This window comes from Leptospira perolatii (genome assembly GCF_002811875.1).
GTDB classification, from domain to species: domain Bacteria; phylum Spirochaetota; class Leptospiria; order Leptospirales; family Leptospiraceae; genus Leptospira_B; species Leptospira_B perolatii.
Genome location: NZ_NPDZ01000008.1, coordinates 1 through 174,179, shown reverse-complemented (window position 1 = coordinate 174,179; position 174,179 = coordinate 1). Strand labels below are relative to the sequence as shown.

153 protein-coding genes, 1 tRNA gene, 2 rRNA genes, 1 other RNA gene and 3 pseudogenes are annotated in these 174,179 nt (G+C 41.5%); 76 read left to right on the top strand and 84 right to left on the bottom strand.

The window, feature by feature from the left end; translation table 11 throughout:
* Window positions 1–164: 164 nt before the first annotated feature.
* On the bottom strand, window positions 165–2,207 hold the full coding sequence (locus CH373_RS13550) for a neutral/alkaline non-lysosomal ceramidase N-terminal domain-containing protein (RefSeq protein ID WP_100713534.1): 2,043 nt from the start codon (window positions 2,205–2,207) through the stop codon (window positions 165–167).
* Between the two features lie 817 nt (window positions 2,208–3,024).
* On the opposite strand from CH373_RS13550, the gene CH373_RS13545 reads away from it, so the two are divergent.
* On the top strand, window positions 3,025–3,435 hold the full coding sequence (locus tag CH373_RS13545) for a hypothetical protein (RefSeq protein WP_100713535.1): 411 nt from the start codon (window positions 3,025–3,027) through the stop codon (window positions 3,433–3,435).
* 228 nt (window positions 3,436–3,663) lie between these two features.
* On the opposite strand, the gene CH373_RS13540 is transcribed toward CH373_RS13545, so the two are convergent.
* Window positions 3,664–4,146: a hypothetical protein gene (locus CH373_RS13540; protein WP_100713536.1), complete on the bottom strand. Its 483-nt coding sequence runs from the start codon at window positions 4,144–4,146 to the stop codon at window positions 3,664–3,666.
* Window positions 4,147–4,174: 28 nt separating this feature from the next.
* The gene (locus tag CH373_RS13535) at window positions 4,175–4,618 is read right to left on the bottom strand and encodes a DUF1353 domain-containing protein (protein WP_100713537.1); all 444 of its coding nucleotides are present in this window, start codon (window positions 4,616–4,618) and stop codon (window positions 4,175–4,177) included.
* 326 nt (window positions 4,619–4,944) lie between these two features.
* On the opposite strand from CH373_RS13535, the gene gcvT reads away from it, so the two are divergent.
* The 5 genes from gcvT (at window position 4,945) to CH373_RS13505 (ending at window position 12,188) form a co-directional block, all read left to right on the top strand.
* Window positions 4,945–6,069 carry a glycine cleavage system aminomethyltransferase GcvT gene (gene gcvT / locus CH373_RS13525; RefSeq protein ID WP_100713539.1) on the top strand — a complete coding sequence of 375 codons (1,125 nt, stop codon included), beginning with the start codon at window positions 4,945–4,947 and terminating at the stop codon, window positions 6,067–6,069.
* Between the two features lie 15 nt (window positions 6,070–6,084).
* Window positions 6,085–6,477 carry a glycine cleavage system protein GcvH gene (gcvH, locus tag CH373_RS13520; protein WP_100713540.1) on the top strand — a complete coding sequence of 131 codons (393 nt, stop codon included), beginning with the start codon at window positions 6,085–6,087 and terminating at the stop codon, window positions 6,475–6,477.
* A 9-nt stretch (window positions 6,478–6,486) separates the two neighbouring features.
* Window positions 6,487–9,372: an aminomethyl-transferring glycine dehydrogenase gene (gcvP, locus tag CH373_RS13515; RefSeq protein WP_100713541.1), complete on the top strand. Its 2,886-nt coding sequence runs from the start codon at window positions 6,487–6,489 to the stop codon at window positions 9,370–9,372.
* A gap of 129 nt (window positions 9,373–9,501) precedes the next feature.
* Window positions 9,502–10,227 carry a CPBP family intramembrane glutamic endopeptidase gene (locus tag CH373_RS13510; protein ID WP_125169957.1) on the top strand — a complete coding sequence of 242 codons (726 nt, stop codon included), beginning with the start codon at window positions 9,502–9,504 and terminating at the stop codon, window positions 10,225–10,227.
* A gap of 50 nt (window positions 10,228–10,277) precedes the next feature.
* A complete protein-coding gene (locus CH373_RS13505) occupies window positions 10,278–12,188 on the top strand; it encodes a DUF2079 domain-containing protein (protein ID WP_100713543.1) in 1,911 nt (636 codons plus the stop codon).
* A 59-nt stretch (window positions 12,189–12,247) separates the two neighbouring features.
* Here CH373_RS13505 and CH373_RS13500 read toward each other — a convergent pair whose 3' ends face one another.
* The 3 genes from CH373_RS13500 to CH373_RS13490 form a co-directional block, all read right to left on the bottom strand.
* The gene (locus tag CH373_RS13500; protein ID WP_165778837.1) at window positions 12,248–12,991 is read right to left on the bottom strand and encodes an endo alpha-1,4 polygalactosaminidase; all 744 of its coding nucleotides are present in this window, start codon (window positions 12,989–12,991) and stop codon (window positions 12,248–12,250) included.
* A 109-nt stretch (window positions 12,992–13,100) separates the two neighbouring features.
* Window positions 13,101–14,153: a hypothetical protein gene (locus tag CH373_RS13495; protein ID WP_100713545.1), complete on the bottom strand. Its 1,053-nt coding sequence runs from the start codon at window positions 14,151–14,153 to the stop codon at window positions 13,101–13,103.
* 122 nt (window positions 14,154–14,275) lie between these two features.
* Window positions 14,276–15,388 (bottom strand): lipase family alpha/beta hydrolase, encoded by a 1,113-nt coding sequence (locus tag CH373_RS13490; protein ID WP_100713546.1) that lies wholly within the window; start codon window positions 15,386–15,388, stop codon window positions 14,276–14,278.
* A gap of 255 nt (window positions 15,389–15,643) precedes the next feature.
* Here CH373_RS13490 and CH373_RS13485 point away from each other — a divergent pair, with 255 nt between their 5' ends.
* Both CH373_RS13485 and CH373_RS13480 read left to right on the top strand, forming a co-directional pair.
* Window positions 15,644–16,993 carry a YncE family protein gene (locus CH373_RS13485; protein ID WP_100713547.1) on the top strand — a complete coding sequence of 450 codons (1,350 nt, stop codon included), beginning with the start codon at window positions 15,644–15,646 and terminating at the stop codon, window positions 16,991–16,993.
* Window positions 16,994–17,128: 135 nt separating this feature from the next.
* Window positions 17,129–18,193, top strand: a complete 1,065-nt coding sequence (locus CH373_RS13480; RefSeq protein WP_100713548.1) for an LIC_10091 family lipoprotein — start codon at window positions 17,129–17,131, stop codon at window positions 18,191–18,193.
* A gap of 175 nt (window positions 18,194–18,368) precedes the next feature.
* On the opposite strand, the gene rrf (CH373_RS13475) is transcribed toward CH373_RS13480, so the two are convergent.
* The 4 genes from rrf (CH373_RS13475) to CH373_RS13460 form a co-directional block, all read right to left on the bottom strand.
* Window positions 18,369–18,485: ribosomal RNA gene (gene rrf / locus CH373_RS13475) — 5S ribosomal RNA — on the bottom strand.
* Between the two features lie 72 nt (window positions 18,486–18,557).
* Complete coding sequence (locus tag CH373_RS13470; RefSeq protein WP_100713549.1) at window positions 18,558–19,232, bottom strand: biosynthetic peptidoglycan transglycosylase; 675 nt, start codon at window positions 19,230–19,232, stop codon at window positions 18,558–18,560.
* Window positions 19,216–19,869 (bottom strand): RibD family protein, encoded by a 654-nt coding sequence (locus CH373_RS13465; RefSeq protein WP_100713550.1) that lies wholly within the window; start codon window positions 19,867–19,869, stop codon window positions 19,216–19,218. Before CH373_RS13465 ends, CH373_RS13470 begins: the two co-directional genes overlap by 17 nt.
* Window positions 19,866–20,093, bottom strand: coding sequence for a (2Fe-2S)-binding protein (locus CH373_RS13460; protein WP_100713551.1), 228 nt, complete (start codon window positions 20,091–20,093; stop codon window positions 19,866–19,868). The genes CH373_RS13465 and CH373_RS13460 overlap by 4 nt, the downstream gene beginning before the upstream one ends.
* Window positions 20,094–20,252: 159 nt before the next feature.
* On the opposite strand from CH373_RS13460, the gene CH373_RS13455 reads away from it, so the two are divergent.
* Together CH373_RS13455 and CH373_RS13450 are read left to right on the top strand one after the other, a co-directional pair.
* Window positions 20,253–21,611, top strand: a complete 1,359-nt coding sequence (locus tag CH373_RS13455) for an MFS transporter (RefSeq protein ID WP_100713552.1) — start codon at window positions 20,253–20,255, stop codon at window positions 21,609–21,611.
* Window positions 21,612–21,658: 47 nt separating this feature from the next.
* A complete protein-coding gene (locus CH373_RS13450; RefSeq protein WP_100713553.1) occupies window positions 21,659–21,889 on the top strand; it encodes a hypothetical protein in 231 nt (76 codons plus the stop codon).
* 1 nt (window position 21,890) lies between these two features.
* Here the strand turns inward: CH373_RS13450 and CH373_RS13445 are convergent, their stop codons facing one another.
* The 3 genes from CH373_RS13445 to CH373_RS13435 all read right to left on the bottom strand — a co-directional run bounded on the left by CH373_RS13445 (window position 21,891) and on the right by CH373_RS13435 (window position 23,952).
* A complete protein-coding gene (locus tag CH373_RS13445) occupies window positions 21,891–22,475 on the bottom strand; it encodes a hypothetical protein (protein WP_100713554.1) in 585 nt (194 codons plus the stop codon).
* 8 nt (window positions 22,476–22,483) lie between these two features.
* Window positions 22,484–23,062 (bottom strand): hypothetical protein, encoded by a 579-nt coding sequence (locus CH373_RS13440; protein ID WP_100713555.1) that lies wholly within the window; start codon window positions 23,060–23,062, stop codon window positions 22,484–22,486.
* A gap of 98 nt (window positions 23,063–23,160) precedes the next feature.
* A complete protein-coding gene (locus tag CH373_RS13435; protein WP_100713556.1) occupies window positions 23,161–23,952 on the bottom strand; it encodes an LIC13212 family protein in 792 nt (263 codons plus the stop codon).
* An 86-nt stretch (window positions 23,953–24,038) separates the two neighbouring features.
* Between CH373_RS13435 and CH373_RS13430 the strand changes: the two genes are divergently transcribed.
* From CH373_RS13430 to CH373_RS13410, 5 genes are all read left to right on the top strand, one after another.
* Window positions 24,039–25,232, top strand: a complete 1,194-nt coding sequence (locus CH373_RS13430; protein WP_100713557.1) for a hypothetical protein — start codon at window positions 24,039–24,041, stop codon at window positions 25,230–25,232.
* An 89-nt stretch (window positions 25,233–25,321) separates the two neighbouring features.
* Entirely contained in the window at window positions 25,322–25,903 is a 582-nt protein-coding gene (locus CH373_RS13425) for a cytochrome C oxidase subunit IV family protein (protein ID WP_100713558.1), read from the top strand.
* A gap of 87 nt (window positions 25,904–25,990) precedes the next feature.
* On the top strand, window positions 25,991–26,389 hold the full coding sequence (locus tag CH373_RS13420; protein ID WP_100713559.1) for a DUF3052 family protein: 399 nt from the start codon (window positions 25,991–25,993) through the stop codon (window positions 26,387–26,389).
* Between the two features lie 82 nt (window positions 26,390–26,471).
* A complete protein-coding gene (locus tag CH373_RS13415; protein WP_100713560.1) occupies window positions 26,472–27,122 on the top strand; it encodes an LIC_13215 family putative lipoprotein in 651 nt (216 codons plus the stop codon).
* 22 nt (window positions 27,123–27,144) lie between these two features.
* Window positions 27,145–27,789: a DcrB/PsbP domain-containing protein gene (locus tag CH373_RS13410; RefSeq protein ID WP_100713561.1), complete on the top strand. Its 645-nt coding sequence runs from the start codon at window positions 27,145–27,147 to the stop codon at window positions 27,787–27,789.
* Window positions 27,790–27,823: 34 nt separating this feature from the next.
* On the opposite strand, the gene CH373_RS13405 is transcribed toward CH373_RS13410, so the two are convergent.
* The 4 genes from CH373_RS13405 to CH373_RS13390 form a co-directional block, all read right to left on the bottom strand.
* Window positions 27,824–28,381, bottom strand: a complete 558-nt coding sequence (locus CH373_RS13405) for a gamma carbonic anhydrase family protein (RefSeq protein ID WP_100713562.1) — start codon at window positions 28,379–28,381, stop codon at window positions 27,824–27,826.
* Window positions 28,382–28,418: 37 nt separating this feature from the next.
* Window positions 28,419–30,848 (bottom strand): phenylalanine--tRNA ligase subunit beta, encoded by a 2,430-nt coding sequence (gene pheT, locus CH373_RS13400; RefSeq protein ID WP_100713563.1) that lies wholly within the window; start codon window positions 30,846–30,848, stop codon window positions 28,419–28,421.
* 91 nt (window positions 30,849–30,939) lie between these two features.
* On the bottom strand, window positions 30,940–33,771 hold the full coding sequence (locus CH373_RS13395; RefSeq protein ID WP_100713564.1) for a DEAD/DEAH box helicase: 2,832 nt from the start codon (window positions 33,769–33,771) through the stop codon (window positions 30,940–30,942).
* A complete protein-coding gene (locus CH373_RS13390) occupies window positions 33,768–34,472 on the bottom strand; it encodes a 7-carboxy-7-deazaguanine synthase QueE (RefSeq protein ID WP_100713565.1) in 705 nt (234 codons plus the stop codon). The genes CH373_RS13395 and CH373_RS13390 overlap by 4 nt, the downstream gene beginning before the upstream one ends.
* Window positions 34,473–34,700: 228 nt before the next feature.
* Here CH373_RS13390 and CH373_RS13385 point away from each other — a divergent pair, with 228 nt between their 5' ends.
* Together CH373_RS13385 and CH373_RS13380 are read left to right on the top strand one after the other, a co-directional pair.
* Window positions 34,701–37,295, top strand: coding sequence for a response regulator (locus CH373_RS13385; protein ID WP_100713566.1), 2,595 nt, complete (start codon window positions 34,701–34,703; stop codon window positions 37,293–37,295).
* A 98-nt stretch (window positions 37,296–37,393) separates the two neighbouring features.
* Window positions 37,394–38,716, top strand: a complete 1,323-nt coding sequence (locus CH373_RS13380) for a formylglycine-generating enzyme family protein (protein ID WP_423789770.1) — start codon at window positions 37,394–37,396, stop codon at window positions 38,714–38,716.
* Between the two features lie 57 nt (window positions 38,717–38,773).
* On the opposite strand, the gene CH373_RS13375 is transcribed toward CH373_RS13380, so the two are convergent.
* On the bottom strand, window positions 38,774–39,574 hold the full coding sequence (locus CH373_RS13375; RefSeq protein WP_207761464.1) for an SDR family oxidoreductase: 801 nt from the start codon (window positions 39,572–39,574) through the stop codon (window positions 38,774–38,776).
* A 158-nt stretch (window positions 39,575–39,732) separates the two neighbouring features.
* Here CH373_RS13375 and CH373_RS13370 point away from each other — a divergent pair.
* From CH373_RS13370 to CH373_RS13355, 4 genes are all read left to right on the top strand, one after another.
* Window positions 39,733–39,804: transfer RNA gene (locus CH373_RS13370), tRNA-Thr, on the top strand.
* An 88-nt stretch (window positions 39,805–39,892) separates the two neighbouring features.
* Entirely contained in the window at window positions 39,893–41,092 is a 1,200-nt protein-coding gene (locus CH373_RS13365) for a M23 family metallopeptidase (RefSeq protein ID WP_100713568.1), read from the top strand.
* Between the two features lie 30 nt (window positions 41,093–41,122).
* Window positions 41,123–42,136 carry an AEC family transporter gene (locus CH373_RS13360; protein WP_100713569.1) on the top strand — a complete coding sequence of 338 codons (1,014 nt, stop codon included), beginning with the start codon at window positions 41,123–41,125 and terminating at the stop codon, window positions 42,134–42,136.
* The gene (locus CH373_RS13355) at window positions 42,114–43,214 is read left to right on the top strand and encodes an ankyrin repeat domain-containing protein (protein WP_100713570.1); all 1,101 of its coding nucleotides are present in this window, start codon (window positions 42,114–42,116) and stop codon (window positions 43,212–43,214) included. Before CH373_RS13360 ends, CH373_RS13355 begins: the two co-directional genes overlap by 23 nt.
* Window positions 43,215–43,230: 16 nt before the next feature.
* Here CH373_RS13355 and CH373_RS13350 read toward each other — a convergent pair whose 3' ends face one another.
* The gene (locus tag CH373_RS13350) at window positions 43,231–43,785 is read right to left on the bottom strand and encodes an LOG family protein (RefSeq protein WP_100713571.1); all 555 of its coding nucleotides are present in this window, start codon (window positions 43,783–43,785) and stop codon (window positions 43,231–43,233) included.
* Between the two features lie 160 nt (window positions 43,786–43,945).
* Here CH373_RS13350 and CH373_RS13345 point away from each other — a divergent pair, with 160 nt between their 5' ends.
* The gene (locus CH373_RS13345) at window positions 43,946–45,220 is read left to right on the top strand and encodes an LA_2444/LA_4059 family outer membrane protein (protein WP_243393390.1); all 1,275 of its coding nucleotides are present in this window, start codon (window positions 43,946–43,948) and stop codon (window positions 45,218–45,220) included.
* Window positions 45,221–45,293: 73 nt separating this feature from the next.
* Here the strand turns inward: CH373_RS13345 and CH373_RS13340 are convergent, their stop codons facing one another.
* Window positions 45,294–45,812, bottom strand: a complete 519-nt coding sequence (locus CH373_RS13340; protein WP_100713572.1) for a DUF6580 family putative transport protein — start codon at window positions 45,810–45,812, stop codon at window positions 45,294–45,296.
* A gap of 176 nt (window positions 45,813–45,988) precedes the next feature.
* Between CH373_RS13340 and mazG the strand changes: the two genes are divergently transcribed.
* Window positions 45,989–47,215 (top strand): nucleoside triphosphate pyrophosphohydrolase, encoded by a 1,227-nt coding sequence (gene mazG, locus CH373_RS13335; RefSeq protein ID WP_100713573.1) that lies wholly within the window; start codon window positions 45,989–45,991, stop codon window positions 47,213–47,215.
* Between the two features lie 94 nt (window positions 47,216–47,309).
* On the top strand, window positions 47,310–48,200 hold the full coding sequence (locus CH373_RS13330; protein WP_100713574.1) for a response regulator: 891 nt from the start codon (window positions 47,310–47,312) through the stop codon (window positions 48,198–48,200).
* A 3-nt stretch (window positions 48,201–48,203) separates the two neighbouring features.
* Here CH373_RS13330 and CH373_RS13325 read toward each other — a convergent pair whose 3' ends face one another.
* The 5 genes from CH373_RS13325 to CH373_RS13305 form a co-directional block, all read right to left on the bottom strand.
* Complete coding sequence (locus CH373_RS13325; protein ID WP_207761461.1) at window positions 48,204–48,857, bottom strand: hypothetical protein; 654 nt, start codon at window positions 48,855–48,857, stop codon at window positions 48,204–48,206.
* A gap of 15 nt (window positions 48,858–48,872) precedes the next feature.
* Window positions 48,873–50,066: an NADP-dependent isocitrate dehydrogenase gene (locus CH373_RS13320; RefSeq protein ID WP_100713575.1), complete on the bottom strand. Its 1,194-nt coding sequence runs from the start codon at window positions 50,064–50,066 to the stop codon at window positions 48,873–48,875.
* Between the two features lie 67 nt (window positions 50,067–50,133).
* Window positions 50,134–50,709, bottom strand: a complete 576-nt coding sequence (locus tag CH373_RS13315; RefSeq protein ID WP_100713576.1) for a hypothetical protein — start codon at window positions 50,707–50,709, stop codon at window positions 50,134–50,136.
* Window positions 50,710–51,003: 294 nt separating this feature from the next.
* Window positions 51,004–51,294, bottom strand: a complete 291-nt coding sequence (locus CH373_RS13310) for a hypothetical protein (RefSeq protein ID WP_100713577.1) — start codon at window positions 51,292–51,294, stop codon at window positions 51,004–51,006.
* A 13-nt stretch (window positions 51,295–51,307) separates the two neighbouring features.
* The gene (locus tag CH373_RS13305) at window positions 51,308–51,844 is read right to left on the bottom strand and encodes an RNA polymerase sigma factor (protein WP_100713578.1); all 537 of its coding nucleotides are present in this window, start codon (window positions 51,842–51,844) and stop codon (window positions 51,308–51,310) included.
* A gap of 138 nt (window positions 51,845–51,982) precedes the next feature.
* Between CH373_RS13305 and CH373_RS13300 the strand changes: the two genes are divergently transcribed.
* The 4 genes from CH373_RS13300 (at window position 51,983) to CH373_RS13285 (ending at window position 56,611) form a co-directional block, all read left to right on the top strand.
* Entirely contained in the window at window positions 51,983–52,417 is a 435-nt protein-coding gene (locus CH373_RS13300) for an LIC_13246 family protein (RefSeq protein ID WP_100713579.1), read from the top strand.
* Between the two features lie 96 nt (window positions 52,418–52,513).
* Window positions 52,514–53,647, top strand: coding sequence for a hypothetical protein (locus CH373_RS13295; protein WP_100713580.1), 1,134 nt, complete (start codon window positions 52,514–52,516; stop codon window positions 53,645–53,647).
* A gap of 35 nt (window positions 53,648–53,682) precedes the next feature.
* Complete coding sequence (locus tag CH373_RS13290; RefSeq protein WP_100713581.1) at window positions 53,683–55,587, top strand: sterol desaturase family protein; 1,905 nt, start codon at window positions 53,683–53,685, stop codon at window positions 55,585–55,587.
* Window position 55,588: 1 nt separating this feature from the next.
* The gene (locus tag CH373_RS13285; protein WP_100713582.1) at window positions 55,589–56,611 is read left to right on the top strand and encodes a LolA family protein; all 1,023 of its coding nucleotides are present in this window, start codon (window positions 55,589–55,591) and stop codon (window positions 56,609–56,611) included.
* A gap of 242 nt (window positions 56,612–56,853) precedes the next feature.
* Here the strand turns inward: CH373_RS13285 and lnt are convergent, their stop codons facing one another.
* Window positions 56,854–58,632 (bottom strand): apolipoprotein N-acyltransferase, encoded by a 1,779-nt coding sequence (lnt, locus tag CH373_RS13280; protein WP_100713583.1) that lies wholly within the window; start codon window positions 58,630–58,632, stop codon window positions 56,854–56,856.
* Between the two features lie 192 nt (window positions 58,633–58,824).
* On the opposite strand from lnt, the gene murA reads away from it, so the two are divergent.
* The 4 genes from murA to CH373_RS13260 all read left to right on the top strand — a co-directional run bounded on the left by murA (window position 58,825) and on the right by CH373_RS13260 (window position 62,881).
* On the top strand, window positions 58,825–60,123 hold the full coding sequence (gene murA / locus CH373_RS13275; RefSeq protein ID WP_100713584.1) for a UDP-N-acetylglucosamine 1-carboxyvinyltransferase: 1,299 nt from the start codon (window positions 58,825–58,827) through the stop codon (window positions 60,121–60,123).
* Window positions 60,120–60,830 carry a 4Fe-4S dicluster domain-containing protein gene (locus CH373_RS13270; RefSeq protein WP_100713585.1) on the top strand — a complete coding sequence of 237 codons (711 nt, stop codon included), beginning with the start codon at window positions 60,120–60,122 and terminating at the stop codon, window positions 60,828–60,830. Before murA ends, CH373_RS13270 begins: the two co-directional genes overlap by 4 nt.
* Window positions 60,831–60,919: 89 nt before the next feature.
* Window positions 60,920–62,098 (top strand): SpoIID/LytB domain-containing protein, encoded by a 1,179-nt coding sequence (locus CH373_RS13265; RefSeq protein ID WP_165778836.1) that lies wholly within the window; start codon window positions 60,920–60,922, stop codon window positions 62,096–62,098.
* Between the two features lie 3 nt (window positions 62,099–62,101).
* The gene (locus CH373_RS13260; RefSeq protein ID WP_100713587.1) at window positions 62,102–62,881 is read left to right on the top strand and encodes a hypothetical protein; all 780 of its coding nucleotides are present in this window, start codon (window positions 62,102–62,104) and stop codon (window positions 62,879–62,881) included.
* 11 nt (window positions 62,882–62,892) lie between these two features.
* On the opposite strand, the gene CH373_RS13255 is transcribed toward CH373_RS13260, so the two are convergent.
* From CH373_RS13255 to CH373_RS13210, 10 genes are all read right to left on the bottom strand, one after another.
* Window positions 62,893–64,722, bottom strand: a complete 1,830-nt coding sequence (locus CH373_RS13255) for a hypothetical protein (RefSeq protein ID WP_100713588.1) — start codon at window positions 64,720–64,722, stop codon at window positions 62,893–62,895.
* Window positions 64,723–64,745: 23 nt separating this feature from the next.
* Entirely contained in the window at window positions 64,746–65,621 is an 876-nt protein-coding gene (locus CH373_RS13250; protein ID WP_125169959.1) for a penicillin-binding transpeptidase domain-containing protein, read from the bottom strand.
* A gap of 215 nt (window positions 65,622–65,836) precedes the next feature.
* Window positions 65,837–66,517 carry a YfaP family protein gene (locus tag CH373_RS13245; RefSeq protein ID WP_423789767.1) on the bottom strand — a complete coding sequence of 227 codons (681 nt, stop codon included), beginning with the start codon at window positions 66,515–66,517 and terminating at the stop codon, window positions 65,837–65,839.
* Window positions 66,495–71,108, bottom strand: a complete 4,614-nt coding sequence (locus CH373_RS13240; protein ID WP_100713590.1) for an alpha-2-macroglobulin family protein — start codon at window positions 71,106–71,108, stop codon at window positions 66,495–66,497. Before CH373_RS13240 ends, CH373_RS13245 begins: the two co-directional genes overlap by 23 nt.
* Before the next feature lie 9 nt (window positions 71,109–71,117).
* A complete protein-coding gene (locus tag CH373_RS13235) occupies window positions 71,118–72,092 on the bottom strand; it encodes a DUF1175 family protein (protein ID WP_100713591.1) in 975 nt (324 codons plus the stop codon).
* Between the two features lie 39 nt (window positions 72,093–72,131).
* Window positions 72,132–72,617 carry a hypothetical protein gene (locus CH373_RS13230; protein ID WP_100713592.1) on the bottom strand — a complete coding sequence of 162 codons (486 nt, stop codon included), beginning with the start codon at window positions 72,615–72,617 and terminating at the stop codon, window positions 72,132–72,134.
* A 2-nt stretch (window positions 72,618–72,619) separates the two neighbouring features.
* Window positions 72,620–72,907, bottom strand: coding sequence for an LIC13255 family lipoprotein (locus CH373_RS13225; protein ID WP_243393389.1), 288 nt, complete (start codon window positions 72,905–72,907; stop codon window positions 72,620–72,622).
* A gap of 9 nt (window positions 72,908–72,916) precedes the next feature.
* Window positions 72,917–73,504 (bottom strand): LEA/WHy family protein, encoded by a 588-nt coding sequence (locus tag CH373_RS13220; RefSeq protein WP_100713594.1) that lies wholly within the window; start codon window positions 73,502–73,504, stop codon window positions 72,917–72,919.
* Complete coding sequence (locus CH373_RS13215; protein WP_100713595.1) at window positions 73,504–74,532, bottom strand: zinc-binding dehydrogenase; 1,029 nt, start codon at window positions 74,530–74,532, stop codon at window positions 73,504–73,506. Before CH373_RS13215 ends, CH373_RS13220 begins: the two co-directional genes overlap by 1 nt.
* Before the next feature lie 15 nt (window positions 74,533–74,547).
* Entirely contained in the window at window positions 74,548–74,865 is a 318-nt protein-coding gene (locus CH373_RS13210; protein ID WP_100713596.1) for a (2Fe-2S) ferredoxin domain-containing protein, read from the bottom strand.
* A 141-nt stretch (window positions 74,866–75,006) separates the two neighbouring features.
* On the opposite strand from CH373_RS13210, the gene CH373_RS13205 reads away from it, so the two are divergent.
* Window positions 75,007–75,522 (top strand): LIC13259/LIC11441 family protein, encoded by a 516-nt coding sequence (locus tag CH373_RS13205; RefSeq protein WP_243393388.1) that lies wholly within the window; start codon window positions 75,007–75,009, stop codon window positions 75,520–75,522.
* 77 nt (window positions 75,523–75,599) lie between these two features.
* Window positions 75,600–76,556: a hypothetical protein gene (locus CH373_RS13200; RefSeq protein WP_100713597.1), complete on the top strand. Its 957-nt coding sequence runs from the start codon at window positions 75,600–75,602 to the stop codon at window positions 76,554–76,556.
* Here CH373_RS13200 and purF read toward each other — a convergent pair.
* Window positions 76,553–78,019 carry an amidophosphoribosyltransferase gene (gene purF, locus CH373_RS13195; protein WP_100713598.1) on the bottom strand — a complete coding sequence of 489 codons (1,467 nt, stop codon included), beginning with the start codon at window positions 78,017–78,019 and terminating at the stop codon, window positions 76,553–76,555. The genes CH373_RS13200 and purF overlap by 4 nt on opposite strands.
* Before the next feature lie 40 nt (window positions 78,020–78,059).
* Here purF and CH373_RS13190 point away from each other — a divergent pair, with 40 nt between their 5' ends.
* The 12 genes from CH373_RS13190 to CH373_RS13140 all read left to right on the top strand — a co-directional run bounded on the left by CH373_RS13190 (window position 78,060) and on the right by CH373_RS13140 (window position 89,258).
* Entirely contained in the window at window positions 78,060–79,229 is a 1,170-nt protein-coding gene (locus CH373_RS13190; RefSeq protein WP_100713599.1) for a ribonuclease D, read from the top strand.
* Window positions 79,225–79,863 carry an NUDIX hydrolase gene (locus tag CH373_RS13185; RefSeq protein WP_423789771.1) on the top strand — a complete coding sequence of 213 codons (639 nt, stop codon included), beginning with the start codon at window positions 79,225–79,227 and terminating at the stop codon, window positions 79,861–79,863. Before CH373_RS13190 ends, CH373_RS13185 begins: the two co-directional genes overlap by 5 nt.
* A gap of 210 nt (window positions 79,864–80,073) precedes the next feature.
* Window positions 80,074–80,250, top strand: coding sequence for an LIMLP_16695 family PerRB-regulated protein (locus tag CH373_RS18660; protein ID WP_165778834.1), 177 nt, complete (start codon window positions 80,074–80,076; stop codon window positions 80,248–80,250).
* Window positions 80,247–80,639, top strand: coding sequence for a hypothetical protein (locus CH373_RS13180; protein WP_100713601.1), 393 nt, complete (start codon window positions 80,247–80,249; stop codon window positions 80,637–80,639). Before CH373_RS18660 ends, CH373_RS13180 begins: the two co-directional genes overlap by 4 nt.
* Window positions 80,640–80,699: 60 nt before the next feature.
* On the top strand, window positions 80,700–81,290 hold the full coding sequence (locus tag CH373_RS13175; protein WP_100713602.1) for an RNA polymerase sigma factor: 591 nt from the start codon (window positions 80,700–80,702) through the stop codon (window positions 81,288–81,290).
* Complete coding sequence (locus CH373_RS13170; protein ID WP_100713603.1) at window positions 81,271–81,639, top strand: hypothetical protein; 369 nt, start codon at window positions 81,271–81,273, stop codon at window positions 81,637–81,639. Before CH373_RS13175 ends, CH373_RS13170 begins: the two co-directional genes overlap by 20 nt.
* A complete protein-coding gene (locus CH373_RS13165) occupies window positions 81,636–82,049 on the top strand; it encodes a hypothetical protein (RefSeq protein ID WP_100713604.1) in 414 nt (137 codons plus the stop codon). Before CH373_RS13170 ends, CH373_RS13165 begins: the two co-directional genes overlap by 4 nt.
* Before the next feature lie 192 nt (window positions 82,050–82,241).
* The gene (locus tag CH373_RS13160) at window positions 82,242–82,946 is read left to right on the top strand and encodes a response regulator (protein ID WP_100713605.1); all 705 of its coding nucleotides are present in this window, start codon (window positions 82,242–82,244) and stop codon (window positions 82,944–82,946) included.
* Window positions 82,936–84,324, top strand: a complete 1,389-nt coding sequence (locus tag CH373_RS13155) for a HAMP domain-containing sensor histidine kinase (protein WP_100713606.1) — start codon at window positions 82,936–82,938, stop codon at window positions 84,322–84,324. Before CH373_RS13160 ends, CH373_RS13155 begins: the two co-directional genes overlap by 11 nt.
* 149 nt (window positions 84,325–84,473) lie before the next feature.
* Window positions 84,474–85,625 carry a bifunctional glutamate N-acetyltransferase/amino-acid acetyltransferase ArgJ gene (argJ, locus tag CH373_RS13150; RefSeq protein WP_100713607.1) on the top strand — a complete coding sequence of 384 codons (1,152 nt, stop codon included), beginning with the start codon at window positions 84,474–84,476 and terminating at the stop codon, window positions 85,623–85,625.
* A gap of 22 nt (window positions 85,626–85,647) precedes the next feature.
* Window positions 85,648–86,898 carry a hypothetical protein gene (locus tag CH373_RS13145; RefSeq protein WP_100713608.1) on the top strand — a complete coding sequence of 417 codons (1,251 nt, stop codon included), beginning with the start codon at window positions 85,648–85,650 and terminating at the stop codon, window positions 86,896–86,898.
* Complete coding sequence (locus tag CH373_RS13140) at window positions 86,895–89,258, top strand: PP2C family protein-serine/threonine phosphatase (RefSeq protein WP_100713609.1); 2,364 nt, start codon at window positions 86,895–86,897, stop codon at window positions 89,256–89,258. The genes CH373_RS13145 and CH373_RS13140 overlap by 4 nt, the downstream gene beginning before the upstream one ends.
* A 487-nt stretch (window positions 89,259–89,745) precedes the next feature.
* Here CH373_RS13140 and CH373_RS13135 read toward each other — a convergent pair whose 3' ends face one another.
* The 14 genes from CH373_RS13135 to CH373_RS13065 form a co-directional block, all read right to left on the bottom strand.
* Window positions 89,746–90,432, bottom strand: coding sequence for a hypothetical protein (locus CH373_RS13135; RefSeq protein WP_423789772.1), 687 nt, complete (start codon window positions 90,430–90,432; stop codon window positions 89,746–89,748).
* A gap of 30 nt (window positions 90,433–90,462) precedes the next feature.
* Window positions 90,463–91,584: a suppressor of fused domain protein gene (locus CH373_RS13130; protein WP_100713610.1), complete on the bottom strand. Its 1,122-nt coding sequence runs from the start codon at window positions 91,582–91,584 to the stop codon at window positions 90,463–90,465.
* A complete protein-coding gene (locus CH373_RS13125; RefSeq protein ID WP_100713611.1) occupies window positions 91,581–91,835 on the bottom strand; it encodes a hypothetical protein in 255 nt (84 codons plus the stop codon). Before CH373_RS13125 ends, CH373_RS13130 begins: the two co-directional genes overlap by 4 nt.
* A 333-nt stretch (window positions 91,836–92,168) precedes the next feature.
* Complete coding sequence (locus tag CH373_RS13120) at window positions 92,169–92,450, bottom strand: hypothetical protein (RefSeq protein WP_243393387.1); 282 nt, start codon at window positions 92,448–92,450, stop codon at window positions 92,169–92,171.
* Window positions 92,451–93,088: 638 nt separating this feature from the next.
* The gene (locus CH373_RS13110; RefSeq protein WP_100713612.1) at window positions 93,089–94,630 is read right to left on the bottom strand and encodes a thiolase C-terminal domain-containing protein; all 1,542 of its coding nucleotides are present in this window, start codon (window positions 94,628–94,630) and stop codon (window positions 93,089–93,091) included.
* Between the two features lie 14 nt (window positions 94,631–94,644).
* Window positions 94,645–95,073, bottom strand: coding sequence for a MaoC family dehydratase (locus CH373_RS13105; RefSeq protein ID WP_100713682.1), 429 nt, complete (start codon window positions 95,071–95,073; stop codon window positions 94,645–94,647).
* Window positions 95,074–95,126: 53 nt separating this feature from the next.
* Window positions 95,127–96,743, bottom strand: coding sequence for an acyl-CoA dehydrogenase family protein (locus CH373_RS13100; protein ID WP_100713613.1), 1,617 nt, complete (start codon window positions 96,741–96,743; stop codon window positions 95,127–95,129).
* Between the two features lie 256 nt (window positions 96,744–96,999).
* Window positions 97,000–97,179, bottom strand: coding sequence for a cysteine-rich CWC family protein (locus CH373_RS18975; protein WP_100713614.1), 180 nt, complete (start codon window positions 97,177–97,179; stop codon window positions 97,000–97,002).
* 115 nt (window positions 97,180–97,294) lie between these two features.
* Window positions 97,295–99,430 carry an NAD-dependent DNA ligase LigA gene (gene ligA / locus CH373_RS13090; RefSeq protein ID WP_100713615.1) on the bottom strand — a complete coding sequence of 712 codons (2,136 nt, stop codon included), beginning with the start codon at window positions 99,428–99,430 and terminating at the stop codon, window positions 97,295–97,297.
* Between the two features lie 11 nt (window positions 99,431–99,441).
* The gene (locus CH373_RS13085; protein WP_100713616.1) at window positions 99,442–100,419 is read right to left on the bottom strand and encodes a M23 family metallopeptidase; all 978 of its coding nucleotides are present in this window, start codon (window positions 100,417–100,419) and stop codon (window positions 99,442–99,444) included.
* Between the two features lie 46 nt (window positions 100,420–100,465).
* Window positions 100,466–101,836, bottom strand: a complete 1,371-nt coding sequence (locus tag CH373_RS13080) for a cytochrome P450 (protein ID WP_100713617.1) — start codon at window positions 101,834–101,836, stop codon at window positions 100,466–100,468.
* 153 nt (window positions 101,837–101,989) lie between these two features.
* Window positions 101,990–102,370, bottom strand: coding sequence for a hypothetical protein (locus CH373_RS13075; protein ID WP_100713618.1), 381 nt, complete (start codon window positions 102,368–102,370; stop codon window positions 101,990–101,992).
* 16 nt (window positions 102,371–102,386) lie between these two features.
* Complete coding sequence (locus CH373_RS13070) at window positions 102,387–102,899, bottom strand: RNA polymerase sigma factor (protein WP_100713619.1); 513 nt, start codon at window positions 102,897–102,899, stop codon at window positions 102,387–102,389.
* Window positions 102,900–102,911: 12 nt separating this feature from the next.
* A complete protein-coding gene (locus tag CH373_RS13065; RefSeq protein ID WP_100713620.1) occupies window positions 102,912–103,487 on the bottom strand; it encodes a hypothetical protein in 576 nt (191 codons plus the stop codon).
* A gap of 228 nt (window positions 103,488–103,715) precedes the next feature.
* Here CH373_RS13065 and CH373_RS13060 point away from each other — a divergent pair, with 228 nt between their 5' ends.
* The gene (locus CH373_RS13060; protein ID WP_423789773.1) at window positions 103,716–104,393 is read left to right on the top strand and encodes a SanA/YdcF family protein; all 678 of its coding nucleotides are present in this window, start codon (window positions 103,716–103,718) and stop codon (window positions 104,391–104,393) included.
* 24 nt (window positions 104,394–104,417) lie between these two features.
* On the opposite strand, the gene CH373_RS13055 is transcribed toward CH373_RS13060, so the two are convergent.
* Window positions 104,418–105,374, bottom strand: coding sequence for a GDP-mannose 4,6-dehydratase (locus CH373_RS13055; protein ID WP_100713622.1), 957 nt, complete (start codon window positions 105,372–105,374; stop codon window positions 104,418–104,420).
* A gap of 85 nt (window positions 105,375–105,459) precedes the next feature.
* On the opposite strand from CH373_RS13055, the gene CH373_RS13050 reads away from it, so the two are divergent.
* The 4 genes from CH373_RS13050 to CH373_RS13035 are packed head-to-tail and all read left to right on the top strand — an operon-like array spanning window position 105,460 to window position 109,924.
* Window positions 105,460–106,464: an LIC_10202 family protein gene (locus CH373_RS13050; protein WP_100713623.1), complete on the top strand. Its 1,005-nt coding sequence runs from the start codon at window positions 105,460–105,462 to the stop codon at window positions 106,462–106,464.
* Entirely contained in the window at window positions 106,461–107,567 is a 1,107-nt protein-coding gene (locus tag CH373_RS13045) for a glycosyltransferase (RefSeq protein ID WP_100713624.1), read from the top strand. Before CH373_RS13050 ends, CH373_RS13045 begins: the two co-directional genes overlap by 4 nt.
* A 1-nt stretch (window position 107,568) precedes the next feature.
* A complete protein-coding gene (locus CH373_RS13040) occupies window positions 107,569–108,636 on the top strand; it encodes a glycosyltransferase family 4 protein (RefSeq protein ID WP_100713625.1) in 1,068 nt (355 codons plus the stop codon).
* A complete protein-coding gene (locus CH373_RS13035) occupies window positions 108,620–109,924 on the top strand; it encodes a glycosyltransferase family 4 protein (RefSeq protein ID WP_100713626.1) in 1,305 nt (434 codons plus the stop codon). Before CH373_RS13040 ends, CH373_RS13035 begins: the two co-directional genes overlap by 17 nt.
* A gap of 10 nt (window positions 109,925–109,934) precedes the next feature.
* Here the strand turns inward: CH373_RS13035 and CH373_RS13030 are convergent, their stop codons facing one another.
* The 3 genes from CH373_RS13030 to CH373_RS13020 form a co-directional block, all read right to left on the bottom strand.
* Entirely contained in the window at window positions 109,935–110,753 is an 819-nt protein-coding gene (locus tag CH373_RS13030; protein WP_100713627.1) for an inositol monophosphatase family protein, read from the bottom strand.
* A 78-nt stretch (window positions 110,754–110,831) separates the two neighbouring features.
* Window positions 110,832–111,161 carry a YkvA family protein gene (locus CH373_RS13025; protein WP_100713628.1) on the bottom strand — a complete coding sequence of 110 codons (330 nt, stop codon included), beginning with the start codon at window positions 111,159–111,161 and terminating at the stop codon, window positions 110,832–110,834.
* A 110-nt stretch (window positions 111,162–111,271) separates the two neighbouring features.
* Window positions 111,272–112,210, bottom strand: coding sequence for an RluA family pseudouridine synthase (locus CH373_RS13020; RefSeq protein ID WP_100713629.1), 939 nt, complete (start codon window positions 112,208–112,210; stop codon window positions 111,272–111,274).
* A 140-nt stretch (window positions 112,211–112,350) separates the two neighbouring features.
* Here CH373_RS13020 and loa22 point away from each other — a divergent pair, with 140 nt between their 5' ends.
* On the top strand, window positions 112,351–113,049 hold the full coding sequence (loa22, locus tag CH373_RS13015; RefSeq protein ID WP_100713630.1) for an OmpA family outer membrane lipoprotein Loa22: 699 nt from the start codon (window positions 112,351–112,353) through the stop codon (window positions 113,047–113,049).
* 102 nt (window positions 113,050–113,151) lie between these two features.
* Here the strand turns inward: loa22 and fumC are convergent, their stop codons facing one another.
* The 14 genes from fumC to CH373_RS12945 all read right to left on the bottom strand — a co-directional run bounded on the left by fumC (window position 113,152) and on the right by CH373_RS12945 (window position 129,150).
* Window positions 113,152–114,546, bottom strand: a complete 1,395-nt coding sequence (gene fumC / locus CH373_RS13010; protein ID WP_100734100.1) for a class II fumarate hydratase — start codon at window positions 114,544–114,546, stop codon at window positions 113,152–113,154.
* Between the two features lie 58 nt (window positions 114,547–114,604).
* On the bottom strand, window positions 114,605–116,704 hold the full coding sequence (locus CH373_RS13005) for a hypothetical protein (RefSeq protein ID WP_100713632.1): 2,100 nt from the start codon (window positions 116,702–116,704) through the stop codon (window positions 114,605–114,607).
* A 136-nt stretch (window positions 116,705–116,840) separates the two neighbouring features.
* Complete coding sequence (locus tag CH373_RS13000) at window positions 116,841–118,103, bottom strand: malic enzyme-like NAD(P)-binding protein (RefSeq protein WP_100713633.1); 1,263 nt, start codon at window positions 118,101–118,103, stop codon at window positions 116,841–116,843.
* A gap of 48 nt (window positions 118,104–118,151) precedes the next feature.
* Window positions 118,152–119,528, bottom strand: coding sequence for a tRNA uridine-5-carboxymethylaminomethyl(34) synthesis GTPase MnmE (gene mnmE / locus CH373_RS12995; protein WP_100713634.1), 1,377 nt, complete (start codon window positions 119,526–119,528; stop codon window positions 118,152–118,154).
* Window positions 119,529–119,535: 7 nt separating this feature from the next.
* Window positions 119,536–120,246 (bottom strand): RNA-binding cell elongation regulator Jag/EloR, encoded by a 711-nt coding sequence (jag, locus tag CH373_RS12990; RefSeq protein ID WP_100713635.1) that lies wholly within the window; start codon window positions 120,244–120,246, stop codon window positions 119,536–119,538.
* Between the two features lie 23 nt (window positions 120,247–120,269).
* Window positions 120,270–122,117, bottom strand: coding sequence for a membrane protein insertase YidC (gene yidC, locus CH373_RS12985; RefSeq protein ID WP_100713636.1), 1,848 nt, complete (start codon window positions 122,115–122,117; stop codon window positions 120,270–120,272).
* 2 nt (window positions 122,118–122,119) lie between these two features.
* Window positions 122,120–122,347: a membrane protein insertion efficiency factor YidD gene (gene yidD / locus CH373_RS12980; RefSeq protein WP_100713637.1), complete on the bottom strand. Its 228-nt coding sequence runs from the start codon at window positions 122,345–122,347 to the stop codon at window positions 122,120–122,122.
* Window positions 122,344–122,664, bottom strand: a complete 321-nt coding sequence (gene rnpA / locus CH373_RS12975; RefSeq protein ID WP_100713638.1) for a ribonuclease P protein component — start codon at window positions 122,662–122,664, stop codon at window positions 122,344–122,346. Before rnpA ends, yidD begins: the two co-directional genes overlap by 4 nt.
* Before the next feature lie 7 nt (window positions 122,665–122,671).
* Window positions 122,672–122,833, bottom strand: a complete 162-nt coding sequence (gene rpmH / locus CH373_RS12970; RefSeq protein WP_100713639.1) for a 50S ribosomal protein L34 — start codon at window positions 122,831–122,833, stop codon at window positions 122,672–122,674.
* A gap of 146 nt (window positions 122,834–122,979) precedes the next feature.
* Window positions 122,980–123,096 (bottom strand): 5S ribosomal RNA (gene rrf, locus CH373_RS12965).
* A 72-nt stretch (window positions 123,097–123,168) separates the two neighbouring features.
* Window positions 123,169–124,455: a hypothetical protein gene (locus tag CH373_RS12960; RefSeq protein ID WP_100713640.1), complete on the bottom strand. Its 1,287-nt coding sequence runs from the start codon at window positions 124,453–124,455 to the stop codon at window positions 123,169–123,171.
* Window positions 124,456–124,462: 7 nt separating this feature from the next.
* The gene (locus tag CH373_RS12955; RefSeq protein ID WP_100713641.1) at window positions 124,463–125,296 is read right to left on the bottom strand and encodes an Fpg/Nei family DNA glycosylase; all 834 of its coding nucleotides are present in this window, start codon (window positions 125,294–125,296) and stop codon (window positions 124,463–124,465) included.
* Window positions 125,297–125,445: 149 nt separating this feature from the next.
* On the bottom strand, window positions 125,446–127,788 hold the full coding sequence (locus tag CH373_RS12950; RefSeq protein ID WP_100713642.1) for a hypothetical protein: 2,343 nt from the start codon (window positions 127,786–127,788) through the stop codon (window positions 125,446–125,448).
* 99 nt (window positions 127,789–127,887) lie between these two features.
* Window positions 127,888–129,150: an aminotransferase class I/II-fold pyridoxal phosphate-dependent enzyme gene (locus CH373_RS12945; protein ID WP_100713643.1), complete on the bottom strand. Its 1,263-nt coding sequence runs from the start codon at window positions 129,148–129,150 to the stop codon at window positions 127,888–127,890.
* 102 nt (window positions 129,151–129,252) lie between these two features.
* Between CH373_RS12945 and CH373_RS12940 the strand changes: the two genes are divergently transcribed.
* From CH373_RS12940 to CH373_RS12930, 3 genes are all read left to right on the top strand, one after another.
* Window positions 129,253–131,208: an adenylate/guanylate cyclase domain-containing protein gene (locus tag CH373_RS12940; protein ID WP_100713644.1), complete on the top strand. Its 1,956-nt coding sequence runs from the start codon at window positions 129,253–129,255 to the stop codon at window positions 131,206–131,208.
* A gap of 111 nt (window positions 131,209–131,319) precedes the next feature.
* The gene (locus tag CH373_RS12935; protein ID WP_100713645.1) at window positions 131,320–131,607 is read left to right on the top strand and encodes a DUF6506 family protein; all 288 of its coding nucleotides are present in this window, start codon (window positions 131,320–131,322) and stop codon (window positions 131,605–131,607) included.
* Window positions 131,608–131,683: 76 nt separating this feature from the next.
* Window positions 131,684–132,127 carry an LIC_13387 family protein gene (locus tag CH373_RS12930; RefSeq protein WP_125169961.1) on the top strand — a complete coding sequence of 148 codons (444 nt, stop codon included), beginning with the start codon at window positions 131,684–131,686 and terminating at the stop codon, window positions 132,125–132,127.
* 237 nt (window positions 132,128–132,364) lie between these two features.
* Here the strand turns inward: CH373_RS12930 and ssrA are convergent.
* Window positions 132,365–132,711, bottom strand: a transfer-messenger RNA (tmRNA) gene (gene ssrA / locus CH373_RS12925).
* Window positions 132,712–132,996: 285 nt separating this feature from the next.
* Here ssrA and CH373_RS12920 point away from each other — a divergent pair.
* The 6 genes from CH373_RS12920 to CH373_RS12895 all read left to right on the top strand — a co-directional run bounded on the left by CH373_RS12920 (window position 132,997) and on the right by CH373_RS12895 (window position 139,384).
* The gene (locus CH373_RS12920) at window positions 132,997–134,010 is read left to right on the top strand and encodes a patatin-like phospholipase family protein (RefSeq protein ID WP_100713683.1); all 1,014 of its coding nucleotides are present in this window, start codon (window positions 132,997–132,999) and stop codon (window positions 134,008–134,010) included.
* 79 nt (window positions 134,011–134,089) lie between these two features.
* Complete coding sequence (locus CH373_RS12915; RefSeq protein WP_100713684.1) at window positions 134,090–135,007, top strand: ABC transporter ATP-binding protein; 918 nt, start codon at window positions 134,090–134,092, stop codon at window positions 135,005–135,007.
* Window positions 135,004–136,068, top strand: coding sequence for an ABC transporter permease (locus CH373_RS12910; RefSeq protein WP_100713647.1), 1,065 nt, complete (start codon window positions 135,004–135,006; stop codon window positions 136,066–136,068). The genes CH373_RS12915 and CH373_RS12910 overlap by 4 nt, the downstream gene beginning before the upstream one ends.
* Window positions 136,069–136,080: 12 nt before the next feature.
* Window positions 136,081–137,178 carry a quinone-dependent dihydroorotate dehydrogenase gene (locus CH373_RS12905; protein WP_100713648.1) on the top strand — a complete coding sequence of 366 codons (1,098 nt, stop codon included), beginning with the start codon at window positions 136,081–136,083 and terminating at the stop codon, window positions 137,176–137,178.
* A gap of 100 nt (window positions 137,179–137,278) precedes the next feature.
* Complete coding sequence (locus tag CH373_RS12900) at window positions 137,279–138,766, top strand: pappalysin-1 domain protein (RefSeq protein ID WP_100713649.1); 1,488 nt, start codon at window positions 137,279–137,281, stop codon at window positions 138,764–138,766.
* Between the two features lie 15 nt (window positions 138,767–138,781).
* Window positions 138,782–139,384 (top strand): hypothetical protein, encoded by a 603-nt coding sequence (locus CH373_RS12895; protein ID WP_100713650.1) that lies wholly within the window; start codon window positions 138,782–138,784, stop codon window positions 139,382–139,384.
* A gap of 6 nt (window positions 139,385–139,390) precedes the next feature.
* Here CH373_RS12895 and CH373_RS12890 read toward each other — a convergent pair whose 3' ends face one another.
* Window positions 139,391–140,065 (bottom strand): hypothetical protein, encoded by a 675-nt coding sequence (locus CH373_RS12890; RefSeq protein ID WP_100713651.1) that lies wholly within the window; start codon window positions 140,063–140,065, stop codon window positions 139,391–139,393.
* 80 nt (window positions 140,066–140,145) lie between these two features.
* Here CH373_RS12890 and CH373_RS12885 point away from each other — a divergent pair, with 80 nt between their 5' ends.
* Together CH373_RS12885 and hpt are read left to right on the top strand one after the other, a co-directional pair.
* Complete coding sequence (locus tag CH373_RS12885) at window positions 140,146–140,646, top strand: SixA phosphatase family protein (RefSeq protein WP_100713652.1); 501 nt, start codon at window positions 140,146–140,148, stop codon at window positions 140,644–140,646.
* Between the two features lie 30 nt (window positions 140,647–140,676).
* Entirely contained in the window at window positions 140,677–141,189 is a 513-nt protein-coding gene (hpt, locus tag CH373_RS12880) for a hypoxanthine phosphoribosyltransferase (protein WP_423789774.1), read from the top strand.
* Here hpt and CH373_RS12875 read toward each other — a convergent pair.
* Window positions 141,186–141,839: a DUF3332 family protein gene (locus tag CH373_RS12875; protein WP_165778833.1), complete on the bottom strand. Its 654-nt coding sequence runs from the start codon at window positions 141,837–141,839 to the stop codon at window positions 141,186–141,188. The genes hpt and CH373_RS12875 overlap by 4 nt on opposite strands.
* Window positions 141,840–141,883: 44 nt before the next feature.
* Between CH373_RS12875 and CH373_RS12870 the strand changes: the two genes are divergently transcribed.
* Window positions 141,884–143,650 carry a cation:proton antiporter gene (locus CH373_RS12870; protein WP_100713655.1) on the top strand — a complete coding sequence of 589 codons (1,767 nt, stop codon included), beginning with the start codon at window positions 141,884–141,886 and terminating at the stop codon, window positions 143,648–143,650.
* Between the two features lie 31 nt (window positions 143,651–143,681).
* Window positions 143,682–143,876, top strand: coding sequence for a DUF1289 domain-containing protein (locus CH373_RS12865; RefSeq protein ID WP_165778838.1), 195 nt, complete (start codon window positions 143,682–143,684; stop codon window positions 143,874–143,876).
* 151 nt (window positions 143,877–144,027) lie between these two features.
* On the opposite strand, the pseudogene CH373_RS12860 reads toward CH373_RS12865, so the two are convergent.
* A pseudogene (locus CH373_RS12860) lies at window positions 144,028–145,137 on the bottom strand (glycosyltransferase family 4 protein); the annotation flags it as partial.
* 190 nt (window positions 145,138–145,327) lie between these two features.
* On the opposite strand from CH373_RS12860, the pseudogene folE reads away from it, so the two are divergent.
* The 5 genes and pseudogenes from folE to mtnP all read left to right on the top strand — a co-directional run.
* A pseudogene (gene folE / locus CH373_RS12855) lies at window positions 145,328–145,891 on the top strand (GTP cyclohydrolase I FolE); the annotation flags it as partial.
* Between the two features lie 110 nt (window positions 145,892–146,001).
* Window positions 146,002–147,969: an acetate--CoA ligase gene (acs, locus tag CH373_RS12850; RefSeq protein WP_100713658.1), complete on the top strand. Its 1,968-nt coding sequence runs from the start codon at window positions 146,002–146,004 to the stop codon at window positions 147,967–147,969.
* Between the two features lie 5 nt (window positions 147,970–147,974).
* On the top strand, window positions 147,975–148,772 hold the full coding sequence (locus CH373_RS12845) for a cobalamin-binding protein (RefSeq protein ID WP_100713686.1): 798 nt from the start codon (window positions 147,975–147,977) through the stop codon (window positions 148,770–148,772).
* Window positions 148,773–148,953: 181 nt separating this feature from the next.
* The gene (locus CH373_RS12840) at window positions 148,954–150,558 is read left to right on the top strand and encodes a methyl-accepting chemotaxis protein (protein WP_100713659.1); all 1,605 of its coding nucleotides are present in this window, start codon (window positions 148,954–148,956) and stop codon (window positions 150,556–150,558) included.
* 85 nt (window positions 150,559–150,643) lie between these two features.
* The gene (gene mtnP, locus CH373_RS12835; RefSeq protein WP_100713660.1) at window positions 150,644–151,507 is read left to right on the top strand and encodes an S-methyl-5'-thioadenosine phosphorylase; all 864 of its coding nucleotides are present in this window, start codon (window positions 150,644–150,646) and stop codon (window positions 151,505–151,507) included.
* On the opposite strand, the gene CH373_RS12830 is transcribed toward mtnP, so the two are convergent.
* Together CH373_RS12830 and CH373_RS12825 are read right to left on the bottom strand one after the other, a co-directional pair.
* Complete coding sequence (locus CH373_RS12830) at window positions 151,498–152,337, bottom strand: alpha/beta hydrolase (RefSeq protein ID WP_341476347.1); 840 nt, start codon at window positions 152,335–152,337, stop codon at window positions 151,498–151,500. The genes mtnP and CH373_RS12830 overlap by 10 nt on opposite strands.
* Window positions 152,334–153,701 carry an alkaline phosphatase D family protein gene (locus tag CH373_RS12825; protein WP_243393386.1) on the bottom strand — a complete coding sequence of 456 codons (1,368 nt, stop codon included), beginning with the start codon at window positions 153,699–153,701 and terminating at the stop codon, window positions 152,334–152,336. The genes CH373_RS12830 and CH373_RS12825 overlap by 4 nt, the downstream gene beginning before the upstream one ends.
* Window positions 153,702–153,763: 62 nt before the next feature.
* On the opposite strand from CH373_RS12825, the gene CH373_RS12820 reads away from it, so the two are divergent.
* Window positions 153,764–155,566 (top strand): methyl-accepting chemotaxis protein, encoded by a 1,803-nt coding sequence (locus tag CH373_RS12820; protein ID WP_100713661.1) that lies wholly within the window; start codon window positions 153,764–153,766, stop codon window positions 155,564–155,566.
* Between the two features lie 39 nt (window positions 155,567–155,605).
* Here CH373_RS12820 and CH373_RS12815 read toward each other — a convergent pair.
* Window positions 155,606–159,136: pseudogene (locus CH373_RS12815) on the bottom strand (PAS domain-containing sensor histidine kinase); the annotation flags it as partial.
* Window positions 159,137–159,518: 382 nt separating this feature from the next.
* On the opposite strand from CH373_RS12815, the gene CH373_RS12810 reads away from it, so the two are divergent.
* The 3 genes from CH373_RS12810 to CH373_RS12800 all read left to right on the top strand — a co-directional run bounded on the left by CH373_RS12810 (window position 159,519) and on the right by CH373_RS12800 (window position 164,154).
* A complete protein-coding gene (locus tag CH373_RS12810) occupies window positions 159,519–162,479 on the top strand; it encodes a DUF2339 domain-containing protein (RefSeq protein WP_100734099.1) in 2,961 nt (986 codons plus the stop codon).
* Complete coding sequence (locus CH373_RS12805) at window positions 162,469–163,362, top strand: M48 family metallopeptidase (protein ID WP_100713664.1); 894 nt, start codon at window positions 162,469–162,471, stop codon at window positions 163,360–163,362. The genes CH373_RS12810 and CH373_RS12805 overlap by 11 nt, the downstream gene beginning before the upstream one ends.
* 63 nt (window positions 163,363–163,425) lie before the next feature.
* Window positions 163,426–164,154, top strand: coding sequence for an SIMPL domain-containing protein (locus CH373_RS12800; protein WP_125169964.1), 729 nt, complete (start codon window positions 163,426–163,428; stop codon window positions 164,152–164,154).
* A gap of 240 nt (window positions 164,155–164,394) precedes the next feature.
* Here the strand turns inward: CH373_RS12800 and CH373_RS12795 are convergent, their stop codons facing one another.
* The 6 genes from CH373_RS12795 to CH373_RS12770 all read right to left on the bottom strand — a co-directional run bounded on the left by CH373_RS12795 (window position 164,395) and on the right by CH373_RS12770 (window position 169,827).
* Window positions 164,395–165,285 carry an SHOCT domain-containing protein gene (locus CH373_RS12795; protein ID WP_125169966.1) on the bottom strand — a complete coding sequence of 297 codons (891 nt, stop codon included), beginning with the start codon at window positions 165,283–165,285 and terminating at the stop codon, window positions 164,395–164,397.
* Complete coding sequence (gene csrA, locus CH373_RS12790) at window positions 165,236–165,496, bottom strand: carbon storage regulator CsrA (RefSeq protein WP_100713666.1); 261 nt, start codon at window positions 165,494–165,496, stop codon at window positions 165,236–165,238. The genes CH373_RS12795 and csrA overlap by 50 nt, the downstream gene beginning before the upstream one ends.
* Complete coding sequence (gene fliW, locus CH373_RS12785) at window positions 165,497–165,946, bottom strand: flagellar assembly protein FliW (protein ID WP_100713667.1); 450 nt, start codon at window positions 165,944–165,946, stop codon at window positions 165,497–165,499.
* A gap of 105 nt (window positions 165,947–166,051) precedes the next feature.
* Window positions 166,052–167,317 (bottom strand): flagellar hook-associated protein 3, encoded by a 1,266-nt coding sequence (locus tag CH373_RS12780; RefSeq protein ID WP_100713668.1) that lies wholly within the window; start codon window positions 167,315–167,317, stop codon window positions 166,052–166,054.
* 35 nt (window positions 167,318–167,352) lie between these two features.
* The gene (gene flgK / locus CH373_RS12775; protein WP_100713669.1) at window positions 167,353–169,263 is read right to left on the bottom strand and encodes a flagellar hook-associated protein FlgK; all 1,911 of its coding nucleotides are present in this window, start codon (window positions 169,261–169,263) and stop codon (window positions 167,353–167,355) included.
* A gap of 30 nt (window positions 169,264–169,293) precedes the next feature.
* Window positions 169,294–169,827, bottom strand: a complete 534-nt coding sequence (locus CH373_RS12770) for a flagellar protein FlgN (RefSeq protein WP_100713670.1) — start codon at window positions 169,825–169,827, stop codon at window positions 169,294–169,296.
* Between the two features lie 273 nt (window positions 169,828–170,100).
* On the opposite strand from CH373_RS12770, the gene CH373_RS12765 reads away from it, so the two are divergent.
* Entirely contained in the window at window positions 170,101–171,216 is a 1,116-nt protein-coding gene (locus CH373_RS12765) for a M23 family metallopeptidase (RefSeq protein ID WP_100713671.1), read from the top strand.
* Window positions 171,217–171,239: 23 nt separating this feature from the next.
* Here CH373_RS12765 and CH373_RS12760 read toward each other — a convergent pair whose 3' ends face one another.
* On the bottom strand, window positions 171,240–172,265 hold the full coding sequence (locus CH373_RS12760; RefSeq protein WP_100713672.1) for a DUF3089 domain-containing protein: 1,026 nt from the start codon (window positions 172,263–172,265) through the stop codon (window positions 171,240–171,242).
* Window positions 172,265–173,350, bottom strand: coding sequence for a hypothetical protein (locus tag CH373_RS12755; protein WP_207761463.1), 1,086 nt, complete (start codon window positions 173,348–173,350; stop codon window positions 172,265–172,267). Before CH373_RS12755 ends, CH373_RS12760 begins: the two co-directional genes overlap by 1 nt.
* On the opposite strand from CH373_RS12755, the gene CH373_RS12750 reads away from it, so the two are divergent.
* Entirely contained in the window at window positions 173,349–173,969 is a 621-nt protein-coding gene (locus CH373_RS12750) for a hypothetical protein (protein WP_100713690.1), read from the top strand. The genes CH373_RS12755 and CH373_RS12750 overlap by 2 nt on opposite strands.
* Window positions 173,970–174,179 lie beyond the last annotated feature (210 nt).

Here is a 174,179-nt window from a genome sequence, read left to right as displayed (position 1 = left end):
TCTACCACGGCAGCAATAAACTTAACCTTCTCGTCCATCGGTCGCACCTCTTTCCACGGCAAAGGCTTGTCCTCCTTTGCGTTTGTTTAGTGTTACCTATGTTCCCGGTCTATTCTGTTACCCATGTCTCCGGTTCATACCAAGGGTGGGGCCCTACAAAAAAATCAGAATTCTGGGGAAAAGAATTTTGCCAAGCCAGCTCTGGGTTGAATTACGAATCTATATTTTCTTTTTCCATAATGCTCAGGATTAAACCAACGGATAATGTACGCGGCCATCCCATCCCCCTTGTTTCCATCAAAATGAATTTCTAAATCCACGCCATTGTCGTCGACAGGTTCGCCTTCTTTGAGAAGTGTTTTCCAGTCTCCGCCTTCATCTTTGGCTTCAAGGGAAACAAGTGGCTCGTGTAAATCTATTTTGGAAGGTCCAACATCCTTGTAGCGAAACACCCAATGCTTTTCCAAGTTTTCTTCCGCCATCATGAGTTCAGGTTGATCCAGTACTTCTCTCTGACCAACAATCGTATCCGATTTCGTTGGAAAATAAGAAGATCCGTCTAGTTCAAATTCCCAAGAATTGGGGAACTCCTCCTTTCCGCCGACCGAAGGAAGATTTTTAGTTAAGTCAGCGAGGTGGGCTTGCAAAAACGGCTGAGTGGAAGGGCCATAGAGTGTATGACCTCCTTCATAGTGCTGTCTCGTGTACTCCTCAGGAGTAGTCACGTAACCGAAGTATCCGTTCGCGCAACTGATTACTGATGCATTTTTGATCGTTTGTTCAGCGGATTGAATAGCTGCTTCCACAAAGCGTCTACCGGATTCGCGAGTTACCTCAAATGGAACAGGAAGCAATATTGTGTCTCCAATTCTAACGGATTGAAGAAGTAGTTTATGAGGAAATTTTGCTTTTCTTAATACGATCGGTTGAAGGTACTTAAAGCCTACGATCCTTTTGTGCCCTTGGCATCCTCCAGTCAAGAACCAGCGAGGCCAACCTTCTCCCCATAGTGGAAGCCAATTCAAAACTGGAGTCTGACCATCTTCTGCACCTCCTGTTAGAGCAGTTCCTACGTAAGGTCTATCGCATAACTCCGCTTCGCCGAACTTTGGATTCTCATATACATCGACTTCCCTAGTATTAAATGAAATTACAGTATCAAAACTTAAGGAGGTCTGCAAAGAATCGAAAAGTGCAACTGCCTTTTTTCCGATCTCTTCACCTAACCGTCTAGATTCGATAAACCCTTGCATGCTTTCGCGATAGTCAGGTGAGTTATCTCCATGAGTCGCATTACTCACTGCGTGAATAGGATTCCAGCTAGATTTAAATTCACTCCTGATCCTTTTTTCCAAAATTCTTTCAGGATACGCGAACACGTCAGCGTTAACCGACTCAGTCGAATCTGGTATAGTTGTGCCATGAATCGAAAAAGTAGTGAAGGCACCTAAAGGTTTGAACCTACCGTCCTTATCAAGTGCATCGATCCTTACCATTACCATCTCTGGATTTATCGCCTGGTACTGTAACTCCGGCTTTATTTCATCGACTCCCGAATTCTTATTTGCTCGGTAAGCATCCATAGAACGATTCCGAGTAACTCCCCAAAGCTGAGTTTTTCCAGTGGCAATCTTTGCAAGTTTTGCCGATTTGTAAGCTTCTTCAACTCCAGCTGTTAGGCGATTTACGATAAACTCAGTCCAGGCTTTATCAAAGCCCGGCTTGTTGGATGCGAATTCATTATAAAAATTATTCTCATAAAAGTTTGCCGGAGCTGAGTGAGTATGATTTCCCGAGAAAACAATTCCACCGAAACTAACATCTGTGGTAGATGCCAACTTCTCCGCCAAAAGATGGTGAATTAATAAAGAACCAGATAGAAGATCACCTTGGATCAAAACAACCGGAGGTTTGTCATCTTTTCGAACATAAAAGATACGTGCATAAATTCTAGTTCTAAATCCTTTTTCCGTTTCAGCTAACATAGAATAACCGGCCAACGGAAGACCAGGAGGAGGAGTCAAATCCACCTTTGCACTTCCCGCCATTAAGCCTTTTGTTTTCGAAGGAATTACTGGTTTTTTATAAGAAATCTTATATTGAATACCTGCTGAGCAGGAAAGAATTAAGAAAACACCGACGGCCGTGATGCTTAAAGATTTTACGAATTTCGAGATTCCCTTCACATTTCTATTAACAATGTTCATTATTTCTCCTAACGGTTGATTCAATTCGGGAGTAAAGTAATCCTTGTTACCAAAAGATCTTTGAAATACAAGGAAATTAGATGCTATTGATAGTATTCGTTCTTCTTACAAATCAATTATATCATTCTAAAAAAGTGCAGGATTTTTAAACGATCCCTTCAACCAAGAAGCGAAAAGAAAATCCGAGCTGTAATCTCATATAGAAGACCGAAGTGCTAACTCAGGTTAAAAGCTCTCCTTCCTTAGAGATTCAATGCAAAATTTTCCGACCAACTCTTGAATAAACGATAACAGATGTAGAAGAGTCCAATGGTCGAAGTAGGTGCCAAAAACTTTAATCTCACATTAAACAGGAACTAACGCGAGAAATAGATCTGTAGGGGCATCTTAAAGCGAGAGATCGATCGCTTGTTTTGTGCTAGATAAAAGTTTCCGACTTGGGAACAACAATCTAGAAAACAAAAAGTAATGAGTATATTATGAAAAATAAAAATTTTTGAAGATAAGGATTATTGTCACCAGTTCGGTAAACGCGATTGTAGGAGCTCCTACAAAAAATCTCACCTTGAAATTCCCTTGAAAATTCAATGGATTTTTGGTATGAGGCGTGCTCCACCGCTTCGCTCCGGCCCCCGCCCAGGAAGGGTGGGGCTAAACTCAAAGTACACCTCAGCTCCGAAAGAACACCTCAGTTCGCGCAATGAAATTCTAGCTTTTAATTAGGAATTTATGTGGTTTGGCACGGGAAAATGATTTTTTTTCCCGTAAATTTCTTCATTCTAAAAGCTTTAGAGAATAGTAAGGCGGGAAAGAAAGTATGAAGATCGGAAAATTCAATCTGATTGTCGGAGCAACAGGTCTGCTGATCGCGGCCTGTGGTGGACTTGTATTGGGCGCAACCTTTGATCAGTACAGTGTCAGGAATGGCGATCACTTGCTATCCTTAGTAAGATTCTATCTAAGGGAAGGCCATTCTCATGGAATGCCCATCTCATTGTATAATCTGATTATCGGGCTTTATGTAGATAAATTAGAATTACCTAATAAAGGAAAGTGGACACTTGCGATTGCGGCTGCCTGCGGATTACTACTCCCAGTCGGACTTGCTATCAAGGGGGCGGCAGGCGCACCCGCCGAATTTCCGCCGGTGGGCATGCCCGGCGTCTTAGGAATGCTTGTCTCCATTATCTTATTGTTAGTCGGTGCAATTCGGATGAAAAAAAGCTGATCGGGAATACAGTCTCCCGAAAGTTTTTGCACTATTTGAAATTGGGATTGATAAGACGGGTATTTGGGGAGAAGAGTCGCGCCATGGATGCGACTCTTCTTTATACTGAAGATTCGTATAAGAAAATAGTAATTCTTTATTTGCCAGTATCGCGAAGAACAATGAATTGGTCGTGAAAAAGCTCACTCAGAAGCCTGAATGACTATAGTCTCAAATAAAGCTTCGATCTTATATTCCTAATTGCTTTAAATAAAGAAATCTGCAGAATCTGCCTTTGTCTGCTCCGAGACCGCATCTGGCTTTTAACCATTCAGAATCATAGACGACCCTTTCTCCATTGTGATCTGCATACTGAGGTTTAGAAAGTGCATTTCCCCAAGAATCTAGAACAGTATAATACTTTTTGCCTTCGACCCACTTTATATCAACCAGGCACAGAAAATGTCCGGAGGGAGTAATCGACGTTCCAAGCATAACCGCCGATCCTTTTTGGAGTGCCTCATCTAAGTCAGACCACTGACCTTTTGTTAGGTGCTCCACTACTTCGACATTTTTATCTTTTACTAAGCTACGCAGGGCCTCCGCATAGCATTCTAAGAATCTTCCCAATCTCATGTTCGTATCTTTTTTCCAAAGATCTGAAATCCATGAAAAAGCTTTCTTCTTTAGTATTTTCTCTCCGATTCCAGCTTCACCAAATCTCGGTTCCAATTCTATTTCGAAGACATCAAATGAAGAGTTATGGCGCAGTCAGCTCTTCATAATCATGATTCGAACCTGGTGCTGCGGCCGACCCCCCAAAAGTACGAACCGCCCAATGAACCCACTTAGCCCTCAACTTGGACATACCGTCTTCGATACAAAGGTCATGCAGCAAATCGTCAGCATACTTCCTCGTAGATTGATCCAACCGACTATTACGCATTAGCTGATAGAGGGCGTCATGCACTAAGGACCCTCGCATAAAATTTGGAGTATCGATCGTAGGTCCACTCGGTCCGTCCCATGCATAGCCTTCAAAAATAGTAAGCTGTCCATTTTGCTTTAGGCGAATGAATCTAAGTTCCCCTTGGTGAGGTTCTATAATCTCTGAAGCTGGACGAAGATCGATCTGTATCGTATAATCATAAAGTAACTGGTATTTATAATTTCTAAGGGTCCTGTATTTGATATGATCAGCCATCAGATCCTCCAAAAGCAACTTCTCAATCGAGCAGTCAGTCTAGACGAAGAGCACTTACGCAAGAGCAAATTTAGAAAAAACCGATTTAATTTTGAGACATGCGCAAAGTAGAATCCGAAAAGCCAATGGGGGCTCTGAAAAACTATCTAGCCGAATGACGAAAACAGCTGAATATATCTGCCCAATCCAGAACATCTCGGGCTTGAATCGAAAGTTTTGTAGGAAGTCCTTCAGAAATCTAAGAATTCTCTGAACATCTCGAAAATCTCCGTCCAAAATTGATTTTTCGATCTCACCAAGTCATGAAATCATGGCCGCAAACGCTTATGTCCCAATGGAAAACTACCCCGTTGCACGGGGACCACATTAAACTGGGGGCGAAAATGATCCCATTCGGCGGATGGGATATGCCAGTTCAGTATTCAGGAATTATCGCAGAACACACTGCCACTAGAGAAGCCGCAGGTTTGTTCGATGTCTCCCACATGGGGGAGATCTTTTTGGAAGGACCTCCTTCCGACTTACTTCACTATTTAGAGTCGGTCACTTGTAATTCCGTATCCTCTCTATCAGAAGGCCAGGTGCAATACAGTGCGATCATCAATGAAAATGGTGGCATTGTTGACGATATTACTCTTTATAAGTTTAATGATCGCAAGTATATGATTTGTGCAAACGCATCTAACGTTGATTCAGTTGCAAATCACCTCTCTAAAAACTTGCCTTCCAATTCGGGGATCAAACTGGAAAATCAAAGCAATGATTGGCATCAAATTGCGATCCAGGGTCCGAAGGCAGATCAAATTTTATCTAATTACCTGAATCGAGATCTTTCAAAAATCGGTTACTATAAATTCGAAGCAAACATGAACGGGAACGAATCCGAAAAAATGATCCTTTCCAGAACAGGATACACTGGCGAAGACGGTTTCGAAATTTATACTTCCAACCAATCCGGATTAAAACTCTGGAGAGAATTATTAGAGGCCGGAAAGCCCCACGGACTACTTCCGGCGGGCTTGGGTGCGAGAGATACACTTAGGATTGAAGCAAAATATCCGCTTTATGGCCATGAACTAAACGAGACCAGAACCCCAGTTCAATCTGGAATCGGCTGGACAGTCAAAGAAAAGGAAGTGAAATTTCCGAAGTATGAATTAATCATCGGAGAAAAATTACACGGCGCAGTCAGAAGAGTGACTGCATTTGAATTATCCGAGCCTGGAGTTCCAAGAGAAAACATGCCGGTACTAGATTCGGCCGGCAAGCAGATCGGCATCACTACTTCCGGAACCTTTTCTCCTTCTTTAAAGAAAGGCTTGGGCCTTGCGTGGATCGATTCGAAGAGTATCAATCATGAAGAACCGATCCTGATCGAAATCAGAGGCCAGTCAAAAAACGCAATTGTATTCACGAAACCATTCGTTTCGGGAAGTATTCGAAAAAACTAATTTAAGGATTTACTAATGGCAGCAACGAACGCACCCGCTGGATATAAATTTTCCGAAAAACATGAATGGGTAAAAGTAGAAGGTGATACAGCTCTAATCGGAATCACCGACTATGCGCAAGCAGCTCTTGGAGACATTGTATATGTCGATCTACCTAAGGTAGGAAGAAAACTGAAGCAGTTCGATTCTTTCGGAACAATCGAGTCGGTCAAAGCAGCAGAAGATCTCTATTCTCCAGTGGGAGGAGAGGTTTCAGAGGTAAATTATAGCCTTGGATCAAGCCCCGCACTCGTAAATGAAAAACCTTTCGATTCCTGGATGATTCGAGTCAAGGGAATTCAAGCCGGCGAATTAGATAAGCTAATGTCTCCGGATGAATATCGTGAATTTGTAAGTAAACTGGATTAGAAAAGAATTATGAATACAATTACCTGGAACCCGGCAAAAATGAAAGAAGTGGATCAAAACCTTTCTCCCCTGGACACGTTTCTTCGTCGTCACGTCGGACCCAATCTAGAACAAACCGAAGAAATGCTTTCTCAGCTGGGTCTTTCCAGTCTGGAAGAATTAGTCTCTAAAGCAGTTCCTGCAGGTATTCGTCTTGAAAGGCCGCTGGAACTTCCGACTCCGTCGACTGAACATCGGATTCTTAAAGACCTGAAAGAGATCGCTTCGAAAAACCAAGTATTCCGTTCCTTTATCGGAGCTGGCTACCAGGCGAGTATTATGCCTCCGGTGATTCAGAGAAATATTCTAGAAAACCCAGGTTGGTACACAGCTTATACTCCTTACCAGGCAGAGATTTCCCAAGGTAGATTAGAAGCGCTCTTAAACTATCAAACGATGATAGCGGACCTAACAGGATTAGAAATCTCTAATGCATCTCTTTTGGACGAAGCCACAGCAGCTGCAGAAGCGGTCTTTCTTGCCTTTGGAGTTCGAAAAAACGAAACTTCCAAACTTATTTTCGTTTCGAACCAATGCCATCCGCAAACAATAGATGTGGTTCGTACTAGAGCTCTTCCACTGGGAATCGAAATCCAACTTGGAGACCATAGAAGCGCTGAATTAAACGAAGATTACTTTGCGGTTCTGGTTCAGTATCCTACAACTGATGGAAGCATATTTGATTACCAAAGGTTTTTTCAAACCGCGCACAATGTAGGTGCAGTCACCATCTGTGCTGCAGATCTGCTTTCTCTCACTTTGCTAAAACCGCCGGGCGAATTCGGAGCGGATATCGCGATAGGAAGTTCTCAAAGATTCGGATTACCATACGGATTCGGCGGACCTCACGCAGGTTATTTTGCTACCAAAGACGAGCTGAAACGTCATATGCCGGGCAGACTAGTAGGAGTTTCCAAAGACAGCCAAGGAAATCCTGGTCTCCGATTGGCTCTTCAAACGAGGGAGCAACATATTCGAAGAGATAAGGCTACATCGAATATATGTACGGCTCAAGTCCTTCTAGCGGTACTTTCTTCCATGTACGCGGTATATCATGGTCCGACCGGACTTAAAAATATTGCAGTTAGAATTCATCACCTAACTGAAATCTTAGCTAAGAATTTGGAAGGCAAGGGCTTTGAGATACTCTCCAAACCATTTTTCGACACGATTACGATCGATCTCGCAGAAAACGCATCTCGCATTTTAGAAATCGCTCGCGAAAAAGGAATCAATCTCAGGGACTTCGGAAACGGAAAAGTCGGAATCGCTTTAGACGAAACAGTCGAGATCGACGACCTACAAAAGATCTTCGAAGTATTTGGTGGTACTAAAATCGATCTTTCCGTTCAGGAAGAATCCGTCCCATCCGAATTCTGGAGAACTTCCTCCTATTTAACACATCCGGTTTTTAAAGCAAATCATACCGAGACAAAAATGCTTCGGTATATTAGAAAATTAGAATCAAGAGATCTTTCTTTAACTACTTCCATGATTCCTCTCGGATCTTGCACTATGAAATTGAATGCAACCGTGGAAATGCTTCCTGTCAGCTGGCCGGAATTTTCCGCTTTGCATCCTTTCGCGCCGAAGGAACAAACCGCCGGCTACAGAACCATATTCAACCAGCTGGAAAATTGGCTCTCCAAGATCACTGGATTTCCAGCAATTTCCTTGCAACCAAATGCCGGTTCGCAAGGAGAATATGCGGGCTTGCTTGCGATTCGTAACTATCATATCAGTCGAGGAGATTCCGCTCGAAACATTTGCTTGATTCCGATCTCCGCACACGGAACAAATCCCGCTTCGGCAGCCATGGCCGGTTTCAAAGTGGTAGTCGTTGCTTGCGACCAAGATGGAAACGTGGATTTAGAAGATCTGAAACTCAAAGCAAAAGAACACGAAAAAGATTTGGCCGCTTTAATGATTACCTATCCGTCTACTCACGGCGTATATGAAGAATCTGTAAAGGAAATCTGTAAAATTGCACATGATCATGGTGGGCAAGTTTATATGGACGGTGCAAATATGAACGCCCAGGTAGGAATTACTCGTCCTGCTGATATCGGTGCGGACGTCTGCCATTTGAATTTGCATAAGACATTCTGTATTCCTCACGGTGGTGGAGGTCCTGGCGTAGGTCCGATCGGAGTAGCAAAACACTTAGCTCCATTCCTTCCTGGTCACCCGCTTGTCGATAACGGAACTGGTAATGAGCACAGCGCGGTGTCTGCGGCGCCTTGGGGAAGTGCTAGTATTCTATTGATTTCTTGGGTGTATATTGCATTACTCGGCTCCGAAGGATTGAGGCAGGCGACAATGTATGCGATTCTAAATGCGAACTACATAGCCAATAGATTAGCGTCTTACTTTCCTGTTCTGTATAAGGGGAAGAATGGATTTGTAGCTCACGAATGCATTTTGGATTTTAGACCTTTCAAAAAATCCGCCGGTGTGGAAGTAGAGGATGTTGCAAAAAGGTTAATGGACTACGGATTTCATGCGCCGACTATGTCCTTCCCGGTTCCCGGAACTTTAATGATCGAACCGACCGAGTCAGAATCTCTCGAAGAACTGGATCGTTTCTGCGACGCGATGATCAATATTTATGGAGAAATCAAAGAAATCGAAGAGGGCAAACTGGATCCAAAGGATAATCCTTTAAAGAATGCACCTCATACTGCTTCTATGGTGATTTCGGACACTTGGAACCATTCCTATCCAAGAGAAAGAGCTGCTTATCCTTCTGCTTGGACCAAAGAACATAAATTTTGGCCTTACGTTGGTAGAATCGACAACGTATACGGAGATAGAAATCTAATTTGTTCCTGCCTTCCGATGGAAAGCTATCAATAAACAAAGACGAGGTCCTTTCTGGAAACATACGAGGAAGAAAAACCGGAGACTCCTGAATTTCCCAGGTACTCTCACGGATTCCTCCTCGTTTTCCTTTGCTTAGTGATTCAGGTTTGCATTGGCCTACTAATGAATGTCGCGGCTTCCTCTTATGGAATTCACCTGGCGCAAGGTTATGTTTTTGCGTTAGCTAATATTCTCAGTATATTCCCAGTTTTTTTCTTAGGTATCATCCTTTCTAATAAACCGTGGACTTACTTCATCCGGAAGCCGAAGGAACCAAATCTCTCGGAGATCATACTCATTCTTCTTATCGCTTTCGGTTTATATGATTTGATCAGTTTTATAGTCATTCACTCCACTTTATATTTTCCGTGGATGTTAAAATGGAGCCAGTCTCTTTCTAATGGAGTCGCAGATACTGATTTGATCTTCGCTGGATTGATTGTAGCACCGATCACCGAAGAATTATTCTTTCGATTCTTCTTGTTCCGGGGGTTTTTGAAAATCTATAGTCTACCGATAGCAATCCTTGGGTCTGCCTCTTTATTCGGATTAGTGCATTTGCTTCCGACCCAAGTGGTAACTGGATTCATACTCGGAATTTATTTGGCTTATTTATATGCTGTTTCAGAAAACCCGATTCTTCCGATTTTAGGGCATTTTGTATATAACGGATATGTAATTTTCCTACCCCAATTTATCACCTGGTCCAAACTCCAGGAAAAGTTACCTGGATTCAGGACAGAAGTTTGGTTTTATGGTCCGCTTGATTTGATCGCAATTTTAGGATTGGTGTTCGGAATCTTCGCGACCAAGAAAATGTACGAAAAAAAGATCGCAAATTTTCCATGAATGCAGAACAGATTCATTGGGTCGAAATTACTTATACAAACTAATATAATATGAGAATTGGCGAAATCCTGCAGAGTTTTAAGAGTACCATTCAGGAAAAAACTTACTTCTCCAAATCCGGAAAATTTTGGACTTACTATTTTCTACCAACTCTTCTTTTGCTATGGTATGGACTATTTTTCTTCAGCTATAATGAAAAAGCAAAAGATGCATATATTCCAATGGCTTGGGATCAAAGTCTTTATGAACAGGCGATCTCAAATATAGCTTATGAATTGGATCCGCATGTATCTATCTTAGGTGGCGAAGTCTTTTTCAAAAATCATTTTACTCCGATCTTATATTTTTTGGCCGGGCTCTATCGATTCTTTCATGTATTTTGGGAGCCTCCTTTAACATTCATTATATTTACTGGTATTGTTTACGCGTTTCTGATCATTGGGGTGTATTATTGTGCAATCTCAGACCAAAAGAAAATAGCCAACATTCTCTTAGTTTTCTCGATTTTGGCGTTTTCGCCTGTTTTCAACTCTGCAATCGGTAATGGGTTTAGAGAGAGCGTCCTTACTTTATTACCCATTTCCTTTCTTTTGTACTATTGGAATCAAAACAAAGTTCGGCCCTTTACGATTTGGGCTCTAGTTTTATTGATGATAAAGGAAGATTGCGGATTGATAGTTTTCGGCTTCGCCCTTCTGCCTGGAAAAGATAAAAACCAAGGCTTTCGCATAGTTTCTCTGCTATGTCTAGCGGAATTCGTAGGAATTAATTTGCTGTATACGAACATCTTCGGAGGGCTTACTGGGCAGGAGAGATTTTCTCATTTGGGAAAAAATATTATGGAGATTATGCTCTCTCCTATAATACGTCCCGCTGAGTTTCTCAAATCATTTTTAAATATTTATAATATAATATTCCTTCGTGATCTTCTACTTTCATTTTGCTTTTTACCTTTACTGCGACCTACTCTGCTAGTTCCGAGCTTGCCCTATTTAGCTGTTCTCTTATTAAATTCGGATCATACGATCGGCACGGCAAACTCCCAATTGTGGTATATGGCGCCGCTGCTTCCGTTTCTACTGCTTGCTTCGGTTCAGGGATTTGAAAGATTGATGGATCGCTTTGCTAACCATGCAAAAGTGAAGATAGCGATAACTTGCTGCGCGGTCGTCTTCCCAATATATATCACTTCATCTGGATCCTATCTTTGGCACCGTGCAAAGGATAATAACGTCGGAGATTCCGTTCTTAGGATACGCAACTACCTGAATCGAGAAATTCCTTTATATACAGTCAATAATTACATGCCTTATTTTTCGGACCGAAAACTTCTATATGGATTTCAACCTCTAATCCAAGATGGGCTAGTTCTCTTACCAATCGGTTTAAGCAATCCGGCTAACTGGCAAGGTTGCTGCACTGCCGAATCCTATCTAAAATTAGTTCAAAATTTTTCCGAAACGCACAAAGTAAATCTAATCTATCAAGATGAGAATATCGCACTTTGGAACACTCGTATTTCCGGAAGTCCTGGTAATCTGCAAAGCCCAACCCAAAACATAGAGGCAGAATTCACTCCAAGCGAATTTATCGGAACTCAAGTGAATCGATTTCATCTAGGAAAAGGTGAACGAATCATGGGATACTCTTATTCGAAAACAGGAGGAATCGCAATGATCGGATCTTTGCATACAATTCCTCTAAGCTCTAGTAAGATCGTTCTTACTTTGCGAATTTCGGAAGAAGATTCATCTCAATGTAATGAAAAGAAACGCCCTGAAATTTACCTAAAGTTCGAAAATGGAAACCTCTTAAGCCAGAGAATACGATTCGAAACCTCAGAAGAAAGAAAGTTTTTCTTTGATATATCCAAAAACTCCGGAAACTTTTTCCCACTTTTGAAATACAATCGTTGCGGTAAGTTTGCTGTTGACTGGTACAAAATTGAATACTTGAAATAAATTTGAATCTTATTCGATCTTGCATAGGGAAAGTACCCCCGATTCAGAACAGAAGCTATTTATAAACAAGAGTCTCGAAAAGCGTTCAAGGATTGATTTTTCAAAACTCCTGAGAATCCATGAGAAATGGACTGAGGGCAAAAGTCGCTCTTAGTTGTCCCGTTCTCAACATATTCTATTTGGAAGACAGCCGACCCTTTGTTTGGAAATGCAACTTCCAAATTACACCAGCCTCCCACCTGACAACTTTCAGTTATTGCCCAATCAAAGTTTCCAATCAAATCAGAGATCTGATCTTGATCATTTTTCAAACCGACGGCCATTCCTTTACTATGAGCAAGATCACTGATCCATCGATTGAAACGAAGTTGATCGTCTGCGCTCAACGGAAATCCAGTATCATTCATATAACCGTCCACATTATCCGGATCGACTCCGTCGCAACCGTGTGTCTTGGCTTTATCAAAACGATCCGATAAAATCGGACTTAGAAGGTCTATCCGTCGGATATCCAGCCATTTTTCATCTGGATAGCCACTGTAAATTTTTCCTAAAACTGCCGAAGGAAATCGAGTCGCATCGGATCTAAAATTCTCGTAAGAGCCTACATCGATATAACATATAACCCTCTTTCCGGCAGAATGAAGTCTTTCAATCACGGTTGGATCCGAATCAGTTAAATCCAAATCTATATCAAAAACATCTGCGCTGACAGATTCCTGCAAAAGCTCCGAAAACTGAATCTGAAATGTAGTTCCGGGAGCTGGAATCCAAACTCTCGTCAGCAGAAAAGTCGAAATCAAGTCTCTCTGATCATCAGAATGATGTTTGCAGGAACTCAACCAAACAAAGAAGAAAAGAATTATAAAAGCAATACGATTCAAAACAATATATCAATTTTTTGAATATAGTTTATTCTATCCCAAGTACTCTATCTTCTTTGAATCGATAGTACCCAGAAGCTTCTTCATTTTGAATTGTCTCTGCTTCTTGTCCAAAGTATTTCTCTCTGAGACTCTCTAATTTTTTTTCGAGTTCCTGGCCCTTGTACTTAGATTGAAGACTTTCCGTTTCTTTCGTGTAATTTCGGCCTGCTTCCCAACGCTTATCTCTTTCAGAGTCCAACTCCTCCCATCTCCGAAGGGCATTCGCGTCCATACCTAAGTTCTTTCGAACCTCATGCAGCGCGGACTTTCTTTCGGAAGCGGTCATAGATTGTAAGTCCGATTGACTAGCTCGAATAAATCCTTCCATGAAAACTTGTTTTTTGTTTTCTAAAGTGCGCGGTAGATCTTGCCCATACGTACTTTTTAATGCGGTCTTAAAATGGTCTAGCTTTACATAAATCGAGGAACTCTTATCCGTTTCTATCTTTTTCAATGCATCTGAAATAGAACTAAGTTTTATTTCGGCGGCCCAAATCTCTTTTGCTTTTTCGCCGAACAGCCTCTCTCGAGTCTTCCAAAGTTCTTCCTGTCTTTTTTCTTGAGACAGAGAATTTAACCGATTAAAGTTATCTTTGTAATATTTCTGGTACTTGTACAGCGCTTCGGATAAGTTAAAGAGTTCGTTCTCCTTTCCAGGAAATGCAGCGCCCAGAATTTCTTGTAGGAGCTCCACCCATCTATCCGGAAATCTTTTTTGCAGATCCTGAATTAAGGATTCGAGCATTGAAATTTGTACGCTCGGACGATCAATCTGGTCTCCATATCTCTTCCGGAGCAAAAAAGCCATCTCGTCTATGCTCAAATTTGAATCGTTTTGACCGCTTTCGGCCCGGCTCTTAAAAGTTAGCTCGAGCTCTTGTTCGTTGAGATGATGCTCCGGAATCGGATGCTCTGAGAGATCCTTGAATTTTCTTTCGATCGGATCTACAGAGGCCAGATAATAATAGATGATTCCGATACAAAGGATTCCGACGGCGCAGACTATCAGAAAGATTTTATTTTTTAGTAATGATTGCATGTACGTAGATCCAATCCGTCCGAATCAAAGTTCCAGCCCGGTAAAGTTAGATTTAAGATATTGATTTGTTTAAAAAAGGTGGGCCGGGAGAAGAACTTCTCCCGGCCAAGCACAGTCAGGAATCAACCGCCATAATACGCTATATAATCTAGAAGGGCCGCGTAGAACTCTTTCTCATCGAAAGTATCCGGGCCAATTCCGACAACATCGATATGATCTTGATTAATCACATTCGCTGTAGATGTCATCTGAGTTGAGTTAGGATAGTTAATGTCTCCTACATATCCTATCGTAGAATTTGTATTGAGATAGTCTTGGCAAAGCAAGCAACTAACATATTCAAGTCGGTATCCCATTTGCTGGGAATTAATACCGACAAGCCCATCGTCATCGTCACCGCCTTTATTTCCATCTCCTTTTCCTGCAGCTCCATCGCTATCGCAATCGTCGACGCAATAACCGTTTCCGTCGATGTTAAAGAAGCCCTCTTTTAGCAAGTAGAGTGCCGGGTTTACATCCAATCCGGATTGAGCTGTAATTAAGGAACCGTATCTATAAGCATAGGTAGAACTTACTGGATAATTTTGGTTAAAGACTTTCATTCCTGTAGTCACGCCATCAGCCGAACTGTAGTCGTTATAAACCAATTGCTTTGCAGCCGCATAACCGTCATTACCAGAACCGTAAATTGAATCGCCAAATAACTTTGCCAACGCATCAACCACGCTAGTTACCCCGGGACCCAAATCCAAAATATATTTGGCCGTAGGAGATCCCCTGTGAGGCGATGATACGGAAATCAATACATGCACGACTTGACGACCTTTTCTTTGATAAAGGACCTTCGCAGCTTTACGAGCGTCGATACCACCTTGAGAGTGTCCGATCAGATTTACTTTATATGCACCAGTAGTCGCCATATAGTTTTCTACCTGATTTGCAAGCTGAGTTCCTCTCGCTTCAGAACTTTGAAACGGAGTAACAGAGGCAGCTAAAGCTTGCTGCTTTGAATCGATATTTCCATTGCAACTCACTTCTAAGAACTCGTCACAAGGGTCACCGACGAATACTCCGTAATCATCCCCGAAGTAAAAGAACCCGAGTAGATTGTCGAATCCACTTAACCCGTGTGCAAAAACTACGGGATACTTAGTCTTTGGAACGGAGCCGTACAATACGCCTGTTCCAAAGAAGAGCACTAGCAAAAGCGCTCCACATACTTTTTTCATATTCATCCTCTTCACTAGCCCAACCGTTTGTGTGTTTGTTACGGAGGCGGAACGAATTCTAATTGCCGTTCCCCATATCGTCAAGCTCTCAAACCCAAATTTATAGAAAACGCGGCAAAAAAGATTTTTTATATAGTATCTGTTATATAAAATAATCACTGTCAATTATTAACAAGACTTATGCGATTCCAATTGTTTCGGCTTTTTATGTTCGATTTTGAGATTTACTCACAAGGTCGCTAAAAGTATGAGGAATATTGAATGGTCCAAACTCAGACTTCGCTTAGAATCTATCCAATTCATTTACTATCTTTAGCGTTCCTACTTACTGCGGCTTCTTGTTCCACATCTCAGACCGCTACAGTTCGAAATAGGTCATCTAACTCAGAACCAACTACGGTGCGGTTTAGTATTCAACCGTACAAGGGCTCCACACTTAAGATCGGAAAAGATGTAATTCCATATAAGATTTTGGAAACCGATAAAACGATCGCAAAAATCGAGACCTCCCTTCCGTTATACAGCGCTGAAGATCCGCTCGAGATCAAAATCGATTCTCCAGGATTCGCAGAATCCATTATTCTTGCAGCTTCTGCGGATCAACTGAACGAAAGATTTTTCGCCCTAAATAAAGAGGGAGCATATCATGAATTTGTAAATAGGTTCAAAACGGGAATTCAACCCAAAAGTGTTCGCTTTATCGACGCGACCAGGATCGCAATTCCGCTTCTGGAAGATGAGGGAATGGACGTATTGGATGTAACAACTGGCAAAACGGTTCGAATTGCACCGCCAGAACTTTACAAAAAGAAACTAGGCTTTGTAGAGACTATCGCAATTCCGGAATACAATGAACTCTGGGTAAGCCAAATGCAGGCAAATGCTGTCCATGTGTTCGATCTAAAATCACTCGAATACAAAGCGACTGTAAACCTTTCTGGAAAGTGGTCCAAGATACTACTCTATGATAAGCAAAGAGATCTGGTGTACTGTTCCAATTGGATTAGCGAAGATATTTCCATTATAGATAGAAAATCCAAAACTGAGATCAGTAAAACCGACAAGATCGGATTACCAAGGGGATTATTGCTTTCTGCTGACGGAAAAGAGCTCTATATCGCGCAGTTCTCCGCAAGCAACCAGGAGAACGGCGGAGGCAGAATCGGGATTTATTCCTTGGAAAAGGGCAAACTCATGGATACGATAGGACCTCCGGGTAACAAAAGACATATTGTAGGAGCTCCTGACGGAAGTAAAATCTACGTTTCCGATATGTGTTGTGGAAAAGTAGAAGTCTATGACACCAAGGAAAAAAAGCTAACGAAGTCAATTCCGGTCTTTGACAAACCGAACACGATCGCTCTCTCTCCGGACGGAAAGTATCTTTATGTTTCTTGCCGAGGACCAAACAATCCAACAGAAGGCTATCTTAAGAAAGGACACGTACTCGGTCAGATTTTCGTAATCGATACAAAGACAGACCAAGTCGTTGAATTCTGGGAGGCCGGAAACCAACCGACCGGTTTGGATGTTTCTCCAGATAATCGCTATTTAGTAACTTCCGATTTCCTAGATCATCAGATTAGAGTTTATAGAAGAAAGGGACTTTGAGCTCACTATCGACTTGAGAACGTGAAAAAAGTGAAAACTTCTTTATCTCACTTCTCCCTTCGATTCCATGGATGAGAAAGCTAGAATCAGTCTAGCGATTTCGAAAATACACAGAGAGAGAAAACAAATCTTCCGATGACTGTTGATTCAAAGGCCACCAAATATCTTGCCTCTATAGTTGTATACCTCGCTTGTTTGAGCTGTTCTCCTAAAGCGATCCAATCCGAAAAAGAAAATTCCAGTCTCCGATTGACCGAAGCTCAGATTGGAATCCTTCGGCAGACTCCACAGGAAGATCTAGTTCCTACGATCTGGGATACTGGAGACACAACAGTGTCCAACGAAGATCGATTGGACCTACTGATCCCGCATGTTCAAAATATTGGTAAGGCTTATATCGGTGTAGGTTCTGAGCAAAACCTAACAATCGCAGCTTGGGCGAAATCCGAATTTATCTATCTGATGGATTTCACCAATATCGTAGTTCTTGCGAACGAGATTACGATCCAATTTTTGAAGAAAGCGGAAAAGAAAGAAGAATTCATCCGCCTTTGGGGAAAGGAAGGAGAAAAAGACGCCCTTAGTCTGATCGAGAATTCGTTTAACGATCCCGCAAAATACAAAAAGGTTTATAAGCAGGCCTCCCCTTTTATCCGAAAGAGACACGCTACAAACTTGATGCTTTCTAAAAAATACAACTACAAGATGTTTCAGTCGGACGACGAGCAATACGCTTACATTCGCAGCCTCGCTTTAGAAAACAAAATCTATCCTGTCCGAGGAAATCTTTTAGGTAAGACTACACTTTTCGGAATCGGAACTAGTTTAAAAAAAGCAAATCTATCAGCGGGTATTATTTACTTTAGCAATGCAGAAGAATACTTTGCGTACCCGCAAGAATTCAAGGATTCGATCGCGAATCTTCCTGTTGAAGAAAAATCACTGGTAGTAAGAACGATTTCGGTTCGGAAAGATGTCTTCCCTTGGTCTCCCGGCTCCGAAATTTCCACAGACCGCGGATTTCATTACGCAGTTCAAAAAATCTCCAACTTTCAAAATTGGCTAAAGAACGGAAAACCAGGATTGAGATCTCTCCATATCATGCTCGAAGGTGGAACCGTTGATAAGCAAAATGGAATCACAGTCGTCGATAAAGGACCGGCTTCGATTTTGCCTGAAAAAGGATCTGGAAAAAAATAAAGGCACACTTTCTTAGGTGTATGCCTTCCATCAAAAAGGAAGGCAATTCAAGATCGCAAAAATCTGAACATCGATCCTGAACTGAGATGATGCGGGACCTTACTGAACATCTCTACTATCTTTGAAAATAAAAAAGCCCGGAATTTAGTCCGGGCTTTTTTGTATGATTGCGAAAACCCGGCGACGTCCTACTCTCCCACACAGCGAACCATGCAGTACCATCAGCGATGAGAGGCTTAACTTCCGTGTTCGGGATGGGAACGGGTGTGACCCTCTCTCTATAACCACCGAGAATCTATCGTCAGTTTCCTGGACCTTTTGCTGCTGTCCAATTTTTTTTAAAAGTTAGAATGGAAAAAATCGACTACATCGATTCTGCCAGGGAACGTACTTCCTCTCTACTGTACGCATCCGGTTTTTTTAGAATCTGCACTAGCGCTTTATACTGCCTCAAACTTAAATTGGAAGGATGCTTGTTGAAGTAGTACTGAGACGATCTGTGAATTCCGTTCAAGCCTCTCCCCCAGTATACCAAATTTAGATAATATTCCAAGACTCCGTTTTTGCCGAGTTCCAAATCCAGACTTTGAGCGATTCGAATTTCTCTCAACTTTCGTGCGAGAGTTTTGTCTCTGGTTAAGAAGAGTGTCCGAGCAAGCTGTTGATCTATTGTACTTGCACCGCGCAACTTTCGAAACAATAGCGCAGTCTGTAAAAGCGCAGATTGAATGTCAGCCAATGAATATCCCGAATGTCGAAAAAACCTTTCGTCCTCTACTTCTACCAAGTAATTTACCGCGCCTGGAGGAAGTTCATCCAATCTAACCCAATCCGGTTCCAAGCGAACCGATTCCAAGTTTTCGGGAATATAAATCAGTTGGTCTTCGTGAAATAGGATCGTTTTTACTGGAAAAATTTGTAAGTAGATCAAAGAAGATGTGATCCCAAGAATGATTAGGCGAAACAATAAACTATTCACGCGATTCGAATAAGTTACTATCTCCGATAGCTTATGGCTCGATTTATTGCCTGCGTTCATACTGCAGAAATATTTCGTCCTCTATTACTTCTGTTCGAATCAGTTTCCAAGATTGTAGATCAAAGTTTTCGTACGCTATGGAACTTCCGGTAATCGAAGGCAAATCTTCTTGACCGATCACAAATGGCACAATCGTTAGATTGATTTTGTCCACTAGATTCTTGCGAAAAAAAGAATCATTCAACCGAGGACCTCCTTCCAAAAGCACATTCGAGTATCCCCTAGTTCCGAGATCTCGGAGAACATCTGTACTCTCAATATCTTCTGGACCCAGTACGCAAATCTCTGTAAGTTCCGACAAAGTAGATCGCACTTCTTTTGCGTTCTTCTCGGTACAGTAGACCAATGGTTTGGTTTTCGAATGTCGAAATACTTTTCGATCTACAGGCAAGGTTCCGGTTCGAATCAGGATGACTGGTCTAGGATCCGATTTTCCTTCCACATAACGTAGATGAGTGACCGGATCATCTTGTAACAAACTATTCTTTCCTAAAAGCAAAGCGTCCGCTTCTGCACGGAGCTGATCCATTCTTCGTTTGTCGTTTCTGGAAGAAAGGCCGTACCATTTTCCATCAGGACGACATACCTTTCCATCCAAAGTCATGGCCATATTTACGGAAAGACAAGTCCTGCTCATTTAGGGCGTGCTGCTAATTCTTGAGCGAGAATCTTTTTTACTCGCCCACTGCAAGTACCGCAGCCAGTACAACAATAAGTATCCTCCATCAACTTCTCCAAAGTATCGTTTCCCTTGCGAATAGATTTTAGAAGATCTTCCTCAGAAACTTGATTGCAAACGCAGACCTTTGGCGGACGCATCAAAGAGTTGAGATCGAATTGGCTGAAGTCGGAAGGATTCATGAGCCTCTATGAAATTGGACTCCGGGTCGAAAACGGTTCCATCAAGCTATCTATAAAGTAAACGAAGGGCAAGATAATTTTTTGCATTTATTTCTCGTTGACACCTAGGTGAAAAGACCTAACCTCCTTCGAAAATTTCAGTAAGGAAACCGCTATTTTATGCAAGTCACAAAACGAGCTCCCTTAAGAGAGATTATGGGTTGGTGCATGTTCGATTTTGCGAACTCAAGCTATACTACCGTTATTATTACTGTCGTTTATGCACGCGTATTCGCTGAGTTGATAGTTCCTCCTACTGGCAATCCAGCCAATCCTCATGAAGAGGGAAACTTCTTGTTTGCGATCGCCCTAGCATTTTCTTATCTTTTGGTAGTGATTACTGCGCCTGTCTTCGGCGCCATTACGGATTACTCTGCAAAAAAGAAATCCTTCCTTTTTTGGAGTTATATCAGCTGCGTAATCAGCACTTCTGCTCTCTGGCTTGTGGTCGCCCCCGGTAGATGGGAACTCGCTTTTCTATTGATCATACTTTCTAACTTCTTCTTTGCTTCGGGTGAAAATTTTGCGTCTAGCTTTCTTCCTTTCCTTGGGCCCAAGGACGAGCTCGGTAAGATTTCTGGTTACGCGTGGGGGATCGGATACTTCGGAGGCTTGGCCTCAGTCTTTTTAGTAAAGACATTGTTAGGTGATGTAAGTATAGCGAACTTCGATGCAATGAGATACGTTGGTCCGATTACGGGAGTGTTCTTCTTAATCGGGGGAATTCCTACTTTCGTCCTTCTAAAAGAATACCATCCAGGGACCAAACGGCCAGAAGGTTTGAGCTATCTGAAAATAGGTTTCGACCGGGTTAGTAATACGATCCGAGATATCAACCAGTTCAAGGATATGGGAATCTACTTGCTATCTCTCTTTTTCGCGATGGCTGCTCTTGGAATCGTAATTAGTTTTGCATTTATTTACGGTGCGCAAGAGATAAAAATTAACGGTGAACAGGAAGCGATCTTATTCATTCTATTACAATTGTTCGCCGCGGTAGGTGCGGTCATTTTCGGCTACGTCCAAGACCGCACAGGAGCATTAAAAACATTTAATATAACCTTATTACTCTGGGTAGTCTGCCTCTTGTTGATTTATTGGGTCAGGGAAATTACCGTTATTTTGAACACTCTAGGGCTCAATATTACGGTTCAATGGACCTTCGTGGCGGTCGGAACAATTGCCGGAACCGGTGTCGGTGCCACCCAATCTGCAAGTCGCGCGATCATCGGGATCTTTGCACCGGAATCAAAATCGGGAGAATTTTTCGGACTTTGGGGACTGTCAGGAAAGGTTGCGGCAGCTTTCGGACTTGTGGCGGTCGGGATACTACAAACCATCTTCGATTTAAGGAATTCCTTCCTCGTAGTGAGCGTATTCTTTTTTATCTCTCTTATCATCAACTTGAAGGTAAGCGAAAAAAGAGGAATTGAGCACGCGAGAGAATACGAAAATAAACACGGTCATAGAACAACTTAGCAAAGTTGTACCTTGCCAACTGCCGGCTTTTGTAGTAATATAATGCAATGGCCGGTTCTGAGTTTCATACAGAGGACGAGTTCGAATCCCATCAAAGTCAGAGGAGACTTGCGTTGACTACGATGGATGAATTGACTCAGACCAAACTTCTTTTGCTAGACTCGGGAAGAGAAGTGCCGAAATTCTTGAATTACGCCATCTCATATTTGAACCGAAAGTATCTCACGGAAGAGAAAGTAATCAGCGACCTGATCGTCCGGAGAGAAAGCGGCGGATAAATCAGTCGTCTTTTTCCTTATCAGTTTCTAGCCTTATCTCCGAAATGACGGCTTGTGCCTCGTCAAAAATCGGGACGAGCACGGAATCATCCTTGTCCACTTTCGTTACAGAATCTTCTTGATAATAGATTCCTTGGGTTGTCAAAAAGTAAAAACGGAGTTTGCTTCCGTCCGGTTTCGGAATTCCGGAAATCTTTTTTCCTTCTTTCCAAAGATATGCATATTTTCTAATAAATCTGACGGAACTTGCGTGAATGGAATCTCTTCCACCTCCTCCGATAAACGAAGGACCAGAACTTAAATAAAGACTAGCATCTCCGGACAAAAAAGTGACGAGTGTGGCGATTTCTCCGCTCGTGGGCCAATCCATAATGATGCCGTATACACTTGTGATATCTTCCTTGATACTCACTCCAACGTCTTCGGGTTTAGTTCTGAATGCAATTTCTCTCAACTCTTTATAGGGAGTTTTGTCCGTAGAAGGACCGCATCCTAAAATAGAGCTCAGCAAAATACCTAAGGAAAACAGGAATCCAATTCGTTGGACCAAGGTAAGATTCTTTTTTGGAAACTTTATCTGGTGCATACTTCCGATTATTTTTTCTTTGTCTTCTTCTTTGGGGAAGCTTTCTTTTTTGCGGAGACTTTTTTCTTAGGAGTGGATTTTTTCTTCGCAGAAGTTTTTGCTTTCTTTTGGGCAGCTAATTCCCTCTTTTCGGCAGCTCTTTCCTTGCCTTCGATGCTAATCGCAAATTTTGGATTTCTTTCAAACGATTTGATCAATGCACTCTCTCTAAAACGAACTGCAGACCAATCTTCGTCGATCGCGATCATGCGCACGCCTTCAAATCCTACTTTGCCAAGAGGTTCCCAGCCTGCATCCCGATGAATCGCTACATTAAACTTCTTGGAAGTTTTCTTTGGATAGGCGAACCAAAGCAATCCGTCCTCAATTAAGGCAGTTCTTACCACAGAAGCAAGATTTCGAATTTCTACCTCTGTCTGAACGAATGCTAAGATCAATCGGTATCTCTTTCCTGATCGGAGTGCCCGATCCACTGGACCACCTATGCTGGAGAGTGCTGGTTCGAATTCATACGGTGCAGCGAGGACGCAAACATCCCCTTGACCAAGCTTGAACTGTAGTTTTCCAAAAACGGAATGCAAAGCCATGTGAAACAAATAGCTTTCTTTTCAGAAAAGGCAAGCGGGAAAAGATCGCAAACATATTTGCTTTTGCATATTCAAAAGAATCAAATCCCGAAAAAAGCCTATTGGAATTCCAACATTTTTGAAATCAGTCGTTTTTGATTCAGTTCCAAATCGTGCAATTTTCGACGAACCATCTTGTCCACTTTGCGCATGTACTTTTTGTAAGTAAGAATGATTTGCTTCTGTTTATTATAAGGCAGAGGATTTGTTGCTTCGTTCAGTTTCGTTTCCACGCTAGGCGGAATGGACTGAGCCGGAACATCTGGCCATATCAATTCTGTATCATAGCTAGAGTAGTATTCTAACCGGAGATCACTGTTATTGTTCGGTGTCCTTTTTCCGTCCTGGTTGATTTGTGGTCCCTTGGGATCTAGGTTGATCACCCTGCGCATTTCTCTAATAAACACCTCTCCGTTGGAATTGGTTCTCTTGAACTGCATGATGATCTTGTCCAGCTTCTGAGGCGTACTTCCTGGATATACGAAAATGCGAGCATTGTATAAATAGGTTTTCGGGAAATCCCAAAAAGATTCTCCCTGACCTAGTTCTATTTCCAAGTAAGGCTTGTTTTCTTTATCATTGAATAGAAATTTCGGAAGTTCCTGAGGCTCGTCTCCTATGTATCTGAGCGCTTTTTTGGTAGTATCCATCTGCAGGATTTGATTGATCTTATAGATGTTTTCTGCAATGGAAGAATGTAGGTTGTCTATTTCTATATCCGAAAAACCGGCTTTTCGTATTGCTTCTATTTGACGTTCGAGTTCTTTTTCCTCGAGAGTCAGGATCTTAGGTGCGGACTGCACTTGCATCGTTAGTAAGAATACTAAAGTAGTCAGAATTCGGATTTTCATATAGAATGCCTTAATTCTATTTATCGAAAACAGTACACCCTATTCTTGATCGGAGAAATGCTTTTTTCCGGATTCATCCTTGAATTATGACCCGTATTTTCCGACCAAATGCATATTACGAAGAAGAGATTCGAACAGGAAAACTATTTCCGAAACCCTTGCTAGGTAGGAACTCCATCATCGAATGCGCAATCCTGGTTCTGTTCGCCTTAAACCGATCGAGGACAAAGGTAATCACGACCCAAACGCAAAGTCGCGATTGGATCAATTATTGGAAGAATAGAAAAGTAAGCGTTTCCGATTCCATTCTTCCTGTTGATTCTATTACAGGGAATATTCTAGAAAAGAAACATTCGTTATACTCGTCTGCGGACTTGGAAGAATGGGGAAGAATTTGCAGAATCAATTCGGATTTACAGTTAGAAATTGATCCCCAATTGGAGAGTTCCTCGCAACTCTTGTGCTCCAAATTTCGTCAATGGAGTTGGAAAAATCAGAACTCGTTGGAAGATCTATCGTCCTACATGATTCCCTCCAAGGAAGAAGCCAAAAACGTACTCCAAAAAATTGCACAGGAGAATTCGGAAAATTCTTTCTGGGTTTCAAAACCTGAGTTTGGTTTTTCCGGAAATCACAAGGTCTTTCCCACGGCGTTAATTCCGGCCTTACAAGCGGATCTTGAGCACTGCATTTTAGAGCCTTGGGTAGATCGAGTATCCGACCACAGCCTTTTATTTCATTCAATAAATGGAACTTTCAAAATGGATGCCTCAACTCTATTACTCTCCGATGCGAAAGGAAGATACGTTGGAAATTGGTTATCCTCGGAAGATGAGTCTCAGGATTATATTTCCGAGATGAAAGAATGCCTGGTTAAACTCTCGGATTTTGCTCCGGAGTACTCCGGATTCGGTTCCATTGACTCTTTTTATTTTAAAACATCGCAAGGGATTCAATGCAGGAGGGTGAGTGAGATCAACTTTCGTTGGACTATGGGAAGGGTGCTTTTAGAACTTTCTCAATCAGCAAAAGACCATTCCAAAAGGGACTTATTACTTTTTGTTAAAAACATACGTGCAAATCCTGATAGTTACAATTTGCTCAACCTATGGGAAAAGGAAACCGGTTGGAAAATCTCTGCGCTTTCTCCCTTTTCAGACCCATCGGAAAAACCGTATCGGCAAGTGCTCCTTTGGTTTAGAATTCCGAAGCAGGAGGCGGAAAATCCTCTAGGCATGACGAAGGAGATACAGGAACAGGCGAGACTTCGTTTTTGCTAATGAAATGTACTTGTGATTCTTTCCCTCCCTTCGAAACTGGTCCTGTCCCTTGTTGGGATCCTCAATTTCCCTAAAACAATAGGTGCGAGATGGAACTCTTTCTCAATTACTCTCTTTATATCATTGTTAGCATAGGCTTTTTGATTCCTTTTACCGGATTTGTGATCGGGGCAGGAGCAATCGTGAACACTACTGTGGCGGGATTCGCAGTGAACTTCCTGGCTCAGATTGTAGAAGAGGATAAGCTCAAATCCTTTCTAGAAAAAAACAAAGATACGAAAATAGGAAAGGCTCTGCAGAACGCAGTAGATGCAGGAAAAGCAAGCATTAACGCCAAACCTCACGTTCCTGAAAAAGAAGAACACCATGGAGCTCACCACCTAATTCCTATTCCTACTTATCTAATGGTATTCGTAGCACTGATTGTCGGAACCATCATCACTGTTTGGGTCGCCGGAATTGACTTTGGAGCGATGAATACTGTAATCGCAATGGCTGTTGCGACTGCAAAAGCTACCTTGGTCTTAGCTTATTTTATGCACTTGAAATATGATAACTTTATGAATAGAGTTATCTTCGGTTCCGGATTTTTGTTCCTGGCACTTCTGTTCGGATTCTGCGTAAGCGATATCTATACCAGAGCTAAGATCGTATTAGGATTCCCTTTCTAAAACCGATACGTAGATAACTCGATAGAGATTGTAAAAACCGGCGGAAAAAGATCTGCCGGTTTTTTTATACCTACAAGGAGAGTTGCAATGGCTGGATATTCTGGAACACCGCTCGTAAAGAAACTGGGACTGAAGGAAGAACAAGTAGCAATCTTTATCAATTCACCTGACAACTTTCTCGCGCTCTTGGAAGACCTTCCTCCTAAATTAGAAATCAAGAAAAAACTAGTCGGTTCACTCGACTACATTCATTTCTTCACGAAATCCGCAAAAGAACTAGAAGCAAACTTTCCTAAAATGGAGAAAGCGCTCGCTACCAAAGGAATGATCTGGATTTCCTGGCCTAAAGCCTCTTCAGGAGTTCCTACAGATTTGAAAGAGGATAAAATCCGAGAAATCGGATTACAACAAGGATTAGTGGACGTAAAAGTATGCGCCATTGACGAAACTTGGTCCGGTTTGCTATTCAGACGAAGAGTAAAATAAACGCTTACCATATTCTAAATAGAAATTACTTGCCAATCTTCAGATTTGTTGCTTCACTCTATCGCCTGGACTAAGTGCGGATATGAAGTCGGAGCGATATCATAGAATTTTACTCCTCTTACTTTCCGTTCAAGTAAGTTCCAACTGTTACGAAAACACACCGACAGTTAACAAGACTTTAGAAATTCCTGAGTTAGGCTTTGTCATGAATTATGACGGATGGACTTATTCAACTGGTTTACAAATTCAGTTTGCGGAAGAAAAAGTTTCCAAGAAAACGAAAAGACCTCAGAAGGTGAAAGTGGAACCGAAAATCTTATTCTATCTTTTTGATGAAGAGCAGGAGAAAAGCGGGGCCCCAGGATTTAGAACAAACATTAGCCTAATCTCAGAGCAATTGCCGGAAAAATATTCGAAAGCTACATTAGACGATTACGTTGCTTCCATGGGAGCACTCTATTCAAATCTCTATAAGAAATTTAGCATCTCTGCGGAGCCTCAAAAATTAGAAATCGCGGGCCAGAAAGGCGCTTTAGTCGAAAGTAATTTTTTGACAGAGCTTCCCGAAGGTCTAACAGAAATTCATAATTATCAGCTGATCTTCTTAAAGGAAGGACAGGCTTATGTTTTTACAGGTTCGACTACCGAGATAGAATCGGACGAGAAAGGTTCAAAAATATTGGCTTCTTTTAAAGGAATTACAGGAATGCGGAGCCCAACGGATTCCAAATGAAAATTAGGGCAGGAGTTTAACCATGCTTCAACGTTCAAAACTTGCACTTCTGGTTGTTTTAACGTTTATTTTTTCTGTTTCGCTCTTTGCGGAAGCTGCAACGACCGGAGCGGAAGAGAACAAAATCAACATCCCAGAGTTAGGAGTAAAAATCGATTATACCGGATGGACTTTTACCAATGATCCAAAATTGATAAAAGCGGGAGAAGACTACGCCAAAGAAAAATTAAGTTCCAACATTCGATTGGATACCTTGGCAAAAACTGGAATCCACTTTTATCTTTTAGAATATCCACAAAACGTAATTCCGCCTGAAGGATTTAATTCGAATATCAATATGACCACGGAAATTCTTCCAAAGAGGAAAAAAGCTTTTACCCTAGATGAATACTTGGAAGCAGTCTTTCAACTGTATCCAAAATTGCTCGCTGGGTACAAGCAAGTCGGTGTTACACAAAAGCTGACGATCGGAGGACTTCCTGCTGCTTTGATCGAAGGAACTTTCACAACTGCGTCCAACGATGGAGACCTGCAGATTCATAATTATCAGCTGGTTTTCATAAAGGGAAACAAGGCGTTCGTGCTAACAGGCACCACCACCGAAAACCTTTCGAATCAAAAAGGACCGAAGATTCTGACGGTTCTCAAAGGAATTCAAAGCATATAGAAGATCGTTAATTTATAATATTCGATCTGAAAGTTCAGATTCCAAGACGGGAGAGAATTTTTTTCGCCTCTTGAACAAAATTCTCTTCCTGCTCTTTCGTAAATGGTTCGAACTTGTTTTGTCTGAATCGTTTAGAAAGTTCTATATATTCTAAACAACCTGCGACAGTCATTTCCGGTCTTGCCTTGTTTTCCTGAATTACGATACTTCCGTTTTTCGGAAAGACCATCGAACGAGGCGGGATTTTCTTCCCTCCACGAATCATACAACCGGCCAGGATCATTGCCCCGTCTCCGATTTCTGCATCATCGAGTACGATAGAGCCGATCCCAATGAGACAAGCTCGACCGATTTTGCATCCATGCAACATTGCATTGTGACCGATCAAGGAATAATCGCCGATTGAAATTCCAGTCTTCCAATCCGTATGAAGCGTACTATTATCCTGTATATTAACGGCCTCTCCTAAAGTGATGGAACTCATGTCCGCTCGTAAAACAGCCCCTGGCCAGATGGAAGAAAAAGGTCCAAGTTCGACCATTCCTATAACTGTCGCCGCAGGATGAATAAAAGCTGTCTCGTGAATCTTCATAATTTTTTCGTAATGTTTCTATAAGTAGTCCTGGGAACTACCTCAAGGAGTAACCAGATGATTTCGCAAGTTCGACCAATCTATCCGTAATTTCCTTGATACGATCTGCAGTAAGATTCTTTTCGGATTCTAATAGTTGGAATCGGTAGGTGACCGATTTTTGCTGTTCGGATAGATTCCCTCCAGTGAAAACTACGGTAACCTTTAAGTCGCTTAATTCCTGGATTTTTTCTTTCATGACAAGCTTCGCAAAGTTTCCGGAAGATTCACTTCTATCCATCACGATCGATAGATCGATTTCCGTCTGAGGGAAATTGGAGGGAACTTTGAAGTAATTTATTTTTCGGTCAGCCATCCAAACGGAACTTAGAGCTGCGAAATCGAATTTGCCCAAGATAACTCTTTTTTTCAAATCCATCTGATCCACCAAGGCAGGATGAGCATAACCTAGTTCTCCGATTACGCAGCCCGAAGATTTAAGGAAGAGATTTGCACTAGGATGAAAGTACGGAAGATTCGTGTTCTCCCAGGAAAAGTTACGAATATTCAAGTTTCTAAGAACGCTTTCAATCTCACTGCGAACTTGCAAAAAATCGTTCTCTACAATAGAAAGATCTTTCTCGTTCCACTTCCTTCCTTGGCAAACCGCCCAAGCCAGCCATTTGGATTCTTTCGCTGGAGCTTCTGCTGGATCTTTTCCGGGGTTCTTTGACTTTTCGTAGGATCTACCGAACTCAAAGATATGAATCGAATCGAATCTATCGGAATTCAATCTGACATTTTTGAGTAAGGAAGGATACAACGAAGCTCTTAAAAAGCTCTGTTCTTCCGGCATTGAATTCTTGATTTCTATCGCTTCGAATTTCGGGCCTTCGATAGAATTGTCCGGCTTGGATGAAAAAGAGTAATTATAGACTTCGTTAAAACCGAGCATGTTTGCGAACTGATTCTTCAAAAGCCTTTCCAACTCTCTTTCTCTATTGATCGCAGGAGTCTTTACTTCAGCAAATAAGGGCTGCAACGGAATAGAATCGTAACCTAGGCTGCGACCTACCTCCTCTACCAAATCTTCCGGAATCGTGATATCGTAATTGTGTCTGAATTTTGGTACTGTTACTTCTGCGATTTCCGCTTTCCAAGTCGTGGAAAAATAAAGATTTTTTAATATTCCATCCACAGTATTTTTATCGATTTTGGTTCCGAGTTTTTTGTTTAGAAAATCTAAATCCAATCGAATCACTACTTTCTTTTCCTCGGTATGGATATACCCTGCAGGCATACTTGCCTCTGCATCCAAACAACCGTTTTCTCTGAGAAGCTGTACAGTTCTCTTGATCACAGGAAGAGTAGTGGTAGCCTCTAGCCCTTTTTCGTACCGAATCGAAGACTCGGAACGGATTCCAGTTTTGCGAATGGATTTACGGACTAACTCCCTAGGGAAGACGGCAGATTCTAAAATTAGACTTTTGGTAGAATCACCGACTGCAGATTCGGCGCCACCCATCACTCCTGCAATCGCAACGGGCTTGCCTGCATTACGAATCACTAAAAGATCCGAATCCAGTTTCGGAGAGGTATCATCTAAAAGAAGAAATGATTCTCCGTTTTTAGCTGAGTCTACTTCCAACTGAATTCCACCAAGGCTCTCTAACTTTGCCGTGTCAAAAAAATGTGTGGGTTGTCCTACTTCGAGCAACAAGTAATTCGAAACGTCGACGACATTATTAATTACGCGAACTCCGCACTTTTTCAAGCGAGACCTTATTTTTGTATTCGAAGGAACTATTTTGACCCCTTCGATCCTGGAAGAGAAATATGAGTGAGCGAATTCAGTATCCCTTACAACGGGAGAAGGGATCTTATCACTAAACTTGCAATCTTGTTCTAAGGGATGAAAAAGAATCGGAAGCTTCAACTGGGCAGCAAGCTCTCTCGCAAAACCAAAGTGGCTCCACAAATCAGGACGATGAGTGATCGATTTATTATCGATATCGAATATTGTATCTACGAATCCGAGATATTCCCTTAGGTTTAAGCCTGGCTTTGCGTCGCTTTCGCTAAAAACCATTACACCGTCGTCTTCCTCAGACAATCCGAGTTCTTTTTCGGAGCACAGCATTCCAGAACTAGAAACTCCTCTAAGTTCGGACTCTTTAATTTCGCGACCTGCAATCACTGCACCCGGAATCGCTAAGGGAACAATTTGTCCGACTTTAAGATTGGGTGCACCGGATACGATCTGGTGCTTCTTTTTACCGTCGCTGACACTCGCAACGAGCAGCTTATCTGCCTGGGAATGCTTCTCTACGGACTGAATCTGCACCAAGACTACTTTTTCTAGGTGGGGAAAAAACTCTTCCGCAGCATCCAACTCGCAAATGGAAGCAGCTATTTTCCGAATGATGTCGTTTAGTGGGACATCCTTCAGGGGAACAAAGTCATTCATCCAATCTAGGGAAAGTTTCACGGTCAAAATCTCCTAATGCCGAAGATTTCGGCGGAGTACTAGAACAAATGCTCGTGGGGCTGGAGGATGTCCAGCAGTAAACCTGGATTTTCTAAAAGGGAAGATAGACTTGGAACAGCTCGAATCTATGGTGAATGTCTTTGCCGACCCGGACCTTTCTGAGTTCGACTTCGAACTCTTCTTTTACCTTTTGGATCTCGTTTCTGGTTCGGTTCATTGCGGATTTCTTTTCCGGTTTCCCTTCCCATTTATAAGCAGCTTCCTGACGCATCAACTTCTCTTCCAGTTGCCTCAGAGTGCTCTGGTTGCTTGTACGTATCTTGTATTCTTCTTTTAAGAATAAGTCCTTGGTCTGCTCGTTCAATTGTCTCTTTCTAGTCTCTAAAGACTCTTGTAGGATTTCGCAAGCTGTGAGGAAATACGTCTCTAATTGATCTAAGGAAGTAGCCTCCGGACCATCAGCGATATTTTCTCTGACTTCATCCGGCAAGGTTTCGATTACTTTAGCAAGGGAACTCCTTCGATTTACCTGAACTGTAAAAAGCTCTTTTCTTTCTAAAGAGAATCGAAATTCGACCATGAAAATAAAATACAGATAATTGCTATCGGATCTGTAATATCCGGTTCTCCATCCCTTTCTATCCCTCCAAAAGGAGAGCACAGCCTGGTCGATCAAAGGATGTCCAAATGCGAGAAACTCAAGGCTATCATCAGTGAGTGCCTTTTCAGAATCGAATGTAGCTCTTTTCCCTTTATAATCCGGAGATTCTAATTGATACATATCCTTTCCGAGCGGTCTTAATTTGCAAGGGGCCAACTCAGGATATGATTTTGCATATTGAACAAAGAATTCTTCCAAATGAGAATTCGTATAAGAGCGCTCTTGCAACGTGGTCTTATAATAATCTTCTAAATTAAAATCTATTAATTTAGGAGTGACTAACGATCCTAATTTTTCGAATCCTTTCTTTGCGACCTTGATTCTCTGATCTATTTCCTCTTCCACTTCTGTCTTGGATTTATTCCCTGTAACGAACCTCATAAAACTAGAATGGAAATCCAGTTCGTCTTCAATCGCGCCGAGCAATTCGTCGGAAACACCGATCGATTCTTCGAATAACCTGATTTTGTTGGAGAGAACTTCCAGGATTCTCTCCGCAACTGTATCCTTGCTTGCAAAGTTGAAAATGAATACGTTGTCCTTTTGACCAAAACGATGGATTCTTCCGATCCTTTGTTCTATTTTCAAAGGGCTCCAAGGTAAATCGTAGTTGAACAACACATTCGAGAACTGAAGGTTTCTACCTTCTCCGCCCGCCTCAGTACAAATCAAAATCTCTGTAGAATTGCGAAATTCCTGGATAGCTGCTTCCTTCGCATCTGCCGAAAGTGAACCGTGAAAAACTGTCACTTTATAGTCAGACAAAGTGGATGCGAGAAAATCCTGGGTACTACGAAACTGAGTAAATATAATAAATTTATGATGCCCTTCTTTTTTTAGCTTAGCGATCGTTTCCTTTAACTTTTGGGACTTTCGATCTTCTTTAATTTTCTTTCCGAGCAAAATCAATCGATTCAAGGAGAGTAACTCTCTCTTCAAACTTGCCAGATCTCCTGGCGAGGATTCATCCAAATCCGAAACAAAATCCTCTACGCCTTCGGTTTCGTCCAAATCCCACTCGTCGAGTTTGTTTTCCAAAGCTTGGAGACGATGAAATCGATTTTCTAAAAGGAATTTTCTTTTTGAAAGCGCAGACAAAAGCGCAAATACCGAAGAGTCCAGTAATTTCTGAAAAACAATCATTACGAATCCAACTGCACGATTTTGGTTTCGCATCGCAAGATTATACTCTCTGCGAACATATTCCGTCGTTTCGTCGTAGAATTGTCTTTCGACCGGCGATAATTCTATCTTGACCGTCTTCGCGAATCTTTTTGTAAATCCGCCTACTTCCACTTTTCTTCTTCTAAGCAGAACCTTGGAAATCTTTTCTTTTAGATCGGATTTATTGCCAATCACGTAATCATTTACAAAAGTGTGATAATGTCCGAGAATATTCGGATCGATTAAGTGAAGTAGATAATAGAGCTCTTCTAGTTTTCCTCGAAACGGAGTCGCTGTCAACAGCAGTAGACATTCACATTTTTTTGATATTTTTTCGGCAAACAAATAGGCGCGAGTGATCTTGTGATAATCTCTTCTGAGTCTATGAGCCTCATCGAATATGACGATATCCCATTTTGTTTTGAGGATTTCCTCGGCATATTTCGGATTTTTAATAAAGTCTACTGAAGTGATTACGTGCTTAAAGTTTTTCCAATTTTTAGTTCCGGAGGTGACAAAGTTCTTACGTTTTACGATTTCGAATTCTTCGTTAAATTTATTTCGAAGCTCCTGTTGCCATTGCACCAGAAGAGGCGAAGGAGCAACAATCAGAACCTTTTTATAGCCTCTTCGAAAAATTAGCTCCTTCATAACTAGAGCTGCTTCGATTGTCTTTCCGAGACCAACCTCGTCCGCAAGAATAAATCTGGGCTTTAGAGAGTTCACTACAACATAAGTCGATTCGATCTGATGTGGTAACAGTCTAGTTCTAGAATTGGACAAAGCCGAGAGCTTATCGTACGCATGAGTCAACTTCAGTTCATAAGCGCTCAAGCTCAATCTTTGAAACTCTGATTCCACCGCAGGTTGGGAAAGAGGTTGTGGATAGGAACCTAGGATTTGTAAATTCGGGGAATTTTCGGAGACTGTTTTAGTAATAGAATCCTTTGGAAAGAAAATGCTTAGCTTTCCTGCTTCCGAGGATTGAATGCGGCCGATTCCTAGAGAAATTTCATTTCTTAAATAACAAGAATCACCTCTATATCCGGATTTAGATTCGGATTCAAAATCTAAGCTGAGCTGCAGTGTCAAATTCAAACTCCCCTTCTTTCTCCCCAAATGAATTTGTGAACTTGCAGCGATAGTCTTAAGTTTTTCTTACTCGATTCTTTGATCCAATCTATGAGAGTTTCAGCATCCAATTCTCCGTACACTGGAGATGCTAAAAGGTTTCCGGACAATTCATACTGATTGATCACTTCGAGCGTCCTTTCAAAATCAGAACGATCTCGGATCACGAACTTGATCTCGTCCAAAGGATCGTTTCTCTCTTTCAAATAACGAAGATTATCGAGAAGCATCCTATCTTCCATCCCGGAGCCGGGCAGCTTGTAATCCATAGTAAAAACCATGTTTTCGAGTCCTCTTAAAGCTTCCGCTCCGTTCGTTTCTACTCTAACCCTTCGGTAAAGGTCTAGAGCTTTTCTGCTTTCCGAAAGAGAAGTCGCGAGAGCTTGAGAAAATCCTCTGTTTGATCCTTCGAGCGGTTCTCCTCCGGTAAGTAACACCTGAGTCGGAGCTTCCGAAAAGCCTTCGATTTCGTTCAGTACCTCTGCTAGGTCTTTTTCCTTACCCGAATTCGGAGATAGTGCGTACGGGGTATCACACCAAAGTTTTCTGTCTCCTACCATTCCACAACGAAGAGAACATCCTGCAAATCTCACGAAAACCGTAGGAATTCCTGCAGATATTCCTTCTCCCGAAATGGAAAGGTAAATCTCATATACGGAAGATTTCATCGTAAACGATCCGGTCCCTTGGTACAACAGTTTTCTTTAATTCTCGATTTAGAATTCAAAAATTCAAACCCTTAAGATTACCAGATTTAGACTCCTTTATTTTGAGTCAAGGCCCGACCCCTTTTCGTCGGAAAAAAGGTTGTTTGACAACTAAATACGCTATACTAGAATTTCTGATTCTATCTAAGAAATCTTTTCCTGTTTTATTTTTTGTGGGAATGATAACGTATGCAAAAGAGATTATCTCGTTTCCTAAACAAACACCTGGGATTGCAGGATAAGATTCTAGTAGGATTCGGATCATTATCTTTTTTTGTACTGCTCGCGAGTTTATTAAGTATCTGGACTGTATTCGAATTGAAATCTGCGGGAGACTGGGTAGCCCACACATTCCAAGTTATTTACCAAACAAATAAAACAAAAGCACTGGTTCAGAACATCCAAGTAACCTCTCCTTTCGTGCGACGCGATTCGAACGAATCCGTAAAAACTACACTGAATGAAATCGAGCAAGAAACCTCTGAACTAAAGAATTTAGTTTCTGATAATCAGGAACAGGTTCTAAAGGCAGAGACACTCTTAGAAGAAGTAAAGACTTCCAAAAACAAACTCTCGGCGATTCTAAAAGGAGATATCCGAGATGTGGAAAAAATGAACTTGATGATCGACAGAATCGCTGCCGTCGAAAGGGTTTTACTCAAGGAAAGAATTGCAAAAAGAGTCTCTCTGCTCAACGCCACATTCAGCATTCTTGGACTACTTCTCTTTGGAACCTTATTCATTGTATTCTATGGATCCTTTTTGATTATAAAGGAAATTCGAGAGAAAAAAGAAATTACCGGCAGATTGATCGAGAGCGAATCTAGACTGCTTTCCATTTTGGACAACTTGCCATCAGCCTTCGCGATGTACGACCCGAAGGGTCAAATTCTATTTAGAAATCGAGTCTTCGATTCAAAGTTAATCAATCCGATGAATAGAGAACCGATCGAAGCAATTTCACTTTTAGGTCCGGAAAAGAGCCAGTTCATACAGAGGATGATCGATATCTCTTTGGAGAAACAAGGTCCCGTAGATTACGAACTGGAATTGTCCACTACAGAGGGCGAAAAGACATTTTATTGTGTGAATGTTCCACTCTTAGATTTGGAGAGTCGAGTCTATGCGATTTGTGGATTATTCACGGATATCACTGTTCGTAAAAATTACGAGGACGATCTCAAGAAGGCGAAAGAAGAAGCAGAAAAAGCAAATCACGCAAAATCAGAGTTCCTCGCGATGATGAGTCACGAAATAAGGACCCCAATGAATGGAGTAATCGGAATGACAGAGTTACTTCTGGATTCGAGTATCAGTCCAGAGCAAAGGGATTTTGCGGAAATTATACAAAAAAGCGGCGAAAGCTTACTTTCCATTATCAATGATATATTAGATTACTCTAAAATAGAATCCGGAACACTTGCTCTAGAAAATAAACAGTTTTCCTTGTTAGAATGCGTGGAAGAAATTTTGGATTTATTCAGATCTCGGGCCGCGGAAAAGAAAATAGATTTGGTCCACTATATAGATCCTTCGGTTCCGAACTTAATCGTGGGAGATAAACTAAGATTAAGACAAGTCTTTATCAATTTGATTGGAAACTCACTTAAGTTCACCGAAACAGGAGAAATATTCTTATCCTCTGAATTGAAGAAGAAAGACGGAAATCTATTCACGATTCTATTTTCGATTCATGACACTGGAATAGGAATTCCACCTGAAAAGCAAAGGAACTTATTCCAACCCTTTTATCAAGTCGATACCAGCTCTACTAGAAAATACGGGGGATCCGGATTAGGATTATCTATTTCTTCCAGATTGGTGCAAATGATGGGAGGAAAAATCTGGGTAGATAGCGAACCAAATCAAGGTACGACTTTTTCCTTTGAAATCCAAGTCGAAGGGGAAATCGAGCCTCCGAGAAAAGAATCGGATGCGGCCTACCCCGAATTAGTAAATCGTAAAGTGTTGATCGTAGACGATAATCAGACAAATTTAAGGATTCTTTCCCACCAACTTCAAATCCTTGGCCTGGTTACGCTTTCTGCGAAAAACTCAAAGGAGGCCTGGGCTCTTTTAGATCTAGGTATGAATCCGGAACTCGGAATTATCGACTACGATTTAGAAACCGATACTGGAGTGAACTTTGCGGAAGAACTCAGAAATAAGAATTTCCAATTTCCTTTAGTGCTGCTTTCTTCATTTTCTTCTGATCAGGAAGAGAAGGAGAAAATCCGAATCTTATTCGAAAAGGAGCTCAACAAACCGGCCAAAAAAAAGGATGTTGAGCAAACGGTTGCAGAAATTCTAATAAAAGGTGGACAGAAATCGAAAGCAAATACTGCATCTTCTTACTTGGAAAATCAAAAAGAATTCTTTCAGAGCAATTATCCTTTCAGAATCTTGGTAGCCGAAGATAACGAAATCAATCAAGCATTGGCCAAGAGGATCTTGCAGAAATTAGGCTACGATCCCACGATTGCAGAAAACGGAAAGGTAGTTTTAAACAAGGTACGGGAAAGCAAATTCGAAATCATACTGATGGACCTCCATATGCCTGATATGGACGGAATCCAAGCCACTCAAATTATTCGAAATACTTGGCCTCAGCAAGAACAGCCTTATATTATCGCGATGACTGCCGCAGCGATGCAAGGGGACAGGGAGCTTTGCTTGAGGGCCGGAATGAATGATTACGTAAGCAAGCCTATCGTTTTTGACGAATTGATTCATTCACTTCGAAAAGCCGGAAATGTGATTTATCCAAAACGAAATCGAAGATAAATTACAGTTGGGAGGTCCCGGTTCTGCCGATGATTCAAATAAGATCCGGCCTGAATATGAAAAGGTTACTTCAAATCTCCTCTAAGAAATCTACAAACATATTGGCAGATTTTTGCCTACGCACTGTTCCACTTCTGTTTCTATTTTCATTTACGATTTCCACCTTGGGGCAGTCTCAGCCCTCACCAAAATTAGAAAGCACGGATACTCGGAAATCTGTACTTTGGACCGGTGAGCTGCATGGAGTTTACAGAAACAAAGGAAAAGTCAAAATTAGGATCGAGGAGAGCTCCTACTTTTCCGGCAAGACGGAAGATGAAATCAAAGGAATACTAGAGAACCGTTCCGAGTTGAAGCTGATGAACAAACCTCGATTTGAGGAAATCGGAACTTTTCAGACAGAGCATATTGAAATAGAATTCGGAAAAAAAAGAAACAGAACTTTTCCGAGAGCGATAGAGTTAAGAGGAAGTTTTGCCTTATTGCCCGGAGTTCCAAATCGGATGATTGTGACCGGACTTTTGGTTGGAGAGTACGACCTGGAGAAATTCTACCAAGATCCCGGAGTATTCGATGAAGCCGATAGAACAAGAAACAGGCCGGCAAAAATGCTGCTACACCCAAAAGACGGAAAAGAAATGGTCTTAGTACCTTCCGGCTACGAAATCCAGGGCCAGACTTATTATGAGCATATGGGATATTTTCTCTACGGACAAGGGGTCGATTCCTCTGATGATAGCTTTAATCCTTTTTTCAACAGACCTGACAGATCAAATCTGGAAGAAATACAATCCTTTTACATAGACAAATACGAAGTCACAAACAAAGAATATTATAAATTCATAATGGAAACAGGAACAGCACCGCCGCCCCATTGGGAAAACGGTGTCTATCCGAAAGGAAAGGATTACATCCCAGTAACCAACCTGACCTTCAGGGAAGCGGAATTGTACGCCAGGTGGACCGGAAAAAGATTACCTACAGAGTTGGAATGGGAAAAAGCCGCTCGAGGCACTGGACTTACCTGGAGATTGAAGAAGGATGAAAGCTACGAATTTACGGTTCAATCTCGAGACTATCCTTTCGGAAACGAATTTGATCCGGAACTATGCAATACAAAAGAAAGCGGCCGCAGAAGATTGGTTTCGGTTTTCGAACTAGCCACCAAGGGGGGAAGTCCTTACGGAGTTATCGGAATGTGCGGAAATGCTGCCGAATGGACTAGCTCAGCGTACCTTCCTTACAAAGGTCATCGAATGTCAGGAGTAAAATTCGGAAAACATCTCAGAGTGATTCGCGGAGGATCGTACGATTCAAGTAAGGATTTTGCGACAGCATACTCGAGAGATTTCGGAGGATACCCGAATCTTTCAACCGATCGAAAAGCCGGAATTCGTTTAGTAATGGATGTGAAACGATAGAAAGATTTCGGAGAGTCTAAACCGAAGTTCTCTCGTTCTATCCCTCACTTCTATTTTTCAGGTAACCCGAGTTTTCAGAAGCACCTTATCCAAAGTTTTTGGTGCGAATTTGCTCAGAAGTAGCGCGAACTTTTCTTTTAAGCCGGCCGGATATAGATCTCTTTTTCTCTTTTCGATTGCCTTCAAGATTTTCTTAGCTACTTTATTCGTTTCTAATCCTTTCTTCTGACCCTCGTCCATGATTCCGTGTGGAGAACCGTCGGCAGACAATGCTTTAATAGAGATCTCAGTCTTTACAAAACCAGGACAAACAGTTAGCACATGCATTCCGGTTTTCGCGTTTTCCAATCTCACGCTGTCCATAAATCCTTGGATTGCATGTTTACTCGCGGCATACCCCGAACGAAACTGAGTGGCAAATTTTCCCTGGATAGAAGAGACAGCGACAAGATGTCCGTCCGACTGTTTCAGATCTGATTCCAGCAATTTGTAAAAATGTACCAAAGGAAAATAGTTTATATCCATCAAGTTCCTAAAAACTTTCATATCGGCTTCCGAAGCAAGTGCTCTCATAGAGACTCCCGCGTTATGAATAAGGCCGTCGACTCTCTTTGCTTTTTTCTTAAATTCCTCGACTACCTTTTTCACTTCCGATTCAGCAGAAACATCCGCGGGCAAAATTATGATAAGGTTAGGATCTTTTACTAGAGATTTTAATTCCTTTAGATTCTCTTTGCGTCGCGCAATAACTCCTACGGTCGCACCGGAATTCGCGAGCTCAATTGCGATTGCCTTGCCAATTCCAGAGCTTGCACCTGTGACTAAGAAAGCTTTATTTTCAAAAAATGGATTCATAATAGATACCGATCACCATAGCACGGTTGAACTGGGACCGACTCTAAGGCAGATTCTCAAAATTGCAAACGAATATGCGGGCAAAAGTAAAAGGAAAGCACCGATCTACCCGCCAATGAAACTCTTGACAGTTTAGACAACAAGATGGTAAAGGAAAGCATGCCCGCTTAGCTCAGGGGTAGAGCATTTCCCTCGTAATGAAAAGGTCGCCGGTTCAATTCCGGCAGCGGGCTTCCTTCTTTAGAATCGATCCTCCTTTCCAAGCCTTTTTTTCTTCTGGATTCAAACAAACATTCGAGTCTAAATTAATTCGGCCGAAAAATGGACTCTCGAAAAATCAGAGTATCGTACCTAATCTTTGGTTTCCTAGCCCTTGCACACCCAATCCGAGCAATCACCCAGGAAACCTGCGACATACGAAAGGTTTGCTTCAAAGTAGAATACGATTCTACAGGCGGATCTGTGTTTCTCGAAGCCAAAGAACTACCGTTAGGTGGCGCGATGACGGTCGATCTAGAAATCTCCGGCACGAATGTAAGCTCGCTTCCAAACTCTTCTTTGTCTTTGGTGATCGATTCTAGGGAGCCGAAGAAAGTCGCGGAAATCGGTCCGATCGATTCCGGACAACCCTGGAAGTTTTCGATTCGCTCGATTGCCAGTTTTGGAAAACTAGACTCAGTTCATGAGGACTCGTATATCTATACACTTCCTTATCATGGTAAATCTTGGATCGGACAAGGGTACGACGGAAAGCAAGCACATACTGGTGACTCAAAGTATTCTTTGGATTTTGTTCTGCAGGAAGGAACTCCTATTTTTGCGGCTAGGGATGGTCTTGTGGTTTCTTTGCAGGACCAATATTCCCAAGGCGGATTTGATCCGAAGTTGATAGAAAAGGCGAATTACGTTCTGATTTCTCACTCGGATGGGACTATCGCAATGTACGGTCATTTGCAAAAATCCGGAGTCTTGGTGTCCGTAGGTGACCAAGTAAGTGCCGGTCAAAAAATCGGAATCTCCGGAAATACTGGTTATAGCACCGGCCCTCATCTGCATTTTGAAGTTTATAGTCCAAGGAAAGGTAGAAGAAAAAAATCTTTTCCTACTTTCTTTCTTACAGAATTAGGAGAATCAGAAATTCTTTCGGAAGGCAATGCATACTGGCAGCCCGATCATCTAAGACCGAAGGGATTTCCAACTACAGATCTGAGTTTGTTTTGTCTTTCCCATCAGAAACCTCAAATGTTTGAAAGCACTGGGTGTAAGGTAGAAGATCTTTTTAGAAATAAGAATATATATCTTTCCTTTCCTCTATTCAAAAACGGACCTTTCCAATTTAATTTGGAAATCGCAAAAGAAGGAGAATCGAAAGAACTTCTAAAATTCACTTCCAAAATTCCTGAGGGTTCCACTTTCACAGCATGGACCTTGCCAGCAATTTTGAACCAAGGAACTTACGTTTTAAAAATACAACTCGACGGTATAGAGATAGGAGATAAGAAATTCCAAATCCTTCCTTGAATCGCTCGCTGAATTCAAGGCAGAGCAACTATGTCGAATCTCTTTGTAATCGGAATTTGTTTTTTAGCAGGTATACTTTTTGGAATTTGGGGAAAACTTCCTTTAGATTCTCATAAATCGGTAAATGCGTTTATCATCTCAGTTTCACTTCCTTGTTTAGAATTCGTTGCACTGAGAAAAGTGCAACTTGATCAAAACTTCCTAGTAATCTCCGGAATGCCTTGGTTATTATTTGGGGTTTCACTAGTGTTCTTTTACATTTTGGGAAAAAAATTCAATTGGGATGCAAGAACTAAGGCTTGTCTCTGTTTATCTGCAGGGTTAGGGAATACTTCGTTTTTAGGTGTGCCGATTGTGGAGCTATATTTTGGAAAGGAAGGAGTTCCTACCGCTGTAGTGATCGATCAGCTAGGAACTTTTCTGGTTTTGGCTCTCCCCGGGACTTATCTAGGGACAAGGGCCTTGTTACTTTCTGATTCCTCCGTAAAATTGAATATCAGGAGCATTGTATGGAAACTGATCAAATTCCCTCCATTCATTGCGATGTGGATTGCACTTCTGAGCAGACCGTTTGTTGTTCCTGTGGAGCTGGATTTAGCGATCACTAGATTGGGAGACACTTTGACTCCTCTAGCCCTTTTTTCTGTGGGATTTCAACTTCCGTTACTCGGGCCCATCAATTCGAAGGAGCAAAATGCCGAAAATTTGTCGGGAGAGACCTCTTCTCCTCTTTTTTGGGGCTTAGCGTACAAATTATTGCTTGGACCAATTTTCATATGGATTAGCTTCGCCGGGATTTATCATTTCATGAGCCGGGTTTTCAGTACAAACTTTTCCGCCGACCAAATCCGAGAATTCAAGGTTCTTGTACTGGAGGCAGGAATGGCACCGATGATTACCGGAAGCCTACTTGCCTCGGAATGGGGACTCAGACCGAGACTAGCAATATCGCTCCTTGGTGTAGGAATTCCTCTCTCTTTCATAAGCACATTAGGGCTTTACTATTTACTGGAGAATTTCGTTGGACTGGAACGACCTCTTTAGAGCAGTAAAGACCGGAAATAACGGTACGCTTCGGGCGCTTTTATCCGAAGCAGCTACTCGGGATGGATTCTCTGAGGAATTCCCCGAGGTCCGAGATTCGTACGGTTGCGGGCTTCTTTACTGGGCGATCAAAGAGGGAAATAAAGAGGCTGCGGAACTTCTTTTGGAATATGGTTCGGATCCGAATGAGACCAGCTCGAGAGGAGAGACCGCACTTCTGCTCTCCATAGAAACCGAAAATACGGTTATTATTCGATTACTTTTAGAATACGGAGCCGATCCTACTTTACGAGATCTTGATGGAAACACTCCTTTAACCAGGGCGATCAGTTCAGGCAAAATGGAAATTTTGGAGTACATTTTTGATCTTCCGGATCAGATTCCAGATTTGGAAGCGAGAAACGGAGAGGGTTATTCTCCTCTCTTGCTCGCGGTAGATTTGGGCCACTACGATATGGTAGAGTATCTGGTCTCCAAAGGATCAGATCCCAAAAAGAAAAATTCCGAAGGAAGAACAATTCTTCACCTAACCGCACTACATAATGATTTTGAAATATTAGATTTCTTTGCGGAGAATAAAGAAATCCGTTCACTACTTGAAAGTAAGGATCAGGACGGAAACACTGCCCTACTTCTGGCGGCTCTCTACGACAGCGTTGAGTGCCTCGAGAGGCTTCTCAGACTTGGAGCAGATCCACTTTCAAGAAACCTCGCGGGTCGCAATGCAAAAGAAGAAGCTGACCGAATGAAGTTTCATCATACTTTAAAAATTATTGATAAAGCGACTTTTACTTTGCTCTTTAGGGCATCCGATTCTGGAAAAATTGATATTGTAGAAAGAATATTGAGTGCAGGATATCCTGCAGAAGTAAGGGACAACTACGGAAGAACGCCATTGTTACTCGCCACAAAAGCCGGAAAGGCAGATCTGGCGGAACTTCTAATCAAAAACGGGGCATCTCCTTTTTCCACAGATAAAGAGGGGAACTCTCCACTTTCCGTGGCAGAATCTTCGGATAGCCCTTTACTATTGCGAGTATTTAAGCCTTTTTTAGAAGGAGATGAAGAAAAGAATTAGAACTTGATTCTCTTCATTAAGCAAGTCTTACGCGTTTTAATATTTTTTCGAAGAGAGCATCTGGATCTGAATCTACGATAATTCTATCTCTAGTTTCAGGATCAAGAAAGCCTTCATCTACCATGTGGTTCAGCTGCTTTAAAAGTGGTTGAAAAAATCCATTCACATCCAAAAGACCTAGCGGCTTGGAAAGAACACCGAGCTGGTTCCAGGAAGTAACTTCTACAAGTTCCTCTAAAGTACCAATCCCACCTGGTAACGCAATGAATGCAAGAGATCGCTCATACATTAGAAATTTACGATCGTGCATTGTCTGGACTAGAATTAGCTCATCGATTCCGTTATGAGCTAATTCTTTATTGGATAAAAATTCGGGTAAAATTCCCGTAACCTTTCCACCTTTCGCAAGAACCGCATTCGCGACTGCTCCCATTAGCCCTGAGCTTGCTCCGCCGTAAACCAGTCCGATCTTTTCGCTGGCTAAAAGATATCCGATGTACTCGGCAGCTTGAAGATATTTTGGATCCTTGCCTGGTCTAGAACCGCAGAAAACACAAATTGCCGGACTCATTCGAAAACCAGGCTGGAGCCGTACGTCTGATAGGCAAGGAGTTTCGCACTCGTATATTCCCGATCCGGTTCACTTTTTACTCCGAAGCGGCAAAAAATGAATGGTCTTTCCGCGTCTGGAGCCTTAGGATCTCCGATTGCAAAATCGGAAGAGGTGCCATTTGAAATCCTTTTTTAGAAAAAAAACCAGTACCCTGTCGCTTCTCATACTGATGGTCGCACTTTTCGCTATCACTTTTCCGTTAACTTCCCAGGGAGCCTTACCCGATCCGGACAAACTGGAAAGAGAGGCCGACGATCTTGAAGACCAAGCAAATCGATCCCAAAATTTTACGGAGAAACGCAGATTACTGAATCTGGCGACCGAGAAGAGAAGCCAAGCGGTCAAAGTTAGAAACCAAATTCTGGATAAAGAATTAGATAAACCTTATGATGCCGCGACATTCGAATTTCAGTTTAGTTCTCTTCAATCTACCTGGCAATCTGAGACATTGGCTAGGAACAAGAACATAGGTGCTAACGAAATAAATACTCTATTGTCTGCTAACGGATTTTATCAAAGTACGATCGCCTCAGCGAACGGGGCCGGAATCAATCCGAATTTATTGAATAATAACGTAGTGGCTTATTCCGATCCCCAAGGAAATTCACGGTCTGCCTTTCCGGTAAAATTCCAGTACATGAACAAGGAAAGGTCCTTTGCAGTCGAGGTAAACTATCTAGACTTTAGAGTCAGACCTTCCTACACTACGATAGATACTTCGCCTTCTGTGCCGGCGGGATCTGCACTGCAATTTCATACACCAGAATATAGGAGAAGAGATTACTCCCTAAACCTGGCTTGGTATATTACATCCGGATCCGGAGCAAAAATCGGTCCTTCTGTCGGGATTAGAAATCTGGACATATTCTCTCGAGAATATGGAAACTTACCCGGGAATTACGGCTTTGGTAGCCTGGAAGAGAAAGCAGGAGGACTCGGTCCTCAGTTAGGCTTTCGTATCATAAAGAATTTTGCTTCGAACTTGGTCGGACATTTTCGTGCGGATTACTTTCGCACTTTAGGTAGATTTGCAAGGACGACTCACGGAACAGTGACAGGACTTGGTGGTACACCTTATATTTTAAGCACTGAACCAAGCGGTGGGATCAAGGATAACCTTCTTTCCAGAGTGGGTTACGAAGTGGATTTCGGAATTTCGTTGCTGCGAACTAGATGGCTGAAATTTACTCTCGGGTTCCAGTACACTGAACTCGTAAGCAAAGTTTCCGGTTACAATTATAACCCGACTGTGTTTCCCAATTCTCCCGGTGACTTGTTGTTCATGAACACTCTATCCAAGCCCCTAGATCAAACAGCAACGCAATCTGCATTGAGCAAGGAAGTTCATGATAAATTCTATGGAATTTACATTGGTGCTTCTTTGATTCTTTGAATTCTCAGCGCGCGATAACCTGGCGCTGTAAAGCCCCACCGTGGGGGTGGGGCCGGAGTGGAAATAGTTGTGATTAGACTTCTTGTCTTGCTTTCACAACTCCGGTTTTTTCCAGAAGATAAAATCCACCGAATAGAATTGGCATGTAGACCGCAGTTCCTATCAAGAAATTCTTAAAGAATGGAATTGCTGCAACATAACAGGTAAGAAGTCCGGAAAGATCTAGGGAATACATTCCAGAAGTCAGCCATACAAAAAAGTTCGTGACCAAGTAAAAGGAAAGAGCTCCGGCCAATCCAGCCAAGGCGACGGTTCCGACAGAAAGGTTTTCTCTAATTCTAGTTCCTACATATGCAAACAGTGCGAACATTCCATATACAACTGGAATTAAGTCGTGGAATCCTTTAATCAAATCACTCATTAGCATTGCGCTGAGAGGCAGGAGGATCGCGACTCTTTTATCCGTAAAATAAACTCCACCAAAAAGTGAAATCGCGAGTATAGGTGTAAAGTTCGGTACGTGAGGGATAAATCTGCTCGCGAACGCGATAACGAGTAAAACCAGGGCTGCTATGTTTCTAGATGAATTCATGACTTCCGGAATCCTTTATGATTTCGACATCCCTTTCGGATTTCTTTGACCCGAAAAACTTTGCCGATTTTTCGTATATGGTATGAGTGTAAATCGAATCGTCAATCAATTCACAAAGAAAGTACTGTTGAGAAAAATGGTGGGCATTCCCTGTAACCGCCAAAGCCTGGCATCAAATGGACGCTCCCGACAAAAACCAATTTCCTACTTACATGGAATATCTCCGCGACATAACCGCAAAGTTGCGGAGTGAAAACGGATGTCCTTGGGATAGAGAACAGACCCATTTAACTTTGATTCCTTATATCATAGAGGAATCCCAAGAAGTAGTAGATGCATTATTAAGGTCAGATGACGAGCACCTAAAAGAAGAACTAGGAGATCTTTTGTTCCAAGTCACTCTTCATTCTCAGATTGCTGCCGAAAGAGGTTCTTTTCATTTTGAAGACGTAGCGAAGGATGTTGCAGAAAAATTAATATTAAGACATCCTCACGTCTTTGAATCAAAGGATCATTCACTGAAAACTGCTAGTGATGTAGTCGAGAACTGGGATTCGCTCAAGCAAAAAGAAAAGGAAAAAAGGGGAAGGGCGCCCGAATTGAAACGAACTCAAAAAGGCGCATCGATTCTTTCGGGTGTTCCAGAAACCTTTCCCTCTCTGTTAAAGGCAGAAAAGTTCCAGAAAAAGGCGGCAAAGGCCGGATTCGATTGGAAAGACATCAAAGGAGTCGAAGAAAAATTAAGGGAAGAACTAGAAGAATTCATCTCCGAGATAAATGTCAGATCAGAAGTCACAACAAACCAGATTCGAATGGAAGAAGAATTAGGGGATCTTTTATTTACAATCGTAAACTTAGCTAGGAAGTTAGGGCTTTCTTCCGAATCAGCTCTTACTAGAACAAATTCTAAATTTAAAAAAAGAATCGAACTTATGGAAATGGAGTGTTCCCGCAAAGGGCTTTCTTTTTCCGAACTATCACTCGAAGCACTAGACCAAATGTGGGACCAAGCAAAGAATGAATTAGATTCGCATAAAATTCAGAACCCTCTTATAGAACAAAGCAAGCAGTCCCAGATCCTAATCGATCAGTTGTTTTCCGTACTCTATTTTAAAGATGTAGGACAAGAAGATTGGCCTAAACGGTTCGAATTCTCTTTGGCTTCGGATGAATTTGAGGCAATCTTTTCTTCAATGGGATCCTTTACAATCGTCCCTCTAAGGCCGGTTTTAGGTACAAGGTCACAGCCAATCTTTTATCTGAACTTGAATAAGACAGATAAAGGGGGATGGGACTGGGTGGATCTAGACGAAAATCATTTCTCGGATCTATCGGAAATACTAGAAGCGATTCGAGATTCGATAAAAAAATACACTGCTCACTTGAAGAACAAGTTAGAGTAGATTATAATTTTGAGCTGATTCAGATTTTCTTCCCAAATTGGGATTTTAGTGAGAGAATAAAACTTCTACGCTCCTTTCCTTGAACAAAGGAGGTATGGTTTTCCGGGAGCTATATCGCAAACTACTTCAATCTATTTCAACCATGAGCTTTCCCTCTAAATTTCGAATTCTGATCGTAGATCCCGGTAAAGTAACCAGAAGGATTATCAGTGATGAATTTGCCTCGGAAGAATATGAAGTAAAGGAAGCCATCAATATTCTGCATGCATCCGAACTCGCTTCAAAAGAATTCTTTAACTTAATCACAGTCGGTGTCTATTTAGAAGAAGGCACTGGATTCGATTTTTGCAAAAAGGTCCGACACGAAATATTAGACGGCAAACCGTATAAATCACGGAACGCGAGTATACTAGTAGTAACATCCGATTATAGTAATGAGAACAGAAAAAAAGCTACTGAAGCTGGAGCAGACGGGTTTATAGAAAAATCAGCCGATCTAACAATATTTAGATCTGTAATTGCATCGATTCTGAAGGACGCGTACATCGAAAAACCGAACCTCGAGGTGGTTGATAAGCCGGTTACAAAGAAAAGAAAAATTCTAAATCAAAAGATAAATAAGAAAATCCTTATTGTAGATGATTCTGAAATGAATCTCGTAATTCTAAAGAGGCTTCTTGAAATTCGAGGTGGAAAAGTGGATACCGCCACTTCTGGAGAGGACGCTCTCTCCATCTTGTCCCGCGATTTCCAAGATTATTTCGCTATTTTGACAGATTTATATATGCCGGGTATTTCTGGACTTGTGCTTTGTGAAACCATCAAATCCATCTATGGAGAAAATTCCCTGGTTTTTGCAATTACATCGGCGGCGGCAAAAGAAGATTTAAAGGAGCAGAAAATTCCGGATTGGATCGAACTATTAATGAAACCTTATGTAACAGATCATATCGTAGAATTTCTGAATGAGAAGATTTCTGAATGATTGTCAGGAAAGAAATTCTACTCCAATCACGACGTCAGGATAGCACTCCTTTCTAATTTCACCTTCTATTGGAGGCAATTTTGAAAACCAAGATTTGTTTTCATAGAGCAGGTCCATCCAATAAGAGTAAAGTGTTGCTTCTCCCTGCTCATTTTGTACCCGAATCAAAAGCAAATCTTTCTTTATATCTCCGCTAATTTCGAATAATTCGTTAGTCTTAGTCCTGAATTGAGCATCCCAAGGCTCTACTTTATATGGAATTCCTTTCTTCGTAGGTTTTCCCTTTTGCATTTTCCAAGCTTTGATTTGTATTTTAGAAATTTCAGAATACTTTAAGGTTTTTGAATAAACCACGTCTTCCTTTTTGTGCTTGAACGAAAACTCTTTGGGTGCATCCTTCCATGTTCCGGTAACGGTTCTACCGTCGCAGAGATATACTTTTACCTTGGATTCGGCTTCCGATTTGGAATTCGAAGAAGAATTTTCCGAGCCATTAGAATTTGAATCTCCTCTTACATCGGCTCCAGGTTCTGTCGGCGGAGTCGGTTCTTTCGGAAGCTTTATCCTTTGCGCCAGAAGAGAGCTGGAAACTAGGAGTAGAAATAGAAAGAGTCGGATTCTACCCCGACTCTTACCTTTTTTGTTCGCAAGATCCAAGTAGAAACCTGTTTTCTATAAACGTTTTTGGACCGCCTCCATAAACTGGAAGGTATCCAACGATTTTGCATTCGGGTCGGTACACAACAAAGTCAAATCCTTTGTCATTTCCCCGCCCTGGATCGTGTCGATTACTGCTTTCTCCAATTTATGTGCGAAAGCAACTACATCAGGTGTTCCATCCAGTTCTCCCCTCTTCGCCAGGGCTCCTGTCCAAGCAAAAATAGAAGCGACTGAATTTGTGGAAGTGGATTCTCCCTTCTGGTACTTTCGATAGTGCCTGGTCACTGTTCCGTGAGCAGCTTCATATTCGAATTTTCCGTCCGGAGAAACCAAGACCGAAGTCATTAATCCGAGAGATCCAAAACCGGAGGCTACCATATCCGACATTACATCTCCGTCGTAATTCATCAATGCCCAGAGCATTCCACCTTCGTTTTTCACGATTTGAGCTACAGCGTCGTCGATCAAATAGTAAGAATATTGAATTCCAGCTTTTTTCAGCTCATCAGCTCTCTTTGCAGAAACGTCATCAAAGATAGCTCTGAATCGAGCATGGTATTTTTTGGAAATCGTATCTTTGGTCGCAAACCAAATATCAATTTTCTCTGAAATAGCATAGTTAAAGCAAGCTTGAGCGAAGCTTTGGATGGACTTATCAAGATTGTGCTGTCCCATTACTACGCCAGGACCGTCAAAATCGTGAATCAGAGCTCTCTCTTCTTTTCCAGACTTGCTGGTAAATACGATTTCTACTTTTCCGGCTTCCGGAATGTATAGCTCGGTGTCTTTATAAAGATCTCCGTATGCGTGACGACCTACTGTGATCGGTTTTTTCCAGGAACGGAGAGCGGCCGGAATGTTATTTACAATGATAGGTTTTCTGAAAACTGTTCCGTCCAGAATTGATCTGATAGTTCCGTTGGGAGATTTCCACTCTTTCTTTAGGTTGTACTCTTTCACACGATCTTGGTTAGGAGTAATGGTGGCGCATTTCACTCCTACCCCGTATTTTTGTATCGCGTGAGCCGAGTCTACTGTGACTTTGTCGTCGGTTTTATCTCTGTATTCAACTCCGAGATCGTAATAATCCAGCTGAATATCCAAATATGGATTAATAAAACGATCTTTAATTTCTTTCCAAATGATCCGGGTCATCTCATCCCCGTCCAACTCCACAAGAGGAGTTTTCACCTTGATCTTTGACATTCGATTCTCCTTAAGGTAAGCACGGATTGCGTATTATAGTTATGTTATTTATCCATCATCAAGGAGCTTAGGACTTGGGGAAAGAAGGATTCTCCTTGATCTTTAAGATTCCATTCCGAAAATAAAATAGGTTCTGGGTCCCGAAATAGTTAATCGCCACCGGTAAGGAGATCACTCCTAAAACCGAAAAATATCTGTACTTTAGCGAATCTTTTTTGGACACGTTCTGAATGGTCTTTTCTATTCTGCGAAGTATTTTGATCCATCGATCTAATACCGGCTTAAGACTTGGATTGCAAGTATCATAGTATAGCTCTTCCGCTGAAGTGACTATAATCTCCTTTAATCCGACGGGAAGGGCTGGAGATCCGAATAAGTCCCTAACCTTCACGAGGTCTTTTTCTATATCTGCTTCGGATTGTCTGGAAAGCGGAAGTACAGAGCTGATTCCGACTGAAACTGGCAAAGAAAGTCGGAACAAAAAATCGGAGGCTACCATTGAATTTAGGTAGCGTCGAACCGTTTCCCCAAGCGAATCGGGGTGATCAAGCTGGACGTCGCTCAGATCTTTTACGGTTTGGATAATATACTGGCTGAGCTTGATCTTTTCGGTCCAGAACAGGCCCAACAATTCCATAACCATAGTGGTAATTGTAGATTTTTTTTAATTAGCTTTTTTGGCAATCTATATCCGACTCATCACGTCATGATCTTTTCTTAGAACTAATTCAAAATCCTAATTAGAATGAATACTACTCATTACTCAAGAATTCAATAATAAATCACGCATAGATCCTTACAGTATAACGCTCGATCGATTTCCGCTTTCCAAGCAAAAAACCGGATTCTCAGATCCAAAAAATAACTCGCGAATCAAATCAAAAGCGAGCGAAACGGTATTGAATGCAAAGCGAGCGTCCTTGATTTTCAAGATTTTCTAATGAACTGTGTGTTCCTTTTTCCAGTGTTCCCGGTGTTTCATTCGAGCATGTCTTCCCCAAGGACCGTGGCCTCCTCCTCTACCTGCCCTGAATAAAATATGAGAAAGTAGTAATAATCCGCAAGCCTGCAGATAGCTAATCTGACTTAGATGAAATAGATCGGGCATTAAATAATTCCATAACTGCCAGACCAAAGCCCCCATCGCTAAGAACAAAATTGGAACAATTAAAATCCATCCGAATCGTCTTCTCATTCTGCCTCTGTTCGAATTTAGTAATCCGTGCATATAGTCATTTTCCTTAATTAAATTCTTCGAGAAAAAGAGGTTTCAATTCTTGCAATCTTCTAGACAGGAATTCCTTTGCATAAGTCTTTCTTGCAGAAAGAGTTCCTTCAGGTACACCAGTCTCTTGGCTAATTTCCCGAAAAGTTCTCCGATGAATTACGTTCTCTACAAAAGCAAACCTTTGCTCATGCGGAAGTTCTTCGATCGCCAAAGCAAGTTCTTCTAAAATCAACTGGCGGTAGAAATCCTGCTCGGGTGTTTTCTCCCTAGACTGAATCCTATCCTCCAAACCGAATTCGGATTCTAACTCCGGTCTGATATGTGCTTTGGACTTCTTCCTTCTATACCAATCGCCTATTTTATTCCGAACGACAGCATACAAATAGGCGACCAAATATTCGATCGTTCCCGCTGAATCCAATTCCGTGAGAGCTTGATAAAAAGACTCTTGTAATAGATCTTCCGCGTCTTCCGGATCCGAAACTCTGTAACGAATCCAGGCAAGAAGTCTTTTTCTCTCTCGTCGGTAAAGATTCTCGATCGGAATCAAATCTGTTCTCCTTCTCTCTATTCCTTAGTTGTTTTTGGAGAAAATTCCCTGGATTTTTTTCTAAAAATTCCGTTGGTTCGAACAAAAATTAATACAACCAAATTCTTTTTCGACCCGCAGTCTGCGGAGGAAAAACGGATGTTAAAAGAAAAGGAAGAAAAGTCAGAAACTTATTCCTGGAAAAAATTGATCAAGGACCAAAAAGATTTTTTCAGAATCGTCGGAATTCTAAACAGATACTACGACTATTTAAGAGGAAGTTTAGAAGAAAGTAATTCACAAAAATTTAGAAAAAGACTTTTGGAAACAAGAGTGGAAGATACGGAGATTTACTTTAAGAGATTCGGAGTCTATGAATATGTAGTGTTCGCAAAAATTCGAACGGAACAAGGTAGCGAAACGGATTCCTGGATTCATCTGGACGGAATTTTGCAAGAGAGAACAAACTTTTTAGAAAGATGGATTCAAGATCATCCCATCTTTGGAATCAAATGCATTTCGGATATTTATGAAGAATCTTGCAGCATGATTTCCAAAGAAGAAGTGGAAAATCTGGAGGCCTGCGTTGAATAAAAGTCTGTAAGAACCGAATCTTCTCCTAGTATTTTTCAAAACGACCTAGGAGAAGTACTTGCCTGCTATCCTGGCGCAGATTACGACTTAATGCCCATGTTGCGGCCTAAAAACTACAATAAAATTCAGAATAACAGAACGATTGTAATTCTTTTCTTTGTTATTTTTCTTTTGCCAAAATCGTTCCATGCGGATCCCTCCATCGAGGAAACTTTTCGAGCAAGAAAGACTTCTCTATCTGAGTTTTCTTTTCATCCGTATCCCCAGGAAGGATACTTTCAGGCTTGGAACTATTCTTTTACCGATGACAAGGTCTGGATTTTCGCAACCTTTATCGTGAGCAATCTCGGGTCCGGTACAAACAACTGCGGTATCAGTATCGTAGTTTACGATAAACAAAATGGGACTCGCTTCTTTACCAAGGAATTTTCTGAAGAAGATTTAAAAGCAGAACCCGGCAATCTGGAATTGTCTATGCTAAGCAACTCTGTGATAAAAGGCGCAGAAGGTCCTGAGATCCAGATGGAAACTGAAGAAGCTAAGCTTAGGATTAATTACAAGACGAGATGGTATCATGCAGTTTCCCTTTCTGGAGGAAAAATTCCACTTCCTAAAAAGGGTAGATTCGTTCAGGCGGATATGACCTTTTCCTCCGTGCCAGCTTGGGGATACCTAATTATAAACGGTAATAAAATCGACTTAAATGGAAAAGGCGGAATGGAGCACCTTTTGACTAACTACGAAGTATACAAGTACAGCCGTAGATGGGAATTGTTCCGATCCATCAATTCAAAGCAGGAACGACTGTTTACAGGTGGCTTTATCGGAAATGACAGTTTTCCGAATGGAGAATTGCGAACCGTAAGTTCGATTGACCCTTCTGGGAAAATTTTATTCTCGGCAAAGGTGCATAGGTCAGAAGTTTTAGAGTCGGCAGTCGATTCGTTTTCTGACTACGAATTACCGATCAAGGAAAAGTTCTATTTGGATTCTTCGGATAATTGCAGTTTGACGATTAGTAGGAAGGACTTAATCGGAGAAATCTATGTACTTTCTAACATTTCTTCGGTTCTTAGGTTTTTTATTCGACTTTTTTTCAGCAAACCATATCAACTCTATTATCTAGCTGACGCACATTTGGATTGTTCGGTCAGTCCGGAAGGAAGCGGAATTTTACCAAAGGATAAATACTTTCGCGGTATCTTTTCTTATTACCTAATTAATCCCTAAGATTAAACGAATTCAAAATTTCGCTCGCTGTTTAAATGGAACCGATTTCATACGTAGCTATAGCTTTAGGCTTTAATTTTCTCGTTTTGACCGAGGCTTTCGTAAGCCGTTGGAAAAAATCAGATTTATATTCTGCCAGGGATGCCTGGGCAAATATCGCAATGTATTGGGGAAATGTACTGACTCATATCCCCTACTTTGCACTTTCTTATCCACTCTATTCTTTTTTATCAAGCCTCTCGCCCATTCATATTGGTACCAGTTGGGAATACTGGTTGGTTCTTTTTTTCCTAGATGATTTATGCTTTTATTGGTACCATCGATTCAGCCACGAAGTGCATTTCTTTTGGGCTTCGCATATCAATCACCATTCTTCGGAATACTATAATCTTTCTACCGCTCTCCGGCAAACTTGGACTCCTTTTCCCGCTATCCTATTTTGGATTCCTGTCGCAGCGATAGGTTATCCTGCAGAAATGATTTTTGCAATGCAGGCAATGAGTCTTTTATATCAATCTGTACTTCACACTCAGTTGATCCCTAGATTGCCTTTTATAGATCTATTTTTGAATACTCCTTCGAACCACAGAGTGCACCATGGTAGCAATCTAGAATATTTGGATAAGAACTACGGTGGAGTACTGATTATATGGGATCGTCTTTTCGGAAGCTACGAACCTGAAAAAGAAAAGGTGATCTATGGGGTCACGAAACGACTGACAAGTCAAGATCCGTTTGTAATTGCATTCCATGAATATGCAAATATTGTAAAGAAGAGTTTCCTTATAAAAAATTTCTCCGATCTTTGGAATCTTCTGACCAAACCGCCTGCTTGGTCCGAAAAACTCGGTGGGTATGAATCTAAATCGGAAGCAAAGGTTCCGGCTTCACAGAACTCTGTTCTGTTTTCGATGTTTCTTTCTCTCTATCTGTTTATTCTTGTGATCCTCCATTATTACTTACCCGAAAAAGAATTCAACTTATGGATGCTTTGGAACTCACTCGTTCTAATTCAAATTCTGACTGCATGGGCAACCAAGGAATCTTTGAGAAAAAGCAGAGCTTACGGCTTATCTTGGTTTGTAGGAGCGATCGAAATTTTGTTGCTCTTGGGATTTCCACTTTATTTGGAAATCAATCACAAGCAAATGCAGATTTTGAAAATCGTATCTAGTGTTTTCGGAATATTTAGCGCCCTTAAGATTTATTCTTACTTTAGCTTAAGAGAGCGGAGACTTTCCATTTCGGATACTTTGTTCTATTTTCTTTGTTACCCAGAATTTGCTTCTCAGCGATTGTTCCGAAAAAGTTCGGAATCAACTTTGAGCATATACAAGGTTGCAAGTAAAAGGCTCATTTTAGGATTTGTTTCTCTCGGATTCGGTTTCTTTGTTACAGGTGCTCTTTTGTTGCTTCCGCTGAGCTGGTACTCTACGAATCATTCCGATTTTAAATATTGGATCCTTTTAATCTCAAAGGCATTTAGTTTGTATTTGATTTTTCGGGGACTTTTGTTTTTGATCCTGGGGTATTTTTCTTTCGAAGGTTACTCCTTCAGAAAAAAATTTCCTTCTCCCTTATTCGCCGAGTCCATTTCCGATTTTTGGACAAAGTTTTATCCGCAGTGGAATCTGCTTCTGCGATCGGTATCGCGATGGAAGACTGTTCAGATCCTAGTCGGCTTTGGGACAATTTCCCTGTTTTTAGAGTATGTTTTGTATCTGTTCGGAATTCGAAAGATGGGTTACGTAAGTTTATTTTTTGCCTGTCAATCAGCAGGATGCTTGTTAGAGGCTAGCATCGCGAATTTCGTTTCTACCAGAGCGAGAAGATCAAAGTTTTACAAGTTTTTTTCTCGGCTAATTTTATTCGGTGTTTTGCTTATTTCCCTTCCGTTGTTTTTTATCGAATGGGATCAACTTTTTATTAAGGTTCAATAGTATGAGATTTTTATTATATTTTTTCCGTTTTCTATTCATAATTGCAGCTATCGTATCGATGGAAAGTTGCAAGGACATTTTGATTGAAGCCCGAAAGGATATTACGATAGAAAACGCCTTAAAGCTAAAATCGTATTCAGGAATACTCTCTGAGAAAATCGGAGAAAACCTAATACGATCCGAGGTGAAATGGCAAAAGCCGAATCAGTATTTCGCCAAGGTTACTAGCAAGGGAAATTTATCCGGCACGATCGTTTCCCAAAATGGAGCGAATCTGAAAATTTACTACCCGTCCACGAAATTCGGCGTTGAATTCTTGAATCTGAATTTGCTAAACGAAGAGCAAACCAAGAATCTATACGAGGAAATCTATAATTGGACTGTAAAGAAATTTGAAGTGGAACTTGGCGACACTGAGAATCAACTCGCCGGAAAAAAAACGGTGGAGCTTCTGTATAGACCCAAGGAAAACCATGATTTCTTTTTCAAATGGAGAACCTGGGTGTATGATGAATACTCCTTTCCGATAAAAACCGAAATCATAAATCCAAACGGATCAGATTCCTATTCGTATGAATTCGACTCCATTTCGTTTAATGATTCTATTCAATCAGAAAAATTTAAATTTGAATTTCCTAATAGATCAGTGATAGCAACCTGGAATTTCTCTTCTAAGAATTATCCTCTGGATTCGGCGCAAAAGGTCGTGAATTTCAAAATCAGGACTCCCGAATATACGAAGGGCTTGGAGCTTGTAAAGGTCATCAAATTGGACAGCCAAGTCCCTGGAATCATGATGCTTTATCAAAAAGGACCTTATATTCTGGGAATTAGCCAGATGAAGGATTACGGAATTCCCCTATTCCCTATTAAGAAAGGAATCCGACTGAATGGAAAGAAAGAATTAGACCTGCACTTTTTAGGAACAATTTCCGCAATTCATTTCCTGAGCAATGGAGTGCATTATTATTTGGTCAGCAATCTTCCTTACCAAGAACTCGCCTCGGTTGCAGATTCTATTTGAGTAGGAGCTAAATTATTTAGCAAAGTCCAATCGGAATTGCCGTTCCATAGATCCTTTTGTAGGACTTCCTTCACAGCGATCGGAAAATTTTCACTTGATTCAATCAGCTTTTTCTGATATAGGGAGGGCGCGCTCCCACGGGCCACTCCCCCCTCCCAAGCCGAGGGTGGGGGCTCCTTTACTTCCCCCCGGAATATTGATTCCACATCAACTGTGGTATCTATGATCCCAAGCAGAAAAAATCAGCGAGTGATTGTTTTCTGGCCCCTCAATTGCGCGATCAAAAGGTTCACGTAGTAAATCGAGGTCAAAAGTAGCATGATCCATGGAACAAGATTTCCGAATCGAACGTAAAATGTCGGAGACGAGGGAATGACTTGGATCTGTTCCCAAGTAGTTTCCGCTTTCATCAGTCCTGTCGATTTTCCCGGGACAAATCTTCCCAAGTGATCCACGAACCCAGAAATTCCAGAATTCGTAGATCGCACCATCCACTTTCTCCATTCGATCGATCTCAGCCTTCCTAATTCAAAGTGCTGATCGCTTTCTGTGGTAGTCCCATACCATTTATCATTTGTTAGGTTTGCGATAAAATCCGGATTTCCGGAATCCCTAAATTTCCTCACGAATTCCGGAAGTATTACTTCATAACATATCAAAGGCAGCAAAGAACCTGACTCGGAAATCGAAGTTTTTGCAGGTTCATAGTACTTTCGAATCGCTTCCAAAGACAGAGACTCTGTGTCATCCCAACCGAGAGGCAAAGGAAGTTTAGGAGCTCCTTCAGAGTTGTAATAAGGAATCAAACGGAAAGACTCTCCCGGTTCAAATCTTCCAGTTTGAGGGCTAATATCGTACATGAATTCAAAGGGCATATATTCCCCGAAGAGAACCAAGTATTGTTTTTGATAAGCCTCTCTTCTTTCTCCATTTTGATCATACATTACGTTATTATTATAATATCTGAGATATTCTCTTCCTGAACTTTTCTTTTTGAAACCAGCATCTATTTCATTAAAAAAGACATTCGCTTTGTAACGGTTAGCAAAAAGGAACATGAGAGAATCAAATCTTTCCCAGTACATTCTTACTGTAGACGTCGTGATTGGAGTTTTGTGTGCCGAGAAAAAAGGAATTCCTGCTTCGGGGAGCACGATCATATCAGGATTTTTTCCTTTTTGCCTGATCGCAGCATCCGTTAACTGATCGATCCGACCCATCAACAATTCTATGGATTCTCGAACCGAACGACCGTCTCTAAAACTCAATGGTGCATCCGGTTGTACTACTAACACTTCCAAAGTCTTTGCGGGCTTAACATCCTTCCATTTAAAGTATAGCCCTGTGCCTACAACCCAAAAGGCCAGTAACAAGGCAAAGGGCAATGCCCAGAATTTTGCAAAGTGAAGAGTCTTCTCTTTGGATCTAAGAATTTCCGGCAAGTGCAACAAATTTGTCTCAAACAATGTGTAGGAAACTACAAAGACCAAAAAGCTCAGTCCATAGACTCCGGAGATCTCTACGGTTTGGGCGAGTAGAATGTTTCCTGCGATTAGGTTTCCCCAATACCAGGGAAATAGTTGGGGGGCAATCATATCCGAAGCAAGACCACAAAAGCCTGCGACCCATATGCTATGCCGATTGATTCTTCTAGAGAGGAAAGAATAGGAAATCAAGAAAATCGGAAATTTTGCACCGAAAAGTACTCCGGCCAATATGAGGATTATCACAGCAATTGGCCCTGGAAAATTTCCGAATACAACCGCCATGTGATAAATCCAGTGGAAGGCTATGACATAAAATGCGATCCCGAACAGTAATCCGTGCAGAAAAAGCTTCTTATACTGACCGGAATATTTGTGGGTAATCCAAAATAAACCGAATGGAGAAATCCAAACCAAATGGCTCAGGTAAAAGGGGGAGAATGCTAGAAAAGAAAGTGTTGCTGTCCAGACATAGCAGAACAGATCAAACCATTTCGTTTTTTGAAATTCGTGAAATTTGGATAGGAAGGAATTCATTGATACAAACGTTCTTCGATAAAATTTGATAAGAAGTCAATCGATTTCGACCTGGTGTGCGCCTGGATATGTTCCGTCATTTGCTTACAGAACAATGTTTTTTTAAATCGGCTCATTGCCGAAGGCCTACGTCATGTAATTGCTTGCAGTGACAAGCTTTCACCAGGACCTTAACTGAAAAAGGGTTCCGGAATGAGTTCCTCATATTTCAAGATCATCGGTAAAAATCCTCTCCATGGAACTGTCGTTCCGCAGGGAAACAAGAACGAAGCATTGCCAATTTTAGGTGCCGTTTGCATGATTCCAGGGGAAATTACGATCGAAAACATCCCTCTGATTACGGATGTGTTAATGCTGTTAGAGGTCCTACGACTTTTAGGTTTAGAGATCGAAGACCACGGAGAAGGCACATTTACCTTTCGAAACAACGGACAGCTAAAATCTGATTTGCCCTATGAACTTTGTTCCAAACTTCGGGGAGCGGTAACCCTTGCCGGACCGATTCTAGCCAAAACTGGGAGAGTCTTTCTACCCCGCCCTGGCGGTGATAAAATTGGTCGTAGAAGAATGGATACCCACCTTCTTGCTCTGCAGTCATTAGGCGCTCAAATTGAAGTTTTTCCGGACGGCTACGAAATCAAAGCAGATCGACTTCGGGGTACCGACATCCTGCTGGACGAAGCCTCCGTAACTGCTACCGAAAATGCAGTTATGGCGGCAGTAGTCGCCGAAGGAACTACGATTTTGCGCCATGCCGCCAGCGAACCTCATGTTCAAAGACTTTGTAATTTTCTAAAGGAAGCTGGGGCAAAAATCTCCGGAATCGGTTCGAATATCCTGATCATAGAAGGAGTTACTTCTCTTAAAGCACCGAATAAATCTCATCGAATTGGGTCTGATTATTTGGAAGTTGGAAGTTTTATCAGTTTAGCCGCAGTAACTGGAGGAGAAATTTTTATCAGAGATGTAGACCTGGAAGACATACGAATGATTCGGATGGTCTATTCCAGACTAGGAATCGAAGTTCGACCACAGGATGGTGGTATCCTAGTTCCTTCTGACCAAGCGATGGAAATCATTCCGGATTATCATGGCGCCACTCCAAAAATAGACGATGCTCCTTGGCCGGGGTTTCCTGCAGACATGACATCTGTTGCTCTCGTCACTTCGACTCAGTGTAAGGGGACTGTATTGATTCACGAAAAAATGTTCGAGTCACGATTGTTCTTCGTGGACAATATTATATCTATGGGTGCCCAAATCATTTTATGCGATCCGCATCGAGCTGTTGTCATCGGTCCGTCCAGGCTGTACGGGCAAAAAGTTGCTAGTCCGGATATTCGTGCCGGGATGGCGATGATCATCGCAGCTTTGTGTGCGGAAGGTACAAGCTTTATTCATAATATAGTCCAAATCGATAGAGGCTTTCAAGACATTGATACTCGCCTGAGATCCCTAGGTGCTCATATTGAAAGGGTAAAAGAGGAATGAATCGTAAAGACTTCTTTCGCAAAAGTTTATCGAAAGCTTTCTCGGTAATAGAAGAAGGCGCGGAAGAAGTCGTAGAAACCTGGAAAGAAGTTGCTGAGCCTAAAAAAGCGAAAGCAGAGCAAGACTCCAATCTCGCAAAAGAGAAGAATCCTCGAACCGGAAAAAAAACTCAGAAAGGTTTAACGCCCTCAGAAAAAAAAGCCGCCTTTCCAGCACAGTATAAACCTAATAAAAAGAAACCATTCAGTTTTCGTAATCTTCAATTTCCCCCTGGTGCGGATCCAAGCGGTAAAAGATTTCTTTCCAAATGTACAGGATGCGGAGATTGTATTTACTCTTGTCCTTATTCAGTATTATTTCCGATATCGGATGAGACAACAGGCAAAAGTACTCCTAGAATGGATGTGAACCTGAATGCTTGCATGTTATGCAAAGATTTCCCTTGTATTCACGCATGCAAAGAAGATGCATTGAAACCTTATACCGCAAAGACTTCTCCTAATTTTGGTCAAGCAAAGTCGCTTTTTGAACATTGCATTAATTATAGAACTGAGGAAAAAACTTGTGAAGCATGCCAACTGGCATGCCCTATTCCGAATGTAGTAAATTTTAGAAAGAACAAACCGACATTCTCGGCCGACTGCACAGGATGTGGGCAATGTGTCCAGGCCTGCCCAACATTTCCCAAAGCAATCATTGTTAAATGAAGTTTAAGCCCTTTAGCAGCTTCCTACTTTGGTTTCTCCTTATTTCTTTTTCTATTCCATTTTCTCTTTCCGTGGAACCGGAAAGGGCATTGCCGAAGCAAATTAGAGTCCGAATCTTAACAAAGTACAAACCTACATCAGTCCAATTAAGTTATCGAAAAAGCAGACTGTTTCTTGGAGACCAAGTTTTTCCGATACAGAATGGAAAACTACAGATTCAAGCAAAGCAGAAAGATATCGGTGTATTTCGGCTATCGGGTGAAAATAGCCCAAATCAGAAAAATATTGTCGAGAAACCAAAATTTCAGAATGTTAAGAGACTGTATTTAACAAGGGGCAATTACGAAATCAAGGTATCTGGTCAGGACGAAATCTTCCGGTATTCTGGAGATCTGACAATCGAATCTGAATCCAATTCTCTCAAAATTCTTTCTATCATCTCTCGAGAAGAATACGTAACTGTTGCCACCGAATCCGAATTCGGAACTTTATTCTCTTCTCTTGAAAAAGAATCTTCCAAAGAAATTTTAGGGCAATTTCGAATGAGTGCAAAAGCTGTCGTCCGGTCTTATTCTTTATCAAATCTGAATAGACATAGCCAGGAAGGTTATGACCTTTGCGATCTGACTCATTGCCTGCAATATTCAGGAAAAGTAAATAAGATAGAGAGGTCGAAAAAGTCAGAAGTTGTTTTGCCTAAGGAATTTTTGATCGTCTCCAAAAGCGGAAAGCCGTTAGAGACCTTCTTTCACTCTACTTGTGGAGGAATACTCACTCATCCGCAAGTATACTGGAAAAACTTCCGAGAAGGAAACTCTGAATATCGTTCTGGATTCGATTCTATTCGAAACGGAGAATTTCTTTGTAGGAATTCCCCTCATTTTCAATGGGAAACAATGCTAACAAAATCCGAGGTGGAAAAAATCCTGGAGGCAAAAGCGATTTCAAAACTTGAAGCCCAAGAGAAAGAAGGCAGAGTCTATCGAATCTCGTATCATTCCGCATCCGGAGAACATTTGCTTTCTATTAGCGATTTTTTGTCCAAGTCCGGTAAGAGAATCGGGTGGAATCGGCTGAAGAGTAATTTATTTCAAATAAAATCCGGTCCCAACGGATTTGTCTTCCAAGGCCAGGGTTTTGGGCATGGAATCGGATTCTGCCAATATGGTGCAATGGAATTAGCTTCTCGCGGAAAAACTGCCAAAGAGATACTGGAATTTTATTTTCCAGGCACAAAGTTGGAACAAATCAACTTGGAGAGCTTATAGTCAATGATAGGACGTAGGTCTTATTACTTTATTGTAATTTTGGTTCTATTTGCCCCAGCAATTTATTCTTTAAAATCAGAATCGATTCGAATTCACAAAGGAGACTTCGATTTCTATTATATTCGTCTAAAAAAGCAACCAAGACACGAAAGAGCAGAATTTCATGATTTAAGGACAAGCCAATTTACTAATCCTTTATTTGAGAAGAAATTAGAGGAATTCTCGGATTTGTTCCTAGACAGATTCAAAATTCAATCAGAGCAAGTACATTTAAAGGGAGAAACTAACACTGTACTTGTTTTGCACGATTCATTTACTTTTTCTCAATATAGCGGCAAACCCAAATTTTTGGCTGCCTTCTATGAAGTAGATCGGAGAACTTTCTACTTTCAAAACCCAGACACATTATATAAACGCAATATTCTTTATGACACGATTGATCATGAAATTTGCCACTTTCTATCTCCCTCACAAGACAAACCAGAGTCTCACTGGCTGGAAGAATCTTATTGCGAATCCAAATTTCCAACTTCCTCCGAGCCCGCAAAAGACAAGAAGCGTAGTAGAACTCCCAAATTCGCTGACTGGAAAGCTTTCAAGAAATCACAAAACAAAAATCTATCGAACGGAAGCCAAATGAGCCGAGTTTCGGCATATAGATTCGCCTACGAATGGGGCCAATTTCTTCGGAAAGCCAAGGGAGAAGATTGGTTTCGCGATTGTCTTTCAAATCATCGTTGCGATTCCGAATTTGCAAAATTGTACCAGAGATTTATAGAGTAAGGCTAGGTCTTTTACCTTTCTATCACTCTCAATTTTCCCCAGTCGTGCTCTTTTCCTGTAGAACCGAAAGATAGAATAAGTCTATCATATTTTTGGAATATATTTAATAAGGGTTGGATATCCGAATCTATCGTTTTCGAAGAGTATTCAGAAGAGCCCACGGATCCGTACAAATAAAAGCTCCTTAGATCCTGCAAGATTCCAGGAATCCAAAGAGATAAATGATGAGGCAGATTGGCCAAATCCAAACCGGCTTCGAGTGAATAAATATCGGCCTGGGTCGGACGATTTCCATTTGTGGCAGAGCTCACTTCCTCCATGCTCTTTCTATCCGAAGAAATCAATGTAAACTCCTTTACTTTTAGAGCCGAAGGCAAGTAGTAGCCGCCTTTCTTGAGAGGATAGGTTGTTAATGAAAGATTTTGGTACTGTTCCTGCTTTGGATTTCCTACCTTAAATATCCCTTGGAGTAGTTGCTCTCCGAAATTAGGATCTGAAATCACAAAACCAAATCTCGGATAGATCATGTTTTGATAAAAATCCAATCCATGAAAAATGACGGACAATCCGGGAGCGCTAGCCTCCTGACTTGAAATCCCGGATGATTTCCAAAAAGATCCCAACGCCTTTTGAAAACCCTCCCAATCTTTCGGATACGATGTAGAACTTTGTGCAAGCTTCGAAAAATTGATTTTTTCTGAGTAAAAAACTATACTTGCATCTCTTGGAATCACCTTGGCTACCTTAGGCGACGATTCTTCTTTTTTGCCTTCCGAATCGGGATTCGAACCTATTTTGTAAAGATTTCCTCTTAATAATGCATCTTCCGACCATCCAAGCAATAAAGCTCCACTTCCTGAATCGAAAGTCGAAACTAGAATCGGAAAAAAAATCGAATCTCTACCTGCATACAAAAGGACTTTATTCTCAGGCTTCATTGAAGCAGATAGAATCGGTGAAAACCCTGACTGGGATGCTATAGAAGAATTATTTTTGGAGTTCCCTAAACTTAAAGATTCGTCCAACAAATCGTCTGAGTCCGTTAGTATTAAAAAATCACCAAGTATGCAAACGTATATGCTACTTGCACCGAATTCATATTTGAGCACATTCAGATTTCCGAACTTTTCTGAACTAGCAACAAATTGATCCGTAAAATCGTCAGCCGAATGAGTTTTTACAGATTCAGAACCGTTCTCCGGCTCTGAACTATCTGTTCCTTCACTTGTTTCCTGTTTTTTGGTCGGCCGCGTAGGAGGTAGAATATCGGGAACCTTAATCTTCTCTCCCCGAAATCCAGTCAGCAGATTTACTCCTAGTTTCGAAGTGGTTGCTGCCTTTCCGATCAAGATCCAATTCTCCTTCTTAACCAATGCCAGAGCGACCGGTCCGTCAAACAAGAACGCTAGTTTAGAAGGATCCGCCAAAAATCCAGTTTTGGATTCCAACAAGTATAGAACTGAACTTACTTTTCTCAGTTCCGGAAGAGTGAGTAATTTTCTGAATGTGCCACTTTCCGCCAGAGATTTGCCGATCGAAGTTTTTGAAACGTCATCAATAAACTCTTCTGGACGATATATTTCCACCAAGTACCGAGCTTCTTTTGGAATCAGAAAAGCAGGATCTTTGATGGAAGAATCAATGGAGTATCGGCTCGAAAACAGTAAATAGAAGGTTATTATCAGGAAAACACTGCCAAGTCCAATCGGCACTCCTACCCAAGGATCCTGCAACATTCTATTTTTAAAAACCTGAATCTTATCTAGTATTAAATATTTCGAATTTATAGATTCAAAAAATGTTTTCAATCGATCAGATATATTCATAAAAAATGTCTTCATTCATTTTCACCCAAATTCGATCTTTACAAGCTGCTCAATCGTATATTTTTAATTGCTATTGATGCCAAATTTCTAGCTTCCAAACCACCTGAACCATCTTCTACAAATACCAGCAGAAGATACAATCTGCCTTGCCTTCTAAGCCAGGACGCAATCCAACCGTGAGTACTATATTTTTTCTGAAACTTCGTTGCTGTTCCGGTTTTTGCCGCTACCATTTCGATTCCGGTGGAAGATTCTGAAACAAATCCTTTTAAAGTCCCGTTTTGCATTACCGAGGAAAGGATTGCAAATACCTGTCTTTGGTCTTGTTTAGAAAATTCATTGTCTTCCGTTTTTATAGGGAGATCTCCTTCCTTCCAAAAAGGAGAAAGAAAGGGACTGCCATTCGGAATTGCAGCGTATACTTGAGCGATTTTGATCGGGGTCAAAAGAATTCCACCTTCTCCAATCGCAGAAGTTATTTTTTGAAGTTTGCTTAAAGAATGAAAAGACCGAGCAGATAGTCCGTTCGGTTCCGAATAGGGCTTCAGCCTCGAAGCAGAGGAAAGGTCCAACTTCCAGTCATCCATTATTTTTTTATAAAATACTTCTGGGTTTTTAGCGACCTGCGTTAAGAAATATACATTGCAGGATTTAACGAGTGCATCGTCCAGATCAACTTGCCCATGCCCTTCCGCGATCGAGCATCTAAAGTATTCTCTACCTTTTTCGTCCTTGGGCAAATGGAAGGTCCTTCTGTCAAAATCCGTAATCTCATCCCGAGAATCCGGATAGTAACGGCCTTTGCATTCGATTCTGGATTTCGGATTGAATGCAAAGGCTTCTTTGTGTCTCAGAAGGACCAAAGAGGATAACGGTTTCATAATGGAACCTGGCGGAAATTTTCGTTCGATCATTATTTCCGGACGATACGAATAAACAACTTGGCCAGTGTCTGTTCTAAGTAGGAGCAAAGAAGAAGTCGAATTCTTTGATTCGAATTCACGTATTAACTGATTTAGATAAGACAATCTGAAATTCGGAGAACTCTTTTCTCTCGAGAAAATTTCCTCCGGAAGTATACAGATCAATGCACAACCGAAGAGTAAGAATTGCGAAAACGAAAACAAGTTCAGCTCTCCGGATCGATTTCAAAATTCGCGATATGATAAACCTGTTGGCTTTTAGTCATTACGAACTGATACTGCAGTCTCTTTTCATTCGGTTTTCCTTCGTACAATACTACATATGCATTCACTCTTGTAACCGGAAGATTATAAGCACTGTAGTATTGAACTTGAACCGAATATGACCCGGGAAGAGCTTTCGACATAGTGAATGTTTCAGGACCAAATCCGGTGGTCACATCCACATCCAAGTTTCCACCGGAACTAGTAGAGGAATGAGAATAGTAACATTTCTCCCCTTTTGGGTCTATCACCCAAAGATCTACGTCGGTTTCAGTATCCCAAGTCAAAACCACTTTAATATCTCTTGGTGGAACCTTTGCAAAAAAAGAAACCCGGTCACTAGACTTCCCGGCCTTTACTTCAATTAAATTATTCCCAGGTGCAATTACTGCCTGCACAGAAAATCTACCTCCTTGCAACGCAACAGCTTGTGGAATTCCGTTGATCACGATGGTTGCCCTGGCGGCATTGCTTCCCTGCACAGTTCCAGAAATTTTCTGAATTCTCTGCGTCGTAAATCCACCGCTAGGCGATTCGATTTTTACGACTTGAGAGAGCACGGGAAACGAAGAAAATCCCAGAAAGAGTATTAAGAAAATTTTAATCAATCGAAACTTCATCATCTGAGCTCGCTCCACTCACTTCAGGATAGTACATTAATTTGGATCTAGCCGGAATCGCCTTATACTTACCGCCTACTTCCGCGCGCAAAAAGTATCGAATCGTAAATTCTTCACCCGGGCCTTTGATAAAAAATACGGCTCGGTCGTCATAAATCTGTCTGCCTTGGTATTCCACTTTTCGGTCGTCAGACAAATACTCCGCGTCCTTCTGCAAAAAAGAAAATCCCGGAAGCAAAATGTCCTCCACCTGAAAGTAGGAACTTTTCTCCCCTTCTTTTTGCACATTTATGGAGACCATGATTAAATCTCCCTTTTGAAAAGATTTGGTTTCTGAAGTGGAAAACTCGTTTCCGGAGACTTTTAATTTGTAAAAAGTTCTCTTGACCTTGATCCCATTCGAAGAAGCGCTGAATTTCTTCGATCTGTCCGTAAAGAAAATAGAAGCGATCGCGTATAATACCGGTCCGTCTTTTTTCTTCACCTCGATCCTGTTTTCGCCCGAATGGATCAGTTCATGCGGAACAGAAATCTTAAACAGCTCTCCAAAGTCCGCTTTTGGAGAAAGGGTCAAACTTTTTAAAGGAGCACCGTTAAAAAGCAAATCCACATTTGCAGGAGATTCTGATTCACGCACGGATGCCAGATATTCAGAAAGAGCTAACACAGCCGCAGAAGTATCTCTGGAATTATTCCAGGCGAAATCTACACGATTGCTAATCAAAGTAGAGGCAAGATTTGCCAGAAGGGTTTGATCTTCTCCTAAACGAGTCGCCACACTCAATAGAGAGGAAATCGTTTCGATTCGATCCTCTTCCCAGTTAGGGTTTTTTCCGTACGAAGCCAATTTTACGAACGGTTTATTTCCGAATCCACTTTCATTTAAGGATTTCTTAAACCACTGAATCGCTTCCGCCTTCTTTCCGTTATTTAACAAAATCATCGAAAGCAAGGCTTTACCATAGGTTCCGAGCTTATCCCCGCTTTTTGCTAGACCTTCTACAATAGAATCTTCTATCTTTCCGCCTTCACTTAATGAAAACAGAATGTACGCTTTTTGATTCGGCGATAATTTTCCTTCATCCAAATTGTTGTACAGAAAACTTTTAGCAGAGTCGATCAAGTATGAGTCTACTCTAACTCCGTTTTTTCTACTAATAGCCAGACCTCGGTAAACATAAGCGCTCATCAACAAATCGCTCGTAGTCTCTCCATCAAACCATCCGAATCCACCGTCTGACCTCTGGAGCTCGGTTATCCTCTTCAGCCCTGATTCGATCATTTTTGGCAGTTCTACTCTCAGCCGTTCGTTTATGTACCCTGCCTTTTGCGCGGACAGCAACGGGTAAAATCTGCTCATGGTTTGTTCGGCGCACCCGTAGGGATAGTCCGCCAGATAATCGAGTGATTGTCGAAGGGCAGGCAAAGTAGCCGGGCTCAAGCGCACTTCTAATTTGGGATCTGCAAGTTCTTTCGGAATTTGTAATTTAAGGATTCCTTTTGCTTCGCCTTCCGACATCGCGATTCCGTCAGAAACAGTTCTCTGCAATCCCCAAGTTTTTAACGGAATCTCTGATTGAAACGAATCCGAATAACCCCCACCGGACGCGAAGATCTTGATTTTGGCAGCATCTTCCTTAGCATCCTTGCCCGCCTTCAAAACGAATGAGACGGATTGATTTTGGCCAGGTTCAAGGACAATGGTGGATTCACTTGCCCCTTGAATCGATCCACCCTCAACTTTAGCATTTACTTGTACTTGAAACTTCTTTTGAGTCTGATTCGAAATTGTAGCCGAAATCTTTTGATCTTCTCCCTTTAGGATATATCTCGGCATGGATCCTAGTAACATCAGATCTTTCTTTGTAACGAAATTGACCTGACCCCTTCCGACTTTCGTATCCGATGTGATTGCAATTGCTGTGACTCTCCAGGAAGTAAGATTGTCCGGCAGAGTAAATTTTACGACTGCCGTCCCATCCACTCCGGTTTTTACTTTTGCGTTCCAGTAGCCGGTGTCTTTGAATTTTCCGCGAACCGGTTCATCACCTTTAATCGCCGCATAGCCGTTCCCCTTTTTCGAGTTCAAGGCTAGCTTTAATCTCTTATCCTCCGAATACCCGAAGAATCTGTAAGCAGAAGCAAAGCTAGTCTGGACATTATTCCTGCGGGGATGATAAAAGAATGTATTGATGTTAGGAGTCTGCTCTTCTCTTATTTGATAGATTGCTTCGTCTACAAGCGCAACAGAGACTTCGGCGGGAATTCCACGATTTCCTAATCCAGTTGTTTTTAATTTGATTTCGGCCACCTCTCCCGGGCGATACACTTTACTGCCGGGAACAACATCTACTTTCAGAAATTTGTCTTCCTGAGGTGCAGCCACTCTGACTTGGCTTTTATAAACTTCATTACCGGAAAACTGGGCGGCGGATAGAGTGAAATTCGGACTCATTTCGGGAGTAATCTTCACTTTATACTTCAGAGCATTTCCGTTCATCTTAACTACTTCCTTTCGAAAGATTCGATTTCCTTCGACAGTCAAAACTAAGTGCGAACCTGAAATAGGACTGAGTACCAAGATCTCCGCAGTTTCTCCGGGTCCGTAAATATCTTTCCCGGGCTTGAGAGTAATATCCTTAAAGGGAATTTCTATCGAGTCAGATGCAGAAGATGCCCAAAAGAAAGATTCACTCTCCGTCGAATTTCCATCGGGATCCTTTGCACTAGCTACGAAAATGTATTGTCCTCGCTTCGGAATTTCGACGCTGATTTCTCCGGTCCCGTATTCGTTCGTAGCGATTTCTTTTTTGGAAACTTTAGATCGCCTTCCTTCCGCAGAGTGTTCGATCTCTCTTTGATAGAGGATAACCTCGATCTCTCGGTCCTGTAAAAGTTTCTTCCGATCTTCTTCGCTTAACGATTTATCATAAGGTATTAAACTTAATTTTAATTTTGCAGAACTCCCGGGCTCGTACACCGAGTTATCTCTTTCCATTTTTAAATAAAATGCACTGCGATTTACGGAAAAAACTGCGGTACCGTTCAGAGTGATATCTTCGGATTGAACCGATGCGACCACTGAATAAATAGAATCAGACGTAATCTTCCCAGGGGAAAACTTCAGTTTATAAATTCCCTGCGAATCCAGTTTGGCCTTTCCATCCAGAATTACTTCCTGGCGATCACTCTGGCCGGATTGTTCCATATAATCCGCAGATGAATCAAAGTTTAGCTTTCCGACCGGAGAGAATTCGAACTTGGGTCGTCTGAAAACTCGATAAGATACTTCTTTTCCTGCAAGCGGTTGCCCGTAATAGTATCTCGCTTTGACGGTCGCCTGAACCTCTTCCTTTTGAAGATAGTTTGATTTATCCGCAGAAACCGAGACCAAAAAAGTAGGCTTTTTATAAGCCTCGACGGCAAATTCGGTCTGATATGATTTATCACGAAAATCTAATATGATAGAATAATTTCCCAGCCGCAAATTTTCCAAGTCCGGAATCTGGAATTCTCCGGCAAAACTGCCGTTGTCGCCGGAAATGCTTACGCCGACGTCCGGGATGTTTGTAGCACCGTCTTCGTTATACACGGAAATAGTTCCCGATCCAGATATTAGTTTGTATTGATCGGAGGTAAAATTTCGAACAATTCCCTTGAACTTTACCGTATCCCCCGGTCGATAGACTGGACGATCTGTATACAAGAAGGCCCTTACTCCTCCTTGGCCATAGTATGAGCTCGCATAAAATTCCGGATCGGAAACTGCGTACTCACCGTCCTTAGATAGTAAGACTACATTCTTAACCTGACTCTTTCCTTTATAGAAAAAGGTCCCGTCTTCCTCGGTTTTACCGGAGAAGATTGTTGCACCTGTTTCCATTCCAAATGCAACGATATTCGCGTTAGAAACTGGTTCACCCGAATCCTTACGTCCCGCATAAATAAAAGTTTCTGAATCGGATTGTTTTACTAGAAAGTTCAAACCGGACTTGATCAAGATTGTATAAGCAAGCTCTGAACCTGAGACTCCTTCGATCAGGTACACTCCGCTCTCATTCACCGGCACTGGAATTCTTCTGTATGCCCAAGAAGAAGAAACAGTAGGAACAGAAAAAACCGAAACTAATTCTTGGTCGCTTAGTAATGCAGGTATCGCGGCTGGTTTTTTTTCTGGCAAAGAATCGTAATCTACACCGATTACTGTTTTTAAAGAAGAACGGGTTTTGGAATTAAACTCCTTGCGAGCCACCTTTCTAAAATCTACTTCAAATTTTCTTACTGCGTTGGAGAACAAAGCGATCGGATTCGCAAAAGCACCATCGTTCTTTTCTTTAACTAACCTTTCTTTTACTTTCTTGACCAAGAAAGATTGAGGATCTTTGATTTTATAAACTCGGAATTCGTAAGATATATTTCCAGAGCCCTCGAGATTTACGTACGCTTTTTCATTCTTACTGAAACTTCTGTCAGTTCCCAAAAAGAACAAAGGACTCGCAGGCGCCGGAGTTCGGATCAAAAAATACACTAAGAATCCGCCACAGACAGTCAGAATACTGAAAATATACTTTATCCTTTTGCGATCGTTTATCATTACAAAGCCTCATTCCAATATGTGAAATCGATAGACACCCAAAAAAGAAGGATTCTTTATGCTTGGGTTAAATATATTACTGCTCTTTAATTCTCGAGATTGGATCAGTTGAATCCCACGATCGGATCCTGTGTGATAGAGAAGATTCGGGTTTTCCTGACCTTCCTCTAATACGATCATAGAATGATATGTAATCTCACTCTTTTGAAGATTTTGGAAAAACAGAATATCTCCTTTTTTTGCCGCGGACAATTCTCTCGAAACAGGAAACGCATTGTGCTTTTCCAGGGATTTCGCATCCGCAAAAGTTCCAAATTCCTTATCTGAAGTTTTAAACAAGTTAGTTCCCAATTTCGGAATATTAGGATAATGAAAACTTTTAATATCAGGAAGGTTTTTATCTAGAACGATTCCTGTCCTTTCTTGCCAGGATTGATCATGCTCTTTTAATGCTTCACGATAAGCGAATCGTATCAATCCGCTGCAATCGCGCTCCTTACCGTTCCAAGCAATATTTTCCTTTAAATATTGAGAGAGGGCGATCCGAACAAACCAATTTCGAAAAGCTTCTCTATCCGATTCCGTACCCAATTCAGAGGAATCCGGAAATCCATCCGAATCAGAATCGATTTCTCGATCGAAGAATTCAAGCGTAACAGACTTTCCGAAATTGGTCTGCAATTGAAAACGACCCGGCATCATCCCGGCCTCTATCCTGATTCTTTGTCCTTTCGAAGTATTTTCTACAGAGATAATCCGAAAAGGAAAACGACCACCCTCTTGCAAATTAAACTCTTCTGCTTTGCCAAAAATGGAATTTGTGATCTGGATCACAGCCACGCTCTTCCCATCAGCAGGCAAACGTACGTTAGTTGGTTCCACTAATGTAGTGAGAATCGGTTTACACCCGAGAAAAAAATCGACTAGGACGAATACAAAGGAGAGGCGCAAAATCGAATCCCTAAAAAGGGATTCTTTATACATATTCAGTAAAAATCTGGAAGAAATTTTTTGATCTAAAATCTAGTAACCGAGTGCTTTTCTAATTTTTTCGGGAATATCGTTAAAACTAGGGTATTTGTGCCGCTTTCCATCGGGAAAAATTACATAATAAGTTCCGTTCAGGATTTCCATATAATAGTTTCCTTTCTTCTTCTGGCCGATTGCAGACTTGTCCATTTCTTTTACCATGGCTTGGTATCTTTGTGGGAGTTCCTGCCAAGATCCATAGACTTGGATCTCTCCTGCATGATTGACGGTATAAACTCCGTTTTCATGCATGATTTTGATTCCGTTATAATCAAAGACTTCTAGGACATTGATCTGAGGTTCTTTTTTCTTGGGCTTCGCACCGGGATTCTGATTTTCGCCAGCATCCAAATTATATTGAACTACGGATTTATGCCCTGGCTTGTGACTTCGGATAAGAAGTAGATATAAGTAAAAAATTCCGGCTAGACTAAGAGCCAAAAAAATCAAAAGCTCGATATGTCTAGCGAACCATTCCATGATTATAGACGAAATTCAATCGCCTTACACGCGTATGGAACCGGATCTCCGGTTTGAGACCAAAAGCTACAGGAAAGCACAGCAATTGAAGCAACACATGCATCCACATCCTTTCTTTTAGAACGACCCGGAACTAATGACAAAACAGATCGATTCGTTCCGCAGGCAGAATCCTTAGCAGCATAAGCGGTAATAATTCTGGTACTAGCTTCGGAAAAACTATAAAAAGTAGCGTCCGGATTGGTACATCCTACAAAGAACAAACTCAAACAAATTAGTATTCTAGCCACGAAGCGAATTCATCCCCCCTGTACCTGAGACTGCTTTCCCTGCAACTTTACCGTCTCGTTTACCGGCAAATCCACTTCTCCCAGAAATGTTTTATAGGAAATTGAACCCGAAACCCTTAGCACCGGATTTTTGCCCGATAAAATATCCCTAGCGAGCATAGCAGTTACTAAGAGTAGCTCTTGGTTTACTCTTTTTTCGAATCGGGTTTCTACATTTAATTCTACAATTTTCTTGGATCCCGCGGGTAAGATCGTTTCCTGATCCGTAGTTACCATAGCTAGTTCGCTTTCCTTTCCGTCCTGACTTTGCACTAATAAGGATAAATCAAATTTATTTAAAGTAACATCAGACTCGTTCGGATTCTCTATCTCCAAATCTGCAACCATCTTAATTTTTGGAATCGGAGGAAAAGAAATGAATTCTACTCTCTCGGTTCTGACTTGTAGGACCTTGAATTTGCAGGTTTGTAATTTCTTTAGATTCTCTCGCACTTCTCCGCAACTGTTCCCAGTCAAAAGAATCAAAAGACTCATTAAAAAAGAGAGAGCATAAGTGGAAATTCTAGTGGAATTTTCCGAAATCTGGTCACCCTTCATCAAGGATTCCAGCCTGTTTGGATCAAGACCTTACCGCGAGTCATATTTTGTGAATATTCCAAAATCGCTTTTTCCGCTTCTTTCAAAGGAAGCCTTGCCGCGATATCCGTATGAAATTCTTTTCCCAACAGAGATCTCACAGCGGAAGTAACTTTCAAAAGTTTCCATAAAGGCAAATTAGGAATCCAAGTAGAAAGCCAATAGCCTTCTATCTTTTTATCCTGAAAGATCCCGAGCCCGGGATGAAAGGTAATCGGTTCTTCAGACATTGCACCATAAACAACACACTTGCTTCCATGGGGCATCGCGCTTAAAACTCTCCCTGTAACTTCTCCTGAAACTGCATCTAAGAGTATCGTCGCACCTAGTTTATTTGCGAGAACTCTTAGTTCTCTGTCAAAGTTGGGAGAGCTAGAATCCAAAATATGCTCTGCTCCTAAAGATTTTAGAAGGTCAGCTTGTTCCTTTCTGCGCACGATTTGAATACCAGGAATCCCTTTCTTTAAGGACAAACGCAAAAGCATTTTGCCGAGAGCAGATGCAGCCGCAGTTTGAATATAAGCTTTATGTTTTTCGCGGATAACCTGGTCCAAAAGCGCGTAAGCAGTCAGAGGATTTACGAATAAACAAGCACCTTGCTCTAAGCTTGTATCCGAATTCAAAGTAATACAGGAAAAGGCGTCGGTGGTCATGTATTCCGCATAAGTCCCGTCTCCTTTTCCTGGAGCAGTACAAGCGACAGCCTTGCCTACAAGAGAGTTGGACCTCCAACCTCCTCCGCTAGCGATCACAACACCGCTTCCTTCGAATCCAGGGACGACAGGTAACTTTTTCTTGATTCCATAAAGCCCACGCATGAACATCAAGTCCGAAGGATTGATGGATGCAGAATGCATCTTCACAAGAACTTCTCCCTTTTTTAAAGGCTTCATTTCCTTTTGAACCAACTTTGCCCTTCCAGGTTTATCGCTGTATTCGGAGAGCTCGTATGCTAGATAGGAAGTTGGGATTTCGTACTTTTTAGCCATAAATCATCCTTACATTTAGTTTTCTGGGAGAAGCAAGTGTTGAATGAAATTTAAGTTTTCGGTTTCAATATAGTTTTTGAGAAATTTCTCTGCATCTTCTTCTGTTTTGAGAGAAAACCAAAGACCTTCCGGATAGGCTACTTGCACAGGGCCTAATTCGCAGCGATCCAGACATCCAGCTCGCTGGATTCGAATCCTGTTCTTAATTCCCATTTCTTTCAAACGTTTTTTTAAATAAGCAAGTATTCGTTCCGAACCTGCTCTTCCGCAGGAAGGTCTTTCTCCTTCTTCACGAATATTTTCGCATACGAATATGTGCTTATGATAGTACATAGATTTCATCCAAGAGTAGAACAGTAAGTTAGATGAAGAAACGATTTTTCCGAGTAACTGATCGCTTTTTGTAGGAGGTACTTTCCAGAAAAAAATCCAAAACGCTTAACGGATTTGTTCTGGTATTGGGAACTCCTAGATTTGAACCTAGTAGATAACGGGGCTAGGATGAAACACTTTCGACCAGTTAACTTCCTTTGGATTGGCTTGCTGATTCAGATACTTCTTTTGAACTCTTGCGGTCCTGAAAAAGAAAAGCCATTGAGTGAAACCGAAATCCCGATCTTTCAGGCAATTCTTAAAGAAAACGACAATGTCGTAGAAGCTCTACTTCGTTCCGAAAATCTGGTGCCCGATACTTCAAAATTACTCTCCCTCATCGATTCTTTTGCTGCAATCAATGGAAATGGCCAAAAGAAAGCATTAGAAATGAAGGAAATAATTCAAAAGATAGATAAGTCTAATCTTCAGACATCCTTTGAAAATCTTTCAAAGTTTAGCGAAATATTGGCAGCCACGATGAAGACAAATCAACTGAGCGGTGGACATAATCAATTTTATTGTCCGATGGTCCGTAAAACTTGGGTTTTATCTGGCAAAAAGATTCGAAATCCATATGCGCCTGAAATGAGAGATTGCGGAGAACTGATCCCTTAATTTCGATTCGATCTAAGTACCAAAATTGATCGAGTAGTGAGTCGGTTCCGTCTATTCCGCGACGGATTTATTTAAGTATGGTCGTAGCGAACCACCAAGATAGAATAGAAATTGTTTGCGGGGCAGGTATCGCCAATTCCAAGCCTTGTCCTGCCAATTGTCGAAGTGAAATTCGAAACGGAAAAGGTGCCTCTGATCCGAACTTCCGTTGTTTGGCGTACGAAAAGCTAGCAAGGTTCTTGGAAGGCAAAAATTCTTTCACAGTTGGTATCACGGCTTTCCAACAAGCACCTGCAGAAGTTCTGGAGAATTTTTCCGCACAGAGTGATATCGGTTTTGAATTAGTCAGATATTTTTTATCCATCTCTTCTCACGAAGAAGTAAAATCCACGATTCTTGAAATGAGCGATCCACTGCTATACAGAATCGTAAGTCAGGAATTCACCCGGTTTATAGAATTAAGAAAAACAAAAAAAGGTTCCGAAGTTGGATTTCATTTCTTGGACATTCGATCTAACGACTACTGGATTGGACTGCCGCCGGAACGAATCGTAAAATTCATCGAGTATTCGGTGAAGGGGGAAAGAAATACAAAGCTAGCTTCACAGTTCTTAAAACTACTCTCAGACGAGATGCTTTTAGATCTGCAATCCTATGCAGAACTTTCGGAAGACGATGAGAGGGAACTTTATCTCGGCTTGCAAGATGCAATCTACGAGTTTCCACTCGTTATGCCCGGAATTTATCAGCATTTGCTTTCTCTGTTCCAGGAAAATCCAGAAATTCATATAGTATTGAGTACAATGGAAGCTCTCGTAGAGAGAAAAGCGGTCCTCATGCAAGCAGGCAAAGTGGCAATTCGCTTATTAACGAATGCAAGCGGAAAGAATACTCACCAAATGGTATTAGATTATTTGCAGACTCTTGATGCAGACGCGGCTTTAGAAATACTCGCCATGTTGGAAGAAAGGCGAAAACTCAGCAGATCCGAAAAGGAAATGTTAGCCTCGTATATTAAAAAATCAGAGAACTAAACTCTCTCTTCTACTTCGTATTCTCTAAACAAGCTTTTTTGGTTTCCCATATCGCTCTGGAACTCTACCGGATACTCTGCGGTAAAACAAGCATTACAGAAACCGCCGCCTTTATGTTCCTGAACTGCCCGGCCCATGGATTCGACCGAGAGATACGCGATAGAATCCACTCTTAAATACTTCCGAATTTCTTCGATCGTGTGAGTTGCTGCGATCAGTTCATTATGAGTTGGAATATCGATCCCGTAATAGCAGGGAGAGATCGTAGGAGGAGCGGAAACTCTTAGATGGATTTCAGTCGCACCAGCATTGCGAATCATCTTGATGATTTTCCTGCTAGTGGTTCCTCTCATGATCGAATCGTCTACGATAATGACTCTCTTGCCTTCAACTACATTCTTGACTACATTGTATTTGATTTTTGCGCCGAAGTCTCTGATCTTCTGATCCGGTTCTATAAAAGTTCTTCCGATATAGTGAGACCGAATCAATCCGGACTGGAACGGAATTCCTGAAGCTTCTGCATATCCTAATGCAGCAATATTCGCAGAATCTGGAACCGGAATTACTACGTCGGCTTCGACCGGAAGTTCCTTCGCTAGTTGAGAACCTAGTGCTTTTCGCACTTTATAAACGGACTCTCCAAAAATATTCGAATCAGGTCTCGCAAAGTAAATGTACTCGAAAATACAAAGAGCCGCTTTGGACTGAGGAAAAGGATAAAAAGATCGAACTCCGGTTCGATCTACTACGATCATTTCTCCCGGTTCTACGTCTCTCTCATAGGTTGTGTCAGTGATATCAAAGGCGCAGGTCTCCGAAGCGAAGACGATAGAGCCGTCGTCTCTTTTCCCCATGACCAAAGGACGAAAACCGTTCGGATCTCGCACAGCGATCAATTGACTTTTTGTTAGCACTACAAGTGAATACGCACCCCTGACCTTTTTGAGGGCAGAAGATAAAGCAGAGAGAAAATCAGTTTCTCCGGACCTTGCCATAAGGTGCACGATCACTTCGGAGTCGATTGTTGTCTGGAAGATAGAACCGTCTCTTTCTAACTGGGAACGCACTTCCCATGAATTTACTAGATTTCCGTTATGAGCGAGAGCGATCGGTCCGAGGTGAGATTCGACTCGGAGTGGTTGGGCGTTTCTCAAAAAACTCGCTCCAGTTGTAGAATAGCGGTTGTGCCCGATTGCAGAGGTCCCTGTGAGTTCGCGAATTTTCGCTTCGGTAAAAATATTTGCTACCAGGCCCATGCCTGCGTATCGATATAGGTGCTCTCCGTCTGAGGAGACGATACCGCTGGACTCTTGCCCTCGGTGCTGCATTGAATAAAGACCGAGGTAGGTGAAGTTTGCCGCTTCTTGGGAGTTAAAAATCCCAAAAATAGCACATTCTTCTTTTGGTTTGTCATCCTGGACTATAGTCCGTAGATTGGACGTATTTGGAATCGAACTCATGGTCCCCCTTCCAACGCAACTCTCCCAGGTCGCTGTTTAGATGCAAATACAATCCGATTATATTGTAGTCGATAACTTAAGAAGCTTGCAATTAGCTTTAATAACCCTTGCACAGGCGGACCGTATTTCCATTGATACTGAATCGTCCGGTTATTATACATACTATTCAAGAGTATGCCTAATCCAAATTTCTTCCAAAGGTAAGAATTATATCTTCGATCCAATTAGACTAGAAGATGTATCTGGACTCGGACAAATGTTTGAAAACCCTTCCATTCTAAAGATTTTTCATTCTGCTTCAGATGATATCAAAGCCTTGAAAAGGGATTTTCACTTTAAGTTTGTAAATATCGCTGATACGATGTTCAGTTCTCGCTTATTAGACTTGGAACAGAACTCTTTGTCATATTTAGTTGAACATTATCACAAAGTAAAATTGTCCAAAAAAGAGCAAAAGTCTAATTGGGAAAAGCGCCCATTAGAGAAAAGCCAATTGCAGTATGCCGCTCTGGACACAGTTTATCTGGAATCCATTTGGGAAAAAATGAAAGAGGAGCTTACAAAAAGAAATTTGTATGACGAGGCTTTTTCCGAATTCTCAAAGATCGCGGAAGAGGAACCCGAACCGTTTGAAGGGTTTACAGTTTCGCTCGAAAAGTTTCCCAATGTTCTGGACTTGAGCAGCGATGAACGACGTGCACTTTACGATACCCTAGTTGTCAGAGACGAAAAGGCAAAGCGCAATAATAAGGCACCTTTTAGAATTTGGAATAACGACAAGGTCTTGGAGTTGGTAAAAAACAGAAGAGATCTGAATAAGCTAACAGAAATCGTCGGCAAAAAAGATGCAGACCATCTACTTCAAGTTTATAATACACCGAGTGGACCGCCTATCCAAAAGAACGATTTATTCAAAAGGGTAATCGAAGATCTCAGTTCTGAAGAGACAGATCGATTCAAAAGATTGAGACAATGGAGAGAGACGATCATGTCTGTCCGAAGAATGGGTCACAATCTAATGCCTTCGAACAAAATGATCGCAGAAATCGCGAGAAAAAACGCAAGATCGCTCGAAGACTTAAGAGACTTGAATCTGTTTTCAGAATGGAAGATTCTAAATTATGGGCCTTCCATCTTGCAAGCAATCCAAGGCAGACCTTACGAGACTACGTTGACTCATCTAGTACCGATTAAGAAAAAGTTTGATTAAAGTAGATCTAGAAAGAATCAAAAACAATAATCCTCTAAGAGTAGAATCAGAGGTTCAAATTCCGGAAGACATCACAGATTCTTCCGTGGTCATTCCGATTTACAGAACACCGGAAGGAGATGGTTTTTTACTCCAACAAAGAAGTCACAATTTGGTATCTCATCCGGGGCAGATTGCTTTTCCTGGAGGAGCAAGAGATCCGGAAGATGAGAACCTACTTTCTACAGCACTTAGAGAGTGGACGGAAGAAATGGGCGCGCCTGCAGAAGATCTGGAAATAATCGGTACGTACAAAGGATATTTCACCCATACAGGTTTTCATATCACTCCGTATCTTGCGGTATATCACGGAGATTTCGTGTTTGATTTCAATCAAGAGGAAGTGGAGAGAATTATTCGACTCGATTTATCTCGTTTATGGTCGGAACCTTTTTATAGTCTGCATGTACGACGAAATCCGAGCTCACCTTTAATGGAATTGTTTTATTTCGATTTAGAAGAAGGCCTTCTTTGGGGAGCAACTGCAAGAATCATTGTAAATTTTCTGAGAGAGCACTGCGATTTTTCAAGGCCACCGATGATTCGTGAAATGAATTTACCTGGTCCTCCTTTTTTCGACCCCAAAAAAAGCTGAGTGAGAAAGTACATTCAATTCCTTTGAATTACTATCTCCAGTTCGACTTCCCAAGATTCGTCGATTTAAAAAAATCTCAATCATCGCTATTTTTTCTTCTAACTCTTCCCCAGTTAAAAAATGGTGTCCAGACGAGCATTTATTCTATCGAGACAGCGAAAAGCTGTCGATATTTGAATACGACATAACAAAAATCTACGGAGAAAAGCCATGAGCAAATTTAAGTACTTATTTGATTCAACCATTCGCGCCAGCTATCTCAAAGAAAGCTGGAAGGAAGAAGAATGGTATTCTTCCCTGGCCAGTCGCCCAGGAATCGAAAACCGAATCCCCTTCTTTAAAAAAGAAGAGCTGAGGGAAACCGAAGATACTATATTGGCACGATGACACCGGAAGAGAAAGAGATACTTTTTAAGACCTTGGAGCAAATTCTAACTGCTCTTAAGGAAAATCAAACCGGAGGCGCTTATAAAGTGGTCCTGTATACGGTTCCGATTGTAGGAATCGTCTTTGGATGTGTTCTCTTGTTCTTCCTATTTTACTGGTGGTATCGCCAAAGACTGGAAATCATCAGAGCTGGTCTCTATAAAAAGGAAGCTTTCGATTTAAGAACTTACTCTTTCTTTCTTGGTTTGGTGCTGACATTCGTTGGCGCTGCTCTTTCCGTATCGTTCCTATTAGTACTCGGCAAATCTTTAGCAATGATAGGCGGACTGGTTCCTTTTTCTGTCGGACTAGGTCTCCTATGCTACTACAAGTGGTCGCCGAAACGCTAAATCTTTAGTTATATAAAATTCGAAAAACAAAATCCGACTTGGTCCGAAAACGCAATCCTTATGCAACCAAATACGCCAATCGCTTGTGATCCGGTTGACTGGGAGTGCATACAGAAAGTGCTCGCAGGTGATTATGAGTCTTTCGAAGAACTAGTTCTTCGCTATGAGGCAATGGTATATTCCCAGGCCTCCAAAGCATTCCGGGATAAGACCGAGGCAGAAGATTTTACCCAAGACGTATTCTTAAAAGCTTTTGAAAGTCTTTCTACATTCAAAGGGCTTTCCAAATTTTCCACTTGGCTATTTTCGATCGCGAGAAATGAAATTATCCGAAGATATCGCAAAGACCATCCGGAAGTAGACGCGCCACTGGAAAATGTTAGTTCTGAGAAATCTTTATTAGAAGGACAGTCCACTCAGGAATCACAACTCCTGCAAAAGGAAACACATGAGAAAATACGATCCTTGGTGAACAAACTTCCTGAGCTCTATCGAAGACCTATTTCGCTCCATTACTTCGAGAATATGTCCTACAAAGATATTTCAGAAAAATTGAACTTGAAAATGAATACTCTAAAGAGTTATATTTTTCGTGGAAAAGAAATCCTAAGAGATTGGTTAAAGAAGGAAGATGAAGCCGGAAAAGATTGAAATTCCAGCCGATCTAAAAGAGCAGCTTGCCTATTTTGACTCCCCTCCAAAGGAGAAAGCGAGCTTGCCTGTGCCGCCTTTAATGAAGAAAAGGGTAATGTTGAAAATTATTCCGATTCGTCATATCAGGGCAATTCTACTTACGATCTTGATCCTGTCTTTTTCTCCGCTTACAATTATTCTTTTTACGGACTGGAATTTCTTACTTCATACTGGAATTTTACATGTGATCCTTGCCACCAGTGGAATGCTTTTCTTGCTTTTCGCGGTTCTTATTGGAATTTATCTTGTGCAGTACAAGAACCCATATACGAAAGAATGGAAAAACAAACTCGGATTTGACGAATGACCAAAAGCTCCATCCTCGCCTTTTTTATCGCCGTTATTTTACTCTCCGGACCCCAAGTCTTCCCCCAACCCCAAGGAGAAAGCCCAAAGTACAATGCGAAGGAGTTCCTTTCCAAGGATCTAGACTCTATCTTTCCGATCATACAAAAGATGAGCAAGAAGGACGCTGATATCTTAGTTGCTCAAATTCGGGAAGAAGCTCGAAAGTCCTGGGCCGGTTCGGATCATTACTATTTCTTAATCAGCCACCTAGCTTCGATCAGTGCGATCGAGGAAGAGCAGAATCGGCTAAAAGGTCTGCTCTGGGTCTATGCCCTCGGATTGGCCTTGTTTGGTGGATTCACTCTTTATGTAATCTATTCCCAGAGAAAACTAATTAGAGAGCTCAATGAAATCCTGAAAGACCGCTGAATGCGGTTGTTTACGAGTTGTCATATAAACACTCGCATAATATTCTTTTTGCAAGGTTTGTAATCGCTCCGTAAATCTTTTGTAACGGTTTCCTGACAAACTTTGGCCATGGAACCTTCCCAAACCAGGGGATCAACAGATAACCCAGGAACCGCTCCCGTAAAGCGTAGGAGAAAGAGCTTCACCGAATTTATGAAGAATGCTTCAAGTAACCCAGGCCAAAAAATATTAGTCGTAGATGACGAAGAAGATATCGCGGAACTTATCAAATTTCACTTAGAAGAAAACGGCTATCAGGTCGAAACCTGTCAAAACGGATTAGAAGTCCTGCCTAGAATTGAAAAGAACTTACCCGATTTAATAGTACTAGATTTAATGCTGCCCGGCGTAGGTGGAATGGATCTTTGTAAAAGAATCAAAGAAAAGTACGGACTTCCTATTATCATGGTCACGGCCAAATCAGGTGAGACCGATGCTGTTCTAGGTTTGGAGCTCGGTGCGGACGACTATGTTCGTAAACCTTTCTCTACAAGGGAACTAGTCGCAAGAGTCAGATCCGTTTTGCGTCGTTCTAGCGAAACCGAAGAAGAACAGGAATTCGAAGGAAACATTACGATCGGACGAATTTTCTTGAATCCAAAGGCACACAAAGTGTATATTCAAGAACAGGAAATAGATCTCACTTTGATCGAATATAAGATCCTCTATTTATTCATGACAAATCCCGGAGTCGCATTTACTAGAGACAAACTTTTAGACAAAGTATGGGGAAAAGATATCTACGTAACGGATCGAGCCGTTGACGTAAATATTAAACGTTTGAGAGATAAATTAGCGGACGAAAAGGAGAGACTGGAAACAATCCGAGGGATTGGATACAGATTCAATGAGGCGTAGTTTATTTTCTAAACTCCTTCTCAGTAACTGGTCGCTGCTGCTCTTCTTAATGATTGTAGCAGGAATCGTTCTTTATTTGGAAAACAAGATTCCTCCCGATCTAAAGATCCTACTATTCTCAACCTTTGTTATCTTAGCCATGTTCTGCACGTTCTACGCTTCGTTTAGCATTGCGAAAAGCGTGACAGTTCCATTGAACCAGATCGAAAACAAAACAGGAGAAATCAACGCCGGCGATTTCGGTTCTGAGTTAACACTTCCTGAAATCAAAGAGTTGGCTGACTTAACAGTCTCCATTAACCGAATGTCGGCTCGCTTGAAAAATCAATTCGTGGATCTCACGATTGAAAAGGAAAAGTTCGATTCGGTTCTTCAAAATCTTAAAGAAGGCGTTTTCTCCGTAGATCCAGAAGGCTCAATCTTATTTCAAAATAGAAGTATACCTTCCTCTTTGATTGAACCAAATTCAGGTTCCCGAAAAGTAGAAAGGGCAGTAAAAGACGAAAGACTACTAGAATTCATTAAAAAGAATTTGGGCGGACAGGGTGAACCCAAGACAGAACTCGCTCTGAATCAAAACTTTTATGCGGTGAAAATGTATCCTCTTCGAACCAATGGAAACATTCTGATGTTCATTTGCGTAATCAGGAATGTCACGGAAGAGAAACAATCCCATTTGATCCGAGAGCAATTCGTTCAAAACGCATCCCACGAGTTGAAAACACCTATTACTTCAATCAAAGGTTATACGGAAACTTTATTAGGCCGCCTAAAGCTGAACGCAGACAGTCATGAAAAAAAGTTCCTGGACGCGATCTCCAGAAATACAGATCGAATGGTCCGAATCGTAGAAGATATGCTCACGATTACAAGGATCGAAAACCAATCCGCGATCGCTCATCCTGAAGAATTCACCTTAAAATCGTTGGTCGACAATCTTTCCTTTACGGTCGAAGGTGTCGTGTCCGCCAAACAACAAAAGTTCGTAGTAGATATGCCCGAACCTGTGACAATTTCTGCCGACTGGGTCTTGCTAGAGCATATGCTATTGAATCTAATCTCTAATGCTTCGGCTTACTCACCAGAAGGAAAAACGATTACACTTAAGATTTCAAAAGTTCCAGACAACTTCATCCAGTTTCAGGTAATAGACCAAGGTATAGGAATCAACGACGAAGATAAGTCTAGAATCTTCGAAAGATTCTTTCGAGTGGATAAGAATAGATCTCGTAAAGAAGGAGGAACTGGATTGGGTCTATCGATTGTAAAACATATCGTAAGATTACATCACGGTACTGTGAAAGCAATAGACAATCCTGAAGGCGGCTCGATATTCTCCGCGACCATTCCTAAGGTTTACGTAGAGAATAGTGATTAATCTTTAGTCAATCAAGTGCTCTTTTCAAAGTGAATTCGCATAACGGCGAAGTAAATCGATCCACTATAGTATATTGCGCTTTCCGAAAAAACTCTTAGCATCAGCATGGAAAATTTCACCCAAACAAAGAACTTCTCGTAGGTGCGACCATGCGTTCTCCCAAAGGATACCTTGCCTTCGGTACAAATATTGGAATCAAAGATAAGACAAAAGACTTCGGAGTCATCTATTCCGAAGTTCCGTGCAAAGCAGCGGCAGTTTTCACACGAAACAATTTTCCAGGTGCACCTGTCATCGTCGGAAAAGAACACGTAAAGTCCGGAGTCTTGCAAGCAATCGTAATCAATTCGAAGAACTCCAACGTCGCGACAGGCGAAAACGGTTTAAAAAACGCAAGGTCCATTTGTGAAGAGATCGCAAAGTCCTTAGAGATCCCGGTTACAAGCGTGTTACCTTCTTCTACCGGAGTAATCGGAGTGCAATTACCTATGTCGGTGATCCTACCCGCGTGCACTGTCGCAAAGTCCATGTTAAAGCCCAATAATCTGGAAGAAGTCGCAGAGGCGATCTTAACCACTGACAAAAAAAGAAAAATATCGGTACGAACCATTCCATCCGAAAAGGGAGAAGCTACTATCTTCGGGATGGCAAAGGGCGCCGGCATGATAGAACCGAATATGGCTACGATGCTATCTTATATAGTCACCGATGCAGAAGTAGAAGGAGACTTATATGCGCTTTTGAAGGAAAACGTTGACCAAAGCTTTAATTGCCTTACAATCGATTCAGATACTTCCACCTCGGACACAGTCACACTTCTATGCAACGGATTGGCTGGCAAAGTAAAGCCAAACGAATTCAAACAGGCATTACTGGAAATCTGCATAGATCTTGCAAAAGAAATAGCCCGCGATGCAGAAGGAGCCACAAAACTAATAGAGTTGAAAATTCAGAAATCTAGAGATCGTGCCCAGGCTCAAAAAGTCGGTAAGTCGATTCTAAATTCTCCGCTCGTTAAGACTGCAATTTACGGAGGTGATCCAAATTGGGGACGTTTAGTTATGGCAGTCGGAAAGGTATTCGATGAGCCAATCCCTTTTCAAGGATTGGAAATTTACTTTGGCGGATTGGCCGTAAAAGGTGCCGATTCCGATACATTAAAAAAATTGTCCGACTATCTGAAAAAGAATACCGATATCGTCGTTGATGTGGTATTGAATACCGGGAATTTTGAGATGAAGTTTTGGGGTTGCGACCTGACCGAAGGGTACATAAAAGAAAACGCATACTATACCACTTAACTTAAGTATTCGACTTCAAATTGTGAAGACCCTTTTTACTGACCACCGAATTGCCTCCTCTTTGATCACGCTTATCGTGCGGATCCTGGGCGTAATTTTCGTTCTTTTGCTCTTCGAAATTTGCTTAAATTATCTTCCTAAAGAAATTGAGTATGTAAGAGAAATCAGCGTTTTGACTTGTCTTGTCTTCGGGGTTCTTTTTGTGATCCCTGCTCAGGATAAAGTCTCTAGTTTTCTAAAGTCTACCTTCGTCTCAGAATATCTAAGCGACGATCCTGGCTCTTCCAGAATCGCACACCGAAGATTCGATATAGAAGGATTGATTAAGAACGTATTTCCAGAGCTAGTTCGACTTACCGACAGTCATTTTGGAAAACTTGCCATCGTAAGAAATGATCTGACTCATTACGACCTTTATACATATGCGCATAAAAAACAAAGAAAGGTAAACACTCAAGAAGGGATTAATCCGGACTCAGCTCTATTAAAATATATCTTAAACAAAAGAGCCGGCGCGATGATCGGAGAACCGGATCAAAATAAGAGTATCAACGAGGATTTCGTAAGTTTAAGAGCAAATTTCATACTGCCCTTTGTTTTTAGAGAAAAGCTTTTTGGTTTTTTGGCGGTTTCGAATATTCCCAAGGATGATGTGAGACACGAAGTTGGATTCCTTGCGGGAAAATGCGCTTTGGCGGTCCATAATCATATTCTCTCCTCGCAGGTGGCAGAAAACAAAAAGTACCGCAAGGAACTAGAAAACGCAGATAAGATTCGAAGGTTTTTGGAACCTCCTGAACCTCCTCTAGTCGGCAACGTCAAAGTAGAATTTCTCTCAAGGGAACCCGGTGATTTGTTGGAGTTCCTACAAGGACCGAACGGAGAATTCTATTTCATCTTCCTAAGATTGAGCGTTACCAACGCAGTTTCGGTCCTGGCACTTTGCTATATTCTAGGAACACTATATGCATCTAGGTTAAAGAGAGATTTGAAGGATGTCCTGCAGATCAAAAATCTTATAGAAGAGAACCTAAGAGAAGTCTCTTGGATGGAAAAGTACGATCTAGCGGTAGGACTAATCGGGAAAAACCAAAACAATCTGTATCTGAGATTTTCCGGAAAAAACTTCAAACTGTTTAGAACCTCACACCCTGAAAGAAGTTTAGCTTCGGTTGGCTGGGAAAATAAGGAACAGATCAACTCGGATCCTTTATTTCTGAGCTGGAATGATCGAAACATCATATCTTTCGAAAGTCTGGAAGTCGAATCGTGAGAAATATACTTCTAGCTTTCGTATCTGTGATTCTGTTCGGGTTAATTCTATTTACCGGACTTTTGAATTCATCCTCCAAAGATGCAAGACTCCCGTTCTACTTTTATCCGAACGGAGTGATCGGACTAGCGCACGGTGAATATAAAGAACTGATAGGAACAAAGCTAGACTTATTAGAGTATGAAATTTCCAGGAAGCTAGTAGATACGGAGGCGTCATATTCTTATCATTTTTACGGAAAGGAAGGTAGCATCGTTAAGGAAGTCAAATTTGTAACGATATCGGCTTACCAAGTCCTAAAAGATTTTGCCTGGGACATTTTCCTTTCGCTGCTATACTTCTCGGTAGCGATCTGGTTCTTCTTCTATACTAGAGATCTATTTATTTTCCTTTTATTTGGATCCTTCTCTTCTTTTTTCCTTTTCCACTTTTTTCTATTAGCGTTTCACGATTTCGTATTCCCTTTCTTCTTCTTTTTCTTTTTTAACGCATTCTTGATTCTAAACGTATCCTTTCGGCTCCGAGGAAAAGAAATCCCTTCTAGATGGATGGCGCCGCAGGTAATTTTTTCTCTAGTTGGTGCTTTTGTAGGAGCTTCGCAAAAAGCAAATCCCGATTTATTTCAATTCCTAGCTTTGAACGGGATCTATTTCAATCTGTTTGCTTCTCTGTTCTGCATTGTGCAGCTGCTTTTCCATACATTCCGGAATCCTACTCAGATCCAGGCAGTATTCAAGAAAGCATCCTTGATCTTAGGCTTTTCCATGATCACTCTCGTGCCATTTATATTGAGCAGACTCTCGGATCCGGAAGCAGTCCTGATGATCAGACCTTACTTGATCATCGCCTTTTTAGTTTTTCCGATACTAATGGTATTTGGAACTTACACTTATTCACTTGTCCCTGTACAAATTGCATTCAGTTCTTCTCTCATTTCCATTTATTCCATACTCATCCTTACCTTCTGTTATCTGTTCGGACTTGAATTTTTTGTAAGATGGAATCCTGAACTTTTAGGTAAGTACCAGCAGGAATGGAACCTGCTCTATGTAGTAATTTCCGCCTATTTCCTGAGCCCTTTGAACAACAAATTGTACAAATGGATCGATTACTGGAGTTTCAGGAAAAATCCTCAGCTGCATACTGCGCTCGAAGAAATGTCCGTAATGATCGGCGCTCCAATATCTATGCGCGCGACCATAAACAATTTGATTCGAAGAATCGTAGAAGCGCTCTCCGTAAAAAAACTGCAGGTTCTTATTCCTGCGGATAGATTCCAGGGGACGGATCTAAGAAATATCAACTTTATCAGAATCCCTTATAACTCCGAAATTTGGAGTTATTTCGAAGGACATACCGAAGTAACAGTCACTTCTCATCTTGCCTACGGACTCGGAATCAGAGAATCAGTCTTTAAATTCCTCAACCAGCTCGAAGTTCAAATCGCGTATCCACTATTTGATTTCGAAAAAGGAAAGGAAGTAATCGGAGTCTTTTTAGTTGGAGCAAAGAACAGCAGAAGAAATTTTACTCTCGGCGAACTAAGATTTCTCAAGGAATGCACTCGTTTGGCTTCTTTATTGATCAGAAATTATGCGTTATTAATCGACGAGGTAGAAAGGAAAAGAATCGTACGCGACTTGAATATGGCCGCCATCTTGGATAAAACAGTCCATCTTTCCGAACTAGAAACCATCAAAAGTACAAACGTAGGCTATTTTTCCGTTCCCGCAGTAGGAATATCCGGAGATTATATGGATATTCTGAAGATAAGCCCGAAGAAGCAGCTGTTATTTTTAGGAGATGTTTCAGGACACGGACTCGGATCCGGTTATCTAGTATCTGCTGTTAGAGGAATCATTCGCAAATATTTAGATCAATCACCTTATCTTCCTGATATTTTTAGAGCAATTAACCTATTCTTGATAGAAAGATATCGCGGAAGCGAGTTCATGACATCGATTGCAGGAATATATAACGCGAACGATTCTTCGTTCTCTTTTGTAAATGCAGGTCATACTCCTCCAATTTGCATACGAAAAGGTGGAAAAATTGAACTAAGAACGGAAACACAACGTGTACTTGGAGTGTTACCGACCGAATATAAACTATTAACAGTACATTTAAACCCTGGAGATAAACTAGTTTTGTTCACGGATGGAGTAACAGAAAGCTTCGATGAGAACGAAAACATCTTTGGAGAAGAAAGTTTGTTAAAACTTCTTCAAGAAAATCATTCGATTGATGCTCAATCACTAGCAGAACTAGTTCGAAAGACACTTCAAGACTTTAGAAACAACAAAGAACCTAGTGATGATCTATCATTTATATGTTTAGAAGTGACTGAGATGAAATGCTAAGTATGAAATCAATCATTTTCAAAAAAATTTCAGGAAATTAATTAAAATACTTTACAATGAAAAGTTAATTGCATAATTATGTCCCTATCCGCGAGCATTCACGATTCCTTACAAAGAAATGGAAGAGTGTAAGTTCAAAACAATGGAGGATCTCAATGGTTGCTAAAAAGAAAGCAGTCAAGAAAGCAGCTAAGAAGAAAGTAGCTAAGAAAAAAGTTGCTAAGAAGAAAGTTGCTAAGAAAAAATAAGTAACTTTAACAACATTTCCTTCTATAACGATTATAGAAGAAATGAATCTTAAAACCCGCTTCAATGAAGCGGGTTTTTTCTTTTAAGAGTGTGATTTTAACTATTTCAATGCGAAGAGAAAGGTTTCGTTTATCATTTGTTGTTTTTTTACAACAGTTTTGATTCTTTTTACTCTATGAAAGGGCGAAGAGAGCCTCAAACTAGAGGAAACTATCCTGAATAGATAGAATTTTCTGAATTATATTTTCAGATAACGCGCAACGTCCTTCATTTCATCGCGCAAATTCGGTAAAGTATCTCCATAACTTTTCAGTAGATTCGACTCACCATCGACCGAAATTTCAAAGAGTCGATATTCTCCTTCTGTCTTATTCGATTTCTCTAACTTGAAAAACTTTGTGGGACTCTTCGTGTATCTGTTGTATGCCGTGATCTTATGGAAATAAAATCCATCCTTACTTGCATTGATTGGATAAGGTAAATAATATTCTGAACCTAGTAGAAGAACATTCGGAGTTACGGAGACCATTCTAGTCCAAGTTGCAAGATTCAGAGGGTAATTTTCCTCAATAAAAGTCTTTTTGTGCTTCTTTTCCCAAATCTGAAGGATTCTTAGCCTGGTTTCATCCGCCTGTTTTGGCCTAGAAAGGCCGTTTAAGCACACTTCCATAAGGGATAAAAGTGACAAAGATTCCGATTTTCCGGCTTGTAGCTCCTTTTGGACCAGTTTTTTAGCCGAAATATAGTCCTCGGAATAAATATCCTCCCAGATTCGATCCAGAACCGCCGCATTGGACCCCTTTTCCTCAGAGAAAACTTCCCAAGAGACAAACACAAAAAATGATAATGCGATTACACCGGACAGAAAGACGGAGAGTCTTTGCCAAAGGTGGCTCTGCTCTTTCCATTCTTGGGGCAAGATTATACTAAAGATCCGATCCATTTTATTTATAGTTTAAATTACAGATTCTCTGTCTGAAGCGTGGATCCAAGTACCAAAATTTTGGTCCATCATTCCAATGAATTCAGATACGCTCTTTTCTTGTATGAAGACTTTTTCTTCTTCCGAGATCGGCAAAAGTGAGAGAAACCGAATCGGTTTTCCAGTTTCTGCTACTAGTCCTTGCAAATGAGGATATCCTTCTTCTGCGGAACCAATTTCTTTTAACAGTAGATTTGTAAAGGTCACATAGAGTGATTCAGGATCTCTTCGACTCATAGAAATAGTGTGACCTTGCCCGAACCATTTTCCCATATTCCAAGGAAATCGTATGATCTCTCCGATTTGGTGAGGAACCCAACTCTCTGATCTATCTTCGTCTCCGATCTTAATTGCAAAAACCAATTCTACTCTTGAATAATCCTCGTAGTCTCTTCTATAGAGCTCCACTCCGGGCATATTCTGTGCACTCATACCGACAGTGGCATAGACATATACGTTCGGATATTGACTAGGTTTGAATCTTGCGATTCCTAATTGAGGAAATTTACCACCATCAGCGGACCAATATTTTTCATGAGGACCAAATGCCTTTTCCAAAAATCCAAGGCGCAATTCTTGAATGGATTTCCAAACATTCGGTTTGGATCTGAATTCCCAGTGTTCTCTATCTTTTTGAATCCGATCAGGTATGACTCCGAACTCTGAATTCCCGAGTGGATATGCTGTCAGCGATTCCTTTGCGGCATATTTTGAATAACCGTGAAAGTTTTTAACTCCTGACCAAGAAGGCAAATACGCTTGGAGTTCTTCATTATAAAAGAAAGCCACACCGTCGCCTTCTTCGGACCAGATAAAATGAACGTTTTCAGGGTCGAATCCAGAATTTGGAGCCGGATCCGTTACTTCATCTTTCAAAAGCATAGGAGCTAGCCCGCTTCTTAGATCTGCTTCAGTTCTGGAAGTAGGTGCATCGATTCTATTGCAAACCCAGACTGATTTCATTTGAAACTCTGGGTTTTGTTCAGATTGAAGGTACAGATATACTGTCCTTCCGTCGTCTTCTAAATATGCGGTAAACGAACTATAGGGATTCGCTTCTTGATAAATAATCTTGGGTTCTAAAGCTTTGGTCATTGGATAGGAATTTCTACGATTCTTTTCTTGAAATCGTCCATGCGTTTCGCTATCCGTTCTTCCATACCAGGCTCAAAAAGTAATTCTGGATAATATACCGAAGCATTGATCAATCCAGTGAGTTCAATCTGGTTCCACTTCTGGTAAGTCTTTATAGTGTCCCAGACCAAGAATGGAACTTGAGTCCCTTCTTTCTTGCATCGGATAAACGTTTCGATTGCGCGAATCGGAGTAAGTGAATTGTTCCCCACAATTTGAACCTCTGTTTAGAGATTAGAAGCGAATGTATAAAACCATTCTTAATGAAATTGAGTAGGATTCAAGCTGTATCTATTGTAAAAGGTGGGAAAAGAAGAAGTTGCCGACGCTTCCGTTCGTCTGGCCTGCCGATCACCGGTTTAGCGGTGAATATAGTTACGAAGTGGTTGTGCGATTACTCGCTCCCGAGTCCTTCTTTCTTTGTACTGTTCGAAGAGAATCAACGAAAGTGCTGCTGCTAAAAAGATCGTTTCCATATAAGTAATCGACGGACCATTCGGCGATTATCCAACGATGGTCGGTTCCAAAATTCCGGAAAATAATTGCTAGGATAAGATTTCTTTTGCGGAATGCTTTACTGCTTTTAGCAGCTCATTTCTGAGCTTCGGAGGAATTCTGGTAGAAACTTCCAGGGCACGAACGAACATTTCTGCGGCCAAATCGACCATTTCGGACATTTTAACATCGTTCTCTTTTGGAATACGAAGCGAAGAGGTTTTTTCCTTTTCCGACTTGGATTTCTTAGGAGCGACTTTCGATTTAGACGCTGGCTTTTTCTTTGTTCTTCGGACAGTCATGATTAAGCGAAATCGGAAAAGAGGAATCATATTATCCTCTTATCCAGAATCATCCAGCAGATTTTGCCCTATTATAAAAAAATTCCCAGCACTCGGTATATCTCGACATTTTCTAATGAGAGTTCGCCTCTCTCTGATGCAAAGCCCTTCATCTTAATATTAACGATCGGACATCGCATCCACCTGCCGCTTGACTCTGAAACCAAAAAGAATCTCGAGTACTTTCTTAGATCCAAACAATTTTCGACAGTCTCCCAGTGAGTGGGCACGGACAATGCTTCTTCTTTCTGCCGCATATCCGGCACTAGAATTTTTTCTGTCCCTTCAAAAGTTCTTACTTCGCCAGTCTTAATATTTTCTGCTGTTATGAACACCGAACACGTCCCTTCAGACAAACTAGTTTCAATTTTGGAAACGGTTCTCGCTTCGGATTTTCTACTTTCTAACTTTTCAATATATATCTTTATCGGCATCGATTTAGACATGCCGAATCTGGAATTGTTTCGCATTACCTAAGGGATTAGAAAAGCAAATTACGTGCTTATTCGGATCCAATTGAAAAAAACAAACGAAATTGGATCTGAAGTATCCACACTTTGCACTATTTTTTTAAAGTAATGTGATTATTTAAGATGTCGAACCACTTCATGGCAAGACGAACGCTCGGTTTAGATTAAGTTCGCCTTCCATTGGTTTTTATCTCGATCAATCTTTACTCTGGTTTTATCATATTCCAATTCATTGATATTCTTAAGTAGATTTCCGGATTTATCATAGAGATTCGCCACGATAAACCGATCTTCTTCTAACTTTACCAATACAAGAGAGTAAGGAGTTTTTATCGAAGACGCAGGGTTAAAATTGATCACCGTAGAAGACCATACTGATCCGATTTCTCCCGTTTTAGCTCCAGGTCGATTCAAGAACAGAGGTTTTAATTTTGCGGTTTTTGGTTTTCGGCCTGAGTCGGGTTTCTTGGAGGAAAAAAGTGCGGTGGAATTAATACTATCGATTCCTCCGTTTCCTCCCAACAATGAAACTGTCGGATTTAATAATTCAGTTTTTCCTAATCTATCAGACTGTGCGTATAATCCGTACTGATGTGCGACATCGACCAAACCTGTCGCAGCAGAAATAGACATAGCCGCCTGATAGTTCATGATTCCACCCAGAAGATTGATCGGGATCTTTTTCCCTTTTCCGACTGTGATTTGCCCTTTCCTTAATAGAGATACTGTCTTGTCGATAGGCACGCCGAAATATTCGGAGGATTGAAGGATTACCATTCCAGTAAAACAATCATATATCCAAGCATAATCCACTTCATCTCTTCGGTAACCAGAGGAAGCGAATAACTTTGCTCCAGATTGGGTCGCCGGAGTTTGAAATCCTCCTTTCAAAATGAAGTATTCGCTATGTGCAGTATGAGCAGAACCAACAAGATAGACAGGTTTTACTTTGCTTCGAATATGACCCTTCGCCTTCCACTCCTTGGCTTTCTTTTCGGAAACTAACAATGTAGCAAAACCGTGATCTGTTACGATCGCGATCATAGGAGTTGGATAAGGATCGGCTACTGTTCTAGAAAGCTGCTTTTCGGTGATTTCTTGTTTATAATTTTGTGCTCTAGGATTTCCGATTGCTTTCGATCTGAAAAATTGAGTGATCTCGTTCAAATCTTCTTGCGTTACATTATGCTCGAACTTCATCCGATTCATCATAAGTCCGTACATAGAAATCAAAGTTGCACCGGTCTCTAATTCGAACTCCGGATGACAAACTGTTTCGTTCACTTTTTTTAGATCAGAGACCTGTCGGAAAGCGGATTTCGGAACATCCGCGCCTGCCACGAGTACGACCGAATCCGGATTGCTAAGTAGGATAGACCTGGCATGTCCGATCGCTCCGGTCACACTTGCCCCTCCCAGATCAACAACATGCGCTTGTATTCCGGTAAAGCCGAGTTCATTTGCAATTCGCACGCTGTGACCGTAACCCTGTTTTCCCAAGGACGCTGGTTCGATACTTACAAAATCGGTGATTTCTTTTTTAAGAAATTCCGGAGTCATTTCCAGAAAATCTAATAAGGCCGCTAGAGACTTTTTATAATGTTGGAGAACTTTTTTATCTCCGGTCCAATCTTTGTACTCTGATTCAGGAAAATCCTGTATCGTACTATCCGCGACACCCAATAAAACAGGATGAGACATTCAATTCTCCTAATTTAGGCTTTGGAAGGCGGAAGCACTTTGCATTCCCCTTTACCGATCGTATCCGAATTTTGGTTAGTCCATTCGATTCTCATCGCGATGGCTTTCAACTTTGGGATCTTCTCTTTTACGATGACCTTGCAAGTAATCGTATCACCAGGAAACACCGGCTTTCGAAATTTGGTCGTGGTCTCGAGTGCGATCGTTCCTAAACCCGGAAGTTTCATCCCAAGTACTGGAGCCAATAAGGAAGCCGCCAAACCTCCGTGTGCAATCCGAGTTCCAAATTGGGTCGTTTTTGCGTACTGCTCATCTACATGAAGCGGATTAAAATCTCCGCTAATACCCGCAAATAGGTAAATGTCTGTTTCCGTAATCGTCTTCGAAAAGCTTGCAGAATCACCTATATTAATTTCATCATAAGATTTACCAAGTTGGTACATATCTAATTCCTTTCTTTTTGCGGTAATGGAATCCATTAGAAATTTCGAATTCCTTACGATACTGATGCGCCTAAAACGCCTTCTTTCAAAAACTCAATACATGCTGAAATTTCTTTTTCAATTGGAGGCAATTCGTTAAAGCATCTTAACAAATCCTGAGTTCCCCTCTGATCGATTTCCTTTAAGAAATGCACATTTTTCAGGAAGCGATCTCCGGCATAGAAGCTTAGGATTCTGAGATCTCTTTTTCTGTCCTCAGTTGAATACTCAGCGCTAGATTGAGCAGAATCCCAAACAGCCAACTGTATCGCCATTGTCAGTACGAGCAAATCCGCAAAGCCAAATTCCAGCGACTGCTTCTTTTTCCTTTCAGGATGATCTCCTACGCTCTGTATTAGGTTTTTTGCAGATACTAGCATTCGGTATTCCGGAGTTCCTGCAAGTTCAGCTTCGGCTTTTGTTCGGATGTTTTCAGGAAAAGCCTGCTCTAAAGTGCTCATAAATTTTTGGAATCCTGAGAAAGTGGAGGAAATGATACTTCTTTGAATTTCAGAGGTTCCTCCTCCGATTGTGCCCAATTTTACATCTCTGTAAAAACGACTCACATCACATTCTCTCATGTAGCCTATTCCGCCGAATAATTGAACAGCGTCGTTGGCGAGTTCTTCTGCGGATTCGGTTACAAAGACTTTGAGAGCAGAACTTTCCAGGGGAAGACTAGTGCTCGGATCACTATCTTTCTTGTTCGCAACAAAGTAGATGACACGTCGAGAGGCGCAAAGATAGGCCCAATTCCTTGCTAGTTTTTCCTGAATTCCAAAAAAGGATAGGATCGGTTTACCAAACTGGCGTCTTTTGAGTGAGTAATCCAAGCCAGCTTCCAGAATAAATTCCATTCCGCCAGGCAATGCTGCGACAAGAACAGTCCTTTCCCATTCCAAGGTCGCTTTTCCGATCCGTAAAAATCCCGAATTTAAAGGACCTAAAAGGTTTGCATCCGGCACAAACATATCTTGAAAAGATAATTCTGCGGTAGTAGAAGTATTATGCCCTAACTTTTTCAGAACCTTACTCACGTGAAATCCTTTCATATTGGATTCTACGATGAACGCGGAAACTCCCATAGGTCCTCTTGATTTTGTAGTCCGAGCCATTACTATAAATACCTGTCCTACAGGTCCGTTGGTAATGTACATCTTACTTCCGTTTAAAATGTAGCCGCCTTCCACTTTTTCCGCAAAAGTAAGCATACCTGCTGCGTCTGATCCTGAATCAGGTTCTGTCAAGGCCAAGCCTGCGATCCATTCCCCGGTCACAAATTTCGGAAGGTACTTTTGTTTTTGCTCTGCTGTTCCTTGGAAAAGGATAGGCAAAGTACCGATGATCATGTGAGCTCCCCAGGAAAGTCCAAACCCTCCGTCTAAACATCCTGCATTGAATGCCTCTTGAGCGATGCAGCAATGTAGACAAGTTCCGCCTTGTCCTCCGTACTCATCCGGCACTGGAATACCGAGTAATCCCATTTTGCCCATTTCCTTCCAGAGAGAATCGTCCCAAGTTCCAAGCTCGTCTCTTTCTTCTACACCAGGCAACGCCCTTTCCTTAGCGAAATCTTTTACAGTATTATAAAAATCTTCGTCTTCAGTCTTAATGTAAGGATTTAAAAACATATCGCCTCTCTCGCAGAATCTGGTTTGTCGAATCCACGACTTACTTCTTAAAGTTCACAGTCTTTGTGTTGGTTCATTTTTCGGAAGCATACTGGCATCCGTAATTATTCTGTGCTTATTTAATCGAAGCTTCAAGCATGCTTATTTTGGTTTCAACTTGTTTTTGTAAAACTGAAGAAAACAATCTCGCAATAAACATTTGTTCATTTTGTTAAATGAACACTTAGATACTTTAGGACTTAGTTATGAAACGATTCTAAATAATTTGCCCAGACTCTTCTTGTCTCAGACATTTTTCACAAAGGCAGTTACTATACTCGGTGCGTAGCCGTATAAGGGTTTCTGAGGTAAGATTGACATCTTCGCACCAACAGCCAGGCTCCTCATTGCAACAAAGAAAAGGAGCGGAACATTTAGAGCATTTTTTTTCGGACATATTCTATAATCTTTGTTATAGGCAAAGTTTAGTAAGCCTTCAATACTTATATTTCGATTAACGCTTGCTTATGCATCAAAATTCAATCATTGGAAAAATTTCAAATCGATCGATTCTAATATTTGATTCCGTTTTTCTTTAGTGTTTCTAAAAATTCTTCTTCTGAGACGATCGCCACGCCTAACTCTTTTGCTTTGTCCACTTTGGACCCAGCTCCCGGCCCAGCTAACAAGTGAGTCGTCTTGCTCGAAATTGAGCTGACCTTTCGCCCTCCATAATAGACGACTAGGTCCATAGCCTTTTCGCGCGGTTGGAAATTCTCAAACGAGCCGGATACGCACCAAATTTGTCCGAGAAATGGTTGCTTATCTGCTTTTTGGATCGGATCGGCCTTCATCTTCAATCCTGCTGATTTCAACCTTTCTACCAGCTTAATCACTTTCTTGTCGGTGAAGCTTTCCACCAAAGCAGCCACTGTAGAAGGACCGATACCAGGGATTTCCATGAGAGACTCTGCAGAATTTTCCTTTTGTACAGCCTTTATGATAGAATCCATTGATTCGTATCCGTGCTCGATCAAAAGTTCTGAGACCTTCGGACCTACTTCACGAAGTCCGAGTGATGAGAGCACGAACTTAAAATCCTTTTTCTTAGAATTTTCTATCCCATTTAGAATGATAGAAACGCTTTTTTCTCCGAAGCCTTCTTCTTCCATCAAAGAATCTTTTTTCTTTTGCAGTTCATATAAATCTGCAATATCTTTAATATACTTTTTATCATACAAGAACTCGACCTGCTTTTCCCCGAGTCCTTCTATATCCATCTGTTTTCTGGAGGAGAAAAAGATGATCCCGTTTTTCACACGATCCGGACAGTCAGGATTCGGACAAAAGGCATCTACAGAATCTTCGCGCTTTTCTGTCTTTGTACCGCAAGAAGGGCAGGATCTAGGAATCTGAAAAACCTTTTCTCCCGGAGTAACTACTTCTTCTACTGCAGGAATAATTTCTCCCCTCTTGGAAACTCTGACAATCGCACCAATCCCTATTCCCAATTCGTTGATATAATCTTGGTTATGTAAAGTGGCAAAGGTCACGGTGGTTCCTGCAAGACTGATCGGCTCAATCTCTGCCCTCGGAGTAATTTTACCAGTTCTTCCTACTGCATAATCGATTCCGACGATTTTGCTTTCCTTCATCATTGCATCGAATTTGAAAGCTCTTGCCCAGCGGGGAGAATGAGATGTATATCCAAGCGCTTGTCTTGTTGATAGATCGTTCAATTTTACTACTAAGCCGTCTGTAGGAAACCCTACACTTTCCTTTTTCTTCTTAAATTTGCGAATCGCTTCGGAGATTTGAGTTCCTTTCACCAAAACCGTGTCAGGTGGAACTGGAAACTTTAACTCTTCAACTTTCTTCATGATTTCGGAATGTGTCTGAAACCGAACCTTTGCCTCCGGAAAGAATGCATCGTAGGTGAAGATCCTCAAAGGTCTCTTTGCCACATCGGAAGAATTCTTTTGCTTTAAAGAACCTGAGGATAGATTTCTAGGATTGGCGTATCTCCCCTCCGAGCTTTCATTGAAATCTTCAAAATCCTTGTAGGTCATATAGACCTCGCCCCGAAGATAAACAGTGACCGATTCCTCGAGTCTGAGGGGAATACTGCGAATTGTTCGAATATTATCCGTGACGTCGTCGCCTACTCCACCGGTTCCTCTAGTCACCCCATTAGATAATATTCCATTTTCATAATACAGCATTATGGAAGCCCCATCGATCTTCCACTCCAAAGAATACAGAGCTTCTGGATCAGTCTTCTGGATCCAATCCAAAAGCTCCTCCTCACTGTACGTATTTTCTAAAGAGAGCACAGGTAATCTGTGGGTGAATTTTTGAAAATCCTTGTCTAAATCGGATCCTACACTCAAGGTAGGACTCGCTGGATCCATTAAATCCGGGAAAGCTTTTTCTAGATCCTGCAAGCGTCGAAACATTTGATCGAACTTTAGGTCAGAAATCGTAGGTAGATTCTTTACATAATATTGGTATTGATGGTGACGGATTTCTTTTTCTAAAGCACGAATTTCTTTTTCGGCTTCCGAAGGTGATAGATCAATCTTGTCATTTACGGTGCCTGCTCTTTCAAGGGACACCGCTTCAGGCTTTTTTTCGGACTTTTTCTTGGCAGTTTTTTTGGCGGCAGGAGCGCCTTTTGCTTTGGATTTGGAATCTTTCGCTTTAGGCATATTAAGCTTTATTAATATTGACCAAAGCCGACCTTCATATATTCCATCGGATCGGTACGATTCGAATCTCCTACCCATACCTCATAATGTAAATGCGGTCCGGTTACGTTTCCTGTGGATCCTACAGTAGCAATCAATTGTCCTTTCCGAACGTTTTCTCCGTCGCGGACCAAGATTTTTGTACAATGCCCATAAAGGCTATAGTAACCGTTCGCATGTTGAACCACGATATGATTGCCATAACCTCTCGAAGAATGAACCGCTCTGAAAATTCTTCCGTCACCAGTAGAATAGATAGGAGTTCCTGGGACATTCGCCAAATCTACTCCGTCATGAAATTCCATATAACCGAAAGTCGGTGAGCGTCTCATTCCGTAATAAGAAGTTAAGTTATAAGAAAATAGCGGTTCGCCGAATGGAAGAGAATTCATGACTCCATATCTGCTATCCAGAAAGTCATACACGGATTCCATTAAGGATTTATTTTTTTCCATCGAAACTCTAACGGAACGATAGCCATAGATTTCCGAAAGGTAGGATCTACCTAGCATCAGGTCCTTGTCAGATACTTCTTCTGTCTTTAATTCGGTGTGAGCCTGATGTTCTATATCCGATTCATCTGCGAGCTTTAAAAGTTCATCCGAATCACCATCGATGAGCGAATGGACCTCTTGCAAATTTTCTGTTAGGGTTACGAAATCATCCTCAATATCTTCGAGCTGCTCGCTGTATTCAAGATACTCATCGAAGTATTTTCCATATACCGAAGCGAGTGCATTAATCTGAATTCGAGTATTGTTATATTTTACGATTCCTAAGACTGCAATTCCTACTATCGAGAAGAGAAGACCGACTAAAAAGAAAATTGTGAAGATGGAAATCTGAAAGTGGAATGACTTATCAAAGCCGTGAGGAATCAGTAAGACCGTTAAGCGTTGATGCCCTTTTTCTTTTACCTGATCGATCCGTTTCTTGATCATCTTTTCCATGGCCGAAATCCTCTCGAAATAAGGTTCTCGGCCATGAAAGCCCGGGTCAAGTGGAAACTAGATTTAAATGCACTCCATATTTCGGACGTAATGTGACTAAAGGTTCCAATGCTATCTTTTTGCCCGGAACAAGACTAAATCTGAATTTCCGAGCCACCATTGCCAATACTAACACTGCTTCAGTAAGCGCAAAAACATTGCCTATACAGACTCTGGGACCTCCACCAAAGGGTATATAGGCATACTTAGGTCTGTCCTTGGAATTTTCCTCATCAAATCTGTCCGGATCGAATTGGTCCGGATTATTCCAGAAGTCCGGATTTCTATGAAGATTGAATATGCAGATCGAAACGTTTGTACTAGGAGGAACATCATACCCTCCTAATTCGTCCCAACCTAGGGCTCTCCTTTCAATAATCCAAGCAGGTGGATACAACCTTAAAGTTTCATCGACCACTTTCCGAGTATATGATAATTTTTGAATATCATCCATATTCGGCTCACGGTCGCCTAACACTGAAAATGCCTCAGCCCTTACTTTTTCAAATGCCTCAGGATTTTGACTTAGTAAGTAGAATGCCCAGGAAAGAGCATTCGCAGTAGTTTCGTGACCAGCGATTAAAAGAGTAATAGCCTCATCGCGAATCTGCTGTTCGCTCATTGTTTCACCTGTTTCTTCATCCCTGGCTTCTAAAAGCATAGTGATGATATCGTTCGAAGGCGATTTCTTCCTTTGTTCGATAAGATCGTATACTACTGAATTCATTTCAGCTATTGACTGCTTAATACGAACGTTTCCGGGAGTATTCCAATGAAATGGCGCAGGAAATATTCTCTTGGCTCGTTTTGAAACTTCTCCCAAAGCGATTGTGACCGCGGATTCTATTCGATTCGCATAGCTTTCCACTTCGGTTTTAAAAAGTGTTTTTCCTACAATCGAGAACGTTAAATGCATCATCTCTCTGGAAACGTCTGTTTGCTTTAGATTCTTCCATCGATTGAGCATCTTATCCGTTTCGTTGGCCATTACTTGAACGAACTCAGAGATCCTCTGGCGATGAAACGAAGGCTGTATTAGTTTTCTCTGCTTCTTCCAGAATTCTCCTTCACTCAGAAGAATTCCCTTGCCCAGAATCCGTCCGAGCTCTATGTAAAAAATTCCTTTGTGATAGTTCTGACTGTTCTCTTGCAAAACCTTCCTGACGTCATCAGGCTGCGTGATTATATGCACGCTAATTTTAAAGATTCCGAACCGAACTGTCTTGCCGAACTTTCGATTTAATTTTTTGAAAAAACCGATTGTATCTCTTTTTAGAAGAGGCAGAAAACGAAGGGAGAGAAGTCCAAATGTACCTGGCGGTAAATTCGGCTCCTTTTTTCTATCTTTGGAATTCGATGCTTCCTTTAAAAAAAACATTGGGCCTCCTCGCTCGCTTTGCGAACGCATCGTTGGATTAATCACCCATTCAATCCAACCGCCAATGCAGCTCTAATTTATTTAATCGGTATAATAAAATGCAAGTCGAGTTTTTCTATAAAGCAAAATTCAGAAAAATAGTGGGGGTCAAAACTATCTACGTTGAAAAGAAGTTTCTATCAGCTCATCAACATCGAAGAGGGGAGAGCTCACTTGATCTTCAAGCATTTGATCTTCGCTGTATCCAGTATTTTTCATACCGGATTCAGCATCTACAAATGTACCTTCTATCTGCTCCTCTACTAACAAACGCAATTCGGTTTGCGTAACTTCGCTTTCTTCGGATCTTGTCTGAATCGAAACAAATGCGAGCAATCCTATTGCAAGACTACAGGTAGAAGCGATCGCCATCCAGCGGAGACGATTTGTCTTTTTTTTCCGGAGGATGGATTCAGACATCTGAACACTCCAGTCTGAACTATCCAATCTTCGCGAAATTTCCTCTTCTAATTTATGTTTGTCCTGGTTTTCCATTCTCAGCAATCGCTTCCTATGTTTCTTGGAAGAAGAGTTTTTTTAGCATTTGTTTTCCACGAAAGGATCTAGATTTTACGGTACCTTCCGGTATCCCGAGTTTTTGGGCAATCTGTTGTTCTTTGTATCCTTCAGAGACTAATGCCAAAACAGATTTATACTTCCAGGGAAGATTAGAAATAAGGTCTTTTAACTCTACTTCTAGCCCATCGTCTTCCATCTCATTTCTATGATATAGAATTGCATCTTGAACGACTTTCTCTTTCAATCTGGTTGCGAGGCTTGTTTGGCGATTGCGCTTTTGGTTCATCCGCAAGGATTCATTTCGGGCAATCGTGTAAAGCCAGGTACTATGAGTAGATTCTCCTCGGAACTTATTTGCGGCCAGGCTTTTGTAAGCCCTCATATAAGTTTCTTGGACCACATCATCTATTGAATCATAGAACTCTTCGTATAAATTCTTTCGAATTGCAGATAACACGATGTGCTTTGTGGACTCAATTAGCTCGGCAAATTGTTTTTGTTCCATGTAAAATCTTCCTTACTGCAGGATTCCTGGTATGGGTAATACGATTCTTTCGGGTATGATCAGGTTTAATGGGAAGCCCAGAGCATCTCCCTGATCTTTCAGCGTTTCTTCAGTTGGTTTCTGAGACTTTTTCTTCATATGCTCTACATTCACTACTTTCTCGATCGCAAGTCTATGAGAGATTTGGTTCAATCGAATTTCCGAAGTGTACCTTCCTATTTCCATAAGCAGGTGCCTGATTTTTTTCAAATCCGGATTTTGCTCAATCAATAAGAGTTCTAGCTCTACATGAGTCGGAGAAAGTTTTCTCAGCCATTTTTCATGCTGCTTTTTATACTTTAAATTTATTCTAGCAATTTCTTCCAGTTGGAACTCTGTTAAAGTATATCTACTTTTGATTGTCTCCAGGTCACCGAAGACATAACTTCCATGTTTTTCGTTCCTGAAAAAAGCGGCAGTTCGATACTGGCGAGAAGGGTACAGTCCGACAGCGTCCTGGGCGAAAAGAAAAGCCGGTAGTACAAAGCAACCGGCTAGAGTGACTCTGACGAATGATTTCAGGAGAATCATGAGTCCCATAATTTTCATTGTGGTTTGTTCCTAAGACCCAAATTTGCCTCCCATGTTTCCTCAGATCGACCCGAATTTTGTAGGATTTCCCCTTTTTTCGACGATTTTCGATTTAGTCGAACCCGTGTTTTGGGACGAATTCCACTCGTTGTCCAAAAATTCCTTTTCCACGAGCCTCTCTCTGTTTACGATTCTCTATAGTTTCATAGTTAGAAACAAATAGGATCATTGAATCGAGTGGAAATTTTGCAAATTCCCAAAGGACGACTTGCAGTTCTCATTTTTTTTAGCTTAGCTCTCGGGATTCCGGCCTCGATCGATTTATCTATTGAAAGAGACTATGATCTCAGGACTCACCACGCCGGAAACTATAGGTCCTTAAAACCTTCTACAGTAGCGATCGTCCCTGGGGCATCCGTATACAAAAGCGAGCCTTCCCCCATTTTAAAAGACAGACTTGACTGCGCGATCGAACTATACCTGCAAGGAAAGGTAAAAAAGATTTTGTTATCCGGAGATAATGGCTCGAGTTACTATAACGAAGTTAAGCCGATGTTGCTATACGTTTTGAAAAGAGATGTGGATGAGCGCGACGTCTTTGTGGACCACGCAGGCTTTAGGACTCTTGACACGTTAGTTAGAGCAAAAGAAATTTTTAAGGTAAAGGATGCAATTTTTGTTACGCAAAGGGTGCATCAACCTAGAGCAGCTTTTATCGCCAAGAAGGTGGGCTTGGAGTTTCAATCTTTCGAATCGGATCGGAGAACTTCGATCAGCGGCCCCTTTCATCGATTCCGCGAATTCTTTGCAAGGACTCTGGCTTGGATCGATATGAATCTTGCGAACACTGGGCCTAAATTTTTGGGAACTCCTTATCCGATCGAAGGCAGCGGGATCAAAACTTGGAAGGGAAGTGTATTATAAAAATGAAATACACTTTTAGTGAACTTAATCCTCGCCGTTTTCCTTTAAGTGAAGGAAGATTTCCCGGACTGCTTCTTTTACTTCTACTGTTTGCTTCCAGCCCAAACCTCTAAGCTTGGAATTGTCTCCGACGGATCGGTTCGTTTCTGCAGATCGAATTCTTTCAGGATCCGGCTTTGCCACGATATTGATTCCCGCAAATTCTATAATCCAACTCAAGATATCAGATATCTTGGTTTCGATGTTTGAACAGATATTGTAAGTTTCACCGGGCCTTCCGCTTTTACCCAACAGAGCGTACGCGCTGACTACATCCTGCACGTGAAGGAAGTCCCTCGTAGGATTCAAATCCCCTACCAATATATCTCTCGACTCCGAAGATTTGGAATTTTCCGAATTCACTATTTCTAGAACCTGTTTGCAAAAGTTAGGTACTACAAATTTGGAATTTTGTCCAATCCCGATATGGTTGAAAGGTCTCGCCAGAATTACTTCCATATTTGAATTGGCTCGGTAGTACTGTAAGCAATATGTTTCTGCGGCAACCTTTGAAGCAGAATAAGGATTTAACGGTTGGGGGAAATACTCTTCCTTTACCGGAAGATCTTTGCTCGGGATATTTCCGTAAACATCTGCGGAAGAAACGTAGATAAATCTGACTTTCCTTCCGGAGCGCCTTAGGAGTTCCAACAAATTTAGAGTTCCTTTGACATTGATATCCAGAGTTTCTGTAGGATCTTCGATCGCTTTGGGCACGAAAGCCTGGCCAGCTAAATGATAAATTATATCCGGATGAAATTCGTTTAATATCTTTACCAGAGTCTCGTGATCTCTGAGGTCACAGCTTTTAAATTGAATCGGTAGGTTTCGATTTCCCTCTCTCACCCCCAAACCGAGAATGTTGGGACCAATCCAAGGAAGGAGTTCCCGAACCAAATAGGTCCCTACGAATCCTTCCGCTCCGGTTACTAGGCATCTCATTGAACAATCAATCTATAAAAATGAAGTAAAAATACGATTGTTTTGTTCAATAAGGAAAAAACAATCGAATAAAAGTCCCACGGCCATGGAAGAAAGATCAGCCGATATCATTGAAATTCGAGACACTTCCGTAAATGTACGTGAACTTATGGAAGAGATCGAGTCGCGTCTTTCTAGGCGACCGGTCTCTAAAGAAGAGCTGGAGAAATTAGCCAGGTGGAAGTTTTCTCCAGAATCTCCGGAAGGATATCGAGAGTTCGACGCCGCCGAAACCGCCCACCTTTTCGAAAAAGGAATTGCTCCTCCGAAGTTTACCAACCCTAAGTTTAGATTCGTACGGGGACCCATTCGATGGCTCTTTGTGAGCTTAGTTGAATTCTACTCTTTCTTAGATAAGAAACTTTCGGAAAACAGGACACGCGCATTCTACAGTGTTCTTAATGAACTAATTTTGCTTCGTGGAGATCACGAAAAACTAAAACGAAAATTCGAGAGATTTTATAATGAATTCGTGGAGCTAAATTATTCTCTGCGAAGAGATATCAAGCCCGACTTTTTATGGTCCACGGAATTTCTTTATGAAGAAGATTCTCTGGAAGAAAGTGAAGGAATGATTCTGTCCAGACTTGCTCCAAGTGATTCAATCTTGGTTTTGCATCCTGAATGGGGAAAATTCTTGAAACATTTGCTCAGGTCCCAAATCGAATTTCGTTGTGTGACTTGGAACCCGAATCAGTTTAAGTTTATCCAGGATCAAATCACTCATTCGGTAGAACTATCGACTTTCGAAGAATTGGTGCCGCAACCTCCCCTTCCATCGAAGATAGTTGTTCCTTCAAATCTATGTCTATTACCGAACTGGATTCTCGAAAAATTATTCAGAACTCTGGCTCAAAAAACGCAAACCGGCACCGAGTTCTTCTTTAGATATTCGAATTATTCGAATCGATATGCGTCTCCATTTCAGCCAGTTTTGCTTTCTCAAGTGACTGAATCTTCCTTAAAGGAATTTCTCCGAAGATTAGGTTTTAAGAATATTATAGAAGCGAAAGCTGGAGATGGTTTTTCCGTACTTAGCTTCCGAAAATGAAAGTATTCCAACATATTACTGAATTCCGAGACTTGGACGGAATCGGAAATGATATCAAAGGAATTCGAGATGTACTAACTTCCATCAATGTAGATTCGGAAGTAGTAACTCTAAAAAACTTCAGCTCGGAACCGGGGGAAATTAGAACCATAGGACAGCCCGGTTGGGAAGAAGGTTTTTCCTCCAACTCCGTTCACATACTACAGTACGGAGGAGCAGGATATCCTTTAGATACTTTTATAGATTTGCCTGGCAGAAAGTTTGTTCGTTTCCAAAACGTAACCCCTGCGCGTTTTTTTAGACCCTTTGTAAGCGAAGATGTATATCGTTCGTTCGAGTTTTCTTCCAAGTTGTCCGTATTAGAATTGCACAAACTACGTAGATACGTAGAGACTTTCATATCTAGTTCGAAATATTCGGCATCCAATTTAGAAGATTTGAATATTACGAATTATAGAGTTCTTCCGATCGTAAAAAAATATACTTGGTCCGAAAATCGAGGCAAAAAGAAAAATCGATTTACTATAGGATATGTCGGAAGAATTTCCCCGAATAAAAAAATTGAAGATCTACTATTGCTTTTGTATTTTTTAAAGAGGATCAATATCAAATATAGAGCCTTAATTTGTGGAACAATTCCAGGAATATTTGAAAATTACTTTTCTGTGTTAAAGCGAATGGCATGGGATCTTGGACTAGGTGAAAGTCTTCAGTTTCGAATTGGTCCGACGGAAAAAGAGATAGAAAGATTCTGGGAAGAAATGGACGCATATGTTAGCATGAGCGAACACGAAGGATTCGGAATCCCATTAGTCGAAGCATTAGCTAGAGACATCCCTGTTTTTGCTTATTCTTGCACTGCAGTCGCCGAAACTCTGAAAGGTGCAGGATTTCTGTTTCAAAGGAAGGATATTCAATCGATTCAAAAGCTCGCAGAATGGATCCATATCATCCTGGAAACAGAAGGCTCGGGAAAACCTCTTCCGGGAGAACATCAGAGCTCAAAAAGAAAACATGCGGTGGATGAATACAATACCATTCCTTTCGGTAGATTTTTTAAGCAAATTTTAATGAAAAACGAACCTGGAATTTTGCAGAACTGAAATGTCAAAACCTACCATACACCAATTTTCTGCGGGGTTCAATTTGGGAGATGCAATTTCGAACGAGATGCTCGCTCTCAAATCTGTTTTTCGAAATTTAGGTTACGCTTCTGAAATTTATGCGGAAAACACAGGGCCTGGAACAGGAACACTCGTAAAGAAATACAAATCGTTTCACTCAAAAAGTAGGGATATAGTTTTTTATCATCATTCTATTCATTCCGGAGTACTCGAAACCGTAACCAAATGCAAAAATTATAAAATACTCGTATATCACAATGTAACTCCTTACAGATTTTTCGATCGATATGATTTAAAACTAACATATCTGCTCAGAAGAGGCCGCGAAGAATTAGAAACACTTAGAGACTCATTCGACTATGTATTTGCGGTTTCGGAATACAATCGAAGCGAGCTAAAAAGCATCGGATACGAAAACGTAGGAATTCTTCCGATTACCTATCAAATCCCGACCTTAAAAGACAACGATACGAAGGTTGAGAAAAAAGAACCTAAATCCGGGCCTTGTTTTTTATTCGTAGGTAGAATTACTCCGAATAAAAAACAGGATGATTTGATCCGATTTGCCTATTACTATCTCAAAACTTTCGGGCCAAACTTTCAGTTATTTATCGTCGGATTTAGCTCAAAAGAACTTTACCTGTACAGAGAAGAACTCGAGAGAATGTTAGATTTTTATAATTTACGTAAAAATGTAATCATTACTGATTTTTTACCCGAGGAAAAACTACAGGAGATGTACAAAAATAGCGATCTTTTTTTGTCGATGAGCGAACACGAAGGCTTTTGCGTTCCATTATTAGAAGCAATGGTACACGGAGTTCCTGTCATGGCCTACGATGCTGGAGCGGTCAGAGAAACTCTTTCTGGCGCCGGGATACTTTTCAAAGAAAAGAAAATGCAAGTGCTCGTTGAGCTTGCGAACCAAATTGCAACAGATCAGAATTTAAAAAAGAAGATTCTTCTGTCCCAAGGAGAACGCATTCAAAATTTTTCAAGTATTCAACCAGAAACGATCTTGAGGCCAATTCTTGCTGAACTCACGTAGAAGACTTGCCATCGTAACTCCGATCTTTTCCGACCGAGTTTCGGGTGGATCAGAAAGGTTAATTTATCTGTACTCGTTGTTACTCTCTAAGCATTACGAAGTCACTGTACTATCTACGAGATCCTTAGACTATCTCACATGGAAAAACCAGATTCCGGTCAAAGAATTATCGCTGGTACAATTGGGTCCAGATACTGAGAAGAGAATTTCTTCGGAGTGGATGCAGATGTCCGAGGAAGATAAAATCCGTGTTCTTCGATTTTCCGTTGAGAAAGAACGAAACATAAAAGAATTCAATAAATTTTCCGAGAAACTCTTTCGGCAAGAAGGGCCTCGCTCATTATTCGGCAAATCCGGACAGATAATCAAATCGGAAGAACAGGAGGGCAAATGGATAGAAATGCAAGGGCCGTACTGTCCGGATCTTATCAGCTATATAGAAACCAACGAACGGGATTATGATCTTTTTATCTTCGTTTCTTATCTTTATTTTCCGATGGTGTACGGACTTCCTTTGGTATCAAGAAAATCAGTGGTGATACCAACCCTTCACGACGAACCTCCAGCAAAATTGAGCATTTATAAAAAGATCTTTAAGGATGATTCAGCCTATTGCTTTAATACACCGGAAGAAAGGGAATTGTTCGAAAAGATTTTCGGATTTACCCCGAGTCTGGAAGCTGTAATCGGCATGCATTTGTCTTCGGACATCGGCATTTCGAAAGTTAACAAACAGATTGATTCTACATTACGCTTTCTATATGTAGGAAGAATCGACGAAGGCAAGGGTGTTATGCAACTTGCAGAATTCTTTGCTAACTGGCAGAAAAAATCAGCAAGAAACGATCAACTTTTGATCGCAGGCAAAGGTGATGAAAAGCTCTTGCAACGCTTGGGAAAATATAAGGGAGTCAAGCCGATCGGCTTTCTGGAAGAAAGCGAAAAAATCAGACAAATCCTAAATGCAGATGTTTTGATTAATCCTTCTCCTATGGAAAGTTTCTCCATCATTTTAATGGAAGCATGGATACGCGAAGTGCCCGTTTTGGTAAACGGTAGATCGGACGTTTTAAAGGGTCACTGCTTAAGGAGCAACGGCGGCCTTTACTATAGTGACCAAGAGAGTTTCAGCGCGGTCGCTGAGTATTTAGCGACACACCCGTATGAAAGATTCGAAATGGGCTCGAATGGGCGAAAATATGTAGAAGCAAATTTCAACTCATTGACCGTCGAGAAAAAGCTTACAAACATTTTGGAGAGGTGCATCCGAAGAAAATACTCGGAATAATCTGAAAATATTAAGAAATCTGAATGAATTCTTCTAATACATCAATCATCTTTGTGTGAATCTGGCCGTTCGAAGCGATCAAAGTCGTCACATATGGATGGAAAAAATTTCCTGCGTATGTGGTTAATTTTCCTCCGGCTTCCTGAAGAATCGCTGCGGCTGCTGTCATGTCCCAAGGTTTTAAATTCTCTTCCCAGAACCCATCGAACTTTCCCTCGGCCACCCAACAAATATCCACTCCGGCTGAGCCGGTCCGTCTCACACCTCTAGCTCTCAACAAGAACTTTCGCAAATTGGAAACTAATCGATCAATCCTTTCCTCCCGATCATAAGGGAATCCGGTGCAAAGGAGTGAACTTTTCAAATCTGAAGTTTTCGAAACAAAAATCCGCTTCTTATCTATGTAGGCACCTTCTCCTAACATTGCGTGATAAATGCTGCCGAACGCTGGGAGAGGAACAATTCCCATAACTGCAGTTTTCTTTTCGATATCTTCCAATCCGATGCAACAGCAATACAAAGGAATTCGGTGAGAGTAATTTACGGTTCCATCCAAGGGATCTACGATCCATCGAAACCGGCTAGTTCCTTCGAATACAGAACCTTCTTCGCCTAAAATATGATCAGCCGGAAAGGCTCTGCGAATCTCTTGCACAATCAACTCTTCGGAACCTTTGTCCGCTTTTGTAACCAGATCCGATTCTATCTCGCCTTTATGAGAAATTTCTAAATCAGATTCTTCGTGGGTCTTTACTAAGAATTCCATGATTTTCGGAGAGAAGTTAAGAAAGTGCTCGTACCGGATTTTAAGTTCGTTTTGATAACTCATATAGCGTTACTTGCATCAAACTATTCTCAGCTAAGTTACGTAAAGGAAGTAAATATAGAAATATTCTAGATTTGAATTCTATTGGGAAGATCCGAGGAACTCCTGCGCTTTTTTGCGGTGTTCCTCAGTCACGTAAGTAGAAGCCGTCTTTAGTACGGCTGCCACGACTGCAGCGTCGTCAAAGTAACCCGCGCCGATCAAAATATCCGGAATTACATCCCATGGTGATAAAAAATAGGCAAGCGCGCCTGCTATCGTCAATTTTGCGGTTAATGGAGTACCTGAGTCCAGCATAGCATAGTAAAGCGCAATCGCGTCCGGCAAAAATGGAACCTTGCCTGCCACTTTCTTTACTTTTGGCCAAAAGCCTTTCTTTACTTGCTCGATTTTATCTTCTTCTGAATCCAAGACTCACCTGCAAAGTCACGAAACAATTCATACAACAATCGAAACTTGTTTTCGTAGCTATTAGTAAGACGATTTACCAGTATCATTTTTCAAAAAAGGAAGCTACTTTCTTAGAATTTATCGATCCCAGTTTCGAATTTTTGGAACCTTTCTGGAAGAGGAAGAGTTACAGACACATTTTCTCCCGTAAAAGGATCTTGGAAGGAAAGATGGTAGGAGAGTAACATCAGGCCAAAAGACATAAACAACTGCGCATTTTTGGAGTACAATAGATCGCCAACGATAGGAGCTTTTTGGCTTTGAAAATGCACACGAATCTGATGAGTTCTTCCTGTTTCTAAGGTGGCTTCTACTAAGGAAAATTTTCGACCGGATTTTGAGCTTACCGTCTTTAGAATTTTATAAAGTGTTCTGGAAGGTCTTCCCTTAGGCGAAATTGTCATTTTCAATCTCTCATTGGGATGGCGCGCTATCGGTAAATCGATCACACCTTCGCCCTCAGGCAAAGATCCCTGAACCCAGGCCAAATATTTTTTGACAATATTTCTACTTCGGAATAATTCACCAAGCTTGGAGTGCGCAAAATCGTTCTTCGCGATAATCATCAATCCTTCAGTTGGTTTATCTAATCTGTGTACGATGCCGGGTCTTGCCTCACCTCCGAGTTGGGACAATTCTTTAAACCTGTAAAGTAATCCGTTCACTAAAGAGACCGATCGATCTCCGGGTCCACTATGAGAAGCGATTCCGGGAGGTTTTCGAATAATCAAATACTCCGGGCTTTCCTTTAAGACCTCTAAATCCATGCGAATCGGTTCCAGGTTCAGAGGAGGTTTGGGTGGAATCTGAATGAGAAAAACTTCCCCGAGTTGCACCTTGTAGGAGGATTTATTTATTTCCAAACCTTCGGCAGTCCTGACACATAGATCATCGATCCATTTTTGAACGGAGGATCTGGAGATTTCATCACCTAATGCTGATTTTAGGAATCGATCGATTCTCTCGCCGACCCATTCCTCTCCGACTGTCGCTGTCAGTTCTAAACTCATAACTTACGCCTTTTCCAGGTATATGACGGGTTTTCTACACATGCCCAAGTTGTAAAAAAGATTTCCCATTTTCCGAGAAGCAGTATAGTCTGGATAAATTCATCGAATTAACCCTGACCATCAAAGGAAGGAAATACAACATGGTTAAAAAGTTTCTCAACCTCCTGCTTGTCGGTGCAACGGCGTTTTCTCTTGCTTTTTGCTCTTCAGCGGAAACCAAAGAAGAAGCGGCTCCTGTACCCCAGAACCAATCTCAACAGCAATCCGGGGAACAAACATCTGCATCTTCAAGAAGTGTTGATCTAAATTCTCCAGAGGGTATCGCAGATACTTATAACGAGAAGATTAAGGACTTCCGTTATCCGGACGGTATCACTCGTCCAGGATTCAGTTACAAAAAAGCTGATGTTAGTGCAGGCGATTTTAGCGAGTGGGCCAAAGTCAATGTTGGAGTGATCAAAGAAGCATTAGGAAAACTTCCTGATAATTGGGCACTCGAAATTACCGGACATACTGACCAAGTAGGACCGGAAGAAGCAGAAGGAAATAAAAAAGGAAACGTCTTTTACGGAGAGATTCGCGCGAAAGCTGTGAAACAATCACTTGTAAAACAAGGAGTTCCTGCAAATCGCATTACTACAAAGAGTGCTGGATCTTCTACTCCTGTAAGCGGACTCGATGCAAAGGATCCGAAAAACCGCAGAGTAACTTTCAAATTTGCTGTCAAACCAGCTGAAGAAAGTGCTCCTCCTCCATCTTCTGAACAGCCGCCAGCTCCGTCTTCTGAGCAACCTGCTCCTTCATCCGAGCAGCCTTCAACTCCACCGGCTCAACCTTAAGATTTTTTCTTCAATTGATTGAAGAAGGGCGATCGAATCGATCGCCCTTTTTATTTCAAGAGACTACTTTTTCAAGAAGCCCCTTTTTCGGAGATTCGTCTTTTAATCTGCGCTTGGAGAAATCATTTTCTCCGGTCTGACCCATTGATCAAACTGCTCAGAGTTTAATATTCCGAGTTCGATTCCTGATTCTTTTAAGCTGCTTCCTTTTTTGTGAGCGTTCTTAGCGATTTTTGCAGCGTTATCATAACCGATATGAGGATTCAACGCAGTAACCAGCATTAAACTGTTCTTTAGATGCTCGTTGATCTTTTCCTGATTCGGAGTGATCCCTCTGGCACAATGCTCTTCAAACGAAACCGCAGAGTCCGCGAGCAATCGAATCGAATTTAAGACGTTGTGAATAATCAAAGGCTTAAAAACGTTCAGTTCAAAATTACCCGAAGCCCCCCCGATATTTACCGCGACATCATTCGCAAGCACTTGCGCGGAAACCATCGTCATTTGCTCTGACTGAGTCGGATTCACTTTGCCTGGCATAATTGAAGAGCCTGGTTCATTTTCCGGAATCGAGATCTCACCAATTCCGCAACGAGGACCAGAAGATAGCCATCGAACATCATTTGCGATTTTCATAAAGGATGCCGCAATTGTTTTTAGAACTCCGTGAACCTCCACGAGTGAATCGTGAGCTGCAAGAGATTCGAACTTATTTTCGGCAGAAATAAACGGTAGCCCGGTCTCCTGTGCTATCTGCGCCGCGGCTTTCACTGCAAATTCCGGGTGAGTGTTCAGTCCGGTTCCTACAGCAGTTCCACCCAAAGCGAGTCGATAAACGGAAGGTAGTGCAGCTTTCACTCGATCTATATTATATTCCAATTGTTTAACGTAACCGGAAAACTCTTGGCCAAGAGTAAGAGGAGTAGCATCCTGCAAGTGAGTCCTTCCGATTTTAATAATGTCTTTGAATTCGGAAGCTTTTTTAGCCAAGGCGTCTTTCAACTGCTCCAGTGCAGGTAACAATTTATGCTTGAGCTGTTCCGCTGCTGCAATGTGCATCGCAGTTGGAAAAGTATCATTTGAAGATTGTGCCTTGTTCACATCGTCATTCGGATGGATGGGCTTCTTGGAACCTTTAGTTCCTCCGGAAATTTCAATCGCGCGATTCGAAATTACCTCGTTGGCATTCATGTTCGTTTGAGTACCGGAACCGGTTTGCCAAACGCTCAAAGGAAAGTGTTCGTCTAATTTTCCGGAAATCACTTCGTCTGCCGCTTGGATTATCAATTTGACTTTTTCTTCCGTTAGCAAACCTAACTTTACGTTTACAATTGCCGCCGATTTTTTCAAAACTCCGAGTGCACGTATCATTTCCCTAGGGAATCGGTCGTTGCCAATGTGAAAATGATGCAAAGACCTCTCGGTTTGAGCGCCCCAATATTTCGAATCGTCAACTTGAATTTCTCCCATTGAATCTGTTTCGATCCTGGTCTTCATTGACCCTCCATTTCGTGTATAAAAAGTATTTTTAGGCGGGAGTTCTAACTGTAGGAGTTCATTCGTCGCGGAACTTACGTAGAGTTTCCGCCAATGCTGCAAATTCCGGTTTTTTTGCCGTGACGTTTTCCAGATATTCCAGCGTAGATTCCAGCCAAGCGGTATCGGATTCAAGTTCCTTCCGAATAAAGACATGTCTTACGGAATTCATGGAGCGAATCTCGATATATCTTCGCTTCTGGTCATAGTACATAAGGTCTCCAACTTTGTCTTTTCCGAATTCCGGTGAAGATGTCGCGTTCACGACTTCGTCGACCCAAATAAGCCCATTGTTCCTACGATCCACATAATCGATTGCCTTTTGTATTTTGGCCGGAATGAGCATCTGCTTTTCCTTAGGCCCCAAAAGTACACCAAGAGATTTTTTCTTTTTAGGAGCTTCCGTACTTTCTTTGGGCGCAGAGACTTGCGTCTCTTTTGAGGAAGTTCTCTGACTCGAGCTTTCCTCTACCGGTTCAAAATCCTTTTTTTGGCCAGCTGAGATTTTTATTCCGAATAACGAAAGTATCCATTCTATTAGCTTAACAACAAATGATTTAGAATCCTGCTCTGCTTTGAGTCTGAGCCTTTCTACCTCTTTTTCCCATTCGCTTATTACTTTTGATAAGCGAATCTGCTCGGCGATGATACCTTCCGGGTCCACACCTTCGACTACTTCTCTCAAAAATGCGTAAATCCCTTTGGGCTGCCCATTTTTTCGGATTAGATTGTGAATCGAAGTCCTTCTTTCTTTTTCATTGATAAAAGCAGGGACAACATTTTCGACCGCTAGCACTACAAGTCCGGGAGAGTTGCCTGTTGTTTTTTCTCTCTTCAAGAAATCGGTCCTTGCTCGGACCTTTTCCAAGATCTGTTCAAACAACTCGGATTTTGGTAAGCCCGCCTTTTGCAGAATACCGTCTTTTAATTTGATAGAAGAAGGTTCGATTACAAGGGGCTCTTTGCTTTCGCGGATTTTGAGAATGACCTGATTCGTGGCAATGTTCGCGATGGACTCTCTTCTCAAATTGGAGAGAGATTTCATAGAGTTAATCAGAACTTCGTATGCTTGCAGAAAGTAATCCGCACCTTCCCAGGTTTTGCTAGAAGTAAAGGCCGGGTGCCTAGTAAGCTCCTCCAAATATTCGGAACCCTGGTCCATTCCTAAGGGTTGAATCCAAGAGGCTTGCTCTGACGGAAGTAAGACCTGAAGAGTTCGCCTTGCAATATTCGTATAAAGCTCTGCGATTATTTCAAACTCCGTGAGAGACTCATCGGAAGCTAGATCCTTTTCATTCGAAAGGTCTCCGACTAATTCGTCCAAAGACGGTTGCACCAAATGACTATCCGGATTCAGACGGAGTAAAGGAGGTCTGCCTCCTCGCTTTTCTAAAGCCAGGATCACTTCTGGATCCGATTTTATCTGCCCCATAAAATCCAAAATCTCAGTAGGCCTTTTAGTCAAAATCGAAATGATAGAAGCGAGGGCTTCCTCAGATAATTTAAAATTTCTTAATAGAAAAGACTCTACTGATATTGTACGGAGATTTCTGAGCGATTGAGGCAGAGTTTTGGAATCCATGATATCGAGCGGATTTCCTTTTTCGTCGAAATTCAGGTACTGCTTCAATACCCAATCTCTAAGCTCGCCGGTGGACCTGCGATCGTTTAAAGTCTGATCTCTCCTATTCAAATATTGCAAAAATGCAGCTACGCTTTGTGCAATACATGCGGATTTAATTTTCTGAATTTGATCCGCCCGCCTCGAAGCAGGACGAATTACCACATTCGCAATCCCTAACTCTACAGTTTCTTCGGTATGATAAAGATATTGGTAATTAATAAACCCGTTCTTTTCTTCGAAGTATTTCAGATCCGTTTGTTTTAGAAATTGGAGTTGCTCCGTTTTAATGAGCGCAAAAGGAGAATAGTTAAAAAGGAAAAAGTTTTCGGCACCCTTTTCGATCAGATCTAGATCTCTGAGAGCTTTTGGATTGGTCTGTAATAATAGATTCCTGAGCTCTTCCTCAGGAATTAAATCCACTCGGTCAGCAGGAACAACTCCAAAATCCATAGATGGGTTCGGAGGTGATTTTGGAGTGTTTTCCGCTTCGGGCATTCTGATCTTCCCTTCTTGCTTTGCTTCCAGATCTTAGAGCTTGTCTAACAGAACTATTTTCGGAAAGGTCTGCCCAATTTCTTAAGCATCGCATTTTTGGAGCAGAGTCCTTTCCAAAAGAACCCGAGTCTTTTAATTAGGTTCTCATTAATCCTTCCAAAAAGGCTGTATAGAGCTCTCTTCCAGGATATGGCTTTCTTGCAGTTCCACTTTGTACCGCGGCTTCTGCAACAGCCGGTGCCACATGGAATAATACTCTTTGGTCGAATGGTTTGGGAATAATATATTCTGGTCCAAAAGAGAATTTTTCTCCACCATAGGCGAGACTCACCGCTTCCGGAACCTCGAGCCTAGCTAGTTCCGCCAAAGCTCTCGCAGCGGCCAACTTCATTTCGAGAGTAATATGTCTTGCTCTGACGTCCAAAGCGCCCCGAAAGATGAAGGGGAACCCGAGGACATTATTCACCTGATTTGGATTATCACTTCTTCCGGTTCCCATAATGATATCTGACCTTACAGATTTGGCTACTGCGTAGGGGATTTCCGGATCAGGATTTGCGAGTGCAAAAATAATGGGATTCTTTGCCATCGAAAGAACCATTTCTGAATCGATCATATTTGCAACAGACACACCTACAAAAACATCGGCGTCCTGCATCACGTCTCTTAAGGTCCGAGCAGCAGTAGACTGAGCATATCTTTTCTTGATATCATTTATGTCAGTCCTATCCGAGTGAATCACACCTTTTGTATCGACAAGGAAAATATGCTCTTTACGAATCCCGATATGCTGCACGAGCTCTGCGATCGCTATCCCGGCTGCACCGGCACCGCAAATCACTAACTTTACGTCCGCTGGCCGCTTTCCATTCAGCTCGAATGCATTCAGTAAACCCGCAACAGTTATGATTGCAGTACCGTGCTGGTCATCATGAAAGACCGGAATATTCATCCGTTCGATCAATTGTTCTTCAATGTAAAAACTTTCGGGAGCCTTAATGTCTTCTAAGTTTATTCCACCAAAAGTGGGCTCTAATAATTTAACTGCGCGGACGAACTCTTCCGGATCCTTTGCGTCGATCTCAATATCGAATACATCGATTCCGGCAAACTTTTTAAATAGTACAGCTTTTCCTTCCATGACCGGCTTTCCGGCTAAGGGTCCGATATCTCCTAAACCCAGGATTGCAGTTCCGTTTGTAATAATCCCGACCAAATTCCCGCGATTTGTGTATTCGTAGACTAAATCGGCATTCTCTTTTATTTCTAAGCAGGGATAAGCCACTCCAGGTGAGTATGCAAGAGAAAGGTCAAAGGAATCCCTTGTAGGTTTTGTGGGGACAACCTGAATTTTTCCTTTCGGATGCAACGAGTGGTATTCGAGTGATTTTTCTCTCATAACTATTAAGCCAATGTTTCGCGGAACGGGCCTAGATTCTATCCTATTTCATTTACCAACGCAGAACTTGCTGAATATCCTACCTAGAATTTCTTCCGTGTCGACTCTTCCATTGACTTCTCCGATTTCCGTAAGCGCCGAGTCGATTTCCTTGATATAAATTTCTGCTGGGGCCCTATCTTCCATCAGACGAATACATTGCTCTAGACTGTTAACAATGGTCGTAAAATGATAACGATTCCTTTCTTCTAGGATGACATAATCTTCGGAACTCTCTAAGCTTATCAGTTTTTCCGAAATTTTTTGAATTAGATTTTCTATTCCCTGCTTAGTCTTGCAAGACACCTCGCAGATAACTGTCCCGGGTAAGTTTAGATTCAAAATTTTTTCAGGAATCCAAGACGAATCCGCGATATCGATTTTATTTGCAGCGACGACCGCACCTTCTAATTTAGAGCGATTTTCTTCTCCAAAGATTTTCCAGTCAGTTTTTGCGGAAACGTCGATTACGAAGACTCGAACATCCGCCGAGGAAAATTCCTTTTCGCTCCTTTCGATTCCAAGCTTCTCGATCGTGTCAGAAGTCTTTCTGATTCCTGCTGTATCTGTTAATCGAATCGGGACCCCTTCCAGAAGGAACTCCTCGCTCACATAGTCTCTGGTTGTGCCAGGAATATCTGAAATAATGGATCGGTCTTTTCCCAGAATTAGATTCATCAGACTGGACTTTCCGGTATTCGGCTCTCCGTAGAGAACCACTCTGCTTTTCTCCAAAAGTATTTCTGCTTGCCTTGACCTTTTCAAAAGAGAGTCGCATATTTCTATGATTTTTAGAATTCGAAGTTTTCTTTGCTCAAAAGATTCATAGGTCAAATCTTCGGTAGAAAAATCGATTTCTGCTTCGCACTCGGCCTTTAGAGAAATCAACTGGCTACGCAAATTAGAAGCTAACCTTGAAATTTCTCCAAAGACGTTTTTTTGTGCGAGCTCTAGTTCAAATCTGGATCTTGCGCCGATTAGTCTTCCGACCGATTCTGCCTCGCTTAAATCCAGCTTTCCATTCAAAAAAGCTCTCTTTGTGAATTCTCCTTGTTTGGCAGGTCTCGCTCCGGTTCGAATGAATATTTCGATCGCTTCGCGTAACAAAATCGGATTCCCGTGCATATGGATCTCGCAGAGATCTTCTCCGGTATAGGAATTCGGTCCTGCGAAATACAAGAAAAGAACCTGATCCATTTTTCTTGGACCATCTTGAAACTCGCAGGTATAAGCGAATCTCGGTTTTATATTATGAAGTTCTAATTTATTTCCGTTTTGGAATAGATGTTTGGTGGAGATTGATAGAGCCTCCGGTCCGGAAATCCTGAGAATTCCGATCGCACCTGCACCGGAGGCTGTGGATATAGCTGTTATCGTGTCAAACACGTTCGAATCAGTAGTCGTTCACTTCCTCGAGTATGTCTCCGTTCGGACTCTTCTCGACCATATCTTTGTATTTGTGACGATCCTTCATGGGAATGATTCTTACTTTTTTGTAAGTACCGTTTCCTTCGGACCGTGTGAATACTTTCTCGTTTTCTTGAAGAGCCATGTGAACGATCCTTCTTTCAAAGGGATTCATAGGTTCTAAAAGCTTGGATTTACCAGATTTAGCCACAGAAGCCGCGACCGATTTGCTTAAGCGAACAAGAGATAGTTCTCGCTTGTCGCGATAAGATTCAGTATCGATCACGATTTTACGGCCGTGGCGAATCTTGCTGTCTACCATCAGATTCACCAAAAACTGGATCGCGTCCAAAGTCGCGCCCCGCTTCCCGATGATCAGTCCGGATTCTTTGCTTGATACTTCGATGTAGATTTTGCCGTCTACGTCGCCCATTCCTACCACTTCCGCTTCGATTCCCATCTTGCGGAGTAAAGTGATCGTTACTCCGTGGATGATCTTTTCCGCAGGAAGATCGTTGTTGAGTACAAAAGCTCGTACGACCGCAGGCTTTTTCTGAGTGAGCCCAAGAAACCCGGATTTACCGGATTCCACAGTCTCAAAGCGCACGTCACCCGGCTCTAGTCTAAGTGTTGTTAATGTTGTTTCTTCGGCTTCGGCTTTTGTCTTACCTTCCGCCTCGAAGATGTAGTTTTCCATATCGTATTCCTCGATATATGAGTTCAGGCCTTTACAGGCGTAGCATTCTTTTTCAAATGATTCGTAATCCACTGCTGTCCAATCGAAAGAAGATTAAAGATCGTCCAGTATAGTGTTACTCCGGATGGCATGCTCCAGAAAATGAAGATCATCATGATTGGCATTACATAAAGCATTACTTTTTGATTCGGATCCGAAGGAACCGAAGTCATTCTCGCGGATAAGAACTGAGTTCCTACCATCAAGAGAGCCAACAGATTCAGAGAGAATCCGGTTTGAGTCAAGAAAGGAATTGCTGGCGAAGTCCAAATAGAATCCGGTTCGCTCAAGTCGCCGATCCACAAAAAGGGAGATTTCCACAGATCGATTGTATCCGAAAAAGCGGTGTATAACGCTAGAAAAACTGGAATTTGTATAAACATCGGCAAACATCCGCCCAACTGCGAAAGCGGGTTCATGTTATGCTTTTTATAAAGCTCCATCAGTTTCTCTTGTCGTTTATTGGGATCTTTCGCGAATCTCTCGTTGATTTTCTTAATCTCTGGAGAAAGCTCCTGCATCCTTTTCATGGTCTCCGCTTGCTTTTGATTGAGCGGATAGAATGCCAGTTTGAACAGAAGCGCAAAAAGTATAATTGCAAATCCATAGTTCGGAACTGCATAATCATGGATCTTCTTCAAGAACCATACAATCCCGTTCCTTAGAGGAGTAGTGATCCCTTGGTTGAATGATTTATTCAAATCAGTACTCATACCTGCAAAAGGAGACTGAGGATTCTTAACCGGATCTAACTTTGAGTCTCGGAATAACATTCCGTCCCACTCGCGAATTCCGACGTAGTTCGCAAAATCGAGCACAAACGCTTTTCCTGGTTCCAGGATAATATTTCCGTAAGACAAGATCACTCCGGTATCGTTTTTCACTCGGTTGTCCAAGAGGACACCTTCTGCCGGATGATTCAGAGTATCCGCAACTGCGATAAAATACCTACTACCTGTACCGGCAAAATCCACACCTTCGCTGCCTCCCCAAATCGGTTTGAATCTATCGTCCCCACCAGGAACTCCGGTAAAATAATTTCCGATCCTTTCGAAAAATCCCCAGGCAGGTCCTCCATCAACGGAGTCACTCAAACTTCCATCGATTCTGTAGACTCTAAAGAATTTGCTCAATTCTTGGTCGTTTAAATCTCTACCTCTTGGAATCGGACCTATACTACCGTAGGTTCTTAAGTAGGCTGGATTTGTGCGATCGGCAAAAGTAATCGATTCCCTGCTAGTGTTTGTAAGAGAGATTTCAGTTTTGAAGTAATTTTCTCCGGGGAAGAAAATATAAGTCTTTTTCAGCAGTAACTTTCCATTCGGACTCACTGCAGAAAAACTATACGAGTTCGTTTTTTTATCTTCAATAACCGAAAAGTTCAGGTTATTCCATTCTGAAAGAGCCAATGACTCTTTGCTTTGAGCAAAGTTAAAGTCAAAGCCTTTGTTTCTAGAAAGTTCAACTGCATCAAACTTTTCGCCATCGATATCGATAACTTCGTATTCCCCTCGAACGAGGACTACTTCCTTACCTTCCGCATCTTTGTAATTCTTAGCGTAGAATTTTTCGATCCTTGCTCCTAAGCTTGAAAGTATTACAATATGTGAATGTGTTTTTACGGTGATCTTTTTTACATCTTTAGAGCTTACTTTAGGTGAAGTAGGCGCCAACACCGGTGGAGTTTTGACTGGCTCCGGCTTTACGACCTCTTTCTTTTCGGTTTCTGCTTTTTTTGGAGGAGGTGGTGGTGCAAAAAAGTAGTTTACTAAAGCGAAAACTAGAACGCTAAGCATTAGCGCGAGAAAAAGTCTATTTTGTTTTTCTTCCATTCCTATTTCCTTCTAGGGTTAGGGGGTAAAGGATCTTCGCCTGCGGCAAAAAAGGGATTACATCTCAAAATTCTTTTCGTAGTTAAAAACGCAGCTTCAAAAAAGCCGTATTCTCCGAAAGCCTGCATTGCGTATTCGGAACAACTAGGCGAATACCTGCAAGCCGGAGGAAAAGCCGGTGAAATCCACTTCTTATAGAAAGCGATAATTTTAATTGCGATTTGATTCATCGAACTTTGGCCAAAAGAGAACCCAGACAGGAAAGAAGTTCGGGATAGCCTATTTCCAAAAGTTTTGGTTTCGCAAGAATTGCCAAATCAAAGCCTTGGTTCATTTCAGGTTCAAGGTCCGAGATTGCGGCTCTGAGTCTTCTCTTGATCCTGTTTCTATGCACAGCTAAACGTACACTCCGTTCGGGGCAGTACAAGTAGCGATTTTGATCCGATCCGTTTTCTTTAAAAACTAGGGTAATTGGGAAAGTTGAAACCCTTCTTCCGGTTTGAAAAAGTTCTCGGATGTCCTTCCTAGATGTAAGTGTCTCTTTGATATTTCTATTAGTACTTTCTACCGATCTTTTCGTCGGAAACAGTCAGCTTATACCGACCCTTTTTCCTTCTGCGGGAGAGAGTCTTTCTGCCACCGGGAGTCGCCATTCTGGCGCGAAATCCGTGAGTACGGGCACGTTTAATCCGGCTGGGTTGATACGTTCTTCTCATATAGATCCCTGCGTAATATCTACGATTGCAATATGTGACCTGGGGAAGTTCCCCTCAGGTAAATTTTTCCCCTAGAATTCGGGAGTCAACCCGTTTCCCCAAGTTCTTTCAGATAGATCGGAGTAAGGTAGGGGGGAAAAAAGAAAACCCGGCGACGTCCTACTCTCCCACACAGCGAACCATGCAGTACCATCAGCGATGAGAGGCTTAACTTCCGTGTTCGGGATGGGAACGGGTGTGACCCTCTCTCTATAATCACCGAGAATCTTGTGGTCAATTTGTGGGTACCCTGTCCCTAGTCAACCATATTTCATGCAAAACGAACAGATTTCAGGTTATTGCAAATCGTTAAAGTCGATGCGTTCCTCATCCAAATTCAAGTGAGCCTGAATTGCGGATTCCGCGGCCACTAAATCGGAATATCCCGGAGAATTAGGTACCCACGGCATTAGGTGCCAAATTCCGATTAATTCCGAATCACCGCGGAGCGTAAAACTTTGGATAGGAAATGCTTGTAGATTGAACAAATAGGCGAGTACACCGATCGACTTGCGTTCCGTTCCCTTTAAAGCAATAGTTAGCGCATCTTGATCCAGAACCAAGCGGCTAACACGAATATGTCGAATGGACTGCTTCGGAAAAAATCTTTCTAAAGCAAGTAGATAAGACAAAAGCGGAATTCCGGTCGCATAACGAATTTTTAAACCGGTAGAATCCGCGTATAATTCCAATTTTTTTGTGAGCGAGAAGAGTATGCTCACAATTAGAATTCCCAAAAAGAAGATAGAAAATGGGACAAAAAACACCAAGGCAATATAGGCCGATTCGGAAAGTATCTGATGCGCAATGAACAACCAAGCACCGAAAAAAATTCCGAAGAACAATACAACGATTAGCTTGTCACGGATTGACTTGGGATTCATGACTTCGACTCTGGTTCCCTGTTCCGATCTTTCGATTTTTAGAAATCTAGAAGCCGGAGCTTCAAAAGGGAAGGAAGCTCCGCTGGCCTGTTTTTCTATCGTTGGATCTGAAGATTTGAATTCGGATGGATCGTACAAATTTTCGCCGGCATCGTTCTTGATCGGCAAAGGAAAAGCAGATCGGAACATTTGCATCGTTTCTGGTATATTGGCTGGATCGGAAAAACTCTCCAGTAAAAAGAACGACCCATCATTTCGAAGTAAATACAAATCAAAGTACTTTCTGGAGCCGGATCCGCTTGTGCTGGAAACACCTTTGAGTTCGGATCTTTTTTTAATGATGTAGCAAATGGCCTGTGAAAGATCCCAGCTTGTATCTGGTTTTTCAGTTTCCTTAATTCGCATCAAGCTAGAAGATGCATCGATTTCTAGTGTTCTAATTACGGATTTACTCTTATTGTAAGTAGAAATAGTAGTCGCGATAATCACGAACAAACTACTTAAGAAAAACAAAACGAAGATCGTAGTGTAAGACTCAGAAGCATCCGAAGATGCGAATAAAAATAAGAATCCTACGAGAATAAAAACCACTAGGAAAAATTGAATGACTAACAATAAACAGCCGGAAAAAGTTCCGGTTGCATAAGGATTCTTTGAAGTTTTTTTTAGAGTTCCTGACTCAAGCTTCCAATCTGACATGGCAACCTCAACTCATCTTTCCCCAATCCAAAAACTGCCCACCCGCCATCACCTGACATTTCGGACAAAAGAAGGAATCATAACCTAGGACATTGGCTCTTCGTATTGTGGTTCCACACCGAGGACAAGGTTCGTTTTTCCTATTTCTTACTTTTACGTGATCTCTGACCTTCACTTCTAGGGGAGCATTTTTCCTTCTTATATAATCGATAGATTCCGAAAGAACCTTTTTGATACTTTCGTAAAGTCTGGATTTGTCTTCTTGGCTTAACTTATTACAGGGAGTTTTAGGGTGAATTTGAGCTTCAAAGAGTACTTCGTCTGCATAAGCGTTTCCTAAAGCACTTAGCTTGGTTTGGTCCATCAGAAACACTCGAGTCTGCTGTCTCGTTTTTCCGATTAAGCTCAAGAATTCTTTTTCTGTGAAATCTTCAGAAAGTAAATTCACTCCTTGGTCGTTAAACTTAGGGATTTGTTTTAGGCTTTCAGAATCCCCAAAATAGACCTTGCCCATTTTCATATCGTCTATATAATTCAAAGTCAATCCATCGAATTGAAATCGAATGCATAAATCCTTTTTCTTATATTGCGGATTTAATGAAAATTTTCCGACGAGCATGCAGTGGATTACGATATGTTTGTCCCCAAACTCAAAATGCAAAAAAGGGCCGACTCTTTCTAAATTCTTAAAGGGAGCCCCCTTATAATTATTTTCAATTTCGATTCCATTTAAATTTCGAACTACCAGCGGTTCTAAAATTTCAATCGATTCGATTGTATGATTCTCTAATTCGGGAATCAATCTCTCTCGAATGACTACTAGATCAGGCAACTCTGGCATGGCTAAATTAAATTTTTGGTAAGGAACGAGTCAAGGAATTGTAAATAGAGAGGGATTTTATCCAGTGGAAAGTTTTCGTTCAAATCTGCGGTAATCAGAGCAAAATTGCAACTGTTAGAGATTCGGAGTCCTGATTTGAGAATCGAAATCTATTTCCTTTTTCTACTGGGAAGATATTTATAATATTCCACTTCGATGGTATTAATTAGAAAAGTATAATATTTTACCAGTTTTTTATCGTACTTTTTCTTTTGCACCTCGTTTCGCAAGAACTCACTAATCTGGTCTCGAATCAGAGGTGCCTTTAAATCGGCATGACTTAGAATGATCGAATTTGGCATTCCGGGAGGAACAATATCGTCCGGAATCGCGATCATAGCTGAGTTTTGTAGTAGGGCGTATTCTACAGTGGAAGCAACTTTATCGTCATCCGCTTCGGAACTTAGCTGACTTACACTTTGTCGAATGTTCTCCAAATTCTCCCAGATCTTTTTGCGCAGAGATTTTGAATCGTGAATCTTGTCTTGGATCTTTGTAAATCGACTAGGAAAAACAAAGCGACCCGCGCCCTTGGCGATCAGGCTCACTTTCTTTTCCTTTGCGGATTCTACTTTTCCAAAATGTTCGTCCTCGCTTCCAGAATCATCGGAATCGTAATCTCCGCCAGATCCAGAATAAGATGAACCCATTCCTAAAAGACCAGCACTTACACCTGACTTTGCTCCATTTTCAGTCAGGATCAGATCGCTTTTTTCTTTGTCCCTGAACCATAAAGCAAGAAGCACTGAAATGATGATAGAAACAGGTATTCCGACGAATATAATTCCGACCGTGTTAAAATGAACCGAAGCGATTAAAAAGAAAACCATAGTTGCGACGAAACCTAGCAAACCCATGGACAAATTTACTTTCTTTGCGATAGCTTCAGATTTCTGTCTATGCTCTACTTCTTGTTCCATTAAGAAAGAGTCTTGTTGTAACTTTACAATATGATCTGCTTTCAACTTGGAATTTAAATCCGGATGTCTTGATTTATTGAGATTTGCATTAATCTCTTTTGCTATATTCAAATCCCTCTCGAGCATGGGATTGATTCTGGCATCGGAAGTTAGCTTGTGTATAACCGCCGCCATATAGCTCGGATCTACCGAGAATACTTCGGTGCTTCCATTCGGATTCGTAATTTCTTTGAGTCCGAATTTTTGGCTGAGTCCATCAACGAGTTCTCTGGAATACAGAGTAATTTTATCCTGGTCCGTGATCCCAATTGCTTCTAATCTTTTACTCGGACTAAATTTATAAAGTGTCAGTCTATTTTGCGTATGCTCCGAAATCTGAGTCTGAATCCGATGTTTCAGACTTTTGAAAGCGTTCTCGGTTTTCCTCTCCGCAAGATTTGCTTTTTCTTGGATTAGCTTTTGCAAAATCTTGATCGAAAGACGACAAGTCTCGCCTATCCTTTTTCCCAGATCGTCTTTTTCACGATCAAACGGATAGTCTTCGATCAACTGAATCAAAGCAGAAACTTTTTCGCTGTTTTGCTTTTTGCCTGCCTCTGCCAATCCGTGAACAGATTCGAATTCTTGAATCTTAGATAAATACAAATTATAGCCGGCTCTCTGGGAAAGCTGCTTTAGATAGGTAAGAGCGAATATTTCTAATCCGGCAGCTTGGGCACGATAATGAGCGATGATCTCCGGTTGGTGTTCATAGGATCCATCCGGATTCAATTTTAGATCATCGATAATTACATGATAGTCAGGAAGTATTTCCGTAACTGCTTCTTTTGATTTTGCATAATTGGTAAAATCAGTCAGAAAGTCGTTCATCGGAATGTATGAAAAAGGTTGAAAGCCACGTTTTAGAAGACCGGCCATTTCCGAATCAAGAGAAGCCAACTTTGGATACAGCCAAATTTGTCCCGATTTGTTTTTATGAAGTACGATTGCTCCCGGATTCTCTTCGTCCAAGGTTCTTGGTTTTTGCGCTCTATTGTTGAGAATCAGATCGATCGTTTCTTCCGAAAATTCGAAGCAAGCTCTTCGAAACGGCGTCACATCCGTTTTAGCTTCCTTTTGAGGAGAAGCGAGTGCGATCTTGGCCATCACCTTATTTCCATTTCTTACTAAGAACGGATATAAATAGGCAGATTTATTTTGACCTCTTTTATCGAAATCTACGATTTGCTTAAGAGCGATGTCGACAGAAGACGGGGACTTGGCTTGCTCACTAAGATTTCGGTACTTGTTGAGCAAATCACTGAGCTTATCGAGTGTAAGTAGATAAGAAGGGTGAAAGCTTTTTGAACCGTGGTTTTCTGTCTTCTTATGCCAGTCTCTTAATTCGTCTAGAATGCATCTTGCGGTTGTGGAAATTCCTACCGCTCCATTGTTGAGAAAGATATAATCCGGCTGAAGGGACTGAATATCGGGCCCCTTAGACTGGCTAGATGATAACTCCTCAAAGGAGACCTCTTGTTCCAAAGCTTCCATCAACGCACCCGATTAAAATTACAATCCGAAGGATTGTTTTTTCGCCGTTTTCCCTAGTTACCAAATTCTCAGATTAAAATCCAAAATGAAACTCTTTTCTCAAATGTATTCTTGTAACACACTTGCAATTCTACGAATCCCTTCTTCTAATTCGTGATCTTCTCTGGCAAAGCTGATTCGAACACAATCATCCCCACTTGGGAGCTCCTCTAATCCTTTTGGATAAAAATGAGTTCCTGGAACTACGATTACTCCTGCCTTTTTCAAAGTGGAATATAAGTAGGAGATTCCTTTTTTTAGACCTTTGAATTTTACCCAAAGAAAGAAAGCACCTTCGCTTTCATGGATCAAATAATCCAGCTTTCCGCGCCATTCCCTTCGGATTGCTCGAATTGCAAGATCCCTTTTTTTCTCATAATAAGGCAGTATAAATTCCTTAGACAGTCTTCTCCATTCTCCAGATCGAAGGAACTCCAACCCTATGTACTGTCCTAGGCTTCCACTTGTTAAATTAATCACTGCATTTGCTTTCGAAACTGCAGAAATTAAATCTGGATTTGCTAGTATGAAGCCAGTCCTGACTCCAGGAAGTCCCACCTTCGATAAACTAAAAGATTGAACCATTCCTTCCCTGTGAACCCAATCCGTTTTCTTGAATTCTATTTTCGGAAACGGGCTGCCGTAAGCATTATCTAGAAAAAACGGAATTTTTTGATCCGAGCAAAATTCTGCGATTGTAAGAACCTCGTCTTCGGTTGCGACTCTTCCTGTCGGATTCGTGGGCCTAGAGAGTACTGCACACCCAAGCAAGCCCGACTTAGTTGCAGTTTTTTTCAAACCTTCCGAGTCCAGTTCATATCGAAAGCTGTCTTCTCCAGTAACCGATTCCAAAGCGGGCAAAGAAGTAATTGAATTCGGCTCGATCGGCTGATCTATATAGCCGATATATTCAGGTACGGATGGAAAAAATACATTTCTCTTAGTTCCATCGGGATAAAGCCCCGAAAAGAAATTGATCAGAATATAAAAAGCATTTTGAGATCCGTTGGTAATAATGAGATTTTCTTTAGTGATTTTTGCCCCGGTCTCCGAACTAAGAAGATTTGCCAGGGCTTCTAAGGTTTCCTGTTTCCCCGAAGGAGATTCATACGTGCTCAAGATCGAATCCCAACTTTTCTCCTTCGTAAATTTAGAAGTGATTTCCCTCCAAGATTCTAGAACTTCCGGGATTAGGGCGGGACTTCCTCCACCCAACATACAAGTCCCCGGTTCTATGTTTGCAAGATCCTCCATCAATTGGCCGATACCTGTCTGCCTTTCGAATCTAGATCCGAAGCTGGAATATAAGAATTTTGAACTCATTTTGGTTTACATTTTTCTTTTTGCCAATATTGAGAAAAGTGAATCTAAGTTAGTAAGGAAGTTTTTTCTCATAAAACTTCACGAAGTAACTCCGGAGAAACAATGACGGCCGATCTACTAGCTCCGAACTCTAAATGGGAATTATTTCACCCAGAATCCATCGAATTGCAAGAATTCTTAGAGGCGTATCCTTGGGACGCAAATTTATTGCAGCTCGGAGAACCTTTGGATTATCTCTGGAAGTTCGATCTTAATGCAAATCCTAGTGCACTCTGGCCCTGGCTGATAGATACTTCTTCGTTTAACAAAAGGATAGGAATTTCGGAAATGAAATTTTCTGAAATCGACGGAAAGCTTTTCGGCTCTTCCATAAACGCAGGCGTTTTGATGGAGTGGGAAGAAGTCCCCTGGGAATGGGAATACTGCAAACAGTTGAACAATGCCAGGATTTATTCCAAAGGATTTGCGCATTATGTAAGAACTAGATATCTTCTATTCGATAGCGGTAATGATACCAGTAGATTGTATGTGTATTTCGGTTGGATTCCCCGAAACTTTGTAGGACGTACCGTGCTGAAAATCGGCATGAAACAGCTCAAAAAGCAGTATGAAAAGGGCTTAAATGGAGTAGTCGCCGATATCCGAAAGGTAGATCAAAAAGGCTGGAGTGGACCAAATGCATTAAGCCTATTAAAGGAAGTTTCGAACAAAAAAAATCCAATCTTCCCCGCGCGAATCCAACAAATTCGAGTCGGCTTTATTAAAGAAGGCCAGAACAAAGAGCTTGTCGATCGGCTGCTCAACTACGTTCTAGATGCGGATGAAAACGATCTCTATAGAATCAGAGTTAAGACTTTGTCCAATGCTTGGAAGATTCCTTTGGGAGATCTTCTCTTACTCTTTTTGCACGGCTGCAGACTAGGCTTATTTAGTCTATCCTGGGACGTGATTTGTCCTCACTGCCGAGGAGTCCGAACCGAAGCGCTTCACTTAGGGGATCTTCCGAGCAGAGATTCTTGCGAAGTTTGCGAGATCGAATTTGAATCGAACCAGATCGACTCTGTAGAAATAACCTTCCATGTACATCCTTCCATCCGTAATATTCAGAAGAGATATTTCTGTGCGGCTGAACCTGCCACAAAAGCGCATATTCGTCTCCAAAAATACCTGGGAGCCAAACAAGAATATAACTCGAATCTAATACTTCCGAAAGGGCTATATCGCCTTCGCATGTTAGGTGAAAAAAAATACACTTTGTTAAACCTGCAATCCGGGATCGAAAAGACCGGATTTTCTTGGGAGCCTGACTTTGCAGCCGAACAAATCGATGTTTCGACAAATCCGCAAATACGACTCGTAAATTCCTCCGAAAAACCCGTTGGCTATATTATTGAAGAAAGAAAAGAGGATCAAGAAAGCCTAAGACCATCCGAACTTTTTAATTTCCAGAATTTTAGAGATTTATTTTCTGAGGAAGCTCTCTCAACAGAACTTCAACTAGACATCGGAGTGCAAACGATTCTATTTACGGACATCGTAGGCTCCACTCGGTTCTATGTGCAAAAAGGAGATACTGGAGCATTTTCCGAAGTGAGACAGCATTTTATAGAAGTGTTTCGGATTGTGCGCGAACACAATGGCGCAGTAGTAAAGACAATTGGAGACGCAGTGATGGCTGCCTTTTCTGCTCCCGTAGAAGCAATCGCGGCTTCCGTACAACTCCAAGAGCAATTTTCAGAACGGAACCCGAATACTCCCATCCGAATTCGGGTGAGTATACATAGCGGCCCTTGCTTGGCTGTAAATCTAAACAGTAACATAGATTACTTTGGAAATGCCGTGAATTTCGCCTCGAAGTTGCAGGGGATTACGGATTCGGGAGAAATCACTTTTTCAGAAATCGTATTTCGAGATCGAGAAGTTAGACGACTCATGGCTAAGGAAGGTTGGAAAGTAAAGAAAGTGCTATTTGAACTGAGCTGGACCGGAGATCATTCTCAAGTTTATAAACTGGTCACTGATCTCAAGGGGCATTCCAAGCAGGTGATTATTTCTTAAAACTTTACTTGCAATAATTTTATACCTTTGGGAAAAGAATGTTAAATATATATCATATAATAAATTTTGCATCCATTATAGAATCAAATAAAACTGAGGAACAGAGACAAAATGGCTTTAACGAATTTCGGATTCATTGTTACTGGAGATAATTTTACACAAGAACAGGGAACACAAAAGTTTCGAATGAAAGTAGTCGGAGTCAAGCACCCGGAGCAAGGGATAGAAGTCGCCAAAAAGATGGTCGCCGAAGGAATCCAATTAATCGAGTTGTGCGGCGGTTTTAGTCCGGTTTGGGCAGGTAAAATTATTGAGGCAATTAATTACTCAGTTCCAGTCGGAGTAGTCGCTTACGGACCCGAATCCATAGATAAGATGTACGAATTATTTGCCGTGTAAGTTCGAAAAGAAAGCAAATCTAAAAGACCGATATCTGAAACGAAACGACTTTTCAGTTCGGGAGACCGGAGGAAAAATGGAAGCATTACTGATTTCTAAAGTTCTTTTCTTGATAGGATGTGTTCCGTATATATTTCTTGGAACAGCACATATAGTTCTAACTTTTAAGGATATGAAAAAGTCTTCCGCTCTCTCTCCTGCAAATTTGAAAGTACGGACTTCTATGGAGGAATCCAATCTCAAGCTCACAAACGAAACCACTATCTGGAAGGCCTGGATTGGGTTCAATTTTAGCCACGGAATGGGTGCCGTTTTTTTTGGATTTATATATTTGTGGATCGGAATTTCAGATTTCGGATTTTTGCTAGCCAATTGGCTACTTTTGCCATTAGCGATTGTTATTTCTTTGAGTTACTTAATACTCTCTCTGCGATTTTGGTTCAGCAAACCGACCATCGGAATTTCGATTGCGAGCGTGATGTTTGTTGCCTCTTACGTAACAAGCTGGCTGATCCAGTAGCAGATCTCGCTTCGAACCCCTCGAAGGGAGCTTAGTACGGATAATTTTTACTGGAGACGCCGGGGTTCGCCGCGACGCGGTGCGACATCCCTGTCTGACCGGGCTCTGCGGCGTCTCGATCTTGTCTCGACACTTCGTGTGTCTCGACGCGCTTACTTACGCTCCCTATGGGTCGCTGATCGCGCTTACAAGATCTCGCTTCGAACCCCTCGAAGGGAGTTTAGTACGGATAATTTTTACTGGAGACGCCGGGGTTCGAACCCGGGTCCTATTGTGCTTCAGTAAAGCCTCTACATGTTTATTCGGTGTTTTTTGTTTAAAGAAACCTTAACCCACTGACAGGTGTGTTTTCTCGATCCAGTTCGTTTTCATCGCCCATTAGGAACCGGCAACCAACCGACGACGTCCTCCGTTTGAGTCAGACTTAAGGCCACCGGAGGAGTAAACCCTAAATCCGTAGCAGAGATTAAGCTGCTAGTGCTAATTCGTTGTTAGCGTTTATTGGTTTGAAGGTTTTTAAGAGGTCCCTCACCCCTACATGCCACTTTACCTAAACTACAACAGTCGAAACCAATTTCGTCCCCGTTGTTGATAGTTAGACAGCCATTTTGTCAAAATGTGCAAAAGATACAATGAGAAAAATGAAATTAGTAGGAGCCATTTTCGGACATAATGAACAAATTCTCGGATAAAATAGTCTTTCTCCAAACTTTCCCAGAGCCGTGCTCTTCTCCTTGAAAGCGCGGAACGCTTGTTCAACTTTTTCCGTAATTTTTTGACAAAAGTAAACTTTGGGCTTTTTTTGCTTCCATCGGAAAGAAGCAGAGACCGAAATTGTAACGAACAGGGTTTTAATTGAAGGGATTCAAATGCCAATCATCGACGAGTCATCTATTCAACCCAGAAAAATCGATTCGGTTAACCGGATCGGAGATGTGTTTCAAGGATTGTGGCGGGAAAACGAAATCTGTTTTGCAATTGCAGGCGGCGGTTGTAAGGCTTTTTACGGACTAGGAATCGGTAGTGAACTCAAGAGCTGGGGAATCAAATTAAAACAGGTTTCGGGTGTTTCGGCAGGTGCTGCGATGGTGCTATGTCTGCTCTCCGAAACAGAGGAAGAGACAGTAGCTTTCTTTGAAAATATCGTTCGAAAGAATCCATCCAATTTTTATATATCAAAGTTTTTTAAAGGTCAAAAAGCATTCCCACACGAGGATATGTACAGAAGGACGATCCGCTTCGGAATGGATTTTGATAAGATCCGACAATCCGGAGCAAAAGCATTTATACATACGATTCGTGCGATTCCAAAGGCTACTTCCCTAAAAAACAAATTCCGCCTAGCAAGGCTTATAGCAGAAACAGGCAGAGCCTTCATGGAAGATGAACGCGACAGATCCAAAGGGCTTCACACCGAAAGGACATTTCGTGTATTGCGAAGCTGGAACATGAAAGAAGTACTTTTCACAGAGGCAGACTTCAACGATCCAGTTTTGATCGAACAGATCATCTTGAATTCATCCTCTATTCCACCGATTGTTTCGTTTCAAAGCGATGGAAAGGAATATTATCTGGACGGCGGACTGACCAATAATCTGATGCTCGAAGCTTTTCCCCCAGGAGCAAAAATTATCGGAGTCCATTACGAAGAAACTACTCTGGTGGGTAAAGATAGGAGGCTACTAGACCGCTGTCTTTTAATCAAACCTTCTCAACAACTTCCGATTACTTCCTTTGATTATACAGATCCGGTCGGAGTTAGAAAAACTTTCGAACTTGGTAAATTGGACGCTCGAAGAAACAAAGAAATGATCCTAGATTACCTGACCAAGGACTGGGCCAAGAGGGCAGCAGCTTTTCGAGTTCCTAAGCTTTGGCATTAGAAATTCCTTGCTAGAGATACGCGAATCGAAATCCTAAGTTTTAGGTTTCGAATTTGTGACCCTCATCGATTCTAAAGAAATTATTACAGTTCGTAATGTAGTAAAAAAGTTCAAAGACATAGTCGCTGTAAACGATTTGTCACTTTCTATACGCTCCGGAGAATTTGTCGCCTTACTAGGACCAAACGGCGCCGGAAAAACTACACTTATCGAAATGCTCGAAGGAATCCAAAAGCCTGATTCAGGTGAAATCAGACTCTTAGGAACAACCTGGAAAGAAAAAGAATCTTTCTTAAGAGGCAAGATTGGTCTAGCTCTCCAAGAAACAAGATTCATGGATCGAGCCACCGTTTGGGAAACCCTAAAACTCTTCGGATCATTTTATAAGGCATCCGAAGAAAGATTATTAGAAATATTAGATTTAACGAAACTGACCGAAAAACAAGGCTCCTTCGTAAACGATCTTTCCGGAGGGCAAAGACAAAGGTTGGCTTTAGGCGTTTCCATTATGAATCGCCCCGAGATCTTATTTTTAGATGAGCCAACTACAGGGTTAGATCCAGCGGCTCGCAGAGATATTTGGAAAATTCTGGAAGATCTGAGAAAAGACGGAACCACTATGATTCTGACCACACATTATATGGAAGAAGCCGAAGAGCTTTGCGAAAGAATCATAGTAATGGATAAGGGAAAAATTCTAGACCAAGGAACCTTATCAGACTTATTAGGGAAGCTAGGCGGAGGGGAGATTGTTCGATTTTCTCTAGAAAACGGAACTGATCCAGAACCGCATTTGCCTGCCGAAGGACGTTCCAAATTTTACTGGAATGAAGGCACACACGAAGGAAGAATTTTCGTAGATAAGATCACGGAGTATCTTCCTAAAATGTTAGATTCATTTTCCAAAGGGAAGATCGTGCTCAAAGAGCTCGAATGCCACAAGAAAACTCTGAATGATCTCTTTCTATCGATGACAGGTAGGGGATTGGAAGAATGAAACAAATCTATTATCTGGTTTCTATCCAATTAAAAGAATTCTATCGCGAACCTGGAATCATTTTTTGGGCGTTTGTGTTTCCTATTGCGATTGCTGGAGTTTTGGGACTTGCATTCGCTTCCAGTGGAATTCCTGAAACTAGAGTGGCGGTGATCTCTAATTCGCCCAACTCAAAAGAACTCGCGTCAAGAATTGAAGCCGCTTTTGCAAAATCTGAAAAAGAGAATTCTACCGGACTCGGAATCATTCAACCTAGAATTCTTACGATAGAAGAAGCAATTCAAGCACTGAAAAGAGGAGAACTCAATTTATTCGTTCAAGAAGATGCCGCAGGTACTTTAGAGTTTTCTTTTGATCCAAAAAACGCCAGCGCTCAAAGGGATTATCTGTTGCTATCAAACGCTTTACTTTCTCAAGAAGAGAAGCATACAGAATCCAAAATAGTTACTCTCGATTCCAAGGGAACCAGGTACATAGATTTTTTGGTCCCGGGAATGCTCGCAATGGGAATCATGAATTCCTGTCTCTGGGGCGTAGGCTGGAATTTGATAGAAATGAGGATGAAAAAGCTGCTTCGGCGGATGTCAGCCACTCCTATGAATAAGCTGGGTTTTGTATTATCTTTCTTTGTTACAAGGTTTATCGTTACGACGATCGAATCCATTTTTCTTTTGATCTTTACATTCTATTTTTTTGATAATGCTTTTTTTGGATCTGTGTGGGCCGGCCTACTCATATTTGTCACCGGAAATTTTGCATTTGCTTGTATTGGAATTTTCGTAGGCTCAAGAGCTCAAAATTCTCAAGTCGGAAACGGATTGGTAAATGCGGTTACCTTTCCTATGATGGTATTATCCGGAATCTTTTTCAGCTATAAGAACTTTCCAGAGACAGTTTTGCCGGTCATTCAGTACTTACCTTTGACCTTGGCGGCAGATTCCTTGAGAGCAGTATTCATAGAGGGTGCTGGGTTCTTGCAGGTGCTCGCTCCTTGTGGGATCTTATTTTTGACAGGGACCTTTTTCCTTGCTTGGGGATTACGAATTTTTAGGTGGTCATAAGTTCGGCTTAGAATGCTATCTCCTGTAAATCAATGGTTCTATGAGAAAACTCTCAAACCGCTACTATTCAATTTAGATCCGGAATCGGCTCATACTCTTGCAGTCAAACTTTTGGAAGTTACAAAAAGATTTCCTTTTGCGTTTCCTATTTTAGAAAAACTCACGAACCTACAAAGTGAGAGGCTAAAGACTCAAGTAGCGGGCATTGAATTTTCCAATCCGCTAGGACTGGGCGCCGGCTTTGATAAAACAGGAGAACTCTTTCCTTTTCTTTCCAGACTAGGATTCGGGTCTATAGAAATAGGAACCATCACTGGACAATCCCAACCTGGCAATCCAAAGCCTAGAATCTTTCGATATCCTGCGGACCAAGCACTGATCAATCGAATGGGATTCAATAATCCAGGGGCAGAAAGAGTCTCAGGAACACTTAAGTACCAGAAAAAATCTGTAATTAGAGGAATCAATGTAGGAAAAACCAAAGTGGTTTCGGAAGAGGATGCAGTTTTAGATTATGTGTACTCTTTGGAAAGACTTGCGCAGTACGCTGATTATGCGGTGATTAATATCTCTTCACCCAATACTCCTGGCCTAAGGAACTTTCAGAAAACGGAGAACTTCCAAAAGTTGATTTCCGGAATTCGGAAAGGACTAGGCGGAAGTTTCCCTGTTCCTACATTTGTAAAGTTTGCTCCTGATATGACGGACCAAGAGCTAGAAGACTTGATCGATTGCACCTTAGATCTGCAAGTTGCTGGTATCGTTTTGACGAATACTACCGTGGATAAAACTGTTCTGAAGCAATATCCAAACGTAGAGTCAGAAGGCGGAGTTTCCGGAAGACCGCTCAGAAAAAGGTCTACGGAGATGATTCAGGTTGCCTATCGCAAACTAAAAGGAAGGCTACCTATTATCGGCGTCGGAGGAATTGATTCCGGGGAATCAGCTCTGGAAAAAATTCTGGCCGGAGCTGATTTAATTCAGATCTACACCGGTTATATTTATCAGGGACCTTTTCTTCCGGTTCGTATCCTGGAATACATTGATTCAGTGTTACATAATACCGGAGCAAAGTCGATTGCCAATTTAGTAGGTGTTGGAAAGCTGTAATTTATTGACTGATTTTCTCCCGTTGAGGCTCAATTCAGTCTGATTTCCAATTAATAAAGATAGATTCAAAGATCTAGTCTAAGTTTCGCCGGAGGTGTGGATGAAATCCCCCAAAAAAATAGGAATCAATTTCTTATTGTTTCTCATTTCCATTTTGCTTTGGAACTGCCCGAAGCCGCCAAACGGAGACCAAGATTTATTCACCAAATTATTTCTATTAAACGAAATCAAATATTCCTGTGATCCTTCTGAAAATGTAAGGACAGTGACTCCAAGCCAGCCTACTTTTACTACAAGTTCCGCAGCCACTTATAATACTTTCGATTCTGCTGTAGCTTCCTTTGGAACCATCTTTTTGAGCGGTAGTGAAACTTGGACCGGACTCGGAAAAGATCACCCAATGGGCATCCTCTACGCGACCCAGTTGCAGCCTTCGGCGGGTACTCCAATAATGTCCGGAGTTTGGTGGTGGCAAACCGGCTCGAATTTTTCTCCGATCGTCAAAAATGACGCAGCAGGATCTTTTTCTACATCTACTGCGTTTCCGGTAGGATCAGTGCCTGGTTATGCAGCGCCAGGTTCCGGATATGATAACTTCGGTTCGAACAGTCAGCTAGTCACTGATTTTATTAGCGGCCAGAGTACTTCTTCTCAATCCATTGCTGGCACAAAAGTTATCAACGATATTCCACAGACTTGTGAAGAATATAAATTTCGTCCGGAAGGCGGAGGATTATTCGGAAGTTCTACCACTGGCTTGAATAAAGTTTGGGAATCCAGAAAGAAACTCACGATTCGTTTAATCGAAGTGAATAACGGCGCAAATCATGTTTTCTCCAACTCTCCGTTCTTTACAGGTTTGGCCGGATCCAATGCTTTGACTGACCGTATCAAACAGATCTTTTCTCAGAATACCGTAAAGATCGATGTGACTTTCGAGGTACTACAACTCGACGTCTCTGGATTAGCCGGATTCGGCGCCTGTATGACAGGAGCGGGAACCGTGTATCAAATCGGAAATATCAGCGATGATAAAGCGGTTGGTCCGACTGCTTGCTCTCTCGCTCATCTTTATACAAGCACTGGTGCAAATCAGAACCAGCTTGCGCTCAATGTCTTTTTTATTTCCGACCTTTCAAGTACAGCACCCTCGCAGCTTCAAGATGCGCTTTTAGGAATTTCCGCTGGAATTCCCGGATTGCCTGCTGTAGGAACTCCTATGTCCGGAATGTCTGTGTTCGTAGAAAATCACCGCAGTTCGGGAGCATATAGAGATGATCTAAGCGCCGCGGATCTAAAGTTTATCGGAAATACGATCGCTCATGAAGGGTCCCACTTCTTAGGATTGTATCATCCCATCGAAATCGATCAGAGCTCTGGAGTTTTTAAGGATCCTTTACCGGAAACTCCCGAGTGCCATGATGCAAATGGAAACGGAAGCATTTCGATTTCGGAATGTCTAGGAGCAGGTTTCTTTAGTTCGGGAGGATTGAACCTAATGTTTCCACTCGGTAGTGGAAACATAGACCAATCCCAGCTCACTGGAGAACAGGGTTGGGTTTTGCGCTCCAATCCTTTAGTATATTAATTTTTAGGAATAGAAATGAGAAAGCAATTCATCCAAACTATTTTTCTAATTCTTTTCAGCCTGAGTCTTGCTTCGGGTCTGTCCCTCTCAAGCCTAACTGCACAGACTCTAGACGCAAACTCTCTGCAAAAAATTCGAGAAATTATTTCTGAAACACGACATCCTGATATCGAAGATCAGTACAACAGAGTCATTTCAGTTTCCTCTAGAGCAGACGAATACTTAGGAGCACTTCTAAAAACGGAAGGTCTCCGAGTTTACGAGAAAAAAACTATACTGGAAATTTTGAGCAGGATTGGTTCCAACTCCGCGATTGCAAATCTGGAGAGTACGATTTCGGATGAAACCGGTCATCCCTCCGTTCGAAACTTTGGTCTTTCTGCGTATACTAGAAATCTCGGACAATCAAACAGAACAAGAGTAGAAAACTATTTGAGACTTTTTTCCAAGCACCCGGTTTTGGGAACGAACTCCGTAGACCAACTCGGAAAATTAAGAAGTGGGTTCTATAAGAAAAATTCCTTATCTGGAGACGGCAGGTCTATCGAAAAGACTAAGATCGGAACCGGACAAATCAAAGACTTAAAGCAGAACCTTAGAAAAAAGGAAAGTAATTAACGCAACCTAATCTTCGTTTACTTTGCACTTTCCTTTGTCTCTCCATTCAATTTTCCAAGTTTGCGCGTTCGCCTCTTTAAACAGGCGGACCACAAATTCGGAACAAATCATTTTCTGATTTCCATCATTAAGTTCGTACTCACCTTCGTATCTGTACCAAAATTTTTCTTTGCTCAAAGTCAGATTCTGTCCAAACTCAGGTTCACTCAGCCGAATCGAATCGACTGTCTTATTTGCTCCCTTCTCTTCTAAAATGGAAGCTTCGATCATTTGGTAAGCTTCTTCCTTTTCCGGAGGTTCCTTACCTGGTTCTGTCAATAGCATGGATCTTCCCATGCCCATTTCCGTAAAATACCAACCTTTGATTCGATTGAACTGATAGTTCACACTTACTTCAGTTCTAGTGGTTTGGCCTTCTTTTTTTTTGGCTGTGACTAGGAAGGAGAACTTATAGCGCATTTCTGGAGTAGAGCCCTCTTCAGGATTCTCTTTTTGCACGAGCTTAGGTTCGCCTGTTAATTCAGAAGAAAGAATTTTGTCTCCTGGGAACCTTTTACTCCATTGTAACTGCAGCTCTTTCTTGGCCTTTTCCTCATCCGGCGGACCAGAAATTTCTGCTGGCAGGAATCGGGCGAAGAAAAGTAGGAGGATCGCTCCTGCGATCACGGGCACCCGTTTCATAGAAACGAAGTTGTATCCGTAGAAAGTTCCTTGTCAATGAATTTCCAACTTACATCTTTCTACGAAAGGCGACCCAAAACTTGAAATCAATTCACCTCATAAGACACTCTAAGTCAGATTGGGAAACTAAATTCTCAAGCGATAAGGAAAGACCTCTTTCAGATCGAGGCATAAAGAACGCGAAGTCACTACGAAAGTACATAGAAAAATTTGAGTTTTTCGTAGATCTGGCATTTATTTCTTCTTCAAAAAGAACAACGGACACCTATCGAATTCTGACAAAAAATCTGTCTATCTCCAAACAAGCCAAAGTGTCGGATGAAATTTATGAATTCGAAGCCTTAGATTTTATCAAAATGTTACAACGGATCGATGAGAAGAAAAGTAGCGTCCTATTGCTTGGTCATAACCCGAGCTTGGAAGATTTAGCGAATATGTTGGTCGTGGGTTCGGATTCTCGTACTCCTTCTATATTTTCTAAATTTCCTACTTCGTCTTTTTTAAGTCTGTCTTTAGATTCCGAATCATGGGAAGATGCCGGGAACAAACTATGCCGAATCGAAAGATTTTGGATCCCTTAATGAACTATGAATCTAAACTCTGAAGACTCGATGCGTGTATTGTTTGATTCAGTTCAAATTCAGAATCGAATCAAAGAATTAGGTTCAGAACTGGGAAAGGACTACCAAAGAAAGAATCCTATTTTCATTTGCGTACTCAAAGGCGGGCTTTATTTTTTCTCGGATCTGACACTATCCATTCCTTATTCCGTAGAGATTGATTTTATCCAAGCAAGGTCTTACCAGGGAAAGAAATCGACCGGTAAAGTAGAATTAACAAAAGATATAGACTCGGATTTGACGGATCGACATGTAGTGTTAGTCGAAGACATTGTAGATACGGGACAAACTTTGAAATTTTTGATTCGTCATTTACTCGCGAGAAGTCCGCTTTCTCTTGAAATCGTGTCTCTGTTATTTAAGGAAGAAGCGAAATCTGTCGAGTATCCAATAAAATATATCGGATGGAAAATCCCACGAGACTTCGTGGTAGGCTACGGCTTAGATCTAGATGGAAAGCATCGTAATCTAAGCGGTATCTACATCTTGGAAGAAAAAACCTAGAACGAAATCCCTGCTACTGGTAGCGAAGATTTTGCCATCTCGATTGTATCTCTATCGATTATTTTCGTAGCTTCTACAACGGCATTCTTTTTCAGTACGAGAAGCACATTAGATTCAGTTTTCAGAGTGTCTACGGATACCTGCTCGAGCTTTCCGGTCTTGTAATTTTCAGCAAAGATCTCGCCCTTGTGATCTTTCAAAAATACAAAACGAGTGGCTTCCCCAGAATTTGACTTCCAATCAAATACAAGTCGATCTGCTTCCCAAGTGAGTGTCGCAGTTCCTTCAGGTCTTTGCAAAGTTTCCTGTTTGAACGCTTGTCCTTTTTCCCCGCCAGAACCTGTAGAACCACCGCCACCGCCGCTTCCGCCACCGAGTGGATTGGATCCTGTCCAGAATTCGATGACGTTAAATACGATCCAATCTGCAAGTACCGCGACCAGATACACCGGGAAAACGATTAAGAAAAAAGTGACAACACTTTGCAAGAATTTGGTGGCCGTAGCGTTTTGCATTTTGACCTGCCCATTCACTTCTTTTACCTTTTCGAAGATTGCAAATTTGCCGTAGCAATTCGCTAACGACCCTATGAAAAATGAGCAAATCATCGCAATCAACGTAGCTCTTCGTAAAAAACTTGTTTTTATCATTTGTTTCCTCTCCATATTGGGTTGAACAAGCAACGGAATTTCAAATGGAACACCATTCGTTTAGCCTACTTACTGATATAGCTCTTAGTATAATATTCGCGACCATTTTTTCCCATATTGCGAAGATCCTGAAACAACCATTGATTTTAGGGTATGTGATTGGAGGATTATTTCTCGGTCCGAGCTTGGGAATGGGCTGGGTCCAAAACGAAGAAAGCATTGAACTCATTTCCGAAATCGGGTTGATCCTTTTACTTTTTATCATCGGCCTGGAAATCGATTTGAAAGAGCTCGCAAGAATGGGTCGTTCCATGTTTTTGCTCGGAGTCATTCAATTTTTTTTCAGCGTGGGGCTTGCTTGGTTTGCGTTCCGAAATTGGTTCTCGAGCGCCGGCAATTTCGATCTTCTATATTTTTCCATCGCACTTGCTCTTAGTTCCACAATGATTGTCGTAAAACTTTTGCACGACAAATTTGAAATCAGCACCATTGCAGGTAGACTCACGATAGGAGTACTTGTTCTTCAAGATATTTGGGCGATTTTATTTATGGGAATCCAACCAGATTTGCAAGACCCGAAAATTTTGAATGTGTTAGGTTCCTTGGGAAAAGGATTGGCGTTGGTTGGATTTGCATTTTTAATCAGTCGCTACGCACTTTCTAGACTCTTTTTAAGTGCGGCTTCCAAACCAGAATTGATCCTGATTACTTCGATCGCATGGTGCTTCTTTCTGTGCGGCGTCGCAGAAAAGTTGGAACTCTCAAAAGAGATGGGCGCATTGATTGCCGGAATCAGTATTGCCGCTTTTCCTTATGGCGCAGATGTGATCAGCAAACTGGGAGGAATCCGGGACTTCTTTATAACTTTGTTCTTCGTAGCATTGGGAATGAAAATTCCGAAGCCTGGTTTAGAATCACTAGGATTTTCTATGATCGCTGTACTATTTGTGATCGTAACCAGAATTCTAACAGTGGCGCCTACTGTGTTCTTTTCCGGAAAAGGATTAAGAGCTGGGATTATCGCCGGATTGAATCTGGCTCAAATATCCGAGTTCTCTCTCGTTATTCTTGCCCTCGGCGTTCAGAAAGGTCATATAAGTCACGGGCTTCAGGCGAACGTTTTAACTTCCATGATCTTGGCCTCGATTGCTTCTACTTATATCATTTTATTCAACGATAAAATCGCCCGTGGAATATTATGGTTTTTGAATCTGTTTGGATTGAGAGAAAGAAAAGAACCGACTGAATCCGAAAGCACAGGGACAAATAAAAGAGACATCGTTATCTTGGGCTATTTTAGGATTGCCCAAGGTCTCATCGAAGGAATTGAAAGAACCAATCCTTCTTGGTTGAAAAGAATTTTAGTAGTAGACTACAACCCTGTTTATCGACTTTCTCTGGAAGCCAAGGGAATCCGCTGGGCATATGGAGACCTCGCGAATCCCGAGAGTTTGCACCATTTAGGAATCGAAGAAGCGAAATATATAGTCTGTACGATTTCGGATATGATTCTAAAAGGCACGACCAACCGTCGTCTCTTCGAATCCTTAAAGCAGATCTGCAAACACAATCAGCCTGACTATGTACTAACTACGGATGATATTGAAGAGGCCGAACTTCTCAAAAAGAATGGCGCAGCCCACGTTGTGATTCCGGGAAGACTCTCAGGATTTTCACTCCTTGAGGAACTCAAAGGAATGATACAGGATGGAAAAACCGCACCCACAAGTTCAAAACCGCGGCCCAAAAAGTCTATCAAATCCAATGTAAAGAAAGGGTCGAAAACAAAGGGCTCCCAAAAAAGTAAATAGACCTCGTCTAAAAGAATAGGAAACCGTTGTGATCGTTCGCTCGCCCTGCACAAAACTCTGTAGATTGGATCCTGAGTCGGGATTTTGCGAAGGTTGTTATAGAACCTTGCAAGAGATCGCTATGTGGACTGCTTTTTCAGAAGAAGAAAGAAAGAGAATTCGTGCAGAATTGATCGTTCGCAAAGAAAAGATTTCTGGAACTATTTCTTCCGAGAAAACTTCTTAGCAGATCCTTTTAAACCCTGCTTCATTTTCGATTTTGCTTCCGCCGTCCGACCTGGTTTCGCAATTGTTTTGAGAGAACTAGATTTGAGAACTTCGCGCTTTTTCTTTGCGCTTTCGGTTTGCAAGGCTCCGATCCTTTTTGCAGTTTCCAAATATTCTTCTACGGTTTGTTGGGCTGCGGCCTTCCAAGAATATTTTTCCGAATTTTTTTCACCTAGATCCAGTCTGGATTTTAGAAGCTTCGGTTTGGATAATAGCTCGAGCAGTCCAGTCTCGAACATGTCGCTATCATCCGGATGGAAATAAAATGCGGAATTTCCCAAAATCTCTGGCATTACACTTGCGTTAGAAGAATAGACCGGACATCTGCAAGCTTGAGCTTCGACTGGTGGAAAACCAAATCCTTCGTATAGAGAAGGAAAAACTAACATTGCTGCCCTCGAATATAATAAACCTAGTTCAGAAAGTTCTAATTTAGGTAGAACCCGAATTTGATCTTCCCAACCTCCTGATTCTTTTTTTAAATATTCCGGCAGAGTCCCTTCTGCTCCAGCGATCACCCATTTCTTTTCTAGTTTTCCAAGAGACCATAGTCTTTTGAAAGACCTCAATACAAAGTCTAGATTTTTGTGCTGCTTGCCTATACCTACACTCAGCAAATACTCTGGCTCAAGTGAATACTTTTTTAGAAAGTCGGAGCTCTCCGATTTTTGGGTCGGATAGAATACTTCTCGATCTACTCCATTGTAAATCGTACGAACTCGATCATTAAAAAAGCCAAATACGTTTATCAAATCAGTCTTTGTAAAATTCGAGACTGAAATAATCTTTGCAGCTTTTTGCTGAAGGAATCGAAACAAGATCCTCATATAAGCTTGTTTCAAAAACGAAGAGTGAAACTGCTTCATTCGGAAAGGAATGATATCGTGGACGGTTACGATCGATTTTTCTAAATAATTGAGCGGCGCATTAAAGTGAGGGATATCCAACAAATGAAATTCGCGAAGTTTCTCGGGACCGATTAACTCCTTAATTGAGTAGATCCCGCTTGTATAAGATTCAAATTTATAGTGGGACAAGACTTCGGTCGGCAATTGCTTCTTAAGAAGATTAGAGTCGCCAAACAACGTGATTTCGATCCCTTTTTTACTTGAGATAGTCCCTAACTCTCGGAGCAAGCCACGGATTCTCATTCCAATCCCGGAATGAGCGATCATGCGCGCATCATAGGCCACTTTTAAAATCGGGGGAGCCTTTTCCATAGTAGGATAAAATCGAACATGTGGATGAAATATCAAGCGATTCTAAATCTCTTGGAATCATCTTTGGAAATCCAAATACTTTTCACCTTGAAATGACATTGGGTTCGGACAGGTTTGTCCGAATTAGCGTCTAAAAAGAGTTCACAGCTTCTAAAAAATAGAATGGGGTAACCGGAGCTGGCGAAGGGTTAGAAGGTTCGATTTGGAACAAGAAGTGATTAATATTTTGAAAGAGATTGGCGAAGATCCGAATCGCGAAGGTCTGATCGACACGCCTAAACGGGTAAAGAAGGCCTATGAGTTCTTAACATCCGGTTATCGTGCAAATATTGAAACCATTGTGAATAATGCAATTTTTGAAGAAGATAGCCAGGGTATGGTTCTTGTCCGAGATATAGAATTATATTCTCTTTGTGAACACCACATGCTTCCGTTTTTCGGAAAAGCGCATGTCGGATATATTCCGAATAAGAAAATCATCGGGATTTCAAAAATTCCAAGAATCGTAGACGTATTCGCGAGAAGACTCCAAGTTCAGGAAAGAATGACCGAGCAAATTGCATATGCATTGATGGAGGTCCTAGATCCTCTTGGAGTTGCGGTCGTTATTAAAGCCAAACACTTGTGCATGATGATGCGCGGAGTCGAAAAGCAAAACTCGGAGTTATTCACCTCGTGTATGTTAGGGGAATTCAAAACCAACATGGTTACTAGAAGCGAATTCTTGGATCTAATTCGCACTGGCTCTACCTAGTCGTTGGTCGAAGTCCAATTTAGAGATACTTTTTTATTCCTAGTCTACCACACGAGAATTGGTAGACAGAAGCTTCCTTTTCTAAATGCTTTGGGATTCGAGGTAGGCCTGTGGCTGAGGAAAGAATCGTACAACCTTTTGCTGACTTTAAAAAAACTGCGAATATTTCTTTAAAAGACTATAAAGCGCTTTATAAAGAATCCATTGAGAACCCTAAAAAATTTTGGGCACGTGAAGCTTCGAACAGACTTCACTGGTTTAAGAAATGGGATAACGTCTTTGAACATGATTTTCCAAATGCAAAAATTCAGTGGTTCAAGGGTGGAAAGCTAAATGTATCCTACAATTGCCTCGATCGACATATAGATACCCCTCTAAAAAACAAGGCTGCGATCATTTGGGAAGGAGACGATCCTTCCGAACAAAAAGTCTACACTTATCATGATCTTTATCGCGAAGTAAATAAGTTCGCGAACGTATTAAAGAAATTTGGAGTACGTAAGGGAGATCGGGTACTTGTTTATCTCCCGATGATCCCGGAGCTTACAATTTCCATTCTGGCATGCTCAAGAATCGGTGCGATTCATTCTGTTGTGTTCGGTGGATTCTCGCCCGAGGCGTTGCAAAGTAGAATCGAAGACTGTCAACCTTCCTTGATCATTACCGCTGATGGTGGATTCAGAGGTGGAAAATCTATCGATCTGAAAAAGAACGTAGACGAAGCACTCAATTCAAGTAAGAAGAAAGTAGAAAATGTAATCGTAGTTCGAAGGACGGGGCAAGAGGTCAGCAAAGATTGGAAGGAAGGTAGGGATTATTGGTGGCACTACCAAATGAACAATCCAGAAATTCCTTCTCACTGCGAACCGGAGCATATGGACGCGGAAGATCCGCTCTTTATTCTTTATACCTCGGGTTCTACAGGAAAACCAAAAGGTGTCATGCACACTACTGGAGGATACCTCCTTGGAGTGACCATGACATTTCATTATATTTTCGATATTAAGCCAACGGATACCTATTGGTGTACTGCCGATATCGGTTGGGTCACTGGTCATAGCTATCTCGCGTACGGACCCTTATCAAACGGTGCCACATCTTTGATGTTTGAAGGAGTTCCTACCTTTCCAGATCCCGGAAGATTCTGGGACGTGATTGATAAGCACGGAGTTACGATTTTTTATACTGCTCCTACCGCCATTCGCGCGCTTATGAGGGAAGGAATTTCTCATATAGAAAAGAGAAATCTAGAAACCTTACGCCTGTTAGGTACTGTTGGAGAGCCAATCAATCCGGAAGCTTGGGAATGGTATTTTAAACATATTGGGAAGTCTAGATGTCCGATCGTAGATACCTGGTGGCAAACCGAAACCGGAGCCATCATGATTTCTCCTTTGCCTGGAGCGTTTTCTTTAAAGCCAGGCTCCGCGACACTGCCATTTTTTGGAGTTCAACCAATCTTAGTGGATGAAAACGGAAAAGAGATTCAGACCAAGGGAGAAGTGTCTGGAAATCTTTGTATGAAATCTCCTTGGCCTTCCATGATGAGAGGGGTTTACGGAGATCCACAACGATTTTATGATACGTATTTTTCCACTTACAAAGGATACTATTTTACCGGAGATGGGGCAAAGCGCGACAAAGACGGCTACTTTTGGATCACTGGTCGAGTCGATGACGTAATCAACGTCTCTGGACACAGAATCGGTTCTGCAGAAGTAGAAAGTGCTTTGGTAGAAAATCATTCGGTGGCCGAGGCCGCAGTTGTAGGATTTCCACATGACATCAAGGGCCAGGGAATATATGCTTATGTTACCGTGAAGCAAAGCGTTACTACGAACGATGAGCTTAAGAAGGAGCTAATATCTACTGTAGAGAGGGTCATCGGTAAAATAGCGCGACCTGACATTATTCACTGGGCTCCGGGTCTTCCGAAGACAAGGTCCGGAAAAATCATGCGAAGGATCCTAAGAAAAATTGCCTGCGGCGAATTTGACGGCCTAGGCGATATTAGTACCTTAGCGGATCCTAGCGTTGTAGAAAAACTGATCGAAGACAAGAAGAAGTACCACAGTTGATTCGAATAGGTCCTAAAAGAATCATTTGCTTAACCGAAGAAACAACGGAGCTCCTTTATCTTTTAGGCGAGCAAGAGAGAATTGTAGGAATTTCCGCTTATTCAGTTCGTCCTCCTCAAGCCAAAAAAGAAAAGCCCAAAGTCTCTGCGTTTATTAGCGGGAATGTAAAGCGAATTAAGGAATTGAAACCGGATTTGATTATCGGTTTTTCGGATATTCAGTCCGAACTCGCGCGAGATTTGATCAATGAAGGACTGAATGTTCTGATCACGAATCAAAGGAATCTTAACGAGATCTTTGATACCATCCAGTTGATCGGATCAATCGTCGGCAAATTAAAGGAAACGGAACAGCTAGTAGATCGATATAAAATTGAATTAGAAAAACTAAGCAATCTCTCCAAAGGAAAATATAGACCTAGAGTTTTTTTCCAGGAATGGGATCATCCAATTATCACGGGCATTTGCTGGGTTTCGGAGCTACTAGAAATTCTTGGTGCCGATGATTGCTTTGGATATTTAAAGGATAAAGCGCTAGCAAAAGATAGAATCGTCACTTTGCAACAAGTGGAAGCGGCTTCCCCCGAGGTGATCATTGGATCTTGGTGTGGAAAACCGATGGACTGGAACTGGATCCGGTCCCGAGAAGAATGGAAAGATTGCCCAGCTATCATTCATGACAAAATTTTCGAGGTGGACCCTTCCATCATTTTGCAACCTGGACCAGCTCTCTTCGAGTGTGGAATGCAAGAATTAAGCAAAATCATCGAAGTTTCCAGAACAGAAGAAAGAATAGAAACATAAGATTGCTCGTCTAAAATTTCTGAGCAGCGATTTGAGGAGAGAGAATTCTTTAGAATTCTGTCTCCTGTTTAGCTTGGAAAGAAATTTCTCAACTGTCACTTTTAACGTGATCAAAAATTAGAATTTCTTGTAGGAATATCTGCTCGAATACCCGATTATTTAACGGTTCGAGGAAAGAGATATGGACGAGAAAAATGCCGTCTTACAAGCCGAAGAATCTTCTATCCAAAAGATCTGGAAAGATGGCGCAGTCTTAATTAATAAGATCCGTTTTGGTCTGGTTATTTTATTCAGCCTTTCCCTAGTAGCAACATACAAATCCTTCAATCCAGTACAGTTCTCGATCCATGTCCTCGCCACCGCAATAATGGCCTTTTATTGCTTTCTAGGTTTTATCCTTAACAGAACAGGAAAAATGCCCGTTGCATTTCAGAAATCGTTGGTGTTCCTCGATGTTTTTTTGTTCAGCGGGACCCTAATTTTTGACGCAACCGTAAGTCCTGTCGTTGCCTCGAACGTATTGAAAAGCGTAATCCTGTACTACATATATTTCTATATTATGATATACTCTTCCTTTTTGGGAGAAAGGCGATTCGTATTAATCATCGGGGCTTTGTCAACTGCAGGTTCGGCAACCGTTTTCATAGTTTCGCTTTTCAATGGAATAATATTAAGCGAAGATTCAGAACAACAGGCCTTACCAGGGCACGTATCACTTTCCTTTGAAATCACCAAGCTAATATTCATTTTTGCAGCGAGTATCATACTTTCTCAGCTGATGCGACTCTTCTATAAGTTAACCGAAGAAGGTTCAAGGTTGCATCAAAAGTCGAAGTCATTTTTGAAAAAACTTACTGAGAACCAGGGCATAGTCAAAAAGTCCGCGGAGAATCTAGAAAAGTCGATTCGCGCTTTTGCGGATTTCATTTTGAGCATCGGCGAAAAAATGGAATCTCAGGCTGCTTCTCTGGAAGAGGTAAATTCGGTAATTGAGGAACTCTCCGCTCAATCTAATAACACTTCTTTATCGATTGAAACTCAGAACGGCAGTCTACTTCAACTTCTGCAGAATGCGGAAAAACTTGGAGAGATCATTCGCAATATCACACAATATAGCGAGGCATTGGCCGTATTCACTCAGGACAACAAATCGGATATGGAAAACGTAACGATAGCTGCTGAAAAGACAAAGTCCTATTTGGTAGATATCGCAAATTCATTCAACCGAGTAGATGAAATAAATCAGATCATGGGAGAAATCGCAGATAAGACAAACTTGCTTGCTTTAAATGCGTCAATCGAAGCGGCAAGAGCGGGAGTCGCCGGGAGGGGTTTTGCAGTCGTTGCAAACGAAGTCAGCAAACTTGCGATCTTTACTTCGGAAAATGCGAAAACGATCTCTAATATCGTAAACCAATCCAGAGACTTTATCAACGAGGCCAGAATTGCGTCCACCGAAACCGGGGATTTGACTGAAAAACAAAAATTCAAAAGTTTGGAAACTGCGGATCGTATTAAGAATATGAACGACTTATACAACGAACAGAAGGCAATTATCAATCGATTTGTCAGCGAGCTGGATCGGATCAAGACCGTCTCAAAAGATATCCTGGATTCCACAAAAGAGCAAATGACCGGCCAAAAAGAAATGGTAAAAACTGTGGGCGAGCTCGCAAAGGATGTGAACGACATCAACGACGATTCCAGTAAGCTACATTTTGAAATCGAAAAGATTAAAGTGCAGGCGAGCGAGCTCAGGATTTTAAGCGAGCAAAGTAGTAAATAAAAGCGAACTAAGTTTACAAGAGTCCCATATTTCAGATCTTTGGACGCAAGAATCTCAGGATCTGAAATGAAAAGGAGACTATCATATGTCCATGAAAGTTAGGGCAGCCGTAATTGGTGGGACCGGGTTGTATAGCCTGGATGGAATGGAAATGGTAGAGGAAATTCTCCCTGAAACTCCTTGGGGAAAACCTTCCGACACAATCAAGATAGGAAAAATTCAGGACAAACTAATTGCTTTTTTACCTAGGCATGGAGTCGGGCATTTTTTGATGCCTCATGAAGTTCCGATGAAGGCGAATATCTGCGCTTTAAAAATCCTCGGTGTGGAAGAGATCCTGGCTTTTAGTTCTGTAGGAAGTCTTAGGGAAGAAATAAAACCTTTAGACTTTGTGCTTCCCTCTCAGGTAATCGATAGAACTAGGGGAAGAGATTCTACTTTTTTCGGGAAAGGAGTTGTCGCTCATGCTCCTTTTGCTGATCCATTCTCGGCAAATTTAAGCCAACGTATTAAGAAAGCTGCAAGTAAAATCGGACTTCCGCTTCATGAAGATAAAACTCTTGTATGTATGGAAGGTCCGCTTTTCTCGACAAGAGCGGAATCTCACATGTATCGCTCTTGGGGTGCGGACATCATTAACATGACAGTACTTCCAGAAGCGAAACTAGCTAGAGAGGCCGAAATCGCGTATCAAATGGTTTGTATGGCTACCGACTACGATTGTTGGAGAGAAAGTGAAGAAGCAGTCACTGTAGAAATGGTTATCGCCAATCTGAGTAAAAATGCTGAGACCGCAAAAAAACTTTTAGCGGCAATGATCCCAAGCCTAGGCAATGGAGATGACCTGAGCCTAAAACAAAGCACGAAGTTTTCTTTGATTACTGCTCCGGAAAGAAGAAACCCGGACACAGTTGCAAAACTCAGAGTTCTTTTTCCAGACTACTTGTGAATCGATAGTTTGGCGAGTACGGACTCGAGCCCTTTTTGGTACTCCGGAAAAAAGGATAAATCATTGTGAGTTCCACCTCTTATCGGATGGAACTCAGCATTTACCCCAGCGGATCTCGCGATTTCGAATAGTCTCTTTCCTTGTTCAAAGGGCACTATTTCATCGTGCGTTCCGTGAAATACATGTAAGGTGGAGCTAATTTCTTTTATCTTCGACGCTGAATCAAATTTATAGGATAGAAACCAAGAAGGCAAAATAGGATAAAACTGTTTCGCAAGGTCAGCCATAGAAGTGAAGGGAGTTTCTAAAAGCACTGGGCTGCGACTGCATTTGGTAGCGAGTTGCACCGCAACTCCGGTTCCAATCGATCTTCCAAAAATAACTATGCTCTCTACCGAATATCGCTTTTTGTCCCGCAAATAATGATACCAAAGGAGAGCGTCCTCGTACATTCCCTCTTCCGAAAGCCTGGCCTTACTTTTTCCGTAACCTCTGTAGTCCGTTATCAGAATATCCCAGCCTCGAGGAACAAAATCCTCCGATATTCCGCCCCAGGTTCTAAGACTTCCTGCGTTTCCATGAAAGTATAAAATTACTCCCTTCGACTTCTTTAAGTTGGATTTGAAATAAATTCCGTAGATCTTTTCTTTGCTCGGAATCTCCAATTCTATTTCTTCGAAGTTCCCTGGAAAAGAATACCGATAGTCGGCGGGAAGAGCCTCCGGAAAAAATATCAATTTCTCCTGATTGAAGTAAATTAGTCCACCGCAGCCAAGTACAAAAAGCGAAAATATTCCAATAATATAATATGCTATCATTGTGAACTTCACTTTGCGAGAATTTCCTGGAGCCACAGCTCGCTTCCGTCCTTATCAAAAACTCGAATCGACAGTTTTCTAGAGGGTAATTTTCCCTTCACCTCAATCACGGCAAAATTCCTCTTATCGTCCACCAAGGTTCCCGGAATTCGAAGAGGATTTTGTTCGGTAATCGGTGGATGCGGACTAGAGGTAAGAGGAGATACTGTCAGGTCATAAATCGGATAAGGCTGGTCTTCGGATAACAATGATAACTCCGTAAAATGCCTGTCACCGGTTAGGAAAACCACGTTCTTAATTTTTAGATTTCGAATTGCGGACAGTAACTTATCCTTCTCTTCCTCATAGTTGGAAAAGTTCTCGAAGACCTTTAATGGATTCAAGACCTGTCCACCTACTGCTACAAATTTGAACGTGGCTTTGGAAAATGCCAAACCATTGATTAACCATTCTAGTTGCTTATTACCGAAATAGGATCTAGGTTTTATCGTATTTTCATTGGCGGTTCGAAACATTCGATCATCTAACAGAAAAAATTGGACATCTCCCCAAGTGAAGGATCCGTAAATTCCTTTTGAGGAATAATTCGGATTCGCCCAAAACAGTTTGAACAGCTCTTCCGCGGTTCCTTTCATCCAAAAAGAGGCATCTGAATCGTTCGGGCCGAAATCGTGATCATCCCAGATCGCATAGTGATGAACACTCGCGAGTAAAGGCTGCAATTCTGGTATGGAACGCTGTTGCGTGTATCGATAAATAAAACCAGTCCTGGAATCCCAGTCCGGTTCCCTCAAATATATATTGTCACCGAGCCAAAGCATAAACTGAGGAGACTTTGCCAGAATAGATCCAAAAATATTGTAATCCCCTCCATACGGTTTTGTCTGAGTATCGTATTTGGGATCGTTTCCAAATGCGCAACTTCCTAAAGCAAAACTGAAATCCGGCGGACCTGACTTTGTGCCGATCCAAATGGGCAAGGTTCTGAAAATCTGAAGATGTTTTTTCTCGGAAGGTCTGTCATTTACAAAAATCGTGTATGCATATGTTTTTCCGGGTTCCAAAGGTTGAGCGACTAAATGAGCCACATTTCCATTAATCTGCTGTGTTAAAACCTCGGAGGTCCTGTGCTTTGCAGTTGGTTGATCTAAAGCATGATACTCGGCAAAGACTTTCGCAGGAATTTTTGTCTGAACCCAAAGTTTTACCTCCCTCGCGCTGGAATATCCAACCATGGGACCCGACTGAATCTGAGGGTAAATCTTACGTCTCCATTCCTGAGTTAAACTTTTCCCAAAAATTGGGACAAAAGCCGATAATAAGAATAAGAGATGGACTAGTAAATTTCTGGACTTTGCGGTTCGATTCCGTCTCATATTCCGGAACTTTGCTTTGGATTAGTACAGAATCAAACTTTATTTAAGGGAATTGAATTAGAATGGAAGCTAAGGAATCAAGGCGCTTACGCTGGGGATTAACCGTTGGATTAGAATTAATGACGACGATCCTTGCCGTCCCTCTAGCAGTTTTGTTTGTTATTACTGCCGGTGGATATGATCTATATAAATCAATCGTTCTGATTATCTGCTCCGGTATTGCTCTTACTACTTCCTATTATGCTCCTGCGATAAGATTTATTTACTTAGGCTTTATGCTAAGACCATTGGAGCAAGACCGATGGACTAAACTCAGTCCCGATCAAAAATCACATCTAAAGAAAAAAATTCTTAACTTTCCGGTCTATAATTCGGGGTTTTTCGTCGTGCAATGGACCGTCGGAATCCTTCAAACTGTCTTTACTCTTAGGTTCGGATTCGAACCAACTAATTTAGAATTGATCCCTTTTGCATTTCTCTCTACGATCATTTATCCTGTTTTAGGGATTTCTCATTTCTTTTATACAGAAAGCAAGTTCGCCGGATTGTTAGAATCTCCAACTCTTCGATCCATTCATGTAGATCGAGAAAAAATAATTAGAGTTTCATTATACTCTAGAACTGTTGCGACAATTGCTGGGATCGCTATTCTCCCTGTTACCGTCTTCGGTTATTTACTCTTTGAAGAGACCACAGGTTGGCTAAAACTGGGAGATGTTTCTGTCGCACTTGGATTGACTCTGTTTTTACTGGTTATCGCTGTGATCATGACTTCTTCGCTTTTTGCAGGATCGATTCGCAGAAATTCCGGTAACCTTGTAGAAATATTCGGTGAAATGTCCGATGGAAAATTGACTGCGTTTCTTCCGATGGTTTCGACCGACGAGTTGGGAAGAAGCAGCAAAGAGCTAAATGACTTTATCAAGCGACTTCGCATAATCGTGAAAACAGTAATCAAGGAAGCAGAAAAGCTTTCTGAAAGTTCCAAAACTCTAGAACAAAACACTAGCGATCTCTCCAAAAAAATGCAGGACCAAGCTGCTTCTACCGAACAAATGAGCGCAGGGGTTGAAGAGATTGCAGCTTCGATCCAATCTACTGCAGGCCGTGCCGAAAGCCAAACCGGTATCGCAAAAAAAGCCACAGACTCCCTAGCTGATCTAGAAAATAGAATTCGTACTGTAAACACATCTTTGGCTGAGACAAAAAGCGACGCGGACCGAATGAGAACAGAAACCGCAAACGGTGAGCAAGCTCTCTTAGGGACTCAAAAAGCTATGGAAGCGATAGAAGCGAGCACTGCAAAAATGGGAGCCACAGTGAACGTAATCCAGGACATTACCGATAGAATCGGGCTTCTATCTTTGAATGCAGCGATCGAGGCAGCCAGAGCTGGCGATGCCGGAAAAGGATTTGCGGTAGTTGCGCAAGAAATCTCTAAGTTGGGTGAACAGACTCAAGATAATGCAAAGAGAATTCGTGCCGCCATTACCGAAGCTCTTGCAGCCACAAAGGGCGGCAGGGACGTGATTGAATATACTAAAGCTACGTTTCACCGAATCGGAGAGACAGTAGGATCTACTCTCAGTCGCATTGCATCGGTTGCTCAGCAATCCGATTCTCAACTCCAATCTAGTTCCGATGTTCGAAAAGCATTTAGCGAATTAAATCGTTCGGCTGAAGAAATCCGCAGTCATACTCAGGAGCAAGCCCAGACCTCGGCCGAATTTAGCAAGACGATCGCTTCGATTTCGGAGACTACGGAATTTTTAAATCGGATTGTTTCTGAAATAGATATTTTAGCGAGTAAACTTGCGCAGCAGGCAAATAGCCTAAAAGCAGAAGTAGACTTCTTTAAGACCTAGTCAGGAAAAAGTTACTTTTCCAATTCTCGTAAATTCTATTCACCTAACAGAATGGAAGGTTTTCGGCAGTGTAACTTTAAAAGTTGTCTTGCCCGGTCTGGACTTCAGGTCAATTTTCCCGCCGTGCTTTTGTACGATTCGACGGGAAATGTCCAGACCTAGACCACTTCCTTCTCCAATTCCTTTGGTCGTAAAAAATGGATCAAAAATCTTGTGAACATTCTCTTCCGGAATTCCATGACCTGTATCCGAAATCCATACGATGATATCGGAATCGGTTTCTCGAATTTCAATTCTGATCTTGCCTTTGAATTGCATGGCTTGCAAAGAATTGTAGATCATGTTAGTCCAAACCTGGAGCAAGTCGTCTGGAAAAGCCAGAATCTTTGGTCTCGTGTGAAAGTCTAGTTCTACTTCTACACCGTTTCGAATCTGGTTTCGATAAATCGTAAGTACAGTTTCTATATTGGAAGCTATATCGGTCTCTGTTTTTCCGGCAGTCAGATCGATATGCGCATAGTTTCTTAATGCATAAACAATTTTTGATGTTCGGTCGACCGCCAGTCCGATCGATTCCACATTTCGTTTTACTTGGATCTCTTCCAAAGCATATTCTAATAATAATGCGTTTCTTGCTTTTGAAAACAATCCTCGATATTCTTTAAGAGCATCCTGCATTCCACAGTCTACCAACTGGTCCGCGATATCGTGAGCATTTTCAAATTCAAGTTTTTCCAGTTGGTCTCTAAGTTCTCGCAGTACTTTTCTCCTTTCTTCTCTATCTAAAAGGGTTTCGGATACATTGATTCCCTTTCTAATAAAAGAAGAAATGCCGGAAACATATTCTGGATCCGCCTCTTGGAAGGCTGAATTCAGTTTTTCTAATCTTTCCGCGGAACTGTTTAGGTAAGCTTTAATTTCTCCGCTTAGTGCAGAAATGACTCCGAGCGGATTATTGATTTCATGAGCGATACCCGCAACCAATTGACCCAAGGCAGCCATCTTTTCGGAAAGAATCAGTTGCTCCTGAGTTTTTTGTAGATTCTCGAGAGCGGAGGCCAACTCTTTTGTTCGGACTTTTACCGCCTCTTCTAATTCTACCTGAGTTTCTCTACGCTCCGCATTTAACAATAGTTGCGTGGCCTGTTCAGAAACAGTTACGATAAATTGCTCTTCAAAATTCTTCCAAGACCTCGGCTCACCACGGTGTTCCACACATAGCACTCCGACGATTTCGCCGCGCATAAAGATGGGTGCGTCTAATAATGCTCTTACTCCGATCGGTCGGCAATGGGTCTCTGCAAATTCAACAGTCCTTGGCTCGTTGAAGACATCCATGACTCTTACTGCCCGTTCCGACTGGAGCGCGGTAAAATAGATCGGATAATCAGACATTCTTATATCGTCTGCAGGAGAGAACACTTCGTTGTTAGCATCCCAGCCATCAATGAGAGTAACTCGATCCGGGTCATTTTTATCAATCAACCAGACTGAAATGCGATCGCATTCCAGAGTTTCGGCTGTAATTCGAGAAATCTTTTTCACACCTTCTTTCAGATTTCCGCTCGCAAAATCATGATCCGTTGCAATCGCCAACAATGAATTTGCCTGAAGAGAAAGTTTTCGCGACTCTTCGTTTCTTTCTCTTTCGGCCAGTTTTACTTGAGTCAAATCCTTAGTGATCGACAACAAACAAGGAGTTTGGCCTATATTAACAAGCCTACCTGAAAGTATGGTATCAACCAAGGTTCCATCTTTTTTTCTAAACTGAAATTCTTGATCCCGAATGATTCCTTCCTTTTGCAAGTCCAACATGAATTTGTCCCTTACTGAAGTATCTGGCCAAATTCCAAGATCGTAACTGCATTTTCCGATTACTTCTTCCTTTGTAAACTGGAGCAATTCGGTGAATCCGTAATTTACATTTTTATAAATACAATCCGGAAGTTCTGTGATTGTAATTGTATCCGGATTTAAATCGAAAACCTTTTGGAAGAGTTCCGTACTTTCTTCCATTTGCATTAGATATCTATCACGTTCTGCTTCTACTTTCTTCTTGTCGGATACATCAATCAAAATAGCCAAAAGTTTTACCTTTCCGCCGGACTTGAAGAATCGATTTCCGGAAAGCACGTGGCGATCGGTTCCATCTCGATGATTGATTATCGCCTCAAGATTTCGAATCCAGCCCTTCTCCTCAATCTCCTTCTTCAACTTTTCGCGATCAAACTGTGTCTTCCAGATTCCTAGCTCATGAGAAGATTTACCTATGATTTCTTCTTTGGAATAACCGATTAACTCACAGTATGACTCATTTACATTTTGATAAACTCCGGTCTCAGCATCGGAAATGGAAACTGCCGCTGGATTCAGTTCGAAAATCCTTTCGAACAAATCCTTGCTCAATGCAAGTTCCTCAGATAAGATCCTCGCCTCTTCCTCTGCTTTTTTCTTTTCAGTAATGTCTACTGCATGAGAGAGAAACATTCTCTTTCCGTCCGAAACCACCAAGCGACCAGAGAAAAGTACATGTATCCTTGATCCATCCGATGCCCTAGTAACCACTTCAAAATTACCGATTTCTTCTCCTGCACCCACTTTTTGAAAAATTTGATCTCGAACCGAAAGTACATCATCCCAAATTCCGAGTTCATTACTCGTTTTTCCGATGACCTCTTCCCTTTTGTATTTCAGGACCTTTAGAAATCTTTCGTTCACATCTACAATTTTCTGAGTCTCAAGATCTGTGAGTGCGACAAGAGAAGGTATCAATTGAAATAAAAGCTGGAATCGTTCTTTGCTTCTTTCTAATTCGGTTGCTAAAGTTTCTAGTTTTACCCTCGCAGCTTTAATTTCGGTTAAATCATGTCCTATCGCTAAAATTCTTTGTTCACCAAAAAAATCTAATATACGAGCCGAAAATAAGAAAGTTCGAACCACACCATCTGCTGTTTGCATTTGGATTTCTATATCAGAGACAGCTCCGTGCTTTTTAAGTTGGCTGATTACCTTTTCCCGATCTCGGGTATTATAATAAACCCCTAGTTCAAGAGCAGTTTTTCCGATAACCTCATTCTTCTGTCTACCGATGAATTTTAGAAATCTATCATTTACATCCAGATACTGTCCTTCGATATTCGAAAGTGTGATTGCAGAAGGATTCAAACGGAAAATTTGTTCTAGTATTTCTTCTTTCTGTTGAATACGATCGAACAGAAGTCGACGGCTTCTTTCTTTGCGGACTCGTTCCGTAATAGGAACGGTACTAATCAGAATTGCGGGAGCATTGTTGTATTCGATCTCCCTTGCTCCGAAGAGTACCCAGTATTCATCTCCCTTTGAACTCCAGAATGGAAGATTTAAGTTCTTTATCTCCCCTTCTTTTAACAGTCCTTGGATAATTCGTTCCTTATATTGGTTCGGTACTTGAAATCCGGTTTCAAACACTGACTTCCCGAACACTTGTTCGGTGGATAATCCAGAATTTTCTCTAAAGCTTTCGTTTAATAATATATAGTTCCAGGTGGATTTTTCCAGAATCGCCAGCGGGACGGGATTCTTCTCAAAAAATTCATGCAGAATCTTAGAGTCTAACGAGGATTGATTCATAAGGTCGTTGCGATAAAGGTACCGGGACACAGGTTCCCTCTATAATGAGACGGTGGATTACGCGGTATGCAATGATAATTATTAAAGTAGCCCTTGTCAGCTTTTGGAAAATGTTTAGAGAAAAACAGTGAAGAAACCGCGGTTATCGAATGAAAGATTAGTAAAGACATAACTAATCTCCTACTGTATAGCGCTTGAATACGTTACTCGCGCGGCCTGGCAGTTTGAGCATACAATAAAGTCAATCTTACCACAATTGGCTTTTGAAACCTGCAGGAACATGTATTAAAGACTTAGAAAAACCATTTACATCATATAGGAAGAATATTAAATCGATCTCCCGATGATGGTACTCGCCGTTCTTGCCTCTATAGCCCTCCTAGCGTTCTGCTTATTCCTTCTGATGAGAATACAAGAATTGTCCGATCGGATCCAAAGGATCGAGGAAATAATTTATTCTAAATCACAGGAAAAAATTCCGAAAGCCGAAAAAACTAAACCGATCGAGACTTCCCCACCAGTCTCTGTTCCGGAAAAAAAACAGGCGATCGAAACCCAGGAAAAGAAAGCAGAGTTCGCTTATACCAGTGCTTCGGCCAACAAGGAAATTTCGAAACCAGTAGTTCCTACAAAATTAAAACAGGAAAAATCTGAGGCATGGCAAAAGTTCGAAACCGCCTTTGCCCAAAACTGGACCGGAATTCTCGGGAGCATCATCCTAGTAATGGGGGTCGGCTTTTTAGGAATTTACGCGGCATTACAAATGAACGCTTTTTTCCGTTTCCTACTAGTGCTAAGCATTGGAGCGGGATTGTACGCAGCATCTATCTACTTAGTTCGAAAAGAATTTTGGAGGCAGGTTTCGTATTGGATCAAAAGTGCATCCGGAGCAGTTACACTGTTTGCATGTATAGGTTCGGTTTCAATTCCTGGGATGCACTGGATCGAAAACCAGTATCTTGGATTGCTATTAATCCTGGCAGGAATCGGAGTCAATCTTGCGTTTGCATGGCAGGCAGCCGGACAAAGATTCGCAAGTCTTCATATTATACTAAGTCTGGTCTCGCTGATCATTTTGCCCAAATCTAGTATCGTTTTTGGGATCATAGTGATCGTCTCACTTTTTAGCTCTCTCCTTTCCTACAGAGCAAAGTGGGAATTCCATCTAACGCTGACAGTTGCTTCTTACCTGATCGCAAACTTGATATACGGAAATAGTCTGAACAGCGGCGAAAGCGGATCGGATCCATCCACCATGAGAATCATCGGTTTGTTCGGAACAGGCGCTGTTGGAATCGCTTCTTTATTGGTGCATTATCGAAGAGTATACACTACTTCCAAGTTTGAGATCACTCCTTTTGTAACTCACTTGGTGGTTTGGGCAACCATGGCCATTGGATTCTTACAATATTCTACAGGATCCAAATGGAATGTTTTAATCCTAGGCATCGCTTCTGTTCCCACATATTTTCTCGCGCGTAGAGCAAAGAGTTTTGGGATCCGTTGGCTCCATCTTACGGATACCCTAGTTTCCCTTTTGATCGCTTCTCTCTCCATAATCTATCTGTTTAGATGGGAGATGGATCCAGTCTTAATCAATATTATCCTTTCGTTATTGCTCACCGTGTTCTTCCTAGTATCTTGGGAAGAGAAAGATAACGTACTCGGAAAAATTGGTGCAGCACTCTTGCATCTTTCCTGGGCGGGATATCTAATTATCTCATTATTATGTTTCGAAAAAGAAAGCATTTACTGGTATCTGGTAGCGACATTGCTTACGCTGGGGATAAGCATCGTGCCCCAAGCGTATGATTCGTTACGATTCAAAGATAGAAAAAACTCCATCGACGATATTTACAATTTTTCAGAAAAAGAAAAACTGTCTCCGTCAGGTCTATGGACCGGGCTACTTGCTGCGCTTTTATGCTACCAGATATCTTCTATAGAACACAGTGAGATCTTTGCTTCGTTTCTTTTTATACTCTTACTTATATTTCGACAAAAATTCCAATGGAACGGAATCGCAATTGGCTTAATTCCTTTTATCATCGCGCTACACATTCTAGTAATTCATCGAGGCTCGGACAAAGAAGGTTTCGATTTTTTACGAATTGATCTGCCTCTCGTTGTAGCGATTTTACTTCTCATTCCGCTTTCCAAAAGAATCTACTCAAACGGGGAGAGCGCTTACTATTCCAAATTAGGAGTTATTTTATTTTCGCTTCATCTGATCACTCACACTTTCACGATAGGCTCTGAACTTTCTCCTTTCTTACCCGGAATTCTAGTGCTTCTGTATTCTCTTTTATATTTGGACACTTACAAACTTATCTCAAACCAAGGGGGAAATTGGAAAGGCACATGGAAGGACTCGATATATTCCGCAAAGGGTGCCATCGGTATCTTAGCATTCGGCTTCGTGGCCTTGTTCTTAATCATCCATGCTGTCGTACATTTGCAGTCCGAATTTATCATAGGTTGGTTCAAAATTCGATTCTTAGTCCAGATATTTGCAATCGCGTGCTTCCTGTACTGGGCGAATTCTAAACCAGCAAAAGAAGAAAGCTCATCTCTTTGGAACAAACTGCCTCCTCTTTTCTGGGAACTTTCTATTGTATTCGGAGTGATCGCGATTTCCTTCGAAGTGCCGAACGTATGGCTGCCAGTTGCATGGATTTTATATGCGTGGTTGCTAGAATTCTTATCCTGGAAATTTTCCGAAGAACTATCCAGGCTACGACTATATGCGCTCCTACTCTTCTGGGTTTCCTGTGTTCACACAGCTTTCTTATCTAGCAGCAACACGACACCAAGTAACTTCTGGGCAGACCAAGAATGGGTAGGAGGATTGGTCGGCGTATTCGGTCAAGTTTCCTATTTAGTTAGGGCGTATTCCTATACGCCGCAAACCATTAAAGCTGAGCCTGGATTTGTTGAAAAAATTCAGGTCAGATCCGATAAGCTCTGGTCTTTAAAAAATGTATTCGTGTTCTATCCGGTCTTTGGATCTATCGCACTTTTCTTATATTGGAGTTTTGAGCATTCAATTCTAACCCTACTTTGGATGATAGAAATCTTTGTAGTCTTTATAATTGGACTGAAATTGAGGGAGAGCCAATTCAGACTGGTTTCTCTCTCCGCGATGGTGATTTGTTTGATTCGCTTAATATTTTGGGATTTGAAACAGTCCTCAACGATAACGCGCGCTATCGTCTTTTTAGCAGCCGGAAGTATTTTGATTCTTATGAATACGATTTATAACAAATTCAAAAATTCGGAAAAGGAAAGCAAGAATGGAACTTAAACAAAAGATCTGGTTGATTCTGCTTTTATTATCCGGTGCAGGATTAAGTTTTCTAGTGGTTCGATACGAAGTCCAGGTCGAAAAACCGGCCACCTTGGCTCCGATTTTTCAACTACTCGGCAAACCAGTAAAAACAATGGATCGCGCCTTTACTAAGATTTTGCCTGTAAATGATATGGATGAAAAAGAGTTGGGAGATGCAATTGCGGACCGATATTCTTCCTACACAAATGATTCGAGTCGAGACTATCTGTATGTTCAGAGCATAGTAAGCGGCCTGACGGTGGATAATAAAAAAGGATTTTCCTATAGAGCCTTTATTTTAGAAGATCCGCATCCAAATGCGTTTGCAATGCCGGGGGGAATTATTTTCGTAACTACTGGCTTATTAAATCTTCTTCAATCGGAAGCGGAACTCGCTGCAGTCATAGGCCACGAAATCGGACATATAGAATTATCTCATTGTATGGATGGAGTTCGATTCGAATTACTGACCCGAAAGATTGGCTCGGCAACACTCGGAGAAATTGCTGATATAGCGGTTGGTCTTTTGCTACGACCTTCATTTAGCAAAAATCAAGAAGCAGAGTCCGATGAATACGGTTATCAAATATTGCAAAGAGAATTATACGATCTTTCAGCCATGGGCACTACGTTTCAAAGGTTAAAGGAAGCATCCGATTCGCAAGGAACGCAAAGTACTCCTCTTGAAGAATATTTTATGACACACCCCTATTTGGAACATCGCTCCGAAAAATATGCTAACCAGGCAAAGGTTGATTTTAAGATGAGCGAAATATACTACGTGGGTCGCAGGAACTTGAAAGAAAGGATAAATCGATGGGAAGAGGATTTCCCAGAGGAACACCTAAAGGGTAAGTAAAAATAGAATCGGTCCTTACTAAGATCAGTACTATGAAATGATTTGGTAAAGGCCTGGAAATTTTTGAAAGTAATCACGGTCTTAAAATCTATGAATTTTTCTAAAAAAGCCTCTTTTCTATTCGGCCTGCTATTCTGTATAACAAGTACGATTGCCGCTAACGAAAACAAAGTAATCACAGTTACCGGGCGAGGAAGGGTTACCTTGCCAGCTGAGATAGCCGAGATCAGATTCTCGGTTGAAAGCGAGGCAAAGACTGCGGAAGAAGCCCACGAGAAAACCGCGTCAAAATCCGATTCAGTTATTAAGCTACTGAAGAGTAGAAACGTAAAATATCTGAAGACGGAGGGAATTCGTTTAACACCGCAGATTGAATATTCAAAGATAAGTTCCTCCGGGTCCAACAAGGAAATCAGAGGCTATTTTTCTTCGAATTCAGTGGTATGTCGCATAACCTTGTCCGAGGCCGGAAAGCTCCTGGATGACGCAGTCAAAGCGGGTGCAAACCAAATTTCTAGCATCCGATTTTTGGCAGAACCTGAAAATGATGAAAAGGCCTCCCTTGAAGCTCTTAGAGAAGCATCAAGGGACGCAAAAAAGAAAGCAGAAACGGTACTGAGTGCCCTAGGATTAAAATATAAAGATATTATTGAGATCCAAACCTTCGATTCCGGATATGATCCATCCAACCAAGGAGCAATCCGAACTTCATCTAAAGAAGGCGTCCAGACCCCAATAGAAGGTGGCACACTTTACAGGGAAGCTACAGTTATCTTACGAATTTCGTACTAAAAATTCTTTAAAATTCTGTTCTAGACCGGTGAAAAAAACTGTGTCTTAATTACCACATTCTAAGATATGGTACCAATGGAATGTTTTCATGGAGTCTGGCTTTCGGGCCAGGTTCAACGGAAACATATATCCAATTCTCTTCACTATTCTCACTACGTGAGCAGCCCCGCAAGGGGCTGCTCCGGTCTTTTGAAAATCGTTTTTCAATTTCAGTTCATTTAACAGAATTTGTTAGATGAATTATAATTCCTTTAATAACTCTGCTTTTTTGCGTTCATAGTCCTGCTTCGTAATCAATCCCTTCTCGAGCAGATCTTTTAGAGCCTTCAATCTACTCTCTAAGTTTTTATCAACTTTCTTGGTTGGAAGAGATTCATTTTTGGGAGAGGACCAAAACTGTTGTCTGACACAGACTTTATTTTTTTCTTCTGAAATGGCGCCTGCCAAATTTGGCTTTGAAACGTACTCAATTCCAGATGGTCTTATTTCAGATAAAAAAACTTCATTCTGGCTGCCCGTATTAGATTCAGAAACCGCGAATAAAGTCCAATCCCTAAATCCGTAGGGAACCTGAAAGTCGATTACTTGGCCGATTTCCACAAATTCGAGGTAGATACATTCTGGAGTATTCCTTAAATAAAATGAAGTCCTTCGAATTCTCAGACCAGGTCGAATCTGATCTTCCTTTTTCATCAGTATCAAATATGCTTTTGGAGCACCGTCGGGTATTCCGTTCTCTGCCTCGAACAAAAGATTGGAAAGTATTTCTGCTTCGACTTCGTTTACGATTCGAACCGGGTCTCTGGAAGTCACCGTAGAATCGACCACTCCAATATACTTAAATAAACTTCCGATCCTAGCTTTGAATTCTTCCTTTTTGTCCGAATCAAAATTCGCACCGGTCAGCAGGGTTCCTGCAACCGGCCTCCAATTTGGAGGATCAAGAAATCTAGGCTCTTCGGAAATTCTATTTATATAGAAGACTGCAACTGATTCCGAAGTCGATGCGATCGACTTGATTTGAGTTCCAGAGCAATTTATAAAAATATAAAGTACAAAAATAAGTAAAAGAGTGAATCGATCACTCTTTGTTTTTCTTACTTTGATCGCCTTTTTTAAGGATACTGCCAATTTTTCCAAGTTCCTCGGGCTTTATTTTTGTGCCGGCGGCCTTTCGGTTTTCTTCCTGAATTTCTCGATAAACCTCTGCGCGATGAACGGAAACTTCCTTAGGGGCCTTTACTCCAATTTTTACTTGGTCCCCTTTGATATCGACAATTACAATTTCTATATCGTCTCCGATGATTATGGACTCGTTGGTCCTTCTTGCAAGAACCAGCACTTAAGACATCTCCACCGTTGCACTCTCGATTATTTTTTCTCTTACGGAGTGAAGTTCATTTCTCGAGATGAATTGTCTTCCGACTAGATTCGTTTTATTCACTAGAATAGGGCCTTGTAAATTCGCGGTCATGGCAGCAGGGTCGTCATTTGGTATCGTTACGATAACAAGGATTAAAGCCTGAGAAGAATCTTCAATCCCTAACTGGGACAATTCATCAGTAGGAATCAGTGGTTTATACTCTTTTTTGAAAAGAGAAGGAGGAATTACTACAAAAGCTAAATCCACTTCCTCAATCGATTGGAGCCATTTAAACACGGATTCTTCATCTTCTTCAATCAAAGCAAAATTCTTATAGCTCGAAAAGCCGAGTAACCCCTCCGGAAATCGAATAATCTGTTTTTCCGATACTCTTATTGCACCGAAAGGTTTGCTTTGGATTTCAACCATTGTCCGACCTTATTGATTTTAGCCTTTTTTAGGCCTTAGTTTTATTTTTCGCATTTTTCAAATGAATTCATCCGGCAAATTTAAACCGATTTAATCGTGCACACTTTACCGCAGGAAGTCCATTAAAGTTGGCTTAATGATTTTGGAACCTACATTGAGCGCATATTGATGAATTGTTTCCAACCATTTAAGATTCATAATGGTCTCCGGGAAATCAATGCCTTCGTTTTTCGCTAACAGTTCCGTCATATAAGACTTATCAAAATCTAACCGTTGAGAATGTTCTTCCATTCGATTCATTCTCGCACCCGTAATCGCACGATATCTTAGAATATTTTCTAGTGCTAAATCGAGGTCCTGTAAATCCCTTCCGGAAATCCTTTCCTGGTCCTTCTGAATTAAGTCATTTCGAAACTGGATCAAAACGTCAAAAACCGAAAGACCAGTTACTGTTGCCGACTTACTATAGTTATTCGGTGGTTCCGAATTTGTTGAGTCGATTAGTCCGATGTCTCGTAGAACAGTGCCTCCGTCGGTATCTTCTAACCAGACCTGATGCGGAGCGGTCGAACTTAAACTGATATTATCTTGAGCCAGCTTATTCGCTTTTACTTCGATCGGAGCATTGTTTATTTTATCGATGATATCGTCGATCGTGTCCCCGGCGGAAACCTGAATTTCGACACCATCGATTTTGAACTTCTGATCAGATACAGCTACATATCCGGAGTTGTCCACTCGACTCGTAACGCTCATATTGGTTCCCCAGAAAACTTTGTTTCCTGGAATTGTTACTGGAATGTACTCACCTTTTTCTATTTCTCTAAGTTGCTCACCGATATCGCCCCTGTATTCAACGCCGATATATTGATTCTTAAGCTCGAGCCCTTGCAATCCCTTGATTTTAGATTCTATCGGTTCAAACGGAGGTCTTTCGATTACATGGCCGCCGAACAAAGGTCTACCAGTAGCATCTCTAGTATTTGCTATGTCGACTAACGCGCGTAATAGTTCATCGATCTCTTTTCCTACAGCAACCTCGAGTTCGAATCCTTTATCTCCTTGATAAATACCGTTCGAAGCCTGAACTGCGAGCACTCTTGCTCTTTGGAAAAGAGAGCCTATTCTATCTAACTCTCCGTCAATCTGTTGCAGACGACCGTAACCGTCGTCGATATTCATTTGAAAAGTATCTAATTCGTTTAATCGAGAACGGAAGAACATTTGATTTGTTGCCCTTCCCGGCTCATCGGAAGGCAAACGAATTCTTTGCCCGGTTCCGAGCTGATTTTGGGTCTCGTCTAGTGCGGTCTGATGACGATTCAAAGTTCGCACCAGTGTATTGTTCTGCATCATGTTAGTGATCCGCATCATGGCTTCGCCTCCTTGCTATTCCCCGCGGAATGTTATACGCCTAAACGATTAATGATCGTATCCAGAATTTCGTTCATGGTGTTGATCATCTTCGCCGAGGCGTTATAAGAATGCTGGAACTGAACCATATTGGCCATTTCCTCGTCCAAACTGACACCCATAACGGATTGTCTCATGTTTTCCAATTCCGTCATCAGGTCGTTTTGGATTCCCCACTCTTGTTTTGCTTCTCTTGCTTCCGTGCCTAATTTAGATATTAAGCTATTATAAAAATCATCTGTGGTCTTTGAATAGTCTACCATCACAGGATTGTTCCGAAGTGATGATGCTACGAGCAGAGCGTTCCGTCCATCCTTGTGACCACCCGGTGAATTGTAATCTCCGGTTCCGCCAACATCCTTTCCTCTTGCTGCGGCAATGTTCGCAACATTGTTCGCGATCTGTTCATGAATTCTAAAATGAGAAGAGGGATGAAAATGCGGCGACAATGTAATATCTTCCGGTTTAGCTTGGAGCTTCGTCATTTCACCCAAGCGTTTATAATCGTACGCTCCTGCCGGTCCCGAAGCCATTAACACACCTGTTAATCCGACCAAAAGATCACCCGAATCTTCTAAGTGGCGAATCATAAAGTTCTTCTTCGGAGTATCTTCAGCGATAGTGGCCTTTACTGCAAATTGGTTATCGTGGTTCATATAAGCGACAATGCCTACTTTAGATGCATTGATTCGTTTAATAATCCCGTTTAATGTATCATTTGCAGTGTAAGGAATTAGTACGGCGGTTTCCTTTTCGTCAGGCCGATGGAATGTCAATGTTCCGGATATTCCGATAGGGCGATCCGGATCCAAAGTATTTTTTCCGGTTACGCGAAAGATAGCGGTCGTATCGTTTTGACCGTCGCCATCGTAGTCGTATTCCCCGAAAGTATTCAAAGATAGTGATCGAATATTAAAGAAGTTTAAGTTCGTATTTCCGTTAATACCGAATCCGTCTTTGTGAATTTCGTTAATCACGTCCATGACGTTGATTGCGAGTGAATCGACTTGATCAATTTTTTCCCTCAGAATTTTATCTCGAACTTCAATCAAACCTTGAAGTCTTCCTTTTCTGAGAAGTACCGGATCACCTGTTTGGGCCCAATAAAGGTCCAATAGCCCATCTTTATCAGGGTTTCCTAATATATTAATTTTATTCGCCTTGCCGCCTTGCACCAAGATCTGTTGTCCGATGAAGACCATAAGTTCATCTTCATCGCTTCGGCCGATCGTAATGTCTGTCAGACCCGAAAGCTCTTGTAGGAGCTCATCTCGTTTGTCATACAAGTCGTTTGGTCTATCGCCGAGTGCTTCCGACTTCGCAATTCTTTCGTTTAACGTACGGATATTCTCAGCTATCGTGTTTAAGTGTAGTGCGTGGGATTCTATTTCTCTGTTAGCTTGGTCCCTCAACTGGAAGAGCTTACGATAAACATCTTCCATTCTGCTCCCTAACCCTTGAGCTTTTTCTAGAACCACAGATCTGTGTGCGTTGTCTTCAGGATAATTCGCGAGTTCTTCCCATGAAGACCAGAATTTATCCATCAATGTTCTTAGTGTCGTACCAGTCGGCTCGTTAAAAATGGTTTCTGCCTGATACAGATATTCGTTCTTTGCCGCCCAAAAATCCCGTACGCCAGAAGTCTCGATGATACGATCGTCTATAAAATTATCTCGAACTCTCTCGATTGCCGCGATTTCGACACCCTGCCCAATCTGCCCTGGAAGGTGAGCCCGATTTAGGGAAGGTTCATAAAGCGGATCCGTCGCGGTTAAGACAACTCTCTGTCTTGAATAATGCTTGTTATCCGCGTTTGAAATATTATGGCCTGTAGTTTGCAAAGCCTGTTGATGAGCAGAAAGACCGCGCTTTCCGATTTCTAATCCGGAGAATGTTGAACCCATTTTTACTCTCCTCCTCTCCTTTAACCTTTGTTAAACGGAAGCGTTAACCAATACGGATGAACGTTTCTTTTTGGAACGGGCAATGCGTTCCTCATCGCCGTAAGTCGCGACTTCTCCACTCCGAGAATTTTCCCTCATTGCCTCAATAGTCGCCTGCAAAAATGCCTGCCTAGTTTGGAGTAGTTTATCGTTTGCCTTTATCCTATCTTTGAGCTTGTGAACGATATCCTTTAATCTTGTTCCTAACTGCTTTAGCTTGTAACCCGAGGTACGATCGAGCCGATTCAAAAAATCGGAAAGAGTTAAGGAGTCAGTTTCCAACTGAAGATCGCGCTCAGTTTTAAAAACATCTTCTATGGATTGCATGCGAACTCTCTCTAGTTCACTAGCATGTACGATTAGTTCGTAAGTTTTTTTGGAGATCCTCTCAAGACTCTTGCCGTCTGCTTTTGTGACTGCATCTGTTTTATCTATTTCTAATTTTAGAATTTCTGAGTACAGGTGAATTTCCTCTTCGAAAAGAGAGGAGATTCTATCCAACCATTCCTCTTTTTGTGCTGCCATAGTTCGGTCCCTGTTCCTTCCCATCGGCGAAACTGAGATTTTTATTAGGGGTTTTTTGGAAACGATTCGGAAATACGGGATTTTCCTAGTATCCAGAAAAATGAGACATATTATTTTTCATATCAATAGAGTGAAAAGCCGACATTCTCAGATTCTGATTCCAGAAACCGGATTTTAAGTACTGAAAAATCCGTTCTGAGAGACCGTCTATCGTGACTGTTGAAATAAATTTCCTGTAAACGTCTTATTAAGACGATGATGAAAAGATCACAAATGAAAATAAAGCCAATCGCCGCTAACAAAACTTGTTCCGCCTTCTTAATTCTATTTCTGATCGTTCCTTGCTACTCCCGGCTTTTCTCCAAGGAGAAACAGCAAAAAAATAAGGAATACAAGACCGCATCTGTTTTACCGAAAATCTTAACCTCATCTTCAAACAAGAATCAGACACTAAATTCAAATCGCAAAATTGCAAACTCTAAGAATGCAACGCCTAAAACACAAAAAAGCCAAGCACGCACGAATGGTGAGATTATAGAGAAAAAGGAAGCTCTGTTTTCCTTTACATTGCAGGGCAGAAAGTTCAGCCAAGGCGAAATGTTGATCCTTAAAGTAAAACCGGAAGAAAGGCTCTTTTCCAAACTAGATAGAATCAAAGTAACTTGGGAAGGCAAAGAGCAACCAGTTACAAAAACAGAAAACGGCTTTTGGGCTTTTATACCAATTTCTCCGGAGTATTCCAAACCAGAGGGAATTTTGGAAATCACAGAGAAGAACTTGTTTCGACTCACTGAATCGAAAAAATATGAAATTCCTATCTCTAAAAGAAGCTTTGCAGTTTCTAAAGTTTCACATTTGACGATGGATTCAAAATATACTTCAGAAAAACTTACAGAAGAAGTGAAGGAATTCATACGCAGATGTTCTGAAGCCAAGGCGAACGCTTTCGAAAGTAAAACCGATCTGCAAGTAGCATCTGACTTTGAATATCCCGTACCTAAGCCAAAGTTAAACAGCCCATTCTATAAACGTAGAATTTATAACCGACAAAAAGGAAAACCACACGGGGGCGTAGACTTTAAAGGGAAAAGTGGAGATCCTATTTTCGCAATCAATGATGGAACTGTAATATTGGCGATGCCTACTTACTATGAAGGAAATTTCACAGTTATAGACCACGGAATGGAAATTTATTCCCTCTATATGCACCAGTCTGAACTTCTAGTAAAAACCGGCGACAGGATTAAAAAAGGAGATCTTATCGGAAAGATTGGATCAACAGGGATGTCCACCGGTCCCCATCTACATCTTGGACTAAGAGTTCAAGGAATCATGCTCGACCCCTTATCCCTCATTCAAACAAGTTTGTTCCGCAAATCCAAACTCTGAATTTCCAGCGCTTTTCCGTTCGACTATTTATTTTCGGAAAAGTAGGAACTCACACGAACTACTGCATTCGTTCGTATATTCGAATAAAATAATGCATAGTCTGCCACGTGATAGTTACCGTCCCACCATCCGCCGTAACCTCTTGCGTTCGGTTTGGTAATCCTTAATAAACCATTTTCGCACTTGGCTCCGCATAGACCGGGATCCACTCGGTCAAAAGAAAATGGCACTCCGCCAGAGTTGAAGGTTTCACTTACTGGCTCACTATCCGACTTCCAAGAAAGTGGGTTTACGCAAATATAAGGCTCGGGGGGATCATGCGGAAGTTTTGCAATTTTCCCGTTTTCACCGACGGACCTCCAACTAATCAAACATCCTACTTGATCTGCGCGTGAACAAACCTGAATCTTTTTTAAAGAGTTTATCGGAATTGCTCCACCAATCAAGTACGCCGCAACTAATTTATTCTGAAGTTGTTTTCCATCAAATCGATCAATTAATAAACGAAGAGCGTGTCTGGTTCCTTGACTATGGGAAGCGATAAGAATCGGCCTTCCTTTATTCCAAGTTTGCATATAGTGATCGAAAGATAGTAGCACGTCTTTGTAGGCAAGCTCTAGAGCCTTCTGCCCGCTTTCTTTCTCTACAAATGAATAGATTGTGGCCTGCCTGTAACGCGGAGCAAAAATTCTTCCTACCTGATTGAAAACGCTCGCTTGCTTTTGAATGGTGCCTTCGTCAGTTTTGTTATTTACGTTTTCGTAATCTAAGGATGCATTCCACTCCCTTCCAAAAAAAGTGGTAGGGTGAATGAAGAAGATGTCCACCTTTCCGTCGCCGGTAATCGGAGCCATTCCAGAATTTTCAGGAACATTCTTCGCAGGATTTTGGCGATCAGGATGAGCCGCCCAGTTTTCCATTTTCGAATAGTCTGGAGCAGAAGGCTGGGAAATTTCCGTAAACGGCTTAGGTGGGCGAATTAACCATACGCAGGAGCAATAAAAGAAAACGAAGAAAACTAAAAGCGGCTTTAGAAGATTTTTTTGCATCAATCCCGTCGCACATTATTTAAGATGAATTCAGTAGATTCTTCGTGTTTTCTCCCTTTAATCAAGCTCTCCGCGATCTGGATCAATAAGGTATCACTCTGATTTTTATCATCGTAAACGAATATTCCGGTTTTTGCATACCTTGGGCGAAGAACATCGTAATAAGTCCAGCACTGACCGATAAACTTGTCCCCAAAATTCTCCGGGGTCAATTCATTCACTTCTTCGATGTCTCCGCGCTTTTCCTTGATTTCGATATATTTCTTAAATCCCGCAACATACTCTTCAAATCGCGTAAAAGTTTCAGGATAATAGAAAATCTTAATATAGGGATATCGATTTGGATCAGTTTCGCTAGAAGAAATGATTCCAGCAATTTGTCCAGTACCTGTTTTGTCCTCAAACGAAAGATCCTTTGGATTATGAAAATAAAAATCTTCCGGAAGTTTGAAAGATAAATGTATATCGTTATTGTACAGAAGTCGTTCAGATTCGTCAAACTTCCAGTTTGTTAAATCGGCTTCTTTGAAGTCGGGTTTTAGCATCATATAAGCGACCCAACCTTCCGTAGCCTGCAAAGATTTAAAACTACCAAGACCTGATGCTAACACCAAGATTCCAAGGAATCCAATTTTATAATATAGTTTGTCGTTCAACAACCTCAGCAGTAAGACGACTCCAGAGTAGACTGAAACAAAGAGAATTCCCGACCGATTTGCAAAAAAGCCAGAAACGTAGCAGATAAATATTGATAGAAAAAAGTAGATCGTTTCAATCCAGGGAACTAGCACATTCGTAGGCTTGGCCAGACCTACTTGGACCAGAATATCCGGAAGTTGTTTTTTAGACTCAAGACTTTGATAAGCGAAGGCGATCCCCCAGAATAGAAAGGCTGAAACAATATATCCAATAAATGCAAGCCCAACCATCCAAAGGATAGGCAAATGAGATTCATGGTATAGAAGAAAGTAGACCGCAAAAATCGAATATACTACGAAGAGTTTTTTCGTTAAGGAAAGTTCTTGCAACCATCGAACGTAGTAGGTTCCCTTTTCCCATCCCGGAATTGCACGGAGCCAATTCATGAACCAGATCACCCAGTTTTTCTCCAACTTGAAAGCGGATTTTGACCGACTGAGTCAATCCATAGACGACCTGGTCAAGACCTATAACGCCATCGTTCAACTACTTGAGCTTGTTTCCAACCTCTTTCCGTTGGATTTAGTTTTGGTTTTACTATTTTCAATTCCCTTATTATTGGTACTTAATAGTCTTTCCCCTTCATCTCCGAGAATTAACTATACGTTTTCCGTCGTATTTGTATCGGGCTTACGATTCTTTTTACAATATTCTATTTCTCAATCTTGGAATCTCTGGCCGGTTCTTAAGACTTTACTCCTACTGCTCTTGCCAGCTTACGGACTGATTCTTACAAAATTTGTTTTTTCTTGGGTTCGAAAATTTTACTCGCGAAAAAAAGCGCTTTCGCCTGCAAACTTTGAACTGGGAATTGGTAGGCTACAGACCGCTTACAGAAAACTTATCGCTGCATCGTACCAAGATTTATCGGACAAAAAATCAATTTTAGAGGACCGGATCGAGCCTTCAAAGTTTTATCCATTGTTAGATGAACTGGAATTAGAAATAAAAGGAATTCGAAATCTATTAGAGAAGGGCGAAGGAGAACAACAGCGATTCAGTTAACAGTGCAACACTTTTACTGAACGAAATTTGTAGGAGCTCCTACGAACTTCCCCTCGCCAAAAAGTTCTTGCGAAAAAGATGAAATCGTGAAACTGAGGTTGGTACTTCCACCGCACCGGCCCCCGCCCAGGAAGTGAAGAACCGGGAACATAGGTAACACTTTAAACCGGAGACATGGGTTACACTTTTGGTTGTTGAATTAACCTTTTT

Bases quoted from the DNA above. Each gene is read 5' to 3' on its own strand.
- CH373_RS13550 (WP_100713534.1), bottom strand. From the start codon at position 2,207: ATGAACATTGTTAATAGAAATGTGAAGGGAATCTCGAAATTCGTAAAA.
- CH373_RS13545 (WP_100713535.1), top strand. From the start codon at position 3,025: ATGAAGATCGGAAAATTCAATCTGATTGTCGGAGCAACAGGTCTGCTG.
- CH373_RS13535 (WP_100713537.1), bottom strand. From the start codon at position 4,618: ATGGCTGATCATATCAAATACAGGACCCTTAGAAATTATAAATACCAG.
- gcvT (WP_100713539.1), top strand. From the start codon at position 4,945: ATGTCCCAATGGAAAACTACCCCGTTGCACGGGGACCACATTAAACTG.
- gcvH (WP_100713540.1), top strand. From the start codon at position 6,085: ATGGCAGCAACGAACGCACCCGCTGGATATAAATTTTCCGAAAAACAT.
- gcvP (WP_100713541.1), top strand. From the start codon at position 6,487: ATGAATACAATTACCTGGAACCCGGCAAAAATGAAAGAAGTGGATCAA.
- CH373_RS13510 (WP_125169957.1), top strand. From the start codon at position 9,502: ATGAATGTCGCGGCTTCCTCTTATGGAATTCACCTGGCGCAAGGTTAT.
- CH373_RS13505 (WP_100713543.1), top strand. From the start codon at position 10,278: ATGAGAATTGGCGAAATCCTGCAGAGTTTTAAGAGTACCATTCAGGAA.
- CH373_RS13495 (WP_100713545.1), bottom strand. From the start codon at position 14,153: ATGCAATCATTACTAAAAAATAAAATCTTTCTGATAGTCTGCGCCGTC.
- CH373_RS13490 (WP_100713546.1), bottom strand. From the start codon at position 15,388: ATGAATATGAAAAAAGTATGTGGAGCGCTTTTGCTAGTGCTCTTCTTT.
- CH373_RS13485 (WP_100713547.1), top strand. From the start codon at position 15,644: ATGGTCCAAACTCAGACTTCGCTTAGAATCTATCCAATTCATTTACTA.
- CH373_RS13480 (WP_100713548.1), top strand. From the start codon at position 17,129: ATGACTGTTGATTCAAAGGCCACCAAATATCTTGCCTCTATAGTTGTA.
- CH373_RS13470 (WP_100713549.1), bottom strand. From the start codon at position 19,232: ATGAACGCAGGCAATAAATCGAGCCATAAGCTATCGGAGATAGTAACT.
- CH373_RS13465 (WP_100713550.1), bottom strand. From the start codon at position 19,869: ATGAGCAGGACTTGTCTTTCCGTAAATATGGCCATGACTTTGGATGGA.
- CH373_RS13460 (WP_100713551.1), bottom strand. From the start codon at position 20,093: ATGAATCCTTCCGACTTCAGCCAATTCGATCTCAACTCTTTGATGCGT.
- CH373_RS13455 (WP_100713552.1), top strand. From the start codon at position 20,253: ATGCAAGTCACAAAACGAGCTCCCTTAAGAGAGATTATGGGTTGGTGC.
- CH373_RS13450 (WP_100713553.1), top strand. From the start codon at position 21,659: ATGGCCGGTTCTGAGTTTCATACAGAGGACGAGTTCGAATCCCATCAA.
- CH373_RS13445 (WP_100713554.1), bottom strand. From the start codon at position 22,475: ATGCACCAGATAAAGTTTCCAAAAAAGAATCTTACCTTGGTCCAACGA.
- CH373_RS13440 (WP_100713555.1), bottom strand. From the start codon at position 23,062: ATGGCTTTGCATTCCGTTTTTGGAAAACTACAGTTCAAGCTTGGTCAA.
- CH373_RS13435 (WP_100713556.1), bottom strand. From the start codon at position 23,952: ATGAAAATCCGAATTCTGACTACTTTAGTATTCTTACTAACGATGCAA.
- CH373_RS13430 (WP_100713557.1), top strand. From the start codon at position 24,039: ATGACCCGTATTTTCCGACCAAATGCATATTACGAAGAAGAGATTCGA.
- CH373_RS13425 (WP_100713558.1), top strand. From the start codon at position 25,322: ATGGAACTCTTTCTCAATTACTCTCTTTATATCATTGTTAGCATAGGC.
- CH373_RS13420 (WP_100713559.1), top strand. From the start codon at position 25,991: ATGGCTGGATATTCTGGAACACCGCTCGTAAAGAAACTGGGACTGAAG.
- CH373_RS13415 (WP_100713560.1), top strand. From the start codon at position 26,472: ATGAAGTCGGAGCGATATCATAGAATTTTACTCCTCTTACTTTCCGTT.
- CH373_RS13410 (WP_100713561.1), top strand. From the start codon at position 27,145: ATGCTTCAACGTTCAAAACTTGCACTTCTGGTTGTTTTAACGTTTATT.
- CH373_RS13405 (WP_100713562.1), bottom strand. From the start codon at position 28,381: ATGAAGATTCACGAGACAGCTTTTATTCATCCTGCGGCGACAGTTATA.
- CH373_RS13390 (WP_100713565.1), bottom strand. From the start codon at position 34,472: ATGAAATCTTCCGTATATGAGATTTACCTTTCCATTTCGGGAGAAGGA.
- CH373_RS13385 (WP_100713566.1), top strand. From the start codon at position 34,701: ATGCAAAAGAGATTATCTCGTTTCCTAAACAAACACCTGGGATTGCAG.
- CH373_RS13365 (WP_100713568.1), top strand. From the start codon at position 39,893: ATGGACTCTCGAAAAATCAGAGTATCGTACCTAATCTTTGGTTTCCTA.
- CH373_RS13360 (WP_100713569.1), top strand. From the start codon at position 41,123: ATGTCGAATCTCTTTGTAATCGGAATTTGTTTTTTAGCAGGTATACTT.
- CH373_RS13350 (WP_100713571.1), bottom strand. From the start codon at position 43,785: ATGAGTCCGGCAATTTGTGTTTTCTGCGGTTCTAGACCAGGCAAGGAT.
- CH373_RS13340 (WP_100713572.1), bottom strand. From the start codon at position 45,812: ATGAATTCATCTAGAAACATAGCAGCCCTGGTTTTACTCGTTATCGCG.
- mazG (WP_100713573.1), top strand. From the start codon at position 45,989: ATGGACGCTCCCGACAAAAACCAATTTCCTACTTACATGGAATATCTC.
- CH373_RS13330 (WP_100713574.1), top strand. From the start codon at position 47,310: ATGGTTTTCCGGGAGCTATATCGCAAACTACTTCAATCTATTTCAACC.
- CH373_RS13320 (WP_100713575.1), bottom strand. From the start codon at position 50,066: ATGTCAAAGATCAAGGTGAAAACTCCTCTTGTGGAGTTGGACGGGGAT.
- CH373_RS13315 (WP_100713576.1), bottom strand. From the start codon at position 50,709: ATGGTTATGGAATTGTTGGGCCTGTTCTGGACCGAAAAGATCAAGCTC.
- CH373_RS13310 (WP_100713577.1), bottom strand. From the start codon at position 51,294: ATGCACGGATTACTAAATTCGAACAGAGGCAGAATGAGAAGACGATTC.
- CH373_RS13300 (WP_100713579.1), top strand. From the start codon at position 51,983: ATGTTAAAAGAAAAGGAAGAAAAGTCAGAAACTTATTCCTGGAAAAAA.
- CH373_RS13295 (WP_100713580.1), top strand. From the start codon at position 52,514: ATGTTGCGGCCTAAAAACTACAATAAAATTCAGAATAACAGAACGATT.
- CH373_RS13290 (WP_100713581.1), top strand. From the start codon at position 53,683: ATGGAACCGATTTCATACGTAGCTATAGCTTTAGGCTTTAATTTTCTC.
- CH373_RS13285 (WP_100713582.1), top strand. From the start codon at position 55,589: ATGAGATTTTTATTATATTTTTTCCGTTTTCTATTCATAATTGCAGCT.
- lnt (WP_100713583.1), bottom strand. From the start codon at position 58,632: ATGAATTCCTTCCTATCCAAATTTCACGAATTTCAAAAAACGAAATGG.
- murA (WP_100713584.1), top strand. From the start codon at position 58,825: ATGAGTTCCTCATATTTCAAGATCATCGGTAAAAATCCTCTCCATGGA.
- CH373_RS13270 (WP_100713585.1), top strand. From the start codon at position 60,120: ATGAATCGTAAAGACTTCTTTCGCAAAAGTTTATCGAAAGCTTTCTCG.
- CH373_RS13260 (WP_100713587.1), top strand. From the start codon at position 62,102: ATGATAGGACGTAGGTCTTATTACTTTATTGTAATTTTGGTTCTATTT.
- CH373_RS13255 (WP_100713588.1), bottom strand. From the start codon at position 64,722: ATGAAGACATTTTTTATGAATATATCTGATCGATTGAAAACATTTTTT.
- CH373_RS13250 (WP_125169959.1), bottom strand. From the start codon at position 65,621: ATGATCGAACGAAAATTTCCGCCAGGTTCCATTATGAAACCGTTATCC.
- CH373_RS13245 (WP_423789767.1), bottom strand. From the start codon at position 66,517: ATGATGAAGTTTCGATTGATTAAAATTTTCTTAATACTCTTTCTGGGA.
- CH373_RS13240 (WP_100713590.1), bottom strand. From the start codon at position 71,108: ATGATAAACGATCGCAAAAGGATAAAGTATATTTTCAGTATTCTGACT.
- CH373_RS13235 (WP_100713591.1), bottom strand. From the start codon at position 72,092: ATGTATAAAGAATCCCTTTTTAGGGATTCGATTTTGCGCCTCTCCTTT.
- CH373_RS13230 (WP_100713592.1), bottom strand. From the start codon at position 72,617: ATGGAATGGTTCGCTAGACATATCGAGCTTTTGATTTTTTTGGCTCTT.
- CH373_RS13220 (WP_100713594.1), bottom strand. From the start codon at position 73,504: ATGAAGGGTGACCAGATTTCGGAAAATTCCACTAGAATTTCCACTTAT.
- CH373_RS13215 (WP_100713595.1), bottom strand. From the start codon at position 74,532: ATGGCTAAAAAGTACGAAATCCCAACTTCCTATCTAGCATACGAGCTC.
- CH373_RS13210 (WP_100713596.1), bottom strand. From the start codon at position 74,865: ATGTACTATCATAAGCACATATTCGTATGCGAAAATATTCGTGAAGAA.
- CH373_RS13200 (WP_100713597.1), top strand. From the start codon at position 75,600: ATGGTCGTAGCGAACCACCAAGATAGAATAGAAATTGTTTGCGGGGCA.
- purF (WP_100713598.1), bottom strand. From the start codon at position 78,019: ATGAGTTCGATTCCAAATACGTCCAATCTACGGACTATAGTCCAGGAT.
- CH373_RS13190 (WP_100713599.1), top strand. From the start codon at position 78,060: ATGCAAATACAATCCGATTATATTGTAGTCGATAACTTAAGAAGCTTG.
- CH373_RS18660 (WP_165778834.1), top strand. From the start codon at position 80,074: ATGAGCAAATTTAAGTACTTATTTGATTCAACCATTCGCGCCAGCTAT.
- CH373_RS13180 (WP_100713601.1), top strand. From the start codon at position 80,247: ATGACACCGGAAGAGAAAGAGATACTTTTTAAGACCTTGGAGCAAATT.
- CH373_RS13175 (WP_100713602.1), top strand. From the start codon at position 80,700: ATGCAACCAAATACGCCAATCGCTTGTGATCCGGTTGACTGGGAGTGC.
- CH373_RS13170 (WP_100713603.1), top strand. From the start codon at position 81,271: ATGAAGCCGGAAAAGATTGAAATTCCAGCCGATCTAAAAGAGCAGCTT.
- CH373_RS13165 (WP_100713604.1), top strand. From the start codon at position 81,636: ATGACCAAAAGCTCCATCCTCGCCTTTTTTATCGCCGTTATTTTACTC.
- CH373_RS13160 (WP_100713605.1), top strand. From the start codon at position 82,242: ATGAAGAATGCTTCAAGTAACCCAGGCCAAAAAATATTAGTCGTAGAT.
- CH373_RS13155 (WP_100713606.1), top strand. From the start codon at position 82,936: ATGAGGCGTAGTTTATTTTCTAAACTCCTTCTCAGTAACTGGTCGCTG.
- argJ (WP_100713607.1), top strand. From the start codon at position 84,474: ATGCGTTCTCCCAAAGGATACCTTGCCTTCGGTACAAATATTGGAATC.
- CH373_RS13130 (WP_100713610.1), bottom strand. From the start codon at position 91,584: ATGACCAAAGCTTTAGAACCCAAGATTATTTATCAAGAAGCGAATCCC.
- CH373_RS13120 (WP_243393387.1), bottom strand. From the start codon at position 92,450: ATGATTCCTCTTTTCCGATTTCGCTTAATCATGACTGTCCGAAGAACA.
- CH373_RS13110 (WP_100713612.1), bottom strand. From the start codon at position 94,630: ATGTCTCATCCTGTTTTATTGGGTGTCGCGGATAGTACGATACAGGAT.
- CH373_RS13105 (WP_100713682.1), bottom strand. From the start codon at position 95,073: ATGTACCAACTTGGTAAATCTTATGATGAAATTAATATAGGTGATTCT.
- CH373_RS13100 (WP_100713613.1), bottom strand. From the start codon at position 96,743: ATGTTTTTAAATCCTTACATTAAGACTGAAGACGAAGATTTTTATAAT.
- CH373_RS18975 (WP_100713614.1), bottom strand. From the start codon at position 97,179: ATGTCCGAAAAAAAATGCTCTAAATGTTCCGCTCCTTTTCTTTGTTGC.
- ligA (WP_100713615.1), bottom strand. From the start codon at position 99,430: ATGCCTAAAGCGAAAGATTCCAAATCCAAAGCAAAAGGCGCTCCTGCC.
- CH373_RS13085 (WP_100713616.1), bottom strand. From the start codon at position 100,419: ATGGAAAAGATGATCAAGAAACGGATCGATCAGGTAAAAGAAAAAGGG.
- CH373_RS13080 (WP_100713617.1), bottom strand. From the start codon at position 101,836: ATGTTTTTTTTAAAGGAAGCATCGAATTCCAAAGATAGAAAAAAGGAG.
- CH373_RS13075 (WP_100713618.1), bottom strand. From the start codon at position 102,370: ATGGAAAACCAGGACAAACATAAATTAGAAGAGGAAATTTCGCGAAGA.
- CH373_RS13070 (WP_100713619.1), bottom strand. From the start codon at position 102,899: ATGGAACAAAAACAATTTGCCGAGCTAATTGAGTCCACAAAGCACATC.
- CH373_RS13065 (WP_100713620.1), bottom strand. From the start codon at position 103,487: ATGAAAATTATGGGACTCATGATTCTCCTGAAATCATTCGTCAGAGTC.
- CH373_RS13055 (WP_100713622.1), bottom strand. From the start codon at position 105,374: ATGAGATGCCTAGTAACCGGAGCGGAAGGATTCGTAGGGACCTATTTG.
- CH373_RS13050 (WP_100713623.1), top strand. From the start codon at position 105,460: ATGGAAGAAAGATCAGCCGATATCATTGAAATTCGAGACACTTCCGTA.
- CH373_RS13045 (WP_100713624.1), top strand. From the start codon at position 106,461: ATGAAAGTATTCCAACATATTACTGAATTCCGAGACTTGGACGGAATC.
- CH373_RS13040 (WP_100713625.1), top strand. From the start codon at position 107,569: ATGTCAAAACCTACCATACACCAATTTTCTGCGGGGTTCAATTTGGGA.
- CH373_RS13030 (WP_100713627.1), bottom strand. From the start codon at position 110,753: ATGAGTTATCAAAACGAACTTAAAATCCGGTACGAGCACTTTCTTAAC.
- CH373_RS13020 (WP_100713629.1), bottom strand. From the start codon at position 112,210: ATGAGTTTAGAACTGACAGCGACAGTCGGAGAGGAATGGGTCGGCGAG.
- loa22 (WP_100713630.1), top strand. From the start codon at position 112,351: ATGGTTAAAAAGTTTCTCAACCTCCTGCTTGTCGGTGCAACGGCGTTT.
- fumC (WP_100734100.1), bottom strand. From the start codon at position 114,546: ATGAAGACCAGGATCGAAACAGATTCAATGGGAGAAATTCAAGTTGAC.
- CH373_RS13005 (WP_100713632.1), bottom strand. From the start codon at position 116,704: ATGCCCGAAGCGGAAAACACTCCAAAATCACCTCCGAACCCATCTATG.
- CH373_RS13000 (WP_100713633.1), bottom strand. From the start codon at position 118,103: ATGAGAGAAAAATCACTCGAATACCACTCGTTGCATCCGAAAGGAAAA.
- jag (WP_100713635.1), bottom strand. From the start codon at position 120,246: ATGGAAAACTACATCTTCGAGGCGGAAGGTAAGACAAAAGCCGAAGCC.
- yidC (WP_100713636.1), bottom strand. From the start codon at position 122,117: ATGGAAGAAAAACAAAATAGACTTTTTCTCGCGCTAATGCTTAGCGTT.
- yidD (WP_100713637.1), bottom strand. From the start codon at position 122,347: ATGAATCAAATCGCAATTAAAATTATCGCTTTCTATAAGAAGTGGATT.
- rpmH (WP_100713639.1), bottom strand. From the start codon at position 122,833: ATGAGAAGAACGTATCAACCCAGCCGGATTAAACGTGCCCGTACTCAC.
- CH373_RS12960 (WP_100713640.1), bottom strand. From the start codon at position 124,455: ATGTCAGATTGGAAGCTTGAGTCAGGAACTCTAAAAAAAACTTCAAAG.
- CH373_RS12955 (WP_100713641.1), bottom strand. From the start codon at position 125,296: ATGCCAGAGTTGCCTGATCTAGTAGTCATTCGAGAGAGATTGATTCCC.
- CH373_RS12950 (WP_100713642.1), bottom strand. From the start codon at position 127,788: ATGGAAGCTTTGGAACAAGAGGTCTCCTTTGAGGAGTTATCATCTAGC.
- CH373_RS12945 (WP_100713643.1), bottom strand. From the start codon at position 129,150: ATGAGTTCAAAATTCTTATATTCCAGCTTCGGATCTAGATTCGAAAGG.
- CH373_RS12940 (WP_100713644.1), top strand. From the start codon at position 129,253: ATGACGGCCGATCTACTAGCTCCGAACTCTAAATGGGAATTATTTCAC.
- CH373_RS12935 (WP_100713645.1), top strand. From the start codon at position 131,320: ATGGCTTTAACGAATTTCGGATTCATTGTTACTGGAGATAATTTTACA.
- CH373_RS12930 (WP_125169961.1), top strand. From the start codon at position 131,684: ATGGAAGCATTACTGATTTCTAAAGTTCTTTTCTTGATAGGATGTGTT.
- CH373_RS12920 (WP_100713683.1), top strand. From the start codon at position 132,997: ATGCCAATCATCGACGAGTCATCTATTCAACCCAGAAAAATCGATTCG.
- CH373_RS12910 (WP_100713647.1), top strand. From the start codon at position 135,004: ATGAAACAAATCTATTATCTGGTTTCTATCCAATTAAAAGAATTCTAT.
- CH373_RS12905 (WP_100713648.1), top strand. From the start codon at position 136,081: ATGCTATCTCCTGTAAATCAATGGTTCTATGAGAAAACTCTCAAACCG.
- CH373_RS12900 (WP_100713649.1), top strand. From the start codon at position 137,279: ATGAAATCCCCCAAAAAAATAGGAATCAATTTCTTATTGTTTCTCATT.
- CH373_RS12895 (WP_100713650.1), top strand. From the start codon at position 138,782: ATGAGAAAGCAATTCATCCAAACTATTTTTCTAATTCTTTTCAGCCTG.
- CH373_RS12890 (WP_100713651.1), bottom strand. From the start codon at position 140,065: ATGAAACGGGTGCCCGTGATCGCAGGAGCGATCCTCCTACTTTTCTTC.
- hpt (WP_423789774.1), top strand. From the start codon at position 140,677: ATGCGTGTATTGTTTGATTCAGTTCAAATTCAGAATCGAATCAAAGAA.
- CH373_RS12875 (WP_165778833.1), bottom strand. From the start codon at position 141,839: ATGATAAAAACAAGTTTTTTACGAAGAGCTACGTTGATTGCGATGATT.
- CH373_RS12870 (WP_100713655.1), top strand. From the start codon at position 141,884: ATGGAACACCATTCGTTTAGCCTACTTACTGATATAGCTCTTAGTATA.
- CH373_RS12840 (WP_100713659.1), top strand. From the start codon at position 148,954: ATGGACGAGAAAAATGCCGTCTTACAAGCCGAAGAATCTTCTATCCAA.
- mtnP (WP_100713660.1), top strand. From the start codon at position 150,644: ATGTCCATGAAAGTTAGGGCAGCCGTAATTGGTGGGACCGGGTTGTAT.
- CH373_RS12825 (WP_243393386.1), bottom strand. From the start codon at position 153,701: ATGAGACGGAATCGAACCGCAAAGTCCAGAAATTTACTAGTCCATCTC.
- CH373_RS12820 (WP_100713661.1), top strand. From the start codon at position 153,764: ATGGAAGCTAAGGAATCAAGGCGCTTACGCTGGGGATTAACCGTTGGA.
- CH373_RS12810 (WP_100734099.1), top strand. From the start codon at position 159,519: ATGATGGTACTCGCCGTTCTTGCCTCTATAGCCCTCCTAGCGTTCTGC.
- CH373_RS12805 (WP_100713664.1), top strand. From the start codon at position 162,469: ATGGAACTTAAACAAAAGATCTGGTTGATTCTGCTTTTATTATCCGGT.
- fliW (WP_100713667.1), bottom strand. From the start codon at position 165,946: ATGGTTGAAATCCAAAGCAAACCTTTCGGTGCAATAAGAGTATCGGAA.
- CH373_RS12780 (WP_100713668.1), bottom strand. From the start codon at position 167,317: ATGCGGATCACTAACATGATGCAGAACAATACACTGGTGCGAACTTTG.
- flgK (WP_100713669.1), bottom strand. From the start codon at position 169,263: ATGGGTTCAACATTCTCCGGATTAGAAATCGGAAAGCGCGGTCTTTCT.
- CH373_RS12770 (WP_100713670.1), bottom strand. From the start codon at position 169,827: ATGGCAGCACAAAAAGAGGAATGGTTGGATAGAATCTCCTCTCTTTTC.
- CH373_RS12765 (WP_100713671.1), top strand. From the start codon at position 170,101: ATGAAAATAAAGCCAATCGCCGCTAACAAAACTTGTTCCGCCTTCTTA.
- CH373_RS12760 (WP_100713672.1), bottom strand. From the start codon at position 172,265: ATGCAAAAAAATCTTCTAAAGCCGCTTTTAGTTTTCTTCGTTTTCTTT.
- CH373_RS12750 (WP_100713690.1), top strand. From the start codon at position 173,349: ATGAACCAGATCACCCAGTTTTTCTCCAACTTGAAAGCGGATTTTGAC.
- CH373_RS12755 (WP_207761463.1), bottom strand. From the start codon at position 173,350: ATGAATTGGCTCCGTGCAATTCCGGGATGGGAAAAGGGAACCTACTAC.